Below are 230,686 nucleotides of genomic sequence, written 5' to 3' on the forward strand. Positions count from 1 at the left end.
CGCCACAAAGCAATGGAACTAAGTTCTTCCCCAAAACACCGAAAATGACCCGAATTAAGCCTTCTGGGTTGTGTAGAATATTCTGCCATTGTAACTAAGTTATTCCCCAGAATTGGGTAAAAGTATCAGGGGAAACTGGATAAAAGATTGGATATGCAACAATTTCAGGATGTAGTTACAGTTAGGAAATACACTGAATATAGATTGAAAATCCGTTGGATTTAGGGTTAGGAAAACTACTGAAAAGCGATTGGAAACTGTCTGAAAGCCTATATTGATAAGGGATTGAAGAAGTATTAAGCAAAAAGAATCGGACTGAATCACTATTGGATTCAGTCCGAATTTTTATTGATTTGGGATTGAAAACCCCTATTGGATGATGATTAAAAAGCCATCAAATTAAATATTGTTTTCCCTACTGTTCTCTTCGTCCTCTTCCAATTCGGATACCAACTAAGTTCCATAAGGGAAGAACAAAGTTACATTGGGAACAAGGGAGTTACAGGGAGGCAACAGCTTCCACTTAGATTTGATATTTTATTCTACAGTTACACTCTTAGCAAAGTTGCATTGTAAAACAACAGAAATACTTTACTCTTTTCTTCTATCTCTAAGTCTAGGTTGGAAATATTACAAACCAAACTTCACTTCTTTTCTCTACTATGTGACGTTAATTTAATCTCCTCCGAAATCCCCCACCTCAAACCCGCATTCCACCGTTTCAGTTAAAATAAAGATTACCTACAGAACCCCCATTTTGGACGATTCTTGATACAAAAATGCCCGTTTTTCGCCGATTTTTCACCTGTTTTTTCACCTTTTTTTCCGAAGTTGGAATAAAGTTCTCCGAGAATGTTGCATTGTGGAAAGAAGAGAAAACCGAGTAAAGACAAGGGATTGGCATAAAAAAGACCCTGATATCGAAAATGTTTATTTTAACGAAATCAGGGTCGGAATAGCAAATGTTTATTTTAACAGACAAGAGTCTATTTTAGTTTGACACGCGTCTCTCCAACCAGGTAACAGCCTCCACATGATTCGTACTAGGAAACATGTCTACAGGCTGCACTTCCTTCGCCACGTAGCCACCATCCTCTAAAATACGAAGATCTCTTGCCAATGTCGATGGATTGCAGGATACATACACAATTCGTTTCGGTTCCATATCGATCATTGCTTGTAAGAAATCAGCTTCACAGCCTTTACGTGGTGGATCAACTACAATAACGTCTGGAGTAAGGCCTTGTTCTTTCCATTTTGGCATTACTTTTTCAGCTTGTCCTACTGTAAATTCAACATTCGTAATTCCATTAAGTGCAGCATTCTTTTTAGCATCCGCAATAGCATCTGGAACAACTTCAATTCCGTAAACCTTTTTCGCCTTTTGCGCTAAAAATAAAGAAATTGTGCCGATACCACAGTATGCATCGACGACAACATCATCGCTTCCAATGTTTGCAAACTCTAATGCTTTGTCATAAAGCACCTTCGTCTGTATTGGATTTACTTGATAAAAAGACTTAGCTGAAATCGCAAAAGTAATATCGCCGATTTTATCGTAAATATATGTTTCGCCCCAAAGCACTTTTGTTTTCTCACCAAGTATGACATTTGTACGCTTCTCATTTACATTTTGAACAATCGATTTAATCTGAGGGAATCGTCTCGTTAACTCGTCAATTAAGACATCTTTATTTGGCAATCTATTCGTCCGGGTAACGAGCACAATCATGACATCATTGGTTGCATGACCGGTTCGAATCATAATATGTCTAAGGTCCCCACAATGGTTTTCTTCCTGATAAGGTTCAATCCCAAGCTGGTTAGCAAGCTGTCTAACTACTGGCAGAATTTCATTGATTGTCTCAGCTTGAATACTGCATGTGTCCATATTTTCAACGATTCGATGACTTCGTTTTTGGTAATAGCCAACAATAAGCTCACCGTTCTTCTCTCCAACAGGGACTTGTACTTTGTTGCGATAATGATATGGATGCTTCATCCCCATGATTGGATGAATTGGTACATACGGAAGATGGGCAACTTTCTTCATCACATTCTTCACTTGGTTTTGTTTCATATCAAGCTGGAGCTTATAGCTCATATGCTGTAGCTGACAACCACCGCAATGTACATGGCAGGTTGGCTCCACTCGTTCAGGACTTGACTTGGTAAGCTCCATTAATTTTCCGAAACCAAAATTTTTATTTACTTTAACAATCTTTACTATCGCTTCTTCCCCTGGTAGTACGTTTGGAACAAATAATGGATAACCATTAATTTTCCCGACACCATTCCCTTCATGGGTCAGGTCTTCAAAGCGTAGTGTGATTGTCTCGTTTTTTTTCACCGGTGTGGTTTGTTTTACCATTTATATCTTCCTTCAATTACATTATTTATAATTATTTTATCCTATTTCCTCTTCAGCAAGCAGTAAAATAAGTACCCACCGGCAAAGCGGACAGATACTTATTTTACTAATAAGCAAATACGGTTTTCAAATCAATCCGTAAATCATCAAAAATAGATACTTGAATTTCTTCCTCATCTGAATACAAACTTGGCCTACCGTAGTTTTGACTTTCTTCGAGGGTAAAAACACTAACCATCTTTTCTTGGGGTTCAACAATCCAATATTCCTGAACACCAGCCTGCTCATATTTATTGAACTTTTCAAGTTTATCTTTTCTTCCTGTCGATGGTGATAAAATTTCAATGACCATATTTGGAGCCCCTTTACAACCTGCATCATCTAATTTAGAGGTATCGCAAACAATCGTAATATCTGGCTCGAATACATTTCTGCTATCGTCTTTATCTTCTTCATCAAGATATAACACCACTTCAAATGGTGCAGGATATACCTTACACGCTTTTCCAACTAGATAATTAGCAAGTTGGCGATGTAACTCCGATAGAATTTCTTGATGGATTCTTGAAGGGGCTGCCTGCATATAAAGACGACCATCAATAATCTCTACTCTTACGTCCTCGGGCCATGATAAATAGTCGTTATACGTATAAATGCGATCTTCCTTTGGTAATGACATGTAATCACCCCAAGTTAGCAAATTTTATTATTTATTATAGCATTGTTGAACGGTCAATAACACCAAAAAGGAAGACTCTAATCCAAGTCTTCCTGCATATCAATAAATTCTTCTGGCACACAAAATTCGATGTGCTCCTGTAGGTTTACAAATTCACCAGGCAATAACCCACCATATTCACCATCGATATTTAATTGCATTTTTTCATCAGCAGATACTTTTACGTACCTCGCTTGTTTATAAATAATATTCTTACTATCCAAATGTGCGCCTCGTAGAGCGAGGGAGGCAATATGAATGAATTCAGCTAGGTTTGTTTTGCGCAAAATTAGCAAATCAAAATATCCATCATTCATTTTCGCACTTGGGGCAAGCTTTTCAAATCCCCCAACCGAATTGGTATTTGATACGAGAAATAACATAATATCATCTTCTAATACTTCATCATCATATTCAATCTTTACTTTAATTGGTTTTAGTGATGGAAGCATTTCAATCCCTTTGATATAATATGCCAGCTGTCCAAGCATTGTCTTTAGCTTGCTTGGTACATCATAGGTTAATTCCGTTAGCTTCCCGCCACCGGCAATATTCATAAAGTAATGCTCGTTGACTTTTCCAATATCCAGTAGCATCGATTTATTCGATAAAATAATATCCACTGCTTTATAGATATCTCGTGGGATTCGCAATGCTCGGGCAAAATCATTTGTTGTTCCAGCAGGGATAATTCCAAGCTTTGGCCGGTTATCGAAACCAGCTATTCCATTAATTACTTCATTAATAGTGCCGTCACCACCTGCAGCTACAATTAGATCATAGCCACGCTCTACCGCTGATTTCGCTGCTGCAATCGCATCATTTTCGCCAGTAGTAGCATGTGTGGATGTCTCGAAACCTGCAACCTCAAACTTTTCCAATATCGTTGGCAATGCTCTTTTGATTGCTTCACGCCCCGAAGTCGGATTATATATTATTCGGGCCTTTTTCATTCTATTTCCTCCCCCAATATGTTCACTCTGAAGGCTTTATCCATTTAGAACTCGTACTTTTGCATCTAATAAATATCATAGCCTTTTTCATATCAATTGAAAAGGATTAAAACATATCGAGACTGCCATTTGCAAGCAAATGACAGCCTTCCATATATATTTAACGTTTGCTGAGTTCTTCAGAAAGAATCTTGTTAACAAGTGGCGGGTTCGCTTGTCCTTTTGTAGCTTTCATAATTTGACCAACAAGGAAACCATGCGCCTTGCCTTTTCCACTTTTAAAGTCAATAATGGATTGCTCATTCTCATCCAGCACATTATTAACAATTTCTTTCAGCTGCTCTGGATCAGAGATTTGTACGAGACCTTTGTCTTTTACGATCTGTTCTGGATCTCCGCCATTTTCTACGAGCTCAGCAAATACTTTCTTCGCAATTTTAGAGGAAATCGTTCCGTCTTCAATCAACTGAATCATTTTAGCCAATGCTTCTGGTGTAATCGCTAATTCTTGGATTTCTTTATAGTGTTTATTCATGTATGCAGAAACTTCACCCATCAGCCAGTTCGATACTTGCTTGATGTCACCGCCATGCGAGACAGCTTCCTCAAAGAAATCGGACACTTGCTTCGAGTTCGTTAATACATTTGCATCGTATTCGGATAAGCCAAGTTCTGAAACATAACGTTTTCTGCGAGCATCTGGCAGTTCAGGAATTTCACTGCGCACACGTTCTTTCCATACATCATCAATGTATAGTGGTACTAAATCTGGTTCTGGGAAATAACGATAGTCATCCGAACCTTCCTTTACACGCATGAGAATTGTTTCTTTTGTTTTCTCATCGTAACGACGTGTTTCCTGAAGAATTTCGCCACCTGAAAGGAGTACTTTCTCTTGACGCTTCTCTTCAAATTCAAGACCTTTTTGTACAAAGGAGAATGAATTCAAGTTCTTAAGCTCTGCTTTCGTACCGAACTTCTCTTGTCCAATTGGACGTAATGAAATATTCGCATCACATCTTAGTGAACCTTCTTGCATTTTCACATCGGAAACGCCTGTATACTGGATAATATTTTTTAGTTTTTCCAAATATGCATATGCTTCCTCTGGAGAGCGCATATCTGGTTCAGATACGATTTCAATCAATGGTGTCCCTTGACGGTTAAAGTCAATATACGAATAACCATCATCACCGTGAGTCAATTTACCAGCATCCTCTTCCATATGAACACGCGTTATGCCGATACGTTTCTTTTTCCCATTTACTTCAATTTCAATCCAGCCATTTTCACCGATTGGCTGATCAAACTGAGATATTTGATATGCTTTCGGGTTATCTGGATAAAAGTAATTTTTACGGTCAAACTTTGTGTGTGTCGCAATTTCACAATTTAATGCCATAGCTGCTTTCATTGCAAAGTTAACGGCTTCTTCATTTAAAACTGGAAGTGTTCCTGGATAGCCAAGATCAATTGGGTTTATATTCGTATTTGGATCAGACCCGAATGCATTAATACTCGGGCTAAATATTTTCGAATTTGTTTTTAATTCAACGTGTACCTCAAGTCCAATTATTGTTTCAAAATTCATTAGTTGGCACCTCCAAGCTGAGGTCGTTTTTTATGATGCTCTGTTGCCTGTTCAAATGCATGTGCTGCACGATATACCGTACTTTCATCAAAGTACTTACCAATAATTTGCAAGCCGATAGGTAGTCCATTTTCAGAGAATCCACACGGAAGGGAGATTCCTGGAACGCCAGCAAGGTTAACTGGAATGGTTAAAATATCATTTGCATACATTGTTAATGGGTCATCAATAAGTTCGCCTACTTTATATGCTGTTGTAGGAGAAGTTGGTCCAACAATAACATCAAAGTCCTCAAAGATTTTGTCAAAATCCTGTTTAATTAAAGTACGTACTTTTTGCGCTTTTTTATAATATGCATCGTAATATCCAGAACTTAATGCAAATGTTCCGAGCATAATTCGTTTTTTCACTTCAGGTCCAAAGCCTTCGCTTCGAGATTTCTTAAATACATCAATCAGATTATCTGCGTTTTCACTGCGCACACCATAGCGTACCCCGTCAAAACGAGCTAAGTTAGCAGATGCTTCAGATGAAGATAATAAGTAATAAGCAGATACAGCATATTTAGAGTGCGGCAAAGAAACCTCTTCCCATGTAGCACCAAGTGATTCATATACTTTCAATGCCTCAAGAATAGACTCTCTAACCTCTGGTGCCACACCTTCAGCTAAGTATTCTTTTGGTACAGCAATCTTCAACCCGCTAATGTCCTTCGTCAATGCTTCGGTATATTTCGGCACGTCAATATTAGCACTTGTCGTATCCATTTCGTCATGTCCTGCAATGACCTCTAATACTCGTGCATTATCTTCAACTGTTCTTGTAATTGGTCCAATTTGATCAAGCGAAGATGCAAATGCAACTAATCCAAAACGAGACACACGTCCGTAAGTAGGTTTCATTCCTACAACTCCACAGAAAGATGCTGGTTGGCGAATCGAACCACCTGTGTCAGAGCCTAGTGAGAACAATACTTCACCTGCTGCAACCGCTGCTGCGGAACCACCACTAGATCCACCTGGAACATAATCTGTATTCCATGGATTTCTTGTTGGTGTATAGCTGGAGTTTTCATTGGTTGAACCCATTGCAAACTCATCCATGTTTAGTTTTCCAATAGAAATTGCTTGTTCGTTCTTTAATTTTTGTACAACTGTTGCATCATATAACGGATCATTGAAGTTATCTAAAAACTGACTTGCACATGTAGTACGAACACCTTTTGTTACGATATTATCCTTAATTCCACCTGGAACCCCAAATAGACTCGCTGTAGCATCTGCTGCTTCATCAAGTTCTTTTGCTTTCGCCCTAGCATTTTCTTCATCCAAGGTTAAAAAGGCATTTACTTGTCCGTCTACTTCTTTAATTCTACGGTAAGATTCATCGACTAGATCCTGAACCGTAATCTCTTTATTATGTAGCTTTGCTTCTAATTCTTTAATTGTATGGTCAAATAATGACATCTAGGGTTTCCCTCCTTGTTTTAGAAAACTAAAGAATTTGCCTGACCTTCTGCGGCAAATGTCTTTGTTTACGGATAGAAAAGTTCGAAACTTAACTATCTCCCAGAATTGATGGTACGCGGAAATGACCGTCTTCGTGATCAGGAGCATTCTTAAATGCTTCTTCTTGCGTAATCCATTCCTTCGGTTCATCTTTACGCATTATATTTTTCAAATCAAGCACATGCGTTGTTGGCTCAATGCCGTCTGTATCCAATTCATTCAATTGTTCAGCATAATCGATAATTGCGCTCAGTTCATCTACAAGCTGCTCTACCTCTTCGTCCGTTACAGCGAGCCTTGCTAAGTGTGCTACATGCTTCACTTGCTCTTTTGAAATATCCGCCATGTGATTACCTCCAAATCAATAATTTATATAGGTGATGCTTTATTTTTTTCTCATTGTACCATTATAACACTATTGATAATAGCAAAGATAGGTCTAGATAGGCAAATTATGTTGTATATGAAAGTTCCTTAGCATATTATGTAGGATATTGGAAAACTACTTATATATATCTACGCAAAAAAAGGCCTGAAACAGGTTCCACTCCGTTTCAGGCAAATCCATCATATAGTAATAGGGTAAAAAATTGAAATAATTAATGTAAAAGTAAAAACTTAGAAAAATACACTTGAACTGCTGACACTAAAGATACTTGGCTCATGTTCACCAGCAATTTCAACATTATCTTGCTGTACTCCCTGGGCAAAAAAGAATCCAGTAGCCAGTACCGCAGCTAATGCAACACCTGAAAACAGCTTTTTCATTTTCTCCCCTCCTTTACAGGCTTATTAAATTATCATAAGTTGAATTAGCAAGCTTATAATATTTTACAGCATCTTTATACTTATATTGTTCTTCAAAGTGTCTAGCCAACATTGTTGAGTAGAATACCAAGTTAGCATGATCACTATGATTCTTTAAAAAAGGTATAAACTTATCCTTAACAAATGATACAAATCTGTCATTCTCACCATTGGTTGCATATTCAAACGTATGAATAATATAGGAGTATAGCTTGGAATAACCTTTATCCTTAGCCAAGTCCAGTATATTCTGGGCTTTGACAATAGCTACTCTCACTTCATTTATTTTATCTATATTATAAAACTCTTTAATAATCGATGTTATTGCGATTAAACGTTGTTCTAAATTTACTTCTTCGTCATTTGCTACTTTCTCATAAAAGCTAATTGCTTCGTTTGTCTCAGCGATTACAGAATATAAGTAACCTAGGTTTAAATTCGTTAATTGAATAATTTGTTTATCTTTATTCAATTCTCCCAAGTGCTTTGCCAAATTATAGTTTTTTATTGCACGGTCATGCATTTTGATTCGTCTGTAAGATATACCTAAAATAATATGGCACTGTGCACATCGTTGGAAATTATATTGTTTCATAAAAATTTCTAAAGACCGATTTGCATAATCAATCGACTCCAATGTATGTCTTAGTTTGCTATGCGTAACGGACATTGTATATTGAAGATCTGCTGTTTCTTCTTCAGTAATATCTATTCTATTTATTTTTTCCTCTGCAAGTTTATACATTTGCAAAGCCTGTTGAAAATCACTTGCAGTTGAATAATAATTCCCTTTGAATTTAAACCAATAAAACTGCTGTAAACTATCGAATGTACTGGCAATCTCACTCAGTTCATTAATCTTTTTCAATGCTTCATCAAAATTTTCCATTATGAGATAGTATCTAATCTTATGAATCTCAAACATTAGCAAGCTATTCGAAAGGTTTTTGTCCAGCATTTCCTGGATTTCTTTATATGTAGTTATAATTTCTTCCTTGTTGTTAACCTCAAACAGCATGCTATACCATCTGTTACATTTTTCTTTAATCTGTTCCTCTTGACTGTTATCATTCTCAATCCCAAGGCGATTGCATAATAATTGAATAATATCGGGACTAGCCTGGGTTTTCTGATTCTCAATTTTTGATAAATAGGAGACAGATACGATTCCTTCAGAAAGTTCGTTTAAGGTCATTTCCTGTTTTGTACGCTGTAATTTTATAAATGATCCTATCTCTATCAAAATACCCACCCTCATATTCAGAAATATTTCTATTTACTAGTATTATATCATATTTAACGGAAATGCATATTGGGAAAATCATAGGTCAAAAGCACGTATAACAGCACTTTAGTTTTCTTGATTTTCCTGAGAGAGGAAAATTTACGCGGTTTATTCTTTTTCTGACCTTGAATCCTAAATGCTCATCATATGAAGTGGATGTAGGGCTGCAATAAAAAAACAAACTAAATGAGGTACAGTAACCCTAACTTTTCGGGGTAAAAATTTAACAAGATTTTTCTCACCTAAAAAATAATTATACCATTATTTTATTCGAATAAATATGAATAATTAGTCTTGTATTACGACTAAAGTTTTAAATAATCCATTCGTTTAGAAAACCAGGCATTAAATCCAATAAAAAAGCTCGTTTAAATACAAGTATTTAAACGAGCTTTTCATATTTTATAACATATAACGTATCACTCTTATTTGTACATTTACATGCTTATTTAATGAAAAATATGAACTGTTGGCGACTCATCACCAGCATTTCGATAAATCAAACTTTCTGCTTGATTACTGGATGTAATGTTTATTTCAAGGTCATAATAGTTTGAGAACATGTCTTGAACAAGTCCATATGCATATTGTGTGAAACCTATTACCTCTGCTTTTCCATAAAACTCTATCGGAACCTCAATCGTTAATTTTTGCAATTCACCATCAACATAAAATCCTTCTCCAATTAAACCAACATAGTTAGGGAAAAACTCAGCGATTTCATTGCCAAAACTAGTTACAATCTCATGGTCATCGTAATACTTTTCTCTTCCTTCAGCTGAAGGGAATAAAATATTTTCTTCATCCACGTCTTCCCAATCACCTATCGAATTGCTTCCACTTGATACATTTGCTTTAGCGACAAAGCTCCCTGGCACAGGTGATGCTTGTTCTGCTTCTCGATACAATGCAACCATAATTGGAATCTCACCTAGCCCCTCCTCTTGGCGAATCTCCTCCACAACAGCTTCAGCAATTCGATTACCTTGCTCGAGCATATCTTCCTCTGAAATATTTTCATAATAATATGGTCCACCGATTTCGGTTTGGAAGCGATAAACGGATTTAAGCGCAATTCCGATAGACATTCCTGCGATTTGAACGGTGCCATCATCATTTTGTTTCAAATAATTTTGCTCCAATATATGCGATAGATAGCGCGGATTGTCGCGATACGTATCCTCATCTGATCCTGTTTCCACCTGTGGATTCAAACCATCGATCCATTCATAGATTCGTCCTGATGTTAAATATTGTCCTTCTTGAAAATAGAAATCATTTGGGTCGAAAACGTCCTTTGATAACCGCTGCAGGCCTTGCTCCATCTCATCAATGTCTACTCGGTTTGCCAATTGATTGACAATAACACCTCTCGCCTGACTCGTTTTGTAAGGAAGAATCATTTTATAATTTTCATCCGATAATTGATAGCTAGGGACAATAGAAGTTTCTTGTTCAGTATCATCATTTTGCAGCACTTCTTCTTCGGTTGGTGTTTGTACACAGCCCGTTATAATTAGGAGTGTACATAACAAAACAGCACTTATTTTTTTCAAAGTTTAACACTCCTTATTCTTCCACAACTGCTTTTAGCTGCTGTTCATTCCATATTTCAACACCGAGTTTCACGGCTTTTTCATATTTCGAGCCAGCATCCTCCCCAGCTATGAGAATGTCTGTCTTTTTACTTACACTTCCAGTAACTGTCCCACCGAGCGATTCAATGAAGGCTTTTGCTTCATTTCGAGAAAACTCTTCCATCTTCCCTGTTAATACAATTGTCTTACCGGCAAAAACAGTGTCACCCTCGTCCTGTTGTGCTGACTTTTTTGGACCCTTATATTCCATATTAATCTGTAATCCGCGTAGGTCATCTAAGAGTTCAACCACTTTTTCCTCGGTAAAATATTGCGCAATGGAATCAGCCATCTTATCGCCAATTTCATCAATAGCTACAAGATCTTCAAATGTAGCCTGCTGTAGATTATCCATTGTTTCAAATTCCATCGCAAGCGTTTTAGCTGCCTTTTCTCCTATGAAACGAATGCCCAGGCCAAATAACAGTCTCTCCAATGAATTCTCTTTCGATGCTTCGATCGCTTCCAGCAAATTAGATACAGATTTTTCACCCATTCGCTCCAGGTTGAGTAATTCTTCTCGTTCCAATCGATATAAATCTGCCATTGTGTGAATGAGCTCGTTTTGGAAAAGCTGTATAATTACTTTTTCTCCAAGCCCGTCAATATTCATTGCATTTCTAGATACAAAGTGAATGAGTCCTTCCATGAGCTGTGCTGGGCAATTCGGGTTAATACAGCGAAGCGCCACTTCTTCCTCCAATCGAACAACTTCACTGCCACAAGCAGGACACTCTGTTGGCATATGGAATTCTTGCTCTTCCCCGTTCCGCTTTTCTTCCACGACACGGACGACTTTTGGAATGATATCGCCTGCCTTTTTAATAACGACTGTATCACCAATTCGGATATCTTGCTCACGAATTAAATCTTCATTATGCAGTGAAGCACGTTGTACTGTAGATCCAGCAACCTTTACAGGATCGAGAATTGCAGTTGGTGTAATCACACCAGTTCTGCCGATACTTAGCTCTATATCTCGAAGCTTTGTGATGGCTTCTTCCGCTGGAAACTTATAAGCGATTGCCCAGCGAGGGCTTTTTGCAGTATAACCGAGCTCATCTTGCTGATTTAAATCATCGACTTTTATCACAATCCCGTCAATCTCATAGGATAAATTCGGACGTTCTTTCGCCCAATAGTTAACAAATTCGATGACTTCATCAATTGTTTCACATTTTTTCCATTCTGGATTTGTCTTAAATCCAAGCTCTTTCAATTTCTCAAGTCGTTCACTGTGTGACGTAATGGAGCTATCATTCCACTCACCAACACCATATAAATAGATGTCAAGATTACGCTGGGCAGCTATTTTAGGGTCAAGCTGCCTTAAAGACCCAGCCGCAGCATTCCGCGGGTTAGCAAATGGCTCTTCTTCATTTTTCTCTCGCTTTTCATTCAATGCAAGGAATGACTTATGCGGCATAAAAGCTTCTCCGCGAACTTCTAGTGTTGCTTCATCTTTAATGGAGAGCGGGATACTGCGAATCGTTCTTAAATTTGCAGTAATGTCCTCGCCCGTTGTTCCATCACCACGAGTTGCACCACGAACAAACTTACCATTTTCATAGGTTAGAGAAATAGCAAGTCCATCAATTTTAAGCTCACATACAAACGTAAGGGGTTCGTCCGTTCCATTACTTGCTCTCCTAGCAAAATCTCTAAGATCCTGCTCATTAAATGCATTACCAAGGCTTAGCATTGGCACATTGTGCTGCACTTTTTTAAATGCGTCCAATGGTTCTCCACCAATACGCTGTGTTGGAGAGTTCTCAGAAAGGAACTCTGGGAATTGCTTTTCGAGTTCCTGCAATTCTCTTAGCTTTTCATCATACTCTGCATCCGGTACGCTTGGCTTATCGAGCACATAATATTCATAACCATATTGATTCAGTAATTCGATCAGTGCTTGTATTTGATCCTGCGCTTTTTGTTTATCCATTAGCTGACTCCTATTCTTTCGTGATTGGTGCGAATTTTGCAAGCAATCGTTTGATACCTACGGGTGCTGGGAAGGCAACATCCAATTCCATTTTGTCTCCATCTCCCTGAACTTTCACAACTGTGCCAATGCCCCATTTTTTATGATTCGCTTTATCTCCTGGGAACCAATCCTTATCTTCTGCTCCAGTTGTTGTTTGCATCCGCTCTGCTTTTCGTTTCACAGGTGCTGGGCTTTGGACATCCTTAGGTTTACTGAATATGCTGCCAAACATCGTGTTTCTAGTTTCTTCCATTCCCTCAATCAATTCTCTCGGGATTTCATTGATAAATCGACTGATGGGGTTCATATTCGTTCTGCCATATAGAGTGCGCATTTTTGCATGTGTTAAATAAAGCTCTTTTTCTGCTCGGGTTATTCCTACATACGCGAGGCGTCGTTCCTCTTGCATTTCCTCTTCATCCATTAATGAACGACTATGTGGAAAAACATTCTCCTCCATACCGATTAAAAAGACGACCGGGAATTCCAGCCCTTTTGCAGCATGGAGCGTCATTAATGTAATTTTTTCCTCATTGTCCGGATCTTCTTCATCCACACGATCAATATCTGCGATTAAGGCTAGATCCGTTAGAAATGAAATTAGTGTTTTATCTTCACTTGTCTCTTCAAAATCCTTTGTCACCGTCATAAACTCTTCTAAGTTCTCTAAACGACTTTGTGCTTCGATTGATTTCTCATTTAAAAGCATTTCTTCATAGCCAGTTCGTTCTAAAACTGCTTGAACCATATCTGTTGCAGTCAGGAAATCCTGTTGTTGATTTAACGATTTGATTAAATTACCAAAGGCTGCAAGTGCATTTGCTGCTTTGCCTGAAACACCTGTAAAGTCTACTTCCTTCACTGCCTCATAGAAGGAAATGCCGTGCTCTGCTGCATATGCACGAAGTCGTTCAACAGATGTTTTCCCAATTCCTCTTTTGGGCTCATTCACCACACGTTCAAAGCTTAAGTCATCATCCGGGTTGGTAATTAATCGTAAATAGGCCACCATATCTTTAATTTCTTTCCTGTCGTAGAATCGCATACCTCCAACCATTTGATAAGAAATACCAGACTTTAATAGTGTGTCCTCAATTGCACGGGATTGCGCATTGGTTCGGTATAAAACCGCAACTTCACTTGGTAAATACTCTTTATTCCGAGTTAGCTCCTGAATCTTATCTGTTATATAAAGAGCTTCTTCCTGTTCTGTTGCACCTTGGAAATAGCTTATTTTCTGACCTTCATCATTTTCTGTCCATAAATTCTTCGGTTTACGTCCAGCATTATTTCCAATGACTTTATTCGCAGCTGCAAGAATTGATTTTGTCGAACGATAATTTTGTTCTAAAAACACTGTCTTCGCACTTGGATAATCATTTTCAAAAGAAAGGATATTCTTAATATCTGCTCCTCGCCAGCGATAAATCGACTGGTCTGAATCCCCAACAACACAAAGGTTTTGATAACGACTTGCCAGCTGTTTTACTAAATAGTATTGTGCATGGTTGGTATCCTGATACTCATCCACATGAATATATTGAAAACGACGTTGATAGTATTCTAACACTTCAGGGATACGTTGAAATAGATGAATTGTCTGCATAATTAAGTCATCAAAATCAAGAGATTGATTTTTTCGAAGCATTTTCTGGTAGCCTTCATAGACCTGTGCTACTTGTCTATCGTAAAAATTACCCGCATGTTTACTAAATTCTTCATCGGTAATTAATTCGTTTTTTGCTGTACTTATTTGTCCCAACATAGCACGGGGGTCAAACTTTTTCGGATCCATATTTAAATTCTTTAACACCTGTTTAATCACCGATAACTGGTCACTGCTATCCAGGATTGTAAAGCTGCTGCTATATCCAATCCGATCAATATCACGACGTAAAATTCGCACGCACATCGAGTGGAAAGTTGAAACCCACATTTGCTCCCCTTGAGCTCCTACAAGTCTGCTCACACGATCCTTCATCTCTCTTGCAGCCTTATTCGTAAACGTAATTGCCAGAATATTTCGCGGTGAAACCTCTTTCTCATCCATTAAGTAAGCGATTCGGTGTGTGAGTACTCTCGTTTTTCCACTTCCCGCTCCTGCCATAATTAATAATGGTCCTTCTGTATGTCTAACAGCTTCCTGCTGCTCTTTATTTAATCTATTTATCATTTCGTCAAATGCCTGACTCATGATTACATCACTCCTTGAATCATTTATCTTTTACCGCTTCTACTGTCTTGAGTGCTTTTTTGATGTCGGTATAGATACTATTCCCAACTATAATTACATCTGCATACTCTTTCATTTCCTTCGCTTGCTTGGGATTTTCGATTCCCCCACCGTAAAAAAGCAGTGTTTTATCAAGCTCGTTCTTTACTTCTTTCACAAGTTCAGGATCTCCATATGTACCACTATACTCTACATAAAAGATGGGCAAGTGAAAGACATGCTCTGCCATATATGCATATGCCTTCACATCATCTTTATCTGGTAAATAGCTATTCGTATGCGTAAATGCTTTCGCGTCCTCATTTAATATACAGTATCCTTCGAAAAATATCTCGCTGTACTCCATCATATCAATATACTCTTTAATCGCTTTATGCTGGATATCCATCATAAACTTTTTCTCCTTGGAATTGAGCACCATTGGAATAAAGTAGTAATCAAATCCGGGAGTAAGTGCTTCTTCATTCGATATCTCCAAAACACATGGAACCGTATGGCTGCGGCGAATCCGTGATAATAAATCAAGTACACCGTCCAATGTTACATCATCCGTTCCGCCAACGATTATTGCATCCGTACCTGATTCACAAATTAGATCTAAATCCTCATCCGAAATCTCTTTTGCTGGATCAAGCTTAAATATATGTTTCCATTCATTAATTGTCTTCAAAGGTTGATTCCTCCATCATCATTTTACATTAGTCTATTATACCAAAAATCAAGGTTGGAATTTAGCAATTTGAGGAATGTTTATGAAATCGAAATAAAGTAATAGGATAGATAACTGTGGAACAAAAGCGCAAGCGCCCGGTTAGCGACGTACGGACTGGACTGAGCCGTAGGAGATAAAGGAAACACGGCGACCGCAGGGAGCCGATGTTGACTTATCGTACGGAGGTGAAGGAAGTCTCGCTAGTCGCTGGGCGCTGGAGCTGGACGTAGCCGTTTAGGTAACTAAGTTATCCACAGCATTCAAATTTTATAGTTCCCTATGCAGGAACAAAAGAATAGAAACCGTAGCCCAAGCTGGGACACGGTTTCTATTCTTTTTCCTTAATTCTATCTAAAACCATCATATAACCATCGCTGCCGTAATTGAGACATCTTCGTACACGGGATATCGTTGCTGTTGATGCTTTTGTTTCATTTTCAATTGCACTATATGTCTTTCCTTCTGTCAGCATCTTAGCAACCTGCAAGCGCTGTGAAATAGACTGTATTTCAGACATTGTTGCAATATCATCAAAAAAGCGATAGCACTCTTCTATATTTTCCAGTGATAGGATTGCTTCGAATAATTGATCTAACTGTTTTCCACGTAGTTTATCGATTTGCAAGACAAAACCCTCCTGACTATTCTACTCATTTGATATTGTGACAGACTGCTTGATTCCAGGATCTGTTGGTACAACATTGACCCATGTCTTTCCAGGGACAAGACCAATCGGCTGGCCATCTTTTACAGGAATGATTCTTCCATCTTTGTTTTCCCATTGAATCTCCTGTACTTGGCCTTTTTGAATCAGGTATCCATCTCCGCCTGTTTTCAAGTCAATCGCCCTGCGTCCTGAATCATCGATTACTTCATGGAAGGCTTCTACTATAAAAACATTATCCACTTGGATTGCAGTTTCTGTATTTAAATCAACTGATGGCTCTCCATTACTGGAGCGTGCATACTTTCCACTAGCTTCATCATATGTGTATTCAACGCTTTCTAATGTATTATCGCCATACTCAACCTTAACTTGTGCAGCTTTTTCGCCACCAAGCGTTTCGATTTTCTCTTCCGTTAGAAAGTTCAGCGACTCTTGCGTACTTGTTGTTTCATATCCTTTCGTTGATGCTACATCATAAACAGCACCCAGCTGTAGATATGAATTATGTGGTGCTTTTCGGAAGGATTCTCTTTTAAATAGAATCCCATCATTATCATAGGTAGAACCATTTAAGAAATTAATGCCCCGATTCACAATCATATCATTTACAAAATCTGCTGCACCATGATACACATAAATTGCGTCATATCCCTCAGCAAGCTCGAAATAATATTCTCTCGCACTTCTAACTGGTCCGACGACTTCTGGCAATTCACTTTGATATAAAGCAAGAAATCGAGTAATTGTTCCTTCAGCTAAAATTTCAAAAACGATATCTGCTTCTGATAACCCAGATTGTGGTCTTGCTGCAGCATGATTATTTATCATGACACCAATCGTTCGATTGTCTACAGACTCGTCAGTTTCGATTCCTGATAATGGAAATGTAGCTGCATAACGATCATTCCCCTCTGGTTGCTGTTCGGGAACATTGTCCTTCTTTTTATTATCATCTGACGCTTGATTATCCGACGAACAAGCTGCAAGTGCTAGAACAAAGACCGTTAGTGTTAACAAAAGTAATTTTTTCATTTATGTCCACACTCTCTAATTTAGTCTATGTTCTATTATATGCTATCGCATCGTTGCTGGGAAGAGAATTGTCCGATTCTTTATGTCCACCAGCCCTTGTTGCGTAATGCGCAAGAACGGTAAATGGGTTGATGATAGAAATAGAAGACTATAAAATGGATCACTAAAAGCATAACCAGCCTTTTTTAAGCATCCCTTTAATTTTTCTTCTTCTTCGATAAGGTTTTGAATTGATTTTTTTGATATAAATCCATCAAGCTCAAGAGGTATCTCCGCTAATATTTCTCCATCATGTACAAGGACAATACCACCGCCAATTTCTTTCAAGCGTTGCCATGAAAGTAGAATATCCTTTTTGTTTTTCCCGATAAACACAATATCACCAGAAGCAGAAAAACTGCTTGCTATACCACCTAAGCCTGGTGCAAAGCCACGAATTGTCGTATTGACTCGCCATGTACCTTTTCGATCCATTAATAGTAGAAATTGATCACCATTAGCTTCTGATAAATCTTCGACATTAATATCTACCTCAATACTGTACGGCTTTACGATTACATTGTTAACCATTTCTAATCCAATCGGAACGGAAAATTGCAAATCCCCTTCATCTAAATCCCAGTCAAAGGCTGCTGGCTCGATTCCATACTTTTCCCAATTAATCTTCGACTCGGAAACTTGCACTTGTTGCTCACGCATTATCCATTGTCCTTTTGCCAAAACACTCTCCGGATGCGGGTTGGCTTTGTCTGTTAATATATTAATGTGAGCGACGCGCCCTGGTGCGATACTACCAATCTGTTCATCAAGATGGAAGTGTTTTGCTGCATTATAGCTTGCCATACGATATGCTTCTTCCAGCGGAATCCCTTTGTCTAACGCAATTTCAAGACAAACATTAATGATTCCTTTTTGCATAAATGCCGGTGTTGGTCCATCCATCGTGAACATCAAATTATCAAAATGCTTGAGACCCGATTCAAGAATTTCTTCTATAAGAATCGGTAAATCTGGACGTATAACAGAATAACGCAATGCAGCACTATATCCGAGTCGCAAGCGGCGAATGACTTCTTCACCTGTCATCGCCTCATGGTCTGCACTCACACCTAGCAGCTTCATTTTTGTTAATGTTTTCTCCGATGCTCCTGGCAAATGCCCTTCCACTGGTTTCCCAAGCCGCTTTGCTTCCTGAATCCAATAGAGCAGCCGGTCATTTCCAGCAAGAAGACTAGGCCATGCTGTTAATTCGCCACCCTGCACGACATTTGGATGTGATAACCATGATAGAACATCTGGAGTGTTGTAAAATTCTTCTTCATCGTTTAAGGCTGTTTGTGAATCAAATCGCGCCCACCAATACATCGAAGTCGGTAATTTATTGAACTCCTCTATTATAGAAAACGCTTTCTTTTTGTCTAATGTCAAATTCCACGTTAAGCTGTCATTAACCAATGTTGTTGTACCGAATCTCGCAGCATGAAATGCTAATGCTTCCGGGTTCGCTAATTGAAATGGGTGTGCATGGGGTTCAATATATCCTGGAACCAAGTATTTCCCAGTACAATCAACTACCTCTACACCATCAAGCTGCTTTGGTAATTGTTCACCAACATAAATAATGCGGTCATTAAAAATCCATATATTAGCTTCTAACCATTGTTTTGTATATACATTTAAATACGTGCTGTTTTTCAGTACAAGTGTTGGTGCTACTAAGCCATCAATCACTTTTACATGCTGTCTTAGTTCACGGTTACGCCAATTCAATCCATTGATCATTTCATATCCCAACTCTCTCATCAACCATTTGCTTTATTTTACCATATTTTCACTTTAAAAGGGTTAATTAATTATAAATTTAAATTAACTTAATAAAATTGAAAATTAAGTCTAATCATCTGCAAACATAACTGATTCCGTCGAATGGACGTAGTTCTAGTAGGGTGTGGATTATTCAAGAATCTGAAGAACTGCGAGAGTAGATTTATCTGCAAAATTGACGGTCAGAAAAAAACCTCTCCCTTGTTAGAATAAAACCTGGGAGAGGGTTAACTATTTACCTATATCATTTCTAAAGAAAAATGCTGAGTGCTCCACGTGCGGATGAAGCAACTGGTAGACATCCTCCGTTGCCGCTTTTAGAGAGGTAGATTTAGCACCCACCAAGAGGACACGGCCACCATCCGAAACGATTGTGTCACCTTTCAGCTTAGTTCCTGCATGAACAACAAACGTATTGTCCGTGACATCAAATGATGGAATTGGCGCTTCTTTTTCATATGTACCTGGATAGCCTTTAGATGCTACAACAACACCTGTGCATGCGGCATCCTCCCAGTCTAGTTCTGGATTTTTTCCATCCAAGACATCGTTGAAAACTTGAACAAGGTCATTCTTTAACAATGGCAAAACAACCTGTGTTTCTGGATCTCCGAAGCGTGTATTGAACTCAATCACCTTTGGACCCTTTACAGTCATGATTAATCCAGCATATAAAATACCTGTGAAGTTTCTGCCTTCCTCCATCATTCCGTCAGCTGTTTTTTGCAAGATATGCTCGATTGAAAAATCTAAATGCTCTTTTGTAACATCTGGCACAGGTGCAAATGCTCCCATTCCACCCGTATTCGGCCCTTCATCATGGTCATATGCACGTTTATGGTCACGCGCTGTTACCATTGGATAGACTTGATTTTCATGAACAAATGCCATAAGTGAGAATTCTTTTCCATCTAAAAATTCCTCGATAACCACAGTAGATCCAGCATTCGAAAAAGCTTTAGATATAAGCATATCGTCTACTGCATTTAGGGCTTCTTCTTTTGTTAAAGCAACGATAACTCCTTTTCCCGCTGCCAGTCCATCTGCTTTGATAACGATTGGCGCACCTTTTTCCTCAATATACGCTTTTGCTTCACGAGCTTCTGTAAATACAGCATAATCTGCTGTTGGGATATCATATTTTCTCATAAATTCTTTTGCAAAGCTTTTGCTTCCTTCAAGCAGTGCAGCTTCTTTTGTTGGGGCAAATATTCGCAATCCTTCTTCCTGGAAACGGTTGGCAATTCCTTCATTTAATGGATTTTCTGGACCAACAATGGTTAAATCAACTGCTTCTTCCTTTGCAAAGGACAAAAGCCCTTCAATATCCATTTCATCAATCGCAATACAAGTTGCCCGCTCCCGAATTCCACCATTACCTGGCGCTGTATAAAGGGTTGTGATTGCTTTACTTTCAGCAAGCTTCATAACGATACTATGTTCACGACCACCACGTCCGACTACTAACACTTTCAATTGGAACCCTCCTTAAATCGAGTAGAGAAGTCACCAGAACCGTTGGAACAGCCTTCCTTGATCTGATGACTTTAGTGTTTAATGTTTAAAGTGACGCATCCCTGTATAGACCATTGTGATGCCATGTTCATCACAAACATCAATGGAATCCTGGTCACGTTTTGAACCGCCTGGCTGGATGATTGCTGTAATTCCAGCTTTTACTGCCGCTTGGACTGTATCAGGCATTGGGAAAAATGCATCAGATGCCATCACAGATCCTTCCGCTTTAGTACCAGCTTGTTCGATCGCAATGTTTGCTGCACCAATCCGATTCATCTGCCCTGCACCAACACCAATTGTCTGGTTATCCTTAGCAAGTAAGATTGCATTAGATTTCACATGCTTTACAGCTTTCCATGCAAATAATAGGTTATCCAGTTCTTCTTCTGAGGGCTGACGTTTCGTTACAACCTTTAAATCATCGATAGAGATGTTTCCGTTATCGCTATTTTGAATCAAGACACCACCACTAACTGTTGTTAGTTTTTTCATTGCAGTTGACTCGTTTGTTAGTTCTAATTCTAGCAAGCGGATATTTTTCTTCCTTGTCAAAATTTCCATTGCATCTGCATTAAACCCAGGTGCAATAACAATTTCAAGGAATATTTCACTGAGCTTCACTGCGGTAGCATAGTCGATTTCCCGATTACAAGCAACAATACCACCAAAAATAGAAATCGGATCTGCATCATAAGCACGGCTGAATGCTCCTTCGATTGTTTCAGCAACACCAATTCCACAAGGATTCATATGCTTCACTGCCACTGCCGCTGGTTCATTATATTCCGCTAATATTTCAAGTGCAGCATTAGCGTCTTGGATATTATTGTAGGATAATTCCTTGCCATGTAACTGTTTAGCTGTCGCAAGGCTCGTGCTTTTATTTATTGGGTTTCGGTAAAAAGCTGCCTGCTGATGCGGGTTTTCTCCGTAACGTAAATCTTGGACTTTTTCATATGTAATGGTATAGGTTTCTGGAAATTCTTCATTTGTTTCTGTCATAAAATAGTTTGCAATCATAGCGTCATAGTTCGCTGTATGACGGAATACCTTTGCAGCTAATTGTTTACGAATTTCTGCATCTAGCTGGTCAGACTGGAGTGCTTGCAGTACTTTATCATAATCAGCAGGATCAACAACTACTGCAACGTCTTCAAAGTTCTTTGCAGCAGAACGAAGCATGGTTGGTCCACCTATATCGATATTTTCGATAATTTCCTCATTGGAAACACCTTGTTTTTCTATGGTTTGTTTAAATGGATATAAATTAACAACAACCATGTCAATTGGTGAAATATTGTTTTCTTCCATTTGCTTCATGTGATCTGGATTGGAACGTTTTGCTAGTAAGCCACCATGAACGAGTGGGTGCAATGTTTTCACACGACCATCCATAATTTCCGGGAAACCTGTTACATCATCAACTGGCTTCGCCTCAATCCCAGCATTTACAAGGGTGCTTAGTGTACCACCTGTTGAAATAATTTCATATCCCGCTTCAATAAGGCCCTTTGCAAATGCTGTAAGATTACTTTTATCTGAAACACTGATTAGCGCTCTCTTGCTCATTACGAATACCTCACTTTGTTTGTAAAAGTTGATTAATTACTTTTGGATATAATTGATGCTCCACGTTTTGGATTCGTTTCTTTAATGTTTCCTCTGTATCATCTTGAAGAATCGCTACCTTTTCTTGTGCAATGATTGGACCCGTATCGATTCCTTCATCAATAAAATGAACCGTAACTCCAGTTGTTTTCACTCCAGCACGAAATGCCTGCCCTATGGCATCAATCCCAGGAAACGATGGTAATAACGATGGGTGAATATTTACGATCCTACCTTCATAGTGATCTAGTAATGTTGCTCCTGCAATCCGCATGTAGCCCGCAAGAAAAACCCAAGAGATCTCGGATTCTTCCAATCTGTCAATGATAGCTTTTTCATAGGCTGCCTTGTCAGGAAATTGTTTTGCATCAAATACGAATGTAGGAAGACCATATTTTTCTGCCTTGACGATGACACCCGCATTAGCTTTGTCACAAACGAGCAATGCAATATCACATGCGAGCTGCTCTGTTTCCATGATTGCCTCGAAGTTACTTCCTGTACCAGAGGCAAAAATTGCTGCTTTTATCTTGCTCATGATTGAAATTGCACTCCCTCAGTAGTGGTTACACTTCCAATAACAGTGGCTTCCTCACCAGCTTCTTTTAAAATCGTAAGTGTGCGGTTAACATTTGCTTCATCAACGATAAGTGCCATACCAATCCCCATGTTAAAGACACCATACATTTCTTTTTCTGGGATGCTTCCTTTTTCTTGTAAGAAGGTGAAAATCTCCGGTACGTTCCAGCTTTTCTTATCTAGTTCCACACCCAGCCCTTTTGGCATCATTCGTGGGAAGTTTTCATAGAATCCACCACCAGTAATATGTGAAATACCCTTTACCGTCACTTCCTTTAATACTGCGGCTACAGGTTTCGCATAAATCTTCGTAGGTGTCATTACCGTTTCTCCAAGACTTACTGACAGCCCGTGGTATGTTGAGTTTAAATCAAGCTGCTCAATGATTTTCCGTACAAGTGAGTAGCCATTGGAGTGAATACCATTGGAGGCTAAGCCAATAACAATATCCCCAGCTTTAATTGCCTCACCTGTAATCAATTTTGTTTTTTCGGCGATTCCTACAACAAAGCCTGCGAGGTCATACTCATTTTCTTCGTACATCCCAGGCATTTCTGCTGTTTCTCCGCCAACTAATGCAGCTCCTGCAGTAACACAACCATTAGAGATTCCGGCAACAATTTGTTCAATCATTGCAGGGTCATTTTTTCCACAAGCAATATAATCCAGGAAAAACAAAGGTTGTGCACCTTGCGCAACAATATCATTGGCACACATCGCAACAAGGTCAATTCCAACTGAATCGTGCTTATTTAATTCGAAGGCAAGTTTCAATTTTGTACCAACACCATCGGTACCTGATACCATCACTGGTTCTTTATAAGTAAAACTGGAAAGGTCGAATAGTCCTGCAAATGAGCCGATCCCCCCCATTACTTCTGGGCGTGTCGTTTTTGCAATATGCTTTTTCATTCTTTCCACAGCTTCATAGCCTTTTTCCACGTCTACTCCAGCTTGTTTATATACTTCTGACATGAATGAATATCTCCTTTAATGTTGGATTAGATTTTGGCAATTTTGACCAGCCACGTATATGTGTTTTCAAACACAGTCACCACATTTAAATCGGAATGCTCAATCATTAGCAACGATCAATTTTCCAGCTACGGTGTCACGTGTCTTCGCCTCGGTTATAGCTTTTTGGTCAAAACGTGCTGTTAGCACTTTGTATAATTTATTTCAGTTTCTCCATTTTCCATCACAGGATATCGCCCTGTCATGCATGCCATACAAACTCCTTGGTTAATCGTTTTGTCCTTGACAATTGCTTGTTCGAGACCTCTCTCTGATAAATAAGCAATACTGTCAGCTCCAATTATTTCACAGATCTCCTCTGGGCTATTATTAGCAGCTATAAGTTCTTTTCTCGTCGACATATCAATTCCATAATAGCAGGGATGCTGAATGGATGGTGATGCAATCCGAACATGGACCTCTTTTGCACCGGCTTGCTTTAACATTTTCACAATTCGCTTGCTCGTTGTACCACGCACAATGGAATCATCAATCATCACAATCCGTTTGCCTTCCACGATGCCACGAACAGGAGAGAGTTTCATTTTAACACCTTGCTCCCGTAACTCTTGTGAAGGCTGGATAAATGTTCTTCCAACATAGCGATTTTTTAAAATTCCCATTTCGTATGGAAGGCCACTTTCTTCTGCGTAGCCGATTGCAGCAGAAATACTGGAATCAGGAACTCCAATAACCATATCTGCATCTACTGGCGCTTCTTTTGCAAGTTCCACACCCATTTGTTTTCGTGATGCATGGACATTTACATGATTCAGATCACTGTCCGGTCTTGATAAATAGACATACTCCATTGCACACAATTTACGGCCACCGCGAGGAGCGAATCGCCTAATCTCTATGCCATCATCACTAATCGTTACAAGTTCTCCTGGTAAAACTTCCCGTTCAAAGGTTGCACCGATTTGGTCAAATGCACATGTCTCTGATGCAACAACATATGCATCACCAAGCTTGCCAATGGAAAGTGGACGAATTCCAGCGGGATCAAGGGCTGCATACATACGATCCTCTTTTAAGATTAAATATGCATATGCTCCAACAACTTGGTTGAGAGCAGTTGATATGGAGGTTTCATTTGTTCGCTGTCCTCCTCTTCGAATCAAGTGTGCAAGTACTTCCGTGTCAGATGATGTCTGTAGAATACTTCCTTCATCTTCAAGCTCCCCGCGCAGTTGGTGAGCATTCATGATATTCCCATTATGCGCAAGGGCCATACTGCCTGTTTGTGTACGGAAAAGAAGGGGCTGGACATTTTCGATTACTTTCCCGCCTTGGGTAGTGTATCGTACATGCCCAACTGCATTCCTGCCAGCAAGCTCTTCAAATTTTGCCTTTTTAAAAACATCATTAACCAAACCGAGCCCTTTATGTGCTGTTAATTCCTTGCCATCACTAACAACAATTCCTGCTCCTTCCTGCCCACGATGCTGCATAGAATGAAGCCCATAGTAGGTAAGTTCAGCCGCCTTGTCATGTCCCCAAATTCCAAACACACCGCATTCTTCGTTTATGCCTTTGATTTCAGCAAGCATGGGATCGCTTCCCTCCATAGTTTCTCTAGTTGGTTAACATTTTCCTGGATAACTGCTGCTTCATTGACAGTTATGCTTAATGTTTGATCATCGGTTACAACACCGATTTGCTTAGCGTCTTTTACTTCTTTCTCAAAGCGCGCTTGATCCTCAGCCTTTACTGTAACTATGAATCTTGACTGGGTTTCACTAAATAGCTCAACGGTAGCTTCTCCGCTCAGGTGTACGTCTGCACCTAGTCCTTTTCCAGCAAATACACTTTCCGCCAAAGCAACCGCAAGCCCGCCTTCAGCAAGGTCATGCGCAGATACAATTAATCCGCTTTGAATTGCTTCTAACAAATGCTTCTGCCTTGTTGCTTCCACTTCTAAATCGATAGCAGGTGCTTTCCCTTTATATTCTCCGTCAAGTAGATTTTGCAGCTCACTTCCACCAAATTCAATTTTTGTATGACCAATTAAATAGATAGCGTCCCCTGCTTTTTGGAAGAAGCTTGGTGTAATATGCTCCAATGACTCATGAAGTCCAACCATTCCAACAATTGGTGTTGGATAAATGGATTTACCTTTTGACTGATTGTATAAGGACACATTTCCACTGATTACAGGAGTTTCTAAGACTTCACAAGCCTCACTCATTCCTTCTACTGCTTTTTCCATTTGCCAAAACACTTCTGGATTTGTTGGATTTCCAAAGTTCAATCCGTCGGTTAAGCCAAGTGGTTTTGCACCAGAACAAACAATATTACGCGTCGCTTCTGCTACAGCAATTTTCCCACCTGTTTCAGGATCCAAATAAATATAACGAGAATTACAATCCGTTGTAATCGCCAATGCTTTATCTGTTCCTTTAATCCGAACAACTGCCGAATCAGAACCTGGTGTTACGACTGTATTTGTCTGTACCATTGAGTCGTATTGATCATAGACCCATTCCTTACTAGCGATTGTAGGTTGCTGTAATAATTGCTTTAGTATTTCCGCATGATCATTTACAAACGGGGCCGTATTTTCTATTTTCTGAAATTCTTTATAATAAGCTGCTTCTTTTGATGGCATATGAAACACTGGTGCATCATCCGCTAGTGAGTCTACAGGAATATCTGCCACAACTTCCCCGTGATGCTTAATACGGAATACTTTTTCTTCGATTACTTCACCAACAGGAACTGCTTTTAATCCGTATTTCTCAAAAATATCAATGATTTCCTGTTCGCGCCCTTTTTTCACACATAGAAGCATTCGCTCTTGCGATTCCGAGAGCATCATTTCATAAGCTGTCATATGTTGTTCTCGTTGTGGTACAAGATCCAAGTTCATTTCAAGTCCTGTTCCTGCTTTACTAGCCATTTCACTTGCAGACGACGTAAGACCAGCAGCACCCATGTCCTGCATTCCTACTAATGCATCGGAATGAATGACTTCTAAACACGCTTCAATCAGAAGCTTCTCCATAAATGGATCACCAACCTGAACGGCAGGACGATCCTTGGCTGCATCTTCCCCTAAATCATCAGATGCAAAGGTTGCCCCATGAATTCCATCGCGTCCAGTTGGAGGACCTGCATAAAGAATGGTATTCCCAACTCCAGCTGCAATCCCTTTTTGAATTTCATCATGGTTGATTAACCCAATACACATTGCATTTACAAGTAGGTTATCCTCATAGCTGTCATCAAATTGAACTTCTCCTCCGACGGTAGGAACACCAACACAGTTCCCATAGCCAGCAATCCCGTTCACAACTTCTGAGAAGAGATATTTCGTTCGATCGGTATTTAAGTTTCCAAAGCGCAATGAATTCATCGATGCAATTGGACGTGCACCCATAGAAAACACATCACGAATAATTCCCCCAACACCAGTTGCGGCTCCTTGATACGGTTCTACTGCAGATGGGTGGTTATGACTTTCAATTTTAAACACAACTGCCTGGTTATCACCGATATCAATAATTCCAGCTCCTTCTCCAGGCCCTTGCAGCACATGTGATGCCTTTGTTGGAAATTTACGAAGAAGTGGTTTGGATGTTTTATAACTACAATGCTCTGACCACATGACGGAGTAGATTCCAGTCTCTGTAAAGTTAGGAAGTCTCTTCAGAATATCCTTTATCATTTCAAATTCCTGATCACTTAAACCCATTTCACGATACAATTTATCACGTTCAATTTGCTCTGGACTGATATCATGCGTTTGCAGCATACATGTCCCTCCAATTCTGAATCATAGACTGGAATAGTCGTAACCCGTCATCACTGCCGAGTAACTGTTCCACAGCACGCTCTGGATGTGGCATCATTCCAAGTACATTTCCTTGTTTATTCATAATCCCAGCAATATCTTCAACCGATCCATTCGGATTGTTTTGATAGGTAAAAACAATTTGGTTATTCGCTTTAAGCTCTTTTAACGTCTCCTCATCACAGAAATAGTTACCTTCTCCATGAGCAATTGGAAAATGTACAACTTCTCCTTTGTCATATGCAGCAGTGAAGATAGTTTCGTTATTCTCCACAACAAGTGGTTCCTGATGGCACATAAACGAAAGTTTCTCATTACGCAGCAATGCACCAGGCAACAGACCAGCTTCCGTTAGAATCTGGAATCCATTACATACACCGAGCACTGGCTTTCCTTTTGCAGCATGTACTTTAATTTGCTTCATGATATCGGAAGTGGAAGCAACTGCTCCACAGCGTAAATAATCACCATAAGAAAAACCGCCTGGCAGCAATATTCCATCATAGTTCTCTAAATTGCTGCCTTCATACCATACAAGGTCAGCTTCTGTCTTTAAAACGTCTTTAACAGCATGATACATATCACGATCACAGTTAGATCCAGGAAAAACAATTACTGCAAATTTCACAGTGCTTCAGCCTCCTCCACATCGAAACGATATTCCTCGATTACTGGATTAGCTAGTAACTTGTCACACATTGCCGTAACACGTTCCGTTAAATCGGGTCCTTCTTCTACTTGTAATTCAATAAATTTCCCAACACGAGCTTCTTCTACTTCCTTATAACCTAAAGAATTTAATGATTCCTGAATTGCTTTTCCTTGTGGATCCAGAACACCTTGTTTTAATGTAATATAGACAGTTACCTTCTTCATGCTTTAGCCTCCAGCCGTTGTAATATTTCATTGTAAACTTCAATTAAATCTCCGTTTCCTTGACGAAAAACATCCTTATCCATCTTCTCTCCAGTCGTTCTATCCCATAAGCGGCATGTATCTGGCGAGATTTCATCCGCTAAAACAATATCGCCACACGCTTTTCTTCCAAATTCTAATTTGAAATCAACTAATGTAATCCCGATCGATTGAAAAAGCTCCAATAATTGGTGATTAATCTGTAATGCTTTTTGTTTCACTTCACTAATCTCTGCTTCTGTAATCGTTGTTACGTATAATGCATGCTCATCATTAATCAGCGGATCCCCTAGTGCATCGTCTTTATAGTAAAATTCGATGATTGGTTTTTCAAAAATTGTCTTCTCTTCAATCCCTAAACGCTTCGCAATACTACCGGAGGCTATGTTGCGAACAACGACCTCTAATGGAATGATTTCCGTTTGAATCACAAGCTGTTCGGTATCATTCAACTTCTCTATAAAATGAGTTTCAATTCCACTTTTATGAAGCTTCTGAAAGATTAAGGTTGAGATAGAATTATTCAATTCTCCTTTTCCTTCAAAGGATTCCTTCTTCTTTCCATTAAATGCTGTTGCATCATTTTTATAGGAAAGAACAAGTTCTCCAGGTCTTCCTTCTGCCTGATATACCTTTTTCGCTTTTCCTTCATACACTAGATCAGCCTTCATCCTGTACACCTCTTGATAATCCAATTCGCTCAAAAATGACATCAACATTTTTCAAATGATAGGTGTAATTAAAGCAATCATCTATTTCTTCCTGCGTTAATTTAGCTGTGATTTCTTCGTCTGCTTCCACAAGCTGCTTGAAAGGTGTTTCTGTTTCCCAAGCTTGCATTGCTTTTGGCTGAACGATATCATAGGCTGCTTCACGTGCCATCCCTTTATCAATTAATTTCAACAAGACACGCTGTGAAAAAATAACACCATGTGTTTTATCGATATTTCGTTTCATATTCTCCGGAAATACGGTTAAATTTTTCACGATGGTCGCAAAGCGATTTAACATATAATTCAGTGCGATTGTGGCATCTGGCAGAATGACACGTTCTGCGGAAGAATGGGAAATATCACGTTCATGCCATAGGGCTACATTCTCATATGCAGTCATCATATAACCACGGATCACACGTGCCATTCCGGTCATATTTTCTGACCCGATTGGATTACGCTTATGCGGCATAGCAGAGGAACCCTTCTGCCCTTTAGCAAACCGTTCTTCTACTTCACGGGTTTCTGTTTTTTGCAAACTGCGAATTTCCGTAGCAAACTTTTCAATTGATGTAGCAATTAACGCTAATGCAGAAATATATCCAGCATGGCGGTCACGCTGTAAGGTCTGGGTAGACACTGGTGCAGGCGTGATCCCAAGCTTTTCACATACATAGGTTTCAACAAACGGATCAATATTGGCATATGTCCCTACCGCTCCAGACAATTTACCAAATTCGATATTTTTCGCAGCCAACTCAAATCGCTCCAGATTACGTTTCATTTCTTCATACCAGAGGGCAAGCTTTAACCCGAAAGTAGTCGGTTCTGCATGGACACCATGCGTTCGTCCCATCATCACCGTATGCTTATGTTCAATCGCTTTGTTTTTCAAAATTTCAATAAAACGATGTAAATCTTTGCGAATAATTTCATTCGCTTGCTTAATTAAGTAACTTAATGCCGTATCGACAACATCTGTTGATGTTAATCCATAATGGACCCATTTCCGTTCTTCTCCAAGTGTCTCCGATACTCCCCGTGTGAAGGCAACAACGTCATGACGTGTCTCCTGTTCTATTTCGTAGATTCGATTGATATCAAAAGAAGCGTGCGCTCGTATTTTTTTTACATCATCAGCTGGAATAACACCCAACTCACTCCATGCTTCACATGCAAGAATCTCCACTTCAAGCCAAGCTTTAAATTTATTCTCTTCCGTCCAAATGTTTCCCATTTCTTCTCTTGTATAGCGTTCAATCATGCCATTGCCCCCTTGAAATGTTCGATCTGTTTCTGTAACGTTTCTTCGTTAGCTGCAATAAATGTGATATGTCCCATTTTTCGCTTTTCTTTTGGCTCGGATTTGCCATATAAATGAACAAAACCGTTCTCTGCCTGTGGCAATGCCTTGAATACGCCGTCCATATCCTCGCCTAAAATATTGATCATTACTGCTTCGTTCAGTAATTGAACCTCTACTAATGGAAGACCACAAATAGCTCGAATATGCTGGGTAAATTGAGATACATTACAAGCTTCTATCGTATAATGTCCAGAATTATGTGGTCTTGGCGCCATTTCATTTAAGAAAATGTCATCACCTTGTACAAACATTTCAATTGCAAATGTGCCAACAATATTCATTTTCTCTGCAAGGATTTTCGTTGCTTCATACGCTTTATTTTTAACAGTAGAACTAATTTTTGCTGGAACAGTTGTTTGATACAAAATATGGTCACGATGCTTATTCTCTGCAATTGGGAAAATTGTAATTTTTCCTTCGTGAGACCTTGAGAACACAACTGAAATTTCTTTATCAAACGTTATCCATTGTTCAATAATGCAATAGCCATGTTCCTCTGCAAATTGTGCTGCTCGGTCTGTGTCTTCAATCGAATTTATTTTAATTTGTCCTTTGCCGTCATAACCGCCACGACATGTTTTAATCACTGCTGGAATCGTAAATGTGTGTAATGCATTTCTACATTCTTCTGCATTTTTTACAATTGCGAAGTCGGGAATTGGTAAGTTCATTTCCTGCATTAAGTCTTTTTCTTTTTCACGGTTCTGTGTAACTTCAAGTGCATAGGTACCTTGTGGTAGCTTTCCTTGCTTTTCAATATAAGCAGCCGCTGTCAAATCAACATTTTCGAATTCATACGTGATAACATCACTAATTTCCGTTAATTCTTTAATTGCGTTCATATCATCATAAGCGGCAGTGATCTGAATATCAGCCACTTGGGCAGTTGGACAGTCAGGCGTAGGATCAAGCACTGCAACCTTATATCCCATATATCTAGCAGCGATTGCCATCATTCTTCCTAGTTGTCCACCACCGATGATTCCAATTGTATGTGGTGGAAGTATGGTTTTATTTTTCTCCAAGACCTTCCCTCATTTCCGATACATTCTTTCTCATTGTTTCACGATAGTTTTCTAGATTTCCAACAATCTCTTCATCGAATGTACTTATAATTTGCGCAGCAAGAATACCTGCATTTGTTGCCCCGGCCTTCCCTATTGCAACAGTAGCAGTCGGCACACCACCAGGCATTTGTACAATCGACAATAAAGAATCAAGTCCATTCAATGCCTTGCTTTGAACGGGAACACCAATGACTGGCAATGTCGTTTGGGACGCAACCATCCCTGGAAGATGAGCAGCTCCCCCAGCCCCTGCAATAATCACCTTCAAACCACGTTCACGTGCTGTTTTAGCATACGTAAACATTTCATCCGGTGTACGATGCGCAGAAATAACATCCTTTTCATATGGGACATTTAATAATTCAAGAATGTTACACGCATGTTCCATCGTGTCCCAATCTGAGATACTCCCCATAATTACGCCTACCTGAGTCATCAAATCCCTCTTTCTATCATGGAGTCATGTTGAAACATCAAAAAATAATCAATTAAAAAAGTCTATTCGTCTCCCTCAAAATGAGAGAAGATGAATAGACTTTTCAATCCTTCGATCAAGTGAAAACTTTTCATTGTTCTTACACAACGATTCACCTTCCCTCATAGTCCAGCATTTACGGTGCTGGGTAGAAACTTCTGAGCCATATTCTCAGTAAATATATGAGGAACTCTATTTATTTGTCGGATTAAGCATAACAAAACAAAACTAAAAAATCAACTGAATTTCATACGATGTTTTGTCATATTTAATTAACGTACGGATTTTACTGATATAGATGTTGTAATTCGCTTAAATTTATACAGTGTAATAATTAGATTGATTTATAATGAGCATTTCGGCAAAATAACCCATACTTCTAAATGCAGTCCTATTTTAAATTTGTTTCTGAATATTATTGACCTATAACAATGTATTAGTGTACTATTTAAATAGTACACTAATACATTGTTATAGGAGGATGAAAAATGAATGCATGGTTGTCGTTAACAAAGAAAGAATTCCAGCTTGGTTTTCCAGCTTTTCTCATTGCTTTGATATTATATTTAGGTATTTTGAGTGGTGGATATTTTACTGGTAATTATGCTGGTTACAGAGAAGGCTTGCTATCAGTGGCATTAGGGTTTGTGGTAACACTTCATATCTTTTTTCTACCGTTTTATTTATATTACAGCTTGAGCGCTGAAAGAAAGAGATTACACTTATGGCTGCACACGCCGATGTCGATTGCAGGATTGCTTTCTTCAAAAGTAGTTACAGGAATCACTTTTATGGTATCTACCTTTGCCGTATTCATTATCGGTTCAACGCAATTTTTCCTTCATACTTTCGATTTTTTTAATCAGGAAACAATATTTAATTTGTTAGGATCAATTACTGTCTTTGTGTTTACATTAGGATTCTTCATCGCAGCTCTCTTCCTATTTTTCTGGTCCATTTTCCTGACCTTTAGTCAGCTGATGAATGATTTTATCAGCTTCATCCTAACGTTTATTCTCTTCTTATTCATATCCTGGATCTATGGTTCTTTGATGGATCTATCCTTTATGCAAACATTAACAAATTGGGGAAGTATTCAAGTCAATGATATTATCGTTGGATTTGAGTTTGGTTATGTAGAGAATGCATTTGAAGCACAAGCAATGAGCGAATCATCTATCTTCTATATCGGGCATTTTGTTCGTGATATTGTTGTTGCAGTCATTATGTTTATTGCTGCTTGCTGGATTATTGAGAAAAAAGTTGAGGTGTAAGTTATGGCAGACATATTCCATTCATCCCAGCCAATTTACCAGCAGCTTGCGGAACGAATGAAAAAACAAATAATAAGAGGGGAACTGGCCCCAGGTGATAAGCTCCCTTCTGTTAGGGAGACAGGAATTGAAGTGAGTGTTAATCCAAATACAGTACAACGCACTTATCGGGAGCTGGAATCGATGCATATCGTAGAGTCCAGGCGCGGTCAGGGGACCTTTGTAACAGAAGATGAAGGAGTGCTTGAATCCATCCGTGAAGAAATGAAAACAGAATTGATGACGACCTTTTTTCAAGGAATGCATGAAATGGGCTATACGAACGAGGAAATCGAGCGTGGATTAATTGATTTTTTGAATGAGAAGGGAGAGCAAAAGGGATGATTACATTAACAAATGTCTCAAAAAGATATGGCACTAAAAAAGCATTAGACCATGTGAATTTAGAGCTGACACCGGGGAAATTAATCGGTCTAGTCGGTGAGAACGGAAGTGGCAAATCAACAACCCTAAAGCTAATCGCGGGGCTCAATCACCCAACAAATGGAGAAGTAAGGGTGAATGGAGAAAAAGTTACCCGCAAAATTGCGGATTCCGTATCCTATTTATCAGAGCTCGATGAGTATTATCGATTTTTCACGGTGAAAAGATCAATCGAATTCCAATCTAGTCAATTTAAGGATTTCGATAAGGAAAAGGCTTATGAAATTTTGAAATTTATGAAGCTGGATCCAAATGATAAATTAAAACATTTATCAAAGGGAAACCGCGGTCGACTAAAAATCGTACTCTCTCTAGCACGGAATGTACCAGTCATCTTGATGGATGAACCATTCTCCGGACTTGATCCAATGGTCCGCAATTCAATTGTGAAAGGGCTGATTTCCTTCATTGATCTTGAAAAGCAGCTTGTTCTTATCACGACACATGAAATTAGAGAAGTTGAAAATATTCTTGATGAAGTCGTAGCGATTAAAGCCGGTTCCATTATTGGACATCATAATGTGGAAGAACTGCGTGAACAGAAGCAAATGGGCATTGTTGATTGGATGACAGAGGTTTATGAGTAGTAGATACGAAACTCTTTAGAATCTTGTAAAATAAAGTGCGCAAGCTCTAACTGCCTATTTTTTGTTCGTCATGAAGCTGGTTCATAAATATTTTTGGTTAGTTTTACAATAGTAGCCCCCAAAGTAGATTCCAAATCTAACTTTGGGGACAACACTAATTAGGGAAAACTTTTTATCGTATTCCTCTTGAATATTGAAAAGGTGGATTAACTTTACGGGTCAATGTTTTTTCTGCGTGTAATGCCCAGTAAGGATCATTGAGCATGCCTCTTGCAATAGCTATCAGTTCAGCATCTCCATTAGAAATCGTTGCTTCTGCAAGATCAGGATCACTTAATTTCCCAACAGCGATAACTGGGAGACCTAATTGATTTTTAAATTCACGTGCAAATGGTACTTGATAACCTGGTGTGTTTTTAGGTTTTAACTTCCCAGGAAGTCCCTCACCACCACTTGAAACATGGAATACATCGACACCTGCTGCTTTAAATCGTTTCGCCATATTAATAGCATGCGGTAAGTTATAACCTCCATCTATATACTCAATAGCAGATAAACGCATAATTAAAGGCATTTCAGAAGGTATTACGCTCTTCACTGCTTTTACAACTTCTTCCCCAAATAAGGCTAAGTCTTCTCCATATTCATCCGTACGGTTATTAATGCTCGGTGACATAAATTGATGTAAAAGATATCCGTGTGCTCCATGCAACTCAATGGTATCAAAACCTGCTTTCACTGCTCTTTCAGCAGCATTTTTAAACTGTTGAATGGTTTCCTTAACTTCTTGGGTTGTTAAAGCTCTCGGTTGTTTTAGTTCACCGTTTATAGTCTCCTCCGGCAGAACCTCAACTGGAATATCGGAAGCTCCGACAGGCTGATTTGCATCTTCTGCTTTTCTACCCGCATGTGCAATTTGAATTCCAACTTTAGCGTCATATTTCTTTATCTGGCTAACAAGCCGTTGATAATGTGGAATTTGTTCGTCTGACCATAGACCTAAGTCGCGATTTGTAATACGTCCCTCGGGGGTTACACTTGTCATTTCCAAGATAATTAATCCGGCTCCCCCAACAGCTCTTGAAACGTAATGGACAGAATGCCAATCATTTGGAACACCATCTTCTTTATCAACCGAATACTGGCACATCGGTGGCATAACAATACGATTTTTTATAGTTAAGTTTTTGATAGAATAGGGACTAAACATGTTACTCATTATGAAAACTCCTTATTGATTAAGATTATTTTTAGAACTATTTTTTCATTACAATGTAATAAAAGTGTTCATCAGTTGTTCTATTTAGCTAAGGTATGGAGAGTAATTAATGAATCCAAAATTTAAATATAAAAGGTTGAAATATCTCTATGTATGCATCACTCCTTTAATTTGCTTGCGCATACATATAAATAACATTAAAAGATTCTTTAACCACCTATCTACACTTTATTATTTGTTTGCGCATGCATATAATATAGCATATGATATAATGAAGTCAATAATTTAAATCGGAGAGGAATATCAACATGTATGATAATGAATTATTTGATACGTGGCTCAAGTTAACTAAATATCATAATCGTCTCTTAAAAGCGATAGATTATACACTTCAAGATCACTTTCAATTAGGGATTAATGAGTTTTATCTTTTGTATTTTCTTGCCCAATCCGAAAACAAAAAAATGAAGCTTTTGGATTTGGTGCCAAAAGTGGGGCTTAGTCATAGTGCTTTATCTCGGTTGGTAACAAGATTGGAAAAGCATCGTGGAGAATCTTTAGTGCAGCGTCAAACAGATGAAAATGATAAACGATCAGTCTATGTTCTTTTATTAAAAAAAGGGCAACTACAGGTTGAAGAGATGTTAATACTGTTAAATAACAGTTTACAAACTCAAATAAGTATAAAAGATATTCATGACATAAAAAGGCTTATTGAATAGTTTCGCAGTGCTTTTAATATATCCCCGTAAAATAGGGTTCATTGACTCCATTTACGGGGATAGCTAGTTTTATAACATACAATTTTAATTATGAAATTGTGCTGTCGGTATGATTGCTATACTTAAGCTTTAGCGTTTTTTTATTTACTTTACCAACACCGGTTTTCGGCAACTCAGTTAAGAAGAAAAACTGTTTCGGAACCTTATACCGTGTTAACTGCTGTTTACAGTAGTCTTCCAATTCCTCTACAGTCAATACCTTCTCCGTGACAATACATGCCACAACAGCCTCTCCCCACTTTTCATCCGGCAATCCAATTACTGCTGCTTCATCGATAGCAGGATGTGCCTCCAGCCAATGCTCTATTTCTAATGGATAAACGTTTTCTCCTCCTGTTATAATCATGTCTTTCTTTCTCCCGACGATATAAAAATAGCCATCTGCATCCTGTCTTGCAATGTCCCCAGTTCGGATCCACCCATCAATCAACGTTGTTTTTGTTTCTTCAGGTCTATTCCAATAGTATGTAAAGGCATGACTTCCACGAATATATAATTCCCCCACTTCATCAACAGTTGTGATAACTTCTTCATCTTTCATAATTTTAATATCATTAAAAAGCATTGGTTTGCCAACGGAGCCCAATTTATGCATGGCATCCTTGGGATCGATGTAGAAATTATTCGGACCAGCCTCTGTCAACCCATACCCTTCTTTAAAAGCAATCCCCTTTTTCGAAAATGCCTCATAAACTTTATAAGGACATGGCGCTCCGCCAGACACAAACACCTTCATATCAGGAAATGTTGCTGTTTTAAAGGTTTTTGTTTCAATCATCATGTGGTACATTGTGGGCACAAACATAGCAATTGTACATTTATACTGGAGTAACTCCTCTATTACTTGACTTGCATCAAAATTTGCTAGGAGAACTACTTTACCGCCGCTTAATAATAATGGTAAGGACAATACATTAAGACCACCAGTGTGAAACATCGGTAAACAAGTAAGCGTCGTATCCTCTTTACTTAGCCCCCAGCTAACGATTGTATTTAAAGCATTCCATAAAATCGATTTATGGGATAGCACAACCCCTTTTGGACATCCGGTAGTTCCACCAGTATAGATCATTGCTAGTGGATCTTCCTCATGCAGAGTTCCATCAAAAGTAGCTTGTTCATAATATAGATCGTCGATATAATTACTCGTATCAATAGTAATATACGTTCCATTTGTTTCAGCAGCATCTAGATTCGCCTTGAAATCTGGATTCACCCCTATAACCTTTGGGTCACAATCATTTATACAATAATGCAATTCAGCTTTTGCAACTCTCCAGTTTAACGGGACGAAGATTGCGCCAATTTTCATGGAAGCAAAGAAAAAATCAAAATAACTAATATGATTAGGAGCTAAGATAGCAACTCGGTCACCTTTCCGCACTCCTTTTGTATGAAAAATATTTGAAACTTTTATTACACGCTCATATAACTCTTCATATGTCCATGATTCTTTTGTTTCTGAATCAATAATCGCAATATCCTTCGGTGTTAACTGAACACGGCTCTCAAACCAATTAATATCATATAGCATCCTCGCCACCCCTTGCCCAACTAAGTAATTACGTTCAGTATAAATCGATCTAGTTACAGGGGAGTTACACCAGGGTCTCGGTACTTCACTAGCGTGTTTGATAACTCTTAGGGCGTTGAGTTACCGAACGGAGGGATATTTAGATCATTTGGTAACTCATTAAGGGCATAAGCGCCCGAAATCACGGATTTCTTGGCCATTCGGTAACTCATTGAGGGCATAAGCGCCCGAAATCACGGATTTCTTGGCCAGTTGGTAACTCATTGAGGGCATAAGCGCCCAAAACCACGGATTTCTTGGTCATTTGGTAACTCATTGGGGGCATAAGCGTCCGAAATCACGGATTTCTTGGCCAGTTGGTAACTCATTGGGGGCATAAGCGCCCGAAATCACGGATTTCTTGGCCATTCGGTAACTCATTAAGGGCATAAGCGCCCAAAACCACGGATTTCTTGGCCAGTTGGTAACTCATTGAGGGCATAAGCGCCCAAAACCACGGATTTCTTGGCCAGTTGGTAACTCATTAAGGCCATAAGCGTCCGAAATCACGGATTTCTTGGTCATTTGGTAACTCATTGGGGGCATAAGCGCCCGAAATCACGGATTTCTTGGCCAGTTGGTAATTCATTGGGGGCATAAGCTAGATCATTCAGTAACTGATCAAGATGAAGTACGTTTAGTATAAAGGGAGCAAGAATTACAAACCCAAGTAAAAACAGGTGATTCACCAGCCCACCAGACTGTAAATCACCTGTATTCAATTACATCATAATTCCTCCATCAACATGTAATGCATGCCCGTTTACATAATCTGATTCGTCTGATGCAAGAAACAGATATGCATTCGCAATATCTCTTGGTCTTCCTAGGCGCTGTTGTGGAATTTGGGCTTTCATTTGCTCAATGACTTTGTCTGGAACTGCCTCCACCATGCTTGTCTCTGTAAAGCCTGGAACGACAGCATTCACGTTAATCCCTTTGCGACCAAGCTCTTTTGCCCACGTCTTTGTCATCCCAATAATTCCAGCCTTTGCTGCAGCATAATTTGTTTGTCCAACATTGCCATATGCGCCAGATACCGAGGACGTACTAATAATTTTTCCTTTACCCTGCTCTATCATCGCTGGAAGAACTGCCTTCGTACAGTTAAAAACACCGGTTAAATTCACCTCAATTACTTGCTGGAACTGTTCTACTGACATTTTTGAAAGCATCGCATCCCTTGTTATTCCGGCATTATTAACCAAAATATCAATTTTTCCAAATTCACTTTTGGCACGTTCAGTCATTGAATTCACACTATCCGCATCTGATACGTTCACTGGAATAAACTTACATTCTATCCCTTCAGCAGCTAACTCCTGCTCACGTTTCTCACCAACTTCATGGTCAAAATCTGCAAGTACAACCTTTGCCCCTTCACTTGCGAACACCCTGACAGCCTCCAGTCCGATTCCATTTGCGGACCCGGTTATAATTGCAACCTTCCCCTCAAGTCTCCCCATCTATAAAACTCCTTTATTCGTAGTCGATCCAACGAAGAACGTTTCCATTGCGTCTAATAATTGATCAAGATCATCAATTAAAGGAGAATGTCCACATTTCTTTAACTCCCTATGCACTGCTTTGTCACCAAAATCCGCAATTAATTCATCTGTCATATCCTTTGTTACAACCATATCTGTTTCACCCCATGCGATCATGACAGGGATATCAATATCCTTGACTTGATTCGTACCTGCAACAAGACCGTTATGAACATCGCTAATATTAAATATGTTTAATGCTTGATAGCATTCTGCTAAATTGCGTTGCGTTGTCATATCCTCTAAATATTTCTGATAGCGTTCCGAATCAGGCTTGTTGTCAATGTAGATAACCATATCCCACATTTGCTTTAAGAAATCGTAATTTAACGTATCATACGCTGTTTGTACAATTTTCGCCTTATCACTCTCACGTACTTCTTCTATCGTACGAAGACGGTTGATTGTATCTGGAAGCCCGTCTTCTCCAATTGGATAGTAAGCATAACCCCTGGATGAACCTGAAGCTAGCAAAAACAAACGATTGCAGTAGCCTGGATAATCGGCACAGAATTGCTGACAAACCGTTCCACCAAGTGACCAGCCTACAAGTGCAAAATCTCTCAATTGCAATTCATCTACAAAAAGCTTCAGATCATCCGCAAAATCTTTAATCTCTGTTATCGGTTGATAATAGCTGGAATTTCCAAATCCTCGCTGATCAATGGCATACACCTTATAATGAGGTGATAAATTTTCAATCACGACATCCCAATGGACCGAAGATGTCATATTTCCGTGAACAAGTATTACAACATCCTCACCACCAGCTCTTTCCTGATAAGCAATCTCCTCACCGTTTGCTAGTAAAACCTTTTTCACATCAATCATTTTACTCACCTCTAATTTCCCCATTTTAAAATCGTTGCACCCCATGCATAGCCAATTCCTGCAGACACAAAGACAACAATAGATCCATCTTTAAGCTTTCCCTGTTGTTCAGCAAGCTCTAACGAAATGATCTGATCTATCTGGCCAATATGGCCGTAGTTCTCCAAATAAACCGATTTGTCCAGTGAAACTCCAAGTTGATCTAAGACATATGTATGTGCAGATCGCTTCATATGAAGCATCGCAACATAGTCAATGTCTTCTTTACGATAGCCGCTTTTATGCAATGCTTTCTCGATACATGCGATAAAGTTAACCATTGATTTTTCTTCTAATCGTTGCTTCATTCCAAGTGGATCTGGCACATCAAATTGATGGAGACCTTCCTCTAATGATTCTTTGGTCATTGGGTTCTTTGTTCCACCAGCTGGAACAATCACATCTTCGGAAAATGCCCCATCGGTAATCATGTGCGTGCCGAGCAACTGGTTTTTCACATCGCCTTTTTGCAGAATGATTGCTCCACCACCTGCACCTAAATTAAACATAAACCTTGTGTTGGGATTCTCATAGTTTATCAGATCTCCGTTTCGATAGCCTCCTGCGAGCAGTACGGTTTGAATACTATCATCTGCAATCATCATATCTTTAGCAACTTTTAATCCCATTACCGTCGTTCCGCATCGCAATGCTGTATCAAAAGCCCATGCATTACTTGCACCAATCTCATATTGCAGCTTAATTCCGGCTGTCCAAACGGGGTATTCTTTATATTCTTCCCCAATATAGATGACAAGGTCAATTTCCTTTGGATCGATTTCTGCTTTTTCAATTGCTGTCCTTGCAGCACGAATCCCCATTTCCACCGTGTGGTCTGCAATACCCGGGGCCGGCTTTTCCTTTATCCCCATTTTATGTTCGACAACCTCTAGTGGAAGTCCTGCCCGCTTTGCTATTTCACCTGATGTTATTCTTTTTTCCGGAATATAGACACCCGTACTTAAAATTCCTATTTGCATATCACGAAGCCCTCCTCCCCTTATTTTCATTTGGTTTTCGATTATCGCGTAACCCTTTTAATGGACGATTTGAAAACCTCGATTGAATGGTCCCAACAATGCCAAGCGGAAAGAAAATAACAACTAGAATATAGACAGTTCCATACAGGATAATCCAACGCTCGAATATCCAGTGTACATCTGCTAAACCAGATAACCAATGATGCGCAAATTCAACTAAACCGGCACCCAGTATCGGTCCAACTAATGTCCCAACACCACCAATAATCGTCATCAAGAGGACATCAATCGTAAGGTCGGTCGCAAATACACCCGTATTTACAAAACGAAGCGAAAGTGCATATAAAACACCTGCAAAGCTAGCTACTACCCCTGCTACAACACTGGCAATCACTTTATAATGAACTATTTTATAGCCTAATGATTCTGTACGGTTTTCATTTTCACGGATGGCCATTAATACTCTGCCAAATGGAGATTTCGTAAATCGTCTAAGCCCAAAAAATATTAAAATCAGAGATAGCAAGCAGAACATATACATACTTTGTGAATCACGGAATATCTCTGGAAGTCTAAATGTAAATCCATCATTTCCTCCTGTTAAGGTGCGCCATTTTTCAGCGGCAACTAAGAATAACCCGGCAAGAGCCAATGTGAGCATCGCATAAAAGTGGCTCTTCAGCCTTAATGTTAAAACACCGACGATAAAACTTACAAAGGCTGCGAGAATCACCGCTATAACGACCCCAAAAAGAAAAGAACCTATTGTTGAATCAAACTTACTCATTGTAATTGCCGTTGAATACGCTCCTATTCCGAAAAACATCACATGCCCAAATGAAATAATCCCAGTAAATCCTAGCAAAATATCATAACTCATGGCAAAGATCGCAAAAATAAATATTTGGATAAAAATAAATTGCATGCTTCTGCCCGTAAGAATAAATGGCACCATAAACAATAACAAACTAGCAATTAAATAAATCCAGGTACTTTTATCTACATTACGTAAATTCACTTCGTCCTCACCCCTTCACCTGAAACAAGCCTTGTGGTCTGAAAATGAGTACAATCGTCATTAATAACATGTTCACTGCCAAGGAAAGTGCTGGTACATAATAAGCCATAAAAGCCTGTGCTAAGCCAACTAATATAGCCGCAAATAAAGAGCCAGAGAAGCTGCCCATCCCACCGATAACAACAACGATAAATGCGAGAATGGAGAATTCCAATCCCATTTCTGCATAAATAACACCAGAATACACGGAATGAAGCACGCCACTTAATCCTGCAAGCCCAGCTCCAACCATAAAGACAAGCATAAATACGAGCTTAATATTGATCCCAAGCGATTGAATCATTTCCTTATCCATAACACCTGCTCGTACAATCAATCCAATTCGTGATTTTTTTAAGATAATGGTTGAAATAACAAAGATCAGTATGCCGATTGCAATAATAAACAATCGATACTTAATTAAGACAATGTCACCAACAATAAAGCTTCCTGCAAGAATATCCGGTGGAAAAACTGCTTTTTGATCTGGTCCAAACACCACTTTAATTAACTCTTGCAAGACAAGCATAAATCCGAGGGTAATCAATATCTGCTGAATATGATTTCCGTATACTGGCCTAACAATCAGCCTCTCCGTTACGAGTCCCAGAAGCAATCCTATACTGATTGCAGCAATAATTCCTAAGATAAAGCTGTTACTCATTTGAAAAACCCAAACACCTGTATAAGCACCCCAGATAAATAAGCCACCATGAGCAAAATTCAGCACGCTCATTAAACCAAATATAAGTGTTAATCCGGCTGCAAGGAGGAATATTAGCATGCCCGTCGCAAGCCCATTGATTACTAAGCTTATTAATAAATCCATTCCAATCCCTCCTATGCAATACCAAGGTATTTTTTCATTGTTATCTTGTCTTCCTTCAATTCTTCCATTTTCCCGTGGTGGACCGTAGCGCCATCATCAATAATATAAAAATGATCGCCGATATTACTTGCCATCATAAAGTTTTGTTCCACTAAAACAATTGTCGTTTGCTCCTTCATTTGCTGAATCGACTCAGTCACCTTATCAACGATGATTGGTGCGAGTCCCTTACTCGGCTCATCAATCAGTAATAGATCATTTCTATTGACATATGCCCTGGAGATAGCAAGCATCTGTTTTTGCCCGCCACTTAATTGGCCGCCTTCTTTCTTCCAAAACTTCTTCAAATCCGGAAACAGTTCAAGCACCCATTCCATCCGTTTTGTTGTTTCTTCGTCTTCTTTTTTCATCGCTACGCGCATATTCTCTCCTACGGTCAGGCCATTAAAAATCCCTTGATCCTCCGGTACGTAACCAATACCTCTATTTGCAATTTGATGTGTGGATCGATTTGAAATTTCCTCTCCTTTAAATCGCACCGTCCCTTTAGATACTTGATTTAATCCCATAATCGTACGCAATGTGGTTGTTTTCCCAGCACCATTTCTTCCTAATAGAACAGTAACCTCACTCTTTGGAACTTCAAAAGAGATATCATGTAAAATATGATAATGCTGAATAAATGCTTCGACTTGTTTTAGTTCGAGTAAGCTCTCCATTAGACACCACCTCCTAAATAGGCGGATTGAACCGTTTCATTCTCCACAATTTCATGTGGTGAACCTTGCGCAATTAATTCTCCGTGGTATAGAACGAGCACTTCATCTGATAATCCCATAATCATATCCATTTTGTGCTCGATGAGGACGATTGTCTGTTCTCCTTGTTGTTTAATTTTATTAATTACATCGATGATTGCCGGGACTTCCTCTAAAGACATACCTGCCGTTGGCTCATCCAGCAGCATAATCTCTGTATCTAAGGCTAGTAACATAGCAATCTCAAGCTTTCGTTTTTCTCCATGTGCCAAATTAACTGCAATCGATTTTGCCTTATCCTTCAAAAAGACAACTTCCAGTAGCTCATAGGCCCGTTCTTCAAATTTCTTATAATGTAAATAATGAGAAAGCATATGATATCGAACCTTCGCTTGTGATTGAACTGCTAAACGGACATTTTCTAAGACGGTTAGTTTTGGAAAAACATTCGTAATCTGAAACGACCTTCCAATTCCCATACGTGTACGTTCGGTTGTAGAAAGCTTTGTTATGTCATGATTTTTAAAATAGATGGAACCATTTGTGGGTGAGAGCTGTCCGCTAAGCAGGTTAAAAAAGGTGGTTTTTCCTGCACCATTAGGCCCGATAATCGAGGTGAACTTTTTCTCGGTAATTTGTACAGAAACACGATCTACTGCTACATGCCCACCGAATGCTATCGATAAATCCTTTGTTTCCAAAATTGCTGCCAATTTTCTTCCTCCCCTACAGCATGATGTATTACAAAGGCTCAAGGAGCGCCCATTTAGGGCGCTGGAGCCAGACGTGGTAAATTATGATAAATCAGCATGATTGCGCCTAATTTTATACATTCTTATCCTTAGAGAAATCCCTTTAGGTAAGGATATGAAAGATTTGTCCTATTTTCTGTATAATACTCTAGCAATTTATCTTGCCTGTAACGCGTTTTACAACTACTCATTCATAATTGGCGGTGCTGTTTCTTCCGGTGTTAGAACACGTTTTAATACTGGAACTGGATAATCAAATTCATCACTTTCCTCTAATGTTACCGAATACATTTCCTGCAATGCTTGATGATCTTCTGGACGGAATGTCATTGTTCCTTTTGGTGTTTCAAAGCTCATTCCTTCCATCGCTTCAATTAATGTTGCACCGTCTGTATCACCATCCGTTTGCTTAAGCGCTTCCACAATTGCGAGAGCTGAACTCATACCTCCAGCTGTAAATAGATCTGGTGCTTCACCATCATATTGTTTTTTATGCTCTTCAACTAACCAGTCATTCACTTCATTATCCGGTAGTGTATGATAATAAAGCGTAAAACCTTCCATCCCTACTAAAGGCTTCATAGATGGCAATGTTGCATTATCGGCAACACCTGTCGTTACTTTAATTCCTTGCTCTTCCACACGCATATCTACAATTTGATTCCATGGTGTATTTGCTCCCGACCACACAACGAAAAGATAATCTGGTTTCTTTTCAATTATTTTTTGGATATTCGCTGTAAAATCGGTTGCTGCTTGATCGGCATATTCCTCATGAACAAGCTCTGCCCCTAATTCCTCTGCAGCTTCGATAAATGCTTTTGCCCCATCATGACCAAAGGAGTAATCTGGTGCAAGCGTTGCTATTTTAACTCCTTCACCCGCTACTGCTGCAGCGGCTGCAATGGCATCCTGTGAGGAATTTCTTGCCGTACGGAATACGTAATCATTGTACTCAGAGCCTGTAATACTATCAGCTGCAGCTGGTTCAACAATCATGATTTTTTCGTATTCTTCTGCTAATGGTGTTACAGCTAGCGTATCGCCTGAGCTTGATGATCCAACAAGAAAATCTACCTCATCATCTTCCAGTAGCTTCAATGCCTTTTGCCGTGCAATCGTCGGGTCTGTCTCTGTATCTTCAAAAATATATTCGATTTTCTTGCCTGCAACTTCCATCGTTCCGTCTGTAGCATATTCCATTCCTAATTTAAATCCTCTTTCTGTCATGCCACCGTATGTTTCTAATGCCCCAGTTGCTGAAATAAGTACACCAACCTTGACTGTATCCTTTGTTTCACTGGATGCCCCTTCACTATCTCCACAAGCTGCTAGTACACCAATGATCAACACTGCAATCAAAACAACTCCAAATCTCCTAGCTATCATTACTTTTTGCCCCCTTTGAATAGAATCGTTTTACCTACAATCATCATAAAATTTTCAAGTTACAAGGAAGTTACAGTGCATTGCGTAAACCTACGTCTTTTACACAGCCATCCCAAACCAACGAATCGCAGTAGCAGCCCACGTATAGCCAGTTCCGGCGGAAACAATAACAGCGATATCCCCGTTCTTCAATAATCCGTTTCGTTCTGCCAGATGAAGCCCATAGCATGGATCAAGTGCAGACATATGTCCGTGATGTGTTAAGTAAACAGCTTGATCCTCCTTTAAGCCAACTCCTTCAAGCATCTCACGGAACATGGATTTCTTTGTATGCAATGGAAAGAGCATTTTCAAATCATCTAGTCTTACTCCACTCCTTTCTACCGCTTGTTTGATCACACGCGTAAAGTTCGGTATGGAGACCGGATCAAGCCTCTCTTTCATTCCTAGTGGGTCGGGTACATCAAGAAAGTGTAGTTTCTTCTCTACCACTTCCGTACTAACAGGCTGGACAGACCCTCCTCCTGGAACAAGTACATCACCGCTAAACGAACCATCCGTGATAATCGATGAAGCAAGAATCTCACTTTTTGTCGCATTTCTCGATACTAATGCAGCGGTCCCACCATCCGCAAAATTAAACATAAACCGTGAACGAGGGTTCTCGTAATTGATTGTCATGGACTCTTTTGATCCGCCAACGAGTAAAATATGGTTAACACTTTCATCGGAACGAATCATGTCTTTCGCCACTTTGACTGCGATTGGAAAACAAGAGCTTACATTCATCATTTCAAAGGCATATGCACTAGTTGTTCCAAGCTCATATTGTGCTTTAGAGGACGCTGTCCAAATTGGATAGTCCTTGTAGGGGCTACCAAAATAAATCACAACATCAATTGCTTTCGGATCGATATGCCTTAAAATTTTCTTACCTGCTGCAATTGCCAAATCGGATGCATGCAAATGATCCGGAGCAATTCGTTTTTCATAAAGACCAAACTTCTCCACAATAACCTGCTCTGGTATCCCAGTTTTAACTGCTAAATCTACTGCAGTTTCTTTCAATTCTGGTTCATAAATACTGGTTGCTTGTATGCCAATCATCGATTACGCTCCTTTTTTGGTAGTTTCATAACCCCTTCGCCATCCAATACGATTTCTCCATGTTGATTTAAACAGGTCGTGGCCAACGTTAGCAGCCTTTTTTCATCTTCTACCTTGATGACCTCTGCTCTAGCTGTAATCGTATCGCCAATATAGACAGGCTTTTTAAAGGTTAAGGTTTGTGATACATACACAGATCCAGGACCTGGCAAATGCATTCCTAATAATCTCGATAGGAAGCTTGCAGTTAGTAGCCCATGACTAATTCGTTCTCCAAAAAATGTCTCCCTTGCATACTCCTTATCCACATGTATCGGGTTATAGTCTCCACTTAAACCTGCAAAAATAGTAAAATCTGTTTCTGTTATTGTCCTCGAAAAAGCTGCTGCATCACCAACTGCAAAATCCAATGTAATTCCCCCTTTAGGCTAGTTTGATAAATTTAAATTGGGAAATTGAATAAAGGAGTAAGTTTTCCCTTATCTATTTTTCCAGTCGCATTTTTCGGTAATTCTTCGATAATCCGAATGTCTTTCGGTACTTTATAAGTTGCTAAGTTCGCTCTGCAGTGTGCCATAATTTCTGTCTTACTTATGGTTTTCCCATCGTTTAATGAGATAAATGCAATCGGTACCTCTCCCCATTTATCATCAGCCATCCCAATTACAGCACATTCATGGATTGCTTGAAGCTCATAAATGGTTTGTTCCACTTGCAATGGATAAATATTTTCCCCGCCAGAAATGATCATATCTTTTTTTCTTCCAGCCACATAAATAAAGCCTTCCGCATCCTGACGCATTAAATCACCTGAATAGAACCACCCATCACGTATTGCTTCTTTTGTTTTATCAGGCAACCCCCAATACTCTTTCATCACATTTGGTCCTTTAATAATCAGTTCGCCAACTTCGTCAGTATCAACTGGTTGACCCATTTCATCTACGAGAGCAATCTCACAAAACATGACTGGCCTTCCAATGGATCCTATCTTTCGCTTGTAATCCTCCTTAGACAACATAAAGATGGTTGGAGCAGTTTCTGTCATCCCCATTCCTTGGCCAAACGGAAGACCACGATCAATAAATGAGCGGATAATCTCTTCTGAACAAGGGGCTCCTCCACTATAAAACCATCTCACGGATGAAAAGTCGGCTGTATCAAATAAGGCATGCTTTCTAATTGCATCATGAATTGTAGGGACTCCCATAACGATCGTTACACGATGGGTTTCAATGGAACGAATCGCCAGCTCTGCATTGAATTTACCGGGAATAACGATGGATCCACCTGCAAGTAATGTTGGAAAAGCAAATAAACCAATTCCTCCGATATGGAACAATGGAAGCAGCACATGAACAATATCTGTTGAAGTAATATCTATTGCATATTGATTATTTACCGCATTCCAAAACATGTTTCCCTGTGTTAATACAGCTCCCTTTGGCCTTCCAGTTGTTCCCGATGTGTAACAAATAATAAACGGATCCACACTCGCGTCTACTTCCACTGTCACTACTGTTTCTTCGGTATCTGCTATTCTCTCATCAAACGAGTAAGCGTTTTCAAAAACGAACAAGTCTTTTATTTCCTCAAGTAATGCTTCTGTCTCTGTTTCAAAGAGAATCATTTTTGTGCCACTATCCGTTAATTGAAAAGCTATTTCAGTAGCTCGTAAACGGATATTTAAAGGAACTGCAATTAGACCAAGCTGCGCTATTGCGAAATAAGAAATAATATATTCTTCCCGGTTGTGCGAAAGAATTGCGACCCGATCTCCTTTTTCCAGCTGATACTTGTTTTGCAATAAACCAGCCATCGATTTGACTTTAGTAGAAAGGGATTTGTAGGTATATTGATTATGTTCACTTATTAATGCGGTGCGATTCGGCGTGATTAATCCTCGCTTATGAATCCAATTAGCAATTGACTCCATTTCGTCTACCCCCTGCCACGTATTCCATGAAAGATTATTTCCATTGCTTCATCAAATACATCCTCTGGTACGAGCTTATCCTCCCAAAGCACCCAGCGCATTCCAATAAATTGTCCAATCCCCATTAAACAATATGCCACGGTTTCTGGATTTAACGGTTTACAATCTCCACTATCAACCGCTGTCTCAATGGCTCTGATAAATCCATCGGCTATTTTTTCGTAATACCATCGATAAAGCTCGTTATCAACTAATACGGATTGCTGTATAATGCTATATAAATTACGATGGTTCATTACCCATTTAAAAAAGGCAAAATACCCCGCACGTTGTTTTTCTTCAAATGTGTCAGCCTCATCCATATTCTTTTTAATCGCATAACGGAAATCCGAACTTAATTGATAAATCAGCTCATCAAATATCGCCTTTTTCGTTGGAAAATAATTGTAGAACGTCCCTTGTGCTACCCCTGTTCGTACAGTGATCTCAGCAATCGATGTTTCAAAGTATCCTTTTTCACCAAAGATTTGCTCTGCCGTTGCTAATATTTTTTGCCTTGTTTTTATTCCCTTTTTAGTTAATTGTGTCGCTTTAATTTCTGACATATGAATCACCCCTCAGTTTTTGATTATAAATAATTATCTAAAAATTATCAAGTGTATTTTATTTTAAATATTAAAAGTTACTAAATTCATTTAAAAAATCAAGCATCCAAGAAATCGGATGCTTGATGTTCATTCGATATAACATACTTTAGAACTTCCTCAATATTTGTCTAATTCCTCTGATTCCATAATCAAATCATATATTTCTTCTGTTTGTTGCATTGGCTCGATACCTAATTCCACTTGCAGCACATTACAGCATTTCTCATACCATCGAATCGCTTGAGGACGGTTATTATTTTGATAATAGCAATACATCATTAGGCGATATGCTTCCTCCCACGTGGAGTCCAAGCTTAGGATTTTCTCACACCATTCTATACACCGATGGAAGTCTAGTAATCGAACCGAATGCTGCGCTAGCCTTTCTGCACCACGTAAAAACAACTGACGCAAGCGTTCTCTTTCAGTGGTACACCAGCTAATAAATCGAAGGTCTTTTAAGTAATCACCTTGATATACCATTAACCCTTTTTCTAATAACTCTGCTGCGTGCTTTGGATTACTTTCTTCTAATCCCTTTAAGATAAGCGCTTCAAACGTGATCGTATCTAATTCATAGACCGCATCAGGATTAATCCCGTAGGAGCTGCCTTCTCGTATAATAAAGAAGGAATCCTCTCTTGCTTTTCGATGTGGCTCTAGTACTTTTAAGAGAGCATTAAGGGTTACTTTAAAGTTTTTAGTTGCTGTTTTTTCATCTTGGTCTGGCCAGAGACTTTGGAAAATCTCTTCTCTTTGTAATTTTATATTTCGATTAGTTATAAAAAGCTCAAATAACTCCTTCGACTTCCCACGTTGCCAATCGTTTGACTCAATTTGCTTTGTACCTAGCCATAGCTTGAATTGACCTAACGTTTGAATTACTAACGTATAGCCAGGATGATTTTTAACAGTTTTATCAAGTCCAAGATCAGACAGCATGCGTGTAACAATGGTAGATTCGATATCTAATTGCTTTGCTTTGAGCAGCATCGGTGCCATGTTTTGCATATCAAGCGGACCAAAGGTCGTTCTTCTTTTCAGAAAAAAGTCGTATGCTTCAGCTTGAACCGCTGTAAGAAACGCAATCATTTCTTCTTTAAATCCATCCGCCTCTCCCTTTTCAAATGCGATGTACGCTGACCAAAAGGAGGTAACCATCATAACATATCGATCACCACAAGCAATCATATCTGTTCTTACTTTTTCAATCGCTTTTACTGCTTGATCGTAATTCATCCGATACACTTCTGTAATCGCAATTCCTAGCTTAATTAATGCACTTAGCCAGCGGTCATTTACCTTCTCTGTTTCCAGCAATCCTCGTTTTGCATTATCCATCGCGAGGCTGTATGCTTGCTGCTTCCCATAAAGAATAGAAAGCCCCATATATGGCTCTGCCTTGCCCCGAGATACATTAATCTTCTCCATTATATCAAGGGAAGTTTGGTAGCATTGAATTGCTAATTTGTGATTATATTGATTGATTAATTGAACTGCATGTCCTAATCGCATCCAGCCACATGCTTCTACAAAAGGTGATTTAATCGCCAACCCTAATTGAATGCTATCTGATGCTAATTGTTTACTTGCTTTTTCATTGCCCATAAAAGCTTCAATAATCGATAAAATTAAATCCGTTTCTCGATGCGATTGTGGCAAATGCTCTTTCTCACTTCCTGCATTTTGCTGTTTACGTGCAATTAAAATCTCCTTCGCTTGTGCAAGCCTTCCTGTCCTCAAATATATTCTCGCTTGTAAATTACTTTCACTCTCTTCCAACGGCAGGTTTAGACGCTTTGCACGATCATACCAAACCTCTGCCTTTACTGCTTGACCGGCATTCAATAAATTCTCAGCCATTAATACATATAGCCGTGCCATCTCTTCCTTTGATGCGGAGGCTTTTTCACGCAATTGAATGGCCTGATTTACAAAATGCTCTGCCCGGTCCGGCTGAATCGTGTCCAAATAGATACGTGCCTTTCCCTCTAAAGCAAGACTCATAATATAGTCTTTTGCTTTATCACCTTTTGTGATTGCATCACTTATCGCATTATAGTTGTGCTCTGCTTGATCATATAATGATCTGTACCGCTCAATTTCCCCTTGATAAAAATAAAGCAGTGGATACTGCCCTTTATAATTGTCAGGAAGTTCAACTAGTAAATCATATAAAGCTTGCAATCTACCAGATTGGAGCATTGTACGGCCATGCTCATTTAATAAGACAGCAATTGCTTGTGATTCATTTATCTTTTTATAGTGATATAGTGCAGATTCCAAGTCCTCTACTTGCTTATAGTAGCTAGCTGCCCGTTTATGCAAAAGGTTGAATTCATTTTCATATTTACGCATAAATAAGTTTTCTAAAAAAGCTTGAAACAATGCATGATAACGATAGACATTTCCTTCCCCTTCTTCAATAAACAAATTCTGTTCTACGAGTCCAACTAGAATTTCTTCTGATCCTTTAATTTCAAGGACGTGATCACAAATCTCAGGTGATAAAACATGAAATATACTGGACTGCATGAGAAACTGCTGTGTAATTAACGACTGTTTGGACAATACTTCCGAGGCCAAATAAGCAAACAAGTCCTTTAATGATTTCTTTTTATTTTGTAAAATCGCAGTTATGGACGTATTTTCAGCAATTTGTTGGGCTAACATATTGAATGCGATTGCCCACCCTTCTGTAGCGCGATAAATTTGCGCTACCTCTTCCTCCAAAACATCAGTCTTGTATATTTCCTCTAAAATATAGGACATTTCAGCAGGCGACAAAACAAAGTCAAAATGCGTTAGCTCTAGTAATTCCCCTTGTCCCCTTAATTTGGGCAGAATATTCCAACGTGGTTTTTTCCGGCTCGAGACAATCATATGCAAATTTGATGGTATATATTCGACTACATACAAGAGCATATTTTCAATTTCACTCGAATTCATCACAAGGTGAAAATCATCTAAGATTATCAGGATTTCTTCATTAAGCTGAATTACTTCATTGATAAAGAACGTTGCGAGTGAATAAATTTCTTCTGTATTCATATAATTATCCAGCCGCATTAATTCCTTTTCGATGGAGTTGCCAAACCGCGGATGGCATTGCCGAATAGAGCTAATGAGTTTTGTTAGAAATGGAAAGAGATCATCATCATTTTTGGAAATGGAATACCAACAGACAGCTGCATTTCTATTTTTGGTAAAGAGAGATAATGCCGTGCTTTTGCCATATCCAGCTCCAGCATACAATAATGTTAACGGGTAGTTCGGTATCTGCATGAGCTTTTTATTCAAATGACTGCGCTGTACAAATCGGTCACGTATTGGCGGTGGAGAAAGCTGGCTATGGACAATTGGTATATGTCTCATTTTCATCCTCCTTTCCAAATTATTTTTATATTCTATTATTTTATCATACCATTGTTTACCTATAAATTGATTTATATTTCAAGAATCCATATCTTATAACAATGCATAAAAAAATGAATAGACTTATGAACGTCTACTCATTTCTTTTCTTGATTTACTGAACTGGAATCTTCTTTCATTAGCTCTTCCCGCTCTATCTGCTTTTTCGCCGATTCTGCAGCAGCTTTTTTCTTTGGATTCATTAGCTTTCCTTTTCGTACTTGCTTAACCCAAAACCCGCCATGAATCCGTTTTGGTTCATAGGAAATGATAAATGCTTTCGGATCTATTTCCTGGATCAGTTCGTATAGCCTTAACTCATATTTTCTCGGGGTGAGAATTGATATCGATAACCGATCTCCATCCATCCCATACGATGACCAGCTTGTGACTCCATATCCTTTTTCTCTAATTCTCTTTGTAAATTTAAGATCAGGATTAGTGGAAACAACATTAACTGTTATGTAACCGAGTGCCAGCTTTTCTTCAATTATGGAGCCAATAATTAATCCCGTTCCAAACCCAAGTGCATAAGCAATTAAGTTTTGAATTTCATTTAAATTATCTAGTACAAGTCCCAAACCAACAATATATACAGTTATCTCAAACACACTGACAAAAGCAGCAATATATTTGCGTCCTTTAAGTGTCAAAATCATTCGGATAGTCATTAATGATACGTAGACAACATTAACAGCAAAAATAATTGCAAGCATGATTAATGCATTACTTAGCAATAGAATTCCTCCTTAGATTTATTTCCATTTTAGAGGTTGTAAAATTTCATTTTAAATACACACTTTTAGAATACCTCATTTTAAATATAATTTGTACCATCGCATTAATTTTTTTATGAGCTATCTTTCCACCTGTGGGTAATTTCCTTTTTCATCCGAGCATACCAAATTGGTGTCCAGCAAAAAAAGCACAGAGACACCAATAATGGAACTTTTCTTGATTATCATGCTAACTCACCTATTATAATGCTAAGAATGATTGAATAGCGGTAACAAAACTATACATACCGAGACCAAGACAGATTAACACAACAACAGAACCGATCACATTTATTTTTATGGAGTTGCGATAGCTGCCAAGTGTTTTTTTGTTGTTCATAATAATCATTAACAAGATCGCAATACCAGGTAAAAGGATGCCATTTAGTGCTTGAGCAAAAAGTAGAACATCCATCGGCTGGAAATTGAAGGTAAAGGTAATGATTCCAATGAGGATAACGGAAGCAAAGACCGCTTTAAAACGCCAATTTTTCATCCCATTCTCCCACTTTAGCATACTGCTGACTGTGATTGCTGCCCCTAGTGCTGATGCAGTAGCAGAAGAAAACCCTGCTGAAAAGATACCAATTGCAAGAAAAGCTTCTGCATAGGTTCCTAAAAGCGGCTCTAATTGTACCGCTAAATCGACAACACTTTGAACTTCAATTCCTCTCATTAATGTACCGGATGTAATTAAGATAGCTGCTGTGATCAATCCTCCGACGCCAATCGATAAATAAATGTCCCAACGTGACTTTTTCAAATGCTCAGGCTTATTCCATCTTTCCTGCACAGATGTAGAGTGAATAAACAAATTATACGGTACAACTGTTGTTCCGATTAAAGCAATAACCGTTATAATGGAACCAACCGGAATAGTCGGCACAAACATTCCAGTAAGAATCCCTCCAATATCTGGCTTTGCTATAAACATGGTTGTAATGAAAATAACACTCATGAGAACGACAAATACAATCATTAATTTCTCAATTAATTTATAACTTCCCGTTAATCCAAGTATTAGGATAATAACACCAACGATCGGACCAATCATTTTAACCGATCCACCTGTTAAAGCAGATATACCCAATGATGTGCCATTCAAATCACCACTCATATACGCTGCACAGCCTACCGAAATGGCTATGATCACAAACCAAATCACACTATATTTAATAATAGGATTTGCAAATTGATCTCTTATCGCCTCTGCCAAACCTTTTTGTGCGATAATTCCTAGGCGAGCTGACATTTCCTGCAAAACCATGGTAGCAATAATCGAAAACACAACCGCCCAGACAAGCGCGTAGCCAAATGATGCACCAGCCTGCGTTGCTGTTGTCACAGTCCCCGGACCAACAAATGACGCGGCAATAATGGCCCCTGGACCAACGCTCTTTATCTTGTCAATAATTGTATCCTTCCTACCGTCTGAATCATCGTTTTCTTGCTGGGTTAACCCCATTGACTCACCTCTAATTTTTCATTTTTTTAATCCCTATGTTTCGAATTGCATGTATATGTATAACAATTCGTCAACAAATGTAATTGATACATCCTTTTTCTACTACCCTTCCTAAATAGGAATAAAACTAAATTCTTGTAGAGGTGCCGCCCGAGAACTTGTAGAAATGCGCGAAGTAACACTTACGTGGAAGTTATTGGAATTACGAATTACAAGCACTGTATATTCTAATATCATAAAAGGAATGGCTAGCAAGATAACCATTCCTTTGTGCATCGATATTTGATTATAGAAGGTTGTTCAAAAAATCTGGTGAACACGCACTTAAGGTCAATTAAAATCCCCGTAATCTCTTTCGCAATGTACGTCTCCAAATATCACCAAGTGCTTCACAGGCATACAAATCATCTGCAGCGCGAAAATCATCTTGATGCAAATATACTACTTCTGTACATGCCGCAATTGACCATTCTGGATATGGGCGCTCAAGTAATTCAAAATCTGTCGCGCCTTGAATCATCCCCTCCTGTATTATCCGAAAGTACCAGCCTGTTTGTAATCCACCTTGAAGATGTTGCCTTGATACAGGGCCGGGCTGCGAAACTTGAATAATGGCATCACCAATTTTAAACGTATCTCCAATAAACACAGTAAATTCATCCATTTCAAGCACAGCAAAATTTTCACCGTTCGACCCCATGTCTTGCAACTCCGTATAATGTTTAATTGGGTAAGCAAAGATTGCTTTATCCATTTTGCTTTTATTAGCATCTTGACTCTCTGCATCACTCAAAAATCCCGTTTTCTGTAATAAAAAGGATTCCATTAACTCCTTATGATTTGTAAATATTTTATGTACGTGAGGTTCTTCCATTATGTCACCTGCTTATTTGTGATATAGTATATTTTACTAGATTATCGTTCCAATTCATACAGGGAGGAATCATGAATGACAATTAAAAAGGCGACATTTGCAGGGGGCTGCTTTTGGTGTATGGTAAAGCCATTTGATCAATGGGATGGCGTACATAGTGTTATTTCCGGATATATTGGTGGACATGTGAAAAACCCGACATATGAACAAGTAAAAACTGGTACAACGGGACATTATGAAGCAGTTGAAATCACCTATGATCCAGATATAATTTCCTACGAGACAATCATTGATTTATTTTGGAAACAAATTGATCCTACAGATGCTGGGGGACAGTTTGATGATCGTGGAGACCAATATCGTACTGCAATCTTTTATCACGATGAAAACCAGAAAGAATTAGCGGAGACTGCTAAGCAGGAATTAGCTGCAAGTGGCAAATTCTCAAAACCGATTGTTACAGAGACTCTTCCAGCTACCACCTTTTATCATGCAGAAGATTACCATCAGGATTTTTACAAAACGCATAAAGCGGAATATGAAGAAGACCGTGCGAAATCTGGAAGAGATGAGTTTATTGATAGCGTTTGGAAATAATTGCGAGGAGGGAGCTGTCTTTAAAAGACAGCTCTCCTTCTATTTAGAAATACTTGCCTTAATGAAGCCAGCGTAAATTTTAAGCGATGCTTCATCATTTACTTCCGTCATCCCCTCCGGATGCCATTGCAAGCCAAGTACAAAAGGATGGGTTTTACTCTCAATTGCCTCAATCACACCATCACTTGCAGCCCCACTAATCTGAAACTCTTTCGGAACCTTACGATTAGCCTGGTGGTGATAGCTATTCACACGTAATTTATCTTCACCTGTCAGCTTGTGTAATAGCGAGTCTTTCTTGACATAAACAAAATGGGAACCATAATCAAAAGGCGCTTTTTGCGAATGCTGGAGCAATTGCTTATCGATTTGCGAATAAATATCTTGATACATATCTCCACCAGCAGCTATGTTTAAAATCTGACTTCCCCTACAAACACCAAGAATTGGTTTTTTCATTTCTAGCATTTTTTGAATAAGAATAAGTTCCGATTGATCGCGTTCCGGTATAATCAAACCAAGCTTAGGGTGCGGTTCTTCTCCAAATAGAATCGGGTCGATATCTCCCCCACCTGTGGCATAAAGACCATCCAACCGGTTAACAATTTCTGCAACATCCTCCCCTTCTATGATGTATGGTAGAATGACAGGGATACCTCCTGCATCGATAATTGCTTTCACATTTCGTTTAGCTGTACTGTAGTAAGCCCGGTCCGTTTCCATGGACGCTGTTACTCCAATAATTGGTTTCATTACAACTCCTCCTAATTGGTCTGTGCAACCAATACATTCTGATTAATCTGTTATTTGTTTTTTTCTTAACAATTCTATTTAACACTAAAAAATCATGGTATAGTAGTCTAACACATTCATTTATATGCTTACTATTTAATCGTAGACTTTATATAAGGAGGGCCCAAGACGTTTGTCCATACAAAAATCACTTATACCTTTAAAAACATTATTTGTAAGCTTTCATGCCTCCAACACCATTCTGATTAGTTTTTTGCCACTTTATTTACATTATCGTGGGTTAAACGGAACTGAAATTGGCTGGGTGCTCGCAGTTGAATCTTGTGCATCCCTTCTTGCACAGCCAATTTGGGGATATTTAAGCGATAAATTCAAAACAGTACGAAAAATATTGTTCATTTGTGTGATTGGTCTCCTAATTGGAAGCTCTATCTTCTTTCAGATGGATACATTATCGACTATCTTAATTACAGGCGCAGCGTTTTACTTCTTCGCGACACCAATTGGAGCGCTAAGTGACAGCCTTGCCCAAAGACGAGCAGATGAATTAAATATTTCCTTTGGTTCAATTCGGATGTGGGGTTCTGTTGGCTTTGCAATTTCAGCATTAATTGTTGGTAGAATTCTTGACCAATTCGGTGTTCAATATATGATTTGGCCGTATTTATTTTTCGGACTCGTTATTTTATTTGTCCTCATTCCAATGAAAGATGTGAAAGTGGAATCAGAGCCTGTAAAGTTGAAAGATGTTCGCAAAATTTTTACAAATAAACCTTTCCTTCTCTTTCTGGTTGTCATTGTCTTTATTACCATAACCCACCGCATGAATGATTATTATATAGCACTCTATATTGCAGAACTTGGCGGAAGCGAATCGTTAGTTGGACTTGCTTGGTTCATGGGAGTTATTTCAGAAGCTGCAGTATTTGCACTTGCAGGCTTTTGGTTCAAAAAGTACCGAACATTAATCTTTATCATAGCTGCAGCAATCCTTTATACGATTCGTTGGTTCTTATACGCATATGTTGATGACCCGATGCATGTTATCGCACTTCAATTCATGCATGGATTAACGTTTGGTGTATTTTACACAGCTGCCTTTGAATATGTGACACGATTAATTCCGAGTTTACTACAATCAACTGGTCATCTCATTTTCTTCTCTGTGTACTTTGGTCTTTCCGGGATTATCGGCTCATTAGCAGGTGGTCCAATTATCGAATTATTTGGTGGAAGCATGATGTATCTAGTTATGGGGTCTCTCGCAGCAATCGGAACGGTCTCGCTTATTCTTTATCACTTGCTGCCATTCGGAAAAGAGGGTGCGGTTCGGGAAGTGGAATAATGTATTAGGAGCTTCTATTTTGTTAGTAGTAGGTTTAAAATAAAGGTCGATCAAAATACTAGTATTACGAATCCATTTTGAAAAAAGACTGATCAAAATGGATTCTTTTCTTTGTGAGGGATTGTTCAATTTTTATAAAAAAGCTTGACCACTTTCTTATGTGATTTTCGACAATCCCACTCTATTTACCTAAGTTCGGTTAAACTGATATTAGCAGGTATTCTTGATTTTAGCTTTAATTTAAATCTGAAAGCAACATTCCATATACAATGCTATCTGTCCATTCCCCTTTATTCCAAAAATCCTGAATGAAATGAGCTTCTTTCCTCATACCAATACGCTCGCATAATTTTTGTGATGCTTCATTTCTTGCATCAAGGTTAGCTTGTATACGATGCACATCAAATTCATCAAATAGCTTCTTGACTAAACTGCCCACGGCTTCTGTTGCATAACCCATTCCTGAAGATTCATTAGAAAAACTATAACCAATTTCAACAGTATCTTTCATATCTGTATACCATACAGATAAATCTCCAATTACTTTAGAACGATTTACTACCGCCACACTTAACATTGATTCTTTAGTAAGTGCACTATTTTCTAGCTTTTTATTAAACTCTTCTTCCATATTTTCATGTGTCCATTTATCATGCAGGAGATATTTACATGTATCATCGTTTTTGTAAATGTTAAATACATTATGTAAGTCATTACTTTTAAACGGTCGAATTGTTAATCTTTCAGTGTTAAACTTCAAAGAAACTCCTCCTTTGAATGTCAAATGATTTGTTACTAAGCTACCTTATTAATCCATTAAATGGCCTGCAAAGCGCTTGTTCCGCAAAAGCACCTCATTTAGATTGTCTATAGCTTTTCTATAGGTATTAAGATTTCAAAATGTGGATCCCTTGTATCTACATCAATTGGGTATTTTTCATGCTTTATCGGCAAGTCATCATAGTAATCAACACCTTGCTCTTTAAAAACTATGTATTCATTTTCATTTAGCCATTCCATGATTTTTCCATAAGTTTCTTCAATACTTCCACCATCATGTTTTGTGGCCAAGTAGGTCATTTCTGGCACATGAATTTCAACCATATCTTCTGGAAGTTGTTGTTCCTCCCGTACTTCATAGGCAGAATAATAAACGAAACCATCTGATCGAATATGATAAGAAAAGCCCAATCTTGTATCTTTATTTACAGCATATTCAAGCTCATCCACTCTGTTAATTCCACTTTGAATCACATCTTTAATCTTTTTCATTTCAGTAAATGCAACGTCGCATTTAATTCCCATAGCACGATAGGCAGGAAGCTTTTTAATTTCGTAATGAAAGTTTTTCATTAGATACCCTCCCTCCAAAAATAAAAATCCTTCATAACGTTATTCCGCATAATGGCCTGATTGCGGAATATGGTTTTCCGTAAAAAACCCTTTGGATTCATCTTATCCAAAGGGGGAAAACGGTGCAACCTTTTGAATAAATGGTCGAACTTCTTACAAACGATTTAACTTTATTTCAAATCTGCAACAGTAGTCCTTTTTTATGTTTATTTCGTGGTAATAATCCAACGTATTACATATTGATTCAACTTTTTGATGTGAGTAAGTATTCGTGAAAAACTATTTGTGAACATCAGCTTTTTCATTTAAAACATCAGCCATTTCATTGTGACCATCAGTAATTGGATAGATACATAAAAAAAGCCAAGAGAAAAGAAACATTCTCTTGGCTAACTTAAGAAAACAAAATATAGAACAAAGACAACAAATAATCCGTACATGATTGGATGTATTTCTTTCGCCCGCCCTTTTACAATCATTGTGATTGGATAGAAAATAAATCCAATTGCAATTCCTGTTGCAATACTATAGGTTAACGGCATCATGAGTACTGTTAAAAAAGCAGGTACTGCGATCTCAAATTGTTCCCATTCAATATGTTTCAGCGCACTCGCCATCATCACACCGACGATAATTAATGCAGGAGCTGTCACTTCTGCTGTTACAACACTTAATAATGGTGAGAAGAACAAAGCCAATAAGAAGAATCCAGCTGTAACAACCGAGGTGAATCCAGAGCGTCCACCAACAGCAACACCAGACGTTGATTCGACATAAGAAGTTGTTGTAGATGTACCAACAACTGCTCCAACTACAGTTGCAGTCGAATCTGCAAACAATGCTCTTCCTGCACGAGGCAGTTTATTATCTTTCACTAAACCAGCTTGCCTTGCGACTGCTAACAGTGTCCCTGCAGTATCAAAGAAATCAACAAATAAGAACGTTAGAATAACAACGAGCATTTCTAATGTAAAAATTTCACCAAAATGCAAAAACGCTTGACCAAATGTTGGCTCTAGACTTGGAACAGAACTTACAATACTGCCAATTCCGGAAGGTGCAGCGATTAACCCGAAGATCATTCCCACAATTGCCGTTAGAATCATCCCGTAGAAAATCCCAGCCTTTAGACCGAGCGTTAGAAGTATGACAGATACGACAACCCCAAAGATAGCTAATAAAACAGTTGGTGAAGTTAAGTCACCAAGTGCAACTAAAGTGGCTTCATCACTAACAATAATTCCTGAGTTAATAAGCCCAACTAAAGCAATGAATAACCCAATCCCTGCTCCAACTGCTAATTTCATATTTGCAGGAATAGCATTTATAATCAGTTCACGTAAACCTGTTAATGTAAAAATAATAAAGATAATTCCTGATGCTAGAACTCCTGCTAATGCCGTTTGCCAAGGAATACCATAGCCTAATACAACCGTGTATGCAAAAAAGGCGTTTAATCCCATTCCAGGCGCCAATGCAATTGGATACTTCGCAATCACTCCCATAAATAACGAACCAACAGCTGCAGCTATGGCAGTTGCTGCAAAGACAGCCTGTTCATCCATTCCCGCTTCAGCAAGTATTGATGGGTTAACAAAAAGAATATATGCCATCGCTAAAAACGTGGTTAAACCAGCCATAAACTCCGTTCTGTAATTCGTCCGCAGTTCATCAAACTGAAAATACTTTTTCATTCATTGTCCTCCTCAGCTTTTTCGGAAATTAGCAAACTTGGCATTCGCTATGCTTTTAAGCGGATGCCTTAGTAGCACTCATGCAAATTTAAAAGTTTTATACTTTTATGCTTGCCAAAATGCCCTTGATCATTTGACCAAGAGCACTACCCATTAACTATGCAAGAAGGGGTAATACAAGAGATTACATCAATCCCTTGATTACTTTCATCTTTGCGTAGTCAGACCATTTACGGTAGTCTGGTAGAAACTCTGGGCCCTATCCCCGAAATTATACGCTTTTCTTTTAATTCACATCAATAGATTACTAACTCAGTAACGATTTGTCAACAAAATGCGTACATTATTTATGTAAAAATATATTAACGTTCGTTAAATTTTAATCTGATTTATAAAACTAATCATAACCAGAGTTTTTTCATATTATTTTCCTAATCATACCAATTATCATTTATAATCGAGACAGGGATAATATTAGTACAAAACTTCACCATCACTTATTTTCATCCCAATGATAAAAACACAACATACAAGAGGAGCTGTTCTTATGAAACGCCTATTTGCCAACTTACTGATTGTGACGCTTGCACTTGTTATCACGGCATGTCAATCAGAAGAAGCTGTTTCTTTTTCCGATGAACAATTAGAGGAAGGATTACGTGCGGAAGTTGAAAAAACAGACGGAGAGTTATACGAGTCAGATTTCGATGAATTAGTTGAGCTTGACCTTTCTGGTTTAGGTATTCAGGACCTTACTGGAATAGAGTTATTAGATGATTTGAAAGTATTATCATTAGAAGATAATGAAATTAATGATTTCTCTCTTTTAAAGGATTTAGAAAGTCTCGAAGAAGTTAATGTAAGGAGTAATCCAATTGATGAGGAGCAACAAGCACTATTAGATGAATTAACCGAACAAGACGTTGTCGTTCACTTCACGGAAGAAACAGAGGTCGTCGGAAGTCCGGATGGTCCGGGTGGCTTTTTGTGGAAAGTAGAAAATGGTGATACAACCGTTTATCTGCAAGGAACCATTCATGCTGGAACAGAAGACTTCTATCCATTAAACGAAAAAATTGAAGATGCATATCGAGAAGCTGATGTCGTTGTGCCTGAAATTGATATAACCGATTTAAATGTAATGGAGGTACAGCAATTAACAATGGATATTGGCGCCTATCAAGACGGGACCACAATAGAAGATCATATTCCAGAAGATGTGTATTCTGATTTATCTGCGACACTAGATGAACTTGGATTGCCATTACAGATGGTTGAAGGCTTTAAGCCATGGTTCCTATCCTCCACCATTCAACAGCTCATGACGGAACAACTTGGTTTTATGAATGGGGTCGATCAATACTTTTTAGACAGAGCCGCTCAAGATGACAAAGAAATTATTGCCCTCGAAACAGTTGAGGAACAGCTGAGCATTTTTGCTGATACATCGGATGACTATCAAATTCAAATGCTAGAGGAATCATTAGTTGATATCGATGATTATGAGGAAGATATGCTAGAGCTATTCAACCTCTATAAAGAAGGGGATGTCGATGAACTATTAACTGCTTTAACCGAGGAAGAGGCAGAGCCAACAGCTGAAGAACAAGCATTTATGGAAGCATTGAATGATGAACGTAACTATGGAATGGCCGATACAATTACGGAGTTTCTTGAGGAAGATAATGGCGATACATACTTTGTTATTGTCGGTAGCTTGCACTTAATTATGGAGCCTCATGTAGTTTCGATTTTGGAAGAAGAGGGGTATGAGGTGGAGCATGTTTATTGATAATATGGCTCACGAGATACTAGTGAAGTAGTTTGTGTAACTCAATAGAAGTGTACAACAAAGCTGTCTCTTGAAAATGAGACAGCTTTGTTCTCTTTCACTACTCCGGCAATGTAATTATAGTTTACTTTTCGTTTCTTCTCATCTATATTGGTTATGAAATTCTATAAATCAAATCATGCCGTTTGTTCTACGAAAAGGTGTCTTTTAATTTTTCAGAGCAAAAACCACTTCTCCTTCATTTATCTCTCCTGTTTCTTTGAATCCAAATGAAGTATATGGCTGTTTGGCAATGATATTTTCAGGTTCAAAGCTAATATAAATGTCAGACTCAGGATATTGTTGATTAAGTTTCTTTAAGACTATATGAAAGCTCTTTTTTCCAAGTCCTTTTCCTTGATGTTTTACATCAATCATAAATCTAGGAATCCACAAAAGACCATCATCCTCATCTATACCATACATCACAAAACCAACTACCTCATCGTCATGATAGATAGCTTCTGTTATATAGGAAGGGTAGAAACTAGCTTGGGCAATCGAAAAGGCGTTTGAAGCAACAAAATCCTCGAACACAGTAGGTTTATTATCTGGATTTGTTGTTAATTTAGATACCTCTATTAAGTTATCCTTTGTAACAGGTCTTAGTTCAATGGTCATTTACATTTCTCCCCTATCTTTATCAAGCAATTAAAAGTTGCTGTAATCTCCTGAATTTACCTAGACTTGTAATTTAACTTAACATCATTTGTAAAATAAAACTAATATTTCGATAACTTACTTATTCAATATAGCACAATAACCTCTGCTTTTTCTTTTTAAAAGTGGATTTGTTTAAATTATCTCCTGCCGTAAAGTTTTATCCATTTTCCAATCTGTACACGGTTCATTCATAACAAGTTGAATTTACATATATTTTTTGTATAGAATTCCCATTGGGTTTACAACAATTAATATAACTGCGACAACAAAATAGGAAATCATCACATACACCAAAATGTCTAATAAGTCTCCTTTAGTCAGCACCAGAGAAAAATTAAATATTTGGTGCGTAATAATTGGTATCACAAGGTTCTTATTTAGATTGTAGAACAGCGTCACAATAATAGAAAAAGAAATAATACCAATCATAAAAAGTACAATGTACTTGATTAAATCTACTCCGGTATACCCTGAAGCGAACCATAGTGGAGTATGCCAAAATCCCCATAAAACACCTACAATGAGTGCTGATTTCAAGGGAGAGTATTTCTTTTGAAGTTCATTTAATGCATATCCTCTCCAACCTAATTCTTCGCCTAAAGGACCCCTTATTAAAGTATCTATAAATGCAAAAAACAATAGTCCAATTCCTGTAAATGATAATGCTACGTTTTGATTATTGTTTATAATGGAGGGAAGAAATATAGTTACCGCAAGGACTATAACTTGAATAATCACTATAGTGCTAAGAACTGAAAGCTTAAGTTTTGAAGCAAATTGCTCCTTTACAAATTCCTTTAACTTTAACCCCGGATAAATCTTTTTAAATAAAACAACGAATGCAAATGTTGATGACCACGCAGAGATGATTTGCAATATGTTTGTTATGCTCTCAGGTGCACCTAATACAATACTTATACCGATTACCGTAAAAAACACAAAAAATATGACATAACTTGTGATAACAAAACTTATCAATGGGCTTTTTAATGCTTTTTTCTCTTTCATAATAATGCACACCTTTTATAATATGTCGTTAATATAGATTATATTGTTATTTAAACTCAAATTCTTCAGACTAAGGGCTGAAATCCGATGGAACAAAAGGTGTATCATTGTTAACTGTTACCATAAACAACTAAAAAGAGAAACGACAACTAAAAAGTCGTTTCTCCTATAATTATTAAGGCTTTTATTTAGAATTAAGATCTTCAATCGAATCAATATCCATATACTCTGGAACAACAAGGCCAATTTTAGCACCAGTTAAGTTAGGACCCAAATCAACAATGTTATCTTGATTTGCCTCATAAAAATCTTTATGTGTTATCGGTAACCAAGCTCCTAAAGTGGCATCCGCATCTCCTGTTGCAATCGATTCAAACATAATAGCTACATCTAACTCGGTTACAGTTACGCTAAATCCTTTTTGCTCCATTACTTCTTTTAATACACCTGAAGATGCACGTTCTGAATCCCATGGTGTTGAGGCAAGTTCGATTTCTACTCCATCAACATCTTCTACGCCCTCTACCCATTCGGCTACTCTATCTTCATTATCCTCAACCCACTGAACTGCTACTTCTTCTACTGCTTTGCCAGTTTGTTCAGACTCATACATGATTTCTTCCATATCCTCTACATTCCACTCGAATTGATCAATTAGCTTGTAAGCCTCTGGTTTTTCCTCTTCCAGCCCAATTCTTGCCAATGAATTAAGGGTTTCTTCCCCACCATAAATACCTTGAGGATCCTCCAAATACTTCATATCTGGATACTCTGCAAACATCCAGTGCGGATTCCATCCAGTAATTACGATCGGTTCCTCATTCTCAATTGCACCTCTAAGTTCAGTCATCATCGCTCCAGTAGAAGATAATTCTACGTTCCAGCCCTGCAAACTATCGTATTCTTCGATCGCCTTCTCCGTTGTAACAGAGATCCCTGCTCCTGGTTCAATCCCTGTAATGGTATAATCCACTTCTTCACTATAGTCAGCTTCACCATTACTGTCAGCTGCATTTCCATCTGAATTGCCACAAGCTGCAAGCATAAATATAGCCAAAATTCCAAAAATTATTCCTAGATGCTTTACTTTTTTCAATGTTTACTCCTCCTGTAGACTATTCTTCAAATCTCCTTATCAAAAAGCTATTAATCTTTAGCTTTTCATACGTTTATATATTTAGTTTCCTAAAAATGGGCAAAAACTTTTCAAGCATTAAGGAGAGATAAATTTAAGTACAATTAAACATGTTACAGTTCTTTCATAACATTTTCAAACTGCAAATTAAAGCAAATACATGAATAAGATCGGATATAGAACATCATACCGGAAAAATTATTGAAAAATCTTATATTTAATCTTTTTTCCTTTATGATAAGGTAGGAAGTTAGCTTTTTACACGATTGGATAATTTACAACTCAATTAAAGTGATGAAGCGATTGCTACCTGTATACTCGCTTCTGTAATAAGGTATCGAAATACTTGATTTCAGAGAGATTGGGTCATCAGGATTTGTCTTGTCCTGAATGACCCACTTTTCGATTGAGTAACTTTAATTGTTCTTTTAACGTACCACTTTACTTCTTACTCAACCTATAATCAAGGTTCGAAACCTTGTTGACTTAAATAAATCTGGTTTTCAGAGAAAGCATTTTTGAGCCTGTCGTAAACAATCTGAAATGCAGATGGATGATACCATTCCGCCAAACCTAAGGACTCATATAAATTATAAATCCCCATTCTCTTTGTCCTTTTTCCACCACTACCGTCTCCCATAAAATAATCATCCACACAAACACGATCAACCAGTTCTGCTAATTGATGCGGAAATGCTTCACTGCTCGGAAGTACAGGTGCAATCGCGGCCTGTGTCGGTATGCCGGCATCTTTCAATAATCGAAGCGCCTTTAGGCGGGCTGCAATCGGTGGTGCACCTGGTGTAAAATGTTTTCGTATAGACTCAAGATCTGTTTCAATAGTCATACTCACCCGGACCTTATCGCCCATGCGTGTTAATAAATCAATGTCCCTACTGACAAGTGGGCTGCGTGTTTGGACGAGTAAAAAATCAGGGTGGAAGTCGACCAAGGTTTCAAGCAATGAACGTGTCACCTTTTCTTTATATTCGACGGGCTGATAAGGATCTGTGCTTGAAGACATAAAAATCGTCACTTTTCCTTTAGTTTTTGCCTTTTGAAGCTCTTTATATAACAGATTAGCAGTTTCCATTTTAACATCTACCCATGTTCCCCATTCTTCTTTGCGAAACAATGATACTGGCATTTGCCTTACATAACAATAGGAACAGCCAAATGCACAGCCAGTATATGGATTCAATGAGTGGCTATATCCCGAGAGATAACCCGTTCCTTTATTAAGTATCGTCTTTGGATATTTATAAATTATTTGTCTCTTCAAACAAAATCTGCCCCTTTTCTTTACTTTGCATCGTGAAAAATAACGCCTAGTCCATATCTTGTTTCAGAAGTGAATGTACATACCCATACCGCATTTTTGACCGATAGTACCCATTTGTCCCTTTTACCGGGCGATAATTTGTCGTAAAAATAAGTCCCTCTCCTGCTTCAATTGTATGTACCCTACCCGTTCAAGAAACAATGCATTCTTGAATACGTTTAATCATTTGTTTCACAACCGTATTTATGTTTTTCTATTTCCAGTAATTGTTCCTTCATATCTAATCCACCTCTGTAACCAGCCAACTTTCCGCTTTTAGCGATGACACGGTGACAAGGAACCATGATTAGGACAGGGTTCGCGCCAATTGCAGTTCCCACAGCGCGAACCGCGTTTGGCTTTTGCAGTTTTTCCGCAATATCCGTATATGAAACCGTCTGTCCATATGGAACCTCTTGCAATATCTCCCAGACAGCTTGCTGAAATACTGTCCCATGAAGATTCACGGGTAACGTGAATACGTTACGTCGTCCTTCCAAATAATCAATTAGTTCTGTTGCATATGGTTTCAATTTATGCTCATCTTCCAAAAGTACAGAAGAGGGCAGTTGTTTTTTCACCCATGCCGCAAGTTCTTCAAATGGTGTATGCTGTGAACCAACATAGCAAAGCCCCTCTGAAGTTGCTGCAATATACATCTCCCAATGCCCGTGATTGAGTAGCATCCAATATACGATATTACCATTGATCTTCTCCATTTCTTACACCTCCATCCTTGTTTTCTGATACTGTTTAGGGGTTTGACCTGTTTTATTTTTAAATAACGTTATGAAATAGGGCGTATTTGGAAATCCTGCAGCAAATCCAATCTCTGCAACTGATTTATCGGTCGTTTCGAGCTCTCTCATTGCATGTGACATTCGTACTTGCTGAATATATTCGGCAGGTGTCAAACCTGTAATCCTCTTAAACGTACGTTGTAAATGATAAGGGCTTCCATGACACACGTCTGCTAATATCTCTAATGTTATGGCTTCATGATAATTTCCTTCGATATACTCTTTCATTTGGATTATCCATTCTTCATCCGGCAAGCGTATGCCACCTGGTTTGCACCGTTTACAAGGCCGAAATCCCGCTGATATTGCTTCATCCGCGTTATTGAAAATAAGGACGTTTTCTTTTTTGGGATCTCTCGAATTACAAGAAGGTCGGCAACAAATCCCTGTCGACTTAACTGCGTAAATAAAAATATTATCATAGGATTTGTCATTATTCATAATCGCTTGCCATCGTTCATTAGTCAGTTGCATCGCTTGATTATCTATCATGGAATCACCTCTTTCTACTTCACATTATACTCGGCTGCTTTTTGTTATAAAAGGATATCACAATGTATGAGCAAGAAAACAAAATTTTTATTTGTAAAAATATGATACAACTAGTTATATGGGAAATAGGAAGGAGCATTCTGAATGATCGTTAATCAAAGTGATAATTTTGTTATAAAGGCTCCAACAGAATTCAGCTTTAAAGAAAATATGCGTTATATCGGGCGGTCTCCAAATGAGTGTATGTTTGAAATCCAAGATAATAAGATTATAAGGTTGATTCCTGCCTTAGATGAAACTCTTTTGGTCGAAATCAGTGAAAACTCGGATGGAAATCTTCTGGTTCGCTTTTTAGAAAAAACTTATCCGATAAGTAAAAAAATACGTGAAGAAGTGCAATTGTATATAAGAGATTGGTTTGATTTGGATACTGACTTAAAGCCTTTTTATGAAATGGCTAAAAATGATTTGCTGCTTCAAAAGTCTATTGTTGAATTTTATGGATTACGCAACATAGGAATCCCAGATTTATTTGAAGCAATAGCTTGGGGGATTCTTGGACAGCAAATTAATTTGACATACGCGTATACGTTAAAAAGGCGACTTGTAGAAACATTTGGAAGCCAGGTTGAATGGAAGGGTCATCAATATTGGATTTTTCCTAAAGCGAAAGACATTGCTAAGCTTACAGTTGAAGATCTAGCACCATTAAAAATGACGGTAAAAAAATGTGAATACCTTATCGGGGTAGCTAAGCTTATCGCAGTAGGAAGTCTGTCTAAATCACTTATAATGGGTACTGGTGACTTTAAAGAAGCAGAAAAAATGCTCGTCAATATTCGTGGTATCGGTCCATGGACTGCAAACTATGTGTTAATGCGTTGTCTCCGATTTCCGAACGCATTCCCGATTGCAGATGTAGGGCTGCATAATGCAATTAAACATGTAACAGGTGCAAAAGAGAAACCAACGAAAGAAGAAATAATGAAACTAGCTGCACCTTGGAAAGGGTGGGAATCCTACGCAACTTTTTATTTATGGCGACTCTTGTATTGAAAATTTACCACATAGGAGAACGCAATCTTTGTTTTAAACCTTTGCAGCTTAAATTACATGCAGAATTAAAAATTACCTACAAGAACATCACGTATTATCCATTGCAGCAAACAAATTTCAGACTAATTTTGCTATAAAATATAACCAAGGGAATAAATTGAAAATTATATTTTCAACATAATAGAATCTAGTATATCTAAATTTGGATATACTGGATTCTATATTTATTTCATCATTCATTCAGTTAAGTTTGAAATCTTATTTCCTCAGCATAACGCAAAATTCGATAAGTTTTTTATATGAGGTTGCCCTAGAGTTAACTTTATGTTGTAAAATTAAAGATATTAAATACTAAGGAGGAATTGACTATAATAATAAAAATAAGATAGTATTTATAATTGTTTCCTGAACAGGATTGCTTCTTGATATAACGAAACAATGCCAAAGAAAAAGGTTGGGATAAATATTTTAAAGCGATTGTTTTTTATGCTGTTAATCATATTATTAGCTTTTTGGACAAAACCGTTTTGGGAGGATTCCATTCGTGGATATGTTCCTAAATCCGTTAGTGATGCTTTTCAATCTGTAAAGGAATTTACCACCCAAGCGATAGATAATGACATTGAATTTGGCTTCGATTTTGACAAAATAAAAGATGAAGCAACATCTTTTTACTCTTCTATTGTCGGTTCTGTACAAGTACATGAACCAGAACACGAACAAGTTGATAAACCTGAACTGACAACGCCAGATGAGCAATCCTTTTCTGTCGGAAATGTGGAGCTGGGTGATACAAAAAAATCGGTTGAAGAGATGTATGGAGAACCTATGCGTGAGAGTGAGAATGAGTATGGTGTAGATTGGTCCACCTACCATGAAAACTACCAAAATTTTATGATGGTAGCGTATGATGAACAAGAAGTTGTTCGTGGATTATTTACAAATCAAGACTTACTTTCTTCACAGTTTAATATTGTCTTAGGTGATACAAAAGCTACTGTGAACGAAACGTTAGGTGAACCAGAAGAATTGATTCGCAATGGCTGGTTTAATTATCAAGTAAACAGTGATGGGGAATACAATGTTTACCAAATAGATAGAAACTATGTAACGATATTTTACGATATTCATGAAGGTGATGAGGTTACAGCTATTCAAATAATTGATCAGGACTTAGAAGCTGCGAAAGATACCCTTTACACTCCTGGTAGTGACGCATTAAAAGAAGGATTTGAATATCAATTATTCGACTTAACCAATGCTACTCGTGTAAATCACGGCCTACCTGTACTAGAGTGGAACGAAGCTGTAAGAGAGACCGCAAGAAAACACAGTACCGATATGGCTGATAATCAATATTTCAGTCATACGAATTTACAAGGTCAGTCTCCTTTTGACCGAATGAAAGAAGATGAGGTTGCTTTTACAAGTGCTGGAGAAAATCTAGCTTACGGGCAATTTAGCAGTGTTTTCGCTCACCAAGGCTTAATGAATTCACTAGGGCATCGTGAGAATATCGTACACAATGGCTTTACCGAATTAGGAATTGGTGTAGACTTTAATAAAGAAAATCAACCATTCTATACGGAGAAGTTTCTTAGTAATCAATGGTAATATTAATCCCTTAATTTCTATTTTAAACGCCTTCCATAATGGAAGGCGTTTTTTTCTTATTCCTATATTGATGATATTTAAACGAACTAATCATATCTTTTAATACCAAAGTAAAAAGGAATTACTTGCACATCTAAATTTAAACATGCTTTCCAAAAATTTTATTATAATCGTTCCCTGAAAAGCTTGCCAGGTAAAACTTATGCATAAATTTTATCCAGTGCCTATCCCATACGACAGTTATTACATTCTCTTTATATAAATAACAATAAGCGGGGGTTGATCCTAATCGCACAAAAAAGATTAATTCATTTTAGAAATCAGCTACAAGTATCAAAATTACAACTACTTAATGTATAATTTCTATTTTGGATTTTTTTAAAGGGTTATCGAAAAATAGTGTGGAAAGAAATTAAGAGTACAATCCAGTATGTGTTAATATTAATGGCAAAGGAGGCTTATTAGATGAATAGTGATACTAGCTCCATATTAATTGATGCAGATCGAGAAAAAGTTTGGGATGCTATTACAAATGACGAGAAATTTTCAGTGTGGTACGCTCCGGGTTCTAAATGGTCAATTCCGAAACTGGAAGTGGGAGAAAAAGCGGCGTTCACTCTGATGCCAAGTAAACACAACAATCTTAAAGATGGCGAAAGCATTCCAATGAGCTTTGAAATTAAAGAAGTGATTCCGAATCAGGTATTCTCATTTTCCTCAAAGGAAGATGACATCTTTTTTTCCTATAAATTAAGCATTCAGTCAGGGAAAACCCAAGTAACTTTAAACATGGAGGGCTTTGATCATTCTCTGGAAAATTTAAAAGCGTTTGTTGAAGGAAAGGAACTTCCATATTCTTAACAGCTGGTCCATTTTTGTAACTTATTTTGGGTTCAGCCCTGAACGTCTGATTTTAAGTAAACAACTATTCTTTTGAAACTGCCGCATTTTCTAACGGAAGAATGCGGCTTTTCGTTGTCATAAGCTGTAAGGTCAGACTTCACTGCCTTCTATAAAGAATGTCTATCAGAGACAATGGAATTATACGAGATATCAAAGGATTTATTGCTATCAAAAGGATTATATATTAGAGATCCATGCCTACCTAACATTGAGCAAATTAACTTTGTAGAAAAGCAAGGTTTTTTATGGGACATTTCAGGTAAAAAAAGACCCTATAGTTGAAGTACAATACTTCACAATATCATATCTAAAAAACAAGAGTTGCATTTCAACCCTTGTTCCTACTTCCCGTAAAATCCCCATACGAATTGAATCATAATAATTACCTTCGTAGTAGCGAACTTTCCTAATACAAGCTTCCATTTTCAACTAATTTTTCCCCTACACGAATCATACGTTCATTTCCAGACCAAGTAGTTAAACCATCTCTAACAAGAGGTAAGATGTTAAAAATATGTTCAACTCAAAGCTCCAGGGTACGAATTCGAAACCTTGAAATCTTTTCCATCCTGCTTCTATGGTACCTGCCATTTCGATTTCAAAAAACCCTTCCTTTGTTAAGCTTGTTTTCATTAATTAGCATAAGTCTTGTTTATCGTCAACGATAGTATGCGTGGTTTTTCCATGTTTATTACCTTTTCATACTTGTTATTATCATCTGATTTATTCTATCTTAACAGGAATTATAAAAAAACGTATTTAAGGATTTTGTAAGGTTCATGTGATTGTAGTTTAAGGATGGAGGGATACAGTAAAGACAACATACGAAAGAGGTGAAGGAATAATGGAATCTTTATTACAGGTGAAAAATGTTGAGAAAGTCTTTGGAAAAGGAACGAATACGTTTAAAGCACTGGAGGACATTTCCTTTGCGATAGATCATGATGAATTTGTAGGAATCATGGGACCATCCGGTGCTGGAAAGTCAACATTACTTCATGTACTAGCGACAATTGATACCCCTTCTAAAGGTGATATTTATATAGAAAATGATAATATTGCAAAAATGAAAGGGAATCAGCTTGCTGACTTTCGCAGCGTCCATCTCGGATTTATATTTCAAGAACCGTGCTGTTGAAGAAATTAACAAACGAACACATTAGCTTAACGATAAACCAGAAAGGAATATGCATGGATAAGAATAGAATTATCATGTTTGCGAGTGATGAAAAGCCGAAAAAAAGGAAACAGCATAAGCTCAATTCTTGTCAGACGATTTGTTCCTGGTTTAAAGCAAGAAGGGATGCTTTAGCACTGGCAATTCAAATGGAATATATCAAACAGAAGTATCAAAAGAAGTTCATTTTTCTTACGTTGATAGCTCCTCACGTGTTAGCTGATGAATTGGAAAATGAAGTTGAATTGCATAGTAAAGCTTGTGAAAAACTAATGGAACAGAAAGAGGTTAAAAAGAAGATAAAGGGTTATGTGAGTAAATTGGAAGTCATCTACAATAAAGACCGTGATGATTATCAACCACGTATCCATGTGCTAATTGTCGTCAATAAAAGTTATTTTACAGATAAGAATTATTATATAACATATGATCGTTGGCTTGAATTATGGAAACAAGGGGCGGACAGCTCTCATAACAAACAAGTTGATGTTCTCAAAGTGAGAGAGGATAGCGATAAAAAGATGTCTGAGCTCACCATATCTTCGGTAAAAGACGATCACCTTGTTAATGAACAAGTGTTTGAGGTTTTTTATCAAGCATTGAAAGGTAAACGGTTAATTGTACAGACAGGACTTTTTAAAGAATCTATGAATCTATGGAAAAATGGGAAACTAGATAAATATAAAGAAAGAGATTCAACAGAATATGTCAATGTGCTTTTATACAACTGGGGAAAACGAAACAATTAATATTTCCATACTATTATTCGGTAAATTGTTGTAAGGAAAATCGATGTTGGTTTCCGTGTTTTCCGTCATCATAGCTTTATCAATAGGAAAGGTCATACCGTTGCCGCGCCTTTGGATTTACTCTAGCTTCTGACCCGAGCACAATGATTTAGCTTTATCAATAAGTAAAGGATGAGTTTATGATGAAACAACGTATTGATACTTTAGATTTCTTGCGAGGTTTTGCTCTATTAGGCATAATATTCGCCAATATCACACTAATAATATTACCTTCCTCCGTTCAATCAAACTATTTTTGGAGCCAAATCTTAAATTATGCGGTACACGAGCGATTTTTTATTATCTTTTCTTTTTTATTTGGAATTGGTTTCTATATTTTCATGACACGAGCAGTAAATCGCGGTGATAAAAGTACAGCCTTGTTTATAAAAAGATTGATCGTATTATCCATTTTTGGATTGATCCATCAATTCTTCCAATTAGGAGAAGCTTTGCTCCCCTATGCGCTTTTCGGATTCATCCTTATTCCTTTTTACAGGATTAAACCGAAGATTAACTTTATTATCACTGTCATACTATTAATCCTTGCCGTACTTCTTGGCGGAAGTTATTTTATGATCTTACCTATGTTTCTACTGGGTTTATGCATGGGGCAATGGGGCGTTTTTGAAAATATTACAGCACATCAAAAAGCATTTCGTATCGTGCAAATTTCATCTCTTTGTCTCTTGCCTGCAGTACTTTTTATTCAATATTTATTAATGGAGGAAAATGGACAAATCGATCTAGCTGGTGCAATTTCTGCGCCCGTTGTAAGTGCGTTCTATGTGACTACTTTAACACTATTGCTCCGGCACGATATGATTCAAAAGTTATTAACACCTCTTAAGTATATTGGAAGAATGGCGTTAACGAACTATCTCGTTCAAACCGCTCTGATTTTAACAGCTAGTAGCCTATTCGATTTAAAAGGTCATGTGCATCAAACAACATTAATGAACATTGCCTTCATAATTTTAATAATCCAAATGATATACAGCACCATTTGGTTTCAATATTTCAAGATCGGTCCCATGGAATTTATATGGAAAATAGCAACGTACGGTAAGCTGCCCGAACGTTATAAAACGAATGCTAATCATTCAAAGTTACTCCAGGAAAGGTAATGAATCAGATTAGGAGGTGATCTCAATGTAAAAAAACAGAGAGGTTTATAAGAAGGCGTTTTATGCATCCCTAAAAGGAGTATCTGAATAACAACCAAATTATTTAAGGAGTGAATGATGTTGAAGAAGAAATGGTTATTGGCAGTTCCCGCAGTTGCGGTTGCGCTTGTAGGTTCACCTGATTTTAATCAAACAGTAGATGCAGCTCCGGAAAATGAATCGGTTCAACAAGCAGAATCAGAAATACCAGCAGGATATGAAACAATATTAAATTGGCCACCTGAACAACAGCCCATCGTCAAACAGGGAAGCCAAGGAAGTTTTGAAGTTGAATTTATTCAAGTGATGTTAAATCACTTTGGATTTGAAACAGAAGTTGATGGGATTTTTGATTCTCACACAGACCAACAGGTTCGCGGGTTGCAAGCTGAGAATGGGTTAGCCCAAGACGGGATTGTCGGTGTTAATACATGGACTGTATTACTTGAAGAATATCAAGCAGAGTTGTTTACAGTAGAATCGGCGGTTGCTTATGCAGAGGCTGCCCTTGATAATGACGATTTAGTGTTTAGCAGCAATGGTGTACTTTATGAGGACTCAGATGGAAGATTATTTTATTCATTAAAAGCACGAAGTCAGGATTATATTGATAATGGAGGTACTGGAACGATCGGATTCTATGATGTGTATCAAAATGGAGATGTTGTAGAATCAAAACCAAGATAGACACAAAAAGGATCACTTGATGGAACCAGTTTAGCAAGACGGATAACTTATGGCATTTAAAAAATCAGCATCTAAAGTAATAAAGGGTTCCGTTTTGAGGTGCATTTTAGTTCAATGACACGCTAAATGGCATACGAATCGACGTATGCCATTTTATTGTTATATCAAGATATAGACCATATATTATGTTGTTTTGACACTCCAATATTCAATGTTTTTCAACCTGTACAATAGATATTGTACGATGAAATTTAGTTGTCAATTGACGTATCAAAATCAAAAAGTAAATCGCGATAACCATGCATAAAAACCTTCGCGATTTACTAAAGGTTTTAGTAAATGTAAGAGCCGTACGCTCTCTTACTTACACGGTTTAGTTTATACTCCCGATTGTGATGATAGAAACTAATCCTATCAAAAATGGATCTCTTTGGTAAAATATTCGTATAACCTCTCCCTTCCCCAAATCCTATCATATTTAATATTTCTGAAGGGTAGGATTTTATATGACAGAAAAAAAACTTAAAATTATTGCACCAATTCTCATACTCATTGCAGGAATTATTCTACTATTACCAGTTCCGTTGAATAGTTTTATCGCTTTGGCTATTGCTAGTTTATTAGTTTCCTTAGTTGGGTTAACTTACAGGAAAAACCCTTTAAGCAATTTACTAATCGCTTTAGGGGTTATTTTAATTATTGTATTTTTCTTTTTATTGGTCGTATAAATCCGAATAAAGAAAATAACAGCTTGATATTAGTGTCCTTCTGTAATCAGATATTTGAAAGAAGCAGGGTTTAAAGGATTAGTTACTAGTCCTTTACCTTGTTTTTTTATGCAACAACAGCCCGAATAGTTATAGAAAAAATGGCAAAAAGCTTTCTAGCTGCTTTGCTATATTTCAGGAATGACATTTTCCTCTATCTGTTTGTACTAAGTGCCAACAATCTTTTCAGGTTGTCATCAATAAATTTATTATCAACACTGTTAATTCCGCGACCGGCAAAATGGCCCCAGATAGATTCGATATGATTAAAAACAGCATTAGGTATAAGCTTAGCCTCGTATTCGTTTTCGTCTGCAGTACAGAAGAGATCCGTACTCCCTGGCATGACGCAGGCTAGCGCTTTAATGTTTTTAAGCGCCTCATCGAAATCTCCATTATAGATAGGATTTGCACTAATATCTGCATTTTGGCCTGTCCATAACATGGCGAGGACATTGTGCGGATCCATCTTCATAAAGCTGTCTTCCCAGACGCCAGCCACAAAATGTTCTAATGAGTCAAATCCCATATCACGATAAAGTTCCGCTCTGTAATACGCCTGCGATAAACCCCATCCCGCATAGACACGACCAACGGTTCGCATGTCCGCAGAAGTCAACTGGTTTAATTTACTTGAATCGAAACCAACTGCAGCCATGAGCGCAGCTTTCATCCCGTCCAGGACCACATACGCTTGCGGCCAAGTCTTTGCACCTCCACAGAAAGGTGCAATTCGTTCCACCATGTCGGGGTAACTTGCCCCCCATTGGAATGATTGAATGCCTCCCATTGACCATCCAACTACGAGGGCAATCTTTTGAATGCCGAATTTTTCGGTCACCAGCCGATATTGGAATTTAACATTGTCATAGATGGTTACCTGCGGAAAATTAGCCTTGTCGAATGGAGAAGGCGTGTTACTAGGAGACGAAGATAATCCGTTTCCCAGCAGATTTGGAACAATAATGAAATATTTCTGTGGATCTAGTGCCATTCCGTTTCCAATCAGCCATTCATTCTGAACATGTTGGTCTCCAAAAGCAGTTGGGTAGATAATGACATTATCTTTCTTTTCATTCAATTTCCCATGAGTCTTATAAGCAAGAAAAGCGTTCGGTAGTGTCGCTCCTGATTGTAAGGTAACGTCACCCAAATCAAAAATTTCGTAATCCATTGTATTGTTGCTCCTTTCAAATTGAAATCCAAAATGTATTTCTTGTTGTTAGTATAAACCTGTGGTAGTCTCAAGAAAAGTGAATAAAATTCAAAGTAGTATTCAATAATATTGAAATCGAAGGGTGAAACATGATGGAATTGCGTCAACTTATTACGTTCCGAACGGTTGCATCAACTTTAAATTTCAGTCGTGCTGCGGAAGTGCTAAACTACGTCCCTTCCAACGTCACAATGCAAATAAAAGCACTGGAGGAAGAGCTTGGTGTTCGTCTCTTTGACCGTTTGGGCAAGCAGCTCGTTCTCACAACTGCGGGTAAACGCTTTTTAAATCATGTCCAAAGCGTTCTAGACAAATTGGACGAAGCTCGTAGTGCCATTCATGATAATGAAAATCCAAGCGGCACCATAACGATTAGTGCGAATGAGGTTCTTTGCGCTTATCGGCTTCCAGTTGTCTTCCAGCTATTTCGTTCGCGCTATCCAGGAGTTCGTCTTATCTTCCGTTCTGTTCCAAATCAGGAACTTAAGCAAACGCTCTTTGAGGGAACCGCAGATATCGTCTTTATGCTGGACGAAACCATTCTCTCAACGGCGCTTACAGTGGAACCGTTACTGGAAGAAACTTTCCGCTTGTTCGTCGCTCCTGATCATCCACTTGCGAAACAACCAGTACTGCAGCAGGAAGATTTTCACGGAGAAGTATTACTGGTTAATGAAAAGGGCTGTCCCTATCGAACCATGTTTGATCGGTCATTTGAGAAAAAAGGCATTGATGATATTACTTATTTAGAGTTTCAAAATGCCGAAGCCATTAAACAATGTGCAATTTCTGGAATCGGTATTGCCTTTCTTCCGGAAATCACAGTGGAAGCAGAAGTTGAACGGGGTGATCTTGTTGCTCTTCCATGGCAAATTCCGGACTTGCATGTATATACACATATGGCATGGCATAAAGACAAGTGGCTTTCACCAATCATATTATCTTTCATAGAAGCAGTAAGGGAAGTTATAGCTATAAAGGAGGAGAATAAAACAATTTAGCCTATTCAGCGATATTTTCCTAACTAGTAAGGCATCTTACTGTGATAACTAAGATGCCTTACTTATGCTCCTTTAAAATCTCAAAAGGTATATTATAAGGGTAAAAAGCACCCAATTAATTTGGGTGCCTCCTTACATCTATGTTTACACTTTCAAATTAGATAAATCTATTCTATTAATTTTCGTTAGTTTCCGCTAGTTCATAAGAATCATCAATAAATTTCTCCAATTCCTCATCATCCATTTTATTTGAATTGCTACCTCTTTGAGTATTATTAATATTATTACGGAAATTGACAATCATTTCTGGGTTCTCTCTCGTCATATTGACCAGATATTGCTTTTCCGTTAGCATATGTTCGTTAATTTAAACTCTTCGAATCTCTTTTTTAGACGCAAATTCCTCATTATTCGGGCGGTTTTGGTGTATAACACTATCTTCTTCTCTATGTCTTTGCTGCCTCCAAAGGCTAACAACTTAGGCTTCTTCTATAACATTAATATAAATAATTTATTGGATATAGAGATATTTGAACAAGTAAGAAACATTACAAAACAATTGATTACTTATACTTTGTATACACTATGGATTGCTATAATCTTTCATAGCTTTATCGTGACAATTAGAAATATAATTCTTATTTACAAGTTTATTTTGGTGGTATATAAAGGTTGAATATCTGGCCCTCCCTCAAAGGGCTCTTTATTTAAAAAACAGAAAAATCTTTTGATATAATACATCGAATTTTGAACGTATAATTTGAAAAAAATAATCCCTACCATATTATTTTTGGCAGGGAACTATATTATTTTATACCAATTTTAAATTAGCATATAACGCACATCAATAAAATTTTTGTGGGCAATAAATACCTTAACTTTCCCTAGAATCAACACTAAACTGATTATTTAAGATAGTTATTTCGAAATTATATTAAACACTCATTTTCCTAAAAAGTCCTGTTATTTAACGGGGCTTTTTGCAAAATTATTAACTTAAAATAACACAAATGATAGCAGTGCATATGGAGTATTTCTTAAATATATAATTAACCACCTAAAGCTCTCACACGCGCAGCCAATTGGTCAAGGGCTTCTTGAACAGTTGTTGGAATTGGTAGGTTGTAATCCGCAGGTATAGTAGGTGTATAGGCGAGACCAAAAGCATCATCCACCCTAATTAATGAAGTATTCGTTCCTACAAGAGTTACTCGAGACCGAATAGGAATCGAGTCTACTGTGGCTCTGACCCTAGTAATTACATTATTAACACCATTTACAATTAGTCTCCCGGAATTAGGAAAAGGATTGAAAATATTCTCGGTAATAGCAAAACTGGTTAAGTTCAAAGGATCGATAGGTATATGTCCGGATTGAACATTAATAACGACATTTCCATTTATTCCGCCACCAACTAAATTCACTTGAGCATCTGTAGTTGCTTGTGAATTAATAGTGATATTTCCACTTGAAACGAATGAAGCGAACATAACCATGTTAATTCCATTTTGAGTGTAACCACTAGATAGCATAGAATCTCGAATATTGACTTGATTAACAGAAGTAGTTAAAGCTGTAAAGGTTGGTGAAGGAGTAAAGTTAACACTAACAAAGAATAGTTTACCACTAAAACTACTAGCAGTTACAAAGTTAAAATCTAACGGGGCAGTTAACAAAGTCAAATCCACAAATCCAGATCGGTTATCATTTTGAAATCCTGTTTCAAACCATGACGGATCATTAATATCGAATGGTATCGATAACCTAGTTAATAACGTACTCGTTCCAATCAATTGAACATTTGCTTTTAAATGAATTAATGGTTCTGTATAGTTACCTGGTCCAATTGAAATAGCATACCGCTTCGTTGGAGAAGCATCTGTAATAAATGCCATTGCCGCAGTGACTGTTAAGAATGGCTTACATTCACTACCGTCAGCAGTCGTATCATTACCTGCTTTATTTACATAAACAATCTGCGTTGCTGTAGGAGGCGGTTCTACACAAAAAGGTACTTGCGGACATTTGCAGCAGCCTGAAGAGAGTTGTGCCATAGTAAAATTACACCACTTTCAAATGAATTTTATATATTTTATGCCCTTTTGGAATGTTTGTCTGTGTTCTATCTTAAAATGGGAAACTGTGGATTATAATATGACTAGTAAACTTAGTTATATCATTAACTAAACTTTTTACTAAAAAATGATATATTACATAAATCCTAAAATTTGTAGTTTAGAGAGAAAGAAACTGTCACAGGTGATATAATACCAGTGGTCCCTGTCCCTGGAGTTGCTTGAACCGATATGGTATTTATGTTGTTTACAGTGACGGATTCACATTCACCTGGGGCAACTACAACTGCCGTTGCAACCCCATTAACTATGAGGGTAGCTGAGGGTCCATTTGTAGGTCCATTATTTTCTACAACAATTGTTCCATTGATTATAAAAGTGGTAGTATCTGTATAGATTAATTGAGCTGCGCCTTCAGTCGTTAATTGAACATTACAACACACCGAATCATTTACACAACATGTTTGTGCTCGGCAATTTCCTAATTTAGCCATTGTTTTACCTCCTGTTATGTTATTTCCTTTACCTTAACCATAGTACGTCTGATTTGACTTTACTGTTTGGACAGATCCCCCCTTTAGAAGTAAAAGAAATATACAAAATATAGATGATGTTTTAACCTACTCTAGGTTTGCAAAGCTCTCCTTCTAAAACAGTGGTAATATCCACTTCACTTTGTATACTTTGACAAACATTGATAATAACCTCAATCCAAGCTCCTGAACCATTTTCCTGTATAATTGCTAAGCAATCAACAGCACTAATTTCACATTTGATCCTTGTTCCTTCCGGGGCGCATAAAAATAATTGTTCTTTGAACTTAAAGGGCACTAATATTTTGCATAATTGGCCATTTCTCTTAAATTCAACTGCTAAACACCCCTTTTTACGTAAAATGACTCTTTGCAAGGTAACAAAGTGACCATTTGAGATTAATAATTTTTCATTTTTTCTACCGTTGTCTTGGGGAATTTCAACACATTCAATCGCATCAGGCGAGAAAGCATCGAATCTGTTTCCGTATGGGTCTGTCAAGTAACAATCTAAGCTATCTACCGGATTAGGAAGGGAAATTTCCTCCAATTTTTGATGAATACTTAAGGAATAATTACCTTTACAAGCCCCTTCACCACTAGGACACCTCACTTCTAAGGAACGTAATGATTCAACGGTTACGGACCTTGTTCCTCCTTTGTCAACATAAAACGAAAAACTACCATTTACAAATACATCAAGCACATCCCCACATCCCTCCTCAAAGGAAACGGAGATTGTTCCAGCATCTGGTGTATTGTTACTATCGGCTACCCATAGACTTGTAATATCAGAAGAGCAATCTAATGTGAAATCATTGTAGACTTCGTCTGTAATCACACAGCATTCTACAAGACTTACGCAACTATGAATTTTTGCTTCATTTGTAATCCAATCATATACTTTCATTACATTAATACAATGATGTTGGGTTATATTGTTCATCATCCGAAACGCTTCCTTTTTATTTATTCATTCCTATTGTATGCAATCTTAAATGGTAGGTAATAAACTAATGTCTATATATCAGCACTAATAATTACTTTAGGGTTTATTCTTATAACGGAAAATTCTTTTATTAGGAGTGGGTAGTTTGTGTAATTACCAACTAAGCAAGTCAAGTGTAAAATTCCATTATTTGATGGTAATTTACAAAATTCATTTATAATTATACACTTTCGATTTTATTCCCGAATTCTCTTACTCGTTTATGCGCTAAAATGTTCCCTACCAAAATTTGATACAAAAACAAAATTCCCTACCAAATTTTATTTTTGGTAGGGTTTTTGGTAGGGAACTATTTCATTTTTAACTTATTTTCTCCATATTAGACTAGGATAAATGCCGATATATAGGCGTTCTCTCTTCAAATCAAGTTAGCTCTTTACTCCCACTCAATTGTAGCAAGCCATTAAGAATCGTTGCTATTACAGCTTTCATTTTGGTTATTTTCACTTATGGCAGGGTTTTGGCAGGGAATCAAATCCCCTTTAACATTTTGATTACCATTAAAGTTAATCATAGTTTTTTTGGCAGGGACAAATTTAACATTCCCTGTCATTTGTTTAGCAATTGGTTCATCATTCCTACTCCACAAGTGCGCATAATGTTTCAATGTTATTTCAGGTGAACTATGTCCTAACCTTTTTGAAACAACAAGGATATCGGCATTAAACTCATTAATTAAGTAACTAACGTGAGAATGCCTTAAACCCTTGGCTTGTATCTTAGGAACCTTTGCAACTTTAGCATATCTTTCTATAATTCTTGGAATCGTTGACCTGTAAACAGGTAAACCTGTATAACTTAATATGAAATCTTCTATTCCATGATCTGATTGAACCCGTTTCCATTTTTTTAATATACTCAAACTATCATCATCTAAAGCTATTGTTCGCATTCCATCTTCTGTTTTAGTATATGGCTTTCTCTTATAGTCTTTTTGTGATTTCATTTGTAAAGTATGATGAACTCGTAACTTCTTTTTCTTGAAATCGACATCATTCCAATAGAGCGCTAACCCTTCACTTACACGAACTCCTGTCATATAATATAACCAAATAGCGATAAAACACATATGCTCATAAAAATTATGCGTATAAATTACCGAAATAACCTTTTCGAATTCCTCTTTTGTCCAATAAGCAACAAGACTTTTACCTTTAGGGATTGATTTTGTTTTCTTTGAAATATTTTTATCCAAAAACTGCAAATTTACAGCATAATCCATAGCTTGTCTAAAAGCTCCATAGACCAATGCGGCATAATTTTGTGAGTACCCACTTTCTTTTAAAAGCCAAGTTCTATAGGATTCGCAATCTAATACATCAAACTCCCTAAGTTCTTTATCGAAAAATCTATCTCGAATTTCCGATAAAACATGTCTTCTAGTTTCCCATGTACTTTCTTCTACATTGGATTGATAGTATGGTAAATAATAGGAGTTCATAAAATCGCCAAAGGTAAGTCTATAATTAGCATAACCATTCTGCATATGGTATTCATTTTTTATTCTAGTCGCTTCCTTATTAGCCTCTCTTGCTGAAGTAAACCTTTTACCATTGCTGTCTTTTCTGCTTTTCTTTTGAATTCTTTTACCAGTAACCTTATCAACACCAAGTTCAATATTGTAAAAGAATCCTCCCTTTCCATCTTGATATACTCCTGAATATTTTGTTTTAGCCACTCATATCGCCTTCAAACGAAACGCCAATAATATTTTCAACAGCATGACATGGTACTCTTCCCAACCTTTTATTATTATAATATGGATAACCTTGTTGAACCATATAATACTTAGCTTGTCTAATAATATCAACTGCTTGATATGGTAGAAAACCCATGTCTTGCAATTCTTTCTTTGAAATGGTTTTATTCATTTGTTATACTCCTCATTTTTTTTAATAATGAACATAAAAAAAGAACAGATTTTTTCATCTGCTCTTTCACAAAGTAAAGCATTTAATTCAGAACATTATTCTTCTTTCCAAAATACGCCTGTCGTGATACTCTCATTAAACTAGATTTGTATGTTTATGCAATACTTTTTATACAACAATCGCGCCCGATTTGCTGCACTATTTGATTTGATTCTCCATTTTAACGCAGTTATTATAGCTCAAATAAAACCATCCCTAAATAAGCATTTAAATTGACAAAAAAATTAATTTATGCTATAATTTACAGCTAAATTTTATTTGTGTATAATTAGATTCTCCTGGCCGGGGGAATCTTATTTTTGTTTTATGGGAGGATTAATGTATGGAGAAAAATGAATCAAGTTTAACTTCCTTAATATCAGCTTTTGGTCGAGCATACCACAGTAAACATGATACACCAAAAATTTTTGATGATTTTATTGCAAAAGATTTAATTACCAAAAAGGAATTTAGTGATATCCGTGCAAACATGATTAAAGGAATTCAATTCTTTAATAATGAAATTGCTAAGAAGTTTCAAGATCATCCTGATAAAATTTTAAAATGGATTACACAAGTCCAACTTTCTCCAACTCCTTTAGCACGTGCTGCCTATTGTGAAAATGTATTGTTTCATGAAATAGTACTAGGCGCTGAACAGTATGTCATTCTGGGGGCCGGATTAGATACCTTTTGTCTCCGAAACCAAGAATTAAACAACGACTTAGAAATATTTGAAGTCGATTATCCGTCCACACAAGATTTTAAAAAGAAAAGGTTAGCAGATGCTAATTATCAAATTCCTGAGAATCTTCACTTTGTCTCTATGGATTTCACCAAAGATTTTATTATGCAAAATCTTATCGAAGAAGGTTTTATGCCTCACAAAAAGACTTTCTTTAGTCTTTTAGGTGTTTCATATTATTTAACAAAAGAAGAAAATAGCAATTTAATTAATGAGTTATTTACAAAAGTTCCATCAGGAAGTTCCATCGTTTTTGATTATGCAGACGACAAACTTTTTGAAGAAAAAGGAATGTCCAATCGAGTTCAAAATATGGTTCAAATGGCTTCAGCAAGTGGTGAGCCAATGAAATCATGTTTTACTTATGAAGAAATGGAAAAAATGTTGGAAAACGCAGGTCTACTCATTTATGAACATTTATCACCAGTTGCTATTAATAATCAGTTCTTTGATGATCGTTCAGATTATTTGTCTGCATTTGAAACGATTCATTACATCCATGCTGTGAAAAAATAATTTTTGGTTAATAGCTAACCCACCTCTCAATCTCCCTTAAGATTGGGAGGTTTTACTTACTTATAAGTTATTCGGCAATCAGGCCCATTAGCTGAAGTTTTATTGTTATTGCTGTAATTACTTCTCCCCATTGTTACTTGAGTGTATTTTCTCCCATAGTGGATAAACAAAAGCACCGAATAATAATGCTGATATTAAGCAGTCAAGCGTTTCTCCTACTCCTTTATAACTTCTCTTTGTTTCTCAATATAATCGGGATCTTTTTCTTCTAAAGAATCAAAATCTACTTTAGGACTACTATTTACCCTTGAAAGTCCATCATCACTTAATTCATAATATTGCGTTCGTGTAGAATCTTCATTTTGGTCATAAACAACTATTTTTATATATTTTCCATCATCCCAAATTGTTATATCAGAATTACTTCTTAAATCGTCTCCATAATCTATATTATAAAATTCATAATCCGAATCACCAAATTCAGGCATATCCGATTCAAATTCTTCAATAGTTAGATTAACTAATTCTTCATAGGTCAATTCATCATCTTTTCCATCTACAGTTCCACATGCTACAAACACTGTTAATAAAGTCATCAACAAACTCACTTTTAACATGTGTTTATACAATAAAATCACCGCCATTAAAATTATAATTAGTTAACCTATGATAACATAGAACTAATATTGGAAAAAGTCAAAATCTACAATACGCCATTCCCCGTCCATATTTTCTAAGTCCAATTCGATAAATGAGTTTACCAAACTTTCTTTATTATCTACTTCAATTTGATTGATAAAAACGCCTAGCACCTTTTGCTTACCTCTTACCGATTTACCTAAATATACACCTAAGTTACTTACATTCGAGTTTATTTCACTTATATACTCATCATATTTCTCATTGGAATCAAAATTTAACTCCTTTAAAATATCTTTAGATACATACATTTCAACACTTTTTTCTATTGGTTTTCCTTGATAATCAAAGTAAGCTAAAATAAATTTTTCTGCTACTTCAACAGCCTCAAAGTGAATAATTTCCTCTGATGATTCTATTTGAGCTATTTTATTTTCCGTTTGTTTTAACTCATTTCTATAATTTTCATTTTTAATAAATAAATATCCAATGAGCAAAACAACAACTGCAAGCAGCAACCAATATCTTTTCATTTAATCATTCCAGTCCTAAAGATTTTCTAGGGTCTACCTTTTCAGAATGTGGTTGACCTAATTTGGTTAAATGCTCTAAATGCAGATGATTCCCTGTACTGCTTCCTGTTGTACCGCATTTTCCTAATGACTGACCTTGTGACACTTTATCACCATGTGAAACAGATAATGATGTCATATGTGCATATCGACTAAATTCACCTTCTCCATGTTTTACTGTCACGTAATTTCCATAACCAACATTACTATGAATCGCTTCTACCACATCACCATTAGCTACAGCTAATATGTCATCTTGAGGTGTACAGCCGAAATCCAATCCGCCATGAAAGCTATTAATCTCCCCTGTAATTGGATGAGTTCTCTGTCCAAATTCACTAGTTACCCTTATTTCCCTTAATGGAAAAGTCCAGTAACCATTAGAGACAGCGATACTCTCACCTTGTTCCAAATAACGCATAACATTTTGGACATAATTAGGGTCACCATACCTTGACCACCCCATTTTTCGAGCCATATAATTACTAAAATCTAAAGCTAATTCTATTGAATACTTACCGTTATTATGTTCTTTTGCATAGTTTATAAAACCATCCCCCATATTGTAAGCCTGCAATGCTAATTCCACATCACCACTAGCCTTTTCTAACACGTTGGAAAAGTATTTTACACCTTGATCAATCGACTTTTCGGGGTCTGTTAAGGTATTACGTGCCAATCCAAGAGATTCAGAGGACTGCATAACATCTAAATACCTTCCTCCCGATTCTTGCATTGCCATTGCCATCAGAACCTCTGTATGTTCTTCAACACCATATTCTTTTGCATACTTTTTAAAGTAGTTTTCGTATCTTGTCACTTCGGGGGCAACTCCACTAATAATATACATATCTGTAGTTTCTTGATTTTCTTCTTGCATTAAATGTTCTCCTATCATGTCATCACTTGTACTAGTCATAATTACAAAAAGAATAACCATACCAAATAACAAAAAGACGACCAATAAAAAGATAGCTATATAGATTTTAATTTTCCATTTGACCAATTTTACAGCAGGTATTTTTTCTAATTTCAAATTCATACTTTACCTCCATAAAAGTAAAAAAGAGAAATGTCCTCTATGACATTCCTCTATCCATATCCCTTTCCTTTTTTCTTTCTTCTATAGAAGAAAGATTTTTATTTCGTTTCACATCTTTCTTATTAAAGCTTTCCATTGTTGCTTTATTGAAGTTTAAATTCTGCTTATCACGAGTTGGCTTTAATTTCTCTTTTGGGTCAATATCCTTTCCATTTCCAACGTTATACGAACCATAAAGAAGCATTTCATTTCTTTCCTCTTTACGTGCACCATTCAAATTAAAATTTCGACCATTTCTAGACAATTCACCTTGCCTAATTCGTTCTGTTGATTCTTTATTTACCTTTAAATTTTTTATACGACCATTTTTTCCGGTTGGCTTAAGTGACATATACTCTTTGTTTCTATCTTTTCCTCCCTCTAGCTTATTTTCAGTAGCCACCTTTTTATCTAGACTTTGTTTTCTACGTTTTATTGGATTATCAGCATTTTTTAAGGGAACAACTCGTTTAGATTCCTTATCATTCTCTTCTTTACTTGTTTGTGGAGTACGTGGAACATTTATCCTTTCACCATTCAAAGAACTATTCCGTTCTTCCTTCATACTGGTTCGATTCTTTGGATTTTTCTCTGGTTCATCACCTTCACCATTATGCATTGGTGATTGTCGTTTTCTACTACGTCTTTTATTTATTCTTTCTCGTGCGTCATTGAATTGCTTACTATAATATTGATTCATATTTGGCATGATATTTTTATCTATCGATTGAACACGCCCTGCTGTCACAAAAAGAATAATGGAATTTCTTTTCACAATGATAAAGAAGAACAACAAAATTAATAGAAACACATGTAAGAGATACAATCCTGTATCTTCTGGCGGTACTAACCTATACATAGTATACGTCAAAAAATAGGAAACGAATATAAATATCCCTAACAACGCCTTAATTAAAAAAGTCGTTACTAGCTTTCCTAGTGTATTAAAACCACTCATTACAAAATGAGGAATAAAGCTAATGATAAACGCAAAAGGCAACACTAAAGCAATCAATATCGCTAACAATTGCAATGCAAAGTTCAATAAACCTAATAATAGAAATGGAATGGACAATCCAATAACTATAATAAACGTCAAAAAGACTAGACCTGATTGTTTAAATGCTCCCCCCGAAGCCATGGCTGAATTATTATTTTTATTCACTTCTATATAAGAGTGGCTGATGCGGTAACCCGAACCTGCCGAATTTAACTTAAAGGCTAACATTCTATCCACACGATTATATTGATCGAAACCGAAACCTAAATCCTTAACTTTATCATTATTATTAATATCTTTTTGCTCTGTTGTACCATAATTGATTAAGAGATACGGTCGTTTTAGCGCTAAATCAAAATAGACATTACGCATGACAGACAAAGCACCATTTAATTTGTCATTTTCATCAATATTATTGATACCAGCATATACACCTTCTCTATCATTTTCGAATATCTCTAATAAATCGTTACCAGCATCTACTAAATAACCTTGCGTCTCATTTGATATTGCATTCATTGACTTTATTAAAAAACTAGCATTTGCCATCCAATACCCAGCAACAACCAATACAATAATGAATAAGAGGAATTTTCTTATAGATTCTTTTGCATTGCCTTTTGCAAAAAATAAAAAGACAAGGTAACCACACAAAAATGCAAACAACAATTCAGCAAAGTAATCTTTTAAGGTCTTATAAATATCATCTGAAATACTTTGCAAGTCACCTGCAAAATCATCTAATATCTGTAATGAGAATAACTTTTCTAAACTAGTATCTGTCACCATAACCATGTGCTGAATGATACCCATAAAAAAGTTATTGATTCCATACAAATTAAAGCCGAATATCCCATTCGTATCTTCATTATTGACCATATACCGCTCAACAGGGTATTTTTTTATTTCTAACTCTACTCCGCCTTCTTTAATATCATCACCGCTTTTTGCGTCATCCATATATTCATGTGCTTCATATTTAATATCAAACATATCCCCAAATAGATCAATCAACCATTTCCCTACCGGATTTTCTATATCTATCAAATCAGAAATATTGTCACCTGTATCTGCTTCATCATCAGCAAAAACAGTTGTTGCTGATAAAAAGATACACAAAATTAAACTACCAAAAACAGCCATAAATAATTTTCTACTTTTCAACATTTCCATGTTCCTTTAAAAAAGCCAGTATGGTTTCACATGCATTTATTACACCGTTACAATAGGATATATACTCAACATCCAAATCCTTTCGAACCCCTTCTTCTTCATGTTTCCTTACTAAATCCCTTTCTAAATGACATGTAAACTCATGATGATCTTTAATCCCATTTAATAAATTTGTTAGAATATCGAAACTAATCATTTACATCACCAACCTTCTTAAAAAGATTAAAAAGTGACTACCAGCTGATAGACACTCTTTTATAGGCATTACACCTCAAAGCAAAAACAATAATATAGCTTTTTTTCTTCCTCTCCATCTTCGTCTAGTTCCACGTTGAAAATAAACTTATAACTTTCATCCTCTTTAGCATGCGAAACAATTTCAATTGTTCCTAGTTCCCCTTCTCTCATGTCATTCGCGGTCTGAATCGCTTGTATACGGATTTCCTCGTTATTACGAAACATTTCTAATTCGACCAATTCTTCCTCAAATCTAATCCAATTTTCAACATCTACTACATAAGTCATTCATAGACACTCCCTCTCTTTTTTTATATTAAAAAAATGGCTACCAATTTTTGATAGCCATTTCTTTTTATAAATATTTTTCTTCTGCATATGCAACCGCAGATTTATTCACCGTTTCTAATGCCCCTTCCCATTCTTCAAAGAGACACTCCACAGTTATTTTAGAGGTTCTACCGAACACATCTTTCATTAAACACTGCCCTTGCAACATGTTATCCAACATTTCTATATTTTCTTCACTTGGTTCCATATTCATCCACTTTAATATATCGGGTCGTTCGTTTTCTTCATCAAAAGCAAAAGCTACTCCGAAATTCCCAGTTTCATTTTCCTTCTCTCGTAAAGCATCTTTCGTACTTTGAGAAATGAAATACAACGCATTGTTATAACTTCTCCCAACGCGTTTCATACTCTTTTCAACTTTTTTCCCTTGACGTGAAGAAACAATAACCCATGCTTCATCAATAAATTCCGCTGTTTTTTCATCTTTATCCTGTTTTCCAAACAGTTCACAATACTTCCCTAAAGCTAACATAATCGCATTTGATTTCATTTGACTATTCGTATACGTGTATACACTTGCTGTTGCTTCTGGCAAATCAATATTTTCAATCTCAATAATACTTATACGGTCATTCAAAGAAAGCGCAGCATTCGAACCGTCATGAATGCACAATTTCAAAATACTATCAGAAACAACCTCATATAAAAAATCACCTGCTTTTGCTACAGATGATTCTTTACTGTCTTTCATAATATCGATAATATGCATAGAACCAACTTGTTCCCCTTTTTGTTTCCTCTCTAGCACTTCTGAAATGGCTCTTAAAAAAGCTGTGTGAATTTCATCTTTCCCTTTAAAATCATAGACTTCTGAAAAGATATCTTGAATCAATTCCTTTGCTTGGTGAGAGGGAAGAAATGCAACAGGGTCTAATGCTCCCCAGTTTTCCTTCTCTTCAAAGTCCAATGTGATAAACTTAAACTTTTCCAAATGCTCTACGAACATAGGAAAATCACGCTTAATAATATTATCGTTTATGATTTTATCTATCCATTTTCTAAACTCTTTTTTTGGATCAATATATAATGCTTTTATATATAGCAGTGTTACATAGATAAATAATAACTTTGCAAGATACGATTTCCCACCACCAGTATCGCCAGTGATTAATACATGTGGTGAACGATATTTGCTCCCTTTTATATTTTGATTCGCTAACATAGGATGAAAGAAAACAGGGTCACGACTTGCCATTTTTGCACTTTCCAAATCCTTATGCTTATTAAACCTATCTACCCATCCAATAAAAAAGCCTATTTTTGAACCAATATCGGAATTTACACCAAATAAACTTTCTCCTAATCCATTTTGTGTGGTTGGTTGCAACCAATTTCTATCTGTTGCTTCCAATTTTTCACCCGGTAGCATTCGATAAAACAAACTTAATTGGTCGGCAGTCGGAATACGACAGATAATATTCAACTGTTTAAAATATCGTACTACTTGTTTAGCACGTGTTAAACATTCTTTTTTATCTCTTCCAGTAACCGCAATCGTTGCAAGCCAGTTCATCATAGAAACATCATGACTCTTTATCTTGTCTTGTAAGTCTCTAATCAAATAATGACTATCTACTACAGATGAATCAATTGAATCTCCTGTCATTGCCTGTTCATTCGCTGATTCTTTTAATTCCTTCCCTTTTAAATTTAACTTTAATTTCGTTTTACTTCTTCCTTCGGCTTGAATTTTATAATCTATTCCTACTTCAAACGGCAAGGATTGTGCTTCATAAAAAATATCACTTTCAGCCATATTATCGGGAAATTCATCAATCACAACAAAAGATAAATAACCTTCATCCTGTTCACTACTCAACTTCAAGCATGATGATTCTCCTGGATCAACAATAGTGTTTGTGATTGCTTTGAAATTTCCATTTTCCATCTCTTCTGCTACATCATGATTCAGACCTCGTATAAAATCGTATCGGTTAACGTAGATCAATTCTTGTTCATCTAAACGTGAACCATTGACTCCTGCCACCACTTTATAAACCGTATCTTCCATTTCCTCAAATTGTTCAAAAAAGGAGGCAGGAACATTTTGTTCCCACCCAATCAAATTAACAAACGCATCTGTCACATTGGAAAAAATAGAGAAAGCATTCTCTTTCAGACCTTCATCTAGCTTTACAAATGCATTTTTCAATTTAATCCCTACAATAAAATCATTCTTTGTCATATTCCCCAGTCGAGAAGTCAGGATATTTTCCGTTTCTCCCAAATAATATAATCCAACATCCTCACTATCTTTGGATAAATCTAAACTTAAGTCATTAAAACGTTCCCTTAAACGAAATTCCTGAGGATACATCTTTAAATGGAAATCCTCATATTCTGATACTTCCTCAAAGAACATTCTCCATTTACGCTTATAGTTTTCCACCACCTTCTTATTTTGTATCGGAATAGATTCACTCTTTATCCGATAATATGCCAACACGTCTCCCATTCTCGTTAAGAGCATATTGTTTCTTATTGTTTTTATTGCTGGTTTCAGTTTTACCATTCTTTTTCTCCACCACCCACACACATTGCTTAAATGTTATTTTTCTATCATTCATCCAAACTACTTCCTCCCCATTGCAAAACTTTCTTCTCGGTATTTTTATTGCTACCAGATATTTAACATAATCGTACATATACACATAGATATTTTTGCCTTCGGGTTTGATTTTTGTAACAAACCACGTTAGTAATAATGGAATACCTATTAGAAAAACAAACCATGTATCAGAAAACGCATAAGGGTATACCCTTCGTATCATCCAGCCTATTAAAAAAGTTACCCCAAGAAATAGTAAGAAATTTATAGCTGGTATTAATTCAATCGTAAAAGGTAAATAATAATTATCTGTTAATTGCCTTATTTTTTTCGGTTCTCTTAATGCTCTACGATAATTGAAAACCTCTCTCATATATATCCCTCTTTTAAAGCGTATTAATAAAGGCTTCTATCCATCCACTAACCGTGTTCCAGTTACGAACAATGAAGTAAACTGCTCCACCTACTACGCAAGAAATAATAATAGCCCCAACTTTAAATTTCGCTAAATGCTTTGTTACAAGAAAGATCACAATTAATAGAATAGCTTGTTGTATCACTTCTAAGCCCCAATTCTCTATTCCATCCAACGTAGGTAAATTTGCACCGGCTAAGAACATTGCATTCATAAATTCCATTCTTTATTTCCTCCTAATCAAATATAGTTAAATTCCTCCACGTAAAAGTTATTTCCATTTTTTGAAATAGTCATTTCCACTTGATTGACTTGTTGAATATTGGTCAGTTCGTCTCTAAATATCACCTCCAAGGAAACCTTATAATTTCCACCATCTATATAAACCATCAGATCGCTTATTTCCTCAAACAAAAAAGAACCGTTTAACGTTTGCGGTTCTTCCATCAGATACGCCATTTCTTCTATAGATTCAGTAGAATACTTTTCAAAAAAAGTGTTCATGAATACGGCAATATTTTCTTTTTCATTTCCGTTATATTCATCTAATCCAATTGTTTCTTTTTCATATTCAATATTTCCCGCCAATGAAGGAACTTTTGTAAAGTATGGTATTGCAGAAACACTAAATAACCCATTTTCATAGATAATCGGAATATTTAATAACAATGTATTCTCTTTTTCCTCTGTTTCCGTTTCTATTTCAACCTCCTTCTTCTTTCCTTTTTTAACCTCTTTTTCTACTTCTCGTTCCACTTGATTTTTGAACGTTACCTTGTACTGATAAAGACTCACATCACCTTTATCCTCTATATTAAAAAGATTAAAAGTTTCTAAAGTTCTTGTACCACTCACTCCATCCAAGTTATACAAAGGATTTCTATCATCGTTAAATGCCTCATTAAAAACCATGTATTCTTTTATATTCTTGGCTCTTTCATCTAACGCTGCACTCTCATTTGGAACATTTATATACTCTCGGACAAAAGATGATAAAAATTCATTTGCCGAGGCATGGGGTATTTCCTCTTTCACTTCCTCGTTTTCTCTTGCTTCTATCGATTGATTTGATTCATTCAATGTGGAACGTGTATTTATTGATAATAAAATGGACACTGTAGCAATAAACAACATACCAATTATTAATAACCAAACAAAAAAAGCAGTGCGCTTTGAATTATCTTTGCGTACACTGCTTCGTTCTTTGTCTGGCTTTTTTATTTGCCTAAACTTTCCCTTAAATCTATTCTTCATGGAATCATTTTTTTCAGCCATAATTATCCCCTTTCTATATAACTTAAAAAAGATGTTACTTTTCGTAACACCTCCATTGGTGAAGCATCTTCAACAAACACCTTTTCATTTATTTTCTGACCATCTTTAATATATGTTGCCTTATAAAAAGTATAGCGATAAGTTGAATAGCCTTTTTTCTGAAATCCTTCAATAATTAAAGATGTATGTTTCGTTAAATCTTTTACATAGACCTGTTGGAGTTTTGTAAATCTTCCCTCCCTCAACTCCGGAACACCGACAATAAAACCGAGGCTTTTAAAACGTTCAGTAAGACTAAACATCTACTAATATTCACTCCTCTTTTTTAGGCACTAAACTACAATCAAGGTTCAGGTAGTATTTTTTGAGAAGACCACCCAAAAAATCTCCACCTTTTCCCCCTTGATTTCCGTTTTTTTGTCGGTGTTTGAAAGATGCCAAGTCAACTATACTCAAAAGGAAATAAAATAATATTGACTTGCCTTTACCAAGTGTACCGACAAAAACGTTTGAGTTATCGTTTGAAAATAAATGCCTATGCAATAATAAGCTACGTTTAAGTTCGTGGTGTTTGGCCACCACACTGCCAGCCAATATCACTACCTCAAAAGGGGGAAAATCAAACAACCATATCCATAACCTTTGCCATATAAACTTTCATCATATGTTCTTGTTTTGGATTTAGTTCTGTTTCTTCTTCGACATCTTGTAAATCAGTTGTACCCAAAGTGTCCTCAACTATCTTTACCATCTTCATCGTTCTAACACCGTATTTCATAAACCAATTTTTTGATTTCTCATAGAACTTGTCATCTGGCTTTGTGAATAACCTTAATTTTTCTACATCAGAAAGGAATTCTTCCCAAAAAGATGAAGTTACCCAAGATTGACGACTTTCACTATTTCCCCTTTCAACAAATCTCAAATAGTTTTTTATAATACCTTTAGCCACATGCAACAAATTCTCATATTCTAATATCCCTAAAATAGCATTGTGTGCTCTATCATTTTTTAATCTTAATTCATATCTGTTCCAATCTCCGAATTCCTCAACTGGTACATTAAACTTATTAGCTTGCTCATAATTTTTTTGATAAAAACATAAATAAACCTCTGACTGTTTTGAACCAAAATATATCGTTGTACCTCTATAATCGCCATCTTCAATATTCAAAGAACCGTTATAATCACTTTTTCTAAATTGCGATATAGCTTCGCCATGCTTTATTTTTTCCAAAATCATAGGTATTTCAAAGTAGGTTTTTTTATCATCAATCGCAATATCCAATCTTGGAAAACTCCCCTTGTTCTCCAAGCAATCACGGAAGAAATCAAACCACGTTTTCTTCCTAGCCTTCAAAAAGGATTCAAATTGACGGCAACCCTTTCCCGACATTTCTACAAGGATTCCTCTTTCATCTAAACTATGAGAATAGAAAACTTTTATATTATCTAATTGGTAAGTCCCAATATATCCATAAAAGCCACTTTCTTTATGTTCCATATAGTCTTTCTTTAAATGCACAACTTCTTCTAATATTAGATCAACATCATGCGTTTTGAATGAAACCCTTAAATAGTCAATCATTGCTGTTAAAGGGTTTTCATCGTTTTTTATTATCTCTACCCCCCTGTTAGAGTAGGGGGGGTTTTTAGTCGTCATTCGCTTCGCTCACTCCTCCGGGCATTCCACTTGTGACGCTCGCTAATCACTGCCGTTGGCGACTGCCGTCGCCCCGCTCACTCGCCCCTGCGCTATATGCCCTATTTGCTTTATAAAATCATAACCTTTCGGTACTAAGGGTGTATAAAACTCCGATATTACAGAGGTTCCTGTATCAGTATATCCACGCCCTTTAATTGACTTATGCACAAAAGTTTTATCCGTATCACCAAACATCATCCCATATCCCGTTTCACTATTTTTTCCTAAAGCTACTCTAAAATTAAACTGGTCTCTGATGCCATCCGCAAGATATTTCGCGTCTGGTCGCTGCGAAGCTAAAATTATAAAATATCCAGCTTGCCGACCAAGCATAACCAACTGTTTCATATACTCTAACGCCTGCATTTTTTCCTTTTGATCTAACATTTCCATAAATGCCACATATTCATCAAATACAATAAAAACAGGAGATAACCCTACGTAAGCATAGTTTTCTCCTGTTTTATAATTAGGCATTTGTTTCATATCCTCTGAACGTTTTAACATGCCTTCAACCGATTTCCTTAATGTCATCATGATTCCATCCTTTTTGCTAAATACGGTTTTTTCAGGCATTACTGTCTCCAAGTCTGCTAAGTCTGCATTTTTAGGATCTAAAATTTTTAACTCTGCACCAGACTTAAACAATGCATCTATCATTGTTAATATGAAATAAGTTTTCCCTCCACCAGTTCCACCAGAAATAAGCATGTGTGGTAAATTATCAAACTTCCAATTGATATGTTTCATTAATTTTATAGAACCATTTTTTACTACAACATCTTTTATAGTTATTCGATTCTTACGCACATCATAGAGAAATTTAAAACATATAAAGTTTTCTTCTATCTCTCTTTCCACCAAGTCACAAAACAACCCATTTTCCAATTCCTCACCAAGTTCTAGGAATTTTCTCTGAAATCGACTCATATCTAATGCAATTCGTATATAAATATAACCCTTTTTTACCAGATAATAAGCACGTGGATAATAGGTTATCTTTGTTTTTGTAACAACCTTATCAGATAATCCCCATGTTGATTCCGTTTTATAACTCTCCTTTTCTATAAATCTATTAGAAATAAACATTCTCGCTATCTTTTGCCTATGCCAAATACGTTTAAATTGCTCATAAAACAAAAAATAGACTATCGCAACAGCAACAGTCCCAACAATTAAAGCTATTAAAACCCCTTTTCCTATATAACCCCAGTTCCACATGTCAATAGACTTCAATACATCCCATCGAAACCATTGTTTCACTTTAAATAGACCGTCTTTCCAATAAAGGAAAAGAGTCACAAGGAAAACTGAGATAAAAATGGATAGACCAGCCCTCAATACACCATGTTGCATACTAGGTGTTATCCTAATTCCCCTGTATTTCCAAAGACGCTTTTTTATAAATTCGATTTTATCACCTACTCCCTAAAGCTCTGTTCCAGAATAAACGTTTGTTATTAGTTATCCTCAATATAATAGCGTGCTAATTATTCAACTAGCACGCTATCAATCTATTTTTTATCCGCACCTGCACCTACAGGCTCTTTCTTCAATTCATCTTTCTTTGAATTGGCACCCATTTCTATAATATCTTCTGCTTCTACTGTCCAGACGACATTAGCAAAGTTTCCATTTGCTTGAGCTCTCGCTCTGATAACAGGATTTTTTAATTTGACTTGCTTATTAAATTCAATTTCTTTCAAATCTATATTTTCCGGTAACGTAACCTCAATCTGTTCTTTTTGAGTTGCAGAAGAAAGATTATAAATACGAGCTTCTAATATATCAGTACGTTGATTCTTATCACGATCAAAAAACATTCTTTCACGTTTTAGTCCCATAAAAAATAAATCACCAAAAGTTAATTCATCAGGTATAATTCCAGTTCTAAATTCCATTATATAGTCTCTCCTTTAATAGTTTAATATTATTATTTTTTTATTTATATATTTATAATTCTTTTATAAATACTATTATCGAATATTCGCTAGGGTATGCACCCATAACGGCGCTTATCAGTCGCTAACTATTAAAGATCACGGCAACCTAGTAGGTTATCATTATAACCATTAGCACGCTTCTTCTAGCCTGCTACAGCATTTTCAAAAGTGTCTAGCTGTCTACACTTAATACTTACACATGACATTTTTATCAAAATACCCTATAATAAAAGTGTCTAGTTTTTATGATGGCGTATTTGATAAACTTGTCAGATGCGCTTTCTTTCTATATATACTTTTCAAAGAGCAATCACACTTTGTTCAATAAATATTAAGAATTTCCACGCAACTACAGGTTGCAAATTAATCAAAAAAAATAGTCCATTTAATACCAAGAAGTTCACCAATTCTTTTTGCTACATTTACTGAAGGTCTACGTTCTCCTTTTTCAATCATACCATAATACTGCCTAGTGATTCCTAACCCTAAAGAATCAGCAACTTCTTGATGTGTATAACCTAACAATGTCCTTTTTTTAGTTAACAACCTTTGTAGTTCTTGATTATTCATTTATTCACCTCCTTGTAGCAACCTTTAGTTGCTTTACAATTACAATTATACGCAACTTTTAGTTTCTGTCAACCCTTTTAAGCAACTTTTTGTTACTTTTATGGATAGCAACTTTTTGTTGCTATATAATTAATATATAGAATAACGAAAAGAGGATAAGTAATGTTTTCTAAGAGATTAAAAAAACTAAGAGAAAATAAAAAAATGTCTCAACAAGAGGTGGCAGATTATTTAAGTATTACTCGGCAAGGCTATGCAAAATATGAAAAAGCAACTGCTCAACCTGACTTTGATTCATTAAAAAAATTATCCTTATTATTTAAAGTTTCCATTGACTATTTAATTACAGGCAACGAGTACAGTGATTCACCTGACGAAATGTGGAAAGAGTTTTTAAATCCTAAAACTCAGGTATTTTTCAAGGACTTACAAGATGCACCCGAAGAAAAAGTAGAAGAATTAATTCGTTTTTGGGAATTTATTCAAGATCGAGATAAAAAGAAATAGAGCTCTAATATTAGGGCCTTTATTTTTAAACTAAAACAGAACATATATTCTATCGCGGAGGACAAGCCATGAAATATCATTCAACATTACTTGAAGATGCAGTAAAGCATCTGTATGTTAATCTAGGTATTTATTACCCACATCAATTAGATATTTTGGCAATTGCTGAGTACCTTGAAATTAAAGTACATTTTTGGAATGTAACAAGTCGAATTTATAAAAAAGAAATTATAATTGATTCCAGATTATCCCCCGAACAACAATGGGAAGATTTCGGACATGAACTTTGTCATTTATTATTACAATACGGAAATCAAATACTATATATAAATAGCCTTTTCCTAGAATATCAGGAATGGAAAGCGAATAATTTTGCACTTCACTTTTGTGTGCCTACCTTTATGCTACAAAAATATAAAATCGCTACCATTACCGATGGAATACCTTTTATCACAAACAAATTTCAAGTAAGACAGGAAATTGCAGAAAAAAAATTAATTCATTTTAGAAATCAATTAATTAAGTCTAACTCTTTTCTACCATAGTTTAACTAAAGCCCTTCGAGTGGGGACTTTTTATTATTTAGTCTATTTTTCAAAGTAAATTTTTTAATTACAGCCAAGAAATGTACCATCTTTGACATAGTTTTTACTACTTAATGTAAAAAAGTGTACCATTGTGACCGCTTGAAAGATATGACACAGTTTTTGCTTGATAAAATGCAACACTTTTTTCCAGTTAAGGACTTCCCTTTTTTATGGAAGAGTGTGTATGATGGTCTTAACGGTCATGCAACCGCTGTTTGTTTTTGCATAATCGATGCTCAAGAAAAAAATGTATATATACTAATAATTATGCACATTAACGAAGTTGTGCTTGTTGCACTAACGGGGCAGGTTAGTTCAAATTCTGTTTTATATAAATAAAAGACGGTGAAAACGCACCGTCTATAATTAGCTATTTATTTTGTGTTAATTCTTTGTAATAAAGGTAATCGACTTTATGCTTGGTAGCCATTAACTGTGAAGCCAAAACCGCCGTATAAACAGTGGTTAGTACAATTGCTCCAACACCAAGACCTGAAAGGTTTATCTTATTAGATGTACTCATTCCATTATTGCTTGTGTTCATTCCATTATTACTTGTAGGTGCTTCTTCCATTTTATTAACCCCCTCATTTGTTATAGGGGTATTATTTGTAACTGCATTTAAACTTATACTCAAAAAATAACAGGCAGGTTCTAAAAACTTTAAACTTGTGAACAAATGTACTTAAACTAATAGGTGCGTTAGTTCAACAACTCTGATATCTAAGAGGAGCTAAAATATACATTATTTTATTCATAAGAATGTATATTTTGGCTCTTTGTTATTCTCCTTCACCGTATAAAATCAGAACAATGATTAACAGATGTCTTGTTATTAGAGGCTACAATTCACCACAAAAGAGGGAAGATAATTTCCAGTAAAGTGTGTCAGTTATTTTAGCATTAACTGTTCCATTTTACTTGACGGTCACAACCATGAATGACAGACTGTTTAACACTTATACTTCTGGTGTAATCAAAGATAAAAATCATAGTTTTTGGAATCAAAAATGTTATACTCGTTATACAAATTTGTTTGATTTTAATAAGAGCAGTCTTCCGTAAACTGGACATTTTAGAAGCAAGTTTAGGCTAAAACAAATAAAAAGAAATTAACTTTTTTGGGGGATTAATATATGGAAATAAATCCGTTTCTAATAGATGAGGAATCATATCAACTTCAATACCTTCCTGTCTTTAAAGATAGATACAAGGTAAAAATAAGAAATCTTATACAATTTTCTATACTGCTACCTTTTCAAATTCCTTTTCAAGACAATTCTATAATTTCGTTTCCTGAAAACGATTCCATTTTATCATATACTCTAACAAATCATATAAATGAAAAAGAATATACAGGTGGTAGTTTGGTTTCTTCACATGTTATTGAATATCATTTAACAAAAGTTGAGATGTCATTTTTTACAAGTAAAAACTATTACTATTTATCTGAAAAAGTTTTATCTGATATTTTTAATGTATTATTAGATGGACTAAATGATTTTATTACTGCATATTTAATCAAGAAGAAAGATGTTGATATATATAAAGTATCAAAAGAAATGCTTGAGCCTATATGTGTTTATAGAAAGGTGAATATAGAAAATAACAAATTTAACAATAATGAAAATGGTTTATTTATGCTTAACCATAATATAGTACATATGAAGGATCTTCTGGACTTTACCACACAAAGTGAAGTAGCAGATTACGCTATTGTTGTAAAAGATAACATTAATCCGTTTATACTCTCTCAAGAGTTAATGCTAACTGCAAAGAGAAACTTCAAGCAAGGATTTTATAAGGAAGCTGTACTTAATGCTCAAACTAGTATTGAAACTTTTTTGAGAACCATTATAAAGGAATGTTTAAAAATTGAAGGTTTAAATTCAGAGGAAATCAATGAATTTCAAGAAAGCACTAACTTTATTACTATGGTAAAGAGAGATTTTTCTAAAAGAATAGGTGGATCTTGGGATATAACAAACATTAGAAAAGATGTAGGAAGATGGTATAAAGATTGTTATAGTCTAAGAAACAAAATAATACATTCGGGGTATAATGCTTCATTTACTGAGGCAGATAATGCATTAGATGTAGCTTTTAGGCTACGAATGTTTGTCTATAACAGAATTTTAAAATCAAAAAAGTATGAATCAATTTCCATTTATTTATGATCTTAACTGTAGCAGAATCATAATTAAAACAAAAGAAGCAGAGGGAACAATTTAATTTAACACACCCTTTAAATCAAGAAGCGACAGGTACTTTAACTTTATTCGGAATTATATTAATGGGAAAGCCAACTTTCGTTAATAAGAAAGACTGTTCCTGAGCTATATTTGGAATCATCTTAATCTAGAAATAAGACTAATTGTATCTCCTCTGCTTCAGCAATTCTACCTAATGGCGTATTTACAGCAAGTGGTTCTATTCGTCCTTGATCTAGTGTTGGATTAAATTTCAGTAATCTTCATTACATCTAAAAATTCCCGTGTTGAAACAAAATTTTCATCAATATATTCAATACCCTTGATTTGAAGTACATTTTTTTCAGCAAGCAAAATTTGAGTCGCTTGAATTTCTGGTGTATATTTAGTGAGATATTTTGTCTTGTTTTTAATTATATCAAATAGCATTACATTTCCACCTACTGCAACTGTTCCATACCCATAACCCATAATGATAGCTAATGTACTATTATTAATCCATAATATTTCTTTTGGAATTGACTCACCATCAATTGGATCAATAAGCAATCTTTTTTTACCATTTTTTAAATTAAATAAGTAAAGTTTACTTATAGTCTCCCATTCATCAGGTGAAATATAAGCAATTTTATCATTGCTTGGTGATAAAATTGGTTTTGATGGAAAATTATTCTCTATTACCTTTACCTCTTTCTCATCTTCCATGAAATAAATAGTTTTATTTTTTTCATCATATTCATACCACATAATTATTCACTCTCCATATCAACTTTTAAAATACTGTTCTTCAATTATCCACTTCAATAGCTTGTAATATATGTAGATCGAAAGGTTTTCCTTTGCATTCTTATTTCCAGTTGTATACTGTTTTACTAAACCTAAAAGCTTGTTATTTTTTTGAGGAGACAAATAATATTTATTCATAATTTGTGCACATAAATGTATATTGAATTCATCAATTAATAATTTTTTTGCTAATGTTTTAAAGTCACTACTAGGGTAAAATTTTTTTGCAGTACTGATTTTGATTTGAGCAATTCCAATACTTAGGTCAAGGTTAATTGCACTTCGGGTAAATAAAGAAACGAAAACCCTTTCAGTGTTTCTTGTTATCCAGCTACCACGATTTAGATATTCAAGTAGTAATATTCCATATAGTTCATTCCTGTCCAAGTAATAAGTACTTGCGTACTTATCAATTATGTCTATTCTTCTATCAATATATTTTTTATTTAATATAGCTTTATGCTTAAAATAAGTTATTTTTTTATCTAGCCTCGTTTGTATCCACTGTTTCGTCAATTTCAGGCTCCTCAGTAGCAGCGCTTTCTATATGGTAACTATCTGTACCATAATCTTGGTCATATTCTTGTGAGAGAATATTCTGGGGAAAAGTAACTTTTCTAGTTAGTTTTTTGCTCATATAGGTAATTAAATTCCTTAATAAAACTATAAGTAAAGCCCAAATTAAAGAATCACCAATTAAATTTACTAATCTCTCGTAGTGAAAATCTTGTAAGTAAATATTTACAGCTTCATTCAGTAGATTAAAAAGAACAATAGAAAGCTTTGCTGTTACATATGTAATCACAACTAGTAATACTAGTAAAGTACGAAGTACCAGTTTTTGTTCTAACAATTCCTCAATAATATTTTCATCACTTAAAAAGACCGGCCAAACTATTAAGAAGCTTCCTAAAGTCATACCAAGTATAATTATTTTAGGCAACACAAAAAAGTTCAAAATAATACCGAAGATAAGTATAATAAAAAATCGAACTAGAACGGATTTCAAAGAGGGTGCCTGATCAATATCAGAGAGAATGTCACTAGTTGCCCAGTAACTTTCATTAAATAGTTCCCTGTGTAATTTAAAAATAAAAATAAAGACAACAGCAATTACAAAAGAAAGAAATAACTCTTCTAATGAATACATTAACATCACCGCATTCTAATAAAATGAAACATATTAAGTTTGTTATATTAAAAAATTACCTATTATTTTATAAGTAATCGTTCATGAATTGTACGTTGAGGTCGTTTTTTCTACTGCTTAGATTCTTGTTATAAGATATCCCTGTTCCTCGTATACTCGCACCTACGGAATCTCCGCGAGAACTACTATTAACTCTTAACCCTTTATCAGCAATTGATGTACTAACTTCCTTCTTCCCTACATTTAACTTTAATTCTGATGCAACTTTAACACTTTTTCAAAATCTAATTCCATTTATATCCTTACACTGGAAAGATTAATATAATTATGCGACATCTCTTATAATAAGTAAATATATTCAGTTCTAAAAACCTATATTAATTATAGCATTTTTATTGTAACTGTAAATTACATATTTAGAATAATTTATTAACTATAATTTAGTTATTATTATCCCAAAAGCAAAACGATACTCCACATTGGAAGTACCGCATTATTTCTTAATTAATATCCTACTATATTTATCTCGATTGTTAACTTTGTAACATCGTTTGGTTGGTGGTGTATTTTCTTGTTGAGTTTCAAGACAATTTTCCCAAATAATATTTAAATTTTATGGAAAGCTAAAACAAAACAATGCAAAGGAGTATGGAAAATATGAAAAAAACAATCCTTTTATTGGTGTTCGTTTACTCTTCCAGCCGTGTTTTCTATGCCTGATACATTAAAAGGAGGCCTTAACAGTTTCTTTTGCTTAATCTTCTGATCCTCTTGTTATTTGTTTTAAGATTACATTATAGTAAGTTTTTATAACACTTCTTTCTGTTTCTTCAACAAGGCTGTTATGAGCAATTAAATTTCTACACTCAGCCATTTCATCGATTTTAGGAATTATGAAATCTCTGTTTGGAAAGTATTTTTTGAAAATTTCCCAATTGTTATCTATCAATGATCCAAGATCTTTAAAGTCCAAATAAAAGAGCTTAGAATCTCCCCTGATACTTAACCATTTATTTGCATTTGCTTTTTCAATCCTATTAGTTATCGTGCTCCGAAGAGCTTTTGGAACCTTGATTTCATCAAAGTAATTCTCCCCGTGTTCTTCCTTGCAGACCTGTTCAATAAACAACCTTAAAGAGTTTTCTACTGCATATAAGTATGTATAGACTTCCGCCATATAATATCCTTTTTCTTTTATATCATTTGGAAGAATTGTAGTTAAAATTTTTCCGGAGACTCTATCTGACTGCTTTTCTAAATCTGTAATAAGGTCATCTTCCATTTCAAAGTCTTTTGTTAAATCAATCTCAATTATTACTCTTTTAACATCAAATCCGACCTCTGCTGGAATCAGAGTATCTGAAATAGACCTTATTAGTTCTTTATTTTCTTTAGTATCAAGTCCATCAATACTTACAGGGTTAACATATAAATAAATTGAAGTCGCCATAGCATCTGACCTACCCCATCTGCCATCATAATAGGAATATCCACCAGTTTCTATTGATAAACTAGCCCCTCTTAATAACTGGGCAATTTCAATTTCTTTTTTTCTTTTAAGTGTAAAAATAATTCCATCTAAAAATTTTTCGTTACTGAATGGCAAGTGATATGTAAAAGACATTCGTATCCTCCTTTATATCAATAAAACATTTTATTAAATAATTGATTCCATCTTATCACTATAAGCGCGCGAGATACCAAAAAGATTTGGATCCCTTGTTACCCTGTACTGCTATTTAATACAATAATCGATATAGCTTTTCGTTGTTCAAGTAATGCACCAGTTACTTTAATAATTCTTTTAATTTATTAATTGTTAGCCATGGTCTTTTACGGTGTAGCATGCGATGGCAGTTAGCACAAACAAGAGCTATATCATCAACCTTTGTTTCTTCATTCTCAGTCATTTCAGAGATAGGTCTTGTATGATGCCCTTCTATATATCCTTCGCCAATATTACCATAACGGGCTTTAAAGTCGAATTCACATACTTCACAAAATAGTTTACCATGTTGTTGAATAAAACGTTCTTTAGCTAATTTTATAATTTTACTATTACGTTCCCTTACTAAGTGTTGTTTTAATATTAGCTTACCCTCTGGGAAACCTTCATCATCTTCAGTAAATCCTACATCATCAGCTTCATAGGCGGTCTCTATTGATATATCTAATGATTCGTCCCTATATTTGCTTTCCCAGCTTTTATTATTTTCTGTTTTTTCCTTTACTGGTAGATCAATAAACTTATTAATTGGCTCATTAAATACCCAATTTACCCACAAAATATCATTGCGATTATAGTATCCACCATAATCAAAAGACAGATTGTACTTTCTTATAAAATAATAATCGAGAGCGTACCAATCAACTTTTACTGCATCAAAGTTCTTTTCTCTTACTTTATTTAAATCTAACGTTATACGCTTATGTTTTTTTCCTTTACCATATTTAGGAGTATATGTATATTCTCTAAAAAATTCTTTGTAATCCTCATATGATTTACTAGAGTCCGATTTATAAAAATCAAGTTCTAAGAGAAATATCTCTTCTTTACTAGGTTCGAGTATCCAAATTTCCTTCGGACTCCTAGGAGGGCCTCCTGGGAGTCCGCTAAGCAAGAAATCATCCATCCCTTCCAAGCCATCAATTAAAATTTGTTCATTGAAATATTTGGTAAAAAAACCCTCTTTTACCATATCTAATCCAGGTTTTTCTAGTGGTATTACAGGTCCGTTTGTAGTTTCTCTATAATAATACTGTGTTTTAAGTTTCACCTTCAATATTATTTCCCCTTTCTCTAAAGTACTACTTAAACTAACCTGCGACGTTAGTTTAAGTACAAAATTTTACAATTAAACATTATCATATATTAACTATTTTAAAAATTTTTACGGAATTATCTTTATTGTATCAAAAAATATCCCTACCAAATTATTTTTGGCAGGGATATTGGCAGGGAACTATATCATTTTTAACTTATTTTCTCCATATTAGATTAAGATAAATGCCGATATATAGGCGTTCTCTCTTCAAGTTAAGTTGTACTTTTACTCCCACTCAATCGTAGCGGGCGGCTTGCTCGTTACATCATACACAACACGGTTAATATGCTGCACATCATTCACAATACGAGTTGAAATTTTTTCTAAAACATCCCATGGGATACGTGCCCAGTCAGATGTCATTCCATCAATGGATGTAACGGCACGAATACCGATTGTATGATCATATGTCCGGGCATCGCCCATCACTCCAACACTCTTAATATTCGGTAGTACGGTGAAATACTGCCAAATATCGCGGTCTAATCCTGCGTTTGCTATTTCTTCACGTAAAATCGCATCGGACTCACGCACGATTTCCAGCTTTTCTTCCGTTACTTCACCTAATACACGGATTGCCAGTCCTGGACCTGGAAATGGTTGACGCCATACGATATGATCAGGAATACCAAGCTGTGTACCTAATTCACGTACTTCATCTTTGAATAATGTGTTTAGTGGTTCAATTAATTCAAATTGCATGTCCTCAGGCAGTCCGCCAACATTATGGTGTGACTTAATGGTTTGTGCTGTTTCGGTACCACTTTCAATCACGTCCGTATATAGAGTACCTTGTGCAAGGAAGTCCATATCCTTTAATTTTGCCGCTTCATCGTCGAATACATAGATGAATTCATTTCCGATGATTTTACGTTTTTTCTCTGGATCATCGACACCAGCTAATTTAGATAGGAAGCGATCTTTTGCATCTACTTTTATGATGTTCATATGGAAATCGTCAGCAAAGACCTTCATCACATCGTCTGCCTCATTTTTCCTTAGTAGACCGTGATCAACGAAAATACAAGTCAGTTGATCTCCAATTGCTTTATGAATTAACGCTGCAACTACAGATGAATCAACCCCGCCACTTAATGCACATAGCACATTGCGGTCGCCAACCTTTTTCTGGATTGCCTCCACTTCCATGTCAATAAAGTTTTCGATTGTCCAATCACCCTTAGATTTGCACACATCAAATACAAATTGATTTAACAAATCGTTTCCATACTCTGAATGACGAACCTCTGGATGGAACTGTACGCCGTATAATCTGTTTTCGGGATCACTCATTGCTGCAATTGGCGTTGATGGGCTTGTTGCATCAATTTGGAATGTAGGAGGAACCTCTGTTACCTTGTCTCCATGACTCATCCACACCGTTTGCTTTGTTGGTGTATCTTTGAAAAGAATTGGATCATGGTTAAGATCGATAAGTGCTTTTCCATACTCACGGTTTTTGGATTTCTCCACTTTTCCTTTATAATGCAGCGCCATAAGCTGCATGCCATAGCAAATTCCTAATACTGGGATGTCTAAGTCGAATATTGCTTCATCACAACGGAAGCTGTTTTCATCATAAACACTGTGTGGTCCACCAGATAAAATGATTCCCTTTGGATTAATTGCTTTAATTTCTTCTGCTGTCAGCTTATGTGAATGTAGTTCACTATACACCCCGAACTCTCTGATTCGACGTGTAATCAGCTGATTGTATTGACTTCCAAAGTCAAGTACAAGTATCATTTCGTTGTTTTCCATTGATTCCGCTCCTATCTGCTGTAAGGTGTCTCCATTGAATAAGGTAACCATTAGGTTTTAAGTAAGTAGTTGTTGTGTAATGTTTAATAAAACCATGCTGAGTCGCGATAAACCCAGACATGCACACTGCAACACTTACATTTTTCCTGCTGAAAAAACCTGCATTTCTACTTTCCGCAAGCTATATAAATACTCATATAGCTACAAAAAGACAGAAATCCAGGTTCATGATATAAACTACATCATCTAGATTCTGCCTTCATAGTCAGAGCATTTACGGTGCCCCGGTAGAAACTTTTGACCCATATTGTCAAGGATATACGAACGCATTTTATTTCAATTTTTAGAGGTTGTCCAAAATAGTCCGGTAAAAATGACACTTCGAATTTCTTCGTTGGCTTGCTTTTCCGTTCCTCACGTATCAACTGCATACGTTCCGGTACGGGAAGCTGCGCCGCCTCGAACTTCTTGGTCCTTTTTATCCTCCTATTGAACACACACTTATAGAGGTTGTCCTTCTAAGCCCTCACTTTTGCATGTATTTATTCTACTAATCAACCCACACCAGGTCAACCCATTATGCGTTTAATTAAATTTTTCCATAATTGAGTTAGTTCATTTAGTTGTGATTCATTTAGCTCATTTTTATATAACAGCCGCTCATAGTAGCTAGTTAGCTGTCCCATCTCATCTGTAGAATAATGGATATCAATACGGTTTGCGAATTCACGCAATGTCTGATCAGGGGCTTTTGTATATCCATAATGCCGCAACAATTTTATTAAATGATGATAGGCTTCTTGGAAAGATTTAGCATCCTGCCCGTTTTTCATTTTCACCGCTAGTGCCTTTGTTTGCCAACGGAATCTTGTTTTATAGATACCGATTCCGATAATAACGATTAAAGCCACCAAAATTGCTGCGTACCACCACTTAAATGTAAAATTCGTTCCATCGGTTTGATCAGATTCTTGCTCAGCAGCTTCATCCGTTGGTACATCTGACTCCGGCTGTTCCGGGAGATCATTCCTCTCTGGAGCTTCTAATGCATCATCCTCTGTTTGCGGTAAGTCTGTATTACTAGCATTATCAATATCCACATGAAAATCAGATAAATTAGAGAACCCTTGTGTCGGCTCAAATGGCACCCAGCCCATTTCCGGGAAGTACACTTCTACCCACGAATGGGCATTTCCATTCGTCACTTCATACAGTTCTGTTGCATTCTCTCCTCCAATTAGTTGGCCGCTAGTAAATCCCTTCACCCATCTTGCTGGAATATCGATAGCACGAAGCAGAACAACCATCGAAGTTGAGAAGTTATCACAATAGCCTATCCTGGAATCAAATAAAAATTGGTCCACATAATCTTGATCTCCCCTTGGAACAGGGACATCTGTTGTACGGTATTCAAAATCATTGCTTGCGAAATACCGTTCGACCGCTTTTACCTTTTCATACCTTGTTTCATGTGGATTGGTTATTTCCTCGGCTAAATCAACTACCCGCTCAGGTAATGTATCCGGCAATTGCGTATAGTGTTCTAACAGTTCATCTCTGTACGGCTCACTGCTTTCACGCAGCTCATTCAACTCAAAGGACGGATGGTCATACGTTAATTGATACGTTGTTAAGTTAGTAACCTCTCCACTTCTTCTAGCCTCTATTGCATCTGATTGTTGGTCGAGAAAGACTGCCTCTTCCCCCTCTAACCCCTCTACTTGACTGATCCCATAAGGATAAACTAGCTTATTAATCGATTCATTTTCTTGAAATTCAACCAAAGCATCCCGTCTCTCTGTCTCTACGTTCGAAGAAAATGTCTCTAAATCGATGGAACCATTTGGCTGTAATTCATACTCTGAGTCAGAAGAAGGCACCCAACCTTTCCCTGTATATTCATCTTTTGTTTCAATTCGCCAATAATGTCTTTCTGGAGTCCTGGCATAAAACACTGGTGTATCATCTTGAATAAATGATCCACCTAGTCTAGAGTCATCCTCTCCATAGCCCACTTTCTGCACGGGTCCGCTACCATTACTGCCAACGTTTTCAGCAGCGCTTTGAATAAACGGAACAGGATCCGGCCAAATTGGTTCTGCCTTCGGTGCGGCAAAACCAATCAGGCTGGAGAAAAACACAACAACAACTAGCGGAATGAGCCATACTGGTGATTTCTTTACCCATGCAAAATGAATAGACTCTTGACTCAATTCTTTCATTAGGTTAGCTATACCAAGTGCAATAAATGAAACTATAAAAGTTCTTACAATTGACATAGCACCATCGTATACGGTAAATGTATCAAGAATTGTGATATAGATGAATGTCAGCAAGACAAACAGAAAAATCCGTTTCATCTGCACGAACCAATAATGCAATAAATAACTCATTAGCCAAATTAATAATAAGAATAGAAAGCTGCGGAACAACGGTGTTAAATAATACCATTGCTGTGATAACAATGCCTGTATGTTGAAGACAAATTCGACTTGTACTTGCTCTATCCACATAGCACTTACAATTGGTACGTTAAAATAGAGACCATTTAGAATGAAAAGCAAGCCGAATCCTTTTAATAAAAAACCAATCCACCATTTCAGTTGCAATGCTGAAATAATAAAGCAAAACATCGTATAAATAATAAAAATAAAAATATTATTTGTATCCGATATATCTTTTAATGGATAGAGCCATTCAAGGAACAAAAAGAATCCACAAAAGTAAAGAATCGTGGCATATAAGATTGCTGCTTTATTTTGCTGTTTGCTCATCTTATATTCACCTCAATCGGATTATGAACCAATTGTTGTTCTGTCATGATTTGCACACCAATACCTGCATAGCGAAGCTGCTGAACAGCATGATTTTCCGCTTCTGAAATCAAATCAGTTGCTTGAATGAATATTACAGCAATACGCTTCGTTCGTCGCTTCACTTGTAGCATCGATTGTTTAAAAAAGTCATCGATCCTTGTTGTGATTACAATTGCCATTTGTCCCGCCTTAATTTGCTTCATTTCTTCCTTCACACTTATCGAAAACGACCGCTCTCCATTTGGCTGAATTCGTGCCAAAAAGTGATTGATACGCGCTTGAGCCCCTGCATTTTGTTCAGATTGGAAATAGACCGCTTCTGCCCCAATCGAAAGCAATCCTGCTTGATTCCCCTGTTTTCGAAAAACATTCATTAAAGAAAGGCTAAGCTCTACAGAAGCTTCAAAAGCTAATGCATTCATACCTTCATAATGACAACTATCTAAAATCAGTAGAATATCCGTACTTTTTTCTTGTTCAAACTCCTTTGTCATCACGTTATTTCGTCTAGCAGTTTGTTTCCAATCAATTCGAGAGAATCGATCTCCTGGCACATATTCACGAACACCGATTGCGACATTGGTATTCATTAATTGATGTGAACTAGAAGAAACAGAGCCCTGTTCAAAATTTTGATATTGCTCTTGCATCGTGATAGGACGAATGGTCGGGTAAGCAATCAGTTCATTTGATACATGGAATAAATGCTCTCGTTTTACAAAACCAAATATATCACTAAGCTTCACACGAATTCCCTTTAGCTGATGCTCCCCTCGTGGAACTTGTTCAATTGTATAGGGTAATGCTAAGCTTCGTTTAAATCCGGGGAAAACTACCTTTTTAATTTTTCGTTCTACAAATCGTTTCTCAGGGTGATCCATATGGCGATATTTTTCCGTACTACTGTCAGCTTTCATTAAGCTCACTGGAAAAACTTCCTCAACAATACAATAATAGATTGGAAATGGGATATTCCGCTTTATCCTTAGCATGACATCAATCTTGTCGCCAGCTTGGATAATAGGTCGCGTTACCTCTCTCGTTACATTCCACTTCTTCATCGGATAAAATAAGAACACAAGTAGATAGACGAAAATTGGAAGAAAACTAAAAAAGAGAAACCAACTGACAAATCCCCCTTGAAACATTGCATAGGAGAATAATACGACAAAAAGTGTAGCAATTATTGCAGCATTGCCAAATACCCTGAACCGGCCTCTCATTAATGAAATTCCTTTCGAATCGGGATATGCGTGGTTTTTACAATAGCTGCAATCGTCTCCTCATTCGTAACCCCTTCATACCTCGCCTCTGAAGTTAAAATAATCCGATGCGATAAAACAAATGGTGCAAGGTATTTTACATCATCAGGCAATACATAGTCTCTTCCATATATGTAAGCATAGGCCTTCGCTGCTTTCATTAAGGCAATTGACCCTCTTGGGCTTACTCCGAGATAGATAGCATCATTTTCTCTTGTACGTGTTACAAGATTAATAATGTACTGCTGTACATTGCGATCGATATAGACGTCCTTTACCTCTTCTTGAATTTCTACTAACTGATCTCTATCAATTACTGCCTCTATTGATTCAATTGGGTGATTACTAGAGGTTCGGTCTAGCATTTCAAGTTCTTCACTAAAGGTAGGGTAGCCCATTTTCAATTTCAGAATAAATCGGTCTAGCTGTGCTTCTGGTAATGGATAAGTGCCTTCATATTCAATTGGATTTTGAGTTGCCATAACAAAGAAAGGTTGCTTAAGAGGTTTCGTTATTCCATCAATGGTCACGTTTTGTTCTTCCATTGCTTCGAGAAGTGATGATTGTGTCTTTGGTGAAGTACGATTAATTTCATCTGCGAGAATAATATTCCCAAAGATTGGTCCATCGCGAAATTCAAATGCTAGTTCTTTCGGATTATAAATCGAAACGCCAGTTACATCTGATGGTAATAAATCCGGAGTAAACTGAATTCTTTTGAAATCACAGTCTAGTGACTTGGCAAGTGTACGTACAAGCATTGTTTTCCCAACACCAGGAACGTCCTCCAATAACACATGACCCTGTGCTAATAAAGCAACTAAACTTAGTGTTGCAACATCCTCTTTACCAATCATTACTTTATTTATATTATTGATTACACGTTCAATTCTATCATTATATATACTTGTCCCATGTATCAAGCTGTATTCCCTCCTTTAATAAAACTATTTAAATAATTCGTCTACTTCAACTATATCAAGAAAAGAAGTTGAAGTAAAAGTAGAAGTTAATCATCTTTATAAACCTCATCTATATAACTAACATTACCAGAAAATGATAATTATATACTAGACTTATGCAAAACATATCAAGCACCACTTCGCTTTAGAATTAAGTGGTGCTTTTGTAGGTGAATGGACTGTTTTACACGATTAAATTTTTACCTCTACTTCCGATTACTCAGACTCTCTTCAAAATATGGATTTCCCTTCATCCCCACCCATAAGTCAGATTTCTCAAGTTGAACTGCTAGCTGTAATAGGCGGTGTTCTTCGCCTTTTGGTGCCATAACTTGTACCCCTAATGGCAGCCCCTCGCTTGAACGGTATACAGGCACAGACATCGCTGGCTGACCAGTTAAATTAGCTAGCTGGGTAAACGGGGTATAGGTGAGGCTAGGTAAAAACATCTCATAGATAAGATCTTGTTGTTTTTCTTTGTTTGCTTCCCTTACTTGTAATCGCAGGTTTTCCTGGCTTGCTTTTGAGTGGGTTAGCTCGCCAACCTCCGGTGCAGTGCTCGCTGTAGCTGGCGTAATATAAAAATCGTATATTTGATGGAACGATGCCATCTGAGCAGCGGCTACATCCCATGATGCAAGACTTGCAGAAAAATCTGCCGCTGAAAGGGACTTCCCTGCTTCACGAAGCACCCATGTTTCAATCTCTACATCATCAGCAGTAATTGCGCGACCAATTGCTTTTTCCAGTTCTTGAACAGTAAGGCTCATTTCGCCACTGTTCATCATAAAGTAATCCCTCATTAACTGGATACCATCAACACCGTTATCCTTTTCTTCTACATCATGTCCCTGTGCTTCCAGCCACTTTACCGTGTTTTCCACTGCAAGCTTTGCATCCGCACTTACTGGGGTGCCCACAGGAGATTTCGTCGTATAAGCAATCCGCAGCGGTCTACTCAAATCTTCCAGCATCGTTTGATGATAGCTTCCTGGGAATAATGGTGTCTGAAATGCCGCCTCTGGCTGCACAACTTGAAGTAAATCCAACATGCTTGCACTATCTCGGACACTTCTGCTTAAAACAAAATCAATCGATGCACCATGCCATTGCCTGCCAACTCCTGGACCAACTGGCGTCCTTCCTCGTGTAGGCTTTAGACCAAATAGACCAGAAAACGAAGCTGGAATCCGTATGGAGCCACCACCATCACTCGCACCCGCAAATGGTACAACGCCTGAGGCGATTGCTGCTGCAGCCCCACCACTAGAACCGCCTGGCGAATAACTGGTATTCCATGGATTTCTTGTGGAACCGTAAATTTCAGGCTCTGTAATGTTTTTCAGGCCAAACTCCGGTGCATTTGTATGACCCATGAAATGAAAACCAGCATCGCGAAGCTTTTTCACAAAATAGGAATCATGTTTCGAGCGATTCCCTTTGAGCAGTTTATTACCTGCTGTCATCAGCTCTCCTTCTAGACTTTGAGAGATATTTTTCAGCAAAATAGGGACACCGTTAAACGGAGCATCTTCTATCGATATGCGCTCTGCTTCTTCTAAGGCCTTTTCCATTCTTGAGTGTGCGACAATATTCAAGATAGGATGAACCTCGTTTAATCGTTCGAAGGCAACCGTCATCAATTCTTTTGCGGTAACCTCTTTCATTTGAATCAACTGCGCCATTTCCATGGCATCTAATTTTAAGTATGTTTCCAAATCCATATGTACACTCCTCACAGAAGCATTTTACCCTAGTCTACCATACCTGTTGATTGGTTCCAGTACTATGATTCGGAAGCATTTTTTTGTTTATTCGATTCCTTTGCTTGATTCTTCTCTTGCCATGGTTCAAATGAAAAAGGAATACCTAGCATCTCACTCGTTAATTTGTCATAAGATACTAGGTCTTTTAACGTCATTTCCTTTAACGAACGTTTCCCCATTGCTCTTAGACCTACTTTCATTTCTTCTATGCTTGCCGTTAAAAATTTTGTTGCTGATTGTGCGCCATCTTCTCTATTAAATTTATTTTTAAATTTGCCTTCATTCCATACAACCTGTGTAGGTGGTTCAAACGGTATAGCGTCAAGCGTTTGGCTATGTGCTACTGCAAAAAGCATCGCTGATCCTAGATAAACGGCATCTGCCCCAAGTGCGATCGTTTTTAAAAATTCAGATGGTGTAAATAGACCACCAGATACGATGAGGCTGACCTCCTTTCTTTTGTTACGTTTTTTCAAGTGATTGTTCGCACGTACAACTGCATGCAGGGTCGGTATTCCAAAATCATCTGATAATACTGGAGGCGCTCCGTGGGTTGCAGCTTGCCCGCCATCTACTGCAATATAATCAACTCCCATTTCTATTAATTGATCGATGTCCTGCTCTATTTTTCCGCCAGCACCTAGCTTGGCTCCAATTGGAACTCCACCCGTTAAGTTTCTTAATTCCTCAACTAATTCTTTTAAATCCTTTAACGTTTGATTATCAAAAAAATGCTCATAAATTACTGCCACTTCATCTTCCTTTAACCCCATTACGCTCCGTGCGCGCCCTGTTAAATTTTCCGGCGAAATTCTCCCGCCTACTCCGACAAGCGCTCCTTGGCCGAACTTGATTTCAATCATATTAGCACGCTTTAATAGGCTCTCATCCTTTGACCACTCCGTTTTGGAGAACTGTAAAATATACTTATCAGCTGCATCTAGTTCCTCTGGTAAAACCCCTCCTTCACCAGAATTAATCGCCGTACCTGTCTGCTTTGCTGCATCCGCTAATGCAAGTCGAACTTCTTCACTTAAAGCAATACCATAAGCCATACCGCTAATAAGTAACGGGATTTCAATTTCGAGTGGCTTTTTAGCGTTTGGACCGATGGTAACTTTTATATCAACATCTTCATCACCATCTATGGGAAATGAAGCCACCTGTGCTGGTATAAATGTTAACGTATCCATATGTGGCCAGCTTTTAGACGACCCTAATGGCCGGTGTAAGACATCCCCTGTTTCTGCACGTAAATTGTTTTCAAGAACATTTTGTAATCCCATATGTTTAATACCTGGAATCAATTCGATTAAATTCTCCTGATAGCTATCTGTAAAGAGAATCTTCCCCATTTTCTTCGTCATCCGCTTTAGCAGACCCCTCCAACCTAGCAAGAATATTAATAAGATACTAAGCAGTAAAACAAGTAATATAAGATTAACTACTGAAATGATCATCATTTTCAATCACTACCTTCTTTCGTCCTTCTTCCAAGGAGGATCGGCATATTTGTGCAACTTCTGATTAATCTTATAAATGAGATATGGTATTAAAAAAGACAATACGGTACAGAGAAGGATTAACTTTTCAGGTAATCTTCCTATTAGATTTTCCCACATATAATCGTCACTCACTTCCTTGATCCTTGACCCGATCAGTAGCACCTGTTGTTCGAATAATAGCATCTGCTTTTACTTTTACCGTGCTATTCGCAAAAATATTATCGCCTTCGTCCCAGTTTTCCTTTACTTCATTCCATATCTCATAATGTTTTCGCTTTAAAATTTCACTAAAACCAAAAAAATCTAATTTTAGATCCTCCTGTGCTTTTTTAATGGTATTGTTTACTACCTGTTCAATTCTTTCGCTTACTTTTCGTTCTATTTTTGAAAGATACGCTTTATCTAAAAGGCTTTTCTGCCCAAACATCTCACCAATATTACCTTCTGCATCAATTGTTATTTCTATATTAATATCCTCTGGGTCGTTTGCATTGATTTCTATATTACTTTTTACCCTCTTCAACTCATAAACCATTAATTTATTATCCACTTCAATTTTGAAATATCCACCCTCTATTTTATTTTTTATTAGATTCAATCCTGCTGCTTCCTCAAGATTTATTGTTCCAACCAGTCTATTACTTTCCCCATGAAAGACGGCTCCCCCGTTGAAAATTATTTTATCATCAGAAGAAAAGACCCTTGGGATAACATAACTTTGCGGCTCCAATAAATGCTCATGTATCTCTCCAATTCTGGCAGGATCAATTAACCCCGCTAATTTAGTAGTGTTTTCCATAACATTCGTAATATACATGACAGGAAGATTTTCAGTTTCGGGCTCTATCTCAAGTATCTTTTGAGCCTTATCCTCGGAAATAACTACCCTCATTTCTCTCCGCATTTCCTGATCACGAATAAATAAATCCATTATGCCTGCAAATAAATCAGGTTGGCGTGCCACTTCCTCAGAAACAACAATTAATTTTAGATGCTCATAATAAGGTGCACGGCCTACTGCCGTAGACATCAAACGGATGATCTCAAACAAACTTTCACCGGTTTCTGATAAATTGGTAAATGCTTTTTTTTCACTACCAGCTCCAGTGGGCAGGCCTATTCCCGCTGGCACGACGAACTGATTGGTCATTTTCAGCGTAGGATTGTCATTTGCTTGCTGATCTTCAACTAAGTCAATAGCGGTACCAATCACAAATCCACGCTCTTCTATATCGTTTTCATCCCAGCACCCTGAAAGCAAAAGCATCATCCAACATAAATGGATAAGTAATCGTTTATTCATCCCGCTTCACTCCCCTGACTTTAGCGATAACAAACAACAGAACAAAAACAAGTACACTATAAAATAACATGGATATACTCATCGCCGCTCCAAATGAATTCACTTCAACTATCTCTTGAGGTAACATACTGATGATATATACAATTGGCACTAAAATAAAAAGTATCTTTGCCTTCAGCATCTTGCTAAAGATAGAGTTAATAGCTAGAACTGCTACATCTAAAGCCATCGATGCCGTATTAAAAATAGCCATAATCCAAATGACAAAAAAAATGGATTCAAATCGTTCAAAAAAACCACCCGGAATATCGACCACTTTCGCCAATTCTACCGTTGGGTAAAGCAAATTTGCTGTTACTTCACGACCAAACACCCCAATGCACAGGATATACAGCATGATATATAATACAACTGGTATACACATGCCAATTGCAGCCATTTTCGGTGCCTTCTTTGGTTTATCAACTAATGCTATGTAGAACCATAGAATACTAAAGCCAAGGTATGAAGTAACACTTGTATTTAATCCCTTTACATAATCATTAAAGCCCGTCTTGAATACTGGAAATAATTTCCCATAATCAAACCAACCTAAATTAAATACAAAAACGGAAAGCGCTATAAAGAGAATAATCGGCAGAAACATCACATTTAAACGAAACAAACCTGCTCTCGATCCCGAAACCGCATACATCACAACAAGTAGAAATGCGAGTGAGATGATTTCTAGTGGCGTACGATCAAATAAATATTGCTTGGATATATCTGCAATTTGTCGAACTTGAAATGCAGTTATCAATAAGAATAGAATGGCAAATAGAAACGTTAGAACGATTGCTACAGGTCTAGTTGTTATACTGGATGCATAGGTAAGAAATGTTTGATTAACAAAACCCGATGCAAATTTAGCTACCAGCCATGTCATAAGTATTGCAATGAATCCACCGATTATTAAAGGTATCCATCCATCAGAAGCTACTGTAGCGGAAGCCAGATCTTTGGGCAGAGAAAGAATTCCTACACCAATTACCATGGATGGTACAGCAATCATAATCTCCTTCTCACCGATTTTTTCATCTGCATATTTAAAACTTTTCACTGTCAGGAGTCTCCTTTATTCAATGACTTTTTATCCAATGGCTGCATATAAGTTGGACGTCTCTTTATTGTAGTAATTGGTGCACGTAGTATAAGATCCTTCCAGTCACTTAAGAAGTTTGGTGCAAAAGGAGTAGTGTACGGAACTCCAAAACTTTTCAAATTCACAAGATGGACATTGAGCATAATATAACTGAGAATAATTCCATAAAGTCCAAATGTTGCAGCAGCAAGCATCATACCAAATAAAAGAATTCGAAACGAAATAGCAACACTATAGGATGGTAGTGAAAATGATGCAATAGCATTAAGTGCAACAACAATTACCATGGCAGGACTTACTAATCCAGCAGATACCGCAGCTTCTCCTATTACCAGACCACCAACAATACCAATTGTTTGTCCAATTGGTGTTGGTAATCTTGTTCCAGCTTCACGCAAAAGTTCCATTGTTAACGCCATTAGCAACGCTTCAACATATGCAGGAAAAGGGACCCCCTCTCTTGAAGCAGCAATAGAAAAGGCCAAATCTGATGGGATCATTCCCGGATGAAAAGAAACGAGTGCAATATATAATGCGGGCAAAAACATAGCAATAAAAGCAGCAAGATAACGTAAAGCTCGAAGCAAGGTTCCAATTGTCCAGCGTTCATAATAATCCTCAGGCGATTGCAAGGTATTTCCCAAGGTTGCTGGTGCTATTAATACAAATGGAGTACCATCCAATAAGATTGCAACTTTTCCCTCTAACAGTGCTGCAGCTACTTTATCTGGTCTTTCTGTATTTAAGACTTGTGGAAATGGAGATAAAAAACTGTCTTCAATCCATTCTTCAATATAGCCTGATTCTGGTGCATCATCCATATCAATCGTTTCCAGCCTTCGATTAACCTCTTTTACAATATCTGGATTTACAATTCCGTCTATATACGATAGAACAAGATCTTTTTTCGAGCGTCTTCCTACCTGATATGTCTTAAAACGCAAATTAGGATCTCGAATATACCGACGAATCATAACCATATTTGTACGTATATTTTCAATAAACCCTTCTCTTGATCCTCGAATAACCGTTTCTGTAATCGGTTCTTCAATTGAGCGGGTCTTCCAGCCTTTCGTATCCATTATAATTACTTTATCAATGCCATCTAGATAGAAAATTGTGCTCCCACTGAGAATTGCATTTGAAATATCGTCTAGTGTAGACCCTTTTTTAATACTGGTGACTGAGAGTATTTCCTGATAAATTTCCTCAAACAGCTCAGATTCTGCTTTAGGCAACGAATCTCTGCCTGTAATTAGCTGCACATTTTTCATTATATTGTTATGTACTAAATTACTATCGACCATTCCGTCAATATAAGCAATTGCACACTTATGTTTAGATCCTTTGATTGTAAACTCTCGAATAACAAGGTCGTTTGGTTTATCCAGTATTTCCTTTAAATTATCCAGATTATTCTCTATTTTTTTTGCAATCTTTTTCACAGAAAAGTTTTCTTCTTTATTCTTCCTTTCCTGTTTCTCTTTTTTTCTAAAAAAATACCGACTTACCATTTAATCCCCTCAAGTCATTTAAATAGTCACTCCTTTTCTTTTTCCCAAATCAGTATTTTTCTATACATCTGGGGATACCAGGCAATAGGATTAGATCCTGCTGAAATAGGGAAAAGACACTATACAGCATAAAAAAGGAGTGTTTTTGTGAAAGCAATTATCTTAAATTGTTCTCTAAAATCATCTGATGAAGTTTCCAATACAAACGCTTTGTTACAAGAATTCATCGATGTCTTCAATCAAAAGAAAGTAGTTACAGAGACCATTCGGGTGGCTGATTACAACATAGCGTTCGGTGTTGAAGGAGATATGGGGAATGGTGATGAGTGGCCAGTAATAGCAGATAAGATAAAAGAGGCAGATATCCTGCTCGTTGGCACACCTTTATGGATTGGTGAAAAGAGCAGTGTGGCTAAAATGGTCATGGAACGAATTAGTGGATCGGGTTCAGAAACGAACGATAAAGGCCAACCGATCTACTACAATAAAGTAGCCGGAGCCGTGGTAACCGGAAATGAGGATGGTGCCAAACATGCAGCTAGAGATATTCTCTTTAGCTTAGGGCACTTTGGTTTCTCCTTACCACCTAACCCTCTATCTTATTGGGTCGGTGAGGCAGGTCCAGGAGCTTCCTATATTGAGGCAGAGGGACAAAACAATGAATTCACCCAAAAAAATGCACAAATTGCCAGCCATAACCTTGTACACCTAGCAAGGATTCTAGCGGATAATCCGATTCCTGCAGAGGGCAATGTCAGTGAATAAAGGAAGGCAATAAATTCATGAACAAAAGCGCAAGCGCCCGGTTAGCGACGTACGGACTGCGCCCCGTACTTTGGGGTGGTTCGACTTGTCGAACATTCCTACGGAGGAGATAAAGGAAACACGGCGACCGCAGGGAGCCGATGTTGACTTATCGTACGGAGGTGAGGGAAGTCTCGCTAGTCGCTGGGCGCTGGAGCTGGACGTAGCCGTTTAGGTAACTAAGTTATCCACAGCATTCAAATTTTATAGTTTCCTATGCATGAATAAAGGCATTCGCCAGAAGAATTGGCGAATGCCTTCATATTCATTGGAGGTTATTTTTTCCTTACAACTATATTTTTACTCCCAGAATATAGTCCGCTTGCAGAAAGCCCCAATATCAGTCCGATTATTATACCGCTTTTCAAATCGCCAGGGCTCACATAAAAGATACCTCCAGCTAAACCGAATAGGACAGACGCAATAGGAAGCCACCTCTTAGGCAGACCAGCAGTTTTTAAAATCTCTACTAGACCTACAATAAGAGCGATCAAAGCAACATCATAGACTTCAAACATTGGTAACACCTCCTCACCATAGCTTATGAATGCCTTGTCCTCCCAGTAACGGCAGGATAGCCATTTTTTTATGATGAGGTATATGTTCTACGTTTCCTATAACATTAAGATAAACAAAGCCCTACCAAAGCAGATAGGGCAACAATTTCATGTTAAGAATACGGCTTAATAATAAATGCATTTTGTGTCACTTCTGCATACATACAAAGCTCTGTGTCTGTATCAATTTCCAATATTCTTCTAAATTCGGCTGGTATATTAACCATCCCTCTTGAAGATATAAAGCGCTGGTTCTCGTAATTTTCATTCGTTCCATGAAATATCCATATTTCGTTTCTTAACATTCGTATTTCTACGCGCTCCCCATCCTGAAATCCTAATGCAGCACGCCATTTTTTTGGTAGATTTACCATTCCTAATTTATTAATAGACTTATAATTCACAAGGAAATACATGCCACTCTCCTCCTACATGTGTATTCCTTTTCAGATTCATAGAATAGAATTAAATTTTTTATTAAACCAAGCTTAAGGTAAATTTTTCAAGTTCTATTGCTTAAACAAGTTGGGTTATCGATTATGAAAAACTTCAGCCATGTAATAGTACCATCTTAACAAATTACTTCTTCTTATTAAACCTGTATGAAGAATACTCACCTTCGCATACTAAACTTAAGATTATGTTGGGGGAAGTGACAAATTTGTATCAAGCTATTTTAAAAAGCACAAAGCATCGGGAGTTCCCGCTCCCTAATCGATCTTGGATTTTGACACAGCGGTGGCATCATTTGCTTTTCATTCACCTGCCATTCTCTAAAGACGCAATCAAAGACCACCTTCCAGAAGGATTGGAATTAGATACGTACGACGGAATGGCATGGATTAGTATTATTCCATTCAAGGTAACTGGAATGCGTCTGCGCAATATGCCAGCCATTCCTTATTTAAGCGCGTATTTAGAATTAAATGTTCGAACATATGTAAAGCGAGAAGGAACATCAGGTGTTTACTTTTTTAGCTTGGATGCTGATAAACTGCTTCCGGTTCTTGGTGCCAGAATGATTACGTTACCGTATTTTCACGCAAATATGAAAATGAAAAAACAGAAAGATCTTTTTTATTTTGAATCCAATCGAAAAAGTCATTCTGAATATAGTTTTAATGGAAGTTACCAGCCTATTTCCAAGCCCTATTATCCGGAAAAACACAGTCTTAGTAACTGGCTGCTCGAACGCTATGCCTTATGGACATACAAATACGGGGTGCTTTTCAGAGGTGATATTCATCATACACCATTGGAAGTTCATGACGCAGAAGTCATAATTGAAAAGAATACTATGTTACCCTTCCCTTTTGATGATAATGGTGAAATACAACTATTTCATTACGCTTCATGCAAGCGTGTTTTGATTTGGCCAATTCGGAGGGTTGAATAGCTTTTCTGTCCCCCAGACATCACCCTATTTACGATATCGCTATTTTTCAGCTGGTTAAAGTTTGAAGAGCATCGTACCTCCCCACCCTCAAACTTCTTCAGCTAAATCCATGGATTTGGAAACGAACTATATATTGCAGCCGCTTATTTACACTAATTTATACCTCTCCCTCCATCTAACTTCAATTAACAGAACTTCTTCATATAACGCATGCATAACGAAAGATTTTCTTTACACAATATATGATAAGTACACCATTCCGCGGAGGTATCATGAAAAATCCTATTAGCGTTTCCCAGTTCTTTTTTATTTTCCTAATCAGTACTGGTCTGAGCAATCATGTACTAGTCATCCCTTTACTAATCGATGCTGCTGGACGTGATGCTTGGATCAGTGTTTTCGTTGGATATTTTATTAGTATCCCAATCCTTCTTTTAATGGTATATGTTACAAAACACTTCAAAAGCATATCCATTTTTGAATGGCTTGAAACAAATTATAATATAGCATTTCGTCGTATAATTGCCGTTCTCATTAGTATTTTCCTATTTATCACTGGGTTTATTACATTAAAAGAAACCGTTACCTGGACGCATGAGACCTATTTGCAAGATACTCCTATGCTTGTCGTGGGGATTTCCATTCTTGCAACCTCACTATATATTTCTTATGGAAAATTAAATGTTATTGCCATATGTGCTGGTGTCCTACTTCCATTTGTCGTTTTATTTGGTTTGCTTGTCACGATTGGTACGATACCGAATAAAAATTACTCACTCATTACACCTGTACTTGTTGAAAATGGCTGGGTCAATATCATAAACGGCTCTATATTTGTTTTTGGTTCATTACTAGAAATATTTCTGCTAATTATGATCCAGCATGAAATCGCAAGAAGAGTAACATTCAAGCACATTTTACTGCTTTCCTTTTTTCTGTTCATTTTAACATTAGGACCACTAATAGGAAGTATTGCTGTTTTTGGAGCGGATGAGGCTGGAAGACTTCGCTATCCAGCATTTCTGCAATGGCGAATCCTTAATATTGGTCAGTACTTTAATCATGTCGACTTTTTATCTATTTATCAATGGCTGTCTGGATCATTTATTCGTTTAGCTCTTATTTTGTATTTAATCACACGAGCTTTCCCATTCAAAAAAAAGAAACAGCGAATTATCGCTCAAGCTGTCATTTGTATCCTTTATTTAATGCTAGTTTTAGCTCCTATATCAGATGAACATTTTTCCTTATTTTTAAAAGACTATTTTTATCCAGGAACTGGCGCTTTTGCCGTAGTCATGATTCTATTTTTAACACTGCTTATCAAAACTTCAAAGAATGGAATGGAAACAGATGAAAAATAATAATGCAGCATTAAAAGAAACATATTTTAAACATCTATTTCAACACTCTTCTGATATAAAAGTTCAAAGATATCCGTTAACACGTGAAAAAAAAAATAAAGAAATTGTCATTACCTATTGCGAAGGCCTAATTAATAGTGATTTATTAGTAGAAAGCATCCTTCCGGAAATTCGAAAATGCCACCATACTAATGACCTTAATGAATTAAGTGATTCAATTTCAATCCCTTGGAATCCGGACAACCCTTCTTTTAAGAACTCTATAAAAGATATGATTTTTAATGGGTACACAGCCATTGTAATAGCAAAAACAGTATACTTTTTTAATACATCTAGTCCTCCAAAAAGGTCTCCTGAGGAATCGACTACGGAAGTCTCCGTGAAGGGACCTCGCGATGCTTTTATCGAGGATATTAGCTCCAATATCGCATTAGTTCGTAAACGGCTGAAAACAGATTCCTTCGTTACAAAGTCATTTACAATTGGAAAACGCAGTAATACAAAAGTTAGTCTCGTTTATATGACGGATATCCAAAGTAAAGAGATAATTAATGAGGTAACTGCACGATTAAATAACATTGATTTAGACGCTTTAAACAGTGACAATCAATTAGCAGAGCTATTAACAGATTCCCGTTACTCCATATTTCCATTACTAAAAAGTGTTTCTCGTCCTGATGGCGTTGTCAGCGGTTTGGTACGTGGACGATTTGCAATATTTATCGATAATGTTCCTAACGTCATTGTGGGACCTGCTAATTTAGGATATCTATTAAAGTCGTCAGAGGATACACATATGCCATTTTATTATGCTTCATTTGAAATTCTTCTTCGGGTGATCGGATTGGGAATATCTATTTTCCTCCCAGCATTTTGGGTTGCCTTATCTGCATATAATGTAGATCAAATCCCTTTTTCACTACTTGCAACAATTGGAGCTTCACGCTTAGGAATCCCGTTTAACACTACTGTTGAATTATTATTAATGATTGGTCTTTTTGAGCTCTTTCGTGAAGCAGGTGTCCGATTGCCTAAGGCTGTCGGACAGACTGTTGCTGTAGTAGGTGGATTAATTGTGGGTGATGCTGCTATTCGAGCTGGTTTGACATCTCCTACGATGCTAGTGATTTCTTCCATTACCGCCGTTGCAACGTTTACCTTAGGTAATCAATCATTATTTGGAACGGTAACGATTTTACGAATCTTTTCTATCCTTTGTGCGAGCGTGCTGGGGATGTATGGATTTTTCCTTAGTCTATTTTTAATCGTAGGCTATTTAGCAAAGCTTGAGTCATTTGGAATTCCATATTTAAGTCCTGTCTCTCCATTTGTTAAAGGAGATTTTGCTAAATCACTTTTAAAGATTCCTGTTGTACAGCAAGATGAACGTGCTAAAATTCTCAAAACAGAGGACGATGATAGGCAGGAGGACAAATAAATTGAAGGTATGTCATGCTTTATCGTTAGGGATTATACTATTACTCCTATTAAGCGGGTGCTGGGATGAAAAGGAAATTGGGGAAGTTAATTTCGCTACCGCTATTGGAATCGATTTTGTTGATGAAAACTATGTACTTTATGTGCAAATGATGGACTTTTCCAATGTAGCCAAACAAGAGGGAGCGAAACAATCTGCAGATGCACCATTGTTTGTCGGACAAAGTTCAGGAAAAACCTTTAATGAAGCAATGAATAATTTATATAAAACTGCTCAAGCACCCATTAATTGGGGGCAGGTTGGATCTATTATTTATTCAGAATCAGTCTTAGAACAAGGCATCAAAAAGGTTGATCAAGCAATCCGAAGAAATGGAGAGTTTCGATACACACCTTGGGTATACGGAACAAAGGAATCCATTGAGAAAATATTTGGCGTTTCTGGATTCTTCCATTTACCACCAATCTACACAATTTTATTTCAGCCCGAGCAAATTTATAACGTATATTCCTATATTAAGCCTTTGCGGATGCATCGGTTTATTTCAACATATAATGAGCCCGGTGGCACCGCTCTGCTCCCTTCTATATCGATTGATACACATGCTTGGCAGGAGATAGCTGCAAAAGAAGATCAAAAAGAAACATTAAGAATAAATGGGAGCTTCCCTATAGACCAAGGTAAACTTACGGAATGGATGTCCTATGAAGAACTAATAGGTCTAAGATGGATGGATGCTAAAGTCAAAAATACACCGGTTGATATTATCGTGGATGGTGAGCACATAGGAGTAGTGCAAATTACAAGTCCAAAGGCAACCATAAAACAAGTAAATGATGGGGAAGAGGCAATGTTTCAATTCCAGTTAAAAATGAGAGGACATGTTGCAGATCTCGAGGAAAAGATGTCTTCAGAACAAATAGAAAAAATAATCTCGCAGCAAGTTAAAGATGATATTATGCAGACATTTCAAGCTAGTGTAGATAAGGATATTGATGTATATAATTTAAAGCATTGGTTATTTCGTAACGGGATGACTCTTGAAGAAGTCAACAATTATCAACTTTCAATGGATAGTCTTAACGAGATTTCGGTTACAGTTCATGTGGAAAGTAAGGGCGTATATGATTGAAAAGTTTGATACAAACGAAATTCAAAAGAAGCAAGAGAATGTCCCTTGCTTCTAATTTTAGATAAACTTATGCCCACAGTTCGGACAGAAGTTTGTTCCAGTTGTTTTTTGTCCGCAATTCGGACAGAAATTAGGTATTTGCTTATTGCTGGAGTCTTGTTGATTAGATGAATTTGATTGGTTATTCTGATTGAAATTGTTGCTTTGATTTGGCTGTTGCTGCTGCCCGGACTGCTGCCCTGTATTCTGATTCATGTTTTGCATCATTTGATTTGCCATATTCATTCCCATCATCATCCCAGCCATATCAGAGGCTGTACCAGATCCAGAAACCTTACCAGAAGCCATTCCATCTGTCATTTTTATTTGCTGATACTTCGCTACATCGCCAACCATTCCGTGAGAGGCGCTTTTCGTAACCATGTCCTGCACTTCTTTCGGATAATTAAAGCTCATAATATTGAATCCGGTAATTCTCATGCCGTTATCCATAATCTGCATGTCAAGGTCTTCTTTGATTCCTTGTGAAATCTCAAATGCATTCGCCTGCAGGTTGAAGATGTCCTTTCCTTCTCGCGTTATCCATTTCATCAGAAGCTGATCAAGGATTGCCGTAATTCTTATTTTTATATCTTCAACCAGATAGCTTTGCTTCACACCAGCAATCTTATCAATCAAAGCCATATAATCATTTACTTTAAAGTTGAACGTCCCATTTGCTCGAATCGGGATGCCTCCTGGAAGTGTGGGGGTAGGGATATTAATTGCATTTTTCGTTCCCCATTTAACGGTGAACTCTTTCGTATTGACGAATAGTACTTCCACACGCATGCCACTATTAAAACCAAATTTAAACCCTTTTAACGTAGATAGAAAAGGAATAATTTGGGATTCAATATCATAATCTCCATCATCTTCAAAAATTCCTTCAATTCGACCACTATTTAAAAAGATAGCATCCTGACCAGGGCGAATAATAAGCTTACTGCCCTTTTTTATTTCACGATTGCTCCATTTCCAAAAAATCATATCATCTCTAAATTCTTCCCATTCCACTACATCTGAGAGCTGACTTCTAAAAAAAGACATTTGATCATTCCTTTCTCTAAACTTACTTTATAAAACTTAATTAAAAACTGCGGCCACCGCCACTAAATGAACTACCTCCTCCGGTAATTCCTCCGCCACCACCTCTTCCACCTCTACTTTTATTATTATTGGAAGGCTTTCGACGTTTCGTAACGGTTTTATTAACAAACATATCCCTTTTGCTGTTTACTCTTGTATTGTTCTCGTTAAAATACGTGCGGGAGGTAACTGTGACGCGCCCTCCAGAATTATAAACCATGGTACCAACTATAATACCACCAACAGCTAGAGCAACCACGAGTTGAAACCACGTTTTTAACAGTACACTTTCTGGATTTACTCCAGGTCTATACTCCATATAATCATTAGACGTACTTATTGCTTGTTGGAATGCCTGATAAAAATTCTTATCCGAAAGATGGGGAGTAATCTTATCAAGTACTAGCTCGATTCTTTCATTATCTAAGTACTCCTCCCCCCTCTTGAACCCTGCCAGAAAAACCTCTCTCTTAGTTGGATCCACGCTTACAGTTAACAAAATCGTATTCCCTTTAGGTTGGTCATAGCCGAAAGCATGTTCATCATAAAAATCACCCATATACGTTTTGATACTTTTTCCACTTGTATCATTCGTAGTATGAATAATAAAATCGGTTTCTTGTTTTTCACCAAATTCTTTTATGCTACCTTCCAATTCCATGACTTGTTCTTCTGATAAAAGTTCAGCTGAATCATAAATATATTGTTTCGAACTTGCTTCCACTACTTGTAATGAAAATGATGTGAAAATAAATAAACTCGTAAATAAAATTGATAATGTAAGAAAGCGTCTGCTCACCAAAGAACACCTCCAATAGCATAGGAGATAATTTTCAAGGTGACGAATGCAGCTGCAGCGATTCCACCAAACCAGCTAGCTACTTTCCCTAGACTAATTGGTGGTTTCCCAACTATCTTTCCTGTCTGACCGTTCATCGCAAAGGTATGCTCTTGCTTATCAAAATCATAATAAACCATCCAAACAGGTAAAAGAACATAATGTGCTTTTGTTTTTTTCGTACGGATATTTTTACTTTTATAATTTACCGAAGAATATCCACTGATGGTTGAACGAATATAGGAGTCTATGTAGGGCTGCACTTTTGTTTTTACCCGAGAGAACAATTCTTCATCACTAAAATTATATTTTTCTGCAATGTACCCAGCAAGATATGGGGTCTTGAAATCTTTAAACTTTTGATAATCATATGGTTCTAATTTATCCATTAACGTATCATCCAGCTTTTCAGACGCGTCTACAGGTACTTTTACATAGCTTAAATCAATATCACGGTACACATCATAAAATTTCTTCTCCGTATAGATGTAATTTCCCCGCGTATACGTCCTCACCCTTGTTCCGACAGCTTTTACATCTGCTTTACTATCTAAATCATACAACCAAAATGGGACATATAGTCCGGTAATTCCCTTAACTCGATCCGCCGTCATAAATCCTTTAGGCGTCAGACGACCGTTGCGACACCATTTACGGAATGCAGCCATTGCTTCTTCCTTACTGATTGTAAAGGGAATAACCTTTGCTGGGGCCAAATCACCTGAAAGTCGATCTCCAAGAACGACACCCGCTCCACAGAAACTGCAATTGGTTGCTGTAGTGTCTGCTTCTGTAATGATAACTGCTCCACAGTTATTACAATTATACTGCTTCGCTTCATCTTCAGAAAATGTTGTGGTGATAAATTCCTCAGAGAAGTCTTCAATATTATCTTTTCTTCCACAGCTACCACAGGATAACATTCCCGATACAGCATCAAACTCCATATCAGATCCGCAGTTCGGACATTTATAATGAATAACCAATGTTATCCCCTCCTTCCGATGTATAGGCAGGCTACAGTTTATACTGTAGCCTGCAATTTATTGTTCTTCAGTTTTTACTTGTTCCTTTTTGTTTTGAAGCTGTTCTTCACTTTGTACTGGTTCTTGACCATGTAATTGTGATTTCAACTCTTCCAGTTCATCATCAACATTTAGCTGTGCCTTTAATGCAGAAAGTTCATTCTCAACTTGAGCATTCGAATCATATTTAGCAGTTAGATCATTGATATCTTCACCAGTTCCTTTGTTCAGCTCTGCCATCGCATTTGCTTCATCAAGTGACTGATTGATTTTTGCCTCCATTCGATCAAAGGCTGACATCGAGCGATTTGCTCCGCCCATTGAAGTAGCAAATTCATTTACTTTCTTCTGTGATCTTGCAACAGCTGCTTTTCCTTTTAAAATATTCTTTCTTGCTTCAAGCTCGCCAATATCTGAAACAAGCTTATCATGCATTTGTCTCATCTGCAGGGCGTTTGCAGAAGCTAGCTCATGGGAGGTTCTCAAATCTGCTTCTTTCGCTGTAAGCTCTGCTTTCTTCCCAAGGAACTTTCTTGCATCATCTTCATTTCCTGCTTCTAATGCTTTAACAGCGTATTTCTGCATATTTACGATATCTGACTGACACTCCTCAAGTTCACGTTGTGCCCGTTTTTCAGCTGCCATAATGGATGCAGTTTCAGATTTTACTTTTCCTAAATCTCGATTCAAATCTCGTAAGTACTGATCAATCATCTTCTCCGGATTTTCGGCCTTATCCAACAATGCATTGATATTACTTGACATAATGTCCCTGAACCTTCTTAAAATCTCCATTCCACATTCTCCTCCATTTTTTATGTTAATTTTATTATCTAACAATCTTTCAGACTAATAAAGCGATATCTTAAAAATAAACGCTTTATTAATATACGAGTGTCTTGGAGAAAAGTTTCATATTCAGAGAAAATTTTTAGAAAACTTGGCATTCGTTAAAGGGATTCTTACGAAAGCGTTCTTTGCTTTCTTAGAAGCCCTTATACTTTGGAGTGCAAGCTTTTAGGCGAATGCCTTAGTTGCATTTATGCAAATTGGTAAGTTTTATACTTTCTTATTTGCCGAGAAGAATGATTAAGGAGATTTTGATGGAGGTGATTCTGAAGTAAAAAATTGAGCTAGTTACGAATCTTGACTAGCTCAATATACAATGTAAAAGAGAAAGTTTATTAAAGCTTATTACCGAAACATAGGAAGTGTAGTTACCATGCCTAATAAGAAAATAATCATTAGATAGTTAACCGAATAGAGAAAATTCCAATGTGCCCATTTCAAATCATCTTTCACAAAAAATCCAGCGATGGCAAGCACAATCCAACCAGTATTAAGAAGCATTGCAATCACAACAAACACCGTTCCTAAAGTTGTTAAAAAAAGCGGAAGCGGTAATAATGCAGCAATATAAATAAACATCTGTCTTTTTGTCATCGTAAAACCATAAACAACTGGTAGCATAGGAACTCCAGCTGCCCGGTATTCTTCACATTTTTTCATGGCGATTGCAAATGTGTGCGGTATTTGCCAAATGAATAGTAAAAGAAACAGCGTTAGTGGAACGATATGTATTGCATGATCGACTGCAGCCCAGCCAATCAATGGTGTTACCGCCCCTGAAACACTGCCGATGACCGTATTTAAGGTGTATCTGCGTTTGGACCATATCGTATATAAAAATACATACGTAAACCAACCAATAAAGGCATACAACGTTGTTTCCAGATTGATAAAAACGAGCATTATAAATCCGAATACGGTCGTTACAATCCCAATCGTCAGCACTTGTTTTAATGTAAAGCTTCCCGTAACGGTTGGCCGTTTTTTCGTGCGATCCATAACAGAATCAATATCCGTGTCATACCAATTATTTAATATTAATGCTCCTGCCATAACAAGTGTGGAACCGAAGCTTACAAGCACAAAATCCAGCCACTGAAAATCCTGCCCCGTAAAATGTAATGCTAAAATATATCCTGCAAGAACAGGTAAAAAATTAGCAACCAACACACTAAATTTAACCAATAATTTAAGATCCTCTAAAAGAGAATTTTTAACAGCATGCGACTTTACTTTTTCCTTCATCAAATCACCTCTTACCATACTGCTGCTTTTTAGATTTTGCCGTCCATTGAATTTACTGGATACTTGCTTTAAACTGATTACAGTAGAAGACTTATAAGATTGATATCACTATCTATCATATAACAACTAATTTCTTGTGAACAGCGTTAAAAATATCCTAAAGTCAGGTGACTAAAATGACAAACTTTACACACTTTAATGAACATGGACGAGCAAAAATGGTGGATATCTCTGCCAAAGAGGAATCTGCTCGTAAAGCAATTGCACGATCCAGTGTGCAAATGAAACAAGAAGTTTATGAGAATATTACCGAGCAAAAGAATAAAAAAGGAGATGTCCTATCGGTTGCGCAAGTCGCTGGTATCATGGCTGCCAAACAAACCTCAAGCCTCATACCAATGTGCCATCCTATTCCAATCAGTGGAGTGGATTTATCCTTCGAATGGAATGCACTTGAAGACAAGGTGTATGAACTTATTATTGATGCGGAAGTAAAAACGGTGGGTGCCACTGGAGTTGAAATGGAAGCACTGACTGCGGCATCCGTAACTGCACTTACAGTTTACGATATGTGTAAAGCAGTTGATAAAGGCATGATTATCGGTCAAACTTATTTGTTGGAAAAAAGTGGCGGGAAAAGCGGTGATTTTAAAAGGGGTGAGTCTTAGAATCGGTATTACTACCGATTCTCCTCCATTAAGGCTTCGTTTTATACATCCGTACGCATACGGTTAATTACGAATAATAAGACAAAGGAAAAACCAATACTTATTAATACATAATACCAAGCAATTGTTGTTGCATCTGTTTCAATTGCCAAATAAATTGCCGTTGGAATCGTCTGTGTTTTCCCTGGGATGTTTCCAGCAAACATTAGCGTCGCACCAAACTCACCCAATCCACGGGTGAACCCAAGAACAACTCCTGTTAATATCGAACGGATACTTAGGGGAATGACTACCTTCACCAGAGCCATCCACTCTGTTGCGCCATCAACTTGTGCCGCGCCAATAATATTCGTGTCAACAGATAGAAAACCTGTTTTAATGGATTGATACATTAAAGGAAACGCAACTGTCATTGCTGCGATTATTGCAGCAGTTGATGTAAATAAAATACTATTTCCAGTTACACTTTCTACCGCTTGTCCAATCCAGCTGTTTTTTCCAAATATAATAATAAGCAGAAATCCAATGACGGTTGGAGGAAGAACTAGCGGCAAAAAAAAGATTGTTTCAAGGACTGCATTTATTTTTCGCTCTTTTCGAACCATCCAATACGCTAAAACAACTGCCAATAAAAAGGTAAAGACCGTTGCAATGGTGGAAACATAAAAAGATAATTGAACTGGATGCCATGACCATTCCATTTGAATTCACCTACTCCATGATTAGAAAGCCGTATTTACGGAAAATATCTTTTGCCTCATTCTCTAACACATACTGATAAAAGGCTTCGCGTGCTTGCATAACCTCAGATTGTTGTTCTTCACTTTCAATAATTGCTGCATAATATTCAATCGTAGCGTGAAGACTCGGGTCAAATCGATCAATTACTGTCACATCATCCCGAGCAATTACATCACTAGCATAGACAATACCAACGTCAACCGCTCCTTGGCTCACTAATGTAACAACTTGACTAACATCTTTTGTAAATACAAGCATTTGTCTGTCTTGCAGTTCTTCCCAAACACCTATATTTTCCAATACCTCTTTTGCGTATGTACCCGCTGGAACTGCATCAGGTGTACCGACTGCTATACTTCCACCTTGCTGCATTAAATCATCTCTAGAATTTAAATCCGTTTGATTCGATTTGATAAGTACAAGCTCATTTTGAAAGATAGCAGTTCCATCTTGTACCATATCCTGCTTCACTAGTTTATCATAATCTGTTTTCGAAGCAGAAAAAAATAAATCAATTGGTGCCCCCTGTTCGATTTGCTTTCTTAGTGCTCCAGATCCTCCAAAATTATAAGAAATCTTAATTGCAGGATGCTCTTTTTCAAAGGCTTCCTTAACTTCCAATAAACTATCGGTCATGCTAGCTGCAGCAGAAACCGTTAATTCTGCAGTCTTTTCAGATTCTGAATCATTGGCACAACCAGCTAAAACTAACAGGAATAATAAAGTCAATATAATCGTCATTTTTTTCATCTGTCTCATCCTAAATCCTTCTTAATTTCCTTCACCATATGTCCGATTTCAGGCAAAATCAAACGCTCCATTGCTAATGTTACAGCACCTGTTGAACCAGGAATGGAAAAAATCAAGCGATGATTGGCAACCCCACAGGTTGCTCGGGATAAAATACTGGCAGTACCAATATCATATTGATAGCTCAAATAGCGAAAAAGCTCTCCAAATCCTGGGAGATGCTTGTCAAATAAAGGTTCAATTGACTCAATCGTGACATCACGATAGGATATACCAGTTCCGCCATTTACAATTACAGCATCAATTCTATTACTATAAATAGCCTTTTCAACTGTCATACGAATTTGCTCCCGCTCATCCGGGATGATTTTATACAAAGAAACTTGATGGTTTGCTTCCTTTAATAGTTCCATAATCTTTTTGCCGCTTTTATCTGTATCCTTTGTTCGTGTATCACTGACTGTAATAACTGCAATCGAAATATTGTGTGCAGCATCTTTTTTATGATTCACTAACATTCCGCTCACTTCCCTATTTATTTATCCTCTTGCTTTTTTACCCATTTTTGATAATCTGCCTGATGATTAATATTTATAAAAGACTGTTCTTCTTCCATATCTACATACTTTACATTACATTTATCCAAAAGCTTTCTTAATGAGCGATGCTCGTGGTCTAATTGGTACTTAATTAATCCCTTGACTGAATTACGATAAATAGCAATCAGGGGCTGGAGTTTTCCTTTAGCGATTGGGATAATAGCGTCAACGTCTTGATCCATATGCTTCATTAGTGTTCTAAATATAGATTGATTCATAAACGGAACATCAATCGGAATAACAAGATACCATTCGGCTTTCATTTGTTCCATAGCAGTCAAAATACCTGCTAATGGTCCATGTCCCTGATATTCCTCCCTATCCTGAATAATCGTCATTTTTGTTTCACTGGACTGGAAACGATGCTTCAGTTCAGGACTTGTCACCATAACCATTTTTTCCACTATTGGGGTTAAAGCATCCATTGAATGTTGATAAAATGCTTTTCCATCCTTCGTCGCAAAGGCCTTTGGTTGCCCAAACCTCATCGACTTTCCACCTGCTAATATAATGCCTGCTATTTTTTCATTCACATTAAAAACTCCTTTGTAATAGAAGTTTGTACAAATTTCACAATGTTGTAACCACGCTTACATCATCTCTAATGGTAAAATAGATATGATATGGTTTGCATTCAACAAGGAGGCTACTGATATGCGAACAAGTTTATTATTAAGTGCACGTCAGAACGAAGATACGATTTCTCCTGAACTGAGAACATTGATGGATTCAATCAGTACGCTTAAAGAAATGAATCAAGACACCTTCCTATTTCACGAAGGTGCAGATGCACATGATATTTATATTATTAAATCAGGACTTGTACAAGTTTCTAAATTAACAGCAGATGGAAAAGAAATGATTTTAAGAATTTGTAAGGATAACGATATCATTGGTGAGTTAACTCTGTTTAGTGATCATCCCAAATATTTACTTAGCGCAAAGGTTTTACAAGCTGGAGAAGTATTTGTTATTAATAAAAATCAACTGGAAAAAGCTTTAATGACGAATAGCCAACTAACCTTTGAATTTATGAAATGGACGAGTAACCACATGCGTAAATTCCAGTCTAAAATAAGAGATTTATTGTTAAATGGAAAAAAAGGTGCACTGTATTCGACACTCATCCGTTTATCCAATAGCTACGGAACGAAGCAGGTTGATGGCATTTTAATTAATTTAACCTTAACAAATCAAGAATTGGCTAAGTTTATTGCAGCCACGAGAGAAAGTGTCAATCGTATGCTTGTCGAACTTAGAAAGCTCAACGTCATTTCCATTGATAAGTCTGGCAAAATACTCATTAAGGATATTGACTATTTACGCGAACAAATTGGATGTGAAAATTGTCCGGTTGATATATGCAATATTAATTAGGAAATATTTTAATATCTCAGCTTTGCAGCTTGAATATGGCAAGTAAACCTTGCTCTAATTAAGCTATGATGCTCTTAGTCCTTCATCTTGTAGATGAGGGATTTTTTCTCTAAAATGATGATTATCTTTCGCAGCCTTTTTCTTCCCAATCGTGGTATGCTCTCTCGGTTGATCGCTTATACTTTTCACTCTTATCTACCCTGACTGCTTGTTTCTCGGGTGATTTCTAACCCTCTGTCATATTCTAGCCCTTGAAAACGATCTAGAACACAAGAATTTAGATATCCTTAACCTATCTTTTTAAAAAATTTCGTTTCATCCATTCATAAAATTCATCTATCTTTGACGTTTTAAAAACAGGATACATCACCGGGGTGTCGAATGATAAGGAGGTGATTACTGCTTGGATATTTTTTACTTGTTCCAGCAACGAAAAATCTTCTTCTCGATTAATAAGAACTACTTTTGGAAAAGGTTCTTTTTTAAAACCTTCCATAACAAGCACATCGACACCCATCAGTTGATAAATAGCGATTAATTGTTCAACATCCCAAGATGCAGCTGAAAGCTGTAAGATTCCTTCCCCTTCAACCCCTGAGATGACAGCGCCTGCTTGCTTATGTTTTGCGCTGTCCGTATTTTCTAATCCGATCGGAGCACCACCATGACCATGGTGTTTAAGAGATGCCACAGTATGCCCCGATTCACTTAACATCGCTATCATTTTGGAAGCGAGTGTCGTTTTCCCACTATTTTTAAAGCCAACGATTTGAATGATTTCCATTCATGTTTCTCCTTCACCATTTATGCTGTATTTTCTATTACCCACCACTTACTGGTGGAATAAAAGCAACCGTATCACCAGCTTTAGCAATTTCATCATCCATTACATATTCTTCATTTACTGCTGTCATGACTTGATCTAATTCAATAAGCTGATACGTCTCTTTAAGGATATTTTTTAAATCACGAATCGTCGTTTGCTCTTTGTCTATCGTTAATTGATCGCTTCCTGCCTTTTCTTGTAAATGGGCAAATAATAGAATCTTAATCATGCTTCTCATCCTTTACATCTGGTTTTCCATTGGGATAAGGAACCTTTTCCAATTGATCACCAATCCAGGTCTCGCCATCTTCCCAATGTTCTTTTTTCCAAATCGGAACGATCTGTTTAATTCTTTCAATTGCATATTCATTCGCTTCATAAGCAGCTTTGCGATGTGGTGAGGAAACAGCGATAACAACCGCGATATCCGAAATATCTAAATGCCCAATTCGGTGAGAAATAGCTACTTCTGTATTTGGCCACTTCTCATTTATTTCCTCTCCAATTTTAGCAAGCATTTTTACCGCCATCGGAACGTAGGCTTGATACTTCAAATAAACCGTTCTTCTTCCTCTTGTCCATTCTCTGACAGTTCCAATAAATGTGGTGATAGCACCTGCTTCTCTGCGCTCTACTTTTTTTATTACAGCTTCTACTTCAATAGGTTCTTCAACAATCTCAAATAATTCATTCATAGGTGCGCTGGCTCCTTCTTGAATTCACATCTGCTGTCGTAAAATTTTCAAACGTTGTACCTTCTTGATCTTCCAAGAGAATAATAGAAACCTCCATGCCCGTTTCATACCCTCTTGTGCCTCCAGGCAATACAATAAGAATATTTGCTTCAGCTAAGGAAGTAACAACATTTGATTTATCTAAGCCAACCGGGGTTGCTACTAACCTTCCAGTTTCATAGGATAAATGTCCACGAACAAAGCGGTCAAACGGATTCGGCTTTGGAAAATCTGCGCCAAGGATGGCTACTTCTTTCTTTAAAAAAGCTGCTTTTGTCTGTAAAAATGTACGAATGATTGGTCTTGTGTAAAGCTCAAATCCAACATAGCAGGCAGAAGGATTTCCGGATAAACCAAACAATAATTTCCCGTCGTTCTCCGCAACTGTTGTCACACTTCCTGGCCTCATACCAATTTTATTAAATAAAACAGCAGCTCCTAATTGGTCATAAATTGCTGGCAAGAAATCAAAGTCACCAACGGATACCCCGCCTGTTGTAATTAAAACATCTACCTTTTCCAGGCTTTCCTTCACTTTATGATAGCAAGTTTCAAAATCATCATTGAACTGGCCGAAATAAATTGGCTCGCCACCCGCTCTAATAACCTGAGCGTATACCATATAAGCATTACTATTTCTGATTTTCCCAGGCCTTAACGGTTCATCGACACCTAATAATTCACTGCCTGTAGCAATGATACCGATTTTAGGTTTTACACTAACCGGAACTTTCTTATAGCCAAATGTTGCTAAGACGGCAACAATTCCCGGGGTTATAAAGGTGCCTTTGGAGACAAGCACCGTTCCTTTTGTTGTATCCTCACCAGCAAAGGAAATATTGTCACCAGCATTTAATTTTCGTTTTAACTGGAAATAATCCTTTCCATCTTGTATATATTCCTTCACGGACTCAAACATGATTACTGCATCACAATCGTTTGGAATTTGGGCCCCTGTCATGATTCGAACCGCTTCATTGTCACCAACATGCTCGTTAAACACACTCCCTGCCCCAATTTCACCAATGACTTCAAATGATATAGCATTTTTACCGGAAGCCATTTTTGTGTTCGCTGATTTTACAGAAAACCCATCATATGGAGACCTGTCAAATGGAGGTACATGGTGATCTGCAATAACATCTTCAGCAAGAAAACGACCATAACTTTCCTCTATCGATACGAATTCGCCCTTGCCATGCTGGGCAAAATCCATTACCTTTTCAATGGCTTCATTTACTTTAATCGGTTTCCGTCTTTCTACCATGTGTCATCACCTTCATCCTGCTAATTGATTGTAAATTGTTTTCGCTTTTTCGATCGAATCAGTACCGTGTATTAATGTTCTGCCATCCTGGAAGAAAACGAGACGATAGGATTCGTATTCCAATGACAATAAAAAATGGTTATGTCTGACTGGGGCGATTTTTTGCAATCGATGTGCTAATTCATCTAGATTTAATTTCTGAGGTGTTCGTATTTGTACCGTATTCCTTCCACAAAGCACTTCCGATTTTGTGCGTGATTCATAGTTTAAATGCGGATAGCTTGGATTTTCACCACATGTCGGACAATCTGCTTTTTTAGCACGATCTACTTTCATCATATGATAATGATTATTCCATAAATCAAATGTCACAAGCTTTGTTCGGCAGGCTTTGTTGTCACCAACAAGCAGTTTTAAGGCTTCTGCCGTTTGATGGGCAACAACCATTTGGACTGCTGGTGAAATAATTCCAACAGAGTCACAAGTCGCTCCTGAGACTGGCATCGTATCCATTAAGCAACCGAGGCAAGGGGTCTCATCTGGCAAAACCGTAAAACTCATGCCTGTACTTCCAACACAAGATCCATAAATCCACGGTATTTGTTCTTTATGCGCTAAATCGTTCAGGATAAATCGCGTTTCAAAATTATCCGTTGCATCGATTAGGATATCCACATTTTTTAATAAAGGAAGTAGTGTCACTGGTGTGGCATCCATAACATAAGCATCGATAACAACCGAAGAATTAATTTGCTGCAGGCGCTGTTTAGCCGCCATTGCTTTTGGAAGTTGCTCCGTGACCTCTTTTTCGGTATACAATTGCTGCCTTTGTAAATTACTTAATTCGACATAATCTCGATCAATAATCGTCAGCTTCCCTATTCCAGCACGAACTAGGTTTTCCGCATTAGCAGATCCCAATGCACCACAGCCTAAAATGAGTACATGCTTGTTTTGTATCTTCTCTTGCCCAGCTTCACCAATCGGTTTAAAAAGCATTTGTCGTGAATATCGATTTCCCATCATTTTTTCTCCTACCCACCTATATAAGACATCTCAATTTTCTTCTTATGTTTAGCTGATTCTGCTGTCCTCTCATCTGAATATCGATCGGTCCGGCTACTCCATATGTTCCTAATTTCTTCTTTTATTTCGTCATCTGTTTTCTCAGAACGTAGCAGTTCACGGAAATCAAAACCATTCCCTGCAAACAGACAGGTGTACATTTTTCCATCTGCAGCAATCCTTGCCCTTGTGCAACTGGAACAGAATGATTCGGATACCGATGTGATAAACCCAACTTCCGTGTTTGTGCCACTATAGCGATAACGTTTTGCTACCTCACCTACGTATGCAGGATCAACAGCTTCCATTTTGAAATGTTTCGAAAGCTCCTTGAAAATTTCCTTTTTCGTTATCACTTTGCTGAAGTTCCAGCCATTTGACTGTCCAACATCCATAAATTCAATATATCTTAACTGAATTCCTTGTTCCTTAAAATAGGCTGCCATTGGAACAATTTCTCCATCATTCATTCCTTTTTTTACGACCATGTTTACTTTTACTTCCAAGCCTGCTTCTTTCGCTTTTTGGATGCCTTTCAATATACGGTCTGGACCCACGCCACTATCGTTAATCGATTTAAATAACGTCTCATCCAGTGCATCTAAACTTACATTGACACGTTTTAGACCTGCATCTTTCAGTTTTTGTGCCATGTGAGAAAGCAAGGACCCATTTGTTGTCAGCCCAATATCCTCTAACCCTTCGATGCGCACCAGCTTTTCAATTAATACAGGCAAGTCTCTCCTCAGTAAAGGTTCCCCACCAGTTAATCGGATTTTTTTTACGCCTAATGCTACAAATAGCTTTGCAATACGTTCTATTTCTTCAAAGCTTAATAGTTGCTCTCTAGGCATGAACGCAAAGTCTCTGCCAAAGATTTCTTTTGGCATACAATACGTACACCTAAAATTACAACGATCGATGACAGAGATACGAAGATCCTTCATTGGCCGACCAAATTTATCTGTTAGTACTGTCATTCGGATCATCTCTCCTTCTAAGAACATTATATCTACTATTTATAGTTCGGGTCTGTAACAAATATCACTTTCTTTGAAGAACTTACAGCTTTAAACCGTTGCTTTCTTCGTTTGCAGCTTCACAAATTTATCTTCATAAATCCTTCGCTTTTGCGGATTATGATTCCTTGTAAAGAATTCTATGATACCTGCCAATGCTTCTTCAACTAACTCCGGCTGCTGGACTTTTTCAATGATTTTAAACCCTTTCTCATAACAGATTTCTGCTTTTTTTACATCTTCCTCTTTTTTATTTTCATAACAATATGCTAAGCGAATCAGGGTTAGCCCTTTTTCTTCCTTGCAGCTAGGCAGCGTTTCATAGATTGCTAGTGCTTCCTTATAATAAGAAAAAGCATCTTCTATTTTTTCCTGCTGCACATAATTAAAAGCAATAGCCTGTAATGTATTCCCATAAGCAATGGATTTTTTCCGCCCCTCTTGTTCCAGTCGTGCCAGAAACTCCTTGAACATCATGAATGCTTTGTCATAGTTTTTTTCATCGGAATAAATCTTCCCAAGTGCATACAGATATTGCTGCCGGATCTTTGGAAATTGAGTGGCTAATTCCAATCCCTTCTCTAAATATTTCTTCGCCTCGTTTAATTTAAATATCTTCATCGAAATCGTGCCTATTTTAGAGTAGACATAAACAATCATAAAATGAGTGTCATCATAAAAAGTCGTTAGCTGCGCCAGCGCTTGTTTATAATAATTGATAGCACGAGGGAAGTTACTCATGTTTTCATCTATTTCCGCAAGCATCAGAACAGCTTTAGCAATATCTAAATGATTCCCCTGATACAAATCATCCATATGCTTGATTGCCTGTGTAAGCGTTTTTCGAGCGTCCTTTAAATCAATATAAAATTGGATTTCACCAATTTTTAGTAATGTTCGTGCTGTTGTTTCTTTATCTTTTTCCTCTTGGTATGCTTTTAACAATTGCCGATAATATTCCAGTGCTTTCGTGTAATTTTCCACCTTGATATATGCATCGGACAATGTATCAATAGTTTGAGCAATAATGGGATGTGTAAATGGAACTGCCTTCTGAAAATAGCTTAATGCTTTCTCAAGCTGAGTTAAGCCACTTTCCATATTTTCTTCAGCAAGAGCAACTTTTCCTAAATGGCTAAAAATAACTCCATATGCATAGGTATCCTGATAATTCTTAGAATCTAACAATGCCAATAATTTAGCTAACTCTATCCTTGCATTGGATAGCTGTCCGTAATCACTCTCTAATGCAGCATAATCAAGGTACGTGTCAATCACCATTTCAATATAATTGTCACCGAGATCCTTCGTTAAACGAATAGCTTGCCGACTATAATTACCGCCTTTATCATAGTTACTTGCTTTTCTGTAATACTTTGCCACGGTACTTAACATAAAAAAACGCTCTTTGGTGCTATATTCGCCTTTAGAAGCCAAAAGTCCTTCCATTTCCTTAATTTTCTCTTTTATTCCACTCGTTGAATCTTTTATTATTTGTTCCCTCACTTTCATACAAAGCGAAAGTATTCCATCTGTTTGTTGTCTAATCAAATCCAGATTCGTTATCAAATCTTCCACATCCTTTCTGTTGGGCACGAACTATAAAAGTAAATGGATTGCAATCAGGAAAAACAATGCTATTCCCAATCGCAAATGTGTTCTTCTCAATTTTCCTGTTGGTTTTATCAATCTCCACCACCCTGTTATCACCATGAGGATTAAATTAAGGAGGGCAAGCAGGCCTGCTACCATCTTGCTGTTGTGAAAGGAAAACCCATACAAATGAAGAATCGAAATAGCATGCAATACAATAAAAACCAATGCTAAAGTTCCTGTCCAGCGATGGAAGGGCATTACTCTTTTCGATATGTTCACGAATTTAATTTTCATTTTTCGATCAGGAGTGTTGCGAATAGTAGAAAATACAGCGTTCCTTGTCCAATTAAACAAAAATAATAAAAAGCCAATAAGCCCAAATAAAATAGGGGTGCTTAAAGCTGGAAAAGAAAAGTGATTTACAACTTGCCAAACTGAAAGTATTAATAGGATGATATTGAAATAAAACCATTTACTCATTATGACTCTCCTCATATAAATGAAGAGAGCCAGTGTTTAAAAGCTACTCTCTTCTGTTGGTTTACCTTGCAGCCCTGCGTTTGTAAATCACATAGCTCCTGCTTAGGTATCTAATCGGGAAACTAAACGCATGGACCAATCTTGTAAATGGCCAAACGGCATATAAAGAGAATGTGCAATAAATATGGATTTTAAACCAGATTGGAACGCTTGCCATTAACTCTGGCTGGACATTAAAAATAAATAATCCCCGCAGCCATGGTGCGATAGTTGTCCGGTAATCAAAACCTTGTGCATCCACATTAAAAGAAGTTGCAAGTAATCCTGAACCAATGGCAAGGATGATAAAAATTAAGGAAACCCAGTCACTCGCAGACGTTGTAGCCAGAATCCGTTTGACACTAATTCGACGATAGGTTAACAAGATAATCCCAATAAATGCAGCAATACCTGCTGGCAGTCCAAAAGCAATGGCCACAATATGGTATGTGTGCTCGCTTATTCCCAGAGAATTATAAAACTCAACAGGTATAATCAAACCTAATACATGACCACCGAATACAAATATGATCCCCACATGGAATAAAAGCGAACCAATTCTTAACTGTTTTTTTTCAAGAAATTCACTCGATTTTGTCGTCCAGCCGAATTGGTCCTTTTGATAACGATAAATAAGACCGCCAATAAATACAGTTAACACGATATAAGGGAAGATCCCCCACAGTAATAAATCCATTTTAGCTCCCTCCTAGGCTTCTTCTAGAGCCACAGCTGTTACTCCGTTTTCTTCCATGTAAAGAAAGAGTGCATCAAATAATAAACTGTAATAACTATTGTTCTCTTGTAATTTCCCATGAATTTCGCCAATAGCCTGTTGATGCATGGAGAGCAGCTCATTACTTGCCTCTACGGAAACATTCGCACAGAATTCTAGAATAACAGGAAGATAGTCTGGTAATTCTTTGTCAGTTACTTCAAACCCATGCGCCTCATAATACTTTTTAAGTTTAAGTAATTCCAAACCTCGTTCACGTTGCTCACCTAGTTTCAAATAGGTTACATAGAGATTCGTTAATCTTCCAAAATCAAAATGCTCAATATAGTGTGTAATCCAATCGTCTAAGGACATCTCTTTTGATTGTTGAATAAACTGCTTGATATTTCCTGTGATTTGACTGTTTGACTGTTCTTCTATTTCCCTTTCTATTTCTGGTAAGATGTCTATCATTTCTTCCGTTGGATAGTTAAGGAGAAAGGATATTAGCTGATAGATATGTTGATTCATAAACCACGACCTCCTTCATTGTTAGAAATCAGGATTGGTAAAACGGCTTTACCAATCCTCCATTGGGGTGTTCATCGCCTTTATCAGTGACCAAATCTCTTTGATTTTCTTATGCTCGGTCACTGTTTGCCTCTATCAGTGACCGCTTCTCTTCGATTTTCCTCTGTTCGGGCACTCATTGCCTCTATCAGTGACCGCTTCTCTTTTATTTTCCTCTGTTCGGGCACTCATCGCCTCTATCAGTGACCGCTTCTCTTTTATTTTCCTCTGTTCGGTCACTCATTGCCTCTATCAGTGACCGCTTCTCTTTTATTTTCCTCTGTTCGGGCACTCATCGCCTCTATCAGTGACCGCTTCTCTTTTATTTTCCTCTGTTCGGGCACTCATCGCCTCTATCAGTGACCGCTTCTCTTTTATTTTCCTCTGTTCGGTCACTCATCATCTTCATGAGTGACCGTATATCTTATTATTGCAGCACGCCGCAGCTTCCTGGGCCTCCGGCAAAGTCTAAGCCGCAAGCTCCTTGTTCTTCATACAAATCAGCAACTTCTTCTTTGTGGCTATGCGGAATCACAAATCTGTCTTCATATTTAGCAATCGCTAAGAGGCGATACATTTCTTTGATTGCTTTTTCAGTTAAACCGAGATCGGAAAGGACATCAGAATCAAATTCCTTTCCAGTTTGTTCAGCTCGCATAAAGTTACGCATGACTGCCATTTTCTTTAGAACCGTACGAATATGCCCGGTATCTCCAGCAGTTAATAGATTTGCAAGGTATTCAATTGGAATCCGCATGTTATCAATTGCAGGGAAAATGTCTTCTGTATCTGCAGTACTTCCTTTTCCTTCAATCATGTTCATAACCGGGCTTAGTGGCGGAATGTACCATACCATTGGCATTGTTCTGTATTCTGGATGTAATGGCAGAGCAATCTTCCAGTCTATTATCATTTTATAAAGTGGAGATTTTTGAGCTGCTTCAATCCAGTCCATTGGAATTCCATCTTTTTTGGCTTGCTTGATAACTTCCGGGTCATTTGGATCAAGGAAAATACCAAGCTGTGCATGATATAATTCCTTTTCATCCTCTACAGATGCTGCTTCCAACACACGGTCTGCATCATATAACATGATTCCGATATAACGAATCCGTCCAACACATGTTTCTGCACAAATCGTTGGCTGGCCATTTTCGATTCTCGGGAAACACATCGTACATTTTTCAGCTTTGTTTGTTTTCCAGTTAAAATACACTTTTTTATACGGACAAGAAGTCACACAATGTCTCCATGCACGACATGCATTTTGGTCCACTAGTACGATTCCATCTTCATCCCGTTTATACATTGCTCCAGATGGACAGGAGGATACACATGGTGCGTTAATGCAATGCTCACAAATACGTGGCAGATACATCATGAATACATCTTCGAATTCCGTTTTAATGGATTCTTCCATCTGCACGACGTTTGGATCACGCAGTCCTGTAATATGGCCACCAGCTAAGTCATCCTCCCAGTTTGGTCCCCATTCCAAATCCATGAATTCTCCTGTCACCGCAGATTTGGCTCTAGCAACAGGCTGATGCTTGCGTTCCTTACTATTTGTTAATGTTTCATAATCATAGTTCCACGGTTCAAAATAATCGTCCATTTCTGGCTGGTTTGGGTTGTAAAACAAGTTTAGTAGCCGATTCGTTTTTGAGCCTGATTTTAACCTTAACTCATGGTTGTGAAGCTCCCAGCCACCTTTATATTTTTCTTGATCTTCCCACTGCTTTGGGTAGCCAATTCCAGGCTTTGTTTCTACATTATTAAAATACATGTATTCGGCACCTGGGCGGTTTGTCCATGTGTTCTTGCATGTCACACTACATGTATGACAGCCAATACACTTATCGAGGTTCATTACCATCCCGACCTGTGCTTTAATTTTCAAGCCAATCTACCTCCTTCATTTTCCGAATCACAACATTCAAGTCACGTTGGTTTCCTGTTGGCCCATAGTAATTAAATCCATAGCTTAATTGGGCATATCCACCAATCATATGGGTTGGTTTTACATGGATTCTCGTTGGACTATTATGCGTGCCACCACGATTTTTCGTAAGGCTTGTTCCAGGTGTATGAATATGACGATCTTGAGCATGATGCATAAAAGCCATTGTTCTTGGGATACGATGGGAAACAACCGCTCTTGCTACTACGACTCCATTACGGTTGAAGCATTCAATCCAATCATTATCCTCTACATCAATTTCCGCTGCATCATCTTTATTTAGCCAAACCGTTGGACCACCTCGGAATAGAGTTAACATTGGCTGTGCATCAAAGTACATGCTATGAATCGACCATTTATTATGCGGGGTAAGATAATTCAGCGTAATTTCTTTTCCTTCCACTTCTGGTCTTTTTGAACGGAATGGCTTATGGTTCAAAATTGGCTTGAATACGGCAAATGATTCCCCAAATTCCTTCATCATTTCATGATCCAGGAAGTATGATTGCCTTCCTGTAATGGTTCGAAATGGAATCAATCGTTCAATATTTGTTGTAAAAGGGGAATACCTTCTGCCGCCTTTTTCGGAGCCGCTAAAAGCTGGTGACGTAATAACCGTCATTGGTTGTGCCGTTATTTTTTCAAATGTAAATAACTCTTCTTCTCTTTCCTCTGCTAAATCTTTTAACTCAAGTTCTGTTACTTCTTCTAATGCTTCCCATGCTTTTACAGCTACTTTTCCATTCGTTGTAGAGGAAAGCATTAAGATTGCTTCACATGCATCTTTAGCATGTGTAATATCTGGACAGCCATCGGCAATCGTTCCATTATCCACCGTTCCAAGTGTATGTTTCACTTGTTCGTACTCTTTTTCCATATTCCAGTTGATACCTTTTCCACCATAAGGCTGTGTTGCAACATTTGGTCCAAGTGCTGTCATCTTGTTATAAATTTGTTTGTAATCACGTTCCACCACATGAATTTGTGGCATTGTTTTACCCGGAATAGGTTCACATTCACCTTTGGACCAGTCTTTAATTCGACCTAATGGCTGGGCCATTTCTGCTTTTGTATCGTGCAGCAATGGTGTTGCTACGATTTCCTTGATTGTCTCCATATCAATTTCCTCAGCTAAATCAGAAACACCCTTGGCTAAAGCTTTAAAGATATCCCAGTCCGATTTCGCTTCCCATGGTGATGCTATTGCTGGATTAAATGGATGTACAAATGGATGCATATCCGTACTGGATAAGTCGTGTTTTTCATACCAAGTTGATGCAGGTAGGATGACATCTGAGTAAAGTGCCGTTCCAGCCATCCGGAAGTCAAGGTTAATTAATAAATCAAGTTTCCCTTCCGGTGCTTCTTCCCGCCATTTAATTTCCTCAGGACGAATGCTCTCTTCATCATCGTTTAAAAGTCCATGGGATGTTCCTAGTAAATGTTTAAGGAAGTACTCATGCCCTTTTCCTGAACTGGAGATTAAGTTGGCACGCCACACAAATAAGTTTCTTGGGAAATTGACCGGGTTATCTGGATCTTCAATTGCAAATTGCAGCTCTTTTTCTTTTAATTGCTTAGCCACATATTTCCCAATATCTTCCGTTGTTTCATAGCCACTTGCTACTGCTTCCTTATAGAGATCAATTCCGTTTTTATTGAATGTTGGATAAGATGGCAGCCAGCCAAGGCGAGCAGCTAACACATTGTAGTCCCCGTGATGTTCGTATCTTGCCTTTTCATTTGCAGCGGTAAGGTCACTAACTGGTGTTTCCTCAAAGCGCCATTGGTCGGTTGCAAAGTAGAAAAAGGATGTACCGTTTTGCAGTTTAGCTGGGCCGCCCCAATCTTTAGCAGTTGCAATCGTATTCCAGCCTTCTGCAGGCCGTAATTTTTCTTGTCCAACATAATGGGCCCAGCCTCCGCCATTTACACCTTGTGCGCCTACCATTAGAACAAGGTTGACAACTGCACGGTAAATCGTATCTGAGTTAAACCAATGGTTAATTCCGGCACCAACGATAATCATGGAACGACCTTTTGTATCCACCGCATTTTGTGCAAATTCACGTGCAATTTTAATGACGAGGTTGCGGTCAACACCTGTTATCTCTTCTTGCCATGCTGGTGAGAATGGTGCAATCTCATCATAAGAGCTTGCCACTTCTCCACCAAGACCACGGTCAATACCATAGTTGGCAAGCATCAAGTCATAGACGGTCGCAATGTATTCAGTTTTTCCATTTAACTCTACTTTTTTCACTGGAACCGCACGTGGCAAAACTTTTCTAGTTTCCGCATCAAAATATGGCATATTGACATATACCACCTCGTCTTCTATTCCTAGAAAACTCAATACAGGTTCAATTTTTTCATTTGTGTTTTCATCAATAAGCTTCAAGTTCCAGTTTCCTTTATCATCCCAACGAGAACCCATCGTTCCATGCGGAATAGAGAATTTACCTGTTGCTTGATTATACATAGCAGGCTTCCATTCATTATTCTCTGAAGCAGTGCCAAGATCAGCTTCATTTAGGAATCTGTCTGCCACAAACATTCCATTATCTTCTTTTAAACGAACAGAGAATGGAAAATCGGTATATTGCTTTGCATAATCCTCAAAGTATGGTGTCATATTTTTATCATAAAATTCATTTAAGATTACATGCCCCATTGCCATCGCAACTGCACCATCAGTTCCCTGCCTTACTGATAACCAGTCATCAGAGAAGGTCGTTGATTCAGCATAGTCCGGACTAACGGATACAACTTTCGTTCCTTTATAACGAGCTTCCACTAAAAAGTGAGCGTCTGGTGTACGTGTCATCGGCACATTCGAACCCCATGTGATAATATAGCTTGAGTTAAACCAGTCTGAGCTCTCTGGTACATCTGTTTGATCTCCCCAAATTTGCGGAGAGGCTGGTGGCAAGTCGGCATACCAATCATAGAAGCTAAGCATTGGACCGCCCATTAATTGCATAAAGCGACTTCCGGCTGCATGGCTGATCATGGACATCGCAGGAATTGGAGAAAAACCAACATTTCGATCTGGTCCATATTTCACGATCGTATATAAGGAAGATGCAGCTACAAGCTTTGTTACCTCTTCCCAGTCTGCTCGGGCTAGTCCGCCCTTCCCTCTTGCTTGTTTATAGGAATTCGCTTTTTCTTTGTCCTCGACAATGCTCTTCCAAGCTTCCAAAGGATTATCATAAGTTGCTAATGCTTCTCTCCATAATGTCAATAATCTTTTCCGTACATATGGATATTTCACACGTAATGGACTGTAAATATACCAAGAGAAGCTCGCTCCCCTTGGACAGCCGCGGGGTTCAAATTCCGGCATATCTGGACCTGTTGTTGGATAGTCCAATTGTTGGCCTTCCCATGTGACAATCCCGTCTTTCACATAAATATTCCAGCTGCATGATCCGGTACAGTTGACCCCATGTGTTGATCGAATAACCTTATCATGCTGCCATCTTCTCCGATATACATTTTCCCAGTCACGGTTACCTTCTTGTAATTGACTATGATTATTGGAATATGTTTCTTTTGGTTTTAAATAGTTCAATCGTTGCCAAAGTGGAGATGGTTTCTTCTTCATCATTGTCCCTCCATGTAAATTGCTTTCTTCTAACTCCAATGTTAAACATCCCATCCCATACATGTTGTGAAATACATCACACCTTTATGAGATGTCAAATTTTAGACATAAATAATATTTAAATGGTTGTGTGTGAATTTATTCAAAAATCGGTCACAGATTATGTGATGTTTTTCACTACTAATTCCGGCAAGCCTCGTTAAACTTATAACCAATTACAGAAGTAAATTAAAGATTATCCAGAGAAAGGTATGATTTATTTTGAAGAAACCGGGTTTACAGCTTTCATTACAAACATCCAGTTTAGTTGTTGGGTTTATGGTGTGGGTACTCATTTCGTCGCTAATGCCATATATCACAGCAGATATTCCGCTGACTTCTGGGCAAGCGTCAATTATAACGGCTATTCCAGTTATTTTGGGCTCCCTCATGCGCATACCAATTGGTTTTTATGCTGATCGATTTGGCGCAAGAATTATTTTCTTAATTAGCTTTCTCATTCTTTTATTTCCTGTTTTTTACCTAAGTGCAGCGAGTTCCTTTACCGATCTTGTAATTGGAGGACTCATACTAGGTATTGGTGGAGCAACCTTTTCCATCGGAGTTACATCACTGCCGAAATATTACCCAAAAGAAAAACACGGCTTTATTAATGGGGTGTACGGTGTTGGTAATATTGGTACCGCCATTACAACGTTTGGAGCTCCAATTATAGCTGGTTCCATTGGCTGGCAGGGAACGATACGGATATTCCTAGTTATTTTGGTCGTATTTTCAGCATTGGTTTTTATTTTTGGTGATCGTAAAGAAGCAAAAGTAAAAAAATCCATGGTTGAACAAATTCGAGGTGTTTATAAAAATACGACATTGTGGTTCCTAAGCTTATTTTATTTCATTACATTCGGGGCCTTTGTAGCCTTCACTATGTTTTTACCAAGTTTTCTGGTTGATAATTTTGGATTAGACCCAGTGGATGCTGGGATTCGAACAGCAGTATTTATTATTATTGCCACCCTGCTTCGTCCAGTTGGAGGATTGCTTGCAGATAAGTTTAATCCATTTATTATTTTAATGTTTGTTTTTATCGGTGTTGCCTTTTCGGGCATCCTATTATCCTTCTCACCTGATATTATTTGGTATACCGTTGGTGCACTGGCTGTAGGAGTTACGGTTGGTATTGGAAATGGTACTGTCTTTAAATTAGTACCGTTGTATTTTTCCAAACAAGCTGGCATTGTAAATGGTATTGTATCCGCAATGGGAGGCCTAGGCGGTTTCTTCCCGCCACTGCTTTTGACTGCTGTTGCAAATATTACTGGTCATCATGCGATTGCTTTCATGTTAATGTCAGAATTTGCCTTCGTAAGTTTTGTTATTGTTATTTTTATGTATTATCAGGAACGAGTGAGTGTTGAAGGTAAAATTATCGAAAGTGCTGCGGAAGGAATTATGGTAACGAATAAAAAACGCATCATTCAAAATGTTAATCCAGCCTTTGAGCGAATCACTGGTTATACAAAAGAGGAAGTACTCGGAAAGACACCTGCAATTCTAAAATCCGGTAAACAGGACGCAGGCTTTTATGATGGAATGTGGAATTCGATTAATGAAAATGGCTTTTGGGAAGGTGAAATATGGAACAAACGAAAAAATGGAGAGATGTATCCGGAGTTACTTACCATTAGTCCAGTGAAGAATAATGTTGGCGAGATTAAGTACTATGTTGGTGTATTTAATGATATAACACAAGCTGAAAAAATCCTGAGTTGATATTACTCAGGATTTTTATTGGCTAGCGCACTAATGCTGCGGACAACTTCGTTACTTTAACACCATGGCCAGATCCATCGCCCAAAGACTAGCGAATTTTTCTCACGATAACGGACGTTTGCACTTTTGTTCTTTATACTTTTCTTTTTTTACGCATTGCTCTTGGAATATAAACACAATACGGTTCACTTTCCATATAATCTCCCGTTACATTGTATGCGCGTGATCTTGATCCTCCGCAAACATGGCGAAATTCACATACCCCGCATTTTCCTTTGTATTTATCCGGATTACGCAAATTTTGAAAGACCTCTGATTCTCTGTAGATTTCTGCAAGTGGCGTGCGTCTGATATTTCCAGCACGAATTGGCAGTAATCCGCTTGGATACACATCTCCTGTATGGGAAATGAACACAAAGCCATTTCCATCATTAACACCCTTTGGTGCACGTCCAAGTCCATCAATCTGTCCTGTTTTTCCTTGGTTCATCGCATCTTCATAGAAAATTTGGTCTTTGTCACTCATACCTGTATGTTCTCGCATTTTTTGCTGAATAACGACACGCCGATAATGCTGGCCAGCGGTTGTCTTAATATCAAATGGAACTCGTTTGGATAATTTGTACAACCATCGGAATACCTTTTCATGTTCAGCAGGTGTAATCATGTCTGATTCTTTCCCTCGTCCTGTCGGCACAAGGAAAAACACACTCCATAATACACAGTTCAGGTTTTCAACCATCTCTGCCATTTCATCTAAGTATTCATAATTATATCGGGATATTACGGTATTAATTTGCAGCGGCATATCCAATTCATGTAAATACTTAATCGCATTCATCGTTAAGTCAAAGGAGCCTTCTGTTCCTCGAAAATGGTCATGCACTTCCTTACAATGTCCATCAATACTAAATGCCCATCTGGCAAGTCCAATATCTTTAGCCTTTTGCATCGCCTCTTTGGTTACATTTGGTGTGGCTGATGGTGTCATAGACACACAGACACCTTTTTGGATTGCGTATTCAGCAATATTAAACACATCTGGACGTTCTAGCGGATCCCCCCCTGTAAAAACAAGCATGGGATTGTCCATATCGTATATGTCATCGATTAATTTCTTTCCTTCATCAAACGTTAATTCTAATGGGTGTCTATGATACTGAGCTTCTGCACGACAATGCAGACAATGCAGCTGACAAGCACGGGTTAGTTCCCATATAACAATAAACGGGTTTTCATTATAATCTCGATTAAACATCGCTTTCGTCCCTTTCAGGTAGTTTAGCTTCAGTGTAGACTAATTCGATAACTATTTATGTGAGGTTTATCACTTATCTTCATAAATAAGAAACCCCTGACCATCAAAGACAGGGGCTACTTTAATTATTATCTCTTTTCTATCTCTACTCTCCAAACCTCCGGGCCTTCTTCAACATATTCCCAATGAAAAGTACCTTCTCGTTCAATTAAAAATTGATAGTATAACAGTTTAGGATCATGCGTATTCGAAAGGTGCATCATTTCTCCAGACTTTAAACGATCAAATGTTTCTAGAATCCTTACATGACGGATCTTTGGTCTAATATCTGGTGCATGTATGGTTGCAGCATATTGCTTTTCGTTCATTTAATGACCCCCGATAACCTTATAATCGAACTTCCTCTTATAGAACAACTAATGTTGCAACCATCTCTGCGTGACCTTCCCCACAGAAAATATTACAGTATATTTCATATTCACCTGGATCCTCCGGAATGATAACTGCTTCCCCATCCCCCTCAATTTTAACGCCAAGTTCATTAATTGCAATTCCATGGTGTCCTTCTTCATTTGTTAATGTAATCGTTACTTCCTCTCCAGATTGAACGACAAATTTATCCTGGTTAAACTCAAAGTCCGTTGCAACGATATTGACTTCATTTGTTACTTCCACCGATTCATCAGAAGCACTGGTTTCGTTAGACTGCTCTGCTGTCGTTTTCGTATTGTCAGCTTCTTCACTTGCTGAACCATTTTCATCCCCTCCGCAAGCAACGAGCGAAAATAGTAATCCGATAAATAGGATAGATAATAATCCTTTTTTCATGATGACGCCTCCTTAATTTTTATTACATTTTAAGTATACGCTCACTGTATTTACTAGACTGTGAGGTACAGCACTTGTTTTCTGTGATTTTAATCACAATCAACGGATATACAGTGACATTTTTCACATGCATATTGAAAAAGAATGGTATGATATGCTTTATAGAAGGTAATTGGAGGAGGTATCCTAATGTACCCAGATTCAGTGAAAAATCTATTACAGCGTTTTCCACTTTTCAAAAGTTTAACGGATTATGAAATTGCTCCGATTTTAAATATTGCTCAAAATCGAACATATAGACAGGGTACTCATGTCTTTATGCAAGATGAACCACTGACCAATGTATACTTTATCCATCAAGGAAAAATGAAAATATATCGAACGGATATCCACGGCAAAGAACAAATCATCAATGTTTTGAATGGTGGAGATATGTTTCCGCATCAAGGGTTTTTTCGCAACGATAATTACCCAGCACATGCCGAAGTAATGGAAGAAGCGGTGCTTACTTTCATTCCGATTCCATTATTTGAAGACTTTTTAATTAACAACCCTGAGGTAAGCATTAAAATTTTCCGGGTTCTAGGAGATAAAATTGTTGATTTGCAAAACCGTCTTGAGGAAAAAATACTGCGTAACACCTATGAACAAATTATTCTATTATTACTTCGACTTGGGAAAAAACACGGATTAGAAACTGCGGCAGGAAGGCTTACACTAACGACGCATTTTACCAATAAGGATTTAGCAAACATGATTGGTTCAAGCAGAGAAACCGTTAGCAGAACTCTCACCCAACTAAAGAAAAAACAACTCATATCAACAGATAGCAGTGGAAATACGGTGTTAAATACAAAACAATTAAAAGAAGAATTATTTTAAACCTTACAGTGCCTTTCAACTCTATCCAAAAGATACTAGAAAGGCACTGTTTGATTATTCTCCAGTAATCTTAATTACACTAAGCTGACTTTGATTAAGGAAACGGATGGGTGCAACACTTGTGCCAAGACCACTATCAATATAAAGAAACTGGTTCGTACCAAATTCATATATCCCCTTCTCAAGCTTAGGGAAAAACCCTTGGTCTGGGGCAACTAAAGCGCCGATAAACGGGATTCTCACTTGTCCTCCATGGGTATGTCCGCTTAAAATTAAATCTGCTGGAATATCATTATGCTTATCCAACATACTGGGTGTATGGGATAGTAAAACCGTATAGTTTTCTTGATCCAAATTTCCAAACGCACTATCAAGATTTTCATGATTAGTTGATGCATCATCAACCCCTGCTAGATTAAGTGTTGTATTGCCTATTGCAAGCTCAGTATGTTGATTGTTTAATAGCTTTACATTCCTTTTTTCAAGGCCATCCAAGAGAGATTTTCGATTCGGATTGTCCCATTCATGGTTACCGGAGACAAAGTAGACATGCTGATTCAGTGCTGTCAGTCTCTCAACCAATGAAAAGACATAATCGAAACTAGTTGTCCGTCTGTCTACAAGATCACCCGTCAATACGATAATATCAGCATCTATTCCTTCTACGGTTTCTAACAACTTTTCATTGTTATCACCAAAAACTTTATTATGTACATCACTAATTTGAACAATGGTGAAGCCAGAGCCAGCTGGTATTTTATTCGTCTGAAAATGGACGCGATTCACTTTAAATATGTTGGTATCCATAAATGCTTTTGTTGAGAATAACAGGATACATAAAGCCCCAATAATGAGCGCTAATCTTTTTCGCTTTTTGCGATTTTTTACTTTAGCCGTTTTTTCTTCCTGTTGAATTATTTGCTTTGACATGTGCTGTTTCAATCCCCTCAGGTAATGATCTACCTTTAGTTTAATCGAAATGACAGGCAATAACACGAAAAAAGAACGCATTTCTATTTTAAGAATGCGTTCCTTTTCATTGCCTCATGTTTCACCATATTCTTCTTTATCAATAAATAGCATTTGAATAAAATAAATCACGATACATAGTCCGGTTAATAAAAATGTCCAACCTAGTGCCTTTTGTTCTTTTATTAAGTAGCTATTACAAATTTGATTCGGGGATAAGATATAAATCCAAGCCATGATTCCAAAAAGGATACTTAGAAGAATAAAGATGCTGTTTTTACCTTTTATTGTTAATTTACTCCAACTATCACGCAGTGGGACTCCAGCTAAGAATGGCAGACTAATAAACTTGAAAATTTCTGCGGCAGAAACGGTTAATGCTTCATCCATCGTACGCGGGATCATCCAGTAGCTTATGATAATCATAAATAACACAATTCCAGGCACACCGTTTTCATTCCATTTTTCAAAAAACGCTGGGAAGGTTTGTTGGAGGAATGGGGTGAACAGCATCCCCACCATCACGAGTAATGGCATTTGCATATGCATATGAACAACCATTATCGATTCCAATAGTGTAACTACAGGTGGAAGCATTAAGAATAGATAGATACCTAATCCATAGATTGGTTGTTTCATGACTTATCCCCCACTTCAGTTCGCAGGATAGCATTAACTTTACTTGCTGCTTGATCAATATTTTCGTAATCCATCACATCTACAAGCTTTCCTTCTGGGTTGACTAAATAAAATGCAGCATTATGAGCGAAGTGACCATTATTATCTGGAATGACGATTACACCAAAACGATCCAATAGTCCATCTAGTTCTTGCTGGTCAGGTATTCTTGCCATCCGCCATGTTTCCCCATCACTATTAAAATAGTTGCGATAATGTTCTAATGTTGCTGGATCATCATTTTCAGGATCAAAACTAATACTCATAAATACAATATCCTCACCGATATATTGTTCTGGAATTTGGTTATAAACTTGTGCAAGATTCATTTCAAGCAACAAACAAACATCCGTGCATGCTGTATAAATAAAGGTTAACATGACGTATTTCCCTTGAAATTCAGAAAGTGAGTATACCCTTTCCTTGCTATCCTCTAATGTTACCTTAGGAAACTCTGGCTTTTCTTCAACCAGCTTCATTGTTCTTGCCTGTTCAGCTGTATAAGCTGTAAATCCGTCTGTACCAATTAAAAACAGCCCAAAACCAAACACGATAACAATGATGAGTGCGAATGTACTCCGCTTTTTGATCATACAATCACGTCCTACAATGATTTTTTAATCATGAGGCTGGGGCTTGTTTTAATATAGGAAAAATCCGAACGCCCCGCTCCAGAGATATGCTCTGCGCACCTTAGGGCGGCTGGTGAGCCCCCTTGTGCTATCGCACTTCGGTGTCTCACCTATGCCCTCCCTCACGCGGGAGTCTACGTATATTTCCTACGCTATTTTTGTGCATCGTTCGTTTTTCACGCCTAACACTTTAGTTACGTCCCTACCTTTTCGATTTTAAATGAATCACCACGTTCTAAATGGCGGAGATCCTGGTACATCGAGTATTTCAATGATTGGAACGACATATCCCATGGCGACAATTGCAATTAGTAATACAATTGTGAGCCCCCATCTTTCCGTCCATTTTGGTGCAGGGTAAGCATCCGCTTCTTGCTCTGCAATTGGAAATTCCGTTTTTCCTTTTGGCGCAAAGAACATCAGATGAACAGCGATATAAACCATGAGCAACACTGCGACAATTAGAAGTGTTCCTCCAATCGCAAGGAAAATCAGATATGGATCCCAGCTTAATGCTGCCTGATGGTCCCCGTAAGTTGTATAGGAGGTTCTCCGTGGTGAGCCTAAGAGTCCAACTGCATGCATAGATCCAGCCATAAACAACATACCAACTGTCCATAAAATCGTTTGGATAATACCTAATCGATTAATCTGTGATGTGAATTTACGTTTTGATAAATATGGAATTAACCAATACGAAATCCCGAAAAATGTTAATGCAACGGTAACGCCAACTGTTAAATGGAAATGTCCCACAACCCATAATGAATTATGGACGACTTGGTTTAACTGATTATTTGTTTGCGCAATCCCACCAGCTCCACCAGGGATAAAGGCAGCCATCGCAATAAATGGAGCTAAGAAACGAACGTCTCCCCATGGTAATTTTTTAAACCAACCTAATAGACCTTTTCCGCCTTTTCTTCTGCCAGTACGTTCGAATACAGCAAACATTGCAAATGCTGTCATGAGTGATGGAAAACCAATGGATAAACTCATAAATACGTGGATAAATTTCCAGCTTTCTGTAATTCCTGGGTCAACAATTTGATGGTGGAAGCCTCCTGGAATATTCAGTATAACTAATAGAATAACGACTAAACGTGTTAATGCATCACTAAATCCCTTTCCGCCAATAATTTTCGGCACGGCTACATACCATGCAGAAATTGCTGTTAAATACCAAATGTTTACCAGCGTGTGACCAAAGCTCCAGAACAATGTCCGGCTAAGCATGACATTAATGGTCTCTTTCCAGCCGAAAGCCCATGGAATCAACGTTAATACCTCAACAGCAACCCCAATACTTCCAAATACAAGCATGACGAACACACCGGTTGCAAAGAATGCCAGCAATGGGATATGCTGTCCTTTATGGTTTTTTCTCCAATGCGCCACATTGATAAATGCTCCAAATGCAGCAATCCAGATTCCTACTACTAGAAATACTAATCCGATATAAAACCATGGAGATGCTTGCATTGGGGGATAAAAGGTAAACATAACCGAAGCTTCACCCGTAATAATAGTTGCTGCAACAAAGACAACACCGATTACCATGCATCCAAAAGCAATCCAGCCCATGTTTCTAACTTTAGGAAGAAGTCCTCCGAGTGTATGGGATAATGCTGCGTAAAAATAACCAACAGCAAATGTTGTCGTAAATACGAGCAGCAATAAAATACCGTGTGCTGTCAGCGTCTGATAATAATCAAACCATGCTGGCAATTCGAATAACCCAGCTCGATTTAGACCTTGCAGCAATCCTAAAACTCCACCAATTAATAGTGCTGTAAAAGAAACGACTAAAAAAGTTAATGATAACGTTGCATCTTTTGCATTCACTCCTAATGCTTCCGTGATTTTATGATGAAACACATTTTTTTCAGCTAAATCCATTTTGCTTCCCTCCTTTATTTCACAACAATTGTCATTGCCATCATTTGATGCCCAACACCACAGTACTCATTACAAATGACTAGATATTCACCAGGAGTATCAAACTTTTGCGAAATGCGTTGTACATGTCCAGGTGTTACCATCGCATTGATGTTTGTACCAATTACTTGAATACCGTGCACAACGTCCTTTGATGTCATCGTAAAATGTACTTCTGAACCAGCAGGAATTTCAATCTCATTTGGATTAAACCGAAATGCTTCCAGTGTCATAACAACCTCGTACTCATCCGCTCCAACCTCAAAAATGCCAGGATTATCAAATGGTGCCGTTTCATCCACCTTCTGAGGATCAAGTGTTTCCATCCCACTTGGGGGTGCCATTCCATGCGCAAAAGCCTGGTAACCAGTAAAAACCATAGCTAAAATAATAATTCCAACACCGACAATTAACCAAATCTCTTCAGCACGATGTAATTTCATCCTTATACCTCCCTTGTTAAATTCTGATCATATAAAATACAATGAGTAATAATGTAAAAGCGACGATAGATCCTCCAACAAAAACAACAGAAGAAAATAATGCTCCTTTAAAAGAATGTTCCTCATCCGTAACATTTACTTTTTCTTTCATATCTTTGTTTATTTCCATTCATGACGCCTCCCTTATCCTTCTTAAGTCCATTTTAAAATGGATAAGCAATGAATTAAGTGAAGCACATCACACTTAAGAAGTGATTTAGAGCACAGAAGGATGTCTTCGTGACAGCTTTTTGAACGATGCAGGGAAGTGGCATTATTTGAGCTGTGTAAATTGGTTTCATACAAAGTCAGAAAGCAACCAAGCTTATGAAAACCAACTAGGTACTATAAAATAGAAATAAACATAGTGCAGGAGACGCTTCAAATATTTCTATAAATGTTGTAAATATTGTGTATAATTCAAAAGAGGGGGAATAAATATGGTGTATTTAGAAACGATTACGAAGGACAATTGGCTGAAGGCTATTTCACTGCGTGTTCGGGAAGATCAAGTGGGGTTTGTGGCATCAAATGCGGTTTCACTGGCTCAATTAAATTTTCTTGAAAACTTCCATGCAAAAGGAATTTATCTTGATGAGGAAATGATTGGATTTGCACTCTATGGAATGGACGAAGAGGATAATGAGTACTGGATTTATCGAATGATGATTGATCAAAAGCATCAAGGAAAAGGTTATGGAGTAAAAGCGATTCAACTTATCATCGATGATATTAAGACGATGAAAGAAGAGCACCATCAAACGATCACCCTGTCTTATGAGCCAGTTAATCAACATGCAAAATATGTTTACGAAAAATTAGGTTTCCAAGATGTAGAAGGAATAATTAATGAAGGCGAACAAGTTATGCGCTTTACGTTTTAATGAAAAAAAGCTGACGGAGCATTTAGTCAAGTCAGCTTTTTTAGCAGGTTTAACGATTTCTTCTAAATTTGTGGGTCGTAAGCGATTTACATTTTATCACTTTCTGAAAAGTATTTTAAGGTTAAATCAAAATAATGCTTTTCATGTACAGCGATAAGATGAATGCTTTGAATTAAGTTCGGATAATGGGCAATAGGATCTGGATAATAAATTTGTCCCGCCACATCCTGCGGAATATGTTTCAGTATATTTTTTAGCTGTTCTGTCTCATATTCCAAAAACCATTCAATTTCAGTAACATTCCATTTATTATCCAGACCAGAAGGCGGCATAATCAGTAAAGGGGCACGCATTGATCTTTTCTTTTTGTCCTTATATTCTTCATAAATATTATGTATTTCTGTTTTATAGGATTGTTGCTTTCGAACATAAGCAAGTGGCAGCATGACGGGAATATAGAAATTCGAAAATCGCCTAAACAACTTTACCATTAAGAACAAATGATATAACGTTTCACCTATTGACCACTTGTCAGGAAAAGGTCTATTCCAACCCCGCTCAAAGTTCAATGTCCTATTATGATAAAAAGCCTCTCGCTGCTTGATTAATTTATTAAAATGCTTTTCCATCTCAGTACTTTTCAATCGGCTCAGCTCCTATTATTAATAATCTTTATAAAATAATTCGACATAAGAACAAGTAAACCTTTGAATTCAGCACTAAATAAACAAAATATTACGTGTTTTATACCCATCCTTGACTTAAAAAAGGTTATCTAAGCAAATTTCATGGATAACCTCGTTGTTATTAACAATATAAATTTGCAATAAGGACGGTGCTGCCGATACCGTTTTCACATCTTACATCTTTTAGGAATAAGATGTGTTAAAAAAGGATGAGAAAAATGCCTATCTCTCTCCCAACAGAGATACAAACACTTCAGATAAGCGATGAAGTGAATAAGACTATTTATTATCCACGAGTTTTCCTTACGCATAATCAAGAGCTTGAGCAAGCAATCAACCGAAGCATTGTTCTAAAAACACAACAGCTAATTGACCAGCAAGTTGGAGATTCACCAACAACACTTGAAGAAATGCTAGGTTATTTTGAAATTAAAAATAATCAACGTGATGTTCTAAGCTTTACCTTTACGAATTATGCTTACCGTTATCACGCTGCCCATGGTATGACCTTTATTAATTCCTTAACCTACGACCTTAAAAAGCAAAAGCCTTGTGAACTGAAAGATTTATTTAAACCTGGCAGCAATTATGTCGAACGCCTCTCCCAATTAATTCAAGAACAGATTAAACAACGTGATATCCAATTAATTAATGAATTTAAGGAAATCGCTCCGAACCAAGACTACTACATTGCAGACAAAACCCTTGTCATATATTTTCAGCTATATGATATTACCCCATATGTATTTGGTTTCCCAATGTTCCCAATCTCTGTTTATAACATTCAGGATATTATTGTTGAAGATGGTCCGCTTGGCAGAATGGCGGAGAATAATTAATAGCAGACTAAAAAATACCAGCTAGAAAAGTATGATGCTTTTCTAGCTGGCTCTAACTAAAATTGGGTCTCCATTATTCTTCATTTTCTTGTTTTTTTTCAAATAAAACCTCTGGAATCACTTCAAATCCTTCAATGACCGTGTTTTCTTCTACTTCAATCATTAAGCTGAGCTTGCCGTCGAATTGGATTTGACGGACATACCTTAAATCTTGTGGACTAATCGAAATATCCGCTATTTTCGTCTTAATTTTAATTGACTTTGAATTATACTTCGGCATGATACTGCTCGCTTTTAATTCATAGGATTCATCATCAATCACTCGTTTAAAAGCTGTTTCGACCTTCTCTGTATCAATATCTTCTATCCCACTGTTTTTCAGAACCTTCTCTACATCCTTATAATCTAGTTTTGGCACGTCCTCTTCTTCGTTTTCCTCTACGACTCTATGGATTTCCTCATATACATTTGAAAGCGTTGCTGTATCGATTTGATCGCCTACAACCTTTTTCACAATTTCCTCAAAGACAATTTTATCCTCCCCGGCAGTCATAGCCTCTTCCGCATTTAATACTTCTTCAATAAAATGATAGTTTAATTCGTTCGCTTTCCCAGCTGAATAGAGAATATAATTTACATCTGCCGCATTGTCCGTAAAACAAGGGAATAAAAATCCGGATATCGGTGCGTTTAAATTAATAATTGGGTCCACAACAAAGTTATATTTAAATTCCTTTTCCACATAATCAAACAGTAATTCCTTTTTCGGATCTAGTGTCTTATTCATACTGCATAGGATAAAGGGATGGGAGTAAACGGTGTTTTTCTCACTTTCTTCGCCTTCTTCACTTTGGCGCTTCATCGGCTTTCTATATTCTCCACGAATAAACGTAACGACAATATCCATTTCATATTGCTTATCCTTTAGCATTTTCTCAACAAGCTTGAGCATTTGTTCCTTCCAGTCCTCTGTATCTGGACTAAGCAGACCTTGATGCAGAATAAGCTGACTGCTATTCTCCACATCTCGCTGGAATTTTAGTTCAAATACTTTCTCATCCAATTGGCCAGATAATACTTTTTTAAAATTAGCCATAAATAATTCCTGCTGTTCAACTTCGAGCATCTCAAATGGTGTACTTTGATGATGGTAAATATCACTCGATTCTTTCATGATATATACATTAAAGATTTCATTAAGTTTTAATAAATCATTATTCACTTTGAATTGCTTTCGAATATTTGCTATATCTTTTTTATTCAATCTCGTTCCACTCCTAAGTTAATGATCGCTATCTTTCATTAGAAATTATGTCAAAATAAAAGTGGAGAGTAAATCCTAAATCTTGATTTACTCTCCATTTTCTTTATTCATTTTAACACATAATTTCTTTATTTTGTCATTAACCAAAATTAGATCTTTCAAAAATTAATAGGAGCAGAAATACTTGTTCACTAGGATTAGCCTGAAGCCTGACCTGGTGTAAAAAGCATTTTAAGAAACACTTTTTCGAGATCTGTCAGTTACTGCAAAAAAACTCTGTTCTATTCTAAGACTGTGGAGAAGATGGTGTGGAAATGCTGGCAAGTGCCTGTTCAGCCTCATTAGCATATTGATTTTGTACAGCTAAATCTCCCAATGCCATCATCCCAACCAATTTGCCATTTTCTACAACTGGCAACCGACGGATTTGCTGCTCGGCCATTAATTGTGCAGCCGCATGCACATCCATATCCGGGGTACCTTGTACCATTTGCTGGGCTGTCATTACTTGAGAAACTGGTGTTTGAGCATTTTGACCTTGTGCAGTTGTACGCAACGTGATGTCACGGTCTGTTATAATCCCAACCATTTGCCCACTGTTGTTCACAACTGGTATAGCCCCAACATTATACTGACTCATAATAGCCGCGGCTTCTTGTACAGATTGAGTCTCATTGATTGTCATAACATTAGATGTCATGATGTCTCTTACAAATTGTGGCATACAAAATTCCTCCCTATTGTTCATTCGGTTTAGGTTGGTTTATTTTTCTATATTTATACACGTACAACAAAATAATCTATATCTAAATTCACGAGGATTTTGTGTAAAATATATAGAAAGATAAGTAATCATCACCTTGTTTCATCATGCGTTACCATAAATCACAAAAGAGGAACTTCCGATTAAGTATCGTCATAAGAAAAATATGGATGTATACTTACTGAATGTACTACCAATATATTTAAATTGTTATCTATATGGATTTAATTTGGAAAGGTTTGAATCTAACTTTGCGTATAATTCGAAAAATATTTCAGCTTATTGTAGATAGACCGATTAAAAATGGAGTAATGTTGAACGATCGCTACGAAGTTTTAAGTGTTATAGGAGTTGGAAGCTTTGGAATAGTTTATCTGTGTAAAGATTTAAAAGCTAACGAGAAAAGAGTAGTCAAACAGCTTCGACCAAGTAAGCACCGCAGTAAAAATGAAATGGAGTTGTTTGAAAATGAAATCGTTGTTTTGCGTACACTGAGCCACAAACATATTCCGATGTTAATTGAATCCTTTTCATCGAACAGAAACTTATTTTATGTCATGAGTTTAATGGAAGGTGATAATCTGGAAGACCAAATTTTCTCAAGTAAAAAAGCTTTTAATGAGAAAGATTCATTACTAATTCTCTCTTATCTGCTTGAATTAGTTGATTACATTCACAGCAAGGGCATTTACCATCAAGATTTACGTATCCCAAACATTTTACTAAACAAGAAGGATTTATTTTTGATCGATTTTGGTTTGGCAAAGTATAGCGCTACAGTCGATCCTCATCACTCACATGAAGGTATTCTAAAATTGAAGCAACAAGATTATTACGATTTAGGAGAAATACTTTTATTTTTGCTTTATACAACATACTCTTCAAAAAATAAAAAAGCCCTTCCTTGGACAGAAGAACTTTCTTTAAAAAAGGAAACCGTTTATTTATTGAAAAGGTTAGTACAAATTAATGAACCATACTCAAATATGAATGAAATTTCAGCTGATCTTCAGAGCGCACTTAAAGCACAAGAGCCTTTGAGTAAAAATTAGCTGCTGCTTCTTCCTCTCCGTTTGTAGTAGCTGCTTCCACTCATTGGCGATCGTTTATACCGCCGATTGCTGCTACTGCTGCCCCGGTGATAATAACGCTTTTTTCGATCGCTGCTGCCTCGCCGATAACGTTTATGTCTTCGTTCACTGCTGCCTTGGGAAAGTTGTTTCATTTGCTTCATTATTTTTTTAAACATGGTTTACCCCTTTTCATTTTTGGGCTTGTTTTACTTTTTTAGTCTACCATAATTTAAAAATAAATTTAATAATGAACTTAAATGTTTGCAGGCAGATTACAGTACCTTAGTTAGCAGAATTTCATACAAATAATCAATAGAAATAGCCCATTGCATTATTCTCTGCTCACATAGAATATTTAGGAAGGTTCACCATATTTTTAAGCTTCCTTTCTAAGTCCTTGTTTGACTGCAGGCTGCACCTTTGAACGTCTATCGGTTATTCCGTACCAATAAGCAGCTCCGATGAACAGAGCACCTCCAATTATATTACCAATTGATACTGGAATTAAATTCGCGACAAGACCTGCAAATGAAACAGTTTCCGGATGCGGGACCATTAAGGAAAGTGATAATAATGTCATATTCGCAACACTATGTTCAAATCCAGATGTAATAAAAGCAAATAAACACCAGAATATCATAATTAATTTCGCTGTTTCATCCTTCAGCTTGACCGAGCACCAAACTGCCAAGCAAACGAGTATATTACAAAGTATTCCACGAACAAACAATTCCATAAATGGTGCATTCATCTTAACACTTGCTGCGGAAGTAATATAACTGGCTGTATCACCCGATGCTAGTCCCGAATAAAAGAAAAGTGCTGCAACAAGAATGGACCCGGCAAAATTTCCAAAATAACTATAGAACCAAATTCGACCTGCATCTAAGCCAGTTGTTTTTCTCATCAAAAGTCCAATTGTCATGATCATATTATTCCCTGTGAACAGGTCTGCTCCAGCCATGATGACTAAACTCAACGCAATGCCAAAGGAAATACCCATGATAATTTTAGTGCCTGGTGCATTGGAGGCTTCAAGCTGCCCACCGATTGTAAAAATCAGAATGATTCCAAGTCCAACGAAAAGTCCAGCTAGCATCGCCATCAGAAAATATTTGCTTTTACTATTCTTTAGTTGGTTCACTTTTAATGCGGCTGTATTACTAAATGCAGTTATCGTCTCCATCATTTTTTATTTCTCCTTTTCTCGTACGCATTTACTAATTCCCCCATCTGATCATCGTAGCGTTCCTCTAGCTCTTGTTTCAGCTTTTTCGCTAATATTGGACTTGCTCCTGATGTTGATATCGTCAAAATGAACTTCTCTCTCCGAACGATTGCCGGCGTGATAAAGCTAGAGTTTTCACTATCACTTATATCATTGACCCATTGAAAATCATCGGCGCACGCACAAACATTTTTATTAATTGATTTGTTACTCGTAGCTGCAAAAATCAGATGTGCTCCCTCGATATCTTTCTCTTCAAATTCCTTCTGCTTCCATGCAACATCATGTAATTGCTCCAGTTCCTTGAGGATACGTGGACTAATCACTGTAATCGCTGCACCTGTTCCTGCAAGTCCTTTTGCCTTACGCAGAGCTATTTGACCTCCGCCAACTATGACAACTTTCTTGCCATGCAGTTTCATTATCATTGGATATAGCTGCTCCATAACACGCCTCCTCCATTCGCTCGATTAATGTTTGCTTCATTAACTCATTAAACTCTAGATTCTTGCATAAAATAAAGTTATTGTTATTTTTGATGGTTTGATCTATCCGCTTCAGCAATAATCCAGTAAATAATAAGTAAGGCATGACATAGACTTTCTCATATTGATTTTTCAGCTTTGCGATCGCTGTATCGAAGCTTGGAACAGCAGCTGTCAGAAAAGCTTCGTATACTGGTTTATTCAGGCTTTGTTCAACGACTCGACCGATTTGCTGTAATCCCATAATCGGGCCAGGTTGGCTACTTCCTCTACCTACAAGCAAAATTGCTGCGTTCTTTTCACACATTTCAGCTTTAATCCGTTTCACTACAAGCTTTATCATATTCGGATGAACACCAAATGGATCTGTTATTCGAAAAGATATATGCTCGTGTTTAGAGCGAATCGCTTGTAATGCTTCTGGAATATCTTGTTTGTGATGGACTGCTGAAAATAAAAGAACAGGCACGATAAGAAATCGTTCGGATCCCCTTTCGATTAGCTTTCCAAGTGTTTCAGCAATGGTTGGATGCGTCAATTCCAAAAATGCTATTTCTTGATTCGGTAATGGAACATCCTCTTTAACCGATTCAATAAATGTTTTAAATTGCTCGTTCCCCTCATCGCGCCGGCTGCCATGCCCAATATACACAACGGCATCAATCATTCTCCACGCCTCCATTCCATCCGCTCCAATTCAGACTGGATTGACTCATCAATTGCATTAAATCCTAATCCAAAAGCATATTCCTTTACAGTTTCTCCGATATAGGCAAATGGAATAGCATCAAGGTGGTGAACTCCGAGTTTCTCTAATTCTTCTACATAGCACTTCACAGCAGCTTTATTTGGAAAAATAACGGTCTCCCATTTGTCTTCCATCAGCAGTCGCTTATTGATTGCATCAAAACGTGAATCGACAAGCCACTCATGAGAATAGTACAGCTTCGCTTCCTTATTTTCATAACCCTCGGGACCAATTACGATTGCACCCGCATTACTTCCCTGTGCTTTTGCCGCAATAATTCCTTTCGCAGCTAATGCTTGCTTTACCTTCACCGTTTGATACTCAATGTTACGAGGCAAGTCGCGAATATCAAAATTCGCCTTTGCTAATTGATTAAACAGCGGTTCCACGCTTTCTGGAGCGGCGAAAATTAGTTTTTTCGCATTCATTATTGTTTCTAATTCATTTTCGCTAAATTGCTTGCTTTTCTTCTTAAAAACTGGAAATGAATATGCTTCAGCTCCTAGCTCTGTAAAATAACGTTCTAAATCAAATGGACTTCCTGATGCTTTAGCAATCACCACCCGTTTCCCTTGAAATCTTTTATTGTCAAACCAAGCAAGCGAGTCGCCCAGTGCTACGACGTCACCAACAATCATCATAGCGGGATTACCAATATTCTCTTTCTTAATAATGTCTTTAATTGTTTCCAATGTTCCCTTTACCACTTTTTGTTTCCCTAAAGTTCCCCACTGGATAATAGCTACTTTAGTATCAAGCGATTTTCCTTGATTAATCAGTTCATCACAGTTCTCAACCAGCTTTTTCATTCCCATATAGTAAGCGATTGTATCCCCTGTATGGTTTTTGTCTTCATTCATTTGTTCATTATTTATACAAGCATGACCGGTTCTAAGTGTAAAACTGTTGCTGTAATTGCGATGTGTAACAGGTATTCCTGCATAAGCAGCCGCTGCAATACTAGAGGTGATTCCCGGGACAATTTCATAAGGTATATCAGATGCTGCAAGTTCCTCTGCTTCTTCACCGACCCTTCCGAATACGGAAGGGTCTCCACCTTTTAAACGAACAACGTATTTTCCTTGTTTTGCAAACTGAACAAGTGATTGATTGATATTCTCTTGTCGCATGATATGTCGATTCGGCAGCTTCCCGCAATAGATAAATGCACAAGATTGCTTTGCAAAACGTAATAACCTTGGATTAGCAAGACGATCGTATAAAATGATATCTGCCTGTTTTAAGCATTCCAAGCCTTTTGTTGTAATTAATCCGATATCTCCAGGACCTGCACCGACAAATGAAACAAAACCTTTTTTATTTTCCATCGTCTACACCGCTATATATACATAGCCATCAATGACTTTTGTTTCATACGTTGGTACAGCACCATCATCCGGTTTTTGAACCTCACCTGTGACGAGTGAGACTTTCCAGTTTTGCAGGGGGCAAAATACAAACTCTCCGGAAACGATTCCTTCTGCTAAAGGTCCATTTGTATGTGGGCATCTGCTCCCTATTGCCCGGACATCCCCATTGCTCAAATGAAACAGAGCAATGGATTCCCCGCCTACATGAACTTCTTTTCCTATTTGTTTCGGCAGATTTTCAAGTTCCATGATTTTAACTATTTCTATTGTTTTCATCAGTAGATGACCTCCTATTTTTCAGCCATGAACTATTTTCAGTTGCTCATATTTTCACAATTTCAAACATCTCTTTTTTCTTCATGTTAAGAAGTGTGCTTGACCAAGCTTCTTCGTACGTATTTTTTGCCTTGTTGAATCGTTCAACCAATTCAGCATTCCGTTTTTCGTTCAATAAAACAAGCTTAATATTTTCCGAGCCAATTCTCTCTACCCACGGAGCTGTTCTTTCATTATAAATACCTGTTTCACGATAATATTGCGTATAAGCCTTTGCCATCGTAATAACTTCATCTTCCGTTTTTACTGTTATAAAGGAATCACATTCACGTACTTCTGTTCCACCATTACCACCGAAGTAGAGCTGGTAGCCATTTTCAACACAGACAACTCCAAAGTCTTTCGTTAAAACCTCTGCACAGTTACGAGGACATCCTGACACACCCATTTTCATCTTGTGTGGTGTATCTACCATTTCTATCTCTTTCTCCAGCCTTATTCCTAACCCTAGAGAATCTTGTGTGCCAAAGCGACAGAATCTCGATCCAACACAGGATTTTACATTTCGTAATGATTTAGAATAGGCATATCCTGAACGCATGCCTAGATCTTCCCATACATGTGGAACATCTTCTTTTTTCACTCCGTATAGCCCGACTCGACTTGCACCTGTAATTTTTACTAATGGCACGTCATATTTATTAGCAACCTCTCCAAGTCGAATTAATTCGTCACCTGTTGTTGTTCCGCCATACATCCGAGGAACGACAGAAAAAGTACCGTTATTTTGGATATTTCCATCCATCCGTTCATTTACAAACCGGGAAGCTTTATCATCCTCATATTCCTCTGGCCAAACCATTCTCATATAGTAATTGAGTGCTGGTCGGCAAGCGGGACAGCCTTCTTCATTCGTAAACTTGAGCACATTGCGGACTTCTTTCGGTGATTGCAATCCTTTTTCTTTAATTTCTGCAACTACTTCATCACGTGTCAGTGGCGTACATGCACACATGCCTGTTTTCTCTGCTGTCGGATCAAAGTTGTCCCCTAGTGTATGAGAGAGAATCCCTTCAACAACTCCTCGACATTTTCCACAAGACGCACCAGCCTTTGTACAAGTTTTCACTTCTTCAAATGACTTCAAATCCTGCTCTAAAATTGCTTGGACAATTGTGCCTTTCGTTACACCGTTACAGCCACAGACTGTTTCGTCTGCGCTCATATCTGCAATCATTTCATCGACAGCATCTTCTCCCGCCTTTTGGAGAACAGCAGCACTTGTAAACTCACTTATATCTGTTTCTTTCTTCAGCATTGTAAATAATCTTGTTCCATCTGATGCATCTCCATAAAGGACAACACCAACAACCTTGTTATTTGCTACAAGCACCTTTTTATAAACGCCGGCAAACTGATCATGAACGATAATAGCGTCTGTCTCATCATCTTCCGCAATTTTCCCACCTGAGAATAAATCACAGCCAGCAACTTTTAATTGTGTTGATAAGATACTCCCTTGATAGCCAGTTGTTTTTGCTCCTGTTAGATATGCAGCAAGCGCTGTTCCTTGCTCATAAAGCGGTGCAACCAATCCATAGGTAATGCCATTATGTTCCGCACACTCTCCTACTGCATAAATAGAAGGAGTTGACGTTTGCATATGGTCATCCACAATGATACCTCTATTTACATCTAAACCTGCATGCTTTGCTAATTGTGTATTCGGACGTATTCCTACCGCCATCACGACAAGATCACATTCAACGGAAGTACCATCTGAAAATTTAATCCCTTCCACTCGCTCATTTCCATATATTTCAGTTGTTTGCTTTTCCATTAAAAATTTCATGCCCTGGGCTTCTAAGTCTTTTTTCAACATTTTTGCTGCTGGTGCATCCAGCTGTTGTTCCATTAGATTTGGCATTAAGTGTACGACTTCCACTTCCATCCCACGATCCATTAATCCCCTCGCTGCTTCTAAGCCGAGAAGTCCACCACCAATAACGGCCGCCTTTTGATAACGATCTGCTGTCTCAATCATGACTTCCGTATCCTGAATCGTTCTAAAGCCTATTACTCCTTCAAGCTCGCTCCCATTAACAGGTAGAATAAAGGCACTGGAACCTGTTGCTATAATTAATTCATCATAAGAAATTACACTACCTTTATCTGTTTTAATTTCTTTTTCTTCAGGATCAATCTCGGTTACTTTTTCACCCGTAAATAACGTAATATCGTTATCCTCATACCATTTCCAGTCATTAATGTTGATATCTTTAATCTCTGTTTTCCCTTGTAAAACATGTGATAGCATAATTCTATTGTAATTAGGATAAGGTTCATCACCAACAATTGTTATATCAAATGCTTCACGATTCCTTTTTAATATTTCTTCCATACATCTAACTCCAGCCATCCCATTTCCAATCATCACTAACTTACGCTTCATCATATATCCCTCCACTTTATTGTGAAATAATTCACAATTATATTTGTGAATCATTTCACAAATATGAGTAAAAATATATAATTACATCACGTTAGGTTTATTAAATTTCTCAAATGGATGTAACTATATCTATCGTTAGTATAGCATGGAATTTTTTTAATTCTAAGGAAATTTATGAACATATTGAGACAATTACTTCTATGCTTTCTTAGAAGCCCATATACTTTGGAATACAAGCCTTTAGGCAAACGCTTAGCTGCACTTATACAGGCTTAAGAAAGTTTATACCTTCTTATCGGCGAAAAACAAGCATTAATTGAAGAAAAAAGACTTGTCTTTATTTATGCTACTTTTATTCCAATGTGTACAACATCTTACGTTAACCAAATTATATGGGTTATCACATTGTATAAGACTAGCAATAGATGCTTCTTCCCCTTGTCAATTATCAAAGTATTGATTTTAGCATTGAATTTATTCTTATGGTATATGTTTCAGAGAGTAATCACACCATATAACGATATTATGAGTCTTTAAAAAATGTAAATATCTGTTCAGAAACAGCTTCGGCCCTTTCTTCTGTAATTAAATGGCCAGTCTTATCATAAGCAATTAATTCGGAATTTGGTAGGTCCTCCTTTAATTTCATCCCAATATGAAACGGTACTACATTATCTTCCCTTCCCCATATTAATAAGATTGACTTATCTATACTTTTAAGCTGTTCACTCGTTAAGTCGCCTTCTCGGTAACGCAGTAGACGCATCATGGATTTATTGAAATTCTTTTCTTTTAATGGGCGGCCAAATTCTTCAATGAGATCCTCAGAAATCAATGAATGATCATAAAATACATTTTTCAAATTATCTGGAACAGATTTTTTGTTCAGCACATAGTTGACTGCTATCTCACAAAAAGGCAGATAAGAACAATAGCGCTGCCATCTTTTTGCTTTCTCTAGATAGCCTGAACTTGATAATAGCACAAGTTTATCGATCCTTTCTGGTACTATCTTGGTTGTATTTAATGCAATTTGGCCACCCATCGAATGACCGACCAAAAAGGCCTTTTCCAACTGAAAATGTTCAATGCAAGCAGCAATCAATTTCCCGTAATTTTCATAGGTATAAATAAATGAAATGGACTTAACACTCCTGCCGAATCCTGGTAGATCAATTGCTATAATTGAAAAATGTTTAGAAAGAAGTGGAATGATTCTGCGAAATGTATAAACCGACGATACAAACCCGTGAATAAAAATAATTGGCGGCTTATTATGGAGTATGTATTCACAATAAATATCCATATTTAATAAGCGAATCATTTCTTTAGTGTACGTAGAAGTTTTCAAATTTTCCTCACCAACTGTATATAGTCTCTACGTTAGTATTTGAAAAATGTAACAGAAACATGTATTGGAGGTGAGGAGTTATCCTAATTTAAACGTATGTATACATTCTATTTTGTATAACGATTCGCGTAGGAGCTTGCAACAAAGGATTCCGGTTTAATTTTCGGCTCAATTCCTAATGATTCCATTCTTGAAACCATTTCATTAACAAATATTTTTGTTTTATTTTTCCGCTCAGATCCGATATCAATATGTCCTTCAATAGAAAAAGAAGCACCCCTATAAATGTTTGGCAAAATGATATTAATTAACTCCTCTTTCTTTTCTTCACTGAACATCGATACGACTTCTTCTGTTAAGGTTGTTTCATAGGATATTCGCTCATGCAAATTCATCATTTTCCTTGGAATAATGACCTTGCGGATACATGCCCAAGCACCTTTTGTTTCACAGTGAATCACAATTCCAGTAATAAATCGTGTATAGCTGGAATGCACTTGCGAATCCGTTCCGAACATTAATTTATAGCTTCCATTCCGATCCTTTTCCATAAATCGCTTAATATGCTGAAACACTTGAGTGAAAGACATATTTTTCTGGCTTAAATTTTGAAATGAAAAATTATATACATGTAATTCTGCCATTAGATGAACGATTCCTCCTTTAGGATTGAAGCGTTTCCTTTGCAAGACAAGTCATAATTTTACGATCTCCATTACTAAATAAATGCATTTATCTCCTCTTATATTCTAATTATAACCAACAGGTTTTATAAAAACTTTAAAGAAAATGTAAAGATTTGTGTTGCGTTAAATTATCAGAAGACACTTATGGCTAATGTGCCAGTTAACGTAATATAGTTCAACGATCAACTTGCAGCCTTTAAGGTAATTTTACCCGCCGACACTTTTCTGTATACATTAATGGAATGCTGCAAAAAATAATTTAAGTTTTAAATAAACCTACTAGAATAAGTTACATTCCAGTATTAACAAGAGGTGGAGAAAGTAAATGAAGATTCGATTCGGCTATGTAGCAAATGCACTAGGTTTATGGGATGCAAGTCCATCAAAAACATTGACGTTTGCACGGTATTCGAGGCTTTCTAAAAACGAGAGAATGGAAAAGCTGAAATCTATTACAGCACAAAATCTACATCACACCAAAAGAATTTTGTATTACAATATCGCGCACGAAATAGAATTATATCGGCTTTCAAGCTCGCTTGTTCCTCTAGCTACCCACCCAGAAGTGATGTGGGATTTCTTAACTCCATTTAAAAACGACTGGGCGGAAATTGGAAACCTGATTAAACAGTTTAAGCTTCGTATAAGCTTTCATCCTAACCAATTTACCCTTTTCACAAGCAAACGAGAAGAAGTAACCATGAATGCTGTAAAGAATATGGAATATCATTTTAAGATGCTCCAAGCAATGGATGCACTTGATAGCGCATTAATTAATATTCATATTGGTGGAGCCTATGGCGATAAAAATGAGTCATTGAATCGTTTTCATAAAAACCTAAAACAATTACCAAACGAAATTAAAAAGCTTATGACACTAGAAAATGATGATAAAACATATGATGTTCGAGAAACGCTAATTACGTGTGAAAAGGAAAATATACCAATGGTACTCGATTACCACCATTATATGGCGAATAAAGAAGAGAACGACCTCGCACTTTATTTACCCCATATTTTCGCGACTTGGAATAACTTTCATTTAATACCGAAAGTCCACATCTCTTCACCAAAATCTGATCAGGCCTATCGTTCCCACGCAGATTTTGTATCTTTAGACTTTATTCTCCCCTTCTTAAAGATGGCAAAAGAGCTTAATCAGGACGTTGACATTATGATAGAAGCAAAGCAAAAGAACCTGGCTATGCATAGACTTATTGAAGAAATAGCTGCAATTCGGGGAGTCAAACGTATTTCGGGTGCCTCTGTGGAATGGTAATCGGCGAATAACAGAGATCATTGCTGTGAAGTAGATGACATTTGTGATTATATAACCTAAGTTATAGTCAGCTTTGATCTTAAGATGTCTGTAAATAATAGAGTTAGTATTTTAAATTACTACACGACCAAGTGATAAGTTCTTTATCTCCACAAAAATTTAAATAACTATCCTCTCCTTATTCGGAGACCTTATTTTTACACAACACAAAATATTTAAATTTTATTTACAATTTATTTCCATTCCATTACAATGTAAATACAAGCGGGAATTTTCTATAAATTCAAATCCAGTTTTAATAGAGAATGAATTAAAATAAAGTGATATTAGAGAGGTATGGAGATGAATCGTTCACTCATAATACATGAGTTCAAAATGATAATGAGAAGCAAAAAGAATTACTTATTTATTATTGCTCTTGTTAGTTTACTGTTAACTTATTGCTTTCTAGTTCTTCCAGCAACAGAAACAGCTGATTCGTTTAATCCGGAAAAAATCCAAGCAGACATCAAAAACCTTGAAGCTGTACAAGAGGGAATGATTGCTAGAGGTGGCACAGGATATGGTGAAATGACTGGTTCCCCTTATGCCAATAGTGTCCATGATTCCAGAGTGAAAAGTAGAATGCTGTACGCCTTTGAAGATAAAAATTTCAACCGCTTTGTTCAATTACGAATGAAAAACTTCGATTTTGGTGCAGTAAATGCAAGCCGCGATTGGATGTTAATTGCTGATGCTCGTTTTCCTGCTTATGATCAGGAACGCAACGTTAGTTTAAGAAATCTCCGTTATCAAGGTTATTTAGATGCAAATATCCCCATTACATATAACATGATTGAGCAAAAAACAGCTTTACAGAGCCTTGTTAATTTCCTTCTGGGCACAACTGCTGCCAGCGTGATATTTTGTGCAATTTATTTTAGTAGTGACATCTTTTCCAAGGACAGACAACATCGAACAGTCTTACAAGGCATGCCGATTGGCTGGTATCGCTTAATCAACGTCAAATCTATGGTTGCATTTTTCTACATGCTCATGATACTTATTGGATTATTGCTATTGGGAGTTATTATCTTGTCCATTCAAAATGGGTTCGGCTCGTTTAAGCTTTCTGTGCCGATTACGGTGCCAAGTACACAGCCAGATGATTATTTCGGCTACAGATTTAGTGAATATGACAGCATCACCATCGCTAGGTTTTTACTTTTAGCACTTGGGATCATACCGATTCTTGTTTACCTGTTCATTCGCATAAATGCTATCTTAAGCTTATTATTTAAAAATTCCTGGCTTGTTCTAATGATCAGTACAGTTCTATTGTTTTCTGAGAGAATCTATTATTCTAGAACATTAAACGAGCTATTTGGGGTAGATATAAGTTATTTTCCACAGACTTATTTTGATTTTGGCCGAATTATTTCAGGGGAAAAATATTATTTAGTCCACCTAGAATCTATTACATATGAAAAAGGAATTATCGTATTACTCTGTACCCTTTTTGCAGTTGAAATTATCCTCTTTATCGTTTCTCGAATCATTAGTAAGCGCCGTTTCTATCGTAAAGCAGCTTAACTTATTCACTGGGCTGAAAGTATGCATTAGCCAGAAAGGATAATCGATATGTTTTGGAAGTTTACGCTTTTTGAACTGAAACTCTTATTAAAAAACCGTAAAAGTTGGTTTATTGCTGTATTTCTTCTGCTCTTTTTTATTTTATTTTTCTTATATTATAGTCAGGATACTCCTCAATCCTTAGCAGACAGAAAAAAAATGGAAACAGGAATATCTTACGCGGTTTTTGATTACTTAGATCAGCAGCGCCATGATCTGCCTGAAGTTGCGGAAGTTTATGATTATCATACACAAATCCAATCCCTATTAGGGATGCAAGTTTGGCATATTAGCGGTGGAAATGATAGTGAACAGTATGTTGAAGATGGGCTGAAACTCAATCAACTGCGACTGAAAGTGCATGAATTAGGCAATGAAGGAATACCTGATCATTTAATCGTTCCTACAGAAGAGATATTGAAAGAGAATGCGTTGTTGCATTTTATTAAAGATAACAATTTACCGATTGAGTCAGACTCTTTTGCAACAAATCACTATTTTACGAATGCACTCGCGATGATGTCGGGTCTGTTATTCCTTGTAATTGTCTTAATTAACGGCAACGAAATGCTAATCTATGAGCAAAGACACCAATCCGTTATGCGCGGATTCCCTTTAGCTTTCATACAAAAAATAGTGAGCAAAATAATGATTCATAGTATCCATATTTTCATTTTCCTTCTCCTCGGATTTTTTATTGGGAGTATCTATTTAGCAAGAACAATGGAAGCAGGTGAGTTTTCTTTTCCGATACTTATTTATAGGAATGAAGGCTATCTTGCTATATCTGCTAGTCAATATCTCCTGTATATGTTTTTAGGACTCGCGCTCGTTACAATTTTATTGCTATTATTATCAATTTTACTAAATATGTTATTTAAAAATGCGTTCGCCAATATTCTGATTGGTCTAGGTATTTTCCTGCTACCTGATATAGCCGTGGCTGCAGGTTTTAAAGCGACCTTCATACACCCTATCAAATTTATTGATATACATAAAGTTCTTTCCGGAGAGCTTGCAATAGAATTGGGTAATAGCTCCATTGATTATTGGAATGCGATGGCGACCTTAGGCATAAGCACGATTCTCTTAATCGCTATTATTTATGTTTTAAACAAATACGCTTATCAAAGGGTTCCTAAAAATTCTCCATTGGAAAAAGCATTCTGAATCATCCCTTATTAGCCTTAAAAATAATAGAAATGAGGTCTATCATGCTTAAGTTGGAAAACATCTCCGTGAAATATAAAGAAAAAATCGTCCTGGATAATCTTTCCTTAACTGCGGATAGTGGCGAAATTATCGGTTTAGTTGCACCGAACGGAACTGGTAAAACAACATTGTTTAACGTTATTTCAAATTTCCTAAAACCAAATCAAGGTACCGTCACCTTTAATGGTAAGCTCCAGTACAAAACGGAAAGGAAAGAAATATCTATCCATCAACAACTTGCCACTTTCCCAGATCAGGCTGATTTATTTGAAGAATTGACTGGCGTTGATCATATGAAGCTATACGCTAATATGTGGAAAGGTACAGCCAGGGATGTGAAGAAAATTTATACCCAACTACAGATGGAAAGCTATGTAAAAAAGAAAGTAAAAACGTATTCCCTTGGTATGCGACAAAGGTTATGCTTTGGAATGATTGCTGCAGCTGATACGCCTATCATGCTAATGGATGAAGTAATGAACGGACTTGATGTAGCAAATGTGTCCCTCATTTCCAGGCGTTTAATGCAAATGAAACAAGAAGGAAAACTGATATTCGTAGCATCCCATTTACTTTCAAATCTCGATTTATATGCTGACCGTGTGCTGTATCTAAAAGATGGCGACATTATCCATCAACAAGATACAAATAATAGTGCGGATAAATATTTGAAAATAGATTTACTACCTGAAGAATACGAAAAGTTCAATTCAACTTTTCCATTGCCTGAAAGTCATCTCTATATCGCAGGTCATCTATGCTGCATTCCACTCACAAATATGGATCAGTATGAACAGAACGAATGGATCCAACGATTGACTGCTTATGAGGAAAGAGAACTAACAATTGGGCCACTTGGAACAGCTGAATACTATGAAAGATTCTATCATGACGATTCAGAGATTTAGGCTATTAGGAGTGTGGATTAAATGAAACGAATGTTTCTCTTCCTTTTCATTTCTTATTTATTCGTTTTAATTGGTTGTAGCCCAGAACCTTCTGAAAAGGTGTCACGTTACCAAGAAAATAATGAAATCATCGGAGAAGAAAGAGAGGATCTTATTGGGGAAATTAGTGACACTATTTACCATTCGGTTGACCGTAGTAATTCTGACGCGGAAGAACTTATGATTAGTCCTCCCGATAGAATAGGAGAGTCTATTATTCCATCAGAAGGTAGATACACAATTAGCGCTGGTGTTTTTGAAGATCCTCCACAATCAGGCAGACTTCTTGTATATGATGAAAATGAAGTACTTTTAATTGATGAATTATTAGATTTTTCTTACGGAGTTAGTAGTGTTACGGTTGATCTGAATGGTTCCCATACGGTTCATGTGGATGGGCTGGACCAAGCCTTTTTAACTCCAGCAGCTACAGAGATTTCGAATGAATTAACTGCGGGGATTTGGGAGGTTGGAAAAGATATTGAAGCTGGTAGTTACGCTGTTATTCCTGCTGATTTTTCATTTGGATATTTACAAATTTTTGAGGAAGGAGAACTTCCAAGGGTCTTTGAATTTTTGAATAGTTCACCTGAATCGGCAATTAACGTTCAGATTCAACTGAAGGATGGACAAAAATTAAAGATTTCAAGGCTGGAGATGCTCCAATTTGAGGAACAATCTTGATTAACAAGTTAGAATTTCCCTATTCATTATGAGTGGGGAAAATTTTTATACTCTCCAATTTCCATTGCATTCCAAATTGCACATTGTTATGTTAAAAGAAGAAAAACAGATTAATAAAAAGGGAGGCACAAGGGATGGAAGAGAAAGTATTATCACTTCAAAATCTGTATATGAGTTATCCTGGGAAGGACGTTTTAAATGGGATTAATCTAGATGTCTACCGGGGACAAATCATAGGATATATTGGACCAAATGGTGCGGGGAAAAGCACGACATTAAAAATCATGCTCGGATTAGTGGATGGTTATGGCGGGGTTGTAGAAATTTTCGGCCAAAATATTTCATCCAACGATTATACATATAAACAAAAAATCGGTTATGTTCCGGAAAATGCAGAGATTTATGATAACCTGACAGCAGCTGAATATCTCACATTTATTGGTGAATTATATGGTTTGGAACGGGGCGCCGCCGAGACGAAGGCATTAAGTCTTTTAGAAGAGTTTGATATGGGGGACGTTTTCCATTCAAGAATCTCCTCTTTTTCTAAAGGAATGAGACAAAAAGTTCTAATCACATCCAGCCTTCTTCATAATCCAGATTTGATTTTTCTTGATGAGCCATTAAGTGGACTTGATGCGAATAGTGTTATGGTTATTAAAGATATACTAGAGGCTTTAGCTAATCAGGGAAAGACTATCTTTTATTCGTCTCACATTATGGATGTTGTTGAAAGGATAAGTAATCGAATTGTACTATTAGTGAATGGGGAAATTGCGGCGGATGGTTCCTTTGAAGAGCTAAAAGAAAAAGGTAAGGCAGGTTCACTTGAAGCTATTTTTAATCAATTAACTGGATTTGATGAGCATCAAGAAACAGCGAAAAAGATTGTCTCCATTGTAACGGGGGAGACATGAGATGCGTGACATCCGTATTTTAAAAGTGCTTGATACCTTTCAATCGGTTTTCCGCAAATTAAATATTGATTATACTGTGATGCGGAAAATTCTTGAATTAAAACTTACGATGGACCAGCGTCGTGTTCCAACCATTCTTAGTCAAAATACGAAGAAAAAGGAAGGGAATCAATTTCTTAAATCATTATGGATTTATGTTTTATACGGTCTTACGCTCGTCCCATTTGTATTCCTTGGGGATAATTATTTATTCCAGATCAGTATTATAACTGGGATTGCCATGTTCATCCTTAGCACGTCGATGATTTCAGATTTTTCTTCGGTACTTCTAGATGTTCGAGACAAAGTTATTTTGAATACAAAACCAGTAAACAATCGAACCATTAATGCAGCCAAATTTCTCCATATCGCGATTTACTTAACTCTGCTTACTGGTGCGTTTATTGCCATACCAGCAATTGTATTTCTATTTACTAAAGGATTTATCTACTTTCTCTTATTCCTTATTGAAATAATTTTAATAGACCTATTAATACTAGCTTTTACTGCACTAATCTATATGGTTGTATTACGATTTTTCGACGGGGAAAAGCTGAAGGATATTATTAATTATGTGCAGATATTACTAGCTGTAGCAGTTGTAATCGGCTATCAAATCATTATACGATTATTTGATTTTGTAGATTTCGAATATGTTTATGACTTTAGCTGGTGGCATGTATTGCTTCCACCAGTATGGTTTGGTGCACCATTTGAAATGGTGTTAAACCAAAATTATTCCAGTGAGATTATTCTCCTTTCCCTATTCGCATTGTTAGGACCAATCGTCTCGATTTTCCTATATTACGTATTAATGCCTTCGTTCGAACGGAATTTACAAAAGCTAATGGAAGAATCGAGCACAAAAAGCAAAAAAAAATGGACCCTAAATGATCTGATAGAAAAATTTATTTGCTCCAGCAGAGAGGAAAGGATATTTTACCGCTTTTCTTCTATTATGATTAGTCGGGAGAGAGATTTTAAATTAAAAGTATATCCTTCAGTCGGAATGTCACTCGTTTTTCCGATAATCTTCCTTTTTAACAATTTGAGCTCTCAGACACTAGAAGAATTGGGGCAAGGCAGATCATTTTTAACAATCTATTTTTCTAACATTATTGTTGGTACGGTTGTTTACATGCTGCAGTTTTCTGCGAAATATAAAGGAGCATGGATCTTTCAAACAACACCAATTCAAAAACATGCCATTGTGTACAGTGCAACGTTAAAGGCAGTCTTTGTAAAACTATACTTACCGATTGTTTTGGTACTGGCCGTATTATACATCTGGGTATTTTCCTTCCGTATCTTACCCGATTTAGCGGTTGTTGTAGTTTCGGCCCTATTACAGTTGCTTATATCTTATAAGATGTTTAATAACGGAAAATATCCGTTTACCGAGCCAATTGAAACCGCACAACAAGGCGGAGGACCTGCCGGGAAAATTTTTGTATTAATGCTTATTGTTGGGGTATTTACGATTTTACATTTAATCGTTACCTTTTTACCTTTCGCAATTTATGGTTATTTGGTAGTTCTTATCGTACTTACGGCAATATTTTGGAAGATGATTTTCAAGTAATGTAGAAAATCAACAAATCATGACAGACAAGGTTATTACGTTAAAGAAAGTCTCTCCTCATTCAGAACGAATGAGGAGAGACTTTCTTTTTACTTTATTTTTATTTTTCCGGCTTGAAGACTTTAGATAAATGAATTATTTTGCCATCCAAGAACCATCTCTATTCGGATCACTGAACCCATGAATTTTATTGTTTTCATCAATGACTAACCCTTGGATGCTCCCGAAATAGGACGTATCATCCGTATATTGAACATCAATACCAAGCTCTTCAGGGTCCTTTAGAAATAGATAATCTTGCTCTGCCTGTAAAACATCCTCATTAAATTCCAGAAAGGTTCTAGGATCGCTTACAGATTCCTGAATTGGTTCATTAAACTTAATCGTTTTTACTAATTGTTGCGCAACCATTGACGTAATTCTTCTTCCTCCTGAACTTCCAATACCTATGACAGGAGATCCGTTCTTCGTTAATATTGTCGGTGTTGTATAACTAAATGGACGTTTGCCAGCCTCAGGACTATTTGGTGAATCTTCACGAGTACTAAAGTTTTTTAATTGATCATTTAAGAAAAAGCCATTCACATATTCTCCTGATCCAAAAAAATTGCTTAGCGTATTCGTTACGGAAACCATCATACCATTCTTGTCCACCACCACAAAGTGTGTCGTGTTTCCATGATCTTCTCTATCAGCATCTGATTCCAGGTTCCTGCGATATTCTTCAGACAATTCAATTCCATCGACTTCGGATACGAGATCATTAATATGATCTTGAGAAATCATTTCATTTATTGGAACATCTGAATAGTTAGGATCCCCTACATTTTCTAAACGATCACTATAACTTATTCTATTGATGATCCCCATTAATAACGAAAAAGCTAACGGCTTATCTTTGGTATCTTCAATTTGCAGTGACTCGGCCATTTCTAAAGCTTGAATTAACATAATTCCCCCTGAAGGCGGTGGTGGAGCTAAGACATCATAGTCACCGAATTCACCTTGTATGGGTTCCTTGGTTTCAACCTCATAGGATTCCAAATCTTTCTCATCTATTTTCTCTTCCTCATCGCTAATGTCATTTGCAATGTTTCCTTTATAGAAAGCATCTGGTCCTTCAGCCTGGATATCTTCTAAGGTTTCCGCCAGTTGGGCTTGTACCAATAATTCCCCTACTTCTATAGGCTCACCTTCTGGAAAGAAATGATCTAATTCAGGCAGGTGATCAGCCTCGTTTTCCAATGCATCGTGCATGGTTTCAGAAACCGTCACACCATTTGCAGCAAAATTGATCGAAGGGTCAATTAAGTCATCCATATTCATTGTGCCAAAATCTTCATGGACCTTGTACATCCCTTTAATAAAACCTGGCACACCTATGTCACTTGAAGGTAATGTATCATCCGGTGCGGTTTCACGATAATCATAGACGACTGGTGCTTCGCCTTTACCGGGATGAATCAGCATGGTTCCTCCTCCGCCAATTCCCGATCCATGCGGCTCCGCAACCCCTAATACAAAACTTACTGCTATGGCAGCATCGACAGCATTTCCGCCTTGTTCTAATATTTTCATACCTACTTCAGTGGCAATTGAACTATCCGTTGACACACCATACGAACCCTCATCCTCGCTTGTTGTATCATTCAGGGTGAAGTCAGCATTCTGATCTGTTGATTGGGGTTCATCAAAAATTCCACTATCTCTAACAAGTATTATTACGAATAATACTACAATCAAACCTATAATAATGTAAAAACGATTATTGTTGTTAAGCATGTTTTAGGTTACACCAAAGTTATCAAAAAGACGATAGCGGTAATGATTAGCCCCATCATAGAATCCATACTTGTCCGTTTCTTTTGTGTTTTCACTGATTTTAAAACCCATTGCTTAAAAGTCAGTTTTGATTGTGCTTTTTTTACCTTTTGCTTTTTTTGATAGTCTAATATAGCTTCCATTTAAATTCCTCCTCAAATATAGTTAGATACAAAAACTGTGCCAAAAGTTAATCCACTAAGTAATAATGTACTAGCAACTGTAGGTAAAACACCTTGCTTTTGAATGGTATTTGCAATCAATCCAGGAACGATAATTCCGATAGCCACTAATCCACCAACGGCTTCAGGAATGGAATATTCAGCAAATGCAAAGTCAAAAATTGCTTTCATAATGATTCCGGTCGTTATCATCGCTGTAAACTTTCTTCTTCCGTATAGGATCGTAAATTTTGAAATGACCTTCATGACAATTAGATATGTCAAAAAACTAACCAAAAACGTAACAACAATACTTGCTGGCGTGGTAAACATCATAGCAATATATCCCGGTACAACTAATCCAGCTGGAATAACTCCTGTAAATTCTGTATAAAATAAGCTGAGAATAACTCCCGCAGTTATTGCCAAATAAATATCTCCTGTGTCAAATACAAACATTTTTCAATTCCCTTCTCTCTAAGCAGTTTCTTTTGTTATTTTCATTTGTTCAAGTCGAGTTACCAGTTCATCCGCGCCTCCATGAATATTTCCAACCCCGTAAATGGTTTTACCGGATAAGAATGGCTGAAGGACACGCACAATTTCATCAGTGCTGGCACTTTCCAGGTCTAAAAGGTTTCGGACCGGGAATTCTCCTCTTTTATATGCCTTTACGATGAGGCTTGTATTATCCCCCATCACCACTAGTGTTTCTGCTTGTATTTTTGGCAGAACCTGCTGGATAAATTGTTCCGTACGATCCACTCGATCCGAACGAGTATTCATAATAACAACTGGCTGCTCTGTAGGATAACTCAGTTGCTTCACGCGTTCCCAAATATTGATTGTTGACATAGGGTCATTAGCAGCAAATCCATTAACTAAAAAGCTAGGATTATTCGCATCACCAATTGGAAGGATCTGCATGGCACCTGGATCCGGCCAAGCCTTTAACATCCCTCGCTTTGCCGTTTCATGATCAATACCTAGAACATCGGCAACAGAAAGAGCTAGTGCTGCATTTTCCGGGAATACCATGTACTCGAATTTTTTAAGAAATTCCTCGGAAATTGCGGATGTATCACATACGTGTACCTTCGTATTCCGCTGCTTAGCCATTTGCTTAAAGTAAGAAACATAGGGACTGTCGTTAATAATCAAATCACCGTTATAGGGAATTGCTTCTGAAAATGAGTCTGCCACCTCTTCTAATGTAGGTCCTAAAACATCCATATGATCCTCTAATACATTAACAATTAGACCAATATTTGCTTTTAATAGTTCTTCTTGGAAAACTACTTGATAATCTGGTTTAACTGCCATGCACTCACTCACAAGAGCGTCAGCTTTTAACTCAGAAGCCTTCGTTAAGACCCTTCTTTGTTCCCCTATATTCGGACCTTCCATCCTTCTCTTAATCGGAGCTTCTTGGGAATCAAACCAGTAGAGCATTCTTGCATCGGTTCCAGTCGTTTTTCCAACTGTATGGTATCCCGCCTCTTGTAAAACACCTGTTATTAATCTAGTGACTGTTGATTTACCCCTAATTCCATTTACATTTACACGGACTGGGATACTTGTAATGTTTTTGTCATTAATCATTTTGTCCTTAACCCCGAAGAACAAAGCTAATGAAGCTAATAACAGAATGAGCAAAAATTCGTCTAACATTTTTTCACCTCGACATCACATGTTTTAAATTCAGTTATTTCGTGGCTATCCTCCTTTTTCAGTATTTTAAATAACTACAAAAGAAACCCAACTAAATCATCAAGGCTTCAATCATCGGGCTGCCGATTCATGAATCGATATTTCCCATAATAACCCTCAATTGTAAATAATTGTATTATCTATCTCGTAACCTACTATACTAGAACTATATTAAGCTAATATAACAAGAGTATATCAATTCTGTTAATTTACGCTATTACATAATAGACCCAAAAAATAAGCCCGTATCGATGTAAAAGAAAGACGGACTTACTTATATAATTCAATCTGGATAAAAATAAGCGGGAATTAGAATTTGTAAAAGCATCTTTTATTTCAGCCCCTTTCTTGTTTCCGTTAGTGTTTCATATTCTATTCTTTTAAATAGAACCTTTTCATATAAAGTCGCTAAAAGCGTTCTATCATCCAATTGAATTGTAACGAATATACGTAATGTCAATACTTCAAACACGATTTAACGTCAAATCATCAGCCCTTCCATCTGGTTTGGATATATAGATTGTGTTTACTTAAATTAGGACCTAGATAAACATCTTGTATGTCTATTTTTCGCCTGAAACAATGGGTCCGTTAAACTTAAATAAACAGACGATTTAACTTTACAGCTTCACTATAACCGACATTTTCCGATAGTAAAATAGTATTTGCGACGCATTTTTTCTGCTGTTCAAAATAGTATTTTCTATTTATTCCTCCCATATAAACATGGTCATTAAGTGACATTAAATAAACAATTTGTAACTATTTGACTCCTTTGTATTCAGCCTATTTAATTAGATTTATTTGTTATTCAACGTCAACAAATGCTCCTACAATCTTTATTCATCACTGTCATGCTCAATTTTGACATGTTGCCCTTACTGCTATACAGTGAATTAAACCAATTCTGGCCAGCTAGAGTAAGAAGTGGTTCCATTGGATCTGGAGAAGGGAGAACTCATTTTTTAAAAATATTGCGACATAACCAGAACTAGTCTACTTGATGTTGCGCATTCTGTCCTACACAGGAATCAGGGTTGAATAATTAGTAGCCCTCAAATGGAAATATGTAGATATTATTAACCACGCGGATCAGCATTCCAGCCCAAGTAATAATCTGCTGTTATATACGCTAGTCACACGGCGCATCGGTTTCCATGTCCGACAGTGCAAAGGTTCGTTTACTATTTGATAACCAATGGGTGTTTCTGTACAAATCTCTATTTATTAACAATCATAATTTTTTGTAAACTAGGTACCACGTACAAAATAATAATGAAAAAGTTGAAACAAGTATTCTGGTGTTAGTTCCTCACTCCTTATAAAAGTCGAATTAATAAATAGTTATTCTAAACGTTCAACGTAACAATTAGAATAACCATGGCGATATCTTAAAGATATCGCCATGGGTGGCCTATTCTACTTCTCTCACTAGATTACGAGTCCATGAAGTAATGACCGTATTATTCCTTAACTATAATGTCATAAGTTGCAGTGGTTCCATCTTCTGCTGTTACCGTTAGCTGATCACCTGTTGCTAATTCTCTTTTGCCTTTTTTCACTTCACCGTCTTCATTTGTTACTTTATAAGTCTGATCGGAACCATCAGGCGCTGCAATTGCTCTTAGCATTTCCTTTACTGTTGCATCATTAGCTACTGTTATTTCTCCTGCTTCTTCATCTGTTGGTTCGTCAATTTTCTTTACAATCTCTAATTCTTCTGGTGCTTTATTCGGTGCATCAATTTCGATTTCACTGCTTTCTTTTTCATAAATTTCATAAGTTGCTGTTGTTCCATCTTCTGCTGTTACAATAAGCTGATCACCTGTTGCTAATTCTCTTTTGCCTTTTTTCACTTTACCGTCTTCATCCGTTACTTTATAGGTCTGATCGGAACCATCAGGCGCTGCAATCGCTCTTAGCATTTCCTTTACTGTTGCACCATTTGCTACTGTTATTGCTCCTGCTTCTTCATCCGTTGGTTCGTCAATTTTCTTTACAATCTCTAATTCTTCTGGTGCTTTATTGGGTGCATCAATCTCGATTTCACTGCTTTCTTTTTCATAAATTTCATAAGTTGCTGTTGTTCCATCTTCTGCTGTTACCGTTAGCTGATCACCTGTTGCTAATTCTCTTTTGCCTTTTTTCACTTTACCGTCTTCATCTGTTACTTTATAGGTTTGGTCGGAACCATCAGGCGCTGCAATCGCTCTTAGCATTTCCTTTACTGTTGCACCATTTGCTACTGTTATTGCTCCTGCTTCTTCATCCGTTGGTTCGTCAATTTTCTTTACAATCTCTAACTCCTCTGGTGCTTTATTCGGAGCATCAATTTCGATTTCACTGCTTTCCTCTTCAGAATTAACTTCTTGAGATGTTGCTTCTTGTGCGAACGTAGGTGTTACAAATGCCGTTACCGCAATGAGTGCTGATAATGCAGAGACAGGCAATATCTTGTAAGATTTTTTCATGGTTACTCCTCCTCAAATTAATACATCATTAATTTTTTGCTAATACGACTTTCAAAATCTTATCTCCATTTCACACTAAATTGGAATAACCCCGGTACACCACTATGGAATGCAGGAGTTACCTGGGACTTACCATTTTACTAACTCAATTTCTTCATCTCTTTTGTTCTTCTACCTTTTTGTCATCTGCCTATCGAAGCAGAGCATGTCCAGTTAAGTTCAATAGAACGCTTCATTTTTCTGCCATTCTTAATCAGGAAAATCATTTTAATGGCAGTTGTTCAACCCACACAGCACTTTTTTGCTATCCTAGTACTAATGTAGATTTCTAGCAGCGGGGTTCAGGCCCCAAGCTTCTCAAGAGCAGTCACCTCCTTTAACTAGTAAATCCCATATAGAAGTTATCGACTGATCTACGCTTATGAGAATGCCTTATTTCTATCATTTTTATAAGCGATGAAAAGCATAACTCCATTGTCTACATCATATAATACGTAATAATCAAAAACTATATCAGTCGTATATCAATCAAATAACAATCGTGTAAAAATTTGGTGAATTTGGGTTATTTCTGTACTATTTTTAAAACCTTTGTATCAGATAAGTAATCCCCACCTTTTTCAGGTGGGGATTTAGTATACTTTATTTAGATGGATATACTGGAAGTGTCGATAATCAAGGTAGAAATTGATATACATTTGTTATATTTTATCGGTACACCCTCTAATACATAGCTGCGTTAAATAGATAGATTTAATAGATCAGATTAAGCACCTTGCCGTTCTTTCATCGATCATTTCCAGTCTCAGCAGTTGAAATGGTACGTCCTTCAATCAATCGGTTTATCCAATACACTTCATTATTGATTTTTCGGGACACGATTTCACCATCAATCACCGTAATAAATGTACCCTCTCCTACGAAAATACCGGTCATGACTGGATCTGTTCCATGTTCTGTGTCAGAGAAAAACATGAGATCTCCAGACTGAAGCTCCTCAATATGACGTTTATCCCCATATTCGCGCAATTCTTCCAGATTGGATGGGAGATCAATGCCAGCTGCTTCTGCATAGATCTGCTTCATAAACATCGTTGAGGTCTCATTAAACGATTCGCCGACATATTGCTCAGCCAGCTGTGCTACTTCACTTTCCTCAACTTCGGTGTCATACGTTCTTGCGCCCATATAACGAGAAGGCCAATAATCACTTGTTGTTAAGTTAATGACTGTAACACCTTTTGAAGCTGTCGTTACAATCATTTGTTTATTTCCAATATAAATGGCTGGAATGATACTTGAACCTTGGAAAAATAAAATATCTCCTGGCTCAGCCTCTTCCATTGGGATTTCTGTTCCCTCTTTCCATTGCTGTCTTCCATATCGCGGCAGGTCATACTGCCATGCTTGATTGTAAACGTATTGGACAAAACCGCCTGTATCAAATCCCTCATCAGGTGTCGTTCCCCCAAGCGTATACTCGGTTCCTACTAGTTGATGAGCTTCAAAAACTGCATCATTATCATATTGAATAGTAAGATCATCAAAACGCTTCGCACCAGTAAAATGATCCCGCCAATATTCACTCATATACGAAATCGTCGTCTGCCCTTCTTCTCCTGTTGCATGAACAATATAATCATCCCCTAAATAAATCGCAGTGTGGGAAATACCTTCCTGCCAGGTTCCTGAGAAGTACAGGACATCTCCTGGCTGAAGTTCTTCATCCAGATCAATTGCATTTATATCTGTTCCCTCTGGAAGCAGCGTCTCACCAACTTCCCACTGTCGGTAACTAATTCGGGGCAAATATACATCCTCCGCCTCACGAAAGACGGTTTGAACGAAAAATGAACAATCAAAAGCGTCCAACGTACTGCCAGTCATTAAATAAGGCGTTCCAATATAATTCATTGCCTCCCTTACAATAGGGCTATTATGGTTCCTATATGTTTCCGGATTTGATTTTTCCAATATTTCCTCTGTATAACGGGCTCCTCCTACAAAGCGTTCTGCATAGTAGGTATGATAATCTAAATGCCTTTCTTGTACCCCAGAGGAAGTAGCAATCACAAATTGGTCATCTCCAGAATAAATACCTGAAATCAATTCCTGTTCGTCATTTTCAAAAAAAACAAGGTCCCCAGGCTGCAATTCATCTCTTTCGATGCTCTTACCAACTTCCAGCTGTGGTGATGCCTGTTTGGAGAGCCAGCTGCCTGTCACCTCTTTATATACATAGTAAACGAAAGAGCCTGTGTTAAATCCTTCTTCCGGGCTGCTTCCCGATTGGTTATACGGAGACCCAATTAAGTCTTGAGCTTGTGCGACAATTTCATTCTCTGAAGGAGGTGGTGAATTTTCTTTGCTGTAACGTTTAGCACCCTGATAAATATCTGACCAATATTTACTTGTCTCCATATTCCGCTCGGTGATTCCTTCGCTCGTAACGATAATAAAGCGTCCGTTATTTATATAAATCCCTGACATTAAATAAGTTCCCTGGAAAAAGACAACATCTCCTGACTGAAGCTCACTGGCATCCTCTCCCTGGATCCATTGATCGGCAGCTGATGGGGATAGGGAAATTCCTTTAGCATCCTCGTAGACATATTGCACAAATTCTGCAGTTGTCCACCCTTCTTGATTTTCTCCTAATTCCTCCAGGGCCATTGCAGCTGCTGAATCATCAATATTCTCTTCTGTAAATTGGGCAGCTCCTGCGTAGGCATTCGACCAATATTCACTTGTTTCCATATTGCGTTCAGAAATTCCATCACTCGTCACGATAACAAAACGGCCATCGTCAATATAAATCCCCGACATCAGGCTGCTTCCCTGAAAAAAAACAACATCACCTGGTTGCAGCTCATTTCGCTCTATTTCCTCACCTACCTGTTGCTGATCCTTAGCATATCTCGGCAAGGAAATTGACTTTGATTCCTGATATACATGCTGTACAAATTCAGACGTTAAAAAACCTTGATCATTACTACCAACCATATCCAATGCAAGTTCTGCAGCCGGGTCATTCCTTTCTTCAGCTGCAGCAAAGCCAGGAACCAATACAAAAAATAACAATATATTAAACAAAAATAGTAAAACACTACGATGCATCCTTATCTCCTCCATCCTTATGTTGAAAGGTTATTCAATGACTACCTACCAAAGGCACCTATAGATGAAACATTCTTTTCCAAGTGTCCTATCTATAGGTATTCTATCAAAGACAGTATTCGTATTGATGTGGAAAGAAGGGGGGCAAACGAAATAGAATGTAAATAATTTTAACAGAACCGCAAATAGTTCATGTAATCATTGTTATAGAACCGGTTCCTTTTTCATTCTCCTTCAAGAATATCATCAGTTAATTTTTAGCTGAGTATCATCCAAAGACAAAATAAAATCTACCAGCACATTTTGATATTCTCTCACCGAATCGATATAAACCATTTCGTTCTCTCCGTGCCAGTCCCTTCCCACCGGGCCAAATTCTATGGCTGAACCTCCGTACTTGGTAAAAAACTGCCCATCGTTGGAACCATGCTGACCGAATATGGATACTTTTTCAAGCTCAGTGATTCGTTTAATGGATTCTCCCAATGCTTCTACATAAGGATTGTCTGCTCTTGTTTTGACCGGATTATTGCTATTATGGATTGTTATGGGACCTTCTATTATTGTCTGAATCTGATAAACGATATCCTCGGGAGATTGGTCTGGCAGATATCTGATATCGAGCGACAGTTGACAGTAATCGGGTACTTTATTATAGACGGTTCCTCCTTGTATTTTCGCGAGATTGATAGAAGGCTGAGTAAACATAGGAGAGCTTTCTTGAGCAAAAGGAAGCTCTAAAATTTCTTCGTAGAGACTAATTGCTTTGGTTATTGCGTTCGTACCTTCCCACGGACGACTTCCATGGGCTGATTTCCCCCGGACGGTAAAATCGAGCTGAAGCACACCTTTGGATTGGATAGCGATTCCCATATTGGTTGGTTCACCACAAATAATGAAATCTCCCAAATAGCCTTTTTCTGTTAAATATTTGGTTCCGTTGATGCCGCCAGTCTCCTCGTCTGGAACGATTTGAAGCATGACCCTGGATGTTAATTCCCTGTCTTTCAATTGTGCTGCTGTCACCATAGAAGCAGCCACTCCCGCTTTCATATCGACTGCGCCGCGACCATACATTTTTCCATCTCTGATGGAGGGCTGAAACTGTCTTTCCTCTGCTTCAATGACATCGATATGTCCGTTTAATACAATCGTATGATCACCCTGACCTATTTCACAAACAAGCATATGAAACCCATTATTCTCTAATTTTTCTACAGGGAGACCTTGGTCTATTAACCATTGTTCACAATAAGCAATCGCTTGGTTCGCCCCTGATTTTGTAGAACTGTCTATTTTTATCAGTTCTTCTAATAAGTGGGTTGGATCCCCCATCTAATCCCTCCTGCATTTTTTGAAATTTGATCAACTTTTCAATGTTATGCATCAAGTGCTTGCATCACCTTTTGTTTATTTATCGAAACAACAGTGTCATGGCGCGCTAATTCGATATCAGGCTTTTGACACAGCCAATCCTCTTGCACCTCTTTACCAGCGGTTAGTGCAATGATTGCAGCTGGAATATCTGCTCCCGCTAAATGGGTAAATGCATACCCGCCACCAAAGCGGGGATTGATATCAATAACATAATAATCGGTACCATTGAAATAGATATCCGTGTTCATATAACCTGCATGGCCAAAGCTTTTGCCTAATTGCTTTGCGATGTCTGTTAATTCCGGAACATTTACCGTAATGCACCGATCGCTATCTCCGCCTCTCATATCTAATTGCTTCCGAGCGAATGAAGTTAGAAAGCGGCCATTTAAATCGTTAAACATATCCACACTAAATTTCTCACCCTCAATCACTTCCTGAATAATAATATTATCCTCAGGTGCTTTGGATGTAGCACCATCCAATGGACTTTCTTTAATCTGTCGAACAGCATGCTGATAGGCAAATTCCATATCCTCTACATTATCGATAATTTCAATACCTATTGAGGCGGAACCGTTACGTGGTTTCACGATTAACGGAAAAGATACCTCTCTTCTTTCCAACGCCTTCTTCGCAGACTCAACATTGAAGTAAGAAAGCGGAGTTTTAACATCTAACAGATCCAGCAGTTCACGGTATTTTCCTTTGTCTCGTACCTTTTCGACAATATTGGAATCCGGTGCAAATACGGATACACCTAATTTATCCAGTTCTTTTTTATGTGCTGATATTGCGGGCACTTCCCAATCATTTAATGGGACAAGACAATTCACATGTTGTTTCTTACAAATCTCAATTATTGCTTCCATATAATTTGTATCTATTTGTTGTGGAATTTCATAGTTTTCGTCCCCTGCTTGGAGCGATGGAGCATTGTATTCAGGGTCAGCAGTAATTACTTTCCCGTCGATACTAGCATTTTTTAAAGCGAACTGGAAAAATTTCACAAAGTCTATTCTTCTTGCTGTTGATGTCAATAAGATGTTCAACTTATTCCACTCCTTGGTGTTTAATTCAGTTGTTGGATTCAAGATACTAGTATTTACCCGTCATTTTAAACTTTAACCTTTCTTGTTAGATAATTAGGACAAAAGGATGGAGATACAACAAAGAAATGTATATTTATTTGTGACCAAAGAGATGAAAAAAAGAGGCCTCTCAAAAGTTCAAAGAACTCATGGAAAACCTCTAATCTAAGAAAATGTTACCTTTTTTTGTTACCCCAGAGTGTTTTAAGAGTATGTCAAGGTCATAAACCCCATTTTTAATAAAATAAAAAATGTACATTCTAATATCTACATTTATTGCAGTATATCCGGTGGATTGTGTTAAATAAAATATTAGCTTTTTTGATGGCTAATGAAATAGCATGATAAGGCTTATGCCACTAATTTTATTATGTATTGTGCACTAGAAGGAATGATTCTCGTAGCATCTGTACATCATTTTTTACCTAGTATTCCACAATGGGTGCTAATTGTTTTCTTTGGATTGATCGTCATTCCACTTAATCGGTTTGGAATTAAGCAATTAGATAAACTTCAGAAATGGTCATTAACGATATTTTTTCTGTTTCTAATCGCTGCCATTATTATGAATTTTACAACCACCTCTGTATATGAAGATAACTTCTGGACTTATATGCCAGAGGGGGTTCAGGTGGGTGGAACAACATTACTATTTTGTATTGAAATGCAGCATGGTATTATGGGACTAACTCCACTTCTTGCCACTGATTATACTCGCACTAATGGGTTTTTATAAAAGTCAGTATTCCGAAACGGGCCAGATTGTTTAATATAAAAGAAATTGTGGTAAAGAAAAAAGAAGTAAATTTTATCCAATGGAAATAACAACAAATTTCAAAATAAAAGCCTTAATATTGACAGTTACTAAAACGTGTCCACCTTCACATCGATTATGAAGATGACTTCAAAAAATTCTCCATTGTTCCATCTGGATCGGCAAATGCCGAAAATCTATTTAAATATTATTGGAGGAATTATTCAGTATGTTAACAAGAGAAGATATTTTTAAGCACGTCAAAGAAAACTTCGGTACATCCCCTGATTACCCATTTCAAAAATTCCCAAACTATGCCGCTTTAAGACATGAATCTAACGAAAAATGGTATGGTCTTGTAATGAATGTTCTCCCAGAAAAATTAGGTTTAGATGGAGATGACGAAATAGATATTCTGAATTTAAAATGCCCCCCCGAAATAAGTGACAGTTTAAGGAATGGAAAGAGTATTTTACCTGGATATCATATGGATAAGGAAAATTGGATATCACTTGTTTTAGAACGTATAGATTCAGAAGAAGAAGTTTATAACTTAATTGAGCAAAGCTTTAATTTAACAAAGTAAATCGTGAAATTATCTTCCGCAAAAGAAGCGCGTTTGTTGCAGATTAAAAGTAGAAGATGACAAACTTTATTATAAAAATCGCAAAGGATTTCACAAGGAATTAACCCGTTTTAATCAATCTTTTATCAAAACGTTTTTCACTTAACGTAAAATATGGGTTTGCTTGGTGTTTTTGATCGACTTTATTCCAAAGCTACAAATCGGCTAATAATCTCGATGCTTTTTCATCTACGCTGTTAAAAAAAGGAGCTGTCTCAATTTACATTTGAGACAGCTCCTTTTTATGAATAGATTATGCGGTTTCGCATTCACCTTGGGTATTAACAAGTAACTATAATAGTTCCTGTATTTACAAACAAATGCCTGTTATGCTTTTCGAGGTGTTCCTTCAGCATTTGATACAATGACATCGATTTGGACTAAAGCATCTTTAGGTAAAGCTGATACTCCAACTGTTCTTCGCGCAGGAACACCTTCTTGGAAGAATGTTTTGTAAGCTTCGTCCACAGCATCCATATCTGCAATATTTTTAACGAAGATATTTACTTTAACTACATCATCCATAACGTGGTCGATACTTTCTACAATTGCCTTGATATTTGTCAAGCATTGTTCAGCCTGCTCTTTTACACCACCAGCTACCAATTCACCAGTTTTTGGATCGATAGGTAATTGAGCTGAAAGGTGATTGTAATGAGAAAACGCTACAGTTTGTGTAGATAGAGAACTCTTTGGTGCATTTTCCGTGTCGTTTGCCCAGATAACGATTCCATGTCTGTCTTCAATAGCCTGTGGAGGTGTACCATCTCCGTGTGATACCACTGCTTCAATTTGTACCAAAGCATCCATCGGTAAAGCTGCAACTGCAACTGTTGTGCGTGCAGGGAAATAGCCTACAGTCCTAGCGATAGCTGAGTCTGGGAAAAATGTTGTATAAACTTCATTTACTGCATCAATATCCGATAGGTCTTTAAGGAAGATATTAATTTTAACAATATCGTCAAAAGGAACGTCGATACTTTCTAAAATTGCCTTGATATTTTTTAAGGCCTGTCCTGTCTGCTCTTTTACTCCGCCAGTTACCAATCTTCCAGTTTTTGGATCGATAGGTAATTGAGCTGAAAGATTATTGTAATGAGAGAAAGCTACAGTTTGTGCAGATAGAGAACTTGTTGGTGCATTTGCCGTGTTATTTGTAAGTTTGATGAGGTCACCTGCTTGTGGTGCGTTTGGAATTGTACCTTCACCGTGTGAAACAAGTGCTTCAATTTGAACCAAGGCATCCATAGGCAAAGCTGCAACTGCAACCGTTGTCCGTGAAGGTACATAGGTTGGGAAGAATGTTTTATAAACTTCGTCTACAGCGTCAACATCTTTGATGTCCTTAACGAATACAGTGATTCTAACAACATCGCTCATAACATGATCGATGCTTTCAACAATTGACTTGATATTTTTAAAGCACTGTTCAGCCTGCTCTTTTATTCCACCAGCTACCAATTTCCCAGTTTGGGGTTCGATCGGTAATTGAGCTGATAGATTATTGTAATGAGAGAAAGCTACAGTTTGTGAATATAGACCGTTACCGTTTGGAGCATTTTCCGTATTTCTTGCTAGTACTGTGTTATAGTTGCTCATGATGTATTCTCCTTTTAGATAATATTATTAATAGATCTATTTATTAAATCAAGCTTCGCCGAAGAAACAGTCTAAACCATGGTTCCGTGATTGCAAAGGCGAAAACGGATTCACAGTGAGAATTGCGCTAGTACAAAAATGCACATATGCTTTGACTCAACCAATGTAAATTTTCGCACATTTTTAAAAAAACCCTCACTAGACACAAACTGCCTTTTTGAGTAAGTCCGTTTTGGTTTAACTTGCAATCTAGTTAGGCTTTAATGTCTGTTTTTTGCTGCTAAACTTGAATTAGTAACCCCTCGAGTGGTTACTAAGATTGCTATTATAGCAGTTTTTCTTTGTATTTACTACTACATTTTGCTTTCTTCCTTCAATCGTTTAACCTTTTAAAGGATACGTTGAAAAGCATCTAACATATTTTGACAGAAAAACAGGGTTTATGACGCCCTTTTTAAAATATTTTTAGATAATGAATACCCCTAATTAACTAAGTAATTCATAGGTGTTCACAATATTTTCCTCTCTTATCCGCAGCCAGCTTAAACCGGGTTACTACTGATCAGATTTAAAGTTGTTCTTTGTAAATATCACTTGCTTCCTTTAGGCCATCAATCAACTTATCGTATATATTCGTTGTATTATGCCGATTTTCTCGTGACCAATCGTGGTTTTTAAAGAAAGATTTACGCAATTCTGCTGTTAGTTCTAACTGTACCCCCGCTCGAAGCTGATTATCATTGACAATATTTTCTTCACTCATTCCTGATATATGGTCAGGAGCATCTTCAACTTGAAATCCTCGATTCTGAAGATAATCGCGTACCAATTCCTTATATTCTTCGTTTCTTCCACCTAGGTATATAATAGGTTCCTCTCCTTGATACCCATGAATAGATAAAGCGCTTACAGAATTTTGCACCATCCTTCGTCCAGTCGGTTCGTCAAAACGCTTAGAGGTTAGATGTAAAATCTCGTTGTTCGTTGACTTTATACCTGCAAAAAGGTAATACGAAATGTTCATCTGATTTGCCAGACCTTTTGCTACCTCCGAGGTCCCTGGTTCAATTCCTCCGCCGTGGATAGCGATGACGGTAATATCACTGCCACGTTGTTTATAGTTAATTTCGTAATCTTCATTCAGTACTTCATGTTCCATTAAATCTTCATAGGAATCATAATATCCTGCTGCACTTACAGTAGTTAAAAAGCTGAGTAGTAATAAGAATGAGCTGGAGAGGAAAAGTGCAAAGCAATATTTATTAAATTTATTCATGTCAAACATCCTTTTTCGTAGAATATGATGTTTGACATGAATTGTGTATATGATGTGTAAAAATAACTGTTAAAACCTTTAGGTAGCTGTTTTTCGTAAGTTGAGGCAAGCATATTTACATGTAACAAGCGAAAAAAATATGGTTGTACCAAATATTGCAATAGTAAGTAATGTGCTTATGGATATAAAAGCTAGCGTATCCTTTCTAGCTTTTATTCATGAGAGGCAGGAATAACCTCCCAATATACCTCATCGAAACTAATGTCATTTAACTTATTTTTCATCTTATTAGCATCTTCAAGCGTATCAAATAGTTTCACGGTATTTGTGCCGGAATGACAAAGTACTTTGGGAGGCTTTGTCCCTTCTGATATTAGCTTATACTGCATGGGATAAATTCACCTCCTTTTCCATATAGGATTGTACTTTCAGTTTATTGTGAACTCTATATGGGTATATGATTTGATTGGAACCCTGCACTTTTTTCCACATATTAGAGTCATTCGACATCATCATGTTTGAGCTTGTATATTTTTTACACCCTTGATTGTAGATTTCCATTTACTATCTCCTTTCATAACTTAGCAGGTTCACTGAGATCACCACGATTTTGTTAATCTCTTTTTTGATTTTCTACCGTCTTTTCTTGCGGCTTCGTCCTACCTTGTTCGCTGTTCCGATTTCCTTCAGTCTCGTCCGAATCATCCGGATTTGTATGGTCGCCACGCTCACGTTGGTCTCTGTCCCGGTTTTCCATCGTCTCTTCTTGGGCCTGCGTGTAACCTTGGCCCTCCTCATGATTTTCATGAGTCTTTTCCTCTATATCTGTGTTTTCTTCTGATTTTTTCATGTAGTCAGACCGTTCACCATGCCAAATCAAATCAAAAATTGCTCGGCCATTTGTAGGCTGTCCATCAGGTAAATAGACTGGAAGAAGATCAAAGAGGATATAATAAAAGATGTAAAATAAAAACGTATCCCAAAACACTCCGCTCGAGAGTACACCCTCCGCTAAGAGTGAATTAATAAGCAAACCAGCAATTAAAGGGTTAATAATAGGGGCCGCATAAATCACCCCATGCCAGAAACGATTACTGGGATTTAATTCTTCATACTCCATCCAGCTGTACATAAAGAAATATTTTCGAACCTCGATTGTGGGCAGTCGAAAGAGAACTGGCCCACTCCCAATAATAAGCTTTTTTTCCTTCGCACCTAAAATAGTGGCTGCCAAATAATACCCTGATTCACGAAGCACGGACGAGAGTGGCAGGATAATTAGTACCGACATTAACAATCGTAATAAATCAAATAAACCAAACATGACAAACCTCTTCTCCTTAACTAATTAACTTACATCCTTTTTATTGCGGAAATAGTTACCCGTTCTGTTTGTCGGTGGTTCTTGTGAAAATTACGGTTTCCCGACAATAGAAAAGGCGATATAAGTTGCATGATAATAAACAAGGCATAACTCCAAGATTGTATTTTTTGCAATTTATGAAATCTGCTTCATAGAAAAAGCTTCTTATTAATATAAAAAAGCCGAAAAGGATCTTATAACGATCCCTTTCGGCTTATGTCCAGCTCTATTGTCCGGCTCACTTCTACCTTAATTGTTATTTGGCTGTAAAATAAATATAATATAGCTTTTATCCAGCTTGAAATCCCAATCAACAAAGATATCAACCACGCTTTTTTGAAGAATATTTTCAAAATCGCCGGCGTGTAATAATCCTTTTTCTAATTGCCTTTTCGTAAGCTTAAGATGTTCTTCAAACCCGGTTTTAATTAATTCTTTTTCAATTCTGACCAAGATACCTGTTCTTATCACTAAAAGCGTTCTTTCATTAAGAAAACAAGAATCTACGAATTCCGGTAATTTCTCCGCCTGTCTACTTATACGCATTATATCTTTATGGACTGATTCTTTTTCAGTGTAATTCTCTAACGCATTGTCTTCATCCTCTTCATTCTCCAAAACCCCGACTAAAATGCCCGAACGATTATGAAGAGACCAATCATAGTACAATTCCTTTACTTCTAAACTTGCAATAACCTTTAAGGTAACCTTGATCCCAGGGATAAGCTCCTGCATGAGAAGATCTCTTGTTTCTTCCACTTTCATTGTTTCTCCTTGAGACAATAACACCCGTTCCATCGGAGCTAGAAAATCTCTCAGGTGTATGGTGATAAATGGTTTTTTTAAGGAAACATAAACGGAAGATGGTCCTTTCCCAAAGTTATCCCTTAAAAGCTTCCCTATATAACTTGCTATTTCAGCTTGTACAGAGTTTTTTTCCATTAATAGTCATTCCTTTTTATAGGCAGAAACATTATTTTTCCCACCCTGAGAAATAGTATAGCAATGTGTTTCCTTAAATACAAGGTTAACCATTTTCTACGTTTGATAACAGGCGGTTCCTATATTCACTATAGAATTAATAAAAAAACTATCCATCAATCGTTTAAGTTTTCCAGAAGTGGGGAACATATCTTTCGTTGCTTTCATGGTTAATTTTTGATGTCCTCGTTTATATTGCCTATCTGCTCTTAGCCTGGATTATTCACTCGTTGGTCACATTGTTAATAGTAGTAGGTGTGGTAGACATTATTCAGCGCATTCTGAAATTAAGTTCATTTCACCTCGGATTATGGAGCAGAAATTAAAGCTTGAATAGACTTTTAAACAGGCTCCCATTCAGTAAAATTGAAGTGGAGAGCGTACCTAGAAAAACAAAATTTAATAGTTGAATCGTTTGTAGAAGTATAGGAGGTAACTTCATGGATAAAGAAAACAGATCCAAAGAGAAGAGAAGATTAATTGATCATCGCATTTTTGCACCATCCATATTAATTATGATTGCAATTTGTGTTCCATTTGCGTTATATGAAAATGAATCATTGAAACTATTAAATAGCATATTTAATCAGATTGTCGATATTTTTAATTGGGGCTATTTATGGTATGCCATTTTAATGGTTGCCGCAGGTCTTTATTTTTCATTTTCCAAATACGGGAATGTCGTGTTAGGAGATCCGATGGAAAAGCCGAGATTCAATCTGTTTGAATATTCCTCCATTCTAATTGCCATGGGGCTTGGGTCCACTATTATGCGAACCGGTATGACTGAATGGGGAAATGTCGCAGTTGATCCCCCTTTTGGTGTGGAAGCACAATCAGCGGAAGCGTTGATGTGGGGTAACGCCTATAGTATGTTCCTGTGGAGTTTCCAAACCTTTGCTATTTTTGTTATGGCTGCACCTGCCCTGGGATATCTTGTGCATGTCCGCAAGAAACCCCATATGCGGATTTCCGAAGCATGCCGCAGTATTTTTGGCGATACGTTTACAGATGGGATTGGTGGAAAAATATTGGATGTTATTTTTCTAGTTAGTATCCTTTCAGGTGCTGCTGTTACTTTAGGACTGGGTACACCGATTGTTACCTATAGTTTAGCAGAAATATTTAATATCGAAATCACATTTGGTTTAACATTGATCGTGACCATCGTGTGGGTATTGTTTTTCTCCATTAGTGCCTATTTAGGGATCGAAAGGGGTATTAAGAAATTAAGCACCCTTAATATGTATCTTGCTGGAATATTTGCTGTGTTTATCATGGTAGCTGGACCTGGTGTATTCATTCTTAATTATTTTACGGACTCCATCGGGTTTCTATTTACACATTATATTGATATGTCTTTAAATACAAACGCCGTATACCCGGGAGAAAGTACACATATACAAAGCAATACTGTGTTCTGGTTTGCCTATAATGCAACATGGGCCATGCTGCATAGTGTTTTCGCTGCAACAATATCAAAAGGCAGAACGATCAGGGAAATGATTTTGACTTATCTATTGGCTCCAATGCTCATATCCTGGGGTGCAACAGCCGTCCTTGGAGGTCTTGGTGTCGAAAGGTATCTAAGTGGAGAATTACCTGTATTAGATATTATCCAGGAAGACGCGATGGCTGCCATACCAGCAATTATAAGTTCATTGCCTTTCGCTATCTTTGCAATTGCAGCCTTTGTCGTCATCGCCATGCTTTTTATGATTACGACACTGGATTCAACAACATATACGATTGCTTCCTATGCAGGAACAAGGAACATGAGTAAATCAGAACCTTCTAAGAATTTGCGTCTGATTGTCGCGGCAATCATTACCGTATTCTCCTTATTATTAATGCGCATAGGCGGTCTTGCTCCGCTGGAGGTAGTTTCAGGAATAATGGGGATACCGATTATTTTCGTCCAGTTTCTGACCATATATGCCGCTAAGAAAATGATGGATGAGGATCGAGCATGGGTCAATAATGTAAGGAAAAACAAGCCACGGAAACAGAAAAAATAGTACTAAACAGAACAAGAATGTTTAATGTGGGTTTATAACAGGAAATAAATGATAAAAGAGAGGTGAAAACAAAATGAGTAACGGAAATGCTGACAAAATAAAAGGTAAAGCAAATAAAGCTAAAGGTGAAATGAAAGATCAAGTTGGTAACCTAACAGATAATAAGAAAGTCCAGGCAAGCGGCAAAAAGGATAAAGTGAAAGGTGAGGTTCAGGACACCTTTGGTGATGCAAAGAATGAAGCAAATGAAACAAAGACCGATCAGAAAAAATGAGAAGACTAAGAGCGTGTAATATAAAACGGTGCAGTAAGAAATGGTGCCTCCCCCCGAAAATTAGATTTTCACCTCTAATTTTCGGGGGGATTTTTTTGGCTAAATATGGTGAGGAATTTAAGATAAAGCTTGTTACAGAGTATTTATAAGGCAACCTAGGATATAAATCATTGACCAAAAATATAATATGGGTAGCGAAACATCAATATTGAATGGATTAAAAAGAAGAACGATCTTCACATAAAAATGGAAAAAATGAAAAAGGACGCTTCCGCATAAGTGAGAACTTTATACGAAAACGCCCTTTTAAACTTAAATTTATAATAAATGTTACCTTTATGTTACTTTTTAGTTTGACGGGGTTCGCAACAGCATCCCAAACGTTTATAAATCAACATTTAAGGGTGGTTTGTTACATCATACCGCCCATTCCACCCATGCCGCCCATATCAGGCATTGCAGGTGCACCGCCTTCTTCAGGCTTATCAGCTACAACAGCTTCTGTAGTTAATAGCATTGCTGCTACAGATGCTGCGTTTTGCAGTGCAGAACGTGTTACTTTTGTTGGGTCAACGATTCCAGCTTCAACCATGTTTACCCATTCGTTTGTTGCTGCGTTATATCCTACGCCAACTTTTTCGTTTTTCAAGCGTTCTACGATGATAGAACCTTCTAAACCAGCGTTTTGTGCAATTTGACGAACTGGCTCTTCGATTGCGCGAAGTACGATTTTCACACCAGTTGCTTCATCGCCTTCTAGGTTTAGTTCACTTACTTTGTTGTAAACGTTGATTAGGGCAGTACCACCACCGGATACGAAGCCTTCTTCAACTGCAGCACGTGTAGAGTTCAATGCATCCTCGATACGCAGTTTGCGCTCTTTTAATTCTGTTTCTGTTGCAGCACCAACTTTAACTACTGCCACACCACCAGATAATTTAGCAAGACGCTCTTGTAATTTTTCTTTATCAAATTCAGAAGTTGTTTCTTCTGCTTGTGCACGGATTTGTGCAACACGGCCAGAGATTGCTTCTGGGTTGCCAGCACCCTCAACAACTGTAGTGTTTTCTTTTGTTACAACAACTTTCGAAGCACGTCCTAATTGTTCGATAGTAGCAGACTTAAGATCCAATCCAAGATCTTCAGTAATCACTTCTCCACCAGTTAGGATAGCGATATCTTCTAGCATTGCTTTACGACGGTCACCGAATCCTGGAGCTTTAACAGCTACAGCGTTGAACGTTCCGCGAAGTTTGTTTACAACTAATGTTGCAAGAGCTTCCCCTTCAACATCTTCAGCGATTAATAATAATGGCTTTCCTTGTTGAACAACTTGCTCTAATACTGGTAATACTTCTTGGATATTACCAATTTTCTTATCTGTAATAAGAATGTATGGATCTTCTAATACTGCTTCCATTTTATCTTGGTCAGTAACCATGTATGGTGAAGAATATCCACGATCAAATTGCATCCCTTCAACAACCTCTAATTCTGTGTTGAAGCCTTTTGATTCTTCAATTGTAATAACGCCATCATTGCCAACGCGTTCCATCGCTTCAGCAATTAAGTTACCAACTTCATCATCAGATGCTGAGATAGCTGCGATTTGTGCGATAGAGTCTTTGCTTTCAACCGGTTGAGAAATTGCTTTTAATTCTTCAACAGCAGTTGCTACAGCTTTCTCAATACCGCGGCGGATACCTACAGGGTTTGCACCAGCTGTAACGTTTTTCAAACCTTCGTGAATCATTGCTTGTGCAAGAACTGTTGCAGTAGTTGTACCGTCACCAGCTACATCATTTGTTTTCGATGCAACTTCAGATACAAGCTGTGCTCCCATGTTTTCAAAAGCATCTTCCAATTCGATTTCTTTCGCAATGGTTACCCCATCATTTGTAATTAGAGGTGAGCCGAATTTTTTATCTAAAACAACGTTACGTCCTTTTGGTCCCAACGTTACTTTTACAGCGTTTGCTAATACATCTACACCGCGCAGCATTGCTCCACGTGCTTCTTCATTGAACTTAATATCTTTAGCCACTTAAAATTCCTCCTTTAAAATAATCATTCGAAAAATTTATTTGTCGTCGTTCATGTATGTGTTGGTTTTGTGTTACGATTAGCTTACTACAGCTAAAATGTCATTTTCACGAAGAATTAAGTATTCTGTACCTTCATATTTCACTTCAGTACCAGCAAATTTAGAGAATATAATGCGGTCCCCTTCTGCAACTTCAAGTGCCACTTTTTCCCCATTTTCAGTTACACGGCCAGATCCTACTGCTACTACGCGACCTTCCTGTGGTTTTTCCTTTGCAGAGTCTGGTAGTACGATACCGCTTGCAGTTGTTTCTTCTTGCTCAACAAGTTCGATAACAACACGATCTCCTAGTGGTTTAATCATGTAGAATGCCTCCTCAATTCTTTAACGTATTAGATTTATTAGCACTCTCAATGATTGAGTGCTAATTTCTATATTCATAATAATTAATCCCATAAAAAAATGCAAGTAATGTGTCTATAATTTTATTTAATTTCTAGTAAAATTTTATGTAAAGGGGCTCATAATATTAACAGCCTGTATAATATGATAAAATATCTTTTATGATGATTGATGATCAATAGATGGAATATGTAATACATATACTAAACTATACAAAGCAAAAGGAGTCGTTTTATTTGGCACGTAGATATTGGTATGTCATTTTAACTTATATACTGATGCAGCTTTCTGCATTTCCCGTTGCTCTGCTTGCAAAGCATCATTATATCCCAGTACAAGGTGTGATTTACTGGTCCATTTTTAGCTTTATTCTCGGACTTCTTATTATTTTGTGGATTATGAAGCCCGATATGCAGATGAGAGATACACGCAATGCAGCACCGATGAGCTCAATGATACTCTGGTCAATCCTCGGTGTATTCATGGCTTTCTTTGCACAAGGAATTGCAGTAGCAATTGAAATGAATATACTAGGGATTTCACCTGGATCAGAAAACACTCAAGGTATCATGGATATAGCTCGTGCAGCCCCATTATTTATTATTATTCCTGCAGTGATTGCCCCAATATTGGAAGAAATCATTTTCCGAAAAATTATCTTCGGCAGTCTCTATAAGCGCATGAATTTCTTCTTCGCAGGTTTGGTCTCCGCCCTTATCTTCGGTTTTATTCATGAAGGGATGGAACATATCCTAATTTATGCTTCGATGGGGTTTGTATTTGCGTTTCTTTATGTAAAGACAAAACGAATTCTCGTTCCGATTATCGTTCATGCAGCAATGAACACATTAGTTGTTGTCGGGCAATTATCGATGGATCCAGAAGAAATGCAGCGACAACTTGAGCAAATGCAACGTCAGGTTGAGCAATTGCAAATGATCCTTATTGGAGGTTAATGAATGATTCATTCTTTGTTAGTTAAAGCGTTCATTTACTTCATAATGGCAATGATTTTTATTTACGTTGCCGTCCAAAGCAAAGGGCAAACAATCTGGAATCCCACCACGCTCATTTTTGCTGCTGTAGCAACGCTTGCCTTTGGAGTTGCAGTTCGATTGCTTAATAAGTATTTTCGATTGAAAAAGAAGAAGCATTAAATAGATACTATATAGATCTTCTTAATAAAAAAGAAGGCTGTTTCTAGATTAATACTGAAACAGCCTTCTTTTATTTTTATTGGATAGACTTCAACTTATCTATCCATTCATCTTTATCTTCGATTGATTTTTCAAACGTTGTGTAGCGAACAACATACAAATCATTGTCTTTCGCAAATACCCTTGCTACTTCTTCCTGATCGAGCTGAATATCATCTTCTGTTAATGAAAAATCAAAAAATCCTTCTTCCGCAGAATTAAATTCAAGCTCACCTGTAGTCATTTCTGTTAAATTCATTTCCATCATTTCGATAAAGCCTTCAGCACCTAACAATTCATCACCATCTGGATAATAATGAATCGTAAACAGCTCTGTGAAATTCGTTTGATCCTCATCAACTAAAAGAAATTCAGCGGTTGCTTCACCGTCTCCTTCCTCATAGTTCTCAAGCTCCCACTTTCCTTCATCAAACGGAATTTCTAAGCTCGTAATTGTGTCAATGTAAACACCTTCTGCCGCTGCATCAGCAGCAGTCTCTTCGATAACATCCCCATTCTCATCAAGAGGAATTATTTCGCTTGGTTCTTCAGAACTATAAATTTTCCATGCACCATCATCTGGTCGCAAGACATGAACCCCGTGTGTTTCATTATTCATAAAATCAGGACCATCGACTTTCATTGTCGTCTGTTTATAAGAGATTGTTGCTTCTTCTTCTGATTTTTCCTCCACAACTAAATCAAATAATTCCATATCTAATGTATACACAGATAATTGATCGATTGTCGTACGTGTTGAGTCATATAAAGGAGATTCACTATGTATGGTTTCCATGTAAGCATCCAAGTCATTTTCTGTTAATGCTTCTAAGTTTGCTTCAAGTACTGCAAATAATGCCTCATCTTCTGGAACTACATTTTCTTCTGCTTCTTCAGACCCATTTTCCTCGTTTGCTTCCGCATCATTTGTTTCTTCAGTTGCTTCAGCATCGTTAGTCCCTTCACTCTCATTGTCACTTTCATTTGAACATGCAACAATGAACAAACTAATAAATAAAACAAACATAATACCTAAAACCTTTTTCACGTTCACGAATAAATTCCTCCTCTTTCTCAATATATTCCCAATACAGATTAACGTAATAATCAGTAAATGGATAGATGTCTTAAGAACCAATAATTTTCAGAAAAATATTAGTTCCATTTATCTAGTTAATATTTATCAGCTTATTTCCAGTGGTTGTTTAAAACAGAGATTTTATGGAATTGATGCAAATAAATTATGGTATTTACCAATATAAGGACATCCAAATCCAACCATAAAAAAACAAGGCTTTTGACCTAAAATCAATAGCCTTGTAATTAAACAAAAATTCACAATGAGTAATATCTACTCTGGATTATCTAACGAATAATGCTTTAGGAAATAAACAAGGGCCTGCAATTCAACAGCAAGATCAATATGGTGGACCCGAATATGCTTCGGTACACTAATCCTTGCAGGAGTAAAGTTAAGAATCCCTGAAATCCCTTTTTCTACAAGCTTATCGGCGATCACTTGTGCTTCAACAGCTGGCACAGTTAGGATAGCGACTTTAATGTCTTCTAACTTTTCCTCTAAATCACGAATATCATAAACGGGTACCCCGCCAATATCCGTGCCAACCTTTTCTGTATCTGCATCAAATGCCGTAGTAATCCGGATATTATTGTTCTTCATAAAGTTATAATGAAGGAAGGCTGTGCCTAAGTTCCCAACTCCGATTAATGCAACCTCTGTAACCTCATGCTGATCCAACGTACTTCGGAAAAATCCTAATAAATACTCTACATTATAGCCGTATCCCTTTTTTCCCAATGCGCCAAAATAAGAAAAGTCTCTTCGAATTGTTGCAGAATCCACTTTTACTGCATCACTCAGCTCCTTTGAGGAAACTCGCTTCTTCCCTTGCTGATTTAAATTGTTAAGAAAACGATAATATAAAGGCAGCCGCTTGGCAGTAGCTTGTGGAATTTTATTCTGTTCCATCAATCTTCCTCTTTTCAATCCAATAGTTGTATATGATAAGTTCTTTCCTTCTATTTTAACAGAAAACGTCAAATAAGTCGTGATATTTTTCACAATTCAGTTGCCTCGTTAAATAACTATAAGATACACTGTACATGATGGGGTGAAAAAGATGATATTAATGCAACTAAACGGAATTTCCAAATCCTTCGGTGCTGAAGAGATTTTATCAAATATTAAAATTGAAATTAAAGATAAAGACCGTATAGCTATTGTCGGCAGAAACGGTGCAGGTAAGTCAACATTACTTAAAATTATGGCACAAGAATTATCGTATGATGAAGGGGAATTTTTTCAACCGAAGGATCTTACATTCGGTTATTTATCCCAGCATATGACGTTAGAATCAGGGAAAACCATTTGGGATGAAATGCTAGAGGTATTTTCCCATTTAAAATCATTGGAAAAGCAACTTCGAGCATTAGAGAAAGAGATGGAGAAAGCCAGCGAATTATCTGGAGAAGAATATGACAAAGTCCTTAAAGAATATGACAAACTTCAACTAGCATATCAGACTGATGGGGGCTATACGTATGAATCTGATATTAGAGCTGTACTTAGTGGGTTAAATTTTGAGTCCTTTGATTATGATACTCCAATCGCAGAACTTAGTGGTGGACAAAAAACACGACTTGCCCTGGGTAAATTGCTGCTTCAAAAACCACAGCTGCTTATTCTTGATGAACCGACCAACCATCTTGATATTGATACATTGTCATGGTTGGAAAACTATCTCGTTAGTTATCCAGGCGCCATTGTCATCGTTTCACACGATCGGTACTTTCTTGATAAAACAGTTTCCATTGTATATGAAATTTCACGGCATAAAACGCGAAAATACCATGGTTCGTACAGCAAGTATTTGGAGCAAAAAGCACTAAATTATGAACAGGAATTAAAGGAATTTGAAAAGCAGCAAACTGAAATTAAAAAAATGGAAGACTTTATCCAGCGGAATATTGTACGTGCTTCGACTACAAAACGAGCACAAAGCAGGCGGAAGCAGCTTGAAAAAATGGAGCGTCTTGATCGGCCACTAGGTGATGAGTCATCCGCTTCCTTCTCCTTTCAAATTAATCGCAGAAGTGGAAATGATGTATTAAAAGTTGAAGAGCTTAGCTTACGTTATGAAAAAGAAGTGGACCCTATTTTTTCCAACATACGACTGGATATAAATCGCGGTGACCGTATCGCACTTGTTGGTCCGAATGGTGTAGGGAAAACTACATTACTTAAGGCCATCTTAGGTAGACTGCAGACAGAAAAAGGAAACATCCAGCTTGGTACAAATGTACAAATTGGCTACTATGATCAAGAACAGGCTGATCTTAATTCTACTAAGACGATTCTTCAAGAATTATGGGATGATTACCCCACCATAAATGAAAAAGATATCCGCACGGTTTTAGGAAACTTTCTTTTTTCTGGAGATGATGTATTAAAGCAGGTCCATACATTAAGTGGTGGAGAAAAAGCAAGACTAGCCCTTGCTAAGCTTAAAATGCAGCAAGCAAATTTCCTTATTATGGATGAGCCTACAAACCATTTGGACATCGATAGTAAAGAAGTGCTGGAAGCAGCTTTGATTGATTTTCCTGGAACCATCCTTTTCGTATCACATGACCGCTATTTTATTAATAAAATAGCTGATCAGGTTGCTGAAATGGAACGAGATGGAATTACGATCTATCTTGGGGACTATGATTATTATTTGGAGAAGAAAGAAGAAGAGGCAGAAATCGAAAGGCTAAAACAGGAAAAGGAAACAACATCCAACTCTGAAACAAAAAAGCTAAGCTATAAGGAAGGCAAGCAGCTGCAAAGTGAAAAAAGGAAAGTCCAGCGTCGTATCTCAGAACTTGAAGAAATGATTGAACATCAGGAACTAGATATTGCACAGATTGAAGAAGAAATGACAAAACCGGAAGTTTATCAAGATCATGAAAAGTCATTGGAGCTTACAGAAACAGTGAATAAGTTGAAATACGAAATTGAACAACTTATAGAAGAATGGACTGCCCTTCAAGAGGAGAATAGTTGAACGATTTCATATAGTCCATTATAATAAACAGTAGGCAGCTAAACAGCTGCCTATTTTGTATCATTTTATAATAATGGAGTGTTTCGAGTGTAAAATCAAACATTGTTGGGAATCAAATATTTAATGATGGCTTCTTATTAAATTTAAAATCAGTTGGAGGTTACACAAATTGACGATTGCTATCGTTACACTCATTGTGCTTATTTTTCTAAATGCATTTTTTGCTGCGACTGAGATCGCATTAATTGGATTAAATAGTAATAAAGTAAAACGGAAAGCGGATGAAGGTGACAAAAAAGCTGGTATGCTCTATAAGCTAATTGAAGAGCCTAGCCGTTTTTTAAGTACGATTCAAATTGGCATTACACTTGCAGGATTTTTAGCCAGTGCATTCGCTGCCGACTTCTTTGCTGGTCCATTAGCTCAAACTTTATATGAATTAGGATTTCCAATAGCTCTTCCTGTTCTGCAAACAATATCTGTGATTGTCATAACCATTATCCTCTCCTATTTTACGCTGGTATTCGGTGAATTAGTTCCAAAACAGCTTGCACTGCAAAAGGCTGAAGCTATTTCAAATTTCGCAGCGACACCAATCACATGGCTGTTAAGGCTTAGCTATCCTGTCGTAAAATTGCTCACATTCTCAACGAATACTGTCATACGTATTTTTGGAGTTGATCCAAATGCAACGAGTGATGAAGCAACAGAAGAAGAAATTCGAATGATGGTTGATATTGGCGGCGATACCGGGACAATTCAAAAGACAGAGAAAGTTATGATCCATAATGTCTTTGAGTTTAATGATCGCCAGGTTTCAGACATTATTACGCACCGAACAGATATGTCTGCACTTTCAATAGATGCAAGCTTGAAAGAAACCATTGAACTCGTAAATGAAAAAAGATACACTCGATTTCCGGTTTATGAAGAAGATATTGACCGAATTGTTGGTATCCTCCATGTTAAAGATTTGCTTCATTATATGGAAGTGGATAAGACCTTTCATTTAAGCGAGATTATTCGAAAACCACATTTCGTCCTAGAAACGCAACGGGTAGACACGCTATTTGCAGAGATGCAAAAAAGTAACTCCCATATTGCTATCGTATTGGATGAATACGGCGGAACAGAAGGACTAATTACAATAGAAGATATTATTGAAGAACTTGTTGGAGAGATTCTTAGTGAAAGTGATGCAACCGCACCTGAGCAGGAAATTAAACAAATTGAACCAAATAAGTTCATTATCGATGGAATCACCCATTTATATTTATTAGAGAAATTCCTTCAACTAGATCTGCCTACCGAGGAATTCGATACACTAAACGGTTTTTTAATTGGAGAGATTGGCTTTATTCCATCGATAGAAGAAAGACCGATTATTTCATATAAAAATATCATCTTTGAAGTTACAGAGGTTGCTGATAATCGTATTAAAAAAGTAATTGCAACAATTCATGAAGAAGATATAGAAAAAATAATAGAAGATCAGGACACACCATAAAAAATGCAGTATCGCCGTAGCGATACTGCATTTTTTTATTTTTTAATCTGAGCGTTTGTACAAGTTATTTAAATAAATAATCATTTTGTATACTGTACTCCACCGCAACGCGATAGATGACACCTAAACCAAGCATCGTCGACATAACCGAGCTCCCTCCATAACTAACAAGCAAGAGCGGAATACCAGTTATCGGCATAATCCCAAGTGTCATTCCGATATTTTGGAAAACGTGAACTAGCAACAAGCTTAAAAAGCCATAACAGAAAAACGTACCAAAAGGAGAATGCTTATAAATACTCAATCCTAGTGTAACTAGTTTATATAGTAGCATAAAGTACAAAAATATAACAATTGCGCTTCCAATAAAACCGAAGCTTTCCCCGATTACCGAAAAGATAAAATCGGTATGGGCTTCTGGATAATTCACCTCAAGGCTTCCCATGCCTTTTCCAAATAATTGGCCAGATCCTAAAGCCATATATGCACGATCAAAATGAAAGGTGGCATCACTCGACTGCTGAGTTGGATCAAACCAAGTTAGAATACGGTTAACTTGATATTGTTTAATCCCGATTAACTCTTGAGCAAGCACTGGAAATTTAATAATAAACCCAATAATAGCTGCACCTGCAGAAGAAATAATGACAATTAAACTCAGTATAATTCTCCAATTGATACCTGACAGTATAATTAACATACCTGATATAAATAAGTATACCATCGCGGTTCCAAAGTCTGGCTGTAACATAATTAGACCTACCGGAATCCCTGTAAACAGTAAGATTTTCGCTAACAAGAAGGTATCACTTTTTATGCTGCTCACTTCGTATTTTGTTTTATGCTTACTAATTACAGCAGACAAAAAGAGGATGGTCGTTACTTTCGTAAATTCTGCCGGTTGAAGCGATAATCCTGGTAATGTAAACCAGCTCTTTGCCCCGTTTATTGTACGAGCAATTGAATCAGGACTTATCAACAATACAATTAGTACGAATATGCTTATTCCATATATATAGATACTCGCCTTTTGCAACTGTTCTAAATCAAGAAACTGAATTGCGGCAACGATACATGCACCAATCGTAAACCAAACAATCTGCTTCAAAACAAAATTTTCACCTTCATATTGCTCTAACTGTTGGGCATTATATATCGAAAGTAAACTTACACAAACGAACAAAGTAAATAAAAAAATCAAATCCGTTTGCATATAGTACGATTGCTTTTTATTCATAATAGCCTCACCAAATTTCTTCCCTGCTCATTTCAATACTTCATCCCAGTAAGTAATCATAATAGATAGGTTTTAGTTATCCACATAAAAACAAAAGAAAAAAAGCTGAAAACAAGGTTATTAACAAAGTTATACACATTATCCACATAGACACTTATCTCTTATCAACAGTTTTCATCCACAATCAAGATAAGTGTTTTTAAGGTATTTCACTAAATTATCCACACCCCTGTGAATAATCTACTTCTATTTTAACATTAACGATGCATTTGCATTTAAATCAAGCCCAGACCGTCTCCCTTGCTCAAAAGCAATCGTTCCTGCTGCAGCTATCATGGCAGCATTGTCTGTACATAGCTTGATATTTGGAATGAGTAAAGGAATATCCGTTTCGGAAAAAACAGCTTCCAGTTCTTTTCTCAATCCTTTATTTGCAGCGACTCCACCAGCAACAATTACTTGGCTAACATTATATTCTTTAGCAGCCTCTAATGTTTTTGTTGTCAGCACCTCAACAACACTAGCCTGAAAGCTAGCAGCAATATCTTCATTTTTTAATATCTCGCCACGTTGCTTGGCATTATGAATTTTATTAATAACTGCAGATTTCAATCCACTAAAGCTAAAATCGTAGCTTCCTTCTTCTAACCATGCTCTTGGAAAATCAATCGTTTCTTTACCAATTGCAGCTAACTGGTCGATATGTGGTCCACCTGGGTATGGCAGGTTAAGCATTCGCGCTACTTTATCGTAGGCTTCACCTGCTGCATCATCTCGGGTCTCCCCGATTAGTTCATAGGAGCCATGCTCTCTCATTAAGACAAGCTCTGTATGACCACCAGAAACGATTAATGCTAATAATGGAAACTCAAAATCCTTTTCTAATCGATTTGCATAGATGTGACCAGCGATATGATGCACACCAACTAACGGCTTTTGTTTTGCAAAGGACAATGCTTTCGCTGAATTCACTCCAACTAGCAATGCTCCTACAAGCCCTGGTCCTTCTGTAACAGCAATCGCATCCACTTCGTCCCACGTTATATCTGTATTTTCAAATGCTTCTTCCAGAACGACCGTCATTTGTTCTACATGATGCCTGGAAGCTATTTCAGGCACGACACCACCAAATCGCTTATGACTCTCAATTTGGGAAGCGACGACATTTGTTATTATCTCTGTACCATTTCTTACAATCGATACTGCTGTTTCATCACAGCTCGTTTCAATTCCAAGTATAATTGTATCTTTTTTCATTTTAAATTCACCCACATAACGATAGCATCTTCTTGATTATCTGTATAGTAATTTTTGCGAATCCCACCTGGCACAAGTCCAAACTTCTGATATAGACGTTGGGCTGGAATATTGGATTGTCTTACTTCTAATGATAATCGTTTTACACCTAATTGCAATGCATATTGAACGGTATACCCAAAAAGTTTCTCTCCAAGTTTATGACCTCTAAACCCAGGCATAATAGCAATATTCGTTATTTGTGCATCATCAATAACAATCCATGTTCCAATATAACCTATAATCTGCTCATCTAATTGTAAGACAAAATAATGCGCGTGTTTATTATCAAGAAGCTCCTGGTAGAAAATATCTGTTGTCCACGGCGTTGTAAAAGACGCACGCTCAACTTCCATTACATGATCTACATCAGAAACTTCCATTTTCCGTATTACACATTTAGCCATGGTGTTCATTTTCCTTTTGCGCTTTTAACCAATTCGCCTCTGCTTCTGCTAAACGTAAGTAATTTGGTGTTAATGCATGTGTAGTATCTGGTTGCTTTGTTAGTCCAGCAAGACCCAAATGCCCTGCCTTTGGAATATGATATGGTCCTTCTGGAATAATCGCTCTTTCACCTAACCCCTTTTCAATCGCTTCTTTATAGATTGCAATATCAGGACTTAAAAAAAGAACGTTTGTCTCTTGCTCCTTTAATGTCTGAAGCACATCTTCCATTAATAGATTTTTTTCTTCAAAAACGGCTTCTAAATGGCTATTCCTCCATTGATATAACCCTGTAAACACTAATCCCCGTCTAGCATCAAAAAACGGACAAATTACGCCATCAAAGAACCTTCCTTGATAGGACAGAACTTCTAAGCTAGAAACACCTACCACAGGTATATCTAAAGCCCAAGCCATTGTTTTTGCTGTTGAGACTCCAATTCGGACACCAGTATAGGAACCGGGACCTTTGGCAACTATAATTTTATCCAGTTCCTCCGGCCTCATCGATACTTCCTTCATTAACTTCTCAATAGCTGGCATTAAACGAACCGAATGATTTTTTGTAAGATTCGTCATCACTTCTCCAATAATCTGATCGCCTTTTAGTATTGACACACCTAGGACTTGATTGGAGGTATCTATTGCAAGTATATTCATTCTCGTAACTCCTAACTAATCAATTCATTCATAACCTCTTCAAAATGAGAACTTGAAGCTGTAAATTCAAGTATTCTTTTATCCTCATCTATATAGCCAATTCTAATCGCTAAACGCTCGTTTGGCAAAAACTCTTCAATGAATTGTGCCCACTCAACAACTGTAATTCCATTTCCATGAAAATATTCTTCAAATCCAATATCTTCATCAGAGTGTTCAAGTCGGTATACATCCATATGATATAAAGGGAGAGTTCCTTCATATTCTTTTATAATCGTAAATGTGGGGCTGCTGATATTACGTTTGACACCAAGTCCTTTCGCCAAGCCTTTTGTGAAAGTTGTTTTTCCAGCACCCAACTCACCTTCCAATGTTATAACATCTCCAGGCTTGAGCAAAGTTGCAAGCTTTTCTGCAATTACCTGTGTCTCTGCTACTGTATTTGTCTGTATTTGTACCATATACTCACCTACTTTAAATGTGTATAACCTTTTTTTTCTAATAGGATAGATTTATGTTTTTGCTTTAAAATGACTTTGCCATTTTTGCCTGCTTCCACAACCTCACCTATTTTCGTAACATTTGTATTCGTTAACTCTCCAATTTGCTGAACCTTATCCCAATCCTTTGGAGGGATTGTACCTAACAATTCAAAGTCCTCTCCACCAAACAACTTCCATTTTTCTTGTAATTCCACAGGAAATTGATTATAAGAGCTGTTTGTTGGAATTTCAGATTCATTTAATAGAAGAGTAACGTTCGAAGCTTCGGCGATTTCATTCGCCTCACTCGCTATTCCATCACTAATATCGTTTAATGTTACGCGAGCTAAGTGACCTAAACCGATTGCAAAAGAAATTCGAGGACTTGGCATTCTATGTCTATTTATATAATAAGAAGCTTCCTTATAGTTATTTGAATGGGTTAAAATATGTAACCCTGCCCCTGAGTCACCTAATGTTCCAGTTACAAAGACTATATCGCCTGACTCGGCTGTACTTCGATAGCGAGCCTTATCTTTCATCGTAAAGCCTATTACAGTAACTGAAATGCACATTTCCTTTCCAGATACTGTATCTCCACCGATTAAATCCATTTTATATGCTCGGGCTAAGTGACGCATTCCATTGAATATTTGTAACAGTTCTTCCTGTGACCAACCTTTTGGAATTACAATCGAAACAAGGTAAAATGCAGGGGTTGCTCCCATTGCCGCTAAGTCACTGATGTTTGCAGCAAGCGCCCGGTAGCCTACATGAAAAAGTGACATCGTCTCCTTTGAAAAATGCACTCCTTCGACAAATGTATCTACTGCAGAAACAATATTTTGTGATAACGAACTAAAAACAGCTGCATCATCCCCAATTCCTTTGATCAAAGATGATTGGTTGTACGTATGTTGCTTTATTGATTCTATAAAAGAGAATTCGTCCACATTAATCACCATTCTTTTTATCGACTACAACTATGATAGCAAAAAGATTTGAACTACTCCACCTTAATTCCTTACAAAAATTTTTGATGGAGATTCTTGAGTAAAGCAACCTAATGATTTCTAAAACATATATGCTTTTCTCACGCACATTTATTTAACTTTCCTAACACTAATTCGTTCCTGTGATACTATATTGGAGATTATACTGAAGGTGAAAATACTATTTTGTAAGATGAGTATGAACGCTAAAGCTACTTCCCTTATTGAGTACGATTCATCTCCACCATAACCCTATTTCGCCTGAGGAGGAATCTTCTCTCCTAATTAAGTCAAAATGGGAAAACTTTTTTGAGGGCAGTAGCGAAGGTTTATCTATGTAATAAGCTTTCTGAAAGATAATTTATAGTATTGCTAAATGAATGCTATAAATCAAAAAAACATGATTCATTTTCTGGAATCATGTGTCTAATAGCTAATATAATATGTAAATGGCGGTCCGGACGGGACTCGAACCCGCGACCTCCTGCGTGACAGGCAGGCATTCTAACCAACTGAACTACCGGACCAATACTAATATATGTTGAAAACCTAACAGGTACATTAATCCAGTACTTCTAGCTTCAACTTATTTCAAGTTATTTTTTTTGGTTGCGGGGGCAGGATTTGAACCTACGACCTTTGGGTTATGAGCCCAACGAGCTACCAGACTGCTCCACCCCGCGATATGTTGATCTTCCTAATTCAATTGGAAAATCATATAAAAACTTGCCTGGCGGCGTCCTACTCTTGCAGGGGCAAAGCCCCAACTACCATCGGCGCTGAAGAGCTTAACTTCTGTGTTCGGCATGGGAACAGGTGTGGCCTCTTCGCTATTGCTACCAGACAATCCTCAAAAACAAGGACAAGTTTTATTATATGCATTTCCGAATAAAAATGCAAGGTTTTTTTGAATTTATACCTTAAAAACTAAATAAGAGTAAACAAGACATCAAATAAAGAATTTAGTTAAGTCCTCGATCGATTAGTATCCGTAAGCTCCACGTGTCACCACGCTTCCACACCGAACCTATCAACCTCATCGTCTCTGAGGGATCTTACTCACTCGAAGTGATGGGAAGTCTCATCTTGAGGGGGGCTTCATGCTTAGATGCTTTCAGCACTTATCCTTTCCACACGTAGCTACCCAGCGATGCTCCTGGCGGAACAACTGGTACACCAGCGGTGTGTCCATCCCGGTCCTCTCGTACTAAGGACAGCTCCTCTCAAACTTCCAACGCCCACGACGGATAGGGACCGAACTGTCTCACGACGTTCTGAACCCAGCTCGCGTACCGCTTTAATGGGCGAACAGCCCAACCCTTGGGACCGACTACAGCCCCAGGATGCGATGAGCCGACATCGAGGTGCCAAACCTCCCCGTCGATGTGAACTCTTGGGGGAGATAAGCCTGTTATCCCCGGGGTAGCTTTTATCCGTTGAGCGATGGCCCTTCCATGCGGAACCACCGGATCACTAAGCCCGACTTTCGTCCCTGCTCGACTTGTAGGTCTCGCAGTCAAGCTCCCTTGTGCCTTTACACTCTACGAATGATTTCCAACCATTCTGAGGGAACCTTTGGGCGCCTCCGTTACCTTTTGGGAGGCGACCGCCCCAGTCAAACTGCCCGCCTGACACTGTCTCCGAACCGGATCACGGTCCTGGGTTAGAATGTCCATACAGCCAGGGTGGTATCCCACGGATGCCTCCACCGAAGCTAGCGCTCCGGTTTCCAAGGCTCCCACCTATCCTGTACAAGCTGCACAGACATTCAATATCAGGCTACAGTAAAGCTCCACGGGGTCTTTCCGTCCTGTCGCGGGTAATGCGCATCTTCACGCATAGTATAATTTCACCGGGTCTCTCGTTGAGACAGTGCCCAAGTCGTTGCACCTTTCGTGCGGGTCGGAACTTACCCGACAAGGAATTTCGCTACCTTAGGACCGTTATAGTTACGGCCGCCGTTTACTGGGGCTTCGGTTCAAAGCTTCGCCTTGCGGCTAACATTTCCCCTTAACCTTCCAGCACCGGGCAGGTGTCAGCCCCTATACTTCGCCTTTCGGCTTCGCAGAGACCTGTGTTTTTGCTAAACAGTCGCTTGGGCCTATTCACTGCGGCTCCATGTAAATGAAGCACCCCTTCTCCCGAAGTTACGGGGTCATTTTGCCGAGTTCCTTAACGAGAGTTCTCCCGCTCACCTTAGGATTCTCTCCTCGCCTACCTGTGTCGGTTTGCGGTACGGGCACCTATGATCTAACTAGAGGCTTTTCTTGGCAGTGTGAAATCCGGAACTTCGGTACTAAATTTCCCTCCCCATCACAGCTTGAAATTGCCAGACGGATTTGCCTATCTGACTTTCTCACTGCTTGGGCGCACATATCCATCAGTGCGCATTCCTTATCCTACTGCGTCCCCCCATCGCTCAAACAATCATGAGGTGGTACAGGAATATCTACCTGTTGTCCATCGCCTACGCCTTTCGGCCTCGGCTTAGGTCCCGACTAACCCTGAGAGGACGAGCCTTCCTCAGGAAACCTTAGGCATTCGGTGAAAGAGATTCTCACTCTTTTTTCGCTACTCATACCGGCATTCTCACTTCTAAGCGCTCCACCAGTCCTCACGGTCTGACTTCACAGCACTTAGAACGCTCTCCTACCATTGTTCGTAAGAACAATCCGCAGCTTCGGTGATACGTTTAGCCCCGGTACATTTTCGGCGCAGAGTCACTCGACCAGTGAGCTATTACGCACTCTTTAAATGATGGCTGCTTCTAAGCCAACATCCTGGTTGTCTGGGCAACTCCACATCCTTTTCCACTTAACGTATACTTTGGGACCTTAGCTGGCGGTCTGGGCTGTTTCCCTTTCGACTATGAACCTTATCACCCATAGTCTGACTCCCAAGTAAAAGTAACTGGCATTCGGAGTTTGACTGAATTCGGTAACCCGGTGAGGGCCCCTAGTCCAATCAGTGCTCTACCTCCAGTACTCTATTTCTTGAGGCTAGCCCTAAAGCTATTTCGGAGAGAACCAGCTATCTCCGTGTTCGATTGGCATTTCACCCCTACCCACACCTCATCCCCGCATTTTTCAACATACGTGGGTTCGGGCCTCCAGTCAGTGTTACCTGACCTTCACCCTGGACATGGGTAGATCACACGGTTTCGGGTCTACGACCGCATACTCATTCGCCCTATTCAGACTCGCTTTCGCTGCGGCTCCGTGTCTTCCACTTAACCTTGCATACGATCGTAACTCGCCGGTCCATTCTACAAAAGGTACGCCGTTACCCATTAACGGGCTTCGACTACTTGTAGGCACACGGTTTCAGGTTCTATTTCACTCCCCTTCCGGGGTGCTTTTCACCTTTCCCTCACGGTACTGGTTCACTATCGGTCACTAGAGAGTATTTAGCCTTGGGAGATGGTCCTCCCGGATTCCGACGGAATTCCACGTGTTCCGCCGTACTCAGGATACACTCCGGAGGGAATTCTTTTTCAACTACAGGGCTGTTACCTTCTGTGGCTGACCTTTCCAGGTCGATTCATTTAAAGAATTCCTTGGTAACTCCGAGTGGAGTGTCCTACAACCCCAGAAAGCAAGCTTTCTGGTTTGGGCTCTTTCCGTTTCGCTCGCCGCTACTCAGGAAATCGATTTTTCTTTCTCTTCCTCCGGGTACTGAGATGTTTCAGTTCCCCGGGTCTACCTCATGCACCCTATGTATTCAGATGCATGTACTGTTCCATTACGAACAGTGGGTTCCCCCATTCGGAAATCCCCGGATCAAAGTTTACTTACAACTCCCCGAGGCATATCGGTGTTAGTCCCGTCCTTCATCGGCTTCTAGTGCCAAGGCATCCACCGTGCGCCCTTATTCACTTAACTAAGTTACAGTAAATAAGCGTACTAATTTATTAGCCTTGCTTTTATTTAATTCAGCTTCAGCTCCTAGAAACTACCGTCATAAGCAATTGACATTCCAAACGCTAAAAACCAAGCGTTTTCCAGTCTCTTGCTTATGCGTCCGTTTCTGAACAGTCGCTTCAGCCTTTTACATTAATATTGATGTCGTTGTTACTCTTATTTAGTTTTCAAGGTACAAGCTTCCACAGGATGTGGTGACTTCTGTGTTCGTCACAGGACGTGACGGGTTTTAACAGAAGATCCTTCAATCCTTTGAGAGATCTTTTTTACTCTCTCAAAACTGAACCAAACAACACAGTATGCCCTTCCTACCCGAAGGTAGGGTTCCGTAATAATCCTTAGAAAGGAGGTGATCCAGCCGCACCTTCCGATACGGCTACCTTGTTACGACTTCACCCCAATCATTAGTCCCACCTTCGGCGGCTGGCTCCAAAAGGTTACCTCACCGACTTCGGGTGTTACCAACTCTCGTGGTGTGACGGGCGGTGTGTACAAGGCCCGGGAACGTATTCACCGCGGCATGCTGATCCGCGATTACTAGCGATTCCGGCTTCATGTAGGCGAGTTGCAGCCTACAATCCGAACTGAGAATGGTTTTATGGGATTGGCTTGACCTCACGGGTTCGCTTCCCTTTGTTCCATCCATTGTAGCACGTGTGTAGCCCAGGTCATAAGGGGCATGATGATTTGACGTCATCCCCACCTTCCTCCGGTTTGTCACCGGCAGTCACCTTAGAGTGCCCAACTGAATGCTGGCAACTAAGATCAAGGGTTGCGCTCGTTGCGGGACTTAACCCAACATCTCACGACACGAGCTGACGACAACCATGCACCACCTGTCACTCTGTCCCCGAAGGGAAAACTCTATCTCTAGAGGTATCAGAGGATGTCAAGACCTGGTAAGGTTCTTCGCGTTGCTTCGAATTAAACCACATGCTCCACCGCTTGTGCGGGCCCCCGTCAATTCTTTTGAGTTTCAGCCTTGCGGCCGTACTCCCCAGGCGGAGTGCTTAATGCGTTAACTTCAGCACTAAGGGGCGGAAACCCCCTAACACCTAGCACTCATCGTTTACGGCGTGGACTACCAGGGTATCTAATCCTGTTCGCTACCCACGCTTTCGCTCCTCAGCGTCAGTTACAGACCAGAGAGTCGCCTTCGCCACTGGTGTTCCTCCACATCTCTACGCATTTCACCGCTACACGTGGAATTCCACTCTCCTCTTCTGTACTCAAGTCCTCCAGTTTCCAATGACCCTCCACGGTTAAGCCGTGGGCTTTCACATCAGACTTAAAAGACCGCCTGCGAGCGCTTTACGCCCAATAATTCCGGACAACGCTTGCCACCTACGTATTACCGCGGCTGCTGGCACGTAGTTAGCCGTGGCTTTCTGGTTAGGTACCGTCAAGGTTGGGTCAGTTACTACCCAACTTGTTCTTCCCTAACAACAGAGTTTTACGATCCGAAAACCTTCATCACTCACGCGGCGTTGCTCCGTCAGACTTTCGTCCATTGCGGAAGATTCCCTACTGCTGCCTCCCGTAGGAGTCTGGGCCGTGTCTCAGTCCCAGTGTGGCCGATCACCCTCTCAGGTCGGCTACGCATCGTCGCCTTGGTGAGCCGTTACCTCACCAACTAGCTAATGCGCCGCGGGCCCATCTGTAAGTGACAGCCGAAACCGTCTTTTATCTTCTCACCATGAGATGAAAAGTGTTATCCGGTATTAGCTCACGTTTCCGCGAGTTATCCCGATCTTACAGGCAGGTTGCCCACGTGTTACTCACCCGTCCGCCGCTCATTCCATAAACATTACCCCGAAGGGTTCTGTTTATTTCCTGCGCTCGACTTGCATGTATTAGGCACGCCGCCAGCGTTCGTCCTGAGCCAAGATCAAACTCTCCATAAAAGTTTGTAATACTTAGCTTTTGTAGAAGCTGACTTCTACTTGTTTTAAAAAGAAAAACGAGTTTCCTTTTTCTTGACATACTGGTTGTTTTGTTCAGTTTTCAAAGAGCAAATTTGTTTGTCGTTCTTTTGAAGCGACTTTATTAATATATCATGTCTTCCGATTTGTTGTCAATAACTTTTTAAAATATTTTACTTTCGAAATATTTCTTCGCTTTCGACAACTTTTATATCTTATCATCTTCGTAAAAAGATGTCAACATCTTTTTTTAAAAAAAAGATGAATGGGCCTGAGTGGACTCGAACCACCGACCTCACGCTTATCAGGCGTGCGCTCTAACCAGCTGAGCTACAGGCCCATATTGGTAAGTTGGAGCGGGTGAAGGGAATCGAACCCTCATCATCAGCTTGGAAGGCTGAGGTTTTACCACTAAACTACACCCGCATAATAAAATAATTTTTCATACATACATTACTGGTCGGGAAGACAGGATTCGAACCTGCGACCCCTTGGTCCCAAACCAAGTGCTCTACCAAGCTGAGCTACTTCCCGTTATGGCGCGCCCGAGAGGAGTCGAACCCCTAACCTCTTGATCCGTAGTCAAACGCTCTATCCAATTGAGCTACGGGCGCAGAAAAAATCTATCAGATAAATGATGCGGTCGAGAGGACTTGAACCTCCACGGGTTATTCACCCACTAGGCCCTCAACCTAGCGCGTCTGCCATTCCGCCACGACCGCAAAAACAATAGATTAATGAAATGGTGAGCCATGAAGGATTCGAACCTTCGACCCTTTGATTAAAAGTCAAATGCTCTACCGACTGAGCTAATGGCTCATGATTGAAATATCACTATCCTGTTTTGAAGTAGCAATATACTTATTTTATAGAAAGGAATAAAAAAATACTATTTAATGAAATAGTATTAACTTCTTCTTTTATAAATAAAATTGGCTGGGCCACTAGGATTCGAACCTAGGGTACACGGGATCAAAACCCGATGCCTTACCGCTTGGCTATGGCCCAACTTGTGGCGGTCCGGACGGGACTCGAACCCGCGACCTCCTGCGTGACAGGCAGGCATTCTAACCAACTGAACTACCGGACCAAATGATTTTATTTTTTAAAGAAATGATGACCCGTACGGGATTCGAACCCGTGTTACCGCCGTGAAAGGGCGGTGTCTTAACCGCTTGACCAACGGGCCATTTTGAAATGGCGGAGAAGGAGGGATTTGAACCCTCGCGCCGCTTACACGACCTACACCCTTAGCAGGGGCGCCTCTTCAGCCACTTGAGTACTTCTCCGGATGGCTCCACAGGTAGGATTCGAACCTACGACCGATCGGTTAACAGCCGATTGCTCTACCACTGAGCTACTGTGGAATAATATTGATGCACTTATGTAATTCACTGAATTAAGTATCCTTCACCTTTGATAAGGCTCATTTTCTCTCAAAGCAAAACCAAGGAATAATTACAGCGACGTTGAATATCATACAACAACTTATTTTAGTTGTCAAGGACTTTCTAGAAAGTTTTTCACAATCGAAAACTGACTTATTAGCTTATTTAATTTAACATGGATGACATATTTCGTCAATGGTTTATTTTAATATTTTACAAAAGCAAACAAAATCTTTATTTAGTATATAAACGTATTAAACTTACAACTTAATACGTAGAATAATGACATTTGCAAGAAGGATACTAAACGTCACATTTTTATTTTATAGAAGTATATGTTAAGGCTCCTCGGCACTTACCACACCTATATTTTTTTATATTGATACGTCTTTTTCTTTCGTATACTTGATTACATTTTTTACATCTATACTCATATTTGTACCTTTGTTCTTGTGAAGGTAGTGGACTACAGAACCTTGGAGATCCTGTTTGTTTTAGTAATTTCCTGAAATCTTCATCCCTGTGACGATAACCCTTCCCTTCTATATGAAGATGGTAATGACAAAGTTCATGTTTAATGATGCCTATAAATTCAGCTTTATCCATCTCTACCGCATACTTCGGATTTAATTCAATCACCCTTTTCGCAGGGATATATCTGCCACCTGTTGTTCTTAGTCGATGATTGAACCTTACTTCATCTATGAAAGGTTTATGAAAATAAGTAATCGAGAGTTTATTAACGATTTCATATAATTCCTTTTCATTTAATAATTCCATTTGCATAACTACCTTCTCTATATGAATAAGTCACTTTAACCTTCTTCTAATTTTAGCATAAAAATATTACTTATGCTTTTTACGTATGAATGTTCTCTTTGTAACTCTCCTTCTACTATATTACTATGTTTTGTTTAAAATACCTTCCCCTATCTACCATAGCTTCTATTTTTCTCAATTAATGATTATAAATGATAATATTTACGAATAAAGAATCTTGATTAACCTTATTAAAAACAGCATATGATAACCCGTAACTAAGTATTTATTGATTTTATAAAATCCTAATTTGAAAGAGGATTAATCCTTATTTAACATGTATAAACCGTGTTTATCTAACAAACTATATTTATAGTAATCTGGTAATGATTGTGATATTATAATTATTGTATTTAACTATTCAGGAGGGATAACATGAGTGAAGAAATTAAAAAGAAAATGACTACGGCTTTTGGTGCTCCAGTACCTAATGATGATGATTCAAAAACAGCTGGTCCTAGAGGTCCACTATTAATGGAAGACTTTTGGTTTCTTGAAAAACTAGCACACTTTGATAGAGAAGTAATTCCTGAACGTCGTATGCACGCTAAAGGAGCAGGTGCTTATGGAACGTTAACTATTACAAATGATATTACGAAGTACACGAAAGCTAAGGTTTTCTCTGAAGTTGGTAAAAAGACGGATATGTTCTTACGCTTCTCAACAGTAGCTGGCGAGCGTGGCGCAGGGGATGCTGATCGTGATATTCGTGGTACAGCTATGAAATTCTATACAGAAGAAGGTAACTGGGATCTTGTAGGCAACAACACACCAGTATTCTTCTTTAGAGATCCTAAGCGTTTCCCTGACTTGAACCACGTAGTTAAAAAAGATCCGGTTACAAATATGCATAATCCACAAGCTAACTGGGATTTCTGGACTAGTCTCCCAGAAGCATTGCACCAAGTTTCAATTATCATGTCTGATCGTGGAATTCCAAAAACATTTAGACATATGAACCTGTTTGGAAGCCATACGTACAGTATGTTTAACGCTGACAACGAACGTCATTGGGTTAAATTCCATTTCTATACAGAGCAAGGTATTGAAAACTTGACTGACCAGGAAGCTGGGGAAATCCATAGTGGCGACCTTGACAGTCATACTAGAGATTTACGCGAAGCAATCGAGCGTGGCGAAAATCCAAAATGGAAAATGTACATTCAAGTTATGACAGACGAGCAAGCTAAAAACATGCCTTACAACCCATTTGACTTAACAAAAGTTTGGTATAAAGGTGACTTCCCACTTATTGAAGTTGGTGAGTTAGAGCTTAACCGTAACCCGCAAAACTACTTTGAAGAAGTAGAACAAGCAGCATTTGCTCCAACAAATATTGTACCTGGTATTGGCTTCTCACCAGATAAAATGCTGCAAGGAAGATTATTCTCTTATGGTGATGCACAGCGGTATCGCTTAGGTGTAAACCACTGGCAAATCCCTGTTAACTTCCCGAAAAATGCGGAGAACTTTCATCCATACCACCGCGATGGAGCAATGCGCATCCATCCATACCAAGGTGGACATGTATCATACAGCCCTAATAGCTATGGTCAGTGGGAAGATAGCAAAGAACACCAAGAGCCTGCACTAGAATTAGGTGGAGATGCAAACTACTGGGATTTCGATGAAGATGATAGCCTATACTATGAACAACCAGGTAAGTTATTCCGTCTTCAATCACCTGAATCACAACAAAGACTTTTTGAAAATACCGCAAGAAACATGCAAGGTACTAGTAAAGAAGTTCAGTTACGTCATATCAACAACTGCTACAAAGCTGACCCAGCGTATGGCGAAGGTGTAGCAAATGCACTTGGCATCTCCTTAAGTGAAGTAGAAGCAGCAAGTGAACTAGAATAAAATAAAAACGTTCCTAAAACAACTTTAGGAACGTTTTTTTATTATTTATCACTTTTTACCATCGTTAAAGCGATTCTTCCTTTATTGACATCAACTTGCTCTACCCATACTGTTACGACATCTCCAACAGAAGCAATATCCATTGGGTGCTTCACAAACTTGTTTGCCATTTTCGAGATATGAACAAGACCATCTTGTTTCACACCGATATCTACAAATACTCCAAAATCGACTACATTCCTAACCGTTCCTTGCATTTCCATACCTGCTTGAAGATCTTCAAGGGCAACGACATTTTGCTTTAGTAACGGTTGTGGAAAATCATCACGCGGATCACGTTCTGGTCTGCTCAAGGCGTCCATCATATCAATCAATGTTGGCACTCCGATTTCTAAGCTTTCAGCAGTTTCTTTTTTATCCAATTCATTCATTTTTGTGCGAAGTTTCTCTGTACCAATATCCGTTAGCTCACAACTAATCATCTTTAAAAGTTTCTTTGTGTGCGCATATACTTCTGGATGAATAGGCGTTCGATCTAATGGATTATCTCCATCAATAATTCGCAAGAAACCAATTCCCTGCTCATACGTTTTTGCACCTAGTCGAGGAATTTTCTTCAATTGTTTTCGATCAGTAAACTTACCTTCTTCATTTCGCTGCTTCACGATATTAAGTGCAACTGTTTTACTTAATCCCGCCACATATTGCAGTAAAGATGCAGATGCTGTATTCACATTAACCCCAACTTGGTTAACTGCCGTTTCAACAACAAAACCCAGTGATTCATTTAGAGACTTCTGACTAACATCATGCTGGTATTGCCCCACACCAATTGATTTCGGATCTATTTTTACTAACTCTGCTAGAGGATCCTGAACACGGCGCGCAATGGATACAGCACTTCTTTCTTCTACTTGAAAATCAGGAAACTCCTCACGGGCTAATGCAGATGCAGAGTACACACTAGCCCCCGCTTCATTCACAATAATATAAGGAATGCTCAAGCTATTGTTTGTGATTACATCAGAAATAAATTGCTCTGTTTCACGTGATGCGGTTCCATTACCAATAGCGATAAGCTCCACTCCATATTTACGAATAATGCTCATCACTATTTTTTCTGCCCCAACAACATCATTCCTTGGTGCAGTTGGGTACATAACACCTACTTCATGAACCTTTCCAGTCTCGTCAACAACAGCTAACTTACAGCCCGTTCGAAAAGCCGGGTCAACACCAAGCACCGTTCTGCCTTTTAATGGTGGCTGAAGCAATAGATTTTTCAAGTTTACGGAAAAAACCTCAATTGCTTGATCTTCGGCCTTTTCTGTTAAGCTGTTCCGAATTTCTCGCTCCACCGATGGCTGAATTAATCGCTTATAACTATCCTCAATAGCAACTTCTAAAATCGCTGCTAATGCAGTGTCCGCACTTCGTTTAATTACTTTATTTTGTAGAAACTGGACGATCCGCTCTGCCGGTGCCTCAATTGCCACTCTTAGAACGTCCTCTTTTTCGCCACGATTTAATGCCAGAATACGGTGTGATACAAGTGAACGAACTGCTTCACTGTAAGCATAATACATTTCATAAACGCCTTTTTCATCCTTCTCGGCATTTTTTACTTCTGCCTGGATAGTACCGCGTTTAAATGTTTCCTCGCGAATGTAGTCACGGTAAGCCGCATCATCTGAAATCCATTCCGCAATAATATCATTAACTCCAGCTAATACATCCTCATTAGTAT

General features: G+C 37.6%; 208 protein-coding genes, 13 tRNA genes, 3 rRNA genes, 5 pseudogenes and 3 riboswitches (1 of these 232 running past the window's edge). Of the genes and pseudogenes, 49 read left to right on the forward strand and 180 right to left on the reverse strand.

Annotated elements, in window-relative coordinates; all coding sequences use genetic code 11:
* Nucleotides 1-991: 991 nt before the first annotated feature.
* The 27 genes from rlmD to purE all read right to left on the reverse strand — a co-directional run bounded on the left by rlmD (nucleotide 992) and on the right by purE (nucleotide 32,337).
* On the reverse strand, nucleotides 992-2,371 hold the full coding sequence (gene rlmD, locus NYE61_RS08755; RefSeq protein ID WP_303447744.1) for a 23S rRNA (uracil(1939)-C(5))-methyltransferase RlmD: 1,380 nt from the start codon (nucleotides 2,369-2,371) through the stop codon (nucleotides 992-994).
* 106 nt (nucleotides 2,372-2,477) lie between these two features.
* Nucleotides 2,478-3,050, reverse strand: coding sequence for a Uma2 family endonuclease (locus tag NYE61_RS08760; RefSeq protein ID WP_303447745.1), 573 nt, complete (start codon nucleotides 3,048-3,050; stop codon nucleotides 2,478-2,480).
* Nucleotides 3,051-3,127: 77 nt separating this feature from the next.
* The gene (locus NYE61_RS08765; protein ID WP_095312656.1) at nucleotides 3,128-4,042 is read right to left on the reverse strand and encodes a diacylglycerol kinase; all 915 of its coding nucleotides are present in this window, start codon (nucleotides 4,040-4,042) and stop codon (nucleotides 3,128-3,130) included.
* A gap of 160 nt (nucleotides 4,043-4,202) precedes the next feature.
* A complete protein-coding gene (gene gatB / locus NYE61_RS08770; RefSeq protein ID WP_095312655.1) occupies nucleotides 4,203-5,633 on the reverse strand; it encodes an Asp-tRNA(Asn)/Glu-tRNA(Gln) amidotransferase subunit GatB in 1,431 nt (476 codons plus the stop codon).
* A complete protein-coding gene (gene gatA, locus NYE61_RS08775; RefSeq protein WP_303447750.1) occupies nucleotides 5,633-7,099 on the reverse strand; it encodes an Asp-tRNA(Asn)/Glu-tRNA(Gln) amidotransferase subunit GatA in 1,467 nt (488 codons plus the stop codon). The genes gatB and gatA overlap by 1 nt, the downstream gene beginning before the upstream one ends.
* Before the next feature lie 91 nt (nucleotides 7,100-7,190).
* Nucleotides 7,191-7,487 (reverse strand): Asp-tRNA(Asn)/Glu-tRNA(Gln) amidotransferase subunit GatC, encoded by a 297-nt coding sequence (gatC, locus tag NYE61_RS08780; protein WP_118890130.1) that lies wholly within the window; start codon nucleotides 7,485-7,487, stop codon nucleotides 7,191-7,193.
* A 272-nt stretch (nucleotides 7,488-7,759) separates the two neighbouring features.
* Nucleotides 7,760-7,909: a hypothetical protein gene (locus NYE61_RS08785; RefSeq protein ID WP_158586294.1), complete on the reverse strand. Its 150-nt coding sequence runs from the start codon at nucleotides 7,907-7,909 to the stop codon at nucleotides 7,760-7,762.
* A 13-nt stretch (nucleotides 7,910-7,922) separates the two neighbouring features.
* Entirely contained in the window at nucleotides 7,923-9,191 is a 1,269-nt protein-coding gene (locus tag NYE61_RS08790; protein ID WP_148617413.1) for a helix-turn-helix transcriptional regulator, read from the reverse strand.
* Between the two features lie 491 nt (nucleotides 9,192-9,682).
* Nucleotides 9,683-10,789 carry a CamS family sex pheromone protein gene (locus NYE61_RS08795; protein WP_303447751.1) on the reverse strand — a complete coding sequence of 369 codons (1,107 nt, stop codon included), beginning with the start codon at nucleotides 10,787-10,789 and terminating at the stop codon, nucleotides 9,683-9,685.
* Nucleotides 10,790-10,802: 13 nt separating this feature from the next.
* Nucleotides 10,803-12,812 (reverse strand): NAD-dependent DNA ligase LigA, encoded by a 2,010-nt coding sequence (gene ligA / locus NYE61_RS08800; protein WP_303447752.1) that lies wholly within the window; start codon nucleotides 12,810-12,812, stop codon nucleotides 10,803-10,805.
* Nucleotides 12,813-12,822: 10 nt separating this feature from the next.
* Nucleotides 12,823-15,048: a DNA helicase PcrA gene (gene pcrA, locus NYE61_RS08805; RefSeq protein WP_303447753.1), complete on the reverse strand. Its 2,226-nt coding sequence runs from the start codon at nucleotides 15,046-15,048 to the stop codon at nucleotides 12,823-12,825.
* Between the two features lie 19 nt (nucleotides 15,049-15,067).
* Complete coding sequence (locus NYE61_RS08810; RefSeq protein ID WP_303447754.1) at nucleotides 15,068-15,757, reverse strand: heptaprenylglyceryl phosphate synthase; 690 nt, start codon at nucleotides 15,755-15,757, stop codon at nucleotides 15,068-15,070.
* Nucleotides 15,758-16,127: 370 nt separating this feature from the next.
* Nucleotides 16,128-16,424, reverse strand: a complete 297-nt coding sequence (locus NYE61_RS08815; RefSeq protein ID WP_118890126.1) for a YerC/YecD family TrpR-related protein — start codon at nucleotides 16,422-16,424, stop codon at nucleotides 16,128-16,130.
* A gap of 21 nt (nucleotides 16,425-16,445) precedes the next feature.
* On the reverse strand, nucleotides 16,446-17,498 hold the full coding sequence (locus NYE61_RS08820) for a DUF3048 domain-containing protein (protein ID WP_303447755.1): 1,053 nt from the start codon (nucleotides 17,496-17,498) through the stop codon (nucleotides 16,446-16,448).
* Between the two features lie 42 nt (nucleotides 17,499-17,540).
* The gene (locus NYE61_RS08825) at nucleotides 17,541-19,301 is read right to left on the reverse strand and encodes an adenine deaminase C-terminal domain-containing protein (protein WP_339317319.1); all 1,761 of its coding nucleotides are present in this window, start codon (nucleotides 19,299-19,301) and stop codon (nucleotides 17,541-17,543) included.
* Nucleotides 19,302-19,553: 252 nt separating this feature from the next.
* Nucleotides 19,554-20,798 (reverse strand): phosphoribosylamine--glycine ligase, encoded by a 1,245-nt coding sequence (gene purD, locus NYE61_RS08830; protein WP_303447757.1) that lies wholly within the window; start codon nucleotides 20,796-20,798, stop codon nucleotides 19,554-19,556.
* Nucleotides 20,799-20,876: 78 nt separating this feature from the next.
* Entirely contained in the window at nucleotides 20,877-22,409 is a 1,533-nt protein-coding gene (gene purH / locus NYE61_RS08835) for a bifunctional phosphoribosylaminoimidazolecarboxamide formyltransferase/IMP cyclohydrolase (RefSeq protein ID WP_251659584.1), read from the reverse strand.
* Between the two features lie 10 nt (nucleotides 22,410-22,419).
* A complete protein-coding gene (gene purN, locus NYE61_RS08840; protein WP_303447758.1) occupies nucleotides 22,420-22,986 on the reverse strand; it encodes a phosphoribosylglycinamide formyltransferase in 567 nt (188 codons plus the stop codon).
* The gene (gene purM / locus NYE61_RS08845; protein ID WP_303447759.1) at nucleotides 22,983-24,002 is read right to left on the reverse strand and encodes a phosphoribosylformylglycinamidine cyclo-ligase; all 1,020 of its coding nucleotides are present in this window, start codon (nucleotides 24,000-24,002) and stop codon (nucleotides 22,983-22,985) included. Before purM ends, purN begins: the two co-directional genes overlap by 4 nt.
* Before the next feature lie 182 nt (nucleotides 24,003-24,184).
* A complete protein-coding gene (gene purF / locus NYE61_RS08850) occupies nucleotides 24,185-25,594 on the reverse strand; it encodes an amidophosphoribosyltransferase (RefSeq protein WP_095312628.1) in 1,410 nt (469 codons plus the stop codon).
* Entirely contained in the window at nucleotides 25,570-27,798 is a 2,229-nt protein-coding gene (gene purL, locus NYE61_RS08855; RefSeq protein WP_303447760.1) for a phosphoribosylformylglycinamidine synthase subunit PurL, read from the reverse strand. The genes purF and purL overlap by 25 nt, the downstream gene beginning before the upstream one ends.
* Nucleotides 27,782-28,465, reverse strand: coding sequence for a phosphoribosylformylglycinamidine synthase subunit PurQ (purQ, locus tag NYE61_RS08860; protein WP_118890119.1), 684 nt, complete (start codon nucleotides 28,463-28,465; stop codon nucleotides 27,782-27,784). Before purQ ends, purL begins: the two co-directional genes overlap by 17 nt.
* A complete protein-coding gene (gene purS / locus NYE61_RS08865; RefSeq protein ID WP_095312622.1) occupies nucleotides 28,462-28,713 on the reverse strand; it encodes a phosphoribosylformylglycinamidine synthase subunit PurS in 252 nt (83 codons plus the stop codon). The genes purQ and purS overlap by 4 nt, the downstream gene beginning before the upstream one ends.
* Nucleotides 28,710-29,423: a phosphoribosylaminoimidazolesuccinocarboxamide synthase gene (purC, locus tag NYE61_RS08870; protein WP_339317323.1), complete on the reverse strand. Its 714-nt coding sequence runs from the start codon at nucleotides 29,421-29,423 to the stop codon at nucleotides 28,710-28,712. Before purC ends, purS begins: the two co-directional genes overlap by 4 nt.
* Nucleotides 29,413-30,729 (reverse strand): adenylosuccinate lyase, encoded by a 1,317-nt coding sequence (gene purB / locus NYE61_RS08875; protein WP_095312618.1) that lies wholly within the window; start codon nucleotides 30,727-30,729, stop codon nucleotides 29,413-29,415. The genes purC and purB overlap by 11 nt, the downstream gene beginning before the upstream one ends.
* The gene (gene purK, locus NYE61_RS08880; protein ID WP_095312617.1) at nucleotides 30,726-31,856 is read right to left on the reverse strand and encodes a 5-(carboxyamino)imidazole ribonucleotide synthase; all 1,131 of its coding nucleotides are present in this window, start codon (nucleotides 31,854-31,856) and stop codon (nucleotides 30,726-30,728) included. The genes purB and purK overlap by 4 nt, the downstream gene beginning before the upstream one ends.
* Nucleotides 31,843-32,337, reverse strand: a complete 495-nt coding sequence (purE, locus tag NYE61_RS08885; RefSeq protein ID WP_095312615.1) for a 5-(carboxyamino)imidazole ribonucleotide mutase — start codon at nucleotides 32,335-32,337, stop codon at nucleotides 31,843-31,845. Before purE ends, purK begins: the two co-directional genes overlap by 14 nt.
* A gap of 141 nt (nucleotides 32,338-32,478) precedes the next feature.
* A riboswitch (purine riboswitch) is annotated at nucleotides 32,479-32,579 on the reverse strand.
* Nucleotides 32,580-32,861: 282 nt separating this feature from the next.
* Between purE and NYE61_RS08890 the strand changes: the two genes are divergently transcribed.
* Genes NYE61_RS08890 through NYE61_RS08900 form a run of 3 tightly spaced genes read left to right on the forward strand, consistent with a single transcriptional unit; the run spans nucleotide 32,862 to nucleotide 34,717 of the window.
* The gene (locus tag NYE61_RS08890) at nucleotides 32,862-33,647 is read left to right on the forward strand and encodes a hypothetical protein (protein WP_095312613.1); all 786 of its coding nucleotides are present in this window, start codon (nucleotides 32,862-32,864) and stop codon (nucleotides 33,645-33,647) included.
* Between the two features lie 3 nt (nucleotides 33,648-33,650).
* Complete coding sequence (locus NYE61_RS08895; RefSeq protein WP_095312611.1) at nucleotides 33,651-34,031, forward strand: GntR family transcriptional regulator; 381 nt, start codon at nucleotides 33,651-33,653, stop codon at nucleotides 34,029-34,031.
* Nucleotides 34,028-34,717 carry an ABC transporter ATP-binding protein gene (locus tag NYE61_RS08900; RefSeq protein ID WP_095312608.1) on the forward strand — a complete coding sequence of 230 codons (690 nt, stop codon included), beginning with the start codon at nucleotides 34,028-34,030 and terminating at the stop codon, nucleotides 34,715-34,717. The genes NYE61_RS08895 and NYE61_RS08900 overlap by 4 nt, the downstream gene beginning before the upstream one ends.
* Nucleotides 34,718-34,889: 172 nt before the next feature.
* Here NYE61_RS08900 and NYE61_RS08905 read toward each other — a convergent pair whose 3' ends face one another.
* Nucleotides 34,890-35,936 carry an NADH:flavin oxidoreductase/NADH oxidase gene (locus NYE61_RS08905; protein ID WP_339317327.1) on the reverse strand — a complete coding sequence of 349 codons (1,047 nt, stop codon included), beginning with the start codon at nucleotides 35,934-35,936 and terminating at the stop codon, nucleotides 34,890-34,892.
* A 308-nt stretch (nucleotides 35,937-36,244) separates the two neighbouring features.
* Between NYE61_RS08905 and NYE61_RS08910 the strand changes: the two genes are divergently transcribed.
* Nucleotides 36,245-36,658, forward strand: a complete 414-nt coding sequence (locus NYE61_RS08910; RefSeq protein ID WP_095312602.1) for a MarR family transcriptional regulator — start codon at nucleotides 36,245-36,247, stop codon at nucleotides 36,656-36,658.
* A gap of 88 nt (nucleotides 36,659-36,746) precedes the next feature.
* Here the strand turns inward: NYE61_RS08910 and NYE61_RS08915 are convergent, their stop codons facing one another.
* The 17 genes from NYE61_RS08915 to NYE61_RS08995 form a co-directional block, all read right to left on the reverse strand.
* On the reverse strand, nucleotides 36,747-38,252 hold the full coding sequence (locus NYE61_RS08915) for an AMP-binding protein (protein WP_303447766.1): 1,506 nt from the start codon (nucleotides 38,250-38,252) through the stop codon (nucleotides 36,747-36,749).
* Nucleotides 38,253-39,013: 761 nt separating this feature from the next.
* Nucleotides 39,014-39,757 carry a 3-oxoacyl-ACP reductase FabG gene (fabG, locus tag NYE61_RS08920; RefSeq protein ID WP_303447767.1) on the reverse strand — a complete coding sequence of 248 codons (744 nt, stop codon included), beginning with the start codon at nucleotides 39,755-39,757 and terminating at the stop codon, nucleotides 39,014-39,016.
* Nucleotides 39,758-40,669, reverse strand: a complete 912-nt coding sequence (locus NYE61_RS08925) for an alpha/beta hydrolase (protein ID WP_339317478.1) — start codon at nucleotides 40,667-40,669, stop codon at nucleotides 39,758-39,760. It abuts the gene before it with no gap.
* Between the two features lie 11 nt (nucleotides 40,670-40,680).
* Nucleotides 40,681-41,688 carry a 3-oxoacyl-ACP synthase gene (locus tag NYE61_RS08930; protein ID WP_303447769.1) on the reverse strand — a complete coding sequence of 336 codons (1,008 nt, stop codon included), beginning with the start codon at nucleotides 41,686-41,688 and terminating at the stop codon, nucleotides 40,681-40,683.
* 1 nt (nucleotide 41,689) lies between these two features.
* Nucleotides 41,690-42,643, reverse strand: coding sequence for a branched-chain amino acid ABC transporter permease (locus NYE61_RS08935; protein WP_303447871.1), 954 nt, complete (start codon nucleotides 42,641-42,643; stop codon nucleotides 41,690-41,692).
* Nucleotides 42,644-42,713: 70 nt separating this feature from the next.
* Nucleotides 42,714-43,574, reverse strand: coding sequence for a branched-chain amino acid ABC transporter permease (locus NYE61_RS08940; protein ID WP_095312585.1), 861 nt, complete (start codon nucleotides 43,572-43,574; stop codon nucleotides 42,714-42,716).
* An 11-nt stretch (nucleotides 43,575-43,585) separates the two neighbouring features.
* Nucleotides 43,586-44,293 (reverse strand): ABC transporter ATP-binding protein, encoded by a 708-nt coding sequence (locus NYE61_RS08945; protein WP_303447771.1) that lies wholly within the window; start codon nucleotides 44,291-44,293, stop codon nucleotides 43,586-43,588.
* Nucleotides 44,293-45,045 (reverse strand): ABC transporter ATP-binding protein, encoded by a 753-nt coding sequence (locus NYE61_RS08950; protein WP_095312578.1) that lies wholly within the window; start codon nucleotides 45,043-45,045, stop codon nucleotides 44,293-44,295. Before NYE61_RS08950 ends, NYE61_RS08945 begins: the two co-directional genes overlap by 1 nt.
* Before the next feature lie 222 nt (nucleotides 45,046-45,267).
* The gene (locus NYE61_RS08955; protein ID WP_187393178.1) at nucleotides 45,268-46,473 is read right to left on the reverse strand and encodes a substrate-binding domain-containing protein; all 1,206 of its coding nucleotides are present in this window, start codon (nucleotides 46,471-46,473) and stop codon (nucleotides 45,268-45,270) included.
* 99 nt (nucleotides 46,474-46,572) lie between these two features.
* Nucleotides 46,573-47,580 (reverse strand): 3-oxoacyl-ACP synthase, encoded by a 1,008-nt coding sequence (locus NYE61_RS08960; RefSeq protein WP_095312575.1) that lies wholly within the window; start codon nucleotides 47,578-47,580, stop codon nucleotides 46,573-46,575.
* A complete protein-coding gene (locus NYE61_RS08965; RefSeq protein WP_187393182.1) occupies nucleotides 47,577-47,996 on the reverse strand; it encodes a MaoC family dehydratase in 420 nt (139 codons plus the stop codon). The genes NYE61_RS08960 and NYE61_RS08965 overlap by 4 nt, the downstream gene beginning before the upstream one ends.
* A gap of 26 nt (nucleotides 47,997-48,022) precedes the next feature.
* A complete protein-coding gene (locus NYE61_RS08970) occupies nucleotides 48,023-49,516 on the reverse strand; it encodes an AMP-binding protein (protein WP_118890107.1) in 1,494 nt (497 codons plus the stop codon).
* A gap of 5 nt (nucleotides 49,517-49,521) precedes the next feature.
* Complete coding sequence (locus NYE61_RS08975) at nucleotides 49,522-50,121, reverse strand: TetR/AcrR family transcriptional regulator (protein ID WP_095312566.1); 600 nt, start codon at nucleotides 50,119-50,121, stop codon at nucleotides 49,522-49,524.
* A gap of 159 nt (nucleotides 50,122-50,280) precedes the next feature.
* Entirely contained in the window at nucleotides 50,281-53,538 is a 3,258-nt protein-coding gene (locus NYE61_RS08980) for a BTAD domain-containing putative transcriptional regulator (protein WP_303447775.1), read from the reverse strand.
* Between the two features lie 137 nt (nucleotides 53,539-53,675).
* Nucleotides 53,676-54,314, reverse strand: coding sequence for a DUF2179 domain-containing protein (locus NYE61_RS08985; RefSeq protein ID WP_303447776.1), 639 nt, complete (start codon nucleotides 54,312-54,314; stop codon nucleotides 53,676-53,678).
* A gap of 241 nt (nucleotides 54,315-54,555) precedes the next feature.
* Nucleotides 54,556-55,818, reverse strand: a complete 1,263-nt coding sequence (locus NYE61_RS08990) for an Nramp family divalent metal transporter (RefSeq protein ID WP_339317330.1) — start codon at nucleotides 55,816-55,818, stop codon at nucleotides 54,556-54,558.
* Between the two features lie 334 nt (nucleotides 55,819-56,152).
* On the reverse strand, nucleotides 56,153-56,692 hold the full coding sequence (locus tag NYE61_RS08995; RefSeq protein ID WP_118890106.1) for an MOSC domain-containing protein: 540 nt from the start codon (nucleotides 56,690-56,692) through the stop codon (nucleotides 56,153-56,155).
* A 75-nt stretch (nucleotides 56,693-56,767) separates the two neighbouring features.
* Here NYE61_RS08995 and msrA point away from each other — a divergent pair, with 75 nt between their 5' ends.
* Nucleotides 56,768-57,289, forward strand: coding sequence for a peptide-methionine (S)-S-oxide reductase MsrA (gene msrA / locus NYE61_RS09000; protein ID WP_118890105.1), 522 nt, complete (start codon nucleotides 56,768-56,770; stop codon nucleotides 57,287-57,289).
* A gap of 39 nt (nucleotides 57,290-57,328) precedes the next feature.
* Here the strand turns inward: msrA and NYE61_RS09005 are convergent, their stop codons facing one another.
* Complete coding sequence (locus tag NYE61_RS09005; RefSeq protein ID WP_118890104.1) at nucleotides 57,329-58,042, reverse strand: gamma-glutamyl-gamma-aminobutyrate hydrolase family protein; 714 nt, start codon at nucleotides 58,040-58,042, stop codon at nucleotides 57,329-57,331.
* 172 nt (nucleotides 58,043-58,214) lie between these two features.
* Between NYE61_RS09005 and NYE61_RS09010 the strand changes: the two genes are divergently transcribed.
* Nucleotides 58,215-59,387 (forward strand): MFS transporter, encoded by a 1,173-nt coding sequence (locus NYE61_RS09010; protein ID WP_118890103.1) that lies wholly within the window; start codon nucleotides 58,215-58,217, stop codon nucleotides 59,385-59,387.
* A 235-nt stretch (nucleotides 59,388-59,622) separates the two neighbouring features.
* Here the strand turns inward: NYE61_RS09010 and NYE61_RS09015 are convergent, their stop codons facing one another.
* The 3 genes from NYE61_RS09015 to NYE61_RS09025 form a co-directional block, all read right to left on the reverse strand.
* Complete coding sequence (locus NYE61_RS09015) at nucleotides 59,623-60,147, reverse strand: GNAT family protein (RefSeq protein WP_095312545.1); 525 nt, start codon at nucleotides 60,145-60,147, stop codon at nucleotides 59,623-59,625.
* A gap of 107 nt (nucleotides 60,148-60,254) precedes the next feature.
* Complete coding sequence (locus NYE61_RS09020) at nucleotides 60,255-60,740, reverse strand: GyrI-like domain-containing protein (RefSeq protein WP_118890102.1); 486 nt, start codon at nucleotides 60,738-60,740, stop codon at nucleotides 60,255-60,257.
* A 389-nt stretch (nucleotides 60,741-61,129) separates the two neighbouring features.
* A complete protein-coding gene (locus NYE61_RS09025; protein ID WP_095312539.1) occupies nucleotides 61,130-62,434 on the reverse strand; it encodes an NCS2 family permease in 1,305 nt (434 codons plus the stop codon).
* Nucleotides 62,435-62,632: 198 nt separating this feature from the next.
* Nucleotides 62,633-62,733, reverse strand: a riboswitch (purine riboswitch).
* Nucleotides 62,734-62,981: 248 nt separating this feature from the next.
* On the opposite strand from NYE61_RS09025, the gene NYE61_RS09030 reads away from it, so the two are divergent.
* On the forward strand, nucleotides 62,982-64,226 hold the full coding sequence (locus NYE61_RS09030) for a TraB/GumN family protein (protein ID WP_303447782.1): 1,245 nt from the start codon (nucleotides 62,982-62,984) through the stop codon (nucleotides 64,224-64,226).
* 207 nt (nucleotides 64,227-64,433) lie between these two features.
* Here NYE61_RS09030 and NYE61_RS09035 read toward each other — a convergent pair whose 3' ends face one another.
* From NYE61_RS09035 to NYE61_RS09065, 7 genes and pseudogenes are all read right to left on the reverse strand, one after another.
* Nucleotides 64,434-64,886 carry a GNAT family N-acetyltransferase gene (locus NYE61_RS09035; RefSeq protein ID WP_303447783.1) on the reverse strand — a complete coding sequence of 151 codons (453 nt, stop codon included), beginning with the start codon at nucleotides 64,884-64,886 and terminating at the stop codon, nucleotides 64,434-64,436.
* A 246-nt stretch (nucleotides 64,887-65,132) separates the two neighbouring features.
* Entirely contained in the window at nucleotides 65,133-65,936 is an 804-nt protein-coding gene (locus NYE61_RS09040) for a type II CAAX endopeptidase family protein (RefSeq protein ID WP_303447784.1), read from the reverse strand.
* 184 nt (nucleotides 65,937-66,120) lie between these two features.
* On the reverse strand, nucleotides 66,121-67,032 hold the full coding sequence (locus NYE61_RS09045; protein WP_303447785.1) for a glycine betaine ABC transporter substrate-binding protein: 912 nt from the start codon (nucleotides 67,030-67,032) through the stop codon (nucleotides 66,121-66,123).
* A gap of 502 nt (nucleotides 67,033-67,534) precedes the next feature.
* Nucleotides 67,535-68,353, reverse strand: coding sequence for a radical SAM protein (locus NYE61_RS09050; RefSeq protein ID WP_303447786.1), 819 nt, complete (start codon nucleotides 68,351-68,353; stop codon nucleotides 67,535-67,537).
* A 20-nt stretch (nucleotides 68,354-68,373) separates the two neighbouring features.
* Nucleotides 68,374-68,540: pseudogene (locus NYE61_RS09055) on the reverse strand (2OG-Fe(II) oxygenase); the annotation flags it as partial.
* A gap of 31 nt (nucleotides 68,541-68,571) precedes the next feature.
* Nucleotides 68,572-69,111 (reverse strand): methylated-DNA--[protein]-cysteine S-methyltransferase, encoded by a 540-nt coding sequence (locus tag NYE61_RS09060; RefSeq protein ID WP_303447787.1) that lies wholly within the window; start codon nucleotides 69,109-69,111, stop codon nucleotides 68,572-68,574.
* A 3-nt stretch (nucleotides 69,112-69,114) separates the two neighbouring features.
* Nucleotides 69,115-69,684, reverse strand: a complete 570-nt coding sequence (locus NYE61_RS09065; protein WP_303447788.1) for a bifunctional transcriptional activator/DNA repair enzyme AdaA — start codon at nucleotides 69,682-69,684, stop codon at nucleotides 69,115-69,117.
* Between the two features lie 144 nt (nucleotides 69,685-69,828).
* On the opposite strand from NYE61_RS09065, the gene NYE61_RS09070 reads away from it, so the two are divergent.
* The 3 genes from NYE61_RS09070 to NYE61_RS09080 all read left to right on the forward strand — a co-directional run bounded on the left by NYE61_RS09070 (nucleotide 69,829) and on the right by NYE61_RS09080 (nucleotide 73,215).
* On the forward strand, nucleotides 69,829-70,740 hold the full coding sequence (locus NYE61_RS09070; protein ID WP_303447789.1) for a DNA-3-methyladenine glycosylase: 912 nt from the start codon (nucleotides 69,829-69,831) through the stop codon (nucleotides 70,738-70,740).
* Nucleotides 70,741-71,178: 438 nt separating this feature from the next.
* Entirely contained in the window at nucleotides 71,179-72,354 is a 1,176-nt protein-coding gene (locus NYE61_RS09075) for a CAP domain-containing protein (protein ID WP_303447790.1), read from the forward strand.
* 465 nt (nucleotides 72,355-72,819) lie between these two features.
* Nucleotides 72,820-73,215 (forward strand): SRPBCC domain-containing protein, encoded by a 396-nt coding sequence (locus NYE61_RS09080; RefSeq protein ID WP_251659560.1) that lies wholly within the window; start codon nucleotides 72,820-72,822, stop codon nucleotides 73,213-73,215.
* 297 nt (nucleotides 73,216-73,512) lie between these two features.
* Here the strand turns inward: NYE61_RS09080 and NYE61_RS09085 are convergent.
* Nucleotides 73,513-73,798, reverse strand: a pseudogene (locus NYE61_RS09085) (GNAT family protein); the annotation flags it as partial.
* A 303-nt stretch (nucleotides 73,799-74,101) separates the two neighbouring features.
* Between NYE61_RS09085 and NYE61_RS09090 the strand changes: the two are divergent.
* From NYE61_RS09090 to NYE61_RS09110, 5 genes and pseudogenes are all read left to right on the forward strand, one after another.
* Nucleotides 74,102-74,383 (forward strand): annotated as a pseudogene (locus NYE61_RS09090) (ATP-binding cassette domain-containing protein); the annotation flags it as partial.
* Between the two features lie 65 nt (nucleotides 74,384-74,448).
* Complete coding sequence (locus NYE61_RS09095; protein ID WP_303447792.1) at nucleotides 74,449-75,183, forward strand: protein rep; 735 nt, start codon at nucleotides 74,449-74,451, stop codon at nucleotides 75,181-75,183.
* A gap of 179 nt (nucleotides 75,184-75,362) precedes the next feature.
* On the forward strand, nucleotides 75,363-76,349 hold the full coding sequence (locus tag NYE61_RS09100) for a DUF418 domain-containing protein (RefSeq protein WP_339317336.1): 987 nt from the start codon (nucleotides 75,363-75,365) through the stop codon (nucleotides 76,347-76,349).
* 120 nt (nucleotides 76,350-76,469) lie between these two features.
* A complete protein-coding gene (locus NYE61_RS09105; protein ID WP_303447794.1) occupies nucleotides 76,470-77,075 on the forward strand; it encodes a peptidoglycan-binding domain-containing protein in 606 nt (201 codons plus the stop codon).
* 506 nt (nucleotides 77,076-77,581) lie between these two features.
* On the forward strand, nucleotides 77,582-77,803 hold the full coding sequence (locus NYE61_RS09110; protein WP_303447796.1) for a hypothetical protein: 222 nt from the start codon (nucleotides 77,582-77,584) through the stop codon (nucleotides 77,801-77,803).
* Between the two features lie 193 nt (nucleotides 77,804-77,996).
* Here the strand turns inward: NYE61_RS09110 and NYE61_RS09115 are convergent, their stop codons facing one another.
* Complete coding sequence (locus NYE61_RS09115) at nucleotides 77,997-79,016, reverse strand: alpha/beta fold hydrolase (RefSeq protein ID WP_303447798.1); 1,020 nt, start codon at nucleotides 79,014-79,016, stop codon at nucleotides 77,997-77,999.
* Between the two features lie 134 nt (nucleotides 79,017-79,150).
* Between NYE61_RS09115 and NYE61_RS09120 the strand changes: the two genes are divergently transcribed.
* Nucleotides 79,151-80,059 carry a LysR family transcriptional regulator gene (locus tag NYE61_RS09120; RefSeq protein ID WP_303447800.1) on the forward strand — a complete coding sequence of 303 codons (909 nt, stop codon included), beginning with the start codon at nucleotides 79,151-79,153 and terminating at the stop codon, nucleotides 80,057-80,059.
* Nucleotides 80,060-80,234: 175 nt separating this feature from the next.
* Here the strand turns inward: NYE61_RS09120 and NYE61_RS09125 are convergent, their stop codons facing one another.
* From NYE61_RS09125 to NYE61_RS09150, 6 genes and pseudogenes are all read right to left on the reverse strand, one after another.
* On the reverse strand, nucleotides 80,235-80,414 hold the full coding sequence (locus NYE61_RS09125; protein ID WP_339317339.1) for a hypothetical protein: 180 nt from the start codon (nucleotides 80,412-80,414) through the stop codon (nucleotides 80,235-80,237).
* Nucleotides 80,415-81,108: 694 nt separating this feature from the next.
* A pseudogene (locus NYE61_RS09130) lies at nucleotides 81,109-82,071 on the reverse strand (hypothetical protein); the annotation flags it as partial.
* A 209-nt stretch (nucleotides 82,072-82,280) separates the two neighbouring features.
* The gene (locus NYE61_RS09135; RefSeq protein WP_303447804.1) at nucleotides 82,281-82,628 is read right to left on the reverse strand and encodes an S-Ena type endospore appendage; all 348 of its coding nucleotides are present in this window, start codon (nucleotides 82,626-82,628) and stop codon (nucleotides 82,281-82,283) included.
* A gap of 121 nt (nucleotides 82,629-82,749) precedes the next feature.
* Entirely contained in the window at nucleotides 82,750-83,616 is an 867-nt protein-coding gene (locus NYE61_RS09140; protein ID WP_339317342.1) for an S-Ena type endospore appendage, read from the reverse strand.
* A 463-nt stretch (nucleotides 83,617-84,079) separates the two neighbouring features.
* Nucleotides 84,080-85,354, reverse strand: a complete 1,275-nt coding sequence (locus NYE61_RS09145) for a tyrosine-type recombinase/integrase (RefSeq protein WP_339317344.1) — start codon at nucleotides 85,352-85,354, stop codon at nucleotides 84,080-84,082.
* Nucleotides 85,347-85,547 (reverse strand): DUF3173 domain-containing protein, encoded by a 201-nt coding sequence (locus NYE61_RS09150; protein ID WP_303447807.1) that lies wholly within the window; start codon nucleotides 85,545-85,547, stop codon nucleotides 85,347-85,349. The genes NYE61_RS09145 and NYE61_RS09150 overlap by 8 nt, the downstream gene beginning before the upstream one ends.
* Nucleotides 85,548-85,929: 382 nt before the next feature.
* Between NYE61_RS09150 and NYE61_RS09155 the strand changes: the two genes are divergently transcribed.
* Nucleotides 85,930-86,847, forward strand: a complete 918-nt coding sequence (locus NYE61_RS09155) for a class I SAM-dependent methyltransferase (protein WP_303447808.1) — start codon at nucleotides 85,930-85,932, stop codon at nucleotides 86,845-86,847.
* Nucleotides 86,848-87,062: 215 nt separating this feature from the next.
* Here NYE61_RS09155 and NYE61_RS09160 read toward each other — a convergent pair whose 3' ends face one another.
* From NYE61_RS09160 to NYE61_RS09235, 16 genes are all read right to left on the reverse strand, one after another.
* Nucleotides 87,063-87,464, reverse strand: a complete 402-nt coding sequence (locus NYE61_RS09160; protein WP_303447809.1) for a hypothetical protein — start codon at nucleotides 87,462-87,464, stop codon at nucleotides 87,063-87,065.
* Between the two features lie 63 nt (nucleotides 87,465-87,527).
* Nucleotides 87,528-88,019: a hypothetical protein gene (locus NYE61_RS09165; RefSeq protein ID WP_303447810.1), complete on the reverse strand. Its 492-nt coding sequence runs from the start codon at nucleotides 88,017-88,019 to the stop codon at nucleotides 87,528-87,530.
* Between the two features lie 4 nt (nucleotides 88,020-88,023).
* Complete coding sequence (locus NYE61_RS09170; protein ID WP_303447812.1) at nucleotides 88,024-89,100, reverse strand: lysozyme family protein; 1,077 nt, start codon at nucleotides 89,098-89,100, stop codon at nucleotides 88,024-88,026.
* A 37-nt stretch (nucleotides 89,101-89,137) separates the two neighbouring features.
* A complete protein-coding gene (locus NYE61_RS09175; RefSeq protein WP_303447813.1) occupies nucleotides 89,138-91,282 on the reverse strand; it encodes a hypothetical protein in 2,145 nt (714 codons plus the stop codon).
* Between the two features lie 10 nt (nucleotides 91,283-91,292).
* Nucleotides 91,293-91,508 carry a hypothetical protein gene (locus NYE61_RS09180; protein ID WP_303447814.1) on the reverse strand — a complete coding sequence of 72 codons (216 nt, stop codon included), beginning with the start codon at nucleotides 91,506-91,508 and terminating at the stop codon, nucleotides 91,293-91,295.
* 68 nt (nucleotides 91,509-91,576) lie between these two features.
* A complete protein-coding gene (locus tag NYE61_RS09185; RefSeq protein WP_303447815.1) occupies nucleotides 91,577-91,837 on the reverse strand; it encodes a hypothetical protein in 261 nt (86 codons plus the stop codon).
* Nucleotides 91,838-91,904: 67 nt separating this feature from the next.
* On the reverse strand, nucleotides 91,905-94,307 hold the full coding sequence (locus tag NYE61_RS09190) for an ATP-binding protein (protein ID WP_336623546.1): 2,403 nt from the start codon (nucleotides 94,305-94,307) through the stop codon (nucleotides 91,905-91,907).
* A 10-nt stretch (nucleotides 94,308-94,317) separates the two neighbouring features.
* Nucleotides 94,318-94,821 (reverse strand): conjugal transfer protein, encoded by a 504-nt coding sequence (locus tag NYE61_RS09195; RefSeq protein ID WP_303447819.1) that lies wholly within the window; start codon nucleotides 94,819-94,821, stop codon nucleotides 94,318-94,320.
* A 13-nt stretch (nucleotides 94,822-94,834) separates the two neighbouring features.
* On the reverse strand, nucleotides 94,835-95,086 hold the full coding sequence (locus NYE61_RS09200) for a TcpD family membrane protein (RefSeq protein WP_303447820.1): 252 nt from the start codon (nucleotides 95,084-95,086) through the stop codon (nucleotides 94,835-94,837).
* Nucleotides 95,087-95,103: 17 nt separating this feature from the next.
* Nucleotides 95,104-96,138 carry a conjugal transfer protein gene (locus NYE61_RS09205; protein WP_339317347.1) on the reverse strand — a complete coding sequence of 345 codons (1,035 nt, stop codon included), beginning with the start codon at nucleotides 96,136-96,138 and terminating at the stop codon, nucleotides 95,104-95,106.
* Between the two features lie 2 nt (nucleotides 96,139-96,140).
* Nucleotides 96,141-96,440: a hypothetical protein gene (locus NYE61_RS09210; protein ID WP_303447822.1), complete on the reverse strand. Its 300-nt coding sequence runs from the start codon at nucleotides 96,438-96,440 to the stop codon at nucleotides 96,141-96,143.
* A gap of 10 nt (nucleotides 96,441-96,450) precedes the next feature.
* A complete protein-coding gene (locus NYE61_RS09215) occupies nucleotides 96,451-96,732 on the reverse strand; it encodes a hypothetical protein (RefSeq protein ID WP_303447823.1) in 282 nt (93 codons plus the stop codon).
* 25 nt (nucleotides 96,733-96,757) lie between these two features.
* Nucleotides 96,758-97,801 (reverse strand): replication initiation factor domain-containing protein, encoded by a 1,044-nt coding sequence (locus NYE61_RS09220; RefSeq protein ID WP_303447824.1) that lies wholly within the window; start codon nucleotides 97,799-97,801, stop codon nucleotides 96,758-96,760.
* 42 nt (nucleotides 97,802-97,843) lie between these two features.
* Complete coding sequence (locus tag NYE61_RS09225; protein WP_303447825.1) at nucleotides 97,844-99,199, reverse strand: FtsK/SpoIIIE domain-containing protein; 1,356 nt, start codon at nucleotides 99,197-99,199, stop codon at nucleotides 97,844-97,846.
* Nucleotides 99,200-99,357: 158 nt separating this feature from the next.
* Entirely contained in the window at nucleotides 99,358-99,744 is a 387-nt protein-coding gene (locus tag NYE61_RS09230) for a DUF961 family protein (protein ID WP_303447826.1), read from the reverse strand.
* Between the two features lie 405 nt (nucleotides 99,745-100,149).
* Nucleotides 100,150-100,356: a helix-turn-helix transcriptional regulator gene (locus NYE61_RS09235; RefSeq protein WP_303447827.1), complete on the reverse strand. Its 207-nt coding sequence runs from the start codon at nucleotides 100,354-100,356 to the stop codon at nucleotides 100,150-100,152.
* A gap of 162 nt (nucleotides 100,357-100,518) precedes the next feature.
* Between NYE61_RS09235 and NYE61_RS09240 the strand changes: the two genes are divergently transcribed.
* Both NYE61_RS09240 and NYE61_RS09245 read left to right on the forward strand, forming a co-directional pair.
* Entirely contained in the window at nucleotides 100,519-100,863 is a 345-nt protein-coding gene (locus tag NYE61_RS09240; RefSeq protein ID WP_303447828.1) for a helix-turn-helix transcriptional regulator, read from the forward strand.
* 68 nt (nucleotides 100,864-100,931) lie between these two features.
* A complete protein-coding gene (locus NYE61_RS09245; protein WP_303447829.1) occupies nucleotides 100,932-101,408 on the forward strand; it encodes an ImmA/IrrE family metallo-endopeptidase in 477 nt (158 codons plus the stop codon).
* 412 nt (nucleotides 101,409-101,820) lie between these two features.
* Here NYE61_RS09245 and NYE61_RS09250 read toward each other — a convergent pair whose 3' ends face one another.
* The gene (locus tag NYE61_RS09250) at nucleotides 101,821-102,024 is read right to left on the reverse strand and encodes a hypothetical protein (RefSeq protein ID WP_078989028.1); all 204 of its coding nucleotides are present in this window, start codon (nucleotides 102,022-102,024) and stop codon (nucleotides 101,821-101,823) included.
* A 562-nt stretch (nucleotides 102,025-102,586) separates the two neighbouring features.
* Here NYE61_RS09250 and NYE61_RS09255 point away from each other — a divergent pair.
* Complete coding sequence (locus tag NYE61_RS09255; RefSeq protein ID WP_303447831.1) at nucleotides 102,587-103,627, forward strand: hypothetical protein; 1,041 nt, start codon at nucleotides 102,587-102,589, stop codon at nucleotides 103,625-103,627.
* 279 nt (nucleotides 103,628-103,906) lie between these two features.
* Here NYE61_RS09255 and NYE61_RS09260 read toward each other — a convergent pair whose 3' ends face one another.
* The 14 genes from NYE61_RS09260 to NYE61_RS09325 form a co-directional block, all read right to left on the reverse strand.
* Nucleotides 103,907-104,365, reverse strand: a complete 459-nt coding sequence (locus NYE61_RS09260) for a DUF4652 domain-containing protein (RefSeq protein WP_339317352.1) — start codon at nucleotides 104,363-104,365, stop codon at nucleotides 103,907-103,909.
* A 60-nt stretch (nucleotides 104,366-104,425) separates the two neighbouring features.
* Nucleotides 104,426-104,962, reverse strand: a complete 537-nt coding sequence (locus tag NYE61_RS09265) for a hypothetical protein (protein WP_303447833.1) — start codon at nucleotides 104,960-104,962, stop codon at nucleotides 104,426-104,428.
* Complete coding sequence (locus NYE61_RS09270) at nucleotides 104,928-105,596, reverse strand: hypothetical protein (RefSeq protein ID WP_303447834.1); 669 nt, start codon at nucleotides 105,594-105,596, stop codon at nucleotides 104,928-104,930. The genes NYE61_RS09265 and NYE61_RS09270 overlap by 35 nt, the downstream gene beginning before the upstream one ends.
* A 754-nt stretch (nucleotides 105,597-106,350) precedes the next feature.
* Entirely contained in the window at nucleotides 106,351-107,220 is an 870-nt protein-coding gene (locus tag NYE61_RS09275) for a Swt1 family HEPN domain-containing protein (RefSeq protein ID WP_303447835.1), read from the reverse strand.
* A 163-nt stretch (nucleotides 107,221-107,383) separates the two neighbouring features.
* The gene (locus NYE61_RS09280; protein WP_303447836.1) at nucleotides 107,384-108,373 is read right to left on the reverse strand and encodes an HNH endonuclease; all 990 of its coding nucleotides are present in this window, start codon (nucleotides 108,371-108,373) and stop codon (nucleotides 107,384-107,386) included.
* Nucleotides 108,374-108,646: 273 nt separating this feature from the next.
* Nucleotides 108,647-110,182, reverse strand: coding sequence for a glutamine-hydrolyzing GMP synthase (gene guaA, locus NYE61_RS09285; RefSeq protein ID WP_303447837.1), 1,536 nt, complete (start codon nucleotides 110,180-110,182; stop codon nucleotides 108,647-108,649).
* A 242-nt stretch (nucleotides 110,183-110,424) separates the two neighbouring features.
* A riboswitch (purine riboswitch) is annotated at nucleotides 110,425-110,526 on the reverse strand.
* A gap of 225 nt (nucleotides 110,527-110,751) precedes the next feature.
* Nucleotides 110,752-112,956 carry a transglutaminaseTgpA domain-containing protein gene (locus tag NYE61_RS09290; protein WP_339317355.1) on the reverse strand — a complete coding sequence of 735 codons (2,205 nt, stop codon included), beginning with the start codon at nucleotides 112,954-112,956 and terminating at the stop codon, nucleotides 110,752-110,754.
* Nucleotides 112,953-114,221: a DUF58 domain-containing protein gene (locus NYE61_RS09295; protein ID WP_303447839.1), complete on the reverse strand. Its 1,269-nt coding sequence runs from the start codon at nucleotides 114,219-114,221 to the stop codon at nucleotides 112,953-112,955. Before NYE61_RS09295 ends, NYE61_RS09290 begins: the two co-directional genes overlap by 4 nt.
* On the reverse strand, nucleotides 114,221-115,183 hold the full coding sequence (locus NYE61_RS09300; RefSeq protein WP_303447840.1) for a MoxR family ATPase: 963 nt from the start codon (nucleotides 115,181-115,183) through the stop codon (nucleotides 114,221-114,223). Before NYE61_RS09300 ends, NYE61_RS09295 begins: the two co-directional genes overlap by 1 nt.
* 245 nt (nucleotides 115,184-115,428) lie before the next feature.
* The gene (locus NYE61_RS09305) at nucleotides 115,429-116,946 is read right to left on the reverse strand and encodes an amidase (RefSeq protein ID WP_303447841.1); all 1,518 of its coding nucleotides are present in this window, start codon (nucleotides 116,944-116,946) and stop codon (nucleotides 115,429-115,431) included.
* Nucleotides 116,947-117,008: 62 nt separating this feature from the next.
* The gene (locus NYE61_RS09310; RefSeq protein ID WP_118889938.1) at nucleotides 117,009-118,451 is read right to left on the reverse strand and encodes an FMN-binding glutamate synthase family protein; all 1,443 of its coding nucleotides are present in this window, start codon (nucleotides 118,449-118,451) and stop codon (nucleotides 117,009-117,011) included.
* Nucleotides 118,452-118,617: 166 nt separating this feature from the next.
* Nucleotides 118,618-119,796, reverse strand: coding sequence for a Ger(x)C family spore germination protein (locus NYE61_RS09315; protein ID WP_251659547.1), 1,179 nt, complete (start codon nucleotides 119,794-119,796; stop codon nucleotides 118,618-118,620).
* Nucleotides 119,789-120,895, reverse strand: coding sequence for an endospore germination permease (locus tag NYE61_RS09320; protein WP_303447842.1), 1,107 nt, complete (start codon nucleotides 120,893-120,895; stop codon nucleotides 119,789-119,791). The genes NYE61_RS09315 and NYE61_RS09320 overlap by 8 nt, the downstream gene beginning before the upstream one ends.
* Nucleotides 120,896-120,897: 2 nt before the next feature.
* Complete coding sequence (locus NYE61_RS09325; RefSeq protein WP_251659545.1) at nucleotides 120,898-122,451, reverse strand: spore germination protein; 1,554 nt, start codon at nucleotides 122,449-122,451, stop codon at nucleotides 120,898-120,900.
* Nucleotides 122,452-122,598: 147 nt separating this feature from the next.
* Between NYE61_RS09325 and NYE61_RS09330 the strand changes: the two genes are divergently transcribed.
* Nucleotides 122,599-123,216 carry a flavodoxin family protein gene (locus NYE61_RS09330; protein WP_118889942.1) on the forward strand — a complete coding sequence of 206 codons (618 nt, stop codon included), beginning with the start codon at nucleotides 122,599-122,601 and terminating at the stop codon, nucleotides 123,214-123,216.
* 85 nt (nucleotides 123,217-123,301) lie between these two features.
* Nucleotides 123,302-123,430, forward strand: coding sequence for a hypothetical protein (locus NYE61_RS09335; RefSeq protein ID WP_303447843.1), 129 nt, complete (start codon nucleotides 123,302-123,304; stop codon nucleotides 123,428-123,430).
* A gap of 100 nt (nucleotides 123,431-123,530) precedes the next feature.
* Here the strand turns inward: NYE61_RS09335 and NYE61_RS09340 are convergent, their stop codons facing one another.
* Both NYE61_RS09340 and NYE61_RS09345 read right to left on the reverse strand, forming a co-directional pair.
* On the reverse strand, nucleotides 123,531-123,773 hold the full coding sequence (locus tag NYE61_RS09340; protein ID WP_095314259.1) for a hypothetical protein: 243 nt from the start codon (nucleotides 123,771-123,773) through the stop codon (nucleotides 123,531-123,533).
* Between the two features lie 152 nt (nucleotides 123,774-123,925).
* A complete protein-coding gene (locus NYE61_RS09345; RefSeq protein ID WP_095314260.1) occupies nucleotides 123,926-124,228 on the reverse strand; it encodes a hypothetical protein in 303 nt (100 codons plus the stop codon).
* 311 nt (nucleotides 124,229-124,539) lie between these two features.
* On the opposite strand from NYE61_RS09345, the gene NYE61_RS09350 reads away from it, so the two are divergent.
* The 4 genes from NYE61_RS09350 (at nucleotide 124,540) to NYE61_RS09365 (ending at nucleotide 129,142) form a co-directional block, all read left to right on the forward strand.
* Complete coding sequence (locus tag NYE61_RS09350; RefSeq protein ID WP_339317359.1) at nucleotides 124,540-125,208, forward strand: DUF2071 domain-containing protein; 669 nt, start codon at nucleotides 124,540-124,542, stop codon at nucleotides 125,206-125,208.
* 272 nt (nucleotides 125,209-125,480) lie between these two features.
* Nucleotides 125,481-126,572: an endospore germination permease gene (locus NYE61_RS09355; RefSeq protein WP_303447846.1), complete on the forward strand. Its 1,092-nt coding sequence runs from the start codon at nucleotides 125,481-125,483 to the stop codon at nucleotides 126,570-126,572.
* Nucleotides 126,562-128,010: a spore germination protein gene (locus NYE61_RS09360; RefSeq protein WP_303447847.1), complete on the forward strand. Its 1,449-nt coding sequence runs from the start codon at nucleotides 126,562-126,564 to the stop codon at nucleotides 128,008-128,010. Before NYE61_RS09355 ends, NYE61_RS09360 begins: the two co-directional genes overlap by 11 nt.
* Before the next feature lies 1 nt (nucleotide 128,011).
* Entirely contained in the window at nucleotides 128,012-129,142 is a 1,131-nt protein-coding gene (locus NYE61_RS09365) for a Ger(x)C family spore germination protein (protein WP_158586279.1), read from the forward strand.
* A gap of 57 nt (nucleotides 129,143-129,199) precedes the next feature.
* Here NYE61_RS09365 and NYE61_RS09370 read toward each other — a convergent pair whose 3' ends face one another.
* The 5 genes from NYE61_RS09370 to cyoE form a co-directional block, all read right to left on the reverse strand.
* Nucleotides 129,200-130,231: an SPFH domain-containing protein gene (locus tag NYE61_RS09370; protein WP_095314266.1), complete on the reverse strand. Its 1,032-nt coding sequence runs from the start codon at nucleotides 130,229-130,231 to the stop codon at nucleotides 129,200-129,202.
* A gap of 40 nt (nucleotides 130,232-130,271) precedes the next feature.
* A complete protein-coding gene (locus NYE61_RS09375) occupies nucleotides 130,272-131,069 on the reverse strand; it encodes a TPM domain-containing protein (RefSeq protein ID WP_303447850.1) in 798 nt (265 codons plus the stop codon).
* Entirely contained in the window at nucleotides 131,066-132,094 is a 1,029-nt protein-coding gene (locus tag NYE61_RS09380; RefSeq protein WP_303447852.1) for a TFIIB-type zinc ribbon-containing protein, read from the reverse strand. The genes NYE61_RS09375 and NYE61_RS09380 overlap by 4 nt, the downstream gene beginning before the upstream one ends.
* 57 nt (nucleotides 132,095-132,151) lie before the next feature.
* A complete protein-coding gene (locus tag NYE61_RS09385; protein WP_303447853.1) occupies nucleotides 132,152-132,928 on the reverse strand; it encodes a PspA/IM30 family protein in 777 nt (258 codons plus the stop codon).
* Between the two features lie 399 nt (nucleotides 132,929-133,327).
* Nucleotides 133,328-134,227: a heme o synthase gene (cyoE, locus tag NYE61_RS09390; RefSeq protein ID WP_251659538.1), complete on the reverse strand. Its 900-nt coding sequence runs from the start codon at nucleotides 134,225-134,227 to the stop codon at nucleotides 133,328-133,330.
* Between the two features lie 176 nt (nucleotides 134,228-134,403).
* On the opposite strand from cyoE, the gene moaC reads away from it, so the two are divergent.
* On the forward strand, nucleotides 134,404-134,895 hold the full coding sequence (moaC, locus tag NYE61_RS09395) for a cyclic pyranopterin monophosphate synthase MoaC (protein ID WP_303447855.1): 492 nt from the start codon (nucleotides 134,404-134,406) through the stop codon (nucleotides 134,893-134,895).
* A 41-nt stretch (nucleotides 134,896-134,936) separates the two neighbouring features.
* Here the strand turns inward: moaC and modB are convergent, their stop codons facing one another.
* Genes modB through NYE61_RS09415 form a run of 4 tightly spaced genes read right to left on the reverse strand, consistent with a single transcriptional unit; the run spans nucleotide 134,937 to nucleotide 137,518 of the window.
* Complete coding sequence (modB, locus tag NYE61_RS09400) at nucleotides 134,937-135,596, reverse strand: molybdate ABC transporter permease subunit (protein ID WP_095314274.1); 660 nt, start codon at nucleotides 135,594-135,596, stop codon at nucleotides 134,937-134,939.
* Nucleotides 135,597-135,606: 10 nt separating this feature from the next.
* Entirely contained in the window at nucleotides 135,607-136,395 is a 789-nt protein-coding gene (gene modA, locus NYE61_RS09405) for a molybdate ABC transporter substrate-binding protein (RefSeq protein WP_303447856.1), read from the reverse strand.
* On the reverse strand, nucleotides 136,392-136,904 hold the full coding sequence (locus tag NYE61_RS09410) for a MogA/MoaB family molybdenum cofactor biosynthesis protein (RefSeq protein ID WP_095314278.1): 513 nt from the start codon (nucleotides 136,902-136,904) through the stop codon (nucleotides 136,392-136,394). Before NYE61_RS09410 ends, modA begins: the two co-directional genes overlap by 4 nt.
* Before the next feature lie 17 nt (nucleotides 136,905-136,921).
* Nucleotides 136,922-137,518: a molybdenum cofactor guanylyltransferase gene (locus NYE61_RS09415; protein ID WP_095314279.1), complete on the reverse strand. Its 597-nt coding sequence runs from the start codon at nucleotides 137,516-137,518 to the stop codon at nucleotides 136,922-136,924.
* A 121-nt stretch (nucleotides 137,519-137,639) separates the two neighbouring features.
* Between NYE61_RS09415 and NYE61_RS09420 the strand changes: the two genes are divergently transcribed.
* The gene (locus tag NYE61_RS09420; RefSeq protein ID WP_095314281.1) at nucleotides 137,640-138,362 is read left to right on the forward strand and encodes a Crp/Fnr family transcriptional regulator; all 723 of its coding nucleotides are present in this window, start codon (nucleotides 137,640-137,642) and stop codon (nucleotides 138,360-138,362) included.
* Nucleotides 138,363-138,654: 292 nt separating this feature from the next.
* Here the strand turns inward: NYE61_RS09420 and mobB are convergent, their stop codons facing one another.
* From mobB to NYE61_RS09480, 12 genes are all read right to left on the reverse strand, one after another.
* Nucleotides 138,655-139,146, reverse strand: a complete 492-nt coding sequence (gene mobB / locus NYE61_RS09425; protein ID WP_118889947.1) for a molybdopterin-guanine dinucleotide biosynthesis protein B — start codon at nucleotides 139,144-139,146, stop codon at nucleotides 138,655-138,657.
* Between the two features lie 37 nt (nucleotides 139,147-139,183).
* Entirely contained in the window at nucleotides 139,184-139,417 is a 234-nt protein-coding gene (gene moaD / locus NYE61_RS09430) for a molybdopterin converting factor subunit 1 (RefSeq protein WP_095314284.1), read from the reverse strand.
* Nucleotides 139,410-139,883: a molybdenum cofactor biosynthesis protein MoaE gene (locus NYE61_RS09435; RefSeq protein WP_095314286.1), complete on the reverse strand. Its 474-nt coding sequence runs from the start codon at nucleotides 139,881-139,883 to the stop codon at nucleotides 139,410-139,412. The genes moaD and NYE61_RS09435 overlap by 8 nt, the downstream gene beginning before the upstream one ends.
* Entirely contained in the window at nucleotides 139,876-141,189 is a 1,314-nt protein-coding gene (gene glp / locus NYE61_RS09440) for a gephyrin-like molybdotransferase Glp (RefSeq protein ID WP_303447859.1), read from the reverse strand. Before glp ends, NYE61_RS09435 begins: the two co-directional genes overlap by 8 nt.
* A gap of 12 nt (nucleotides 141,190-141,201) precedes the next feature.
* Nucleotides 141,202-142,212, reverse strand: a complete 1,011-nt coding sequence (locus NYE61_RS09445; RefSeq protein WP_303447860.1) for a MoeB/ThiF family adenylyltransferase — start codon at nucleotides 142,210-142,212, stop codon at nucleotides 141,202-141,204.
* An 11-nt stretch (nucleotides 142,213-142,223) separates the two neighbouring features.
* The gene (gene moaA / locus NYE61_RS09450) at nucleotides 142,224-143,234 is read right to left on the reverse strand and encodes a GTP 3',8-cyclase MoaA (RefSeq protein WP_303447861.1); all 1,011 of its coding nucleotides are present in this window, start codon (nucleotides 143,232-143,234) and stop codon (nucleotides 142,224-142,226) included.
* A gap of 90 nt (nucleotides 143,235-143,324) precedes the next feature.
* Nucleotides 143,325-144,842, reverse strand: coding sequence for a tetratricopeptide repeat protein (locus NYE61_RS09455; protein WP_303447862.1), 1,518 nt, complete (start codon nucleotides 144,840-144,842; stop codon nucleotides 143,325-143,327).
* Nucleotides 144,843-144,872: 30 nt separating this feature from the next.
* Nucleotides 144,873-145,349, reverse strand: coding sequence for a hypothetical protein (locus tag NYE61_RS09460; RefSeq protein ID WP_095314296.1), 477 nt, complete (start codon nucleotides 145,347-145,349; stop codon nucleotides 144,873-144,875).
* A gap of 61 nt (nucleotides 145,350-145,410) precedes the next feature.
* On the reverse strand, nucleotides 145,411-146,085 hold the full coding sequence (gene narI, locus NYE61_RS09465; RefSeq protein ID WP_118889948.1) for a respiratory nitrate reductase subunit gamma: 675 nt from the start codon (nucleotides 146,083-146,085) through the stop codon (nucleotides 145,411-145,413).
* A 12-nt stretch (nucleotides 146,086-146,097) separates the two neighbouring features.
* Nucleotides 146,098-146,634 (reverse strand): nitrate reductase molybdenum cofactor assembly chaperone, encoded by a 537-nt coding sequence (narJ, locus tag NYE61_RS09470; RefSeq protein ID WP_095314300.1) that lies wholly within the window; start codon nucleotides 146,632-146,634, stop codon nucleotides 146,098-146,100.
* 466 nt (nucleotides 146,635-147,100) lie between these two features.
* Nucleotides 147,101-148,573: a nitrate reductase subunit beta gene (gene narH / locus NYE61_RS09475; RefSeq protein ID WP_095314302.1), complete on the reverse strand. Its 1,473-nt coding sequence runs from the start codon at nucleotides 148,571-148,573 to the stop codon at nucleotides 147,101-147,103.
* Nucleotides 148,563-152,246 (reverse strand): nitrate reductase subunit alpha, encoded by a 3,684-nt coding sequence (locus NYE61_RS09480; RefSeq protein ID WP_303450393.1) that lies wholly within the window; start codon nucleotides 152,244-152,246, stop codon nucleotides 148,563-148,565. Before NYE61_RS09480 ends, narH begins: the two co-directional genes overlap by 11 nt.
* Before the next feature lie 255 nt (nucleotides 152,247-152,501).
* Between NYE61_RS09480 and NYE61_RS09485 the strand changes: the two genes are divergently transcribed.
* Nucleotides 152,502-154,013 carry an MFS transporter gene (locus tag NYE61_RS09485; protein ID WP_303450397.1) on the forward strand — a complete coding sequence of 504 codons (1,512 nt, stop codon included), beginning with the start codon at nucleotides 152,502-152,504 and terminating at the stop codon, nucleotides 154,011-154,013.
* 133 nt (nucleotides 154,014-154,146) lie between these two features.
* Here the strand turns inward: NYE61_RS09485 and NYE61_RS09490 are convergent, their stop codons facing one another.
* The 3 genes from NYE61_RS09490 to NYE61_RS09500 form a co-directional block, all read right to left on the reverse strand.
* Nucleotides 154,147-155,271, reverse strand: a complete 1,125-nt coding sequence (locus NYE61_RS09490) for a TIGR04053 family radical SAM/SPASM domain-containing protein (protein ID WP_303450249.1) — start codon at nucleotides 155,269-155,271, stop codon at nucleotides 154,147-154,149.
* Between the two features lie 128 nt (nucleotides 155,272-155,399).
* Nucleotides 155,400-155,639, reverse strand: a complete 240-nt coding sequence (locus NYE61_RS09495; RefSeq protein WP_095314309.1) for a DUF2249 domain-containing protein — start codon at nucleotides 155,637-155,639, stop codon at nucleotides 155,400-155,402.
* Between the two features lie 37 nt (nucleotides 155,640-155,676).
* Nucleotides 155,677-156,099, reverse strand: a complete 423-nt coding sequence (locus tag NYE61_RS09500; RefSeq protein ID WP_303450254.1) for a cupredoxin domain-containing protein — start codon at nucleotides 156,097-156,099, stop codon at nucleotides 155,677-155,679.
* 189 nt (nucleotides 156,100-156,288) lie between these two features.
* Here NYE61_RS09500 and NYE61_RS09505 point away from each other — a divergent pair, with 189 nt between their 5' ends.
* Complete coding sequence (locus NYE61_RS09505) at nucleotides 156,289-156,981, forward strand: Crp/Fnr family transcriptional regulator (RefSeq protein ID WP_118889953.1); 693 nt, start codon at nucleotides 156,289-156,291, stop codon at nucleotides 156,979-156,981.
* A gap of 54 nt (nucleotides 156,982-157,035) precedes the next feature.
* Here NYE61_RS09505 and NYE61_RS09510 read toward each other — a convergent pair whose 3' ends face one another.
* The 6 genes from NYE61_RS09510 to NYE61_RS09535 all read right to left on the reverse strand — a co-directional run bounded on the left by NYE61_RS09510 (nucleotide 157,036) and on the right by NYE61_RS09535 (nucleotide 161,810).
* Entirely contained in the window at nucleotides 157,036-157,911 is an 876-nt protein-coding gene (locus NYE61_RS09510) for a metallophosphoesterase (protein ID WP_303450259.1), read from the reverse strand.
* 114 nt (nucleotides 157,912-158,025) lie between these two features.
* Nucleotides 158,026-158,589: a hypothetical protein gene (locus tag NYE61_RS09515; RefSeq protein WP_303450262.1), complete on the reverse strand. Its 564-nt coding sequence runs from the start codon at nucleotides 158,587-158,589 to the stop codon at nucleotides 158,026-158,028.
* Nucleotides 158,586-159,221 carry an SCO family protein gene (locus NYE61_RS09520; RefSeq protein ID WP_149473124.1) on the reverse strand — a complete coding sequence of 212 codons (636 nt, stop codon included), beginning with the start codon at nucleotides 159,219-159,221 and terminating at the stop codon, nucleotides 158,586-158,588. The genes NYE61_RS09515 and NYE61_RS09520 overlap by 4 nt, the downstream gene beginning before the upstream one ends.
* A 264-nt stretch (nucleotides 159,222-159,485) precedes the next feature.
* A complete protein-coding gene (locus NYE61_RS09525; RefSeq protein WP_303450274.1) occupies nucleotides 159,486-161,159 on the reverse strand; it encodes a cbb3-type cytochrome c oxidase subunit I in 1,674 nt (557 codons plus the stop codon).
* Between the two features lie 14 nt (nucleotides 161,160-161,173).
* A complete protein-coding gene (locus tag NYE61_RS09530; RefSeq protein WP_095314322.1) occupies nucleotides 161,174-161,641 on the reverse strand; it encodes a cytochrome c oxidase subunit II in 468 nt (155 codons plus the stop codon).
* Between the two features lie 16 nt (nucleotides 161,642-161,657).
* The gene (locus NYE61_RS09535) at nucleotides 161,658-161,810 is read right to left on the reverse strand and encodes a hypothetical protein (RefSeq protein WP_158586280.1); all 153 of its coding nucleotides are present in this window, start codon (nucleotides 161,808-161,810) and stop codon (nucleotides 161,658-161,660) included.
* A gap of 310 nt (nucleotides 161,811-162,120) precedes the next feature.
* Between NYE61_RS09535 and NYE61_RS09540 the strand changes: the two genes are divergently transcribed.
* Nucleotides 162,121-162,564 (forward strand): GNAT family N-acetyltransferase, encoded by a 444-nt coding sequence (locus NYE61_RS09540; RefSeq protein WP_303450282.1) that lies wholly within the window; start codon nucleotides 162,121-162,123, stop codon nucleotides 162,562-162,564.
* Nucleotides 162,565-162,650: 86 nt separating this feature from the next.
* Here NYE61_RS09540 and NYE61_RS09545 read toward each other — a convergent pair whose 3' ends face one another.
* Complete coding sequence (locus NYE61_RS09545) at nucleotides 162,651-163,208, reverse strand: DinB family protein (protein ID WP_303450285.1); 558 nt, start codon at nucleotides 163,206-163,208, stop codon at nucleotides 162,651-162,653.
* Nucleotides 163,209-163,468: 260 nt separating this feature from the next.
* On the opposite strand from NYE61_RS09545, the gene NYE61_RS09550 reads away from it, so the two are divergent.
* Nucleotides 163,469-164,089 carry a DUF3298 and DUF4163 domain-containing protein gene (locus NYE61_RS09550; protein WP_303450288.1) on the forward strand — a complete coding sequence of 207 codons (621 nt, stop codon included), beginning with the start codon at nucleotides 163,469-163,471 and terminating at the stop codon, nucleotides 164,087-164,089.
* 73 nt (nucleotides 164,090-164,162) lie between these two features.
* On the opposite strand, the gene NYE61_RS09555 is transcribed toward NYE61_RS09550, so the two are convergent.
* Together NYE61_RS09555 and NYE61_RS09560 are read right to left on the reverse strand one after the other, a co-directional pair.
* Nucleotides 164,163-165,353, reverse strand: coding sequence for a DUF4317 domain-containing protein (locus NYE61_RS09555; RefSeq protein ID WP_095314329.1), 1,191 nt, complete (start codon nucleotides 165,351-165,353; stop codon nucleotides 164,163-164,165).
* 286 nt (nucleotides 165,354-165,639) lie between these two features.
* A complete protein-coding gene (locus NYE61_RS09560; RefSeq protein ID WP_095314331.1) occupies nucleotides 165,640-166,077 on the reverse strand; it encodes a CBS domain-containing protein in 438 nt (145 codons plus the stop codon).
* Nucleotides 166,078-166,334: 257 nt separating this feature from the next.
* On the opposite strand from NYE61_RS09560, the gene NYE61_RS09565 reads away from it, so the two are divergent.
* The gene (locus NYE61_RS09565) at nucleotides 166,335-167,168 is read left to right on the forward strand and encodes a protein kinase (protein ID WP_303450294.1); all 834 of its coding nucleotides are present in this window, start codon (nucleotides 166,335-166,337) and stop codon (nucleotides 167,166-167,168) included.
* A gap of 397 nt (nucleotides 167,169-167,565) precedes the next feature.
* On the opposite strand, the gene NYE61_RS09570 is transcribed toward NYE61_RS09565, so the two are convergent.
* From NYE61_RS09570 to NYE61_RS09605, 8 genes are all read right to left on the reverse strand, one after another.
* The gene (locus tag NYE61_RS09570) at nucleotides 167,566-168,378 is read right to left on the reverse strand and encodes a formate/nitrite transporter family protein (protein WP_095314334.1); all 813 of its coding nucleotides are present in this window, start codon (nucleotides 168,376-168,378) and stop codon (nucleotides 167,566-167,568) included.
* A complete protein-coding gene (locus NYE61_RS09575; RefSeq protein WP_118889956.1) occupies nucleotides 168,375-168,863 on the reverse strand; it encodes an NAD(P)-dependent oxidoreductase in 489 nt (162 codons plus the stop codon). The genes NYE61_RS09570 and NYE61_RS09575 overlap by 4 nt, the downstream gene beginning before the upstream one ends.
* Nucleotides 168,781-169,584 carry a sirohydrochlorin chelatase gene (locus NYE61_RS09580; RefSeq protein WP_303450301.1) on the reverse strand — a complete coding sequence of 268 codons (804 nt, stop codon included), beginning with the start codon at nucleotides 169,582-169,584 and terminating at the stop codon, nucleotides 168,781-168,783. Before NYE61_RS09580 ends, NYE61_RS09575 begins: the two co-directional genes overlap by 83 nt.
* Nucleotides 169,566-170,978, reverse strand: a complete 1,413-nt coding sequence (cobA, locus tag NYE61_RS09585) for a uroporphyrinogen-III C-methyltransferase (protein ID WP_095314336.1) — start codon at nucleotides 170,976-170,978, stop codon at nucleotides 169,566-169,568. Before cobA ends, NYE61_RS09580 begins: the two co-directional genes overlap by 19 nt.
* A 3-nt stretch (nucleotides 170,979-170,981) precedes the next feature.
* Entirely contained in the window at nucleotides 170,982-171,299 is a 318-nt protein-coding gene (gene nirD / locus NYE61_RS09590; protein ID WP_303450400.1) for a nitrite reductase small subunit NirD, read from the reverse strand.
* A 43-nt stretch (nucleotides 171,300-171,342) separates the two neighbouring features.
* A complete protein-coding gene (gene nirB, locus NYE61_RS09595) occupies nucleotides 171,343-173,748 on the reverse strand; it encodes a nitrite reductase large subunit NirB (RefSeq protein ID WP_339317375.1) in 2,406 nt (801 codons plus the stop codon).
* A gap of 523 nt (nucleotides 173,749-174,271) precedes the next feature.
* A complete protein-coding gene (locus NYE61_RS09600; protein WP_303450308.1) occupies nucleotides 174,272-175,072 on the reverse strand; it encodes an alpha/beta hydrolase in 801 nt (266 codons plus the stop codon).
* 134 nt (nucleotides 175,073-175,206) lie between these two features.
* Entirely contained in the window at nucleotides 175,207-175,743 is a 537-nt protein-coding gene (locus NYE61_RS09605; protein WP_303450311.1) for a ribonuclease H-like YkuK family protein, read from the reverse strand.
* Between the two features lie 367 nt (nucleotides 175,744-176,110).
* Between NYE61_RS09605 and uvsE the strand changes: the two genes are divergently transcribed.
* From uvsE to NYE61_RS09640, 7 genes are all read left to right on the forward strand, one after another.
* Entirely contained in the window at nucleotides 176,111-177,064 is a 954-nt protein-coding gene (uvsE, locus tag NYE61_RS09610) for a UV DNA damage repair endonuclease UvsE (RefSeq protein ID WP_303450314.1), read from the forward strand.
* A gap of 381 nt (nucleotides 177,065-177,445) precedes the next feature.
* Entirely contained in the window at nucleotides 177,446-178,636 is a 1,191-nt protein-coding gene (locus NYE61_RS09615; protein WP_339317376.1) for a hypothetical protein, read from the forward strand.
* A gap of 48 nt (nucleotides 178,637-178,684) precedes the next feature.
* On the forward strand, nucleotides 178,685-179,845 hold the full coding sequence (locus NYE61_RS09620) for a hypothetical protein (RefSeq protein WP_303450320.1): 1,161 nt from the start codon (nucleotides 178,685-178,687) through the stop codon (nucleotides 179,843-179,845).
* A 44-nt stretch (nucleotides 179,846-179,889) separates the two neighbouring features.
* Entirely contained in the window at nucleotides 179,890-180,795 is a 906-nt protein-coding gene (locus NYE61_RS09625; protein ID WP_251659469.1) for an ABC transporter ATP-binding protein, read from the forward strand.
* A 21-nt stretch (nucleotides 180,796-180,816) separates the two neighbouring features.
* Nucleotides 180,817-181,518, forward strand: coding sequence for a hypothetical protein (locus tag NYE61_RS09630; protein ID WP_251659467.1), 702 nt, complete (start codon nucleotides 180,817-180,819; stop codon nucleotides 181,516-181,518).
* Nucleotides 181,519-181,652: 134 nt separating this feature from the next.
* Nucleotides 181,653-182,435, forward strand: a complete 783-nt coding sequence (locus NYE61_RS09635; protein ID WP_303450325.1) for an ABC transporter ATP-binding protein — start codon at nucleotides 181,653-181,655, stop codon at nucleotides 182,433-182,435.
* A 1-nt stretch (nucleotide 182,436) separates the two neighbouring features.
* Nucleotides 182,437-184,056, forward strand: a complete 1,620-nt coding sequence (locus tag NYE61_RS09640; protein WP_303450328.1) for a hypothetical protein — start codon at nucleotides 182,437-182,439, stop codon at nucleotides 184,054-184,056.
* Nucleotides 184,057-184,191: 135 nt separating this feature from the next.
* Here the strand turns inward: NYE61_RS09640 and NYE61_RS09645 are convergent, their stop codons facing one another.
* The 9 genes from NYE61_RS09645 to NYE61_RS09685 form a co-directional block, all read right to left on the reverse strand.
* Entirely contained in the window at nucleotides 184,192-185,838 is a 1,647-nt protein-coding gene (locus NYE61_RS09645) for a gamma-glutamyltransferase (protein ID WP_303450331.1), read from the reverse strand.
* Nucleotides 185,839-185,846: 8 nt separating this feature from the next.
* On the reverse strand, nucleotides 185,847-186,020 hold the full coding sequence (locus tag NYE61_RS09650) for a hypothetical protein (RefSeq protein ID WP_158586282.1): 174 nt from the start codon (nucleotides 186,018-186,020) through the stop codon (nucleotides 185,847-185,849).
* A gap of 12 nt (nucleotides 186,021-186,032) precedes the next feature.
* Nucleotides 186,033-186,497: a poly-gamma-glutamate biosynthesis protein PgsC gene (pgsC, locus tag NYE61_RS09655; protein ID WP_095314358.1), complete on the reverse strand. Its 465-nt coding sequence runs from the start codon at nucleotides 186,495-186,497 to the stop codon at nucleotides 186,033-186,035.
* An 18-nt stretch (nucleotides 186,498-186,515) separates the two neighbouring features.
* A complete protein-coding gene (gene pgsB, locus NYE61_RS09660) occupies nucleotides 186,516-187,709 on the reverse strand; it encodes a poly-gamma-glutamate synthase PgsB (RefSeq protein ID WP_095314360.1) in 1,194 nt (397 codons plus the stop codon).
* Nucleotides 187,710-188,079: 370 nt separating this feature from the next.
* Nucleotides 188,080-188,220, reverse strand: coding sequence for a hypothetical protein (locus NYE61_RS09665; RefSeq protein ID WP_303450339.1), 141 nt, complete (start codon nucleotides 188,218-188,220; stop codon nucleotides 188,080-188,082).
* A 991-nt stretch (nucleotides 188,221-189,211) separates the two neighbouring features.
* Entirely contained in the window at nucleotides 189,212-190,219 is a 1,008-nt protein-coding gene (locus NYE61_RS09670; protein WP_303450342.1) for a hypothetical protein, read from the reverse strand.
* Nucleotides 190,220-191,005: 786 nt separating this feature from the next.
* Nucleotides 191,006-193,336, reverse strand: coding sequence for an NlpC/P60 family protein (locus NYE61_RS09675; RefSeq protein ID WP_303450345.1), 2,331 nt, complete (start codon nucleotides 193,334-193,336; stop codon nucleotides 191,006-191,008).
* Nucleotides 193,337-193,582: 246 nt separating this feature from the next.
* The gene (locus NYE61_RS09680) at nucleotides 193,583-194,671 is read right to left on the reverse strand and encodes a M20/M25/M40 family metallo-hydrolase (protein WP_303450348.1); all 1,089 of its coding nucleotides are present in this window, start codon (nucleotides 194,669-194,671) and stop codon (nucleotides 193,583-193,585) included.
* A gap of 44 nt (nucleotides 194,672-194,715) precedes the next feature.
* Nucleotides 194,716-195,765, reverse strand: a complete 1,050-nt coding sequence (locus tag NYE61_RS09685) for an ATP-grasp domain-containing protein (RefSeq protein ID WP_303450351.1) — start codon at nucleotides 195,763-195,765, stop codon at nucleotides 194,716-194,718.
* Between the two features lie 391 nt (nucleotides 195,766-196,156).
* Between NYE61_RS09685 and NYE61_RS09690 the strand changes: the two are divergent.
* Both NYE61_RS09690 and NYE61_RS09695 read left to right on the forward strand, forming a co-directional pair.
* Nucleotides 196,157-196,522 (forward strand): annotated as a pseudogene (locus tag NYE61_RS09690) (permease); the annotation flags it as partial.
* A gap of 265 nt (nucleotides 196,523-196,787) precedes the next feature.
* Nucleotides 196,788-197,144: an MmcQ/YjbR family DNA-binding protein gene (locus NYE61_RS09695; RefSeq protein WP_303450353.1), complete on the forward strand. Its 357-nt coding sequence runs from the start codon at nucleotides 196,788-196,790 to the stop codon at nucleotides 197,142-197,144.
* 366 nt (nucleotides 197,145-197,510) lie between these two features.
* On the opposite strand, the gene NYE61_RS09700 is transcribed toward NYE61_RS09695, so the two are convergent.
* From NYE61_RS09700 to NYE61_RS09720, 5 genes are all read right to left on the reverse strand, one after another.
* Nucleotides 197,511-198,782 carry a Rid family detoxifying hydrolase gene (locus tag NYE61_RS09700; RefSeq protein WP_303450356.1) on the reverse strand — a complete coding sequence of 424 codons (1,272 nt, stop codon included), beginning with the start codon at nucleotides 198,780-198,782 and terminating at the stop codon, nucleotides 197,511-197,513.
* A 568-nt stretch (nucleotides 198,783-199,350) separates the two neighbouring features.
* Complete coding sequence (locus tag NYE61_RS09705; protein WP_251659450.1) at nucleotides 199,351-200,058, reverse strand: poly-gamma-glutamate hydrolase family protein; 708 nt, start codon at nucleotides 200,056-200,058, stop codon at nucleotides 199,351-199,353.
* A 212-nt stretch (nucleotides 200,059-200,270) separates the two neighbouring features.
* Nucleotides 200,271-200,447, reverse strand: coding sequence for a hypothetical protein (locus tag NYE61_RS09710; protein ID WP_158586284.1), 177 nt, complete (start codon nucleotides 200,445-200,447; stop codon nucleotides 200,271-200,273).
* Between the two features lie 224 nt (nucleotides 200,448-200,671).
* Nucleotides 200,672-201,382 (reverse strand): hypothetical protein, encoded by a 711-nt coding sequence (locus tag NYE61_RS09715; RefSeq protein ID WP_251659448.1) that lies wholly within the window; start codon nucleotides 201,380-201,382, stop codon nucleotides 200,672-200,674.
* Between the two features lie 288 nt (nucleotides 201,383-201,670).
* Complete coding sequence (locus NYE61_RS09720; protein WP_303450362.1) at nucleotides 201,671-202,363, reverse strand: Na-translocating system protein MpsC family protein; 693 nt, start codon at nucleotides 202,361-202,363, stop codon at nucleotides 201,671-201,673.
* Between the two features lie 479 nt (nucleotides 202,364-202,842).
* Between NYE61_RS09720 and NYE61_RS09725 the strand changes: the two genes are divergently transcribed.
* Complete coding sequence (locus NYE61_RS09725) at nucleotides 202,843-204,420, forward strand: BCCT family transporter (protein ID WP_118889965.1); 1,578 nt, start codon at nucleotides 202,843-202,845, stop codon at nucleotides 204,418-204,420.
* 73 nt (nucleotides 204,421-204,493) lie between these two features.
* The gene (locus NYE61_RS09730; RefSeq protein ID WP_095314383.1) at nucleotides 204,494-204,694 is read left to right on the forward strand and encodes a CsbD family protein; all 201 of its coding nucleotides are present in this window, start codon (nucleotides 204,494-204,496) and stop codon (nucleotides 204,692-204,694) included.
* A gap of 412 nt (nucleotides 204,695-205,106) precedes the next feature.
* Here the strand turns inward: NYE61_RS09730 and groL are convergent, their stop codons facing one another.
* Nucleotides 205,107-206,738 carry a chaperonin GroEL gene (gene groL / locus NYE61_RS09735; protein WP_095314494.1) on the reverse strand — a complete coding sequence of 544 codons (1,632 nt, stop codon included), beginning with the start codon at nucleotides 206,736-206,738 and terminating at the stop codon, nucleotides 205,107-205,109.
* 78 nt (nucleotides 206,739-206,816) lie between these two features.
* Nucleotides 206,817-207,101, reverse strand: coding sequence for a co-chaperone GroES (groES, locus tag NYE61_RS09740; protein WP_095314493.1), 285 nt, complete (start codon nucleotides 207,099-207,101; stop codon nucleotides 206,817-206,819).
* A gap of 275 nt (nucleotides 207,102-207,376) precedes the next feature.
* On the opposite strand from groES, the gene NYE61_RS09745 reads away from it, so the two are divergent.
* Nucleotides 207,377-208,096 (forward strand): CPBP family intramembrane glutamic endopeptidase, encoded by a 720-nt coding sequence (locus tag NYE61_RS09745; protein WP_095314491.1) that lies wholly within the window; start codon nucleotides 207,377-207,379, stop codon nucleotides 208,094-208,096.
* 3 nt (nucleotides 208,097-208,099) lie between these two features.
* A complete protein-coding gene (locus tag NYE61_RS09750) occupies nucleotides 208,100-208,297 on the forward strand; it encodes a YdiK family protein (protein WP_095314489.1) in 198 nt (65 codons plus the stop codon).
* Nucleotides 208,298-208,373: 76 nt separating this feature from the next.
* On the opposite strand, the gene NYE61_RS09755 is transcribed toward NYE61_RS09750, so the two are convergent.
* Nucleotides 208,374-209,390 (reverse strand): hypothetical protein, encoded by a 1,017-nt coding sequence (locus NYE61_RS09755; RefSeq protein ID WP_303450372.1) that lies wholly within the window; start codon nucleotides 209,388-209,390, stop codon nucleotides 208,374-208,376.
* Nucleotides 209,391-209,687: 297 nt separating this feature from the next.
* Nucleotides 209,688-210,326, reverse strand: coding sequence for a redox-sensing transcriptional repressor Rex (locus NYE61_RS09760; protein ID WP_095314486.1), 639 nt, complete (start codon nucleotides 210,324-210,326; stop codon nucleotides 209,688-209,690).
* Between the two features lie 151 nt (nucleotides 210,327-210,477).
* Between NYE61_RS09760 and NYE61_RS09765 the strand changes: the two genes are divergently transcribed.
* Nucleotides 210,478-212,406 carry an ABC-F family ATP-binding cassette domain-containing protein gene (locus NYE61_RS09765; RefSeq protein WP_095314484.1) on the forward strand — a complete coding sequence of 643 codons (1,929 nt, stop codon included), beginning with the start codon at nucleotides 210,478-210,480 and terminating at the stop codon, nucleotides 212,404-212,406.
* A gap of 169 nt (nucleotides 212,407-212,575) precedes the next feature.
* Nucleotides 212,576-213,913: a hemolysin family protein gene (locus NYE61_RS09770; RefSeq protein ID WP_303450376.1), complete on the forward strand. Its 1,338-nt coding sequence runs from the start codon at nucleotides 212,576-212,578 to the stop codon at nucleotides 213,911-213,913.
* 64 nt (nucleotides 213,914-213,977) lie between these two features.
* On the opposite strand, the gene NYE61_RS09775 is transcribed toward NYE61_RS09770, so the two are convergent.
* From NYE61_RS09775 to NYE61_RS09885, 23 genes are all read right to left on the reverse strand, one after another.
* Entirely contained in the window at nucleotides 213,978-215,150 is a 1,173-nt protein-coding gene (locus NYE61_RS09775) for an FtsW/RodA/SpoVE family cell cycle protein (protein WP_095314480.1), read from the reverse strand.
* 246 nt (nucleotides 215,151-215,396) lie between these two features.
* On the reverse strand, nucleotides 215,397-216,407 hold the full coding sequence (gene tsaD, locus NYE61_RS09780) for a tRNA (adenosine(37)-N6)-threonylcarbamoyltransferase complex transferase subunit TsaD (protein WP_303450380.1): 1,011 nt from the start codon (nucleotides 216,405-216,407) through the stop codon (nucleotides 215,397-215,399).
* Nucleotides 216,404-216,853: a ribosomal protein S18-alanine N-acetyltransferase gene (gene rimI / locus NYE61_RS09785; protein ID WP_118890497.1), complete on the reverse strand. Its 450-nt coding sequence runs from the start codon at nucleotides 216,851-216,853 to the stop codon at nucleotides 216,404-216,406. The genes tsaD and rimI overlap by 4 nt, the downstream gene beginning before the upstream one ends.
* Entirely contained in the window at nucleotides 216,846-217,553 is a 708-nt protein-coding gene (gene tsaB, locus NYE61_RS09790; protein ID WP_303450386.1) for a tRNA (adenosine(37)-N6)-threonylcarbamoyltransferase complex dimerization subunit type 1 TsaB, read from the reverse strand. Before tsaB ends, rimI begins: the two co-directional genes overlap by 8 nt.
* Before the next feature lie 11 nt (nucleotides 217,554-217,564).
* On the reverse strand, nucleotides 217,565-218,014 hold the full coding sequence (tsaE, locus tag NYE61_RS09795) for a tRNA (adenosine(37)-N6)-threonylcarbamoyltransferase complex ATPase subunit type 1 TsaE (RefSeq protein ID WP_095314472.1): 450 nt from the start codon (nucleotides 218,012-218,014) through the stop codon (nucleotides 217,565-217,567).
* Between the two features lie 8 nt (nucleotides 218,015-218,022).
* Nucleotides 218,023-218,988: a thiamine-phosphate kinase gene (thiL, locus tag NYE61_RS09800; RefSeq protein ID WP_095314470.1), complete on the reverse strand. Its 966-nt coding sequence runs from the start codon at nucleotides 218,986-218,988 to the stop codon at nucleotides 218,023-218,025.
* 489 nt (nucleotides 218,989-219,477) lie between these two features.
* Nucleotides 219,478-219,554 (reverse strand) — tRNA-Asp (locus NYE61_RS09805).
* A 79-nt stretch (nucleotides 219,555-219,633) separates the two neighbouring features.
* A tRNA-Met gene (locus NYE61_RS09810) sits at nucleotides 219,634-219,710 on the reverse strand.
* Between the two features lie 45 nt (nucleotides 219,711-219,755).
* Nucleotides 219,756-219,871, reverse strand: a 5S ribosomal RNA gene (gene rrf / locus NYE61_RS09815).
* Between the two features lie 118 nt (nucleotides 219,872-219,989).
* Nucleotides 219,990-222,908, reverse strand: a 23S ribosomal RNA gene (locus NYE61_RS09820).
* A gap of 381 nt (nucleotides 222,909-223,289) precedes the next feature.
* Nucleotides 223,290-224,851, reverse strand: a 16S ribosomal RNA gene (locus NYE61_RS09825).
* The 16S, 23S and 5S rRNA genes sit together here with 13 tRNA genes alongside, the layout of an rRNA operon.
* 284 nt (nucleotides 224,852-225,135) lie before the next feature.
* Nucleotides 225,136-225,209, reverse strand: a tRNA-Ile gene (locus NYE61_RS09830).
* A gap of 12 nt (nucleotides 225,210-225,221) precedes the next feature.
* Nucleotides 225,222-225,295 (reverse strand) — tRNA-Gly (locus tag NYE61_RS09835).
* A 31-nt stretch (nucleotides 225,296-225,326) separates the two neighbouring features.
* A tRNA-Pro gene (locus NYE61_RS09840) sits at nucleotides 225,327-225,403 on the reverse strand.
* 3 nt (nucleotides 225,404-225,406) lie between these two features.
* Nucleotides 225,407-225,483, reverse strand: a tRNA-Arg gene (locus NYE61_RS09845).
* Nucleotides 225,484-225,507: 24 nt separating this feature from the next.
* Nucleotides 225,508-225,591 (reverse strand) — tRNA-Leu (locus NYE61_RS09850).
* A gap of 21 nt (nucleotides 225,592-225,612) precedes the next feature.
* Nucleotides 225,613-225,688: transfer RNA gene (locus NYE61_RS09855), tRNA-Lys, on the reverse strand.
* A gap of 114 nt (nucleotides 225,689-225,802) precedes the next feature.
* Nucleotides 225,803-225,877: transfer RNA gene (locus NYE61_RS09860), tRNA-Gln, on the reverse strand.
* Nucleotides 225,878-225,882: 5 nt separating this feature from the next.
* Nucleotides 225,883-225,959 (reverse strand) — tRNA-Asp (locus NYE61_RS09865).
* 27 nt (nucleotides 225,960-225,986) lie between these two features.
* A tRNA-Glu gene (locus tag NYE61_RS09870) sits at nucleotides 225,987-226,058 on the reverse strand.
* A 9-nt stretch (nucleotides 226,059-226,067) separates the two neighbouring features.
* Nucleotides 226,068-226,158 (reverse strand) — tRNA-Ser (locus tag NYE61_RS09875).
* Between the two features lie 3 nt (nucleotides 226,159-226,161).
* Nucleotides 226,162-226,236 (reverse strand) — tRNA-Asn (locus NYE61_RS09880).
* Nucleotides 226,237-226,575: 339 nt separating this feature from the next.
* Nucleotides 226,576-227,037, reverse strand: coding sequence for a SprT family protein (locus NYE61_RS09885; RefSeq protein ID WP_303449001.1), 462 nt, complete (start codon nucleotides 227,035-227,037; stop codon nucleotides 226,576-226,578).
* A gap of 414 nt (nucleotides 227,038-227,451) precedes the next feature.
* Here NYE61_RS09885 and NYE61_RS09890 point away from each other — a divergent pair, with 414 nt between their 5' ends.
* Nucleotides 227,452-228,939, forward strand: a complete 1,488-nt coding sequence (locus NYE61_RS09890; RefSeq protein WP_095311906.1) for a catalase — start codon at nucleotides 227,452-227,454, stop codon at nucleotides 228,937-228,939.
* 41 nt (nucleotides 228,940-228,980) lie between these two features.
* On the opposite strand, the gene NYE61_RS09895 is transcribed toward NYE61_RS09890, so the two are convergent.
* Nucleotides 228,981-230,686 carry the 3' portion of a Tex family protein gene (locus NYE61_RS09895; protein ID WP_303449004.1) on the reverse strand. 466 nt of this gene lie beyond the right edge of the window, so 1,706 of the gene's 2,172 nt are visible here — the last part of the coding sequence; the start codon falls outside the window, past its right edge; it ends in the stop codon at nucleotides 228,981-228,983.

Origin of the sequence: Oceanobacillus sp. FSL W7-1304 (assembly GCF_037969805.1) — a bacterium.
GTDB classification, from domain to species: domain Bacteria; phylum Bacillota; class Bacilli; order Bacillales; family Amphibacillaceae; genus Oceanobacillus; species Oceanobacillus profundus.

What these genes read in the sequence shown, in the direction of transcription:
- NYE61_RS09110 (WP_303447796.1), top strand. Translation starts at nt 77,582, where the DNA reads ATGACAGAAAAAAAACTTAAAATTATTGCACCAATTCTCATACTCATT.
- NYE61_RS09075 (WP_303447790.1), top strand. Translation starts at nt 71,179, where the DNA reads ATGCCAAAGAAAAAGGTTGGGATAAATATTTTAAAGCGATTGTTTTTT.
- NYE61_RS09500 (WP_303450254.1), bottom strand. Translation starts at nt 156,099, where the DNA reads ATGAAAAAAGGATTATTATCTATCCTATTTATCGGATTACTATTTTCG.
- NYE61_RS09680 (WP_303450348.1), bottom strand. Translation starts at nt 194,671, where the DNA reads ATGGGGGATCCAACCCACTTATTAGAAGAACTGATAAAAATAGACAGT.
- NYE61_RS09005 (WP_118890104.1), bottom strand. Translation starts at nt 58,042, where the DNA reads ATGAAACCAATTATTGGAGTAACAGCGTCCATGGAAACGGACCGGGCT.
- NYE61_RS09140 (WP_339317342.1), bottom strand. Translation starts at nt 83,616, where the DNA reads ATGATGAACAATATAACCCAACATCATTGTATTAATGTAATGAAAGTA.
- NYE61_RS09775 (WP_095314480.1), bottom strand. Translation starts at nt 215,150, where the DNA reads ATGAATAAAAAGCAATCGTACTATATGCAAACGGATTTGATTTTTTTA.
- NYE61_RS09340 (WP_095314259.1), bottom strand. Translation starts at nt 123,773, where the DNA reads ATGTTTGAAGTCTATGATGTTGCTTTGATCGCTCTTATTGTAGGTCTA.
- uvsE (WP_303450314.1), top strand. Translation starts at nt 176,111, where the DNA reads ATGAAGATTCGATTCGGCTATGTAGCAAATGCACTAGGTTTATGGGAT.
- NYE61_RS09645 (WP_303450331.1), bottom strand. Translation starts at nt 185,838, where the DNA reads ATGCTTAACAACAATAATCGTTTTTACATTATTATAGGTTTGATTGTA.
- NYE61_RS08955 (WP_187393178.1), bottom strand. Translation starts at nt 46,473, where the DNA reads ATGATAGCTAGGAGATTTGGAGTTGTTTTGATTGCAGTGTTGATCATT.
- NYE61_RS08825 (WP_339317319.1), bottom strand. Translation starts at nt 19,301, where the DNA reads ATGAGAGAGTTGGGATATGAAATGATCAATGGATTGAATTGGCGTAAC.
- modA (WP_303447856.1), bottom strand. Translation starts at nt 136,395, where the DNA reads ATGAGACAGATGAAAAAAATGACGATTATATTGACTTTATTATTCCTG.
- purF (WP_095312628.1), bottom strand. Translation starts at nt 25,594, where the DNA reads ATGCTTGCTGAAATCAAAGGCATAAACGAAGAATGCGGTGTGTTTGGA.
- NYE61_RS08820 (WP_303447755.1), bottom strand. Translation starts at nt 17,498, where the DNA reads ATGAAAAAATTACTTTTGTTAACACTAACGGTCTTTGTTCTAGCACTT.
- NYE61_RS09035 (WP_303447783.1), bottom strand. Translation starts at nt 64,886, where the DNA reads ATGACCATTGAACTAAGACCTGTTACAAAGGATAACTTAATAGAGGTA.
- NYE61_RS09765 (WP_095314484.1), top strand. Translation starts at nt 210,478, where the DNA reads ATGATATTAATGCAACTAAACGGAATTTCCAAATCCTTCGGTGCTGAA.
- moaD (WP_095314284.1), bottom strand. Translation starts at nt 139,417, where the DNA reads ATGATTAAGATTCTATTATTTGCCCATTTACAAGAAAAGGCAGGAAGC.
- purL (WP_303447760.1), bottom strand. Translation starts at nt 27,798, where the DNA reads ATGCTGCAAACGCATGATATCAGTCCAGAGCAAATTGAACGTGATAAA.
- NYE61_RS09235 (WP_303447827.1), bottom strand. Translation starts at nt 100,356, where the DNA reads ATGAATAATCAAGAACTACAAAGGTTGTTAACTAAAAAAAGGACATTG.
- NYE61_RS09720 (WP_303450362.1), bottom strand. Translation starts at nt 202,363, where the DNA reads ATGGAAAAAAACTCTGTACAAGCTGAAATAGCAAGTTATATAGGGAAG.
- NYE61_RS08975 (WP_095312566.1), bottom strand. Translation starts at nt 50,121, where the DNA reads ATGTCAGAAATTAAAGCGACACAATTAACTAAAAAGGGAATAAAAACA.
- NYE61_RS08905 (WP_339317327.1), bottom strand. Translation starts at nt 35,936, where the DNA reads ATGAGTAACATGTTTAGTCCCTATTCTATCAAAAACTTAACTATAAAA.
- NYE61_RS09750 (WP_095314489.1), top strand. Translation starts at nt 208,100, where the DNA reads ATGATTCATTCTTTGTTAGTTAAAGCGTTCATTTACTTCATAATGGCA.
- NYE61_RS09385 (WP_303447853.1), bottom strand. Translation starts at nt 132,928, where the DNA reads ATGGAGATTTTAAGAAGGTTCAGGGACATTATGTCAAGTAATATCAAT.
- NYE61_RS09445 (WP_303447860.1), bottom strand. Translation starts at nt 142,212, where the DNA reads ATGGGAAATCGATATTCACGACAAATGCTTTTTAAACCGATTGGTGAA.
- NYE61_RS09605 (WP_303450311.1), bottom strand. Translation starts at nt 175,743, where the DNA reads ATGGCAGAATTACATGTATATAATTTTTCATTTCAAAATTTAAGCCAG.
- NYE61_RS08960 (WP_095312575.1), bottom strand. Translation starts at nt 47,580, where the DNA reads ATGATTGGCATACAAGCAACCAGTATTTATGAACCAGAATTGAAAGAA.
- NYE61_RS09290 (WP_339317355.1), bottom strand. Translation starts at nt 112,956, where the DNA reads ATGAGCAAACAGCAAAATAAAGCAGCAATCTTATATGCCACGATTCTT.
- NYE61_RS08995 (WP_118890106.1), bottom strand. Translation starts at nt 56,692, where the DNA reads ATGGAAGAACCTCACGTACATAAAATATTTACAAATCATAAGGAGTTA.
- NYE61_RS09100 (WP_339317336.1), top strand. Translation starts at nt 75,363, where the DNA reads ATGATGAAACAACGTATTGATACTTTAGATTTCTTGCGAGGTTTTGCT.
- NYE61_RS09360 (WP_303447847.1), top strand. Translation starts at nt 126,562, where the DNA reads ATGAAAAATAATAATGCAGCATTAAAAGAAACATATTTTAAACATCTA.
- purN (WP_303447758.1), bottom strand. Translation starts at nt 22,986, where the DNA reads ATGAGCAAGATAAAAGCAGCAATTTTTGCCTCTGGTACAGGAAGTAAC.
- NYE61_RS09480 (WP_303450393.1), bottom strand. Translation starts at nt 152,246, where the DNA reads ATGATGAAGAAGAAACCATCTCCACTTTGGCAACGATTGAACTATTTA.
- NYE61_RS09170 (WP_303447812.1), bottom strand. Translation starts at nt 89,100, where the DNA reads ATGAATTTGAAATTAGAAAAAATACCTGCTGTAAAATTGGTCAAATGG.
- NYE61_RS09410 (WP_095314278.1), bottom strand. Translation starts at nt 136,904, where the DNA reads ATGTTAGTGAATCATAAAAAAGATGCTGCACACAATATTTCGATTGCA.
- NYE61_RS09315 (WP_251659547.1), bottom strand. Translation starts at nt 119,796, where the DNA reads ATGAATAAACGATTACTTATCCATTTATGTTGGATGATGCTTTTGCTT.
- cyoE (WP_251659538.1), bottom strand. Translation starts at nt 134,227, where the DNA reads ATGAAGGAAAAAGTAAAGTCGCATGCTGTTAAAAATTCTCTTTTAGAG.
- NYE61_RS09060 (WP_303447787.1), bottom strand. Translation starts at nt 69,111, where the DNA reads ATGGAGAAGATCAATGGTAATATCGTATATTGGATGCTACTCAATCAC.
- NYE61_RS09150 (WP_303447807.1), bottom strand. Translation starts at nt 85,547, where the DNA reads ATGAATAAAACCATTTCAAAGAAAGAATTGCAAGACATGGGTTTTCTA.
- NYE61_RS09195 (WP_303447819.1), bottom strand. Translation starts at nt 94,821, where the DNA reads ATGAGAGAGGTTTTCAATTATCGTAGAGCATTAAGAGAACCGAAAAAA.
- NYE61_RS09305 (WP_303447841.1), bottom strand. Translation starts at nt 116,946, where the DNA reads ATGGATTTGGAAACATACTTAAAATTAGATGCCATGGAAATGGCGCAG.
- NYE61_RS09635 (WP_303450325.1), top strand. Translation starts at nt 181,653, where the DNA reads ATGGAAGAGAAAGTATTATCACTTCAAAATCTGTATATGAGTTATCCT.
- NYE61_RS09550 (WP_303450288.1), top strand. Translation starts at nt 163,469, where the DNA reads ATGCCTATCTCTCTCCCAACAGAGATACAAACACTTCAGATAAGCGAT.
- NYE61_RS08990 (WP_339317330.1), bottom strand. Translation starts at nt 55,818, where the DNA reads ATGGGGTTAACCCAGCAAGAAAACGATGATTCAGACGGTAGGAAGGAT.
- NYE61_RS09730 (WP_095314383.1), top strand. Translation starts at nt 204,494, where the DNA reads ATGAGTAACGGAAATGCTGACAAAATAAAAGGTAAAGCAAATAAAGCT.
- NYE61_RS09725 (WP_118889965.1), top strand. Translation starts at nt 202,843, where the DNA reads ATGGATAAAGAAAACAGATCCAAAGAGAAGAGAAGATTAATTGATCAT.
- NYE61_RS09345 (WP_095314260.1), bottom strand. Translation starts at nt 124,228, where the DNA reads ATGTATTTCCTTGTGAATTATAAGTCTATTAATAAATTAGGAATGGTA.
- NYE61_RS08895 (WP_095312611.1), top strand. Translation starts at nt 33,651, where the DNA reads ATGGCAGACATATTCCATTCATCCCAGCCAATTTACCAGCAGCTTGCG.
- NYE61_RS09135 (WP_303447804.1), bottom strand. Translation starts at nt 82,628, where the DNA reads ATGGCTAAATTAGGAAATTGCCGAGCACAAACATGTTGTGTAAATGAT.
- NYE61_RS09270 (WP_303447834.1), bottom strand. Translation starts at nt 105,596, where the DNA reads ATGTATTCATTAGAAGAGTTATTTCTTTCTTTTGTAATTGCTGTTGTC.
- NYE61_RS09325 (WP_251659545.1), bottom strand. Translation starts at nt 122,451, where the DNA reads ATGGTAAGTCGGTATTTTTTTAGAAAAAAAGAGAAACAGGAAAGGAAG.
- NYE61_RS09630 (WP_251659467.1), top strand. Translation starts at nt 180,817, where the DNA reads ATGAAACGAATGTTTCTCTTCCTTTTCATTTCTTATTTATTCGTTTTA.
- NYE61_RS09460 (WP_095314296.1), bottom strand. Translation starts at nt 145,349, where the DNA reads ATGAGTAAATGGTTTTATTTCAATATCATCCTATTAATACTTTCAGTT.
- NYE61_RS09260 (WP_339317352.1), bottom strand. Translation starts at nt 104,365, where the DNA reads ATGGAAGATGAGAAAGAGGTAAAGGTAATAGAGAATAATTTTCCATCA.
- NYE61_RS09155 (WP_303447808.1), top strand. Translation starts at nt 85,930, where the DNA reads ATGGAGAAAAATGAATCAAGTTTAACTTCCTTAATATCAGCTTTTGGT.
- NYE61_RS08890 (WP_095312613.1), top strand. Translation starts at nt 32,862, where the DNA reads ATGAATGCATGGTTGTCGTTAACAAAGAAAGAATTCCAGCTTGGTTTT.
- NYE61_RS09165 (WP_303447810.1), bottom strand. Translation starts at nt 88,019, where the DNA reads ATGAAAAGATATTGGTTGCTGCTTGCAGTTGTTGTTTTGCTCATTGGA.
- purH (WP_251659584.1), bottom strand. Translation starts at nt 22,409, where the DNA reads ATGAGCAAGAGAGCGCTAATCAGTGTTTCAGATAAAAGTAATCTTACA.
- NYE61_RS09885 (WP_303449001.1), bottom strand. Translation starts at nt 227,037, where the DNA reads ATGGAATTATTAAATGAAAAGGAATTATATGAAATCGTTAATAAACTC.
- NYE61_RS09275 (WP_303447835.1), bottom strand. Translation starts at nt 107,220, where the DNA reads ATGTCTTTTACATATCACTTGCCATTCAGTAACGAAAAATTTTTAGAT.
- gatB (WP_095312655.1), bottom strand. Translation starts at nt 5,633, where the DNA reads ATGAATTTTGAAACAATAATTGGACTTGAGGTACACGTTGAATTAAAA.
- NYE61_RS08935 (WP_303447871.1), bottom strand. Translation starts at nt 42,643, where the DNA reads ATGGTGCCATTTATTCTTACGGGCAGAAGCATGCAATTTATTTTTATC.
- NYE61_RS09705 (WP_251659450.1), bottom strand. Translation starts at nt 200,058, where the DNA reads ATGAATAAATTTAATAAATATTGCTTTGCACTTTTCCTCTCCAGCTCA.
- NYE61_RS09575 (WP_118889956.1), bottom strand. Translation starts at nt 168,863, where the DNA reads ATGGAGCAGCTATATCCAATGATAATGAAACTGCATGGCAAGAAAGTT.
- NYE61_RS09255 (WP_303447831.1), top strand. Translation starts at nt 102,587, where the DNA reads ATGGAAATAAATCCGTTTCTAATAGATGAGGAATCATATCAACTTCAA.
- NYE61_RS09070 (WP_303447789.1), top strand. Translation starts at nt 69,829, where the DNA reads ATGATCGTTAATCAAAGTGATAATTTTGTTATAAAGGCTCCAACAGAA.
- NYE61_RS09435 (WP_095314286.1), bottom strand. Translation starts at nt 139,883, where the DNA reads ATGAATGAATTATTTGAGATTGTTGAAGAACCTATTGAAGTAGAAGCT.
- purS (WP_095312622.1), bottom strand. Translation starts at nt 28,713, where the DNA reads ATGAAGAAGGTAACTGTCTATATTACATTAAAACAAGGTGTTCTGGAT.
- NYE61_RS09640 (WP_303450328.1), top strand. Translation starts at nt 182,437, where the DNA reads ATGCGTGACATCCGTATTTTAAAAGTGCTTGATACCTTTCAATCGGTT.
- nirB (WP_339317375.1), bottom strand. Translation starts at nt 173,748, where the DNA reads ATGAAGCGTAAGTTAGTGATGATTGGAAATGGGATGGCTGGAGTTAGA.
- NYE61_RS09715 (WP_251659448.1), bottom strand. Translation starts at nt 201,382, where the DNA reads ATGTTTGGTTTATTTGATTTATTACGATTGTTAATGTCGGTACTAATT.
- moaC (WP_303447855.1), top strand. Translation starts at nt 134,404, where the DNA reads ATGACAAACTTTACACACTTTAATGAACATGGACGAGCAAAAATGGTG.
- pgsB (WP_095314360.1), bottom strand. Translation starts at nt 187,709, where the DNA reads ATGTTAGACGAATTTTTGCTCATTCTGTTATTAGCTTCATTAGCTTTG.
- NYE61_RS09205 (WP_339317347.1), bottom strand. Translation starts at nt 96,138, where the DNA reads ATGGCTGAAAAAAATGATTCCATGAAGAATAGATTTAAGGGAAAGTTT.
- NYE61_RS09580 (WP_303450301.1), bottom strand. Translation starts at nt 169,584, where the DNA reads ATGGAGGCGTGGAGAATGATTGATGCCGTTGTGTATATTGGGCATGGC.
- NYE61_RS09030 (WP_303447782.1), top strand. Translation starts at nt 62,982, where the DNA reads ATGAAACGCCTATTTGCCAACTTACTGATTGTGACGCTTGCACTTGTT.
- NYE61_RS09760 (WP_095314486.1), bottom strand. Translation starts at nt 210,326, where the DNA reads ATGGAACAGAATAAAATTCCACAAGCTACTGCCAAGCGGCTGCCTTTA.
- NYE61_RS09310 (WP_118889938.1), bottom strand. Translation starts at nt 118,451, where the DNA reads ATGATGATCATTTCAGTAGTTAATCTTATATTACTTGTTTTACTGCTT.
- NYE61_RS09490 (WP_303450249.1), bottom strand. Translation starts at nt 155,271, where the DNA reads ATGTTTAATCGAGATTATAATGAAAACCCGTTTATTGTTATATGGGAA.
- ligA (WP_303447752.1), bottom strand. Translation starts at nt 12,812, where the DNA reads ATGGATAAACAAAAAGCGCAGGATCAAATACAAGCACTGATCGAATTA.
- NYE61_RS09650 (WP_158586282.1), bottom strand. Translation starts at nt 186,020, where the DNA reads ATGGAAGCTATATTAGACTATCAAAAAAAGCAAAAGGTAAAAAAAGCA.
- tsaD (WP_303450380.1), bottom strand. Translation starts at nt 216,407, where the DNA reads ATGAAAAAAGATACAATTATACTTGGAATTGAAACGAGCTGTGATGAA.
- NYE61_RS08930 (WP_303447769.1), bottom strand. Translation starts at nt 41,688, where the DNA reads ATGCAAATAGGAATTTTAAGTACGGGTGTCTATATTCCGGAAAAAAGA.
- purC (WP_339317323.1), bottom strand. Translation starts at nt 29,423, where the DNA reads ATGAAGGCTGATCTAGTGTATGAAGGAAAAGCGAAAAAGGTATATCAG.
- NYE61_RS09530 (WP_095314322.1), bottom strand. Translation starts at nt 161,641, where the DNA reads ATGAAATTACATCGTGCTGAAGAGATTTGGTTAATTGTCGGTGTTGGA.
- purB (WP_095312618.1), bottom strand. Translation starts at nt 30,729, where the DNA reads ATGATTGAACGCTATACAAGAGAAGAAATGGGAAACATTTGGACGGAA.
- NYE61_RS09510 (WP_303450259.1), bottom strand. Translation starts at nt 157,911, where the DNA reads ATGTCAAAGCAAATAATTCAACAGGAAGAAAAAACGGCTAAAGTAAAA.
- NYE61_RS09570 (WP_095314334.1), bottom strand. Translation starts at nt 168,378, where the DNA reads ATGATGGAGACGATAACTGCATTTAGTAATACAGCCGCATTAAAAGTG.
- NYE61_RS09040 (WP_303447784.1), bottom strand. Translation starts at nt 65,936, where the DNA reads ATGAAAGAGAAAAAAGCATTAAAAAGCCCATTGATAAGTTTTGTTATC.
- NYE61_RS08970 (WP_118890107.1), bottom strand. Translation starts at nt 49,516, where the DNA reads ATGGAGTCAATTGCTAATTGGATTCATAAGCGAGGATTAATCACGCCG.
- modB (WP_095314274.1), bottom strand. Translation starts at nt 135,596, where the DNA reads ATGGAATGGTCATGGCATCCAGTTCAATTATCTTTTTATGTTTCCACC.
- groES (WP_095314493.1), bottom strand. Translation starts at nt 207,101, where the DNA reads ATGATTAAACCACTAGGAGATCGTGTTGTTATCGAACTTGTTGAGCAA.
- NYE61_RS09230 (WP_303447826.1), bottom strand. Translation starts at nt 99,744, where the DNA reads ATGGAATTTAGAACTGGAATTATACCTGATGAATTAACTTTTGGTGAT.
- NYE61_RS08925 (WP_339317478.1), bottom strand. Translation starts at nt 40,669, where the DNA reads ATGATTGATGTGAAAAAGGTTTTACTAGCAAACGGTGAGGAGATTGCT.
- NYE61_RS09125 (WP_339317339.1), bottom strand. Translation starts at nt 80,414, where the DNA reads ATGCTAACGGAAAAGCAATATCTGGTCAATATGACGAGAGAGAACCCA.
- NYE61_RS09180 (WP_303447814.1), bottom strand. Translation starts at nt 91,508, where the DNA reads ATGATTAGTTTCGATATTCTAACAAATTTATTAAATGGGATTAAAGAT.
- purM (WP_303447759.1), bottom strand. Translation starts at nt 24,002, where the DNA reads ATGTCAGAAGTATATAAACAAGCTGGAGTAGACGTGGAAAAAGGCTAT.
- NYE61_RS08760 (WP_303447745.1), bottom strand. Translation starts at nt 3,050, where the DNA reads ATGTCATTACCAAAGGAAGATCGCATTTATACGTATAACGACTATTTA.
- NYE61_RS09175 (WP_303447813.1), bottom strand. Translation starts at nt 91,282, where the DNA reads ATGGCTGTTTTTGGTAGTTTAATTTTGTGTATCTTTTTATCAGCAACA.
- NYE61_RS09600 (WP_303450308.1), bottom strand. Translation starts at nt 175,072, where the DNA reads ATGATTCGCTTATTAAATATGGATATTTATTGTGAATACATACTCCAT.
- NYE61_RS09025 (WP_095312539.1), bottom strand. Translation starts at nt 62,434, where the DNA reads ATGAAAAAGTATTTTCAGTTTGATGAACTGCGGACGAATTACAGAACG.
- gatC (WP_118890130.1), bottom strand. Translation starts at nt 7,487, where the DNA reads ATGGCGGATATTTCAAAAGAGCAAGTGAAGCATGTAGCACACTTAGCA.
- pcrA (WP_303447753.1), bottom strand. Translation starts at nt 15,048, where the DNA reads ATGAGTCAGGCATTTGACGAAATGATAAATAGATTAAATAAAGAGCAG.
- NYE61_RS09240 (WP_303447828.1), top strand. Translation starts at nt 100,519, where the DNA reads ATGTTTTCTAAGAGATTAAAAAAACTAAGAGAAAATAAAAAAATGTCT.
- NYE61_RS09505 (WP_118889953.1), top strand. Translation starts at nt 156,289, where the DNA reads ATGTACCCAGATTCAGTGAAAAATCTATTACAGCGTTTTCCACTTTTC.
- NYE61_RS09710 (WP_158586284.1), bottom strand. Translation starts at nt 200,447, where the DNA reads ATGCAGTATAAGCTAATATCAGAAGGGACAAAGCCTCCCAAAGTACTT.
- NYE61_RS09695 (WP_303450353.1), top strand. Translation starts at nt 196,788, where the DNA reads ATGTTAACAAGAGAAGATATTTTTAAGCACGTCAAAGAAAACTTCGGT.
- NYE61_RS08785 (WP_158586294.1), bottom strand. Translation starts at nt 7,909, where the DNA reads ATGAAAAAGCTGTTTTCAGGTGTTGCATTAGCTGCGGTACTGGCTACT.
- NYE61_RS09200 (WP_303447820.1), bottom strand. Translation starts at nt 95,086, where the DNA reads ATGGAATTTATGAATGCAATGTTCTTAGCCGGTGCAAATTTACCTACG.
- NYE61_RS09220 (WP_303447824.1), bottom strand. Translation starts at nt 97,801, where the DNA reads ATGACGACTAAAAACCCCCCCTACTCTAACAGGGGGGTAGAGATAATA.
- NYE61_RS09295 (WP_303447839.1), bottom strand. Translation starts at nt 114,221, where the DNA reads ATGAGAGGCCGGTTCAGGGTATTTGGCAATGCTGCAATAATTGCTACA.
- NYE61_RS08910 (WP_095312602.1), top strand. Translation starts at nt 36,245, where the DNA reads ATGTATGATAATGAATTATTTGATACGTGGCTCAAGTTAACTAAATAT.
- NYE61_RS09095 (WP_303447792.1), top strand. Translation starts at nt 74,449, where the DNA reads ATGGATAAGAATAGAATTATCATGTTTGCGAGTGATGAAAAGCCGAAA.
- cobA (WP_095314336.1), bottom strand. Translation starts at nt 170,978, where the DNA reads ATGGAAAATAAAAAAGGTTTTGTTTCATTTGTCGGTGCAGGTCCTGGA.
- tsaE (WP_095314472.1), bottom strand. Translation starts at nt 218,014, where the DNA reads ATGGTACAAATACAGACAAATACAGTAGCAGAGACACAGGTAATTGCA.
- pgsC (WP_095314358.1), bottom strand. Translation starts at nt 186,497, where the DNA reads ATGTTTGTATTTGACACAGGAGATATTTATTTGGCAATAACTGCGGGA.
- NYE61_RS09615 (WP_339317376.1), top strand. Translation starts at nt 177,446, where the DNA reads ATGAGAAGCAAAAAGAATTACTTATTTATTATTGCTCTTGTTAGTTTA.
- NYE61_RS09525 (WP_303450274.1), bottom strand. Translation starts at nt 161,159, where the DNA reads ATGGATTTAGCTGAAAAAAATGTGTTTCATCATAAAATCACGGAAGCA.
- NYE61_RS08945 (WP_303447771.1), bottom strand. Translation starts at nt 44,293, where the DNA reads ATGGAGAGCTTACTCGAACTAAAACAAGTCGAAGCATTTATTCAGCAT.
- NYE61_RS09225 (WP_303447825.1), bottom strand. Translation starts at nt 99,199, where the DNA reads ATGCAACATGGTGTATTGAGGGCTGGTCTATCCATTTTTATCTCAGTT.
- NYE61_RS09620 (WP_303450320.1), top strand. Translation starts at nt 178,685, where the DNA reads ATGTTTTGGAAGTTTACGCTTTTTGAACTGAAACTCTTATTAAAAAAC.
- NYE61_RS09210 (WP_303447822.1), bottom strand. Translation starts at nt 96,440, where the DNA reads ATGTTTAGTCTTACTGAACGTTTTAAAAGCCTCGGTTTTATTGTCGGT.
- NYE61_RS09515 (WP_303450262.1), bottom strand. Translation starts at nt 158,589, where the DNA reads ATGAAACAACCAATCTATGGATTAGGTATCTATCTATTCTTAATGCTT.
- NYE61_RS09020 (WP_118890102.1), bottom strand. Translation starts at nt 60,740, where the DNA reads ATGAAAAACTTTCATTACGAAATTAAAAAGCTTCCTGCCTATCGTGCT.
- fabG (WP_303447767.1), bottom strand. Translation starts at nt 39,757, where the DNA reads ATGGGGAGACTTGAGGGGAAGGTTGCAATTATAACCGGGTCCGCAAAT.
- NYE61_RS08980 (WP_303447775.1), bottom strand. Translation starts at nt 53,538, where the DNA reads ATGAGACATATACCAATTGTCCATAGCCAGCTTTCTCCACCGCCAATA.
- NYE61_RS09625 (WP_251659469.1), top strand. Translation starts at nt 179,890, where the DNA reads ATGCTTAAGTTGGAAAACATCTCCGTGAAATATAAAGAAAAAATCGTC.
- glp (WP_303447859.1), bottom strand. Translation starts at nt 141,189, where the DNA reads ATGGTAGAAAGACGGAAACCGATTAAAGTAAATGAAGCCATTGAAAAG.
- NYE61_RS09890 (WP_095311906.1), top strand. Translation starts at nt 227,452, where the DNA reads ATGAGTGAAGAAATTAAAAAGAAAATGACTACGGCTTTTGGTGCTCCA.
- NYE61_RS09540 (WP_303450282.1), top strand. Translation starts at nt 162,121, where the DNA reads ATGGTGTATTTAGAAACGATTACGAAGGACAATTGGCTGAAGGCTATT.
- rimI (WP_118890497.1), bottom strand. Translation starts at nt 216,853, where the DNA reads ATGGCTAAATGTGTAATACGGAAAATGGAAGTTTCTGATGTAGATCAT.
- NYE61_RS09080 (WP_251659560.1), top strand. Translation starts at nt 72,820, where the DNA reads ATGAATAGTGATACTAGCTCCATATTAATTGATGCAGATCGAGAAAAA.
- NYE61_RS09115 (WP_303447798.1), bottom strand. Translation starts at nt 79,016, where the DNA reads ATGGATTACGAAATTTTTGATTTGGGTGACGTTACCTTACAATCAGGA.
- NYE61_RS09185 (WP_303447815.1), bottom strand. Translation starts at nt 91,837, where the DNA reads ATGACTTATGTAGTAGATGTTGAAAATTGGATTAGATTTGAGGAAGAA.
- guaA (WP_303447837.1), bottom strand. Translation starts at nt 110,182, where the DNA reads ATGGAAAACAACGAAATGATACTTGTACTTGACTTTGGAAGTCAATAC.
- msrA (WP_118890105.1), top strand. Translation starts at nt 56,768, where the DNA reads ATGACAATTAAAAAGGCGACATTTGCAGGGGGCTGCTTTTGGTGTATG.
- NYE61_RS09420 (WP_095314281.1), top strand. Translation starts at nt 137,640, where the DNA reads ATGCGAACAAGTTTATTATTAAGTGCACGTCAGAACGAAGATACGATT.
- narJ (WP_095314300.1), bottom strand. Translation starts at nt 146,634, where the DNA reads ATGAATCAACATATCTATCAGCTAATATCCTTTCTCCTTAACTATCCA.
- NYE61_RS09160 (WP_303447809.1), bottom strand. Translation starts at nt 87,464, where the DNA reads ATGTTAAAAGTGAGTTTGTTGATGACTTTATTAACAGTGTTTGTAGCA.
- NYE61_RS09565 (WP_303450294.1), top strand. Translation starts at nt 166,335, where the DNA reads ATGGATTTAATTTGGAAAGGTTTGAATCTAACTTTGCGTATAATTCGA.
- NYE61_RS08940 (WP_095312585.1), bottom strand. Translation starts at nt 43,574, where the DNA reads ATGGATTTATTAATAAGCTTAGTAATCAATGGGCTTGCGACGGGCATG.
- NYE61_RS09245 (WP_303447829.1), top strand. Translation starts at nt 100,932, where the DNA reads ATGAAATATCATTCAACATTACTTGAAGATGCAGTAAAGCATCTGTAT.
- NYE61_RS09495 (WP_095314309.1), bottom strand. Translation starts at nt 155,639, where the DNA reads ATGAACGAAAAGCAATATGCTGCAACCATACATGCACCAGATATTAGA.
- NYE61_RS09065 (WP_303447788.1), bottom strand. Translation starts at nt 69,684, where the DNA reads ATGATAGATAATCAAGCGATGCAACTGACTAATGAACGATGGCAAGCG.
- NYE61_RS08765 (WP_095312656.1), bottom strand. Translation starts at nt 4,042, where the DNA reads ATGAAAAAGGCCCGAATAATATATAATCCGACTTCGGGGCGTGAAGCA.
- moaA (WP_303447861.1), bottom strand. Translation starts at nt 143,234, where the DNA reads ATGACAGTACTAACAGATAAATTTGGTCGGCCAATGAAGGATCTTCGT.
- NYE61_RS08900 (WP_095312608.1), top strand. Translation starts at nt 34,028, where the DNA reads ATGATTACATTAACAAATGTCTCAAAAAGATATGGCACTAAAAAAGCA.
- gatA (WP_303447750.1), bottom strand. Translation starts at nt 7,099, where the DNA reads ATGTCATTATTTGACCATACAATTAAAGAATTAGAAGCAAAGCTACAT.
- mobB (WP_118889947.1), bottom strand. Translation starts at nt 139,146, where the DNA reads ATGGAAATCATTCAAATCGTTGGCTTTAAAAATAGTGGGAAAACGACA.
- NYE61_RS09535 (WP_158586280.1), bottom strand. Translation starts at nt 161,810, where the DNA reads ATGGAAATAAACAAAGATATGAAAGAAAAAGTAAATGTTACGGATGAG.
- NYE61_RS09250 (WP_078989028.1), bottom strand. Translation starts at nt 102,024, where the DNA reads ATGGAAGAAGCACCTACAAGTAATAATGGAATGAACACAAGCAATAAT.
- NYE61_RS09700 (WP_303450356.1), bottom strand. Translation starts at nt 198,782, where the DNA reads ATGAGCAACTATAACACAGTACTAGCAAGAAATACGGAAAATGCTCCA.
- tsaB (WP_303450386.1), bottom strand. Translation starts at nt 217,553, where the DNA reads ATGAATATACTTGCAATAGATACCTCCAATCAAGTCCTAGGTGTGTCA.
- NYE61_RS09670 (WP_303450342.1), bottom strand. Translation starts at nt 190,219, where the DNA reads ATGAAAAAATCTTACAAGATATTGCCTGTCTCTGCATTATCAGCACTC.
- NYE61_RS09520 (WP_149473124.1), bottom strand. Translation starts at nt 159,221, where the DNA reads ATGATCAAAAAGCGGAGTACATTCGCACTCATCATTGTTATCGTGTTT.
- NYE61_RS09560 (WP_095314331.1), bottom strand. Translation starts at nt 166,077, where the DNA reads ATGCCACAATTTGTAAGAGACATCATGACATCTAATGTTATGACAATC.
- NYE61_RS09120 (WP_303447800.1), top strand. Translation starts at nt 79,151, where the DNA reads ATGGAATTGCGTCAACTTATTACGTTCCGAACGGTTGCATCAACTTTA.
- NYE61_RS08915 (WP_303447766.1), bottom strand. Translation starts at nt 38,252, where the DNA reads ATGCTATATGATATTAATTGGTTTGAGAGCCGTGTTCAGTTAACACCG.
- NYE61_RS09675 (WP_303450345.1), bottom strand. Translation starts at nt 193,336, where the DNA reads ATGCATCGTAGTGTTTTACTATTTTTGTTTAATATATTGTTATTTTTT.
- narI (WP_118889948.1), bottom strand. Translation starts at nt 146,085, where the DNA reads ATGGATTTATTACTGTGGGGGATCTTCCCTTATATCGTGTTAACTGTA.
- NYE61_RS09370 (WP_095314266.1), bottom strand. Translation starts at nt 130,231, where the DNA reads ATGTCTTTTTTTAGAAGTCAGCTCTCAGATGTAGTGGAATGGGAAGAA.
- rlmD (WP_303447744.1), bottom strand. Translation starts at nt 2,371, where the DNA reads ATGGTAAAACAAACCACACCGGTGAAAAAAAACGAGACAATCACACTA.
- NYE61_RS09355 (WP_303447846.1), top strand. Translation starts at nt 125,481, where the DNA reads ATGAAAAATCCTATTAGCGTTTCCCAGTTCTTTTTTATTTTCCTAATC.